At 66.2% G+C, this 222325-nt stretch carries 214 protein-coding genes, 2 tRNA genes and 5 pseudogenes (1 of these 221 cut by a window edge); 110 read left to right on the top strand and 111 right to left on the bottom strand.

Translation table 11 applies throughout. From position 1 onward, the window contains the following. Positions 1-110, bottom strand: the start of a protein-coding gene (locus AC0IXR_RS12640; protein ID WP_471760921.1) for a calcium-binding protein. The gene continues 2326 nt to the left of window position 1, outside the view; the window shows 110 of its 2436 coding nt (coding positions 1-110); it begins with the start codon at positions 108-110; its stop codon lies off the left edge, out of view. Positions 111-345: 235 nt separating this feature from the next. Here AC0IXR_RS12640 and AC0IXR_RS12635 point away from each other — a divergent pair. From AC0IXR_RS12635 to AC0IXR_RS12620, 4 genes and pseudogenes are all read left to right on the top strand, one after another. Then, positions 346-513 (top strand): annotated as a pseudogene (locus tag AC0IXR_RS12635) (IS3 family transposase); the annotation flags it as partial. Between the two features lie 639 nt (positions 514-1152). Then, on the top strand, positions 1153-1545 hold the full coding sequence (locus AC0IXR_RS12630) for a helix-turn-helix domain-containing protein (protein WP_471760920.1): 393 nt from the start codon (positions 1153-1155) through the stop codon (positions 1543-1545). A gap of 434 nt (positions 1546-1979) precedes the next feature. After that, on the top strand, positions 1980-3329 hold the full coding sequence (locus tag AC0IXR_RS12625; RefSeq protein ID WP_471760919.1) for a site-specific DNA-methyltransferase: 1350 nt from the start codon (positions 1980-1982) through the stop codon (positions 3327-3329). Continuing rightward, the gene (locus AC0IXR_RS12620) at positions 3329-3820 is read left to right on the top strand and encodes a DUF5681 domain-containing protein (RefSeq protein ID WP_471760918.1); all 492 of its coding nucleotides are present in this window, start codon (positions 3329-3331) and stop codon (positions 3818-3820) included. The genes AC0IXR_RS12625 and AC0IXR_RS12620 overlap by 1 nt, the downstream gene beginning before the upstream one ends. Positions 3821-4343: 523 nt before the next feature. On the opposite strand, the pseudogene AC0IXR_RS12615 reads toward AC0IXR_RS12620, so the two are convergent. From AC0IXR_RS12615 to AC0IXR_RS12600, 4 genes and pseudogenes are all read right to left on the bottom strand, one after another. Continuing rightward, a pseudogene (locus AC0IXR_RS12615) lies at positions 4344-5162 on the bottom strand (transposase); the annotation flags it as partial. Positions 5163-5204: 42 nt separating this feature from the next. Next, positions 5205-5537, bottom strand: a complete 333-nt coding sequence (locus tag AC0IXR_RS12610) for an IS3 family transposase (RefSeq protein WP_471760917.1) — start codon at positions 5535-5537, stop codon at positions 5205-5207. After that, entirely contained in the window at positions 5534-5761 is a 228-nt protein-coding gene (locus AC0IXR_RS12605; RefSeq protein ID WP_311275574.1) for a hypothetical protein, read from the bottom strand. The genes AC0IXR_RS12610 and AC0IXR_RS12605 overlap by 4 nt, the downstream gene beginning before the upstream one ends. Beyond that, entirely contained in the window at positions 5762-5887 is a 126-nt protein-coding gene (locus AC0IXR_RS12600; protein WP_280136549.1) for a hypothetical protein, read from the bottom strand. A gap of 822 nt (positions 5888-6709) precedes the next feature. Here AC0IXR_RS12600 and AC0IXR_RS12595 point away from each other — a divergent pair. Together AC0IXR_RS12595 and AC0IXR_RS12590 are read left to right on the top strand one after the other, a co-directional pair. Next, complete coding sequence (locus AC0IXR_RS12595) at positions 6710-7726, top strand: zinc-binding alcohol dehydrogenase family protein (protein WP_471760916.1); 1017 nt, start codon at positions 6710-6712, stop codon at positions 7724-7726. 151 nt (positions 7727-7877) lie between these two features. Continuing rightward, a pseudogene (locus AC0IXR_RS12590) lies at positions 7878-8316 on the top strand (cupin domain-containing protein). Between the two features lie 76 nt (positions 8317-8392). Here the strand turns inward: AC0IXR_RS12590 and AC0IXR_RS12585 are convergent. The 7 genes from AC0IXR_RS12585 to AC0IXR_RS12555 all read right to left on the bottom strand — a co-directional run bounded on the left by AC0IXR_RS12585 (position 8393) and on the right by AC0IXR_RS12555 (position 15123). Then, positions 8393-8689, bottom strand: a complete 297-nt coding sequence (locus AC0IXR_RS12585; RefSeq protein ID WP_311275572.1) for a putative quinol monooxygenase — start codon at positions 8687-8689, stop codon at positions 8393-8395. Between the two features lie 87 nt (positions 8690-8776). Then, complete coding sequence (locus tag AC0IXR_RS12580) at positions 8777-9655, bottom strand: LysR substrate-binding domain-containing protein (RefSeq protein ID WP_056426677.1); 879 nt, start codon at positions 9653-9655, stop codon at positions 8777-8779. A gap of 77 nt (positions 9656-9732) precedes the next feature. Beyond that, positions 9733-10443, bottom strand: coding sequence for a L,D-transpeptidase (locus AC0IXR_RS12575; RefSeq protein ID WP_471760915.1), 711 nt, complete (start codon positions 10441-10443; stop codon positions 9733-9735). Between the two features lie 261 nt (positions 10444-10704). Beyond that, complete coding sequence (locus tag AC0IXR_RS12570) at positions 10705-11451, bottom strand: hypothetical protein (RefSeq protein ID WP_471760914.1); 747 nt, start codon at positions 11449-11451, stop codon at positions 10705-10707. Positions 11452-11694: 243 nt separating this feature from the next. Beyond that, positions 11695-12198 carry an HAD domain-containing protein gene (locus tag AC0IXR_RS12565; RefSeq protein WP_471760913.1) on the bottom strand — a complete coding sequence of 168 codons (504 nt, stop codon included), beginning with the start codon at positions 12196-12198 and terminating at the stop codon, positions 11695-11697. Positions 12199-12306: 108 nt separating this feature from the next. Further along, positions 12307-13944 (bottom strand): inorganic phosphate transporter, encoded by a 1638-nt coding sequence (locus AC0IXR_RS12560; protein WP_471760912.1) that lies wholly within the window; start codon positions 13942-13944, stop codon positions 12307-12309. A gap of 276 nt (positions 13945-14220) precedes the next feature. Next, positions 14221-15123 (bottom strand): LysR family transcriptional regulator, encoded by a 903-nt coding sequence (locus tag AC0IXR_RS12555; RefSeq protein WP_056453266.1) that lies wholly within the window; start codon positions 15121-15123, stop codon positions 14221-14223. A gap of 124 nt (positions 15124-15247) precedes the next feature. Here AC0IXR_RS12555 and AC0IXR_RS12550 point away from each other — a divergent pair, with 124 nt between their 5' ends. Next, a complete protein-coding gene (locus AC0IXR_RS12550) occupies positions 15248-15649 on the top strand; it encodes a DoxX family protein (RefSeq protein ID WP_471760911.1) in 402 nt (133 codons plus the stop codon). 136 nt (positions 15650-15785) lie between these two features. After that, positions 15786-16829, top strand: coding sequence for an LLM class flavin-dependent oxidoreductase (locus tag AC0IXR_RS12545; RefSeq protein WP_471760910.1), 1044 nt, complete (start codon positions 15786-15788; stop codon positions 16827-16829). Positions 16830-16876: 47 nt separating this feature from the next. Here the strand turns inward: AC0IXR_RS12545 and AC0IXR_RS12540 are convergent, their stop codons facing one another. From AC0IXR_RS12540 to AC0IXR_RS12515, 6 genes are all read right to left on the bottom strand, one after another. Then, positions 16877-17647: an ABC transporter ATP-binding protein gene (locus AC0IXR_RS12540; protein WP_471760909.1), complete on the bottom strand. Its 771-nt coding sequence runs from the start codon at positions 17645-17647 to the stop codon at positions 16877-16879. Then, on the bottom strand, positions 17644-18996 hold the full coding sequence (locus AC0IXR_RS12535; RefSeq protein ID WP_471760908.1) for an ABC transporter substrate-binding protein: 1353 nt from the start codon (positions 18994-18996) through the stop codon (positions 17644-17646). Before AC0IXR_RS12535 ends, AC0IXR_RS12540 begins: the two co-directional genes overlap by 4 nt. 40 nt (positions 18997-19036) lie before the next feature. Then, a complete protein-coding gene (locus AC0IXR_RS12530; protein ID WP_471760907.1) occupies positions 19037-20074 on the bottom strand; it encodes a branched-chain amino acid ABC transporter permease in 1038 nt (345 codons plus the stop codon). Positions 20075-20079: 5 nt separating this feature from the next. Beyond that, positions 20080-20973, bottom strand: coding sequence for a branched-chain amino acid ABC transporter permease (locus tag AC0IXR_RS12525; protein WP_471760906.1), 894 nt, complete (start codon positions 20971-20973; stop codon positions 20080-20082). Then, complete coding sequence (locus tag AC0IXR_RS12520) at positions 20970-21845, bottom strand: ABC transporter ATP-binding protein (protein ID WP_471760905.1); 876 nt, start codon at positions 21843-21845, stop codon at positions 20970-20972. Before AC0IXR_RS12520 ends, AC0IXR_RS12525 begins: the two co-directional genes overlap by 4 nt. Before the next feature lie 416 nt (positions 21846-22261). Continuing rightward, positions 22262-23134, bottom strand: a complete 873-nt coding sequence (locus tag AC0IXR_RS12515) for an SDR family oxidoreductase (RefSeq protein ID WP_471760904.1) — start codon at positions 23132-23134, stop codon at positions 22262-22264. 104 nt (positions 23135-23238) lie between these two features. Here AC0IXR_RS12515 and AC0IXR_RS12510 point away from each other — a divergent pair, with 104 nt between their 5' ends. Next, the gene (locus AC0IXR_RS12510) at positions 23239-24132 is read left to right on the top strand and encodes a LysR family transcriptional regulator (RefSeq protein WP_471761289.1); all 894 of its coding nucleotides are present in this window, start codon (positions 23239-23241) and stop codon (positions 24130-24132) included. 65 nt (positions 24133-24197) lie between these two features. On the opposite strand, the gene AC0IXR_RS12505 is transcribed toward AC0IXR_RS12510, so the two are convergent. From AC0IXR_RS12505 to AC0IXR_RS12495, 3 genes are all read right to left on the bottom strand, one after another. After that, positions 24198-24374 (bottom strand): hypothetical protein, encoded by a 177-nt coding sequence (locus AC0IXR_RS12505; protein WP_311275559.1) that lies wholly within the window; start codon positions 24372-24374, stop codon positions 24198-24200. Positions 24375-24376: 2 nt separating this feature from the next. Then, complete coding sequence (locus tag AC0IXR_RS12500) at positions 24377-28279, bottom strand: chemotaxis protein CheB (protein ID WP_471760903.1); 3903 nt, start codon at positions 28277-28279, stop codon at positions 24377-24379. A gap of 436 nt (positions 28280-28715) precedes the next feature. Beyond that, the gene (locus tag AC0IXR_RS12495; RefSeq protein ID WP_471760902.1) at positions 28716-29864 is read right to left on the bottom strand and encodes a helix-turn-helix domain-containing protein; all 1149 of its coding nucleotides are present in this window, start codon (positions 29862-29864) and stop codon (positions 28716-28718) included. Between the two features lie 283 nt (positions 29865-30147). Here AC0IXR_RS12495 and AC0IXR_RS12490 point away from each other — a divergent pair, with 283 nt between their 5' ends. Next, complete coding sequence (locus AC0IXR_RS12490) at positions 30148-30861, top strand: Crp/Fnr family transcriptional regulator (RefSeq protein WP_471760901.1); 714 nt, start codon at positions 30148-30150, stop codon at positions 30859-30861. 1 nt (position 30862) lies between these two features. Then, positions 30863-31123, top strand: a complete 261-nt coding sequence (locus tag AC0IXR_RS12485) for a DUF6894 family protein (RefSeq protein ID WP_056426362.1) — start codon at positions 30863-30865, stop codon at positions 31121-31123. A 49-nt stretch (positions 31124-31172) separates the two neighbouring features. Here AC0IXR_RS12485 and AC0IXR_RS12480 read toward each other — a convergent pair whose 3' ends face one another. Together AC0IXR_RS12480 and AC0IXR_RS12475 are read right to left on the bottom strand one after the other, a co-directional pair. Beyond that, the gene (locus AC0IXR_RS12480) at positions 31173-32006 is read right to left on the bottom strand and encodes a helix-turn-helix domain-containing protein (RefSeq protein ID WP_471761288.1); all 834 of its coding nucleotides are present in this window, start codon (positions 32004-32006) and stop codon (positions 31173-31175) included. A gap of 279 nt (positions 32007-32285) precedes the next feature. After that, positions 32286-33182, bottom strand: a complete 897-nt coding sequence (locus AC0IXR_RS12475; protein ID WP_471760900.1) for a helix-turn-helix domain-containing protein — start codon at positions 33180-33182, stop codon at positions 32286-32288. 190 nt (positions 33183-33372) lie between these two features. Between AC0IXR_RS12475 and AC0IXR_RS12470 the strand changes: the two genes are divergently transcribed. The 4 genes from AC0IXR_RS12470 to AC0IXR_RS12455 all read left to right on the top strand — a co-directional run bounded on the left by AC0IXR_RS12470 (position 33373) and on the right by AC0IXR_RS12455 (position 36264). Then, positions 33373-34770: a sensor histidine kinase gene (locus AC0IXR_RS12470; protein ID WP_471760899.1), complete on the top strand. Its 1398-nt coding sequence runs from the start codon at positions 33373-33375 to the stop codon at positions 34768-34770. Between the two features lie 135 nt (positions 34771-34905). Next, the gene (locus tag AC0IXR_RS12465) at positions 34906-35529 is read left to right on the top strand and encodes a response regulator transcription factor (protein ID WP_056426375.1); all 624 of its coding nucleotides are present in this window, start codon (positions 34906-34908) and stop codon (positions 35527-35529) included. A 229-nt stretch (positions 35530-35758) separates the two neighbouring features. Then, positions 35759-36010 carry a hypothetical protein gene (locus AC0IXR_RS12460; RefSeq protein ID WP_056426378.1) on the top strand — a complete coding sequence of 84 codons (252 nt, stop codon included), beginning with the start codon at positions 35759-35761 and terminating at the stop codon, positions 36008-36010. 47 nt (positions 36011-36057) lie between these two features. Further along, positions 36058-36264, top strand: a complete 207-nt coding sequence (locus AC0IXR_RS12455) for a hypothetical protein (protein WP_424753503.1) — start codon at positions 36058-36060, stop codon at positions 36262-36264. Positions 36265-36483: 219 nt separating this feature from the next. Here the strand turns inward: AC0IXR_RS12455 and AC0IXR_RS12450 are convergent, their stop codons facing one another. Then, on the bottom strand, positions 36484-38142 hold the full coding sequence (locus tag AC0IXR_RS12450; RefSeq protein ID WP_471760898.1) for an FAD-dependent oxidoreductase: 1659 nt from the start codon (positions 38140-38142) through the stop codon (positions 36484-36486). Positions 38143-38692: 550 nt separating this feature from the next. On the opposite strand from AC0IXR_RS12450, the gene AC0IXR_RS12445 reads away from it, so the two are divergent. The 4 genes from AC0IXR_RS12445 (at position 38693) to AC0IXR_RS12430 (ending at position 42632) form a co-directional block, all read left to right on the top strand. Then, positions 38693-39493 (top strand): sensor histidine kinase, encoded by an 801-nt coding sequence (locus AC0IXR_RS12445; protein WP_471760897.1) that lies wholly within the window; start codon positions 38693-38695, stop codon positions 39491-39493. Continuing rightward, the gene (locus tag AC0IXR_RS12440; protein ID WP_471760896.1) at positions 39475-41430 is read left to right on the top strand and encodes a PAS domain-containing sensor histidine kinase; all 1956 of its coding nucleotides are present in this window, start codon (positions 39475-39477) and stop codon (positions 41428-41430) included. The genes AC0IXR_RS12445 and AC0IXR_RS12440 overlap by 19 nt, the downstream gene beginning before the upstream one ends. Next, positions 41427-42098: a response regulator transcription factor gene (locus AC0IXR_RS12435; RefSeq protein WP_207413733.1), complete on the top strand. Its 672-nt coding sequence runs from the start codon at positions 41427-41429 to the stop codon at positions 42096-42098. The genes AC0IXR_RS12440 and AC0IXR_RS12435 overlap by 4 nt, the downstream gene beginning before the upstream one ends. A gap of 141 nt (positions 42099-42239) precedes the next feature. Further along, positions 42240-42632, top strand: coding sequence for a response regulator transcription factor (locus AC0IXR_RS12430; protein WP_471760895.1), 393 nt, complete (start codon positions 42240-42242; stop codon positions 42630-42632). Positions 42633-42653: 21 nt separating this feature from the next. On the opposite strand, the gene AC0IXR_RS12425 is transcribed toward AC0IXR_RS12430, so the two are convergent. The 11 genes from AC0IXR_RS12425 to AC0IXR_RS12375 all read right to left on the bottom strand — a co-directional run bounded on the left by AC0IXR_RS12425 (position 42654) and on the right by AC0IXR_RS12375 (position 54497). Beyond that, positions 42654-43490 (bottom strand): alpha/beta fold hydrolase, encoded by an 837-nt coding sequence (locus AC0IXR_RS12425; RefSeq protein ID WP_056426397.1) that lies wholly within the window; start codon positions 43488-43490, stop codon positions 42654-42656. 124 nt (positions 43491-43614) lie between these two features. Further along, positions 43615-44034: a lysozyme inhibitor LprI family protein gene (locus AC0IXR_RS12420; protein WP_207413736.1), complete on the bottom strand. Its 420-nt coding sequence runs from the start codon at positions 44032-44034 to the stop codon at positions 43615-43617. 143 nt (positions 44035-44177) lie between these two features. Continuing rightward, on the bottom strand, positions 44178-44375 hold the full coding sequence (locus tag AC0IXR_RS12415; RefSeq protein WP_471760894.1) for a hypothetical protein: 198 nt from the start codon (positions 44373-44375) through the stop codon (positions 44178-44180). 85 nt (positions 44376-44460) lie between these two features. Then, complete coding sequence (locus tag AC0IXR_RS12410) at positions 44461-45219, bottom strand: hypothetical protein (RefSeq protein ID WP_471760893.1); 759 nt, start codon at positions 45217-45219, stop codon at positions 44461-44463. A gap of 117 nt (positions 45220-45336) precedes the next feature. Next, positions 45337-46668 (bottom strand): hypothetical protein, encoded by a 1332-nt coding sequence (locus AC0IXR_RS12405; protein ID WP_471760892.1) that lies wholly within the window; start codon positions 46666-46668, stop codon positions 45337-45339. 3 nt (positions 46669-46671) lie between these two features. Beyond that, positions 46672-48039 (bottom strand): peptidoglycan-binding protein, encoded by a 1368-nt coding sequence (locus tag AC0IXR_RS12400; protein ID WP_471760891.1) that lies wholly within the window; start codon positions 48037-48039, stop codon positions 46672-46674. Further along, positions 48036-49397, bottom strand: a complete 1362-nt coding sequence (locus AC0IXR_RS12395) for a hypothetical protein (protein WP_471760890.1) — start codon at positions 49395-49397, stop codon at positions 48036-48038. The genes AC0IXR_RS12400 and AC0IXR_RS12395 overlap by 4 nt, the downstream gene beginning before the upstream one ends. Then, positions 49394-50773, bottom strand: coding sequence for a hypothetical protein (locus tag AC0IXR_RS12390; RefSeq protein ID WP_471760889.1), 1380 nt, complete (start codon positions 50771-50773; stop codon positions 49394-49396). Before AC0IXR_RS12390 ends, AC0IXR_RS12395 begins: the two co-directional genes overlap by 4 nt. A gap of 19 nt (positions 50774-50792) precedes the next feature. After that, positions 50793-52748, bottom strand: a complete 1956-nt coding sequence (locus tag AC0IXR_RS12385; RefSeq protein WP_471760888.1) for an AAA family ATPase — start codon at positions 52746-52748, stop codon at positions 50793-50795. 66 nt (positions 52749-52814) lie between these two features. After that, positions 52815-53909, bottom strand: coding sequence for an AAA family ATPase (locus AC0IXR_RS12380; protein WP_311275539.1), 1095 nt, complete (start codon positions 53907-53909; stop codon positions 52815-52817). A 3-nt stretch (positions 53910-53912) separates the two neighbouring features. Next, positions 53913-54497 (bottom strand): hypothetical protein, encoded by a 585-nt coding sequence (locus AC0IXR_RS12375; protein WP_056426427.1) that lies wholly within the window; start codon positions 54495-54497, stop codon positions 53913-53915. Between the two features lie 247 nt (positions 54498-54744). Here AC0IXR_RS12375 and AC0IXR_RS12370 point away from each other — a divergent pair, with 247 nt between their 5' ends. Together AC0IXR_RS12370 and AC0IXR_RS12365 are read left to right on the top strand one after the other, a co-directional pair. Next, positions 54745-55413: a LuxR C-terminal-related transcriptional regulator gene (locus AC0IXR_RS12370; protein WP_210348520.1), complete on the top strand. Its 669-nt coding sequence runs from the start codon at positions 54745-54747 to the stop codon at positions 55411-55413. 182 nt (positions 55414-55595) lie between these two features. Next, entirely contained in the window at positions 55596-56387 is a 792-nt protein-coding gene (locus tag AC0IXR_RS12365) for a hypothetical protein (protein ID WP_419952000.1), read from the top strand. A gap of 29 nt (positions 56388-56416) precedes the next feature. Here AC0IXR_RS12365 and AC0IXR_RS12360 read toward each other — a convergent pair whose 3' ends face one another. Then, entirely contained in the window at positions 56417-57388 is a 972-nt protein-coding gene (locus AC0IXR_RS12360) for a ribokinase (protein ID WP_461233291.1), read from the bottom strand. Positions 57389-57527: 139 nt separating this feature from the next. On the opposite strand from AC0IXR_RS12360, the gene AC0IXR_RS12355 reads away from it, so the two are divergent. The 9 genes from AC0IXR_RS12355 (at position 57528) to urtA (ending at position 65882) form a co-directional block, all read left to right on the top strand. After that, the gene (locus AC0IXR_RS12355) at positions 57528-58223 is read left to right on the top strand and encodes a GntR family transcriptional regulator (protein ID WP_200919077.1); all 696 of its coding nucleotides are present in this window, start codon (positions 57528-57530) and stop codon (positions 58221-58223) included. Between the two features lie 371 nt (positions 58224-58594). Then, positions 58595-58816 carry a hypothetical protein gene (locus AC0IXR_RS12350; RefSeq protein WP_056426438.1) on the top strand — a complete coding sequence of 74 codons (222 nt, stop codon included), beginning with the start codon at positions 58595-58597 and terminating at the stop codon, positions 58814-58816. A gap of 177 nt (positions 58817-58993) precedes the next feature. Beyond that, entirely contained in the window at positions 58994-59458 is a 465-nt protein-coding gene (ureE, locus tag AC0IXR_RS12345; RefSeq protein WP_056426440.1) for an urease accessory protein UreE, read from the top strand. Further along, positions 59458-60156, top strand: coding sequence for an urease accessory protein UreF (locus AC0IXR_RS12340; protein ID WP_056426443.1), 699 nt, complete (start codon positions 59458-59460; stop codon positions 60154-60156). The genes ureE and AC0IXR_RS12340 overlap by 1 nt, the downstream gene beginning before the upstream one ends. Positions 60157-60331: 175 nt before the next feature. Continuing rightward, positions 60332-61027, top strand: coding sequence for an urease subunit beta (locus AC0IXR_RS12335; RefSeq protein ID WP_471760887.1), 696 nt, complete (start codon positions 60332-60334; stop codon positions 61025-61027). Positions 61028-61171: 144 nt separating this feature from the next. Beyond that, positions 61172-62884: an urease subunit alpha gene (ureC, locus tag AC0IXR_RS12330; protein WP_471760886.1), complete on the top strand. Its 1713-nt coding sequence runs from the start codon at positions 61172-61174 to the stop codon at positions 62882-62884. A gap of 14 nt (positions 62885-62898) precedes the next feature. Continuing rightward, positions 62899-63534 (top strand): urease accessory protein UreG, encoded by a 636-nt coding sequence (gene ureG, locus AC0IXR_RS12325; RefSeq protein ID WP_471761287.1) that lies wholly within the window; start codon positions 62899-62901, stop codon positions 63532-63534. Between the two features lie 5 nt (positions 63535-63539). Then, positions 63540-64400, top strand: coding sequence for an urease accessory protein UreD (locus tag AC0IXR_RS12320; RefSeq protein WP_471761286.1), 861 nt, complete (start codon positions 63540-63542; stop codon positions 64398-64400). A gap of 231 nt (positions 64401-64631) precedes the next feature. After that, a complete protein-coding gene (urtA, locus tag AC0IXR_RS12315) occupies positions 64632-65882 on the top strand; it encodes an urea ABC transporter substrate-binding protein (protein ID WP_471760885.1) in 1251 nt (416 codons plus the stop codon). A 103-nt stretch (positions 65883-65985) separates the two neighbouring features. On the opposite strand, the gene AC0IXR_RS12310 is transcribed toward urtA, so the two are convergent. The 3 genes from AC0IXR_RS12310 to AC0IXR_RS12300 all read right to left on the bottom strand — a co-directional run bounded on the left by AC0IXR_RS12310 (position 65986) and on the right by AC0IXR_RS12300 (position 72229). Then, positions 65986-68061, bottom strand: coding sequence for a methyl-accepting chemotaxis protein (locus AC0IXR_RS12310; RefSeq protein ID WP_471760884.1), 2076 nt, complete (start codon positions 68059-68061; stop codon positions 65986-65988). Between the two features lie 364 nt (positions 68062-68425). Next, positions 68426-70813: a DUF1989 domain-containing protein gene (locus tag AC0IXR_RS12305; RefSeq protein WP_471760883.1), complete on the bottom strand. Its 2388-nt coding sequence runs from the start codon at positions 70811-70813 to the stop codon at positions 68426-68428. A gap of 60 nt (positions 70814-70873) precedes the next feature. Continuing rightward, positions 70874-72229, bottom strand: a complete 1356-nt coding sequence (locus tag AC0IXR_RS12300; RefSeq protein ID WP_471760882.1) for an NAD(P)-binding domain-containing protein — start codon at positions 72227-72229, stop codon at positions 70874-70876. A 425-nt stretch (positions 72230-72654) separates the two neighbouring features. On the opposite strand from AC0IXR_RS12300, the gene AC0IXR_RS12295 reads away from it, so the two are divergent. Beyond that, positions 72655-73713: a helix-turn-helix transcriptional regulator gene (locus AC0IXR_RS12295; protein WP_471760881.1), complete on the top strand. Its 1059-nt coding sequence runs from the start codon at positions 72655-72657 to the stop codon at positions 73711-73713. A gap of 95 nt (positions 73714-73808) precedes the next feature. On the opposite strand, the gene AC0IXR_RS12290 is transcribed toward AC0IXR_RS12295, so the two are convergent. From AC0IXR_RS12290 to AC0IXR_RS12280, 3 genes are all read right to left on the bottom strand, one after another. After that, positions 73809-74942, bottom strand: coding sequence for an aminomethyl transferase family protein (locus tag AC0IXR_RS12290; protein WP_471760880.1), 1134 nt, complete (start codon positions 74940-74942; stop codon positions 73809-73811). Between the two features lie 200 nt (positions 74943-75142). Then, positions 75143-76894, bottom strand: a complete 1752-nt coding sequence (locus AC0IXR_RS12285; RefSeq protein ID WP_471760879.1) for an APC family permease — start codon at positions 76892-76894, stop codon at positions 75143-75145. A gap of 706 nt (positions 76895-77600) precedes the next feature. After that, positions 77601-77855: a hypothetical protein gene (locus tag AC0IXR_RS12280; protein WP_311275527.1), complete on the bottom strand. Its 255-nt coding sequence runs from the start codon at positions 77853-77855 to the stop codon at positions 77601-77603. 191 nt (positions 77856-78046) lie between these two features. Between AC0IXR_RS12280 and AC0IXR_RS12275 the strand changes: the two genes are divergently transcribed. The 3 genes from AC0IXR_RS12275 to AC0IXR_RS12265 all read left to right on the top strand — a co-directional run bounded on the left by AC0IXR_RS12275 (position 78047) and on the right by AC0IXR_RS12265 (position 80755). After that, entirely contained in the window at positions 78047-78616 is a 570-nt protein-coding gene (locus tag AC0IXR_RS12275; RefSeq protein WP_207412743.1) for a dimethylamine monooxygenase subunit DmmA family protein, read from the top strand. Further along, entirely contained in the window at positions 78613-79566 is a 954-nt protein-coding gene (locus AC0IXR_RS12270) for a PDR/VanB family oxidoreductase (RefSeq protein WP_471760878.1), read from the top strand. Before AC0IXR_RS12275 ends, AC0IXR_RS12270 begins: the two co-directional genes overlap by 4 nt. 127 nt (positions 79567-79693) lie before the next feature. Then, positions 79694-80755 carry a heme-dependent oxidative N-demethylase family protein gene (locus AC0IXR_RS12265; RefSeq protein ID WP_056426476.1) on the top strand — a complete coding sequence of 354 codons (1062 nt, stop codon included), beginning with the start codon at positions 79694-79696 and terminating at the stop codon, positions 80753-80755. Between the two features lie 141 nt (positions 80756-80896). On the opposite strand, the gene AC0IXR_RS12260 is transcribed toward AC0IXR_RS12265, so the two are convergent. Together AC0IXR_RS12260 and tgt are read right to left on the bottom strand one after the other, a co-directional pair. After that, positions 80897-80972: transfer RNA gene (locus AC0IXR_RS12260), tRNA-Lys, on the bottom strand. A gap of 362 nt (positions 80973-81334) precedes the next feature. Continuing rightward, positions 81335-82513 (bottom strand): tRNA guanosine(34) transglycosylase Tgt, encoded by a 1179-nt coding sequence (gene tgt / locus AC0IXR_RS12255; RefSeq protein WP_471760877.1) that lies wholly within the window; start codon positions 82511-82513, stop codon positions 81335-81337. A gap of 203 nt (positions 82514-82716) precedes the next feature. On the opposite strand from tgt, the gene AC0IXR_RS12250 reads away from it, so the two are divergent. Further along, positions 82717-83511 carry a bestrophin-like domain gene (locus AC0IXR_RS12250; RefSeq protein ID WP_419952800.1) on the top strand — a complete coding sequence of 265 codons (795 nt, stop codon included), beginning with the start codon at positions 82717-82719 and terminating at the stop codon, positions 83509-83511. A gap of 83 nt (positions 83512-83594) precedes the next feature. Here the strand turns inward: AC0IXR_RS12250 and queA are convergent, their stop codons facing one another. Further along, entirely contained in the window at positions 83595-84683 is a 1089-nt protein-coding gene (gene queA / locus AC0IXR_RS12245; protein ID WP_419952801.1) for a tRNA preQ1(34) S-adenosylmethionine ribosyltransferase-isomerase QueA, read from the bottom strand. 290 nt (positions 84684-84973) lie between these two features. Here queA and AC0IXR_RS12240 point away from each other — a divergent pair, with 290 nt between their 5' ends. The 5 genes from AC0IXR_RS12240 (at position 84974) to AC0IXR_RS12220 (ending at position 90224) form a co-directional block, all read left to right on the top strand. Then, entirely contained in the window at positions 84974-85240 is a 267-nt protein-coding gene (locus AC0IXR_RS12240) for a hypothetical protein (protein WP_311275524.1), read from the top strand. Between the two features lie 129 nt (positions 85241-85369). Beyond that, positions 85370-86257, top strand: coding sequence for a cation diffusion facilitator family transporter (locus tag AC0IXR_RS12235; protein WP_056426488.1), 888 nt, complete (start codon positions 85370-85372; stop codon positions 86255-86257). Between the two features lie 143 nt (positions 86258-86400). Further along, entirely contained in the window at positions 86401-88203 is a 1803-nt protein-coding gene (locus AC0IXR_RS12230) for a calcium-binding protein (RefSeq protein ID WP_471760876.1), read from the top strand. A gap of 370 nt (positions 88204-88573) precedes the next feature. Beyond that, positions 88574-89476 (top strand): alpha/beta hydrolase, encoded by a 903-nt coding sequence (locus AC0IXR_RS12225; RefSeq protein ID WP_471760875.1) that lies wholly within the window; start codon positions 88574-88576, stop codon positions 89474-89476. Positions 89477-89489: 13 nt separating this feature from the next. Continuing rightward, entirely contained in the window at positions 89490-90224 is a 735-nt protein-coding gene (locus AC0IXR_RS12220; RefSeq protein WP_471760874.1) for an AraC family transcriptional regulator, read from the top strand. 274 nt (positions 90225-90498) lie between these two features. On the opposite strand, the gene AC0IXR_RS12215 is transcribed toward AC0IXR_RS12220, so the two are convergent. Both AC0IXR_RS12215 and lipB read right to left on the bottom strand, forming a co-directional pair. After that, positions 90499-91659, bottom strand: a complete 1161-nt coding sequence (locus tag AC0IXR_RS12215) for a PepSY-associated TM helix domain-containing protein (RefSeq protein WP_056426497.1) — start codon at positions 91657-91659, stop codon at positions 90499-90501. A gap of 378 nt (positions 91660-92037) precedes the next feature. Beyond that, positions 92038-92691, bottom strand: a complete 654-nt coding sequence (gene lipB / locus AC0IXR_RS12210) for a lipoyl(octanoyl) transferase LipB (protein WP_207412762.1) — start codon at positions 92689-92691, stop codon at positions 92038-92040. Between the two features lie 137 nt (positions 92692-92828). On the opposite strand from lipB, the gene AC0IXR_RS12205 reads away from it, so the two are divergent. Together AC0IXR_RS12205 and AC0IXR_RS12200 are read left to right on the top strand one after the other, a co-directional pair. Continuing rightward, positions 92829-93134 carry a FliM/FliN family flagellar motor switch protein gene (locus AC0IXR_RS12205; RefSeq protein WP_056426499.1) on the top strand — a complete coding sequence of 102 codons (306 nt, stop codon included), beginning with the start codon at positions 92829-92831 and terminating at the stop codon, positions 93132-93134. A 115-nt stretch (positions 93135-93249) separates the two neighbouring features. Then, positions 93250-93334 (top strand) — tRNA-Leu (locus AC0IXR_RS12200). Between the two features lie 88 nt (positions 93335-93422). On the opposite strand, the gene AC0IXR_RS12195 is transcribed toward AC0IXR_RS12200, so the two are convergent. The 3 genes from AC0IXR_RS12195 to AC0IXR_RS12185 all read right to left on the bottom strand — a co-directional run bounded on the left by AC0IXR_RS12195 (position 93423) and on the right by AC0IXR_RS12185 (position 95242). Next, positions 93423-94520: a tyrosine-type recombinase/integrase gene (locus AC0IXR_RS12195; protein ID WP_471760873.1), complete on the bottom strand. Its 1098-nt coding sequence runs from the start codon at positions 94518-94520 to the stop codon at positions 93423-93425. Positions 94521-94688: 168 nt separating this feature from the next. Then, a complete protein-coding gene (locus AC0IXR_RS12190) occupies positions 94689-94970 on the bottom strand; it encodes a hypothetical protein (RefSeq protein ID WP_471760872.1) in 282 nt (93 codons plus the stop codon). A gap of 5 nt (positions 94971-94975) precedes the next feature. After that, a complete protein-coding gene (locus AC0IXR_RS12185; RefSeq protein ID WP_471760871.1) occupies positions 94976-95242 on the bottom strand; it encodes a hypothetical protein in 267 nt (88 codons plus the stop codon). 313 nt (positions 95243-95555) lie between these two features. Between AC0IXR_RS12185 and AC0IXR_RS12180 the strand changes: the two genes are divergently transcribed. After that, positions 95556-96326: a hypothetical protein gene (locus AC0IXR_RS12180; RefSeq protein ID WP_471760870.1), complete on the top strand. Its 771-nt coding sequence runs from the start codon at positions 95556-95558 to the stop codon at positions 96324-96326. A gap of 38 nt (positions 96327-96364) precedes the next feature. Here AC0IXR_RS12180 and AC0IXR_RS12175 read toward each other — a convergent pair whose 3' ends face one another. Together AC0IXR_RS12175 and AC0IXR_RS12170 are read right to left on the bottom strand one after the other, a co-directional pair. Beyond that, positions 96365-96742: a hypothetical protein gene (locus AC0IXR_RS12175; protein WP_471760869.1), complete on the bottom strand. Its 378-nt coding sequence runs from the start codon at positions 96740-96742 to the stop codon at positions 96365-96367. Continuing rightward, positions 96742-97482, bottom strand: coding sequence for a hypothetical protein (locus AC0IXR_RS12170; protein WP_471760868.1), 741 nt, complete (start codon positions 97480-97482; stop codon positions 96742-96744). The genes AC0IXR_RS12175 and AC0IXR_RS12170 overlap by 1 nt, the downstream gene beginning before the upstream one ends. 147 nt (positions 97483-97629) lie before the next feature. Between AC0IXR_RS12170 and AC0IXR_RS12165 the strand changes: the two genes are divergently transcribed. Both AC0IXR_RS12165 and AC0IXR_RS12160 read left to right on the top strand, forming a co-directional pair. Next, positions 97630-99072 (top strand): portal protein, encoded by a 1443-nt coding sequence (locus AC0IXR_RS12165; protein ID WP_471760867.1) that lies wholly within the window; start codon positions 97630-97632, stop codon positions 99070-99072. Between the two features lie 149 nt (positions 99073-99221). Next, a complete protein-coding gene (locus AC0IXR_RS12160) occupies positions 99222-100241 on the top strand; it encodes a hypothetical protein (RefSeq protein ID WP_471760866.1) in 1020 nt (339 codons plus the stop codon). A gap of 271 nt (positions 100242-100512) precedes the next feature. Here AC0IXR_RS12160 and AC0IXR_RS12155 read toward each other — a convergent pair whose 3' ends face one another. Continuing rightward, positions 100513-100905: a flagellar biosynthesis repressor FlbT gene (locus AC0IXR_RS12155; RefSeq protein WP_082490393.1), complete on the bottom strand. Its 393-nt coding sequence runs from the start codon at positions 100903-100905 to the stop codon at positions 100513-100515. A 221-nt stretch (positions 100906-101126) separates the two neighbouring features. Between AC0IXR_RS12155 and AC0IXR_RS12150 the strand changes: the two genes are divergently transcribed. The 11 genes from AC0IXR_RS12150 to AC0IXR_RS12100 all read left to right on the top strand — a co-directional run bounded on the left by AC0IXR_RS12150 (position 101127) and on the right by AC0IXR_RS12100 (position 111161). Beyond that, positions 101127-102800 carry a flagellin N-terminal helical domain-containing protein gene (locus AC0IXR_RS12150; RefSeq protein WP_471760865.1) on the top strand — a complete coding sequence of 558 codons (1674 nt, stop codon included), beginning with the start codon at positions 101127-101129 and terminating at the stop codon, positions 102798-102800. Between the two features lie 625 nt (positions 102801-103425). Further along, positions 103426-104526 carry a N4-gp56 family major capsid protein gene (locus AC0IXR_RS12145; protein ID WP_056426632.1) on the top strand — a complete coding sequence of 367 codons (1101 nt, stop codon included), beginning with the start codon at positions 103426-103428 and terminating at the stop codon, positions 104524-104526. Between the two features lie 82 nt (positions 104527-104608). Then, the gene (locus AC0IXR_RS12140) at positions 104609-105001 is read left to right on the top strand and encodes a hypothetical protein (protein ID WP_056426636.1); all 393 of its coding nucleotides are present in this window, start codon (positions 104609-104611) and stop codon (positions 104999-105001) included. 63 nt (positions 105002-105064) lie between these two features. After that, positions 105065-105706: a phage adaptor protein gene (locus AC0IXR_RS12135; protein ID WP_056426639.1), complete on the top strand. Its 642-nt coding sequence runs from the start codon at positions 105065-105067 to the stop codon at positions 105704-105706. Positions 105707-105721: 15 nt separating this feature from the next. Beyond that, a complete protein-coding gene (locus AC0IXR_RS12130) occupies positions 105722-106381 on the top strand; it encodes a phage adaptor protein (protein WP_056426642.1) in 660 nt (219 codons plus the stop codon). Positions 106382-106384: 3 nt separating this feature from the next. Beyond that, complete coding sequence (locus tag AC0IXR_RS12125; protein WP_056426646.1) at positions 106385-107878, top strand: hypothetical protein; 1494 nt, start codon at positions 106385-106387, stop codon at positions 107876-107878. After that, positions 107875-108177: a hypothetical protein gene (locus AC0IXR_RS12120; RefSeq protein ID WP_056426649.1), complete on the top strand. Its 303-nt coding sequence runs from the start codon at positions 107875-107877 to the stop codon at positions 108175-108177. Before AC0IXR_RS12125 ends, AC0IXR_RS12120 begins: the two co-directional genes overlap by 4 nt. Then, entirely contained in the window at positions 108177-108590 is a 414-nt protein-coding gene (locus AC0IXR_RS12115) for a hypothetical protein (RefSeq protein WP_471760864.1), read from the top strand. Before AC0IXR_RS12120 ends, AC0IXR_RS12115 begins: the two co-directional genes overlap by 1 nt. Continuing rightward, positions 108590-109243 (top strand): hypothetical protein, encoded by a 654-nt coding sequence (locus AC0IXR_RS12110; RefSeq protein ID WP_471760863.1) that lies wholly within the window; start codon positions 108590-108592, stop codon positions 109241-109243. The genes AC0IXR_RS12115 and AC0IXR_RS12110 overlap by 1 nt, the downstream gene beginning before the upstream one ends. Continuing rightward, entirely contained in the window at positions 109237-110322 is a 1086-nt protein-coding gene (locus AC0IXR_RS12105) for a hypothetical protein (protein ID WP_471760862.1), read from the top strand. Before AC0IXR_RS12110 ends, AC0IXR_RS12105 begins: the two co-directional genes overlap by 7 nt. Positions 110323-110330: 8 nt before the next feature. Next, on the top strand, positions 110331-111161 hold the full coding sequence (locus tag AC0IXR_RS12100; RefSeq protein ID WP_056429424.1) for a hypothetical protein: 831 nt from the start codon (positions 110331-110333) through the stop codon (positions 111159-111161). 587 nt (positions 111162-111748) lie between these two features. Here the strand turns inward: AC0IXR_RS12100 and AC0IXR_RS12095 are convergent. Beyond that, complete coding sequence (locus AC0IXR_RS12095) at positions 111749-111982, bottom strand: hypothetical protein (protein WP_471760861.1); 234 nt, start codon at positions 111980-111982, stop codon at positions 111749-111751. A gap of 151 nt (positions 111983-112133) precedes the next feature. Continuing rightward, positions 112134-112382 (bottom strand): hypothetical protein, encoded by a 249-nt coding sequence (locus tag AC0IXR_RS12090; protein WP_056429421.1) that lies wholly within the window; start codon positions 112380-112382, stop codon positions 112134-112136. Between AC0IXR_RS12090 and AC0IXR_RS12085 the strand changes: the two genes are divergently transcribed. The 5 genes from AC0IXR_RS12085 to AC0IXR_RS12065 all read left to right on the top strand — a co-directional run bounded on the left by AC0IXR_RS12085 (position 112381) and on the right by AC0IXR_RS12065 (position 116786). Continuing rightward, complete coding sequence (locus tag AC0IXR_RS12085) at positions 112381-113043, top strand: lysozyme (RefSeq protein WP_244483645.1); 663 nt, start codon at positions 112381-112383, stop codon at positions 113041-113043. The genes AC0IXR_RS12090 and AC0IXR_RS12085 overlap by 2 nt on opposite strands. Before the next feature lie 3 nt (positions 113044-113046). Further along, positions 113047-113463 (top strand): 3TM-type holin, encoded by a 417-nt coding sequence (locus AC0IXR_RS12080; RefSeq protein WP_471760860.1) that lies wholly within the window; start codon positions 113047-113049, stop codon positions 113461-113463. Positions 113464-113556: 93 nt separating this feature from the next. Next, complete coding sequence (locus AC0IXR_RS12075) at positions 113557-113916, top strand: hypothetical protein (RefSeq protein ID WP_056429417.1); 360 nt, start codon at positions 113557-113559, stop codon at positions 113914-113916. 486 nt (positions 113917-114402) lie between these two features. Then, positions 114403-114894, top strand: coding sequence for a toxin-activating lysine-acyltransferase (locus tag AC0IXR_RS12070; RefSeq protein ID WP_471761285.1), 492 nt, complete (start codon positions 114403-114405; stop codon positions 114892-114894). A gap of 314 nt (positions 114895-115208) precedes the next feature. Beyond that, the gene (locus AC0IXR_RS12065) at positions 115209-116786 is read left to right on the top strand and encodes a calcium-binding protein (RefSeq protein ID WP_156467820.1); all 1578 of its coding nucleotides are present in this window, start codon (positions 115209-115211) and stop codon (positions 116784-116786) included. Between the two features lie 72 nt (positions 116787-116858). On the opposite strand, the gene AC0IXR_RS12060 is transcribed toward AC0IXR_RS12065, so the two are convergent. Then, on the bottom strand, positions 116859-117113 hold the full coding sequence (locus AC0IXR_RS12060) for a hypothetical protein (RefSeq protein ID WP_056429413.1): 255 nt from the start codon (positions 117111-117113) through the stop codon (positions 116859-116861). An 11-nt stretch (positions 117114-117124) separates the two neighbouring features. Next, the gene (locus tag AC0IXR_RS12055; protein WP_056429411.1) at positions 117125-117373 is read right to left on the bottom strand and encodes a DUF6894 family protein; all 249 of its coding nucleotides are present in this window, start codon (positions 117371-117373) and stop codon (positions 117125-117127) included. Positions 117374-117470: 97 nt separating this feature from the next. On the opposite strand from AC0IXR_RS12055, the gene AC0IXR_RS12050 reads away from it, so the two are divergent. Both AC0IXR_RS12050 and AC0IXR_RS12045 read left to right on the top strand, forming a co-directional pair. Continuing rightward, positions 117471-117926 carry a LexA family protein gene (locus AC0IXR_RS12050; protein ID WP_056429408.1) on the top strand — a complete coding sequence of 152 codons (456 nt, stop codon included), beginning with the start codon at positions 117471-117473 and terminating at the stop codon, positions 117924-117926. Continuing rightward, positions 117923-119215 (top strand): Y-family DNA polymerase, encoded by a 1293-nt coding sequence (locus AC0IXR_RS12045; RefSeq protein WP_471760859.1) that lies wholly within the window; start codon positions 117923-117925, stop codon positions 119213-119215. The genes AC0IXR_RS12050 and AC0IXR_RS12045 overlap by 4 nt, the downstream gene beginning before the upstream one ends. Before the next feature lie 282 nt (positions 119216-119497). On the opposite strand, the gene AC0IXR_RS12040 is transcribed toward AC0IXR_RS12045, so the two are convergent. From AC0IXR_RS12040 to AC0IXR_RS12025, 4 genes are all read right to left on the bottom strand, one after another. Further along, a complete protein-coding gene (locus AC0IXR_RS12040; protein ID WP_471760858.1) occupies positions 119498-120610 on the bottom strand; it encodes a tetratricopeptide repeat protein in 1113 nt (370 codons plus the stop codon). Positions 120611-121246: 636 nt separating this feature from the next. Further along, complete coding sequence (locus AC0IXR_RS12035) at positions 121247-121864, bottom strand: PRC-barrel domain-containing protein (RefSeq protein ID WP_471760857.1); 618 nt, start codon at positions 121862-121864, stop codon at positions 121247-121249. Between the two features lie 117 nt (positions 121865-121981). Continuing rightward, positions 121982-122185 (bottom strand): hypothetical protein, encoded by a 204-nt coding sequence (locus tag AC0IXR_RS12030; protein WP_207412692.1) that lies wholly within the window; start codon positions 122183-122185, stop codon positions 121982-121984. A gap of 77 nt (positions 122186-122262) precedes the next feature. Next, entirely contained in the window at positions 122263-122889 is a 627-nt protein-coding gene (locus AC0IXR_RS12025; RefSeq protein WP_056454281.1) for an acyl-homoserine-lactone synthase, read from the bottom strand. Between the two features lie 323 nt (positions 122890-123212). Between AC0IXR_RS12025 and AC0IXR_RS12020 the strand changes: the two genes are divergently transcribed. The 6 genes from AC0IXR_RS12020 (at position 123213) to AC0IXR_RS11995 (ending at position 128913) form a co-directional block, all read left to right on the top strand. Next, positions 123213-124130, top strand: coding sequence for a branched-chain amino acid ABC transporter permease (locus tag AC0IXR_RS12020; RefSeq protein ID WP_056429449.1), 918 nt, complete (start codon positions 123213-123215; stop codon positions 124128-124130). Between the two features lies 1 nt (position 124131). Continuing rightward, positions 124132-125484: a high-affinity branched-chain amino acid ABC transporter permease LivM gene (gene livM, locus AC0IXR_RS12015; protein WP_405030622.1), complete on the top strand. Its 1353-nt coding sequence runs from the start codon at positions 124132-124134 to the stop codon at positions 125482-125484. Further along, positions 125481-126401, top strand: coding sequence for an ABC transporter ATP-binding protein (locus AC0IXR_RS12010; RefSeq protein ID WP_405030621.1), 921 nt, complete (start codon positions 125481-125483; stop codon positions 126399-126401). The genes livM and AC0IXR_RS12010 overlap by 4 nt, the downstream gene beginning before the upstream one ends. After that, a complete protein-coding gene (locus AC0IXR_RS12005; RefSeq protein WP_056429401.1) occupies positions 126398-127168 on the top strand; it encodes an ABC transporter ATP-binding protein in 771 nt (256 codons plus the stop codon). The genes AC0IXR_RS12010 and AC0IXR_RS12005 overlap by 4 nt, the downstream gene beginning before the upstream one ends. A 190-nt stretch (positions 127169-127358) precedes the next feature. Next, on the top strand, positions 127359-127715 hold the full coding sequence (locus tag AC0IXR_RS12000; protein ID WP_056429399.1) for a DUF6867 family protein: 357 nt from the start codon (positions 127359-127361) through the stop codon (positions 127713-127715). Between the two features lie 70 nt (positions 127716-127785). Further along, the gene (locus AC0IXR_RS11995; protein WP_419952809.1) at positions 127786-128913 is read left to right on the top strand and encodes a branched-chain amino acid ABC transporter substrate-binding protein; all 1128 of its coding nucleotides are present in this window, start codon (positions 127786-127788) and stop codon (positions 128911-128913) included. Positions 128914-128971: 58 nt separating this feature from the next. Here AC0IXR_RS11995 and thrS read toward each other — a convergent pair whose 3' ends face one another. Beyond that, positions 128972-130999 carry a threonine--tRNA ligase gene (gene thrS, locus AC0IXR_RS11990; protein ID WP_461226846.1) on the bottom strand — a complete coding sequence of 676 codons (2028 nt, stop codon included), beginning with the start codon at positions 130997-130999 and terminating at the stop codon, positions 128972-128974. A 356-nt stretch (positions 131000-131355) separates the two neighbouring features. Between thrS and AC0IXR_RS11985 the strand changes: the two genes are divergently transcribed. Beyond that, positions 131356-132717, top strand: coding sequence for a 2-hydroxycarboxylate transporter family protein (locus AC0IXR_RS11985; protein WP_471760856.1), 1362 nt, complete (start codon positions 131356-131358; stop codon positions 132715-132717). On the opposite strand, the gene AC0IXR_RS11980 is transcribed toward AC0IXR_RS11985, so the two are convergent. Together AC0IXR_RS11980 and AC0IXR_RS11975 are read right to left on the bottom strand one after the other, a co-directional pair. Continuing rightward, positions 132704-133174: an OsmC family protein gene (locus AC0IXR_RS11980; RefSeq protein WP_471760855.1), complete on the bottom strand. Its 471-nt coding sequence runs from the start codon at positions 133172-133174 to the stop codon at positions 132704-132706. The genes AC0IXR_RS11985 and AC0IXR_RS11980 overlap by 14 nt on opposite strands. Before the next feature lie 31 nt (positions 133175-133205). Next, a complete protein-coding gene (locus tag AC0IXR_RS11975; RefSeq protein WP_311275514.1) occupies positions 133206-133553 on the bottom strand; it encodes an antibiotic biosynthesis monooxygenase family protein in 348 nt (115 codons plus the stop codon). A 192-nt stretch (positions 133554-133745) separates the two neighbouring features. Between AC0IXR_RS11975 and AC0IXR_RS11970 the strand changes: the two genes are divergently transcribed. Beyond that, positions 133746-134423: an ArsR/SmtB family transcription factor gene (locus tag AC0IXR_RS11970; protein WP_471760854.1), complete on the top strand. Its 678-nt coding sequence runs from the start codon at positions 133746-133748 to the stop codon at positions 134421-134423. Here the strand turns inward: AC0IXR_RS11970 and yidD are convergent. Together yidD and AC0IXR_RS11960 are read right to left on the bottom strand one after the other, a co-directional pair. Then, a complete protein-coding gene (gene yidD / locus AC0IXR_RS11965) occupies positions 134397-134753 on the bottom strand; it encodes a membrane protein insertion efficiency factor YidD (RefSeq protein ID WP_056429386.1) in 357 nt (118 codons plus the stop codon). The genes AC0IXR_RS11970 and yidD overlap by 27 nt on opposite strands. A 4-nt stretch (positions 134754-134757) precedes the next feature. Next, positions 134758-135219, bottom strand: a complete 462-nt coding sequence (locus tag AC0IXR_RS11960) for an iron-sulfur cluster assembly scaffold protein (RefSeq protein WP_056429385.1) — start codon at positions 135217-135219, stop codon at positions 134758-134760. A gap of 230 nt (positions 135220-135449) precedes the next feature. On the opposite strand from AC0IXR_RS11960, the gene folE reads away from it, so the two are divergent. The 3 genes from folE to AC0IXR_RS11945 are packed head-to-tail and all read left to right on the top strand — an operon-like array spanning position 135450 to position 137796. Further along, complete coding sequence (folE, locus tag AC0IXR_RS11955) at positions 135450-136277, top strand: GTP cyclohydrolase I FolE (protein ID WP_056429383.1); 828 nt, start codon at positions 135450-135452, stop codon at positions 136275-136277. Between the two features lie 17 nt (positions 136278-136294). After that, positions 136295-136735: a phosphoribosyl-AMP cyclohydrolase gene (hisI, locus tag AC0IXR_RS11950; RefSeq protein WP_419952817.1), complete on the top strand. Its 441-nt coding sequence runs from the start codon at positions 136295-136297 to the stop codon at positions 136733-136735. After that, complete coding sequence (locus AC0IXR_RS11945) at positions 136732-137796, top strand: patatin-like phospholipase family protein (RefSeq protein ID WP_471760853.1); 1065 nt, start codon at positions 136732-136734, stop codon at positions 137794-137796. The genes hisI and AC0IXR_RS11945 overlap by 4 nt, the downstream gene beginning before the upstream one ends. A gap of 47 nt (positions 137797-137843) precedes the next feature. Here AC0IXR_RS11945 and AC0IXR_RS11940 read toward each other — a convergent pair whose 3' ends face one another. Both AC0IXR_RS11940 and AC0IXR_RS11935 read right to left on the bottom strand, forming a co-directional pair. Continuing rightward, positions 137844-138275, bottom strand: coding sequence for a CBS domain-containing protein (locus AC0IXR_RS11940; protein ID WP_311275510.1), 432 nt, complete (start codon positions 138273-138275; stop codon positions 137844-137846). 127 nt (positions 138276-138402) lie between these two features. Continuing rightward, complete coding sequence (locus AC0IXR_RS11935) at positions 138403-139227, bottom strand: rhomboid family intramembrane serine protease (protein ID WP_461224141.1); 825 nt, start codon at positions 139225-139227, stop codon at positions 138403-138405. 317 nt (positions 139228-139544) lie between these two features. Here AC0IXR_RS11935 and AC0IXR_RS11930 point away from each other — a divergent pair, with 317 nt between their 5' ends. The 4 genes from AC0IXR_RS11930 (at position 139545) to AC0IXR_RS11915 (ending at position 142816) form a co-directional block, all read left to right on the top strand. Beyond that, positions 139545-140162, top strand: coding sequence for a PAS domain-containing protein (locus AC0IXR_RS11930; protein WP_471760852.1), 618 nt, complete (start codon positions 139545-139547; stop codon positions 140160-140162). Positions 140163-140276: 114 nt separating this feature from the next. Further along, positions 140277-140924, top strand: a complete 648-nt coding sequence (locus AC0IXR_RS11925) for a PilZ domain-containing protein (protein WP_246748225.1) — start codon at positions 140277-140279, stop codon at positions 140922-140924. 389 nt (positions 140925-141313) lie between these two features. Continuing rightward, on the top strand, positions 141314-141940 hold the full coding sequence (locus AC0IXR_RS11920; RefSeq protein WP_311275507.1) for a transglutaminase-like cysteine peptidase: 627 nt from the start codon (positions 141314-141316) through the stop codon (positions 141938-141940). 153 nt (positions 141941-142093) lie between these two features. Beyond that, positions 142094-142816 carry a transglutaminase-like cysteine peptidase gene (locus tag AC0IXR_RS11915; protein WP_471760851.1) on the top strand — a complete coding sequence of 241 codons (723 nt, stop codon included), beginning with the start codon at positions 142094-142096 and terminating at the stop codon, positions 142814-142816. 97 nt (positions 142817-142913) lie between these two features. Here AC0IXR_RS11915 and AC0IXR_RS11910 read toward each other — a convergent pair whose 3' ends face one another. From AC0IXR_RS11910 to AC0IXR_RS11875, 8 genes are all read right to left on the bottom strand, one after another. Beyond that, positions 142914-143240 carry a DUF6949 family protein gene (locus tag AC0IXR_RS11910; protein ID WP_207413933.1) on the bottom strand — a complete coding sequence of 109 codons (327 nt, stop codon included), beginning with the start codon at positions 143238-143240 and terminating at the stop codon, positions 142914-142916. 185 nt (positions 143241-143425) lie between these two features. Next, positions 143426-143638, bottom strand: a complete 213-nt coding sequence (locus AC0IXR_RS11905; RefSeq protein WP_027173107.1) for a DUF3126 family protein — start codon at positions 143636-143638, stop codon at positions 143426-143428. 136 nt (positions 143639-143774) lie between these two features. Next, a complete protein-coding gene (gene cysE, locus AC0IXR_RS11900) occupies positions 143775-144635 on the bottom strand; it encodes a serine O-acetyltransferase (RefSeq protein ID WP_056429370.1) in 861 nt (286 codons plus the stop codon). A 239-nt stretch (positions 144636-144874) separates the two neighbouring features. Then, the gene (locus AC0IXR_RS11895) at positions 144875-145831 is read right to left on the bottom strand and encodes a helix-turn-helix transcriptional regulator (protein WP_082470531.1); all 957 of its coding nucleotides are present in this window, start codon (positions 145829-145831) and stop codon (positions 144875-144877) included. 418 nt (positions 145832-146249) lie between these two features. Continuing rightward, complete coding sequence (locus tag AC0IXR_RS11890) at positions 146250-147161, bottom strand: transglycosylase SLT domain-containing protein (RefSeq protein WP_311275504.1); 912 nt, start codon at positions 147159-147161, stop codon at positions 146250-146252. A 226-nt stretch (positions 147162-147387) separates the two neighbouring features. Beyond that, entirely contained in the window at positions 147388-148212 is an 825-nt protein-coding gene (locus tag AC0IXR_RS11885) for a Cof-type HAD-IIB family hydrolase (RefSeq protein ID WP_471761283.1), read from the bottom strand. Then, complete coding sequence (locus tag AC0IXR_RS11880; RefSeq protein WP_471761282.1) at positions 148212-148724, bottom strand: gluconokinase; 513 nt, start codon at positions 148722-148724, stop codon at positions 148212-148214. Before AC0IXR_RS11880 ends, AC0IXR_RS11885 begins: the two co-directional genes overlap by 1 nt. Before the next feature lie 41 nt (positions 148725-148765). Next, on the bottom strand, positions 148766-150067 hold the full coding sequence (locus AC0IXR_RS11875; RefSeq protein WP_471760850.1) for an alpha/beta hydrolase: 1302 nt from the start codon (positions 150065-150067) through the stop codon (positions 148766-148768). 290 nt (positions 150068-150357) lie between these two features. Here AC0IXR_RS11875 and AC0IXR_RS11870 point away from each other — a divergent pair, with 290 nt between their 5' ends. After that, positions 150358-151527 carry a polysaccharide biosynthesis/export family protein gene (locus AC0IXR_RS11870; RefSeq protein ID WP_056429361.1) on the top strand — a complete coding sequence of 390 codons (1170 nt, stop codon included), beginning with the start codon at positions 150358-150360 and terminating at the stop codon, positions 151525-151527. A 105-nt stretch (positions 151528-151632) separates the two neighbouring features. Here AC0IXR_RS11870 and AC0IXR_RS11865 read toward each other — a convergent pair whose 3' ends face one another. Continuing rightward, complete coding sequence (locus AC0IXR_RS11865) at positions 151633-151890, bottom strand: hypothetical protein (protein WP_461226823.1); 258 nt, start codon at positions 151888-151890, stop codon at positions 151633-151635. Between the two features lie 31 nt (positions 151891-151921). On the opposite strand from AC0IXR_RS11865, the gene AC0IXR_RS11860 reads away from it, so the two are divergent. The 8 genes from AC0IXR_RS11860 to AC0IXR_RS11825 all read left to right on the top strand — a co-directional run bounded on the left by AC0IXR_RS11860 (position 151922) and on the right by AC0IXR_RS11825 (position 159608). Then, a complete protein-coding gene (locus AC0IXR_RS11860; protein ID WP_471760849.1) occupies positions 151922-152989 on the top strand; it encodes a branched-chain amino acid ABC transporter substrate-binding protein in 1068 nt (355 codons plus the stop codon). Positions 152990-153110: 121 nt separating this feature from the next. Beyond that, positions 153111-154208 carry a TRAP transporter substrate-binding protein gene (locus tag AC0IXR_RS11855; protein ID WP_471760848.1) on the top strand — a complete coding sequence of 366 codons (1098 nt, stop codon included), beginning with the start codon at positions 153111-153113 and terminating at the stop codon, positions 154206-154208. Positions 154209-154647: 439 nt separating this feature from the next. Beyond that, positions 154648-156066, top strand: a complete 1419-nt coding sequence (locus AC0IXR_RS11850) for a deoxyribodipyrimidine photo-lyase (RefSeq protein WP_471760847.1) — start codon at positions 154648-154650, stop codon at positions 156064-156066. A 340-nt stretch (positions 156067-156406) separates the two neighbouring features. Continuing rightward, entirely contained in the window at positions 156407-157777 is a 1371-nt protein-coding gene (locus AC0IXR_RS11845; protein WP_471760846.1) for a chloride channel protein, read from the top strand. A gap of 48 nt (positions 157778-157825) precedes the next feature. Next, the gene (locus AC0IXR_RS11840) at positions 157826-158005 is read left to right on the top strand and encodes a DUF1328 domain-containing protein (protein ID WP_018044058.1); all 180 of its coding nucleotides are present in this window, start codon (positions 157826-157828) and stop codon (positions 158003-158005) included. Between the two features lie 46 nt (positions 158006-158051). Then, entirely contained in the window at positions 158052-158912 is an 861-nt protein-coding gene (locus AC0IXR_RS11835; RefSeq protein ID WP_471760845.1) for an SDR family oxidoreductase, read from the top strand. A 130-nt stretch (positions 158913-159042) separates the two neighbouring features. Next, positions 159043-159294: a type II toxin-antitoxin system ParD family antitoxin gene (locus AC0IXR_RS11830; protein WP_056163567.1), complete on the top strand. Its 252-nt coding sequence runs from the start codon at positions 159043-159045 to the stop codon at positions 159292-159294. Beyond that, complete coding sequence (locus AC0IXR_RS11825; RefSeq protein WP_471760844.1) at positions 159291-159608, top strand: type II toxin-antitoxin system RelE/ParE family toxin; 318 nt, start codon at positions 159291-159293, stop codon at positions 159606-159608. Before AC0IXR_RS11830 ends, AC0IXR_RS11825 begins: the two co-directional genes overlap by 4 nt. A gap of 16 nt (positions 159609-159624) precedes the next feature. Here the strand turns inward: AC0IXR_RS11825 and AC0IXR_RS11820 are convergent, their stop codons facing one another. From AC0IXR_RS11820 to AC0IXR_RS11795, 6 genes are all read right to left on the bottom strand, one after another. Next, a complete protein-coding gene (locus AC0IXR_RS11820) occupies positions 159625-161325 on the bottom strand; it encodes a lysine--tRNA ligase (protein WP_471760843.1) in 1701 nt (566 codons plus the stop codon). 217 nt (positions 161326-161542) lie between these two features. Continuing rightward, positions 161543-162070 (bottom strand): 2-oxo-4-hydroxy-4-carboxy-5-ureidoimidazoline decarboxylase, encoded by a 528-nt coding sequence (gene uraD / locus AC0IXR_RS11815; RefSeq protein WP_471760842.1) that lies wholly within the window; start codon positions 162068-162070, stop codon positions 161543-161545. A 179-nt stretch (positions 162071-162249) separates the two neighbouring features. Continuing rightward, positions 162250-163629, bottom strand: a complete 1380-nt coding sequence (locus AC0IXR_RS11810; protein ID WP_471760841.1) for an MFS transporter — start codon at positions 163627-163629, stop codon at positions 162250-162252. A 131-nt stretch (positions 163630-163760) separates the two neighbouring features. Then, entirely contained in the window at positions 163761-164114 is a 354-nt protein-coding gene (gene uraH, locus AC0IXR_RS11805) for a hydroxyisourate hydrolase (protein WP_471760840.1), read from the bottom strand. Positions 164115-164165: 51 nt separating this feature from the next. Then, positions 164166-164702 carry a hydroxyisourate hydrolase gene (gene uraH / locus AC0IXR_RS11800; RefSeq protein WP_471760839.1) on the bottom strand — a complete coding sequence of 179 codons (537 nt, stop codon included), beginning with the start codon at positions 164700-164702 and terminating at the stop codon, positions 164166-164168. Positions 164703-164748: 46 nt separating this feature from the next. After that, positions 164749-166116, bottom strand: coding sequence for an MFS transporter (locus AC0IXR_RS11795; RefSeq protein WP_471760838.1), 1368 nt, complete (start codon positions 166114-166116; stop codon positions 164749-164751). 248 nt (positions 166117-166364) lie between these two features. Between AC0IXR_RS11795 and AC0IXR_RS11790 the strand changes: the two genes are divergently transcribed. Beyond that, a complete protein-coding gene (locus AC0IXR_RS11790) occupies positions 166365-167435 on the top strand; it encodes an NAD(P)H-dependent flavin oxidoreductase (RefSeq protein WP_471760837.1) in 1071 nt (356 codons plus the stop codon). A gap of 31 nt (positions 167436-167466) precedes the next feature. Here AC0IXR_RS11790 and AC0IXR_RS11785 read toward each other — a convergent pair whose 3' ends face one another. Then, on the bottom strand, positions 167467-168288 hold the full coding sequence (locus tag AC0IXR_RS11785; RefSeq protein WP_471760836.1) for a transporter substrate-binding domain-containing protein: 822 nt from the start codon (positions 168286-168288) through the stop codon (positions 167467-167469). A gap of 135 nt (positions 168289-168423) precedes the next feature. Here AC0IXR_RS11785 and AC0IXR_RS11780 point away from each other — a divergent pair, with 135 nt between their 5' ends. The 3 genes from AC0IXR_RS11780 to AC0IXR_RS11770 all read left to right on the top strand — a co-directional run bounded on the left by AC0IXR_RS11780 (position 168424) and on the right by AC0IXR_RS11770 (position 170427). Then, positions 168424-169263, top strand: coding sequence for a hypothetical protein (locus AC0IXR_RS11780; RefSeq protein ID WP_471760835.1), 840 nt, complete (start codon positions 168424-168426; stop codon positions 169261-169263). A 233-nt stretch (positions 169264-169496) separates the two neighbouring features. Then, on the top strand, positions 169497-169931 hold the full coding sequence (locus AC0IXR_RS11775) for a Panacea domain-containing protein (protein WP_471760834.1): 435 nt from the start codon (positions 169497-169499) through the stop codon (positions 169929-169931). A gap of 58 nt (positions 169932-169989) precedes the next feature. Beyond that, positions 169990-170427, top strand: coding sequence for a hypothetical protein (locus AC0IXR_RS11770; protein WP_471760833.1), 438 nt, complete (start codon positions 169990-169992; stop codon positions 170425-170427). Here AC0IXR_RS11770 and AC0IXR_RS11765 read toward each other — a convergent pair. Then, positions 170406-170858 carry a hypothetical protein gene (locus tag AC0IXR_RS11765; RefSeq protein WP_471760832.1) on the bottom strand — a complete coding sequence of 151 codons (453 nt, stop codon included), beginning with the start codon at positions 170856-170858 and terminating at the stop codon, positions 170406-170408. The two genes, AC0IXR_RS11770 and AC0IXR_RS11765, sit on opposite strands and share 22 nt — an antisense overlap. A 1-nt stretch (position 170859) precedes the next feature. Then, positions 170860-171831: an IS1595 family transposase gene (locus AC0IXR_RS11760; RefSeq protein WP_471760831.1), complete on the bottom strand. Its 972-nt coding sequence runs from the start codon at positions 171829-171831 to the stop codon at positions 170860-170862. A 111-nt stretch (positions 171832-171942) separates the two neighbouring features. Between AC0IXR_RS11760 and AC0IXR_RS11755 the strand changes: the two genes are divergently transcribed. Then, positions 171943-172203, top strand: coding sequence for a helix-turn-helix domain-containing protein (locus AC0IXR_RS11755; protein WP_471760830.1), 261 nt, complete (start codon positions 171943-171945; stop codon positions 172201-172203). A 425-nt stretch (positions 172204-172628) separates the two neighbouring features. Here the strand turns inward: AC0IXR_RS11755 and AC0IXR_RS11750 are convergent, their stop codons facing one another. Next, a complete protein-coding gene (locus AC0IXR_RS11750; RefSeq protein ID WP_471760829.1) occupies positions 172629-173177 on the bottom strand; it encodes a hypothetical protein in 549 nt (182 codons plus the stop codon). Positions 173178-173744: 567 nt separating this feature from the next. Further along, a complete protein-coding gene (locus AC0IXR_RS11745) occupies positions 173745-173969 on the bottom strand; it encodes a hypothetical protein (protein WP_471760828.1) in 225 nt (74 codons plus the stop codon). A gap of 222 nt (positions 173970-174191) precedes the next feature. On the opposite strand from AC0IXR_RS11745, the pseudogene AC0IXR_RS11740 reads away from it, so the two are divergent. Further along, positions 174192-175262: pseudogene (locus tag AC0IXR_RS11740) on the top strand (glycosyltransferase family 2 protein); the annotation flags it as partial. A 22-nt stretch (positions 175263-175284) separates the two neighbouring features. Here the strand turns inward: AC0IXR_RS11740 and AC0IXR_RS11735 are convergent. The 12 genes from AC0IXR_RS11735 to AC0IXR_RS11680 all read right to left on the bottom strand — a co-directional run bounded on the left by AC0IXR_RS11735 (position 175285) and on the right by AC0IXR_RS11680 (position 191356). Then, positions 175285-175863, bottom strand: coding sequence for an SCO family protein (locus AC0IXR_RS11735; RefSeq protein WP_056429330.1), 579 nt, complete (start codon positions 175861-175863; stop codon positions 175285-175287). Between the two features lie 117 nt (positions 175864-175980). Then, on the bottom strand, positions 175981-177096 hold the full coding sequence (ampH, locus tag AC0IXR_RS11730) for a D-alanyl-D-alanine-carboxypeptidase/endopeptidase AmpH (protein ID WP_471760827.1): 1116 nt from the start codon (positions 177094-177096) through the stop codon (positions 175981-175983). A 280-nt stretch (positions 177097-177376) separates the two neighbouring features. Beyond that, the gene (cysG, locus tag AC0IXR_RS11725) at positions 177377-178870 is read right to left on the bottom strand and encodes a siroheme synthase CysG (RefSeq protein ID WP_471760826.1); all 1494 of its coding nucleotides are present in this window, start codon (positions 178868-178870) and stop codon (positions 177377-177379) included. A 15-nt stretch (positions 178871-178885) separates the two neighbouring features. Then, positions 178886-181564, bottom strand: a complete 2679-nt coding sequence (locus tag AC0IXR_RS11720) for a nitrate reductase (protein ID WP_471760825.1) — start codon at positions 181562-181564, stop codon at positions 178886-178888. Between the two features lie 208 nt (positions 181565-181772). After that, positions 181773-183371 (bottom strand): sulfite reductase subunit alpha, encoded by a 1599-nt coding sequence (locus AC0IXR_RS11715; protein ID WP_207413493.1) that lies wholly within the window; start codon positions 183369-183371, stop codon positions 181773-181775. After that, a complete protein-coding gene (locus AC0IXR_RS11710; RefSeq protein WP_471760824.1) occupies positions 183368-185155 on the bottom strand; it encodes a NirA family protein in 1788 nt (595 codons plus the stop codon). The genes AC0IXR_RS11715 and AC0IXR_RS11710 overlap by 4 nt, the downstream gene beginning before the upstream one ends. Before the next feature lie 11 nt (positions 185156-185166). Further along, positions 185167-186390 (bottom strand): NAD(P)/FAD-dependent oxidoreductase, encoded by a 1224-nt coding sequence (locus AC0IXR_RS11705; RefSeq protein ID WP_056427663.1) that lies wholly within the window; start codon positions 186388-186390, stop codon positions 185167-185169. Between the two features lie 16 nt (positions 186391-186406). Then, positions 186407-187201 carry an ABC transporter ATP-binding protein gene (locus AC0IXR_RS11700; RefSeq protein ID WP_311275483.1) on the bottom strand — a complete coding sequence of 265 codons (795 nt, stop codon included), beginning with the start codon at positions 187199-187201 and terminating at the stop codon, positions 186407-186409. A 76-nt stretch (positions 187202-187277) separates the two neighbouring features. Next, positions 187278-188144, bottom strand: a complete 867-nt coding sequence (gene ntrB, locus AC0IXR_RS11695; RefSeq protein WP_056427657.1) for a nitrate ABC transporter permease — start codon at positions 188142-188144, stop codon at positions 187278-187280. Next, positions 188144-189433: a CmpA/NrtA family ABC transporter substrate-binding protein gene (locus tag AC0IXR_RS11690; RefSeq protein WP_471760823.1), complete on the bottom strand. Its 1290-nt coding sequence runs from the start codon at positions 189431-189433 to the stop codon at positions 188144-188146. The genes ntrB and AC0IXR_RS11690 overlap by 1 nt, the downstream gene beginning before the upstream one ends. A 322-nt stretch (positions 189434-189755) precedes the next feature. Beyond that, positions 189756-190772, bottom strand: coding sequence for a CmpA/NrtA family ABC transporter substrate-binding protein (locus tag AC0IXR_RS11685; protein WP_471760822.1), 1017 nt, complete (start codon positions 190770-190772; stop codon positions 189756-189758). Further along, the gene (locus tag AC0IXR_RS11680; protein ID WP_018044090.1) at positions 190769-191356 is read right to left on the bottom strand and encodes an ANTAR domain-containing response regulator; all 588 of its coding nucleotides are present in this window, start codon (positions 191354-191356) and stop codon (positions 190769-190771) included. The genes AC0IXR_RS11685 and AC0IXR_RS11680 overlap by 4 nt, the downstream gene beginning before the upstream one ends. 298 nt (positions 191357-191654) lie before the next feature. On the opposite strand from AC0IXR_RS11680, the gene AC0IXR_RS11675 reads away from it, so the two are divergent. From AC0IXR_RS11675 to AC0IXR_RS11640, 8 genes are all read left to right on the top strand, one after another. Next, complete coding sequence (locus AC0IXR_RS11675) at positions 191655-192251, top strand: hypothetical protein (RefSeq protein ID WP_471760821.1); 597 nt, start codon at positions 191655-191657, stop codon at positions 192249-192251. Positions 192252-192411: 160 nt separating this feature from the next. Beyond that, entirely contained in the window at positions 192412-194370 is a 1959-nt protein-coding gene (locus AC0IXR_RS11670; protein ID WP_471760820.1) for a glycoside hydrolase family 15 protein, read from the top strand. Between the two features lie 36 nt (positions 194371-194406). Then, positions 194407-196482: a transketolase gene (tkt, locus tag AC0IXR_RS11665; RefSeq protein WP_056427642.1), complete on the top strand. Its 2076-nt coding sequence runs from the start codon at positions 194407-194409 to the stop codon at positions 196480-196482. Between the two features lie 229 nt (positions 196483-196711). Then, the gene (locus tag AC0IXR_RS11660; protein ID WP_471760819.1) at positions 196712-199564 is read left to right on the top strand and encodes a bifunctional transaldolase/phosoglucose isomerase; all 2853 of its coding nucleotides are present in this window, start codon (positions 196712-196714) and stop codon (positions 199562-199564) included. A gap of 142 nt (positions 199565-199706) precedes the next feature. Then, entirely contained in the window at positions 199707-200681 is a 975-nt protein-coding gene (gene gnd, locus AC0IXR_RS11655; protein ID WP_471760818.1) for a phosphogluconate dehydrogenase (NAD(+)-dependent, decarboxylating), read from the top strand. 69 nt (positions 200682-200750) lie between these two features. Then, complete coding sequence (gene pgl / locus AC0IXR_RS11650; RefSeq protein WP_471760817.1) at positions 200751-201482, top strand: 6-phosphogluconolactonase; 732 nt, start codon at positions 200751-200753, stop codon at positions 201480-201482. A 94-nt stretch (positions 201483-201576) separates the two neighbouring features. After that, the gene (locus tag AC0IXR_RS11645; RefSeq protein WP_056427629.1) at positions 201577-201801 is read left to right on the top strand and encodes an antitoxin MazE family protein; all 225 of its coding nucleotides are present in this window, start codon (positions 201577-201579) and stop codon (positions 201799-201801) included. Continuing rightward, on the top strand, positions 201798-202121 hold the full coding sequence (locus AC0IXR_RS11640; protein WP_311275475.1) for a type II toxin-antitoxin system PemK/MazF family toxin: 324 nt from the start codon (positions 201798-201800) through the stop codon (positions 202119-202121). Before AC0IXR_RS11645 ends, AC0IXR_RS11640 begins: the two co-directional genes overlap by 4 nt. A gap of 60 nt (positions 202122-202181) precedes the next feature. Here AC0IXR_RS11640 and speG read toward each other — a convergent pair whose 3' ends face one another. From speG to apaG, 3 genes are all read right to left on the bottom strand, one after another. Continuing rightward, entirely contained in the window at positions 202182-202766 is a 585-nt protein-coding gene (gene speG, locus AC0IXR_RS11635; RefSeq protein WP_207413469.1) for a spermidine N1-acetyltransferase, read from the bottom strand. Next, entirely contained in the window at positions 202763-203938 is a 1176-nt protein-coding gene (gene argE, locus AC0IXR_RS11630; protein ID WP_471760816.1) for an acetylornithine deacetylase, read from the bottom strand. The genes speG and argE overlap by 4 nt, the downstream gene beginning before the upstream one ends. Before the next feature lie 108 nt (positions 203939-204046). Then, positions 204047-204439 (bottom strand): Co2+/Mg2+ efflux protein ApaG, encoded by a 393-nt coding sequence (gene apaG, locus AC0IXR_RS11625; protein WP_018044100.1) that lies wholly within the window; start codon positions 204437-204439, stop codon positions 204047-204049. A 131-nt stretch (positions 204440-204570) separates the two neighbouring features. Here apaG and AC0IXR_RS11620 point away from each other — a divergent pair, with 131 nt between their 5' ends. Continuing rightward, a complete protein-coding gene (locus tag AC0IXR_RS11620; RefSeq protein WP_471760815.1) occupies positions 204571-204987 on the top strand; it encodes a hypothetical protein in 417 nt (138 codons plus the stop codon). Between the two features lie 101 nt (positions 204988-205088). Then, positions 205089-206234, top strand: coding sequence for a 2'-deoxycytidine 5'-triphosphate deaminase (locus tag AC0IXR_RS11615; protein ID WP_471760814.1), 1146 nt, complete (start codon positions 205089-205091; stop codon positions 206232-206234). Positions 206235-206332: 98 nt separating this feature from the next. Here the strand turns inward: AC0IXR_RS11615 and AC0IXR_RS11610 are convergent, their stop codons facing one another. The 4 genes from AC0IXR_RS11610 to AC0IXR_RS11595 form a co-directional block, all read right to left on the bottom strand. Then, entirely contained in the window at positions 206333-207442 is a 1110-nt protein-coding gene (locus tag AC0IXR_RS11610; RefSeq protein WP_471760813.1) for a hypothetical protein, read from the bottom strand. Between the two features lie 277 nt (positions 207443-207719). Next, positions 207720-208724 carry an Hsp33 family molecular chaperone gene (locus AC0IXR_RS11605; protein ID WP_207413463.1) on the bottom strand — a complete coding sequence of 335 codons (1005 nt, stop codon included), beginning with the start codon at positions 208722-208724 and terminating at the stop codon, positions 207720-207722. A gap of 393 nt (positions 208725-209117) precedes the next feature. Beyond that, positions 209118-210062 carry an ornithine carbamoyltransferase gene (argF, locus tag AC0IXR_RS11600; protein ID WP_056427610.1) on the bottom strand — a complete coding sequence of 315 codons (945 nt, stop codon included), beginning with the start codon at positions 210060-210062 and terminating at the stop codon, positions 209118-209120. Positions 210063-210120: 58 nt separating this feature from the next. After that, positions 210121-211314 carry an acetylornithine transaminase gene (locus AC0IXR_RS11595; protein WP_471760812.1) on the bottom strand — a complete coding sequence of 398 codons (1194 nt, stop codon included), beginning with the start codon at positions 211312-211314 and terminating at the stop codon, positions 210121-210123. A gap of 408 nt (positions 211315-211722) precedes the next feature. Here AC0IXR_RS11595 and AC0IXR_RS11590 point away from each other — a divergent pair, with 408 nt between their 5' ends. The 5 genes from AC0IXR_RS11590 (at position 211723) to AC0IXR_RS11570 (ending at position 215963) form a co-directional block, all read left to right on the top strand. Next, the gene (locus AC0IXR_RS11590) at positions 211723-212196 is read left to right on the top strand and encodes a RidA family protein (RefSeq protein ID WP_056427607.1); all 474 of its coding nucleotides are present in this window, start codon (positions 211723-211725) and stop codon (positions 212194-212196) included. Continuing rightward, positions 212193-212951 carry a glycerophosphodiester phosphodiesterase family protein gene (locus tag AC0IXR_RS11585; RefSeq protein ID WP_471760811.1) on the top strand — a complete coding sequence of 253 codons (759 nt, stop codon included), beginning with the start codon at positions 212193-212195 and terminating at the stop codon, positions 212949-212951. Before AC0IXR_RS11590 ends, AC0IXR_RS11585 begins: the two co-directional genes overlap by 4 nt. A gap of 110 nt (positions 212952-213061) precedes the next feature. Beyond that, positions 213062-214321, top strand: coding sequence for a GNAT family N-acetyltransferase (locus AC0IXR_RS11580; RefSeq protein WP_471760810.1), 1260 nt, complete (start codon positions 213062-213064; stop codon positions 214319-214321). Next, on the top strand, positions 214318-215478 hold the full coding sequence (locus tag AC0IXR_RS11575; protein WP_056427595.1) for a M20 aminoacylase family protein: 1161 nt from the start codon (positions 214318-214320) through the stop codon (positions 215476-215478). Before AC0IXR_RS11580 ends, AC0IXR_RS11575 begins: the two co-directional genes overlap by 4 nt. Beyond that, a complete protein-coding gene (locus AC0IXR_RS11570) occupies positions 215475-215963 on the top strand; it encodes a glutathione peroxidase (protein WP_471760809.1) in 489 nt (162 codons plus the stop codon). The genes AC0IXR_RS11575 and AC0IXR_RS11570 overlap by 4 nt, the downstream gene beginning before the upstream one ends. A gap of 3 nt (positions 215964-215966) precedes the next feature. On the opposite strand, the gene AC0IXR_RS11565 is transcribed toward AC0IXR_RS11570, so the two are convergent. Beyond that, the gene (locus AC0IXR_RS11565; protein ID WP_471760808.1) at positions 215967-216911 is read right to left on the bottom strand and encodes a cation diffusion facilitator family transporter; all 945 of its coding nucleotides are present in this window, start codon (positions 216909-216911) and stop codon (positions 215967-215969) included. Positions 216912-217024: 113 nt separating this feature from the next. Here AC0IXR_RS11565 and AC0IXR_RS11560 point away from each other — a divergent pair, with 113 nt between their 5' ends. Then, positions 217025-217471 (top strand): HIT family protein, encoded by a 447-nt coding sequence (locus tag AC0IXR_RS11560; RefSeq protein ID WP_471760807.1) that lies wholly within the window; start codon positions 217025-217027, stop codon positions 217469-217471. 4 nt (positions 217472-217475) lie between these two features. Here AC0IXR_RS11560 and AC0IXR_RS11555 read toward each other — a convergent pair whose 3' ends face one another. The 3 genes from AC0IXR_RS11555 to AC0IXR_RS11545 all read right to left on the bottom strand — a co-directional run bounded on the left by AC0IXR_RS11555 (position 217476) and on the right by AC0IXR_RS11545 (position 220315). After that, positions 217476-217871 carry a PilZ domain-containing protein gene (locus AC0IXR_RS11555; RefSeq protein WP_471760806.1) on the bottom strand — a complete coding sequence of 132 codons (396 nt, stop codon included), beginning with the start codon at positions 217869-217871 and terminating at the stop codon, positions 217476-217478. Positions 217872-217963: 92 nt separating this feature from the next. Further along, on the bottom strand, positions 217964-218191 hold the full coding sequence (locus tag AC0IXR_RS11550) for a hypothetical protein (RefSeq protein ID WP_207413444.1): 228 nt from the start codon (positions 218189-218191) through the stop codon (positions 217964-217966). 66 nt (positions 218192-218257) lie between these two features. Next, positions 218258-220315: an NAD(+) synthase gene (locus tag AC0IXR_RS11545; RefSeq protein WP_471760805.1), complete on the bottom strand. Its 2058-nt coding sequence runs from the start codon at positions 220313-220315 to the stop codon at positions 218258-218260. A gap of 286 nt (positions 220316-220601) precedes the next feature. Here AC0IXR_RS11545 and AC0IXR_RS11540 point away from each other — a divergent pair. Continuing rightward, a pseudogene (locus AC0IXR_RS11540) lies at positions 220602-222325 on the top strand (DNA translocase FtsK); the annotation flags it as partial.

Raw genomic sequence — 222325 nt, 5'->3', positions numbered from 1 at the left:
ACGCTGTCGATCAGACCGGTAAACGTGACGCTGTCGGCATCGCCCAGATTGGGAAGGAAGAAATTGCGGACGTCAAAACCGGCATTGGTGAGGATCGATACCGTAGCCATTATGTTCTCCAAGCGGCAGCGCCGGTTCATCACAGCGCGATCAACTGATGGCGCAGAAAAGTTCCCAATAGGTGAATTTTTCGCTTCGAAGTTGTGTTATTCTCCTTTTGGAAGAGTGTGCTTTTTCATCCTCGATCCGAAGTCAGCATCTGTGGGGCAGATTGACGGTCTTCATGAATGCGCGATGGCTGGTTCATCGCAGCCCCCGAGACGCTAAGTTGATTAGAGATCCGGACTGGCCAAGAAGCCGGCAGAAGCGGTCATCACAAACATCCGCCGGGCTACGCGCCTGCAGCTTTCGTCCGAGGAGTAGATCCGTATCGTGCTGGAAGGACAGGGTGGCGAAGACAGCATCGCCGAGCATTGCCGACGGGAAGAAAGCTCTGCCTTGAAGTATTGTGGCTGTGCCCTGACCGGTATTTTGAAACGAGCCAAGTGAAAGGCTATTGCATGGTAGCGGCCATAGGTAGCCAGAAATGCAGATCCTTGAAGGTGAGTGTCTCGGCCGGCCGGTGGTCAAAGGAGGTGTACGGTCGGATGCGATTGTGAACGAAGGTCGACGCCACGTGGCCCTGGGCGGCTTGACGCCCCGCGCCTTCGCCAACCAAAATGTCACAGCCTGAGAACTTGCATAGCCTGCAGACAGCCAACAAGGTCAGCTCCAAACCTACGCTGCACTAACATCGAACACAGGTCACCGAATGGGGGCAGGCGAGCCGCGCCCCAAAGCCTTTCGTCTGGACCGCCGACCCGGATCGCATCATCCAAGCCGCAAAGCACGGGTGCTGAGTGTTAGAACTAAACCACTAGTTACACTCAACCAGTGCACACGGTTCTGTCACACACGCTTCATCCGGCAGGGCACAGCTCTAGCCGAAAAAAATTGTAAGGCATTGCTCTTGCCAGCTTACTCCTATCAGCGCATTTGAAGACGCCGTTAACGCTGAAGCGTCCGTTGGAGCTTCTAATCCGGAAAGCCAGATTTGATGCCTCTGCTCCGTACTTGATGGCACCAGTCAAAGTTTAAGCTGCACGGGACACAATGTCGGACTTTAACAAAGATGGAGGTGCGGGTGCGATCGGCCTTCGTATCAAATCGCTGCGACGTTCTGCTGGGTTAAGCCAAGCGAGGCTTGGAAGCGCCTTGGGAGTCACCTTTCAGCAGGTGCAGAAATATGAGAGTGGCCAGTCTAAGATCGCTGCTGAAAAGCTTCAGCGAATAGCTGACGCTTTGGGGGTTGATGTTAGCTACTTTTACAAGGTTCAGTCTGAGAAAAATATTATTGATGAGGTTCCCGATTCCAAAATTAATCAGCTACCAATCGAAGGAGCGTACTTCAAAGATTCGTTCGATAAAATTAAGGACCCTCGCGCCCGTTATTTGTTATCCGAACTAGCGCGTGTATTTAGTGAACTAGAATCGGGGGATAAGTAGTAATTTATATTTGAATATATTGAATAACAATATTTTTGGGTTGAATTGGGTTGATTTTGATGTGCAGTCCTAATTAAATTTAGGCATGAAGATCATAATTCCACCAATGGGATGTATTTTCTTCCATAATCGTCTGTGAACAGAATTTTTACTTGACACCCGACGGGTAAACTGCGCATTTTCCTTAAGTCGAAGTTTCTGTGTCCGCAGCGGACCAGCTTGGACCCACCCGCAATCGTGATCCTTTCCGAACGGCGCGCCTGAGCAGCTCGATGCGCGATTGCACGTCCCCTCGCCCCGCGGCACCTGCCCCGGGGCGTTTCTGTCTCCGGGCCTGAGCGGCCCTTTTCTCAGACCACTGCGCCGACTTTTCCCCTGCTGCCTTCCGGCACGCGGGCCTGTCGTCGTGCGCGCTTTCCAAGGACATTCCCATCATGACGACGAACGCGCCTGCCTTCCCCGTGGCCGGGTTGACCATCCTTGACCAAGCTCCGACCTCCCTCAGCGCCAACCCACGCAATGCCCGCACCCATTCGAAGAAGCACATCGCCAAGATCGCCGACAGCATCAGGGCGTTCGGCTTCACCGTGCCGCTCGTCGTCGACGAAACCGGGCTCGTGCTCGCCGGGCACGGACGGTTGTTGGCGGCCAAGCAGCTCGGCCTTCACACGGTCCCGACCGTCCGGCTCGATCACCTGAGCGACACGCAGAAGCGCGCCTATGCGATCGCCGACAACAAGATCGCGACCCTGGCCGGCTGGGATCGGGCGACCCTTGCCCTCGAACTCGGCGAACTCGCCATCCACCTGCCCGGGATCGGGCTGGATCTCTCCGTCACCGGTTTCGAGATCGCCGAGCTCGATCTGCTGACGGGGGATCTCGAAGAGGAGCGCCTCGCCTCGCGCGAGGACGAGCTCGGTGAGCCGGAAGTACCGGTCTCGCAGCTCGGTGATCTCTGGCAGCTCGGCCTGCACCGGATCCTGTGTGGCAGTGCCTGCAGCCGGGATGACGTCGAGCGTCTGATGGGTGGACGAGAGGCCGACATGGTCTTCACCGATCCGCCCTACAACGTCCCCGTCAATGGCCACGTCATGGGCCGCGGCCGGGTCCAGCATCGCGAGTTCGTCATGGGCTCGGGCGAGATGACGGAGGAGGCCTTCACGGCTTTCCTGACCGAGAGCCTCGGCCATGCCGTCTCGGTCTCTCGTGATGGGGCCCTGCACTACGTCTGCATGGATTGGCGTCACCTACCGGAGCTGCATGCCGCGACCCGCCCGCTCTACGGCGAGCAGAAGAACCTCATCGTGTGGAGCAAGACCAATCCGGCGCAGGGGTCCTTGTACCGCTCGCAGCACGAGCTGATCGCGCTCTACAAGGTCGGCACGGCGAGCCACACTAACAACGTCGAGCTCGGCCGGCACGGCCGCAACCGTTCGAACGTGTGGACCTATTCCGGGGTCAACACCTTCAAGGGCGCGGGCAATCTGGCGCTGCATCCCACGGTCAAGCCGGTGGCCCTGGTCGTCGATGCGATCAAGGACGTGACACGCCGCGGAGCGATCGTCCTCGATCCGTTCTCCGGCAGCGGTACGACCTTGCTGGCTGCGGAGAAGACGGGACGCGAGGCGCGGGTGCTCGAACTCGACCCGGTCTATGTCGATGTCGCTATCCGGCGCTGGCAGACCTTCACGGGACGGGACGCCATTCTCGACGGTACGGACGAGACCTGGGACGAGGTCCGGTCGGCTCGTACGGCCCCTGCCCTGCTCGAGGAGGCTGCGTGATGGCGGACGCTGCGAACACCACTGTGACCAAACCGAAGCGACGCACCGCGTATGAGATCGGGTACGGCAAACCGCCAGCCGACCGTCGCTTCCGGAAGGGCCAGTCCGGCAACCCACGCGGCCGGCCCCGAGGCCACTCGGCACCGCTCGGCCGACGCGATCTTCTGGACGCGTTTACCCAGGCCGCGCGTGAGCCGATTGCCATCACCAAGGATGGCCGCACGATTCGGACGACCCAGATCGAGGCACTCGCCCAGCAACTCACCCGGAAGGCACTGCAGGGCGACATGAAAGCCGCCAAGCTCCTCTTCGATACCATCAAGGCTCTGGCGCCGGCGGATGAGCCCGATGGCATGTCCCATGAGGAACGGCTGAAGACCCTCGACGATCGACCGAAGTATGCTCCCAGCATCGAGGTCAGGTTCGTCGACGCTGGCGATATGCGCTCGAGGCTCGGAGAGACCTTAGCCCCCTCCCCTGATGCCTCATAATCCCATGCAGCCGGAGAGCCTCATGGCTCTCCGGCCCTTTTTGCATTGGCCCGGACGCGATCCCTGATCCCGCCGATCGACTTGGCTGTTTCGCCGACACGCGTCCCTGTTTGGCTGAGACCAATTCCCTGTTCCAGCGCACAGGGAATTGCCCCTTAAGTCATTGCCTTGGCTGCTGTATTGCCGGGCCAAAAAGAGCCTGGGAGCTGCACCGCGCCGTTTTCCCTGTTGTTTTCCCTGTTAGCAGGGAAACGGCGCCAGAGACCGGTTTGGACAGGGTGGGTGCCCCACCACCTTTTTCCCTTTATGATGCCTCGAAATTGACTCGACGCGAGGACCATTCGAGGGCTACCGGAACCGGAAACGTATTTTGACCCCGCTTGGGTGGGTCGCGGCAAGGGGCGGTCGGAAACGAAACCAACCCACTGTTTGAACCGCGCCGGCTTTCCCGGAGGTCGTGTTCCTTGGCGTGGTGTAGCTTGGTGAGGGCCACCACGATCACCGGCTTGGGTCGGGAGGATCGGGCTGCCAGGGTCGGCAGGCTGATGAGGGGATCATCGCCGATTGGGGCGATGCTTTCCAGGGTCATGTAGCGGGCACGTTGCACGGCCCATTCGTCGTTCTGCTCCAGCAGGATGGCGCTGACGAGGCGGGTGATGGCGGCCTCGTCGGGGAAGATACCGATCACTTCGGTCCGGTGTTTGATCTCGCCGTTCAGTCGTTGGAGGGGGTTCGTGGAGTGGAGCTTGTGACCCGGTGGGCGGCCGGGAAGCCCATGTCGGCCAGCACGTCGGGCTCCGCCGTGTCCATCAGGGCGGCGCGCTTGGGCGCTATGGGGCGAAGCTGATCGGCGAAGACGACGCGGCGGCCCGAGCGGCCGGCATGGGCGAGCACGTTCCTCATGACGCCGGAGGCGCCGCGAGCGCAGCGAAGCGAACTGGACGCGGCAGCGCTGCCAGGTGGGGTTCATCACCTTGGCCACCGAGGCCTTGATGCCCTCGTGGGCGTCCGAGATCACGAGCTTGACGCCGCGCCGGCCCCGGCGCGCCAGCTTCCGGAGGAACGCCGTCCAGAACGTCTCGGCCTCCGACGAGCCGACGTCCATGCCGAGAACCTCGCGCCGGCCGTCACTGTTGACGCCGACCGTCACGATGACGGCGGCCGAGACGATCCGGTCGTCCTCCAGCCGCTCGGCGCTCTTCTCGTCGTGGGCCGCGCCGGTGAGGCCGCCCACTTCCAACTCCATAAGTCGCTCGGCGGCAAAGCCGATCATTTCGCGCAGCAGATCGGTGTCGGCGCTCTCCTCCATCAGCCCATGCAGGGCCATGATCTCGTCGGTCATCGGGGAGCTCTCCGGTTCGGGGCTGGAAGTCGCAACTCGACCCTACCCGGCAACCGCCGATGACCACCCGTCAGCTACACCGCTGCCTGGGACACAGCCATGTCGGGCCATGTTCGGGAAGATCGGGCTCTCGTAATCGCTATCGGTGGTCGTGACATAGCGGCGCCGAACGCGTGGCTGCAGGTCATGGGCGCGCATGAGGCGGCGGACCTTTTTGTGATTCACCCGCCATCCCTGCTGTCGCAGAGCTGCCTGGACGCGGCGCCAGCCGTAGGCTTCGAACGCGTCGCCGACCGCAGCCATAGCCTCGACTCGGGCGGTGTCGTCGGTAGCACGCATCGGAGCGTTGTAGTAGGTGGAGTGCGCCAGACTCATCCGTCGGCATCCCTCCGCAACGGAGAGGCTGCCGGGCCGGTGATTACGGACGTAGGCTCGCTTCTCGGCAACGGTCCGTTGCGCAGAGCTCCCTTTAAAAACTCAAGCTCAAGCGCCTGCCGGCCGACGAGCCGTTCGAGCGCGGCGATGCGCGCCTCGTAGGCTTGGATCGTGTCGTCGGCGGCCGCGTCATCATCGAACGCGCCGGCCTCGTACTTCTGCACTCAGACGCGCACGAGGTTGCGCAAGAGATCGTGGCGCTTGGCCAAGCCGTGCAGCGTCTCGCCGGACAGGTACTCCTGCGCAACCTGACGCTCGAACGCGACGCTATGGGAACGGTGTCGTGCCATGGTCTTCATCCTTCGAAGATCCAACAATCCGGTCAATCAGCCTTGCCCAATCCGTCCACCCCCAGGGCCCCACTCCAAGTATCTCGGCGCAGTTCAGCATGTCGCGATAGGACGTCGTTGTCCGGTGCGTAACGTAGGAAGCGTTCGTCCAGCACCTACTCGGTGAAAAGGACGATGACGGAGCGTGTGCCCTGTCGTCCCGTCGAACCGTTCAGTCGTTTTCTTCATCGCATCGATCAGAATTACGCGCTTACCGAATTGTAGATCGGACGGCATTCTGAGGGGGCGCTGTCGATGAGGATTCGCGCCGCGAACCCCGCAACCGGACGCGACCGAACCGAGATGCCTGTCCCGGAAGACGCCAACCATGGCCGCCTCAGCGACGACTCCTGCCCCACGTGCCGCTGCCCGCCCTGCCCGTCGCGATGGGCCGGTTTCGGCCGGGCCCGCACGCGCTCGCCCGATGGGGGATGTCGTGCGGCCGCTCGCTGCAGCGATCCTGACACCGCTGGCCTATGCCGCCGAATGGCCTTTCACCGGTGACGGCAATGCCACCTTCTGGACCTGTCTCGCCTTCGTCGGTCCCGTCCCACGGCCTTCTGCTTCTGCGCCGTCAACGCCGCGAGCGCGCGATCTTCGGCGAGGACGATCTCGAACCTCATGGTCGCGGTGCCAGTCACCGGTCTCGCCCTCTCCATCACAGCCCTGCACGAGGCCCCGAGCCTCGACCTGATCGTCGGTCCTTTGCCATCGTGCTGGGCATCGCCGCGAGCACGTACCGATCCCGTCCCTGACTTCCCCCCGAAACGAGGAGCACTCTTAATGAAGGCCGTCGGTTTTTACACATCCCTGCCGATCGAGAACGAAGTGTCTCTGGTCGATCTCGACCTGCCAGCCCCGACGCCCGGTCCGCGCGATCTGCTCGTCCGCGTGCAGGCCGTCTCGGTGAACCCCGTCGACACAAAGGTCCGCGCCCGCGTCACCCCGGTCGAGGGCCAGCCGCACATCCTCGGCTACGACGCGGTCGGAATCGTCGAGGCGGTCGGCGAAGAGGCCCGACTGTTCCGAACCGGGGATGCCGTGTTCTACGCCGGAGCGCTGGGGCGGCCCGGGACGAATGCCGAGCTCCACTGCGTCGATGAACGCATCGTCGGCCACAAGCCCGCTTCGCTCTCGGCGGCCGAGGCCGCAGCGATGCCGCTGACCGCGATCACCGCCTGGGAAGCTTTGTTCGACCGGCTCGACGTCGGCAAGCCGGTGCCGGGTGCCGCCCGGTCGATCCTCATCATCGGCGGGGCGGGCGGCGTCGGATCCATCGCGACGCAGCTCGCCCGTCAGCTCACGAATCTGACCGTCATCACCACCGCCTCGCGGCCCGAGACCGTCGCCTGGAGCCGCGAGCTCGGTGCCCATCACATCATCGATCACACTCAATCGATCGCTGCCGAGATCGCGGCACTGGGATTGGGCGCACCGGGCTTCGTGTTCTCGACCACCAACACCGATCAGCACGTGGCCGAGATCGCCGAACTGATCGCGCCGCAGGGTCGCTTCGCGCTGATCGACGATCCGGAGAGCCTCAACGTGGTACCCTTCAAGCGCAAGAGCGTGTCGACCCACTGGGAGTTCATGTTCACGCGCTCGATGTTCGAGACCGCCGACATGGAAGCACAGGGGCGGCTCCTCGACGAGGTTGCGCGCCTCGTGGATGCGGGCACGCTGAAAACCACCTTCGCCGAGAGCTTCGGCCCGATCTCGGCCGGCAACCTTCGGCGTGCGCATGCGCTGATCGAGAGCGGGCGGGCCAAGGGCAAGATCGTCCTGGAGGGGTGGGCATGAGCGGGGCATCGGCCCCGGACAGGCGTAGCGTGTTGGCGGGCGCCGGTGCGGCGATGTTGTTCGCGTCTGGGCCAGCCCACGCGGACACGCTTAACCTCACGGTGACTTTCACCCTGCAGCTGGGAGCCCAACCTACTCCCAGCGATCATCGCTGAAGAGGGACCATGTCGGACATGTTCCAGACCAGCGCTTCGACCTCACGGCCATCGCGGCGGCTTCGCCCGAGACCGCCGAGACCGCTACTGGCCGACATCTATCTGACGCACGGCTAGGCGGCGAGCGCGCAGGTGTTCCGAGTCTATCTCCCCACGCCGCCGCATTACCACCCGACCTGCAACGAATACCTCATTGCGCTGTCGGGGTGCGGAACATTCTGAATGGGGGATGCGAGTACGGCGGCCGCGTTCGGCCCTGGCGAACTCCTGTCCTTCGAGCGCGGCACCGTTCACGCCCTGCCGACGATCACGCAGGGGCCGATGATCCTCCTCTCGATCGACACGCCGCGCCGCGCGCCCACCGATATCATCTTCGTCGATCCCGCCGACGGGGCGCCCGAGACCTTCATGGCCCGCAACGCCCCGGAGGCTTGAGCACCGCTCGCGGTCGGTGGAATGTCGAGGCCGAAAGGGGGCCCGAACGTCCGGCGAGCGCTGTGAAGTTCGACGATCAGGCGATCCTGTTCAGGATTTCGATCGCGAGCGGCTCGCTCAGGAGTTCGTCGAAGCGGGCGGCGAGCGTACGGAAATTCACGCCATCGGCATGGATGTCGAGGGCGGCCTGACTTTCCCAGACCTCGTACATCACAATCGTGCCGGGCCGCTCACGACTTTCGTGAGCCACATAGGCGAGACAGCCGGGCTCCGCGAGCACGGCGGGCACCAGCGCCGCCATGGCCTGAACTAGCGCTGCCTCCTGTCCTTCGCGGGCCACAAGGCGGGCGATCAGATGGACGTGCTCCGACATGATCTGCTTATCCCTGCTTCTGTACCGGCCCCGCCAGACCCCATTATGGTGCGCAACGCCCCAGACGTGCTGATCGTCCGCCGACGCTCAGGCCGCGATGGTGAGCCCGTCATGGCCGGCGAGGCTCTGGCTGAGGAAGGTGATCAGTGGCTCCACGAGGTCGGGTGCCCGGTCTTCGCCGAGTACGCTGACCTCGGTCATGGGCAGGGCCGGCCAGAGCTCGGGCGCCCGCAGGATCTGTATGCCCTCCTGCACGAAGGAGCGCCCGAGCAACGTCACCCCGAGCCCGCCCGCCACCGCTGCCTGGACGCCCATCAGGCTGCTCGCCGTGCACGCGGCGACCCAGTCGCGCCGCACGGAATCGAGGGCCGCGATCATCTGCTCGCGATAGCTGCAGGGGGCCGCCAGCATCACCAGGCGCGCGGGCTTCGTAAAATCGAGCTGATAATCGGCGGAGGCGAGCCAGACGAGGGGCTCGCGCCAGATCACGCGCCCCCGCCCGTTCGCACCACTGCGCTTGACGATGACCGCATCGACCCGGTCCGCGTCGTAGGCTTCGAGGAGGTTGCAGCTCAACCCCGTCATCAGCGCGATATGGACGTCGGGATAGAGGCGGCCGAACCGGGCGAGGAGCTTCGGCAACTGACCGGGGATGAAGTCCTCCGACACACCGAGCCGCAGGGTGCCGCTCGCCGGCGGCTCCCGCCATCCGCGCAGGAACCGGTCGTTGAACTCCAGCATCTGGCGGGCCGCCACGAGCAGGCGCTCGCCGTCCGGCGTCAGTCCAAGCATGCGGCTGGTCCGGTCGAAGACCCGCCGGCCCAGGATCTCCTCAAGGCGCAGAACTTTCTGGCTCACCGCCGATTGCGAGCGATGCACGACGTCGGCGGCGGCCGTGAAACTCCCCGTCTCGGCCACCGCCACGAAGGCCCGCAGCAGATCGAGTTCCAGATCCGGGTGTCGCATCGCTCCGCCGTCTCCCATGATCGCACGCGCTAGCTTCGAGACCTGCCTCGCGCAGACCGCCCGCCGGTGCGATGCCCTCAGCCACGCACCGAGGAAGATGCAGACTGGGCGACGGGGCCTTCAAATGTCTCGACATGCTCGTCCGCCAGTAGCACGACAACCCGCGTCTCGACCGGAACGCGGCCGTAGAGATCGATGATGTCCTGGTTGAACATCCGGATACAGCCGGAGGAGACATCGGTGCCGATGGATTGCGGTTCTGTGGTGCCGTGGATGCGGTAGAGCGTATCGCGCGGACCTTCGAACAGGTAGAGCGCGCGTGGTCCTAGCGGGTTGCCGGGACCCCCGGCCATGCCGTTGCGCCACGGCCCGTTGCGGTCCGGTTCCCGTGCGATCATGTCCGCCGTCGGGGTCCAGCGTGGCCACTCGGCCTTGCGTCCCACCCGCGCCGACCCGCTCCAGGCCAGACCGGCCCTGCCGACGCCGACACCATAACGCAGGGCTCGGCCGTTCTCGCGTACGAGATAGAGAAACTTGTTACCCGGATCGACGACCAGCGTACCCGGCGTTTCGGCGCGCGGATAGGCGACCTCCTGGCGAAAGTAGCGGGGATCGATGCTGCCGATCTCGGTCGCCGGAAGGGGGAAGCGTTCGTTGGGACGCGCACCATACATGGCGGTGAACGCCGCGCTCGGTGGCGGTACCACGGCCTCGCGCTGGGCCTCCATGGTCACGCAGCCGCCGCCGGCAAGGCTCACCCAGGCCAGAAGGACGAGGATCGGAAGCATAGGGCCGCCTCTGCGCCGGAGGGAGGCAGCCGATCCCGACTTAGTCATGAGACGTGCTACCTTTCCAGAGACGTTCGGCGCCGAAGGCATCGGATGGCCGTCAGACGCTCAGGAAAGATGCCTTTCGTCTAGGCCTGAGGGAAACGCATAGTTCTGATGGGTTTCAGATGACGATCGAATGGACGGCACGCGCCGTTAACTCGTCATCGCCCTCGATGCCGGCTTTCTGAACCTTTACCGCAAGATAGCGACGCCCGACGATCAGGCAGGCACGAGAGTTTTGCTCAACCTGGCCCGTGCTTCGTTGGCCAGACGGTGCAGGACATCCGCGTAGCGCGTGAGCAAGCGCGCAAGAGGCGAGCGCCACAGGCCGTGTCCGTCATCACAGAGCGGATCGTTCACCACGGGACTGCCATCGGCGCCCACCAGGACGTTGCCGATGTTCGGATCGAGGCCTTGCGGCGATACCGCACGCAAGGACGCGACATAGGCTTCGTATCCGGGCCACGCGGCCCTGAAGTCTTCGCGGATCCCGTCGAAGCTCGCGTGATCGATCCGCGGCTCGTGGGCCGGCCATTCCACCTTGAACCGGTCTCGGACGCCCTCGTCCATCGCGACGCCCGGATGGTCCGCGATGACGGCGTGGGCATAGGCCAGCCACCAGGCATCCCGAGTTGGATTTGTGAGCCGTGAGCCGACGGTCATCAGCGCGCCGCAGCGGCTGACCTGCAGGTCGTGGATACGCGGCGCGTGCGGGCCATCGGAGCCTGCGAACCCCTTGCGAAGCAGGGCCGCATAATCGCCGAACCCGTCGGCCTTGCGTGCGAAGCGCACAACGACGTCCGGATGGTCCGGATGCGCATGGACGGTACCATGGTACCCGAATCCGATCTCCGACCAGCCTGTGGCGATGAGCGCGGCATAGGCCTCCGCGGCCGACCGTTCGGCAATGCCCAGGACCGCGAGCGAAGGACTGGACGTCCTTCCATGAGTTCTGAACCCGAACATCGCAGCCACTCCTTCCTGCCGAACGACAATCCGACGCGACGCGCTCTCAGCAGCCGCACGGGGGCGGCGTCGAGGCGGGGCCGGACGGGCAGGTCCGGCAAAGGTCCAGGAGACCCTGTCGATGTCGGGGGCAGCGTGACGCGGGTGTCACTCCACTGTCATGGAATGACCGGTGCTTTCGAAAAGTTCAATCCCTATGGGGAAGTAAATCGGCGGTGCGTGGGAATGAGCCAATCTGACCCATCATTGCTCGAGGGGCCGCCATCCTGCCAGCAGGTCGCGGGCCAGGATCCCCTCCGCCTCGCTTAGTCCAAGCTCTGCAACGGGACGAACGTGCCGACCCGCATGGGCCGGGCCGACCTCTACGTCGTCGAGGACGAGATAGTGCGTGATGTGGTTCCGGCTCGCGTGTTCGGTGATCTCATCGCCGCGCCCGGCTTGCTCGGCGGGAAGCATCGCGCCCGTTTCGGCATTCCGGCTCGTCGGCAGGATGGCCGTCCGCCAGTCCGGGTGAAAGCAGTCCTCGGATAGGCCGGCTTCCACCAGTGTCGGGCGGCAATCGTCGACGCGCCATGTGGACGACACGACCACCCTCGCGTCGAACTCCCGTACGAGGGCGGCAACGAGGGCGACCTGGGTCGGGTTGAGCCTGTCCTTCCCGGCTTGCCGTTGAAAGTCCACCGTCGTGACGACGCCGTCCACGTCGAGGTAGATCGTCAGCGCTCCAGCCCCTGTTCGTTCGCTCAAGGGGCCAGTCCCGTTTCGTGAAGCAACCCTGCTTCGGCCGCGGACGCCTACCGCGGGACGCTGCGATCGTCCAGCATCGGGTCCCCGGCCGGCGACGTCGAGGTGCCGCTAGAACACGTGCCGTAGGATGAAGAAGAGGACGCCCGCCAGGGTGATGGCGGCTGGCAGGGTCAGGACCCAGGCCAGCGCCATGTTGCGGACGGTCGACATCTGCAGGCCCGAACCGTTGGCGGCCATGGTACCGGCGACGCCGCTCGACAGGATGTGCGTGGTCGAGACTGGCAGACCGTAGAGTTCGGCGAGACCGATGGTGCCGGCGGCGACCATCTCGGCGGAAGCGCCCTGCGCGTAGGTGAGATGGGTCTTGCCGATCCTCTCGCCCACGGTGACGACGATGCGCTTCCAGCCGACCATCGTGCCGAGGCCGAGGGCCAAGGCGACGCACACCTTGACCCAGGTCGGGATGTAGCGGGTCCCGTCGTTGAGGAGGCCGGTATAGGCCTTGAGGGTACCGGTCTCGGCCTCCGAGAATGTGGCGCCGTTCTTCGGCAGGAGCCGGATCGCGTCGGCGGCGAGATACATGTCGTTGCGCAGGTTCGAGGTCGCCGCCGCCGGCACCTGCTTGATGGCGCCGTAGGCCTTCACGTTATCGGCGATGTCGGTGGAGAGCGCGGCGAGGGCCCCGTACACGGCAGGCCGGTTCAGGTCCTTGGACTTGAGAGCTTCCGAGACCTGCTTGCGGGCCTCGGCGGGGTCGGGCTTCGGCGCGTTCCCGGCATGGCTCGCGAACACCGTGCCGGCGTTCTGGGAGGTCTGGATGAAGGCCGGGGTGGTGTCGTCCGACATCGTGCGGTTGAGGGCGTAGGCGGTGGGGGCCGCGCCGATGAGGATGAGCATGATCAGGCCCATGCCCTTCTGGCCGTCATTGCCGCCATGGAAGAACGACACGAGGGTGCAGGTCAGGATCAGCAGGCTGCGGATCCACAAGGGCGGCGGGGTTTCGCCCTTGGGGGCCTCGTAGAGATCCTTCCTGCGCAGGGTAAACTTCAGGGCCAGCAGCAGCAGGGCGGCGGCGATGAACCCGATGACGGGGCTGAACAGCAGCGCCTTGAACACGCCCAGGGCCTGCGCCCAGTCGACGCCCGAGGTTGCCTGCCCCTCTGGCGCCATCAACTGGTTGGCGAGGCCGACGCCGATGACCGATCCGATCAGGGCATGGGACGACGAGTTCGGCAGGCCGAAGGCCCAGGTGCCGAGGTTCCAGAGGATCGCGGCGATGAGCAGCGCGAAGATCATGGCGTAACCGGCCGATGACCCGACCTGCAGGATCAGTTCCACCGGCAGCAGGGTGACGATGGCATAGGCGACCGCGCCGGACGACAGCATCACACCGAGGAAGTTGAAGGCGCCTGACCAGACGACCGCGACGAGCGGCGGCATCGAGTGGGTGTAGATCACGGTGGCCACGGCGTTGGCGGTGTCGTGGAACCCGTTCACGAACTCGAAGGCCAGAGCGATGAGCAGCGCCAGACCGAGCAGCACGAAAGCGCCGATGGCGAGAGGCGACTGGCCGACGGCGTTCATGTCGGCCACGAGGCTGTAGAGCGCGTAGCCCAGTCCGGCGACGAGGACGAGCAGGAAGGCGATGACGCCGCCAGGGTGAATGCCGTGATCGAGCTTCGGCCCTGCGGCGGGCGCCATGGCGCCCTGCGGCAGGCCGGTCGGAGCAGCAACGGCGTCGGACATGATGGCCTCAGGACCCGGGGGATCAACGATCCTGCCAGTAGGTCGCGCTCATAACAGTCCTGTGACATGCATTCAAAAAGCACCGATGGCGCTGGATTAAAGTCATCGACACGAACGTACGACGCGAACTCGCTCCTTGAAGCGTGCCAAGTGCAGGCGCTGCTAAGCGTTGTCCGAATCCGTCCGGCCCTGTCGGATGGAACGACCACCTTTTTTCGATTCTGACCTCGACCACTCTGTCGGCGCGGTGGCGTTCGTCGCTCATCATGGTTGGCGTCACTGGCCCGTGTCGGCGCAACGCAATTGGGCAATGAGCCAGCGCCCGGCCGGTCCCGGAGGCCGCTCCATCGGGTATACGGCCCACATCGGCAGGAAGAGGCCACCCTTCGGCAACGCGGCGATGTCGAGGCGCACGAGGTGTCCGACGGCGAGGTCATCCGCCACGACCTCCAGGGGCATCCCGCCCCATCCGAGCCCCGAGCGCAGGAAAGCATGCTTGGCTCCGAGATCGGCCAGCCGCCAGGTCCTTGGCGAGAACACGCCGAACTCGCGCCCCTTCGTCAGCTCGCTGCGGTCGGTCAGGACGAGTTGGACATGCTCGGCCAAGTCAGCGGTCGGGATCGTCCCCGTCCTGCGCGCGAGGGGATGGGCGGGCGAGGCGACCATGACCAGTTCGATCTGGCGCAACGGCTCGCGCGCAAGCTCGGGCGGCAGCAGGGGCGTGGCACCCGCGACCGCGAAAGCGCAGCGCCCGTCGAGGACCGGCGCGATCACCGCCCCCAGGGTCTCGACCTGGATGCGCAGGGGCGTGGAGGGAAAGGTCGGCTGGAACGCGGCCACGGCTTGCGTGAGCACTTGGAACGGGAACAGGACGTCCAGCACGATGCTGACTTCCGCCTCCAGGCCGCCGGCAAGGTCCCGGGCCTGGGCCTTGAACGTCTCGGCGGCCGCTACCGTCGCGCGTGCATGGGCGAGCAGCACGCGGCCCGCCTCAGTCAGGACCGGATAACGGTTCGAGCGGTCGAAGAGCTTGATGCCGGATTGCGTCTCCAGGTTTGCCAGAGACTGGCTGACCAGCGATTGCGCCCGCCCGAGCTTGCGTGCGGCTGCGGAGAAGCTGCCGGTATCCACCGCGGCGACGAAAGTCCGGAGTTGATCGAGGGTGAGTTGGTCGAGCATCCATCTGTCCAGGTGATGGTATGCATCGAAAGATATAGGCTTCGATGGGGGATGGAAGGGGCCTACGGCTTAGCGCACAGCCGAGCCGGTCCAGAGTTCGGCGACATCGAACTGGATGTTCCTCATGTCACAGACCCTCACGGCCACCTCTGCTCCGTCGCGCAAGCTCAACATCGCGACATGGTCGTTGCAGATCCTGGTCGCTCTCGTGTTCCTGGCGGCGGGCGGCGCCAAACTCGCCGGGGTGCCGATGATGGTGCAGGTCTATGACCTCATCGGCGTCGGCCAATGGTTCCGCATCGTTACCGGCCTCGTGGAAGTCGCAGGCGCCGTCGCCCTCCTGATCCCCGGCTACGCGGCCTTTGCCGCCCTCTGGCTGGCCTGCACCATGGTCGGCGCCATCATCGCCCATCTGGTCGTTCTACCCACGCCGGTGGCCCCGGCTGCCGTGCTGCTTGCCCTCACCGGAACCCTGGCCTGGCTGCGCCGAGACCAGGTCCTCTCGGTCCTGGGGCGCCTTCGCTGAGTAAGGGGCCGTTGCCCGGGATGGCTGCGGCCGACGCGAACGGATGCGGCGCCATCGCAAAGGGGCCGCGCTCCCATTCTCGCCTCATCGATCTGCACGCTTCTTCAATCTGATCGCACCAGAGAGACCGTCCGCCATGGAACTCGGCATCGACAGCTTCGCCGTCACCCTTCCCGATCCGGAAACGGGCCGGTCCCTTCCGGCGGCCGAGCGCATGGCGCGTCTGCTCGCCGAAGTGGAGGTGGCCGACCGGGCCGGGCTCGACGTCTTCGGTATCGGTGAGCACCACCGCGCCGAATTCCTCGATGCGGCTCCGGCCGTCATCCTCGCGGCCGCGGCGGCACGCACGAGCCGGATCCGCCTGACAAGCGCCGTCACGGTGTTGAGCGCGGCCGACCCGGTCCGCGTCTTTCAGGAGTTCGCTACCCTCGACCTGATCGCCAAGGGCCGGGCGGAGATCGTGGTCGGGCGCGGCTCCTTCGGCGAGGCCTACCCGCTTTTCGGGTTCGCCGCCGAGGATTACGACGCCCTCTTCGCGGAGAAGCTCGACCTGCTTCTGACGCTGCGCGAGCGGACCCATGTCACCTGGCGCGGCCGGTTCCGCCCGCCGCTCACCGGCCAAGGCGTCTATCCGCGTCCGCACCAGGAGACGCTTCCGATCTGGATTGGTGTGGGTGGAACACCGGCCTCCTTCGCACGCGCCGGCACCCTCGGCCTGCCGCTGATGGTGGCCATCATCGGCGGTAGCTTCCAACGCTTTCGCCCCCTGGTCGACCTTTACCGCGAAGCCGGCCGCCAGGCGGGCCATGCACCGGAGAGCCTCAAGGTCGGGGTGCATGCCGTCGGTTTCGTCGCCGATACCGACGGGGCCGCGCAGGAGGCGTTCTATCCCGGCTGGGCTCAGCTGTTCGGGAAGATCGGGGCGGAACGGGGATGGCCGAACACGAACCAGCGTGAGCAATTCGAAGCCATGTGCGGCCCCTACGGCGCCTACCTGATCGGAGCGCCGGACACGGTTGCGGCGAAGGTGGCGACGGCCAGCGCCGCGCTCGGTGGCATATCCCGTCTGACCTTCCAGATGAGTTCGGCGATGCAGGAGCCGGATGCCATGCAGCGATCCATCTCATTGCTCGGCACCGAGGTGATACCGCGGGTGAAAGCGTTGTTGCCGGCCTCGTGACGGCGCCCTGCCCCAGGCGCAGGGTCCCGTTCTTGGAACGACACCGTTCAGGCCGGCACGTGGGTGGGCGCCGTCCCGAGGCCGAGATAGAACGTCTTGATGTCGTCGCGCCCACGAAGTTCGGCGGCGGTGCCAGTGAGGACGCTGCGTCCATTCTCCAGCACGACCGCCCGGTCCGCATGGCGCAGGGCGACGGTGACGTTCTGCTCGGCGACCAGGATCGTCAGTCCCTCGTCGCGGTTGAGGCGTGCGAGGGTGCGAAAGATCTCGGCCACCACCTGCGGAGCGAGGCCCATGGAGGGTTCGTCGAGGACGAGCAGGCGCGGACGGCCCATCAGGGCACGCCCGATCGCCACCATCTGTTGTTCGCCGCCGGAGATCAGCCCGGCCAGAATCAGGCGCTTCCGCAGCAGGCGCGGGAAGATCGCGTAGATCCGCGCGAGGTCGGACCGGATGGCGGATCGGTTCGAGCCGCGCCCGAGCCCACCGGTGACGAGGTTCTCCTCCACGCTGAGCCCTCGGAAGCAGTGGCGGCCTTCGAGCACCCCGACGAGGCCCGCCCGCACCAGGGCGTCGGTGGGTGTCCGGGACACGTCCTGTCCGTCATAGACGATGCGGCCCGCCGTCACCTGCCCGCGCTCGGCCGGCAAGAGGTTCGAGACCGCCTTGAGGACGGTGGTCTTGCCGGCGCCGTTGGAGCCCACGAGGGCGACGATCTCGCCCGCTGCGACGGTGAGGTCGACTCCCGAGAGGGCGCGGACGGTGCCGCCATAGCGGGCCTCCAGCGCCTCGACGCGTAGCAGCGGCGTGCCGGTCACGGAGTGGCCGCCGCGGCGTGGGTCGCATTCTCCTCGGCGGCACAGTTGCGCGGCGTGATGCCGTGCTCCTTGGCGTAGGTCGCCGACGAGGCCTCGATGATCGGGCGCAGGGTCGCCCAGTCGGGGGCGATCCAGTCGGAGACCACCTTCCATTTCGCCCCGTCCCATTGCTGGAAGGTGACGCGGCCATCGCCCTCGTGGTTGGCGCAGGTGACGTTGATGGAGTGGAACAGGCCCTTGGCGCCCAAAGCCGCGACGCGGGCTTCGTCGAGACGCAGGTGCTCGAAGCCCCAGCGGACCTCGTCTCCGGTGAGCGTCCGCTTGCCGAACTTCGCTTGCGCCGCCCGCACCGCCTCGACGTTGAGGATGCCGTTCACGATGCCGAGGTTGTGGTAGATGCTGCCGATGCGCTTCTTGTCGGCGAGATTGCCGGTATTGCCGTCGTAGACGGTCTTGATGATGTCCTTCAGCACCGGATATTCGGCGCCCGACGCCTGCGTGGTGATGGCGACGTAGCCCTTGGCGGCCTCTCCTGCCGGGATCACGTCCTCCTCCGAGTTGGACCAGACGTTGCCGACGATGCGGTTGGCGGGAAAGCCCGTCTTCTGGGCGGTCTTCAACGCCACCGGGTTCATCACGCCCCAGCCGCGCAGGACCACATAGTCCGGCTTGAGGCGGCGGATGGTCAGCCATTGCGATTGCTGCTCGTTGCCGGGATGCGGCACCTCGATCTGCTCGACCTTGAAGCCGTGCTTCTTGGCGAGGAGCTCATAGATCGGGATCGTCTCCTTGCCGTACGGCGAGCCATGATAGAGCACCGCGATGGTCTTGCCCTTGAGCCTGTCGAGTCCACCCTCGCGGCTCCCGAGATATTCGACGATGCCGGATGTCTCGCTGTAGGGGTTGAGGAGGAGCGGGAAGACGTAGGGGAAGACCCGGCCATCGGTGGAATCGGTGCGGCCGTGATTGATCGTGATCAGCGGCACCTTGTCCTTGGTGATCCGGTCGACCATCGCATAGGCGATTCCCACAGAGAGCGGGTTCCAGGCTGCGATGCCGGGACGGGATTTGAGCCGCTCATAGACCTCGACGCCGCGCTCGACCTCGTACTGGGTCTCGCCCTCGCTCCATGTCAGCTTGACCCCGTTCACGCCGCCGTCGCGGGTGTTGATCAGGTTCAGGTAATCGATGAAGCCACCGAAGAAGCCGGTTCCACCGGCCGCATAGGGCCCCACCCGGTAACTCTGCAGGGGGAAGTGCTGTTCGTCGGCGCCGGCCGAACCGGTGAGCGCGACGAGGGCGGTCCCGGCGACGAGCACGGAACGCAGGGCGGTTCTGAATGCGGGCATGGGAAGTCCCTTAGTTCGCTGGTCTCAGGAGTTTGAACGGTCAGGCCGAGGGGCGTAGGCGGCGCACGGCGCGGTCGAGGAGCGCACTGAGCCCGGCGGGTTCGCGGATCAGGAAGGCGACGATCAGGATTCCGAGGACGATGCGCTGACACATCTCCAGCGTGCCGGAATCGAACCCGTCGCCGAGTAAGGCTGCGCCGAACCGTGACAACAGCAACGGCAGGACGACGATGAGCCCCGCGCCCAGGAAGGCGCCGCGCAGGGTGCCGAGGCCGCCGATGATGACGATGAACAGGATCTGGAAGGAGCGGTCGAGGTTGAACCCTGCCGGCTCCACCGTGCGCAGGTAGGCGAAGGCCCAGAGCACACCCGCTACGCCGATGATGAAGGAGGACAGCCCGAAAGCGAGGAGCTTGGTGCGCGCCACCTTCACGCCGATGACGCGGGCGGCGGTCTCGTTGTCACGCACGGCGACGAAGTTGCGTCCGGTGGGCGAGGTGACCAGGCGCCAGGCCAGGACCGTCAGCAGCGTCACCACGGTGAGCGAGAACAGGTAGCGGCCACGGGCATCCTCCACGGACAGGCCGGCGACGACCAGCGGCGGCGCGCTGATGACTCCGGATGGGCTGTCGTTGGAGAGCCAGCTGAAGCGGTTCAGCACCCAGGCCACGAAGAACTGCGCCGCCAGCGTCGAGACGGCGAGGTAGAAGCCGCGCAGCCGCAGGGCCGGCAGGCCGGCCACCAGCCCCGCCAGGGCGGCGACGAGCCCGGCCAGCACGATGGTCGCCGGCAGCGGCAGGAAGGGCAATCGCAGCGACAGGTTGAAGGCGGCATAGGCCCCCACCGCCATGAAGGCAGAGGATCCGAGTGAGAGCTGGCCGCCATAGCCGGTGAGCAGGTTGAGTCCGAGGGCCGCCAGCGACAGGGCCAGGAACGGCGTCAGGATCGCCTCGTAGAGGTAGCTGCTGCCGACGAGCGGAACGATCCCATAGGCGATCGTCAGAAGAAGAACGACGCCGATGCCCTTGGCGGATAGGCGCGGCAGGAACTTGTCCAGCGGAGTGGAGGTGGCGGCCATGGCGCTCAGACCCGCTCGACGCTGCGCATGCCGAACAGCCCCGAGGGCTTCAGCAACAGGAAGCCCAAAGCCGCGACATAGGCGATCCAGCCCTCGATGCCGCTGCCGATGACCGGCCCGAGATAGATTTCCGACAGCTTTTCCACCGCACCGACGATGAGCCCGGCGACGATGACGCCGAGGATCGAATCGAAACCGCCGAGCACGAGGACCGGCAGGGCCTTCAGCACCACCAGGGAGAGCGAGAATTGCACGCCGAGGCGCGCTCCCCAGAGTAGTCCAGCCACCAGGGCGACGATGCCCGACGCGATCCAGACCGCGGCCCAGATCCGGGGCAGACGCAGGCCGGTGTTCAGAGCCGCCAGCGGATCGTCCGCCACCGCACGGAAGGCGAGGCCGGTGCGGGTGTAGCGAAAGAACAGGCTCAGCACGGCTACCAACAGCCCGGCGACGGCTGCGGCGAACAGGTCGAAGCGGCTGACGAGGATGCCGGCGAGGTCGATCGGCGTATCGTCGATGCCGAGATCGAGCCCGTGTACCTGCGTGCCCCAGGCGAGCTGGGCGACTCCCTCGATGACGTAGGCGACGCCGAGCGTCGCCATGAAGAGAGTGATCGGCGGCTGGTTGACCAGGGGCCGCAGGACGGCGCGTTCGATGGCGAGCCCGAGGAGGGCCATGACCGCCAGGGTCGCGGCAAAGGCGCCGATGAAGGGCACGCCCCGTTCCGTAAGGCTGACGAAGGTCAGTGCCGCGAACAGCAGCATCGCGCCTTGCGCGAAGTTGAGCACGCCGGAGGTCTTGTAGATCAGCACGAAGCCGATCGCGACCAGCGCATACATGACCCCGGACAGCAGACCGCCGACCAGCACCTCGACGAAGAAAGCGAGATCGGGATTCATGCGCCGGCCTCGAAGGCGAGGCCGAGATAGGCGGCGATGACGGCGGGATCGGCCTGGACCTCGGCCGGCGTCCCGGAGGCGATGCGCCGCCCGTGATCGAGGACGGTGACGCGATCCGACAGGCTCATCACCACGCCGACATCGTGCTCGATCAGTACGATGGTGGTGCCGGTGGAGTCCCGCGCGGCGCGAATATCACCGCTCATCCGCTGTTTCTCGGTGGCCGTCATGCCGGCCATGGGCTCGTCGAGCAGCAGGAGGCGCGGCTTGGCTACCAGGGCGCGGGCGAGCTCGACCCGCTTCTGCACACCATAGGGGAGCGTGCCGACGAGCCGGTCGCGTATGTCGGCGAGGTCGAGCGCGGCGATGACGGCATCGGCCCGCTCCCGGTGCTCGCGCGCTTCGCGACGCGCATGGGGAAGTCCGAGAACCTGCGCACCAAGCCCGGCGGACTGGCTGTCGACCAGCCCGATCGTCACCGTATCGAGGACGGTGAGACCCCGGAACAGCGCCAGGTTCTGGAAGGTGCGGGCCACACCGAGGCGGGCGAGGTGCCGCGTCGGCACGCGGGAAAAGCGGTCGTCGCCGATCCGGATCGCTCCGGAATTCGGCGCGTAAAGCCCGCTGATCGCGTTGATCAGGGAGGATTTACCGGCTCCGTTCGGGCCGATGACCGCATGGATCTCCCCCTCCCCGACCGACAGATCCACGGCATCGAGCGCCACGGTCCCACCGAACCCGAGCGACACGCCTTCGACTACAAGGAAGGGAGCATCCTCCTCGACGATCCTGGGGTGGAGCCGTTGGCGGGAAGCGGGAAGGCTCACGGATCGTGGCCGATCGACGAGATGCGGCCGGACAGCAACATTCATGATGAGAGAAGCGTTTCCGGGGGGCGAGGTGATGCATTCACGTCAATGAATCGAGATCATGACGCGATAAAGCCAGTCTCATGGGATAGATGATACCCTTGACGGAGCATCGATAGGCCCAGATTCATCTATAAATCTAAATCTGTCAAAAGGATAAGGAGCTATATTTATGGCGCTTTTACCGCATTCGTTCCATGCGAGCCGTGATCGGGAGATTGATTCTGCTCAGGTTATCCGTGCGCTGTCTTATTCTTGAAGCGCGCCTGTCGGCACCGCGCCGGTTGATCAGGGGGCGCGATCGATAGACGATCCGAGCACAAAGCGGATTCTTGACGTTGCGCGTGGCCATCCGGCCCCAGGAGTTCGGTATTCCCCACCGAACTCCTGGGGCCTGACGGCCGGTGTCCCAAATGGCGTCAGGCGGACGCCGCGATCCGGGCGGCAAAATCGCGATAGGACCGCAACGGACGGCCCAGACGTTTGGTGAGGCGATCGATGTCGCCGGTCTCCGGCCGCATCCCGATGTCGAGAAAGCGTTCGCACATCAGGCGCATGTCAAAGGCCATCCAGCTCGGCGCGTGCTGCTGCCGCAGGTTCTGCTCGAAGGCGCCGGTGTCGTCACCGCCATACGCGACCGGGCGGCCCAGGATTTTGGACCAGATGGCGGCGACGTCCGCACCGGTCAGCGTCTCGGGACCGACGAGATTGATCCGGTCGAAGGGGAGCGGTGTGCTGGACCGCTCGCGGCGGATGAGTTCGAGGGCGGCGATCTCGCCGATATCGGCCGCATCGATCATCGCGAGGCCCTTGGCCCCGATCGGCATCGGGTAGACGCCATAGCCGAGCACGACGTCCTTGATCAGGGCATCGTTGTTCATGAAGTAGGCCGGTCGCAGGATCGTGGCGTTGAAGCCCATTCCCTCGATCATCCGCTCGACGCCGAACTTGCCCGCGAAATGCGGCACGTTCACGTAGAGGTCGCTATGGATCACCGACAGGTAGACGATCCGCTCGATCCCGGCCTCGCGGGCGAGGTTGAGGGCGATCAGGGCCTGGGTGAATTCGTCCGGCACCACGGCGTTCAGCAGGAACAGGGTGGAGATTCCCGACAGGGCGTTCCGCAAGGTGTCGACGTCGAGGAGGTCGCCCTGGACCACGGCCACGCCCGCCGGAAGCTCCGCTTTTACGGGGTCGCGGACGAGTGCGCGGACATCGGCGCCACGCTGGACGAGGTGGTTGATGACGTGGCGGCCGACGGTGCCGGTCGCGCCGGTGACGAGGATGGTCATGGGGGTCACTCCGAGGTTGTTTCAAACGACACCCGGAGAATGAGGGGCCCATTCGTGGTTCGATAGACTGTCTGTTAGGACGGTCCGTCTCACAGGTGGAACGTATGGACCTCCTCGCCCTCGCCGATTTCAACCTCGTCGCCCGGCACGGGGGGTTCGGCCGGGCTGCCCGCGCCTCTGGACGCCCGAAGGCGACCCTGTCCCGCCGGGTCGGGGAGCTGGAGGCCAGCCTCGCCCTGCGCCTGTTCGAACGGGGCGCGCGCAGCCTGAAGCTGACGGAGGAAGGCCGCGCCCTTCACGAGCGGACGCGGGTGCTGCTCACCGAACTCGACGAAGCGGCGTCGGCCATCGCCACGGGCGGAGACAGGCCACGCGGACGCTTGCGCATCAGCGCGCCCGTGCTGTTCTCACAGACCGCGATGGGCCGGCTCGCGGTCGATTTCGGGTTGAAATATCCCGACATCCGGCTGGAGATCACCACGGAGGACCGGTCCGTCGATATGGTGGAGGAGGGCTACGACCTGGTGATCCGGGTCAACCCGGAGCCTGACGAGACTCTGGTCGGCCGTATCTTCTTGCGGGACCGGCTGGTGGTCGTGGCGAGCCCGGGCCTGGACCGGCCGGGAGAAGGGGCGACCGTGCCCGGTGTCATCCGCGGTCCGATCGGAGGACCGCTGACCTGGGACATGCGATCGTCCGGCGGTAAGTCGAGCGTCACCGTCGATCCGGTGCTCGGCCTGTCATCGCTCATGATGGTCCGCGATGCGGTCCGCGCCGGGCTCGGCGCCGGACGCCTGCCGATCTCGCTCGTCAGCCGCGATCTGGCGGCCGGCAGGATGGTTCTCTGGGGCGATCTCGACCGGCCGGAGATCGCCCTCTGGACGCTCTACCCGTCGCGGCGGCTGCTGAGCGCACGTGTCTCCGCCTTCCTCGTCCATCTGAAGGAGGCCTTCCCGATGGGGACCGCCGATGAGCTCGCGGCGCATATCGATGGATAGCAGCGAGGCCCCTGCCCCGGCGACGGAGCCCGACGGTCTTTCATCCGGCGCCCATGCCGAATGTTTCAGCGGATGAGCGCTTCGGCGATCTTCTCAGGCTCGACCGGCGCTTCGACCCTGACCACAACCGCGAAGCGTGCCGGTAAGCCGGCTCCGTCGCAATCACGGCGCAACGCATCGACCCGGGCATACTCGTCCTCGACCACGAGGATCACGCGGCTTGCCCAGGGGCTCGATTCCATCGTCACCCCAGATCTTGTGCCTGGGCATGATCGATGAGTGGCAAATCGATGGTGCAGTGCAGGTCCGTCGGGGAAAGGTCGTAGGTGGTGCGTGCCTGCATGACGTAGGGCAATGCCCGCTCGATCAATTCGCGGCCGTAGCCGCCGGCCTTCGCGATCGGACCCTCTTCCTCCAGCACATGTTCGAGCCCGGTCTCCCGCCACTCCAACACGAGGCGCTCGCCTTCCTCGCCCGCATAGGTCCGCCACGTCACCTCCAGGCGGCCCGCCTCGGTGGTGAGCGCCCCGTATTTGCGGGCATTCGTGGCGAGTTCGTGCAAGGCCAGCGCGAAGATTTCCACCGTGCGTTTGCGCAGGCGTACCTTCGGACCCGACAACAGGACGCGCTCGGGCATGTTGGCGGCGCCGAGGGCGTCGAGCTCCGCACGGAGCACCGCGTCCATGGTGATCGGCTCGTTATCCGCGCGGGATAGAACGCCTTGTACACGTGAGAGCGCGGACAGCCGGTTCGTGAAGGCCACCTCGAAATCCTCGAGCGTCTCGCTGGAGCGCAGCGTCTGTCCAGCGATGGACCGGACCACGCCGAGCAGGTTCCGGGTGCGGTGCTGCAATTCGGCGACCATGACCTTCTGGCGTTCCTGGTAGGTGCGCAGGTCGTCCACATCGGTGGAGGTGCCGAGCCACTCGACGATCCTCCCCCTTTCGTCATGGACCGGGGTCGCGCGCGTCTGGAACCAGGAATAACGGTCCTCCGCCGCATTGCGGATCCGATAATTGACCACGAGCGTGCCCAAACGCTCCGCCTCCTCCCAGCGCGCGAGGGTCTCATCACGGTCGTCAGGGTGGAGAGCGGCGATCCAGCCGTGACCGAGGCTGTCCGCCTCGGACTGCCCCGTATAGGCGCCCCATTGCGGGCTGGCCCAGGTCCATTGGCCGCCATCGACCGCCCGCCAGACCAGCTGTGGGACGCCCTCGATCAACGCGCGCTGGCGGGCCTCGCTCTCACGCAGGGCATCCTCGGCGCGTTTGCGCGTGGTGACATCCGTCGCCGAGCCGAACCATTCGATGATGTTGCCGTCGCCGTCGAAGACCGGGATGGCCCGCGAATGCGTCCATCCCACCGTGCCGTCGAGACGTCGGACCCTGTGCTCCAGGTCGAACGAACGCTTCGCGGCGTTGGCCGCCTCGATCTCGGCACGGACCTGCGCCTGATCTTCTTCCGGGATGTACCGGGTGACCCAGCTCTGGTCGGGATCGTCCGTATCGGACAGGAACCCTCCCCCGGAGAGTTCGTGCATCATGTCCCAGGCCGGACTCATCCGGTAGAGCACCTGCGAACTGGCCTGGACGAGCGCCCGCAACTGCTGTTCCGAGCGGCTCTGTGCCGCCTCGGCTTTGCGACGCGCGGTAATGTCGACGAAGGTCATGACGGTGCCGTCGATGCGATCCTCCACGGTGCGGTAGGGTCTGAGCCGCATCATGAACCATTGCCCGGCCCGGCTGCGGACCTCGTTCTCCACCGGCACGAGGTCCTGCAGCACCCGGTTGGTGTCCGCCTCGATCCCGTCATACTCCAAACGGTGCGTGAAATCGGTGATCGTACGCCCGATATCGGCTTTCGTGATGTTGAAGAGTTCCGCGATCGGTGGCGTGAACATCTTGATGCGCAGGTTGGCATCGAGGAACAAAGTGCCGATTTCCGTCGCGTAGGTGAGATTTTGCAAGTCGCTATGCGCCACCGAGATGCTGGCCAGCTTGCTCTTCATCTCGGCATTGACGGTGTGAAGCTCCTCGTTGATCGATTGCAGCTCCTCTTTCGAGGTCTCGAGCTCCTCTGCCGTCGAGCGATACTCCTCGTTGATCGATTGCAGCTCCTCGTTGGTGGCACGAAGATCCTGGATCGACGCTTCGTGCCCGCTGCGGCTGGCGATCAGGGCTTCCTGGGCAGCCCTCAACTCGGCATGAAGGCGGCGAACCTCGTCGGGCTGGGTGTCGGTTGCGGCCTCTGACGTGTCGTCGCCGCGCACGCGGCCGCCATCCAGGAAGAACACGAGCGCGCGCGTCCCCATATGCGCCTCGCTGGGAACGGGAACGACGTGCATGGCGATCCTGCGCCGCTCGCTGTCGAACGCGACCACGGTCGGATAGGTGAGCGTCGGTTCCTTCTGGTCGAGGGCGCGGGTCAGCGCCAGCCTGAGATCGAGCCGCAGCTCCGGCCGCACCACCGTGGGGAGCTGGTTGGAGACCGGCCCGGCCGAGTGGAGGAGGAAGCGCCCCGCATTCGCCGAGAGGTGCAGGATGTGCTGAACGTCATCCACGAGCACGCTCGCGGGCGCGCTCTGTTCCAGAGCGGACAGGTGCAGCGTGGCCGACCTGTCCCCATTCTCGTTGCGCGCGGGCGCAGCGTGATTCATCGGCATGAGCCGTTCGGGCACGGCGAATTGCGGCAGGATCGGCAGTGTGCGGGCCGCATTCGGCCGGGAGCAGTAGATGCGCGCTTCCCGGTCGAGGGGGGCGAACTGGTCCGTTGCCGCGTCCACGGTCTCGGCCGACCCCAAGAACAGGTAGCGTCCCGGCTTGAGGCCGTAATGGAAGATCGCGCAGAGCTGCTGCTGCAGGCTGCGCTCGAGGTAGATCAGGAGGTTGCGGCAGGTGATGAGATCGAGCCGCATGAAGGGCGGCTCCTTGATGACGCTGTGCGTGGCGAACATGACGCTGTCGCGCAGCTCTTTGCGCACACGGTAATGCGAGCCTTCGTCGACGAAGAACTGAGTGAGGCGCTCATTGGAGACGTCGGCCTCGATCGAGCGCGGGTAGCGCCCCTCCCGCGCGATCCCGAGCGCGGTATCATCGAGATCCGTGGCGAAGATCTGGATCTGCGGATGGAGCTTCCGCCGCGCAGCCTCCTCATGCAGCAGGATCGCGAGGCTGTACGCTTCCTCTCCGGTGGCACAACCCACCACCCAGGCCCGAAGATTCTCCCCCTTTTCGGGCCCGAGATCGTCGAAGAGCGGTCGGATCGTCTGGTGCCTCAAGGCCTCGAAAGCCTGCGGGTCGCGGAAGAATTGCGTCACCGAGATCAGTAGATCGGTGAAGAGTTCTTTCGCCTCCTCGGGAGTGGCCAGAAGGTGATTGGCATAGTCCGCGAGCGTATCCGTGCGGCAGACTTGCATGCGTCGGATCACGCGCCGCATCACGGTGGCCCGCTTGTAGCCTGAGAAATCGTGGCCCAGGCGGGCGCGAAGGAACGCCACGATGCGCCGAAGCTCGTTGGCGCTGGCGTCCATGTCGAGAGAGCGGACGGCCTCCTTGCTATGGGCCAACTCCACCACGCGCTCGGCCAGGCGGGCCAGCGGCGCGACGAAATCGGCCGTCCCCGTGGAGATGGCGTTCTGCGGCATGGAGGCGAAGCTGGCTTCCGCCGGCTCCTGCACCATGACGACGCCCCCGCCCTCCCTGATGGCTTGGATACCCACCGATCCATCGGCGCCGGCGCCCGACAGGATGATGGCGATGCCGTCGCCACGGGCGGCGGCGACGGAGCGGAAGAACATGTCGATGGGCGAGCGCCGGCCGCGCGGCTCGCTGAACTCCCGTGCCGTGACGCTGTCGCCATCGATGACGAGTTCGCGGTCGGGCGGGATCACATAGACGCAATTGGGCTTGAGGGTCGGCCTGTCCTGGATCTGGTTGACGGGCATCCGGGTGCAGCCCGACAGGATGTCGGCGAGCATGCTCGGATGGTCGGGTGCGAGGTGAAGAATGACGACGTAGGCGAGGCCGAGATCCGGCGGAAGTTGCCGGAACAGGCCCTGCAGCGCCGCGATGCCGCCCGCCGAGGCGCCGATGGCGCAAACGGGTACGAATTTCGGAGAGGGAAATGCGTGAGATTCGGGGTCGTACATGTGGCCCTATCCGTGGCGGCTGACCGATCTCTTAGCGAGAACTCGGGCAGATACCCAACGGTCGAGTCCGCTTCTGTTTTCCCCACACCGGTGAAAAACCGGCTCGCCGGCCCGTCCTGCACCGCGTCGGGTCGTCCACGGGCCCGAACCCTTGCGAAGAGGGAGCCTCGATGGAACCGAGTACCCGCTATCCGGCAGGAACCCATGAGCACATGGGCCGGATGATCTTCGATGATCAGGGCGAGCGGGGCCAAAGCAGGCCCGGCGGCGAAGGGGCGTGAGAGCACCATATCGCCCCCGGTCTACGGACCGGGGGCTTCGCGGCGAGAACCCTGCTCTCAGCGAGGAAGGCGTCCGCGTCTGCGGAGGGAGGGCGGCTCGACCGATGCCGGACCGTCGAGGCGGGTTGCGTCGGCGCTTCGCCGACGCCGAACTTTTATGCGGCGGTCCGCTCGCCGAGATGCAGATAGTCCGCATCGAACTCGGCGAGGCGCTTCAGGCGCGGCCAGTCGAGGATCCTCAGGGTCCGGCCCTTGAGCTCGATCAGCCCGCGCCGTCGAAGCTCCTGTAGCGAACGGTTGACGTGGACGGTGGTCATTCCCGTCGTATCCGCGAGCTGGTTCTGTGTGACGGGCAGGTCGCAGCTTTGGTTGGTTCCGACACCCGCGGCCTGAAAGCGGGTGATCAGTTCGCAGAACAGATGGGCGATCCGCTCCAGCGCCGTTCGCTGACCGACATTGACCAGCCACTCGTGCAGGGTCGCCTCATCCACGAGGCTCGCCATCCGCAAGGCCCGCGCGATGGCTGGATGATGCTCCATGAGATCCTTCACGACAGTCACCGGGATCCGCACCACCTCGCAGGCGGAGAGCGTGGCGAGGGTGTGATCCATGCGGTTCATGAGCGCCACATCGAGATCGCAGGTGTCGCCGGGCACGAGATAGGCGGTGATCTGGCGGGCGCCGCTGGAGCGCTGCTTGTAGCGGCAGGCGATTCCACTCATCACGAGATGGACGCCATCCGGTGGGTCGCCCGCCCGGACGAAATCGGTATGCGGCGCGATGGGGCGAGGATTGGCGCTGATCCGCTCCAGGATCTCCCGGTCGGCCTGGGAGAGCGTCACGAACCCCTCCAGCTTGCGGATAAAGGGGTTGCTCCGGCTCTCGACCGGCTGGAGCCTCCGAATGGGCGTGACGACTTCGGCACTCATCGGTGGCGGCGCTTTGACGAGGCCATCCAGCAGCGCGATGATATCGTTGGGCAGAGCCGGTTTGGTCAGCCAGGGCAGGTTCTGGAAGTCCGAGGCACGAGGCTCGTCCTGCTGGAAACCCGAATGGACGAGGATGGGAATTCTGCGTTGGCGCAATTCGCGGCCCAATACGGTGCAGAAGCCGTCCCTGAGCTTGACGTCCACCACCGCGAGGGCGGGACTGGCCAGGTCGATGGCGGCCAGTGCCTCGGGCGTCGTCGCGAACGGCCCCAGCACGCGGTAGCCCGCCCCCATCAGAGCGTCGCTGAGGTCCTCCGCTATGAGGAAATCCGGTTCGGCTAGGAGCACGGTCGGTTGTCGGGCTGCAAGGTCCATGTTCAGGCTCCAAAAATGAAGGCCACCTGTCATCTGACGGGCAAAATCGTATACCCAGGTTTAAACATGATCTGAATTGACAGTAAACAAAACAAAGCGTCCGGTGCGGTATCGAACTTACGTCGGATACGCTGGTCGGCTTCGGTTGATCTATGACAGTTTGCCAAATGTTATTGAGATCATCTGTTGTCCGTGCCATGACTTAGCGATCGCCTGCAACGATGTCCGAGCGTAGGCGGCTAAGAGACGCCGAGCTCTTGCTCCGACGAGGAGGCAAGGGCCCATGGCTCACATCCAGCAATCTGCCGTGCGCAATCGCCTGCTGAAGGTCATGACCGGTGAGGATTTCGCCCGGCTCCAGTCTCATCTGGAACCCGTTGACTTGCTGGTCGATCAGACGCTGATCGAAGCCAATATCCGCACCGAGTACCTGTACTTCCTGGAGAGCGGTCTCGGTTCGATTACGGCCGACGGTACCAACGGCCGGGTCGAGATCGGGATCATCGGCCGAGAGGGCGTGGTCGGTGCGTCGCATGTGCTGCTCGGCTCGGACCGTGTCCCCTACCGGCACTTCGTGCAGATGGCGGGTCACGCCTTGTCGATCCGCGCCGGGATCGTCAGCGCGGCGGTGGACGAGAGCCCGACCCTTCGCAAGCTGCTCCTCCGCTACGTTCTGACCGAGATGATCCAGGTGCGGCAGACGGCGATCGTCAACGCCACCTTTGAGATCGAGGTGCGCCTCGCACGCTGGCTGCTCATGTGCCACGATCGTGCAGAAGGCGATGAACTGCTGCTCAAGCACGAGTTCCTGTCGATGATGCTGGGCGTGCGGCGCTCAGGCGTCACCCTGGCCATGCAGCAACTCGAAGGGGCCGGTCGTATCCGGGCTCGGCGCGGGCGCATCACCGTGCTGGATCGGGAGCTGTTGGAGGAGATGGCCAATGGCAGCTACGGCACTCCCGAGGCCGAATATGCCCGCCTGATCGAAGGCGCCTGACATGCCCCGGTACTTCTTCAACCTTCGCTATGGTGCGGGCCTCGGCAAGCTGGCAGTCGATCCGGAGGGAGATGAACTGGCCGATCTGGACGCCGCGCGCCAGCATGCGTTGCAATGTGCCCGCGAGCTGGTCGCTGGATCTCGCTCGTTTGCCGTGCGGGATTGGTTCGCCTGCTCCTTCGAGGTCGAGGACGCGAATGCGCGCCGCGTGCTGACCGTGCCGTTCAGCGACATCGTTCCGGAGGACGATGACGAAGATTGAACGGCGCCGTCCCCAGGATGCCCTGAGGTAACCCCTTGGGCTCCGGCGGTCACGGCATCGTGGCGTGCCGCGCCTCCGGTTCCATCAGGCGACGCCAGCGTCCCGGAGTCGTGCCCTGGTTTTTTGCGAAGGCGCGCGTGAAGTGGCTCTGATCGGCGAAGCCGCAGGCCAGGGCGATGTCGGCGAGCGTCCGATCCTTCCTTCGCATCATGACCTTGGCGCGGGCGATGCGCTCCCCCGTCAACCAGCAATGGGGCGCGATGCCGGTGGATTGGCGAAAGGCGCGCGCGAAGTGGCTGACGGACAGGCCGCAGGATTCCGAGACCGCCCGGAGGTCGATGGCCTGGGCGAGATCGGCACGGATCCGGTCCTGAGCGCGACGAAGCTGCCAGGGAGCCAGGCCGCCGCGAACGGTCTCGGGCGCGGGTTTGAGCCGCGTATAGGTTCCCAGGAGATGGGCCGCCACCGCATGGGTCAACTGGCGGCGGATGGCCCCGGCCCAGCGATCGCCCCGATCCAGGGTTTCTCCGACACTGACGGCGAGATGATACAAGGCGGGGTCCGCCAGCACCATTCCGTAGACCGGTAGGAATTCCTCGACGGGATCGGCGTCGTGAATGTTCAGATCCTCGGCCACCTGCGTCAGGATCTGGCGATCGAGCCCGATCTGGAGGGTTCGCGCCGGAGCCCGCAACAGGCGGGGCTGACGCAGGTCATGAAGGATCGCCTCACCTGCGCGCAGCTGCATCTGTGGTTGACCATCCGCACGGTCCCGGAGCGCGACGTGGTTCCATGGCGTCGGTGGCTCGTCGAGCCGGATCTGGAGAACGAGCGCATCGACCCGGTCGATCCGGACCGCGCTTGCGACGCCGTCCCCGGACATCAGCACGATGGCCCCCTCGGACCAGTCGCCGAGCCGGATTCTCGATGGGCCAACCGGATCGCATGGAGTTTGCTCGAAACGAAAATGCTGCCTTGCGCGAGGGCGAGCGGATGCCGGGGCCGGCCGCGCGAGAGCTTGCTTTGCCGGTTCGTGGACAGGCGTCACGTGCATGTCTGTTTCCCCATTCACCATGGAGATCACTTAAATCGCTGAAGCCGCTCTCGTATTTCGCCGAATTGCCGTGGACTTCGCATATCCTGCTGTCCGGATTGCGAGGGGTTATGAATAATGCTGCCTATACTCGCCGGGTGTCCGACCGACAGCGCGCTTGAATGCCGTGTTGAACGAGCCCTGACTGGAAAACCCGGAGGACAGGGCGACGTCGATCAGGGATATTTTGCGCTCGATCAGTAATCGGCGTGCGCGCTTCAGTCTTTCTTCGCTGACGAAGGCATAAGGCGTTTTCCCGGTGACGCGCTTGAACATGCGGGTAAAGTGGAACGGGCTGAGGCAAGCCACGGCGGCGATCTCGGCCACGGACAGGTCCCGTTCGAGATTGTCGCGGATGAAGGCGACGGCGCGGTTGATCCGGTCCGGGGATGCGGCGTCCGTGGTGGGGCGCGCTCGCGTTTCCGGTCGGTCGTGACCGTAGGCCTGCGCGATCCGGGCCGTCAGGGCGAGGGCGGCAGCCTCGACCATCATGCGGCCCGCCGAGCTTTCCCGGATCAGTTCCTGATGGATCGAGAGGCCGATCTGGACGAGCAGCGGATCCTCGACGCCGGCGAGATAGCGCACGGCATCGGCACGGATGCGCGCGTCGCCATACAGGGCGGCGAGATGGTCGAAACGCTCCGCCGGCAGATAGATGTGGAGGATCTCGTCCAGGGGCGCCGAGATGTTGATGTCGTCCTCCCCGACCCCGATGGGACAGAGCCAGATCGTTCCGCTCGCCACCGGCGTCCGCTGCCGAAGCCCGGCGCCCTTGCGGCTGACATGAGCATCGGGGCTGCGCCGGACCGCGAGCGTGATCTCCATCTGGGTCGGGACGATGGCGGGCAGGTCGCCGGCCGGATGAGACCGCAACTCCGCGGCGACGCCGTTCCATTGCCGGCCCGCCGAGGAGGCGAAGAGACCCGCTTTCGGGAACTTGTGTGCGCCGTGACGGTGAAAATCCATGTCGGCAACGTGCAAGCCGCGCTCGAACTCGGCTATTATACAGGTGTATCGGATACCAGACGAGCAGTGCCCGACATCGCGGCGAAGCCAGGCGGACGAGCGAATGCGGCAGGTCTTCTCGCGGTGGCCGAGCCGGGCGTCCGCCTCGCCCGGAGCGGATCGACCGACCTCGGGAGACCCCCCCGCCTGGATGCGAGCCGGTCCGGCCCGTCGCCGGAAGCTGCACCCCACCGGGTTCGGCTTTGCCGCCGGAGTGACGCTCCCGCCCGTCATCCTGGCGGGGCTCGCCGGTTGGGCGGCCGGGGCGGCGTCCACGATGGCGTCCTTCGTCATCGGAGCGGGCGGGGCGCTGGCGCTTGCGGCCGCAATGTTGAGCATCGCGCGAATGCGGGCCGCGTCCGAACGCAGTGAGGCGCGCTTCGCTGCCATCTTCGAGCGGGCCGGGATTTCGATGTGGCGCGAGGATTGGACGGAGGCGGCCCGGGCGGTCATGGAACTGCGCCATGCGGGCGTGACCGATATCGAGTGCTATTACGCCAGCCGTCCGGACGAACTCCGCGCTTTGTGTGCCAAGGTGATCGTCACGGACGTGAACGCCTTCACCCTCGAGGAGACGGGGGCCACTGACAAGAGCGCCTATCTCGGCCCGCTCGATCGGCTGCTGCCCTCGACAGACCAGACCTTCGTCCAGTGGCTCGTCGCGTTCGGCCGCGGCGATCGGTTCTTCCGCTCGGAAGCGCATGTGGTCCGGGCCGATGGAAGCGAGGGGGATACGCTCTTCACCGCGATGCTGCCGCAGGATCTCGACGGGTTTGCCGAGATCATCGTCACCTCCCTCGATGTCACGGCGTTCAAGCAGGCGCAGGCGAACGTCGCCGTGGCCGATAGCGAGCTCGCACGATCATCGCGGATCACCACGGTGGGAGCTTTGAGCGCGTCGATCGCCCACGAGGTCAATTCCCCGCTCGCGGTGATCGTCGCCAATGCCGAAGCCGCCCTGCGCTGGTTGAAACGGCCCCAGCCGGATGTCGAGGCGGCGTCCGCAGCCCTCGACGACGTGGTCGGCGCCGCGATCCGCGCCCGAGACGTGATCTCCCGCACACGATCCTATCTCGGCAACGCGCCCCGCCTGTTCACCCCCGTCGATCCGCTACAGGCGGCGCGGGACGCCAATCTGCTGATCGAGCGCGAGATCCGTGTCCACGGCGCGACGGTCCACATTGCCGCCGACGGCGAGATCCCGCTCATCGCGGCCGATCCGATCCAGATCCAGCAGGTCTTCGTGAACCTGCTCCTCAATGCGGCGCAGGCGATGACGGACAGCGCCGGACGCCGGGATATCCTGGTCGCCATCCGCCGCGAGGCCGCCTTCGTCGCCGTTACCGTCAGCGATACGGGCCCCGGCATCGCGCAGGAGCGGCGCGCGCGGATCTTCGAGCCGTTTCATTCGACCAAAGCGAATGGCATGGGCATGGGCCTCGCGATCTGCCGCAACCTCATCGATGCCCATGGGGGCGACATCCGTGTCGATGCCGCGCCGGGTGGAGGCGCCGCGTTCCACATCACGCTCCCCATCTCCGATGCGTGATCCTTTCCCAGGCGGTGAGGTGGTCGCCCTGGGATTGCGGTGCGGCGCACGATAATTAGGGGTCGGTGCGAAGCTTGCAGTCGAGGCGCTACGCAATTCGTGTATGAGACGAGCGTATTCGCGCCCGCGAGACCAATGCCCGAAGCGACCATTCATATCGTCGACGATGACCCTGTGCTGCGTGAAGCGCTGGTCCGCCTCTGTATGTCCGATGGGCTGGCAGCGGTCGGTCACGCGGATCCGAGCGGATTGTCGGGCTCGCTCCTGCGCCAATCACCCGAATGCATCCTGCTCGACGTGCGGCTCGCCGAACAGAGCGGACTGGCCGTCCAGGAAATGTTGCGCGCGGACGGCAATACGGTGCCGATCATCTTCCTGACCGGCTATGGCACGATCCCCATGTCGGTCCGTGCCATGCGGGGCGGCGCCGTCGAGTTCCTGACCAAGCCCTTCATCGCGGACGTGCTGCTCGCCGCGATCCGCAAGGCGCTCGAAGCCGATGCCGCCGCCCTCGCCGATCGGCGCGCACAGGGCGAACTCGCAGCCAGGTTCTCCATGCTGACCCCACGGGAAAACGACGTGATGCGATGCGCCATCGGGGGGCTGATGAACAAGCAGATCGCCGCCGATCTCGGCATCACGGAGATCACCGCCAAGGTTCACAAGAGGCGGGTCATGGAGAAGATGCAGGCCCGGTCCCTCGCCGACCTCGTCCGCATGGCGGATCAACTCGGCATCGTGGCCACGCGCCAGCGTTGAGCGGCCGAAGGGTCGAGCCGTCATTACGGTGAACACCGTTCTGCCGGAGCAAGCGCAAGCCGAAACCTTCGTATGAGACGGTTTAACCAACGCATCGATCGGATGATCTGCCGTATAGTATTCAGGTTGCTTGGAAGGATTAAGATCTGGACATGAACTCAGGGCCGCGGCGAAGACATCGAGCGGCTCCGTTCTGACCCGAAACCAGTCTGACATCCGGAGACGTACCATGATCAAGCATCTTGCTTCCGTCGCCCTCCTGCAGCTTGGCCTGATGGCCCCTGCCCTTGCCATGCCGGATCGTCATCCGGCTCGCAGCACCGTCGAGCAGGTGGACCTGGACGGGACCGGTTCCCTGCAATCCCGTCATGAGCCGCAGGCGTCCCGGACCATCGACAGCTCGGCCAAGGGCGGCAACGCCGACGAGACGAACCACGCGGTGCCGAATTTCGGCACGACGTCCGGCGGTCCCGCCGACTGAGCTTTCATCGCCTCGCGGCAACGCGGTCATTTCCGGGGAGAGCGGCCATGAACCTTCTGATCAGACCCTGTCTCGCAGCCATCCTCGCGCTGGCATCGACCGTGCCCTTCGCGCAATCCCACACGCCTCCGGCGGGGCTCGACGCCGCCGGAGCGCGGGACCGGATCGACGCCTCGGAGAAGGCGGCGGTGCCGGTGACCGTCGAGGCCGATCGCCAGCAGGTCGGCCGTAAGACGGATCTGCAGGCCAAGTGAGATCCGAGGTTAGGTGAGATTCAGGGCGGAGGACCGAATGGCCAGCAAGTGGTCCATTCGGTCCTCCGCTCCGTTTTCCCTGACGGCGGCCATGCATCCGGCGTCCAGAGTGGGAAACGTTCTGTCCGAACGCGCTGAAGCCGGCCCAAATCCAGCCAAAGCCTGTCGGCCATAGCCCTCCCCCGCCGGTCTCGGGCTTGGCGTTTCGCCTCTGTGCCTTCAGGGCTCCGGGTGCAGGAAACCGTGGACCGCCTGGACCACCACCGATCCCTCGCCCACCCCGGATGCGACGCGCTTCACCGAGCCCGCGCGAACGTCGCCGACGGCGTAAAGACCCGGGACCGTTGTGGCATAGGGAGACGCGGCCGGCATCCCGTCGCTCCGCAGGCCGGTCGGAACGAATCCCTTTGGATCGAGACCGAGGCAGTCCGAGAGCCATCCGGTATTCGGCAAGGCACCGATCATGACGAAGACGTTGCCGATGGCCTTCGTTTCACTGATCCCGCTCGACCGGTCGGTCCATGTCACCGATGTCAGGGTGTCTTCACCGAGAAGCGCGGTGATCTCGGTCTGCGTATGCAGGGTAATGCGCGGCGACGACGCGATCCGCTGCACGAGATAATCGGACATCGTCGCGGCGAGACCGGTGGCCCGCACGAGAAGGTGGACATGCGCCACCGTGCGGGACAGGAACATTGCGGCCTGACCGGCCGAATTACCGCCACCCACGACGATCACCGCTTCGCCGGTGCAGAGTTGCGCTTCCATGGCTGTGGCGGCGTAATGGATGCCCTGTCCTTCGAAATGCGCGTAGCGCGGCAGATCCAGGCGGCGATAGCGGGCGCCGGTGGCGGCGATGACGGCGCGCGCCGGGACGGCGGTGCCATCTTCGAGGATCACCCGGAAGGGTGACCCGCCGCAATCGAGCCCCGTCGCCATGCGGGAGATCGCGAGACGCGCCCCGAATTTCTGGGCCTGGACCTGTGCGCGGCCGGCGAGCGCCTGACCGGAGATCCCGGTCGGAAAGCCGAGATAGTTCTCGATCTTCGAGGAGGTGCCGGCCTGACCGCCGGGTGCCAGCCCTTCGATGACGATGGTGTCGAGCCCTTCCGAGGCGGCATAGACCGCGGCGGCGAGGCCCGCCGGTCCGGCGCCGATCACCGCGACATCGTAGATGCGGCCGGGGTCGATCGCTTCCGTCAGCCCCAGCGCGTCCGCCAGTGCCGCGTTCGTAGGATTGCGCATCACCGCAGCGCCCGGAGCGATCACCACCGGCAGGTCCGCCTCGGTCAGGCCAAATCCGTCCAGGGCGTGGCGGGAGGCCGGGTCGCCCGCTGTGTCGAGGATGCGGTGCGGGTAGGCGTTCCGGACGAGGAAGCGCTCCAAGCGAAGGGTCTCACGCTGGTGACCGGGACCGATCAGCACGACGCCTCCCCGCCCATGGCGGATCAGGCCGACCCGGCGCAGGATGAAGGCCCGCATGATGATCTCGCCGATATCCGGCTCGGCGGTGACCAAGCGGCGAAAGGCGGCGCGATCGATCCGCACCACGCGCGTCTCCACCACGGTGCGCCCCGAGACCAGGATCTCCCGGTCGTTGAACAGGTCGAGTTCGCCCGTGAACTGTCCCTCGGTGTGCACCACGAAGACCCGGTCGACCCCGTCATGGTCGGTCTCGAACATCTCGATCCGGCCGGCGAGGACGAGGAAGAAATCCACCCGCCGCTGCCCTCTGGTGAAGATGAGGCTACCCTCCGGCAGTATCTCCTCCGTGCCGTAGCCGGCCACCCGGCACTCCATTTCATCGCTGAGGCGGGGAAAGGTCTGCGCCGTGCGCTCGTCGCCGTCGGTGTCCGCCGCGAGGGGGGTGTCGGTCATCTCGGATCACTCCGTGCCGTCGAATCCGGAGGGGCCATTCCTGCCCCGGATAATGTCTCGTCCTGTCGTCACTGCCGTAGCTGCAGGACGGCATGCCACCTGGCTTGTCCGATCGCGCGATGTTTTGGACGGGCCGGTGCCAATTCCCGGCGACCGCCCACTCGCCGACGATCGGGAATGGTGTCTGGCCGAACGACCGGAATCAGCACGAGGTCTCATTGATTCGCGTCCGGCGATCCAGGGTGAGCGCGGTTGGAGAGGTGTTCTCGAGGTGAACGCGGATCGTTCAAAACACGGACCATACGTGCAAGACGAGCGGGGCGACTTATGGCGACTTGGATGCCGGACGGATGCGCAGCCGTCCGGCGGCGCGCGGCATCAGGGACGGGCATGCGCCGGGCCACGCTCCATCATGGCCCGTATGAGCGCCGCGCGGTGACCCCTTAGTAAACGACAGTATAGTTCACAGGCATCCGGTCACGCTTCATGGTTCGCTCGAACGGCCGAGGCTTCATCCGCCGTCCAGGCCACCGGGAATGGGGAGATGACGATGCTTCAGGCCGTTCATGCGCAGAGCCCGGCGGGACGGGCGGAGGCCGGTATGAGCGCCGAGACGGCCTGTGCCGCCATGTCCCGTCTCCTTGCCGTGGCTGGGCACGACCTGAAGCAGCCGCTCCAGGTCGCCGTCATGGCCATCGAGCGCGCGCTGCAGCGCAGCTCCGACCCGGAGGTCGCCGCTCGCCTCGGCATAGCAACGGGCGCGCTTCACCGGCTGGGACACGAGCTCGACGACCTCGCTCGCTCATCGCAACTCCGCAACGGGCCGGTGATTCAACGCGGAGCCGTATGCCTGCGCCACGTGTTCGAGGAACTGCAGGCGGAGTGGGGCGGTCATGCTCGTGCCAGCGGGATCACGCTTCGCTTCCGGCCATCGACGAGGATGGTCGACACCGATCCGACGATGCTCATGGCGATCCTGCGCAACCTCATCGGCAATGCCATCAAGTATTCCCGCTGCGACGGGACCGTTCTGATCGGATGCCGCAGGCGTGGGCAGCATCTGGCGATCGCGGTGTACGACCAGGGCGAGGGGATCCCGTCGTCCCGGTGCGGAACGATCTTCGACGCCTTCGACCGTGGCGGGCGCGAGCATACCCAGCCGGGTCTCGGCCTAGGCCTGGCAATCGTGCGCCAGACGGCACTGGCCTTGGATCACAGGATCACGGTTCGGTCCGTGGAGGGTACGGGATCGCTATTCTCCGTGACGGTGCCGTTAGCCGGGCGACCGGACGACAGGGTGGGTCGGGGCGCCGTCGATGCCGCGGAGGGGCGATGGACGCGCCTGTCGTAGCGGCCCCCTCGCCTTTCCGCCCCGCCGCCCCGCCGGAGGGCCGGCGACCGGGCGGAATCCTCGGCATCGTCGCCCTCGGCCTCGCCCTGGTCATCTTCCTCGTCGACGCGTTCACGCCGCTCGAAGGCGCGGTGGCCGTGCTTTACGTGGTCGTCGTGCTCATCGCCGCGCGAGCATTCCAGCGGAACGGGGTGATCCTGACGGCGTCCGGGTGTCTCATCCTGACGACAGTCGCCTATTTCCTGTCGCACCGCCTGTTCGACAGCGACTCGGCGCTGCTGCGTGCCCTCGTCAGCCTCGCGGCCATCGCGATCAGCACGCTCCTGGTGCTTCGCAATCAATCCGCGGCCCGCATCCTCGCGGAGCAGGCCGAACTGCTCGAACTCACCCACGATCCGATCTTCGTGCGTACGCCCACCGACACGGTGACGTTCTGGAATCGCGCTGCGGAAGACCTCTATGGCTGGCGCCGGGACGAGGTTCGGGGGCGCAACGTGCACGTCCTCCTGCGTACGGCCTTTCCGGATGGGGAGGCGGCTATCCGGGACGCGCTGATGCGGAACGGGCGGTGGGAGGGTGAACTCGTCCAGACGGTGCGGTCGGGCGCCAGGGTCGTCGTCGAGAGCCGCTGGTCGCTCCAGCGCAATGCGGATGGTCAGCCGCTCGCTGTCCTGGAGACCAATACCGACATCACGGAGCGCAAGCGCGCCCACGCCGCCCTGGCGGAAAGCGAGCGGCGCTACCGTACCATCTTCGACACGGCCCGCGTGGCGATCCTGCAGCAGGATTGGCGCCAGGTGAAGGCGGTCATCGACGCGGTCCCGCGCGATTCGGGGATGTCCCTCGGCACCTATCTCGACGATCATCCGGAGGTCGTCCGCGACCTGCGCCGCAGCGTCACCATCGTGGATGCCAATGCCGAATTGCGGCGCTTGATCGCAGCCGATACGGGCGCCGCAGCGCCGCAATCCCTCGACGCCTTCCTGTTCGAAGACGAGCCGACCTTCGTCGAGTCGTTGCTGGCGCTGGCGCGGGGCGAGACCTTCTTCGAGGGGGAGACCGTGATCCGCTCGCTTTCGGGGGAGCGAGTGCCGATCCTCTTCGGCATCACCTTTCCGTCCCATGCGGATGGGTTCGAGTGCGTGCTGGTCTTCGCCCTCGACATCACCGAGCGCAAGCAGGCGCAGGAAGCGCTGTTGGCGCTTCAATCCGAGCTCGCCCATACGGCGCGCGTGACGACGCTGGGCGAACTCACCGCCTCCATCGCCCATGAGGTCAATCAGCCCCTCGCGGCCATCGTGACCAATGGCGAGGCGGCGTTGCGCTGGCTGAAGCGGAGCCCGCCGGATCTCGGCGAAGTCTCGGCCGCGGTGACGCGGGTCGTGGCGAGCGGCACCCGCGCCGGCGAGATCGTCTCGCGGATCCGCACTTTCCTCGCCAAGGCGCCGCCCCCGCGCGACTGGCTCGATCTGCGCGAGATGATCGGAGAAGCCGTACTTCTCGTCGAACGCGAGATGGTACGCCATGACGTGCGATTGGTGCGTGACGTGGCGGCCGACGTGACGCCGGTCCATGGCGACCGGGTTCAGCTGCAGCAGGTGCTCATCAACCTGATGGTGAATGCCATTCAGGCCATGGCGACGGTCATCGGGCGGCCCCGTCTCCTGATCATCCGCGTCGCCCCGGACGGGACCGAGCATGTCCGCGTCACCGTCGCCGATAGCGGCGGGGGAATCGCGGCGGAGGCCGTCGAACGGATCTTCCAGCCGTTCTTCACCACCAAGGCGGACGGGATGGGCATGGGACTGGCGATCTGCCGCTCGATCGTCGAAGCGCATGGCGGTCGCCTCTGGATCGGTGGCCATGACGATAGCGACGATGGTCCGGGCGCCGCCTTCCACTTCACCATACCGATGACGGCCGAGAGGGGATCATGATCCGAGGTAATGCGGCAGGGCCGGCACGCGCATCGATCGCGAGACAGACCGTGTTCGTCGTCGATGACGACCCGGATATCCGGGATGCCCTATCGGGTCTTCTCCGCTCCATCGATCTTACCTGCGCTGCCTTCGCGTCGGTGGCGGAGTTCCTCGCCGCGCCGCGTCCCCTGGGCGCCGGATGCCTCGTGGTCGATGTCCGCCTGCCGGGCGTGAGCGGCCTCGAGTTCCAGACTCAGCTCGGCGCCCTGGGGATCGACCTGCCGATGATCCTGATGACGGGGCACGGCGATATTCCGATGACGGTGAAAGCCATGAAGGCCGGAGCGGTCGATTTCCTCGCCAAGCCGTTCCGCGAGCAAGATCTTCTCGACGCGATCGGCACGGCGTTGGCGCGCGACGCGGTCCAGCGCAGCGCGCATGCGGCCCTCGACGATCTGAGGGCCGATTACGAGACCCTCACTGCGCGGGAGCGGGAGGTGATGGCGCAGGTCACCGCCGGCCTGATGAACAAGCAGGTCGCTGGCAATCTCGGCCTCAGCGAGATCACGGTGAAGATCCACCGGGGCCACGTCATGCGCAAGATGAAGGCGCGCTCCCTGGCCGATCTGGTTCGGAGTGCCGAGTCCCTCGGGATCTCCCATGCCGGCGGTGCGCCGACGCGGTGACCGATCTGCCGGCCTTTGCCGAAAGGTGGGGCCCGGCAAACCTCCGTATGATTCCAACCCACGGCGCGAGGGGCCATATCTCGGCCTGGGCCAACCCTCCCCGATCACGGGGACCGGGCGGTGAACCCTTAGGTCAGTGGAATGCCAGCTCCGCCTGTGATCGCGATCGTCGACGACGACGAGGACGTGCGCGTGGCGACCGGAAGCCTCGTCCGCTCCCTCGGCTACACCGCCCGCATCTATGCCTCGGCCCGCGACTTCCTGGCTACCTGTTCCTCGGACGCGCCCGACTGTGTCATTACTGACGTGCAGATGCCCGGCATGACCGGCGTTGAGATGCAGAAGGGTCTGCGCGCCCTGGGATCGCGGGTGCCGGTGATCTTCGTGACGGCGTTCCCGACCGAGGCCCTGCGCGAAACCCTTCTGGCGGCGGGCGCCAGTGACTTCCTGGACAAGCCCTGCGACGGCGCCACGATCATCCGCTCGCTGGAGCAGGCGCTGACGGGGCGGTCGACGAGGGACGCGACGGCGTGACCGCCGTCGCGAAAACCCGGATCAGCCTTTTACGAAGGCGAGGAGGTCGGGGTTGATGACGTCGTGGTGGGTGGTGAGCATCCCGTGCGGAAAGCCGGGATAGGTCTTGAGCGTGCCATTGGTCAGGAGTTCGACCGATTTCAGCGCAGAATCGGCGATGGGAACGATCTGGTCGTCGTCCCCATGCAGGACCAGCGTCGGCACGGTGATGGCTTTCAGATCGTCCGTCTGGTCGGTCTCTGAGAACGCCGCGATGCCGTCGTAATGGGCCTTCGTGCTGCCCATCATGCCCTGGCGCCACCAATTCTGGATCACGCCCTGTTGCACCGTCGCGCCGTCGCGGTTGAACCCGTAGAAGGGCCCGCTCGCCACATCGAGGAAGAACTGCGCGCGGTTCGCGGCGGTGGCCGCGCGGAACCCGTCGAACACCTCGATCGGCAGGCCTTCGGGATTGGCTTCCGTCTTGACCATCAGCGGCGGCACCGCGGAGACCAGCACGGCCTTGGCCACGCGTCCGGCCGGCTCTCCGTGCCTCGCCACATAGCGGGCGACCTCGCCGCCGCCGGTGGAATGACCGATATGCACGGCGTTCCGCAGGTCCAGCGCTTCCGTCACCGCGAAGGCGTCGGCGGCGTAGTGATCCATGTCATGGCCGCTATCGACCTGGGCCGAGCGGCCATGACCGCGTCGGTCATGCGCCACGACCCGGTAGCCGTGCTGCAGGAAGAACAGGATCTGCGCGTCCCAATCGTCCGAGGAGAGCGGCCAGCCATGGTGAAACATGATCGGCTGGGCGCTCTTGGAACCCCAATCCTTGTAGAAGATCTCGACGCCGTCCTTGGTCGTGACGAAGGGCATGGAAGGCTATCCTGTTCGGGAGGGAGATGGTCCGAGCTATGGAAGCAAGGCGCCGAGTCGGATTGACGATTCGCGTCACCGCTTGGACGAATGCGCCATTGCCGATGCCTTCGGTCGGACGGCCCTACTCGGCGAGCAGGCTTTCCAGGAAGAACACCCGCCGCGCCGTCTCATCGAGATTGCAGCTCGAGGCGGCGATCAGGTCCATGGTTCCACCTCCTCCGAAGATCATCGTCAGCTTGCAGGAGGCGGTCCTGTAGGCCAGCCAACCCCGCTGAGAATCGCGGAGCGCGGTCTTCTCCTCGTCCGTCGATTTGCGCATGAGCGTCTGGTAGGCGGCGTTCAGCTTCTTGTCCTGCAGCGACAGTTCAGCGGACGCACAATCCAGCATCTCGGCTGTGACGCCACCGGATTTGTCCATGCATTTATCGTAGTCCGGGGAATATGTCTGCGTATTCATGCCGGCGGCGTAGGACGGCTCGACGACGATGCTGCCGAGCAGGCTGACCATCACGGCGACGGGAAAGGCGAATGTGCGATTCATCGGAACCTTCAGTTCTCCAGACAAGAACAGCCATGATTTGACCGGTGTGAAGCCGGCTCTGAGGGGCCGTCGGAGCCGGACGGCATGGTGCCCGGTTCTAAGCAATCATCCCGCTCCGCAAGGCGCTGCCGGTCATCCCCCCGTCAGCGCATCAGCCACGACACCAGCCAGATGCCGCCTGCAAGGACGGCCCCGAAGATCAGTGTCTGGACGAGGATGTAGACCAGCAGGATTCGTCGCGGAAAATGCGCGCGCGTGGCGGCATTCAGCATCTGTCGCACGCGTGCGACATAGAGGATCGCGCCGAGGGCGAGGATCGCCCCGATGAGAAGCTGCGTCATCGCCTCACTGCACCGCTCGGCAGGTCATCGGCGGCGGTGCTGCGGCAGCGCTCGCGCGGACCACCGGATTCCGAGACGGGACACCTCACAGCTGAGGCATGGGAGCCGGACGGGGCCGGGGCGCGGGCGCCATTTCCCGCGGGGCGGGCGGAGACGCCGGGGCTTCGACGCGGGCGGGCGGCGGGGCTTCGACGCGGGCGGGAGGCGCGGCGGCGGTGGCGCCCGGCGCATTCGCCGCCTTCGCAGGGGGAGATTCCGGGGCCTGCCGGGTAGCGGGCGTCGCCTCTCGGACCGTGTCGCGCAGGAAGTCGCCGGTGCTGGCGGCCCGCGCCGCCGGTGCCGTCGCGGTGGTCCCGGCGGCCTGGCCCGCGCCGTTGCCGCGCGGGGCCGGCGCCTGCGAGACTGCGGGAGCCTGGCGGCGTTCGCCCTCCGGCACCTTGATCCGGAAGGTGTAGGGCACCGTCGTCCCGTCGCCGAAGGTCACGGCGACGGACAGGGTATCGAGACCGGAAAAATCGGGCCGGGCGGTGTAGAAGATCGACATCGAATCCTTCTTCACGTCCTCGCAGCCATCCACCTGCGGAATTGTGGCGCCTCGCTCGTCGATCTTGCTGCCGAGTACTCTCAGCTCCCGCCGGGTTTCGACGCGCCCGCCGCGCGGCGGTGAGACGAGGCTGATCAAGGCCGCCTTGGAACGGCACCCTTGCTGGGGAAAATAATGGGTGAAGCCCTGGAGGAAGATCCGCTGGCCCGGACGGGCGGTCTTGTTCTCCGTCTCCGCGAGCGCCGGCAGCACGAGGCCATGCCCGAGGAGGCCGGCGAGCGCCAAGGATCGGAGGGTCAAGGATCGGAAATCCGAGCATCGCAGCGGCGCGGTGGACCGGAGGGCCGCGTTCGGGAGGCGGTGTGTCATGGGCTTCTCCTCGGCTTCGGGATGGAACGGGCGAGTCGTGGCGGGCGCTCAGCCGGGGCTGGACCGCTCCAGGACCGGCTTGCCGCCATCCGTGCGGAAGCGGACGGTGTAGGTGCTGTTGGACGTCTGGGCGCTGCACGTGATCACCACGGGGCCGCCCATGGGGTTGGGCATCTCGCAGACGCCCTTGGCCTTCACGAGGAGGCTCTGGCCGCGCTCCTCGTACATCACTTCGTCGATGGGCTGACGCAGGGTGCCGCTCTCGACCCATCCCTTCGCCGATGCGAGGAAGCTGACCTCCCGGTCGTCGGAGGTTCCGAACACGAACTCGGCACGCGCCGACCCGGTGGTGGAGGAATTCCTGGCGGTGGGGGCGCAGGACGCGGTGATGTCCTCGCCATCGATCACCAGCGATTCGCAGCGGCCCTTGAAGGTCAACTTCAGGACCATCCCCGGCGGTGTCTCCCCCGTCTCCGCCCCCGTCCCCGCATTGTCCCGGGGCACGGGCGGCGAGGCCGGGCGCGCGGTCTCGGTCGGCGGGGCGCGGCCCGGATCGGTACCGGCGGCGGGCCGGTCCGACGGGCCGCGAGACTGTCCGGCCTGCCAGACACAGAGACGCGCGCCCGCACCCTCCCAGCACGGCCCCTTGGGCGCCAGGGTGCCGAGGGGAGCCGTCGCCTGCGGTGCGCCGGGGCGCTCGTTCCACGAGGCGGTGGCCTTCTGCGGCTCCCGTGGATCGCGGGTGAGCCGCGCGATGAAGTCCAGCCCTCCCCTGGCATAGGACCGGACCTCGAATCCGCCCGCCCCGTCCTGTCCGGCATCCGCCCGGAACTGGCAGGGGCCGTCGATCCGCGCCGCGCCCCCGACCTCGATGAGGCAATCGGCGGTGCGGGGCGCGCCGATCCCGGGTGCCGGCGCGACGCCGCCCCCGGCGAAACCGGGACGGCCCTCGCCGATCTTCCAGGCGCAGGTCCGGGTGCGTGGCCCCGTCCAGCAGGCCCCGCCGGAGGTGACGGCCTCGGAGGGGCCCTCGTCGGGCTTGCCGCCGGGCGTCTCGTTCCATGTCGCCGTGCCGCTTCCGGGGCTCGTCACCGCCACCACCACCCCGTAGCGGAGGTAGCCGTTCTCGTAACTGGCGAGACGGAACCCGCCCGTCCCGTAGCTGCGCGCGTCGGTCAGGAACTCGCAGACGCCGTTGATGGCGATCCTGCCATCGGCCTCGACGTAGCAATCGGCCTTGCGGACCTTGATCTGCGCCTCGGCGGCGCCGGGCAGGACGAGGCCGAGCCCGACGATCCCCGCCAGGAGGGCGAGGCAGCACCGGGCCAGCCGCGCCGGGTACGCCAGGGAATTCGAACCGCGATCCGCCGCCACGGGCATCTCCTAAGGGTTGCCGAGGAGGCGGCGCGCCGCCTGGATGGTCCGGTCGTTGCGCTGATCGACGATACGGCCGTGATAGAGATTTCGGTCGGCCAGTCGCTGCTGCAGCGCCGCCCAGAAGCCGGCGCCCCACCGGTCCTCGCTGAGATTCTGAATGATGTCCGTGGATTTCAATTCGAGGGCGCGGATCGCCATGTCCGCCGCCTTTCCGGACGCGCGAGGGAGATTGGCGCCGCCGATATCGTAGAGGAAGGCCGCCGCTGCGGCCGCGGGCGCGAAGGACCGCTCGGTTATGAGGCGTTCGAGATACCGGCTCGCCAGGGCGGCGTCGGGTGCGGTGATCCGCTGCTTGTTGGTGTTGGCCGGCGACAGGAGGAGCGCGTAGAGATACTGCGCCACCGACACACCGCTCTCCGCCAAGCCACGAAGCTTCCCCTCGGCGGCGGCGTCGGTGGTCGCGCTCTTGAAGAGCGCCATCATCTCGTCGGTGCTCGGCGCCGACGCTGCGGGGCGCGCCTGGGGCGGCGGCTGGCCCGGATCGGTGGGCCGAGCCTGCGGAGCGGCGGCGGTGCCGGACAGGGCACGGATGGCCGCCTGGGTCTGAGGCGTCGCCGCCCCGTCGGCCGGCCCGGAATAGAAGCCGCGCCGGGTGAGATTGCGCTGGATCGCGGCCACGAGATCGGGGGGCTGGCGGCCGAGATCGTCGGTAAAGGTGCCTATGGCCAGCGGCAGCCTGGCCGCCACCGTGTCCATGTAAATGTCGGCGGCCTTCTGAGGGTCTTTCGGCACGCCGCTCTCCGCGTCGGCGTAGCAGCCGGCGATCCAGAAGAGTGTCGACCAGGAGTTCAGATAGTTGTTCCGGATCGCGACCGGGTTCGCCTGAAAGGCGAGCCCGTAGCGACAGCCGCGCTTGAGATCGTACTGGCCGCGCCCGCGGTTGAGCAGGAGATCGGTCATGCCCCGCTGGGCGCCCGGATAACCGAGGTCGGCGGGCTTCTGATAATAGCTCAGGGCGGTGGCGGCATCGGGCTTGACGGGGTTCTTGACGTAGATCCCGGCCCATTCGGGATTGTGGAGGGCGCCCATGAAGGAGCGGGCGGAGATGTCGCCGGCATCCGCCGCGGCCTTCAGTTTCTCGAAGGCGGCCTTGTCGCCATCCTTGCCGGCCTTGTCGAGGAGGTCGAGATAGATCTTCTCGCTGTCCTTGCTGTCGGCGGGTTTGCCCCAATCCGCCGTGGGTTTCAGCAAGAGCAGCGCGAGGCCGGCCACGAGGGCGATGGCGGCCTGGGGCAGGACGAGCCAGGCGGAACGGTAGCGCGCATCCGCGTACCAGAGCGCCGCGTGCGCGCCGAGCCGGTCGGTCCCGCTCACGACTTCGCCTTCATGTAGGCGCGCAGGGCCGTGATGACGGCGGGGTTGCGCTTGTTCTCGACGGGGAGCGTGTAGAAGCCGCGGGCGGTCAATTCGGCCTGGAGGGCGCCCCAGAACGGGCCGCTCCAACTGCCTGCTTCCTCGAACAGCAGCCAGAAGGTGACTTGGTCGTCCTTGAGGTCGACGCCGCGCAGGGCGAGGGCGGCCGCCTTCTTCGGATCCTTGGCGACGTTGCCCCAGCCTTGATCGTAGATCGAGGCGGCCTCCCCCGCCGCCATGACGTTGCCGGCGGCGGCTGCTCGCTCGTAATACGCGACGGCGACCTGCGCATCCGGCGCGAAGACCTGCCCCTTGTTCCGCACCGGGTTGAACAGGCGCGCATAGGCGATCTGCGCGTCCGCGTCGCCGGAATCGGCCCAGCTCTTGAGCTGAGCCATCTTGCCCCGGTCTCCCGCCATGGCGGCGCCCGCCAGGGCCGTGACTTCCGGGTCCGGCCCGCTCGGCGCCACCTTGCGCGGCTCGGGCCGCGGGGCCGCGACGGTGTTCCGGATCCCGGCCTCCACCTGGAGGGCGGTGACGATGGCGGGATTGGCGCGCCCGTCCACGAGGCCGATATAGCGCCCGGACTTGGCGAGATGGCGCTGGATCCCCGCCACCAGGGCCGGGCTCTGCATGCCGAGATTGTTGACGAAGGCGTCGATGGTCGGCTGGTGCTTGCGCCACAGCACGGCGGTCACCAGCTCGCCCGCCCTGACGGGATCCTGCGGCAGGCCGCTCTCGGGCTCGACATAGCATTTGGCGAGCTTGACGGTGACGCGCTCCTCGCCGGAGATCGTGCGGTTGAGCGTCTCCGGGTCGTCCATCCAGGTCTGGGCGAGGCGGCAGCCCCGCTTGAGATCGCCGTTGGGGTTGGCGGGGTCGAGGAGCACGTCGGCCAGGCGCGTGATCGCCAGGAGGTCGCCCGCCGCGGCGCCGGGAGCATAGAGGGCGGCGGCCCGGGAGAAGTCGTTGGGCGACGGCTTCTTCGGGAAATAGGCGGCGGTCAGCGGGTCGTAGAGCGTGCCGAGCTTGGTCGCGGCGTCGATCTGGTTGCGCGTGGCCGCGGCGGTGAGTTCCTGGAACGCCTTGAGGTCGCCCTCCTTGCCGGCCCGGTCGCGCAAGGTCGTCAGCTCGGCCACCCGCGCCTTCGAGGCGGTGGCCGGCTGGCCCCATTCCCCCTGTGCGGCCAGGGACAGGCACAGCCCCGCCAGCCCCAGCGTCACCACCTGTGGCAGGCCGAACCAGGCCAAGCGGTAGCGGGCATCGCCGTACCATAGGGCCGCGTGCGCGCGCAGCCACTCGTCTCGCGCGTTGCTCATGGTCTCGATGGGCTCCGGGCCGTCCCGTTCGCCTGGGCGAAGCGTCGGATCGCGGCGATGACCGCGTCGTTGCGGCGGTTCTCGACCGGGTTGGTGTAGATGCCTCGCGCCGCCAGCGCCCGCTGGAGCGCTCCCCAGAAGGCGGGGCTCCAGGTCGCGCCGAAGACCGGGTCCGTCAGAAAGACCTGGTAGCCCGGATCGAGCTCGAGCTGGCGAAGGATGAGGGAGGCCGCCCGGTCCGGGTCCTTCTCCAGGGCGCCCGCGCCCTTGTCGTAGAGACCCGCCGCCTGGGCGGCGGCGTCGCGGGCGCCGGCCGCTGCGGCCCGCTCGAAATTGGCGGCGGACTGCCGGGCGTCCGGCGCGAAGACCTCGCCCTTGTTGAGGAACGGGCTGTAGAGGTAGCCGAGGGTCGCCAGCGCGGTGGCATCCCCCCGGTCGGCGATGGCCTGGACCCGCGCCAGGGCGGCGAGATCCCGGGTCGCCGCCTGGGCGAGGCTGCGGAACTCCTCCGCCGTCAGGCCGGTGCCGGTCTCGGCGCGGCGCTCCGGGGCGGGCTCCGGCAGGAACGGGCGCAGGCCCGCCTCCCGTTCCAACGCCGCGATCGTCTCGGGGTGGACGAGCCCGTCTACCGGACCGGTGTAGCGGCCGACGGTCCGCGCCGCCATCGCCTCCTGCAGCGCGCGGATCAGCGCGGGCTTGTGCAGCCCAAGGCCGCGCACATAGGCGCGGATCGACGGTTCGTATTTCAGCCGGAGTGTGTCGACGATGAGGTCGCCGGCCCGCCGCGGATCCTGGGGAATGCCGCTCTCGGCATCGACGAGGCAGCGGGCGAGCTTCTCGGCCAGGCGCTCCTCCCCACGGAGCATGTCCCGCGTCGTCGCCGGATGGTCGAGCCAGGCCTTGGCCAGGCGGCATCCCCGTGTCCGGTCGTCGCCTGGGTTGAAATCCTCGAGCAGCAGGTCGGCGAGGCGCGCCGTGGCCACGAGGTCTCCGGCCTCGCTGCCGGCGCGGTAGAGCTCGGTTGCGCGCCCACGATCGCTCGGCACGGTCTTGCGCGGGAATCGTCCGGCGATGAGGGGATCGTAGAGGGTCGCCAGCCGGGTCTGAGCGTCGATCTCCCCCGCCTTGGCTCCGGCCGCGAGCTGGTTCAGCGCGGCGGCGTCGCCCTCCCCGCCCGCGCGGTCGCGCAGGATTTCGAGTTCGGCGGCGCGCTGCCGGGACCCGGTGGCGGGCCGACCCCATTCGCCCTGCGCCACGAGGGCGAAGAGCAGGTTGGCGAGCAGGACGGTGCCGGCCTGCGGCAGGGCGAGCCAGGCCAGCCGGTACCAGGGATCCCCGTACCACAGGCTGCCATGGACGGCGGCGCGCGGGGTCATCGTGCCGGCTCCCATGCGGTCACGACGCCGTGGCGGAGGGCGCCGCGCCCCCGATGGCGCGCTCGACGTCGACGAGTTCGAACTGGCCGTGATCGCCGAGCGGATCGGCCGAGAGCCGCAGGGCCTGGGCCTCGCGCAGGCGTTCGAGGAGCGTGCGCATCTCGCGCGCGTTCGCCCAGTCGCGGCCTTGCGCGCGCCGCTCGATCCACGGGAGCAGCACGGTCTCGAACCGGGCCGGCAGCCGGAACGATTGCCGGGTCGCCATCAGGCGCAGGATCTCGAGGAGGTCGTAGGGATCGTAGGCCGGGAACTCGATCGTCTTGGTGAAGCGGCCGGCGAGCCCCGGATTGGTCTCGATGAACCGGCCCATGTCCTCGGTGTAGCCGGCCACGATGACGATGATCCGGTCGCGGTTGTCCTCCATGAACTTCAGCAGGGTGTCGATCGCCTCCTTGCCGAAATCGCTGCCGCCACCACCGCCGCCTGCGGCCAGCGTGTAGGCCTCGTCGATGAACAGGATGCCGTCCAGGGCCTCCTTGCAGCGCTCCAGGGTCCGCGCCGCGGTCTGCCCGACATAGCCCGCCACCAGGCCGGCGCGGTCGACCTCCACCACATGGCCCTTCCGCAGGACGCCCAAAGCCTTGAAGATGTCGCCCATGATGCGCGCAACCTCGGTCTTGCCGACGCCGGGTGGACCGGTGAACACCATGTGCTGGCTCACCGCGCCGACCTCGATGCCCTCCGCGCGCCGCTTGGCATCCACCAGGACCCGCGCCACCACGGTCTTCACCTGCTGCTTGACCGGGGCGAGCCCGATCATCGCCTCGAGGCGGCCGATGACCCTGCGCGCCTCCTCCATGTCGATCGCGCCGGCGCCCTGGCTGCCGAGGGCGGCGGCGATGTCCGAGGGTTCGAACCGGTTGATGTCGCCGCCGGGATGGGCGGAGAGCCGCATCGCCTGGGCCTGTCGGGCCTTCTCCAGCACCGTGCGCATCTCGCGGGCATTGGCCCAATCCTCGGCGCGGGAGCGGGCGCTCACATAGGGGATCAGCTCCTTCTGGAAGCCCTCCGGCAGGACGAAGCCCTGGTTGGCCGCCATGCGCTGCAGGATCTCGGCGAGTTCCGGCGGGCTGTAGGGCGGGAACTCGATCGTCTTGGTGAAGCGGCTGGCGAGACCCGGATTGGTGTCCATGAACCGGCGCATGTCGTTGGTGTAGCCGGCCACGATCACGATGATCCGGTCGCGGTTGTCCTCCATGAACTTCAGCAGGGTATCGATCGCCTCCTTGCCGAAATCGCCGCCGCCTGACCCGCCGGGTGCCAGCGCATAGGCCTCATCGATGAACAGGATGCCGTCGAGGGCCTCCTTGCAACGCTCCAGGGTCTTGATCGCGGTCTGGCCGGCATAGCCCGCCACCAGCCCGGCCCGGTCGACCTCGACGAGATGTCCCTTGCGCAGCACCTTCAGCGCCTTGAAGACGCTGCCGAGCACCCGCGCCACCTCGGTCTTGCCGACGCCGGGAGGGCCGGTGAAGACCATGTGCTGGCTCATGGCCGCCACGGGCAGGTTCTGGGCGCGGCGCTGCTGCTCCACCTGCATCCGGGCGATGACGCCCTTCACCTCCGCCTTCACCGGCGCGAGGCCGACCATGTCGTCCAGGGTCGCCAGCGCCGTGGCGAGGAGGTCCTTCTTCTCCACCGCCGCACCGTCATCCTCGAACTGGATCGGACGGATCTTCCGGTTCGCCCTCTCCTGATCCATCGCGCGCCGCATGCCGGCGATCCGGGCCGGAATGTAGGTGGCGGCGAGCAGGCTGCCGACGATTCCCCCGAGGATCAGGACGTTGCGCAGCAGGGCCGAGGGTGTCGCCGCCAGGGGGGCGAGCACGTCCGGCCGCAGGGCGACCACCAGGGCGGTCGCGCCGAGCACGATGGCCAGGAAGAGGGCGGCGGGATGCTTGTCGAGGCGTTCCATGGATGTGACGTGCCTTGATGCGGGTCGGGCGCGGTGCGTGTCGCGGTCCGGAAGGGGCGCTGGCCCTCAGGCGTCCTCGCCGATCGCGAAGAGCAGGTCGACGATCTCCAAGCGGCGCATGTCGCCGCCCTCCAGGGCGACGCGGGCGGCCTGCGCTTCGCGGGCCTTCTCCAGGAGGGTGCGCATCTCGCGGGCGTTCGACCAGTCGTCGGAGCGGGAACGCTGGGCGAGCCATGGGGTCAGCGCCGCCTCGAACCCCTCGGGCAGCGTGAATTGCTGGCGGGCGGCCATGCGCCGGAGGATCTCGCACAGCTCCTTCGGCTTGTAGGGCGGGAACTCGATGGTCTTGGTGAAGCGGCCGGCGAGCCCCGGATTGGTGTCGATGAACCGGCGCATGTCGTTGGTGTAGCCGGCCACGATCACGATGATCCGGTCGCGGTTGTCCTCCATGAACTTCAGCAGGGTGTCGATCGCCTCCTTGCCGAAATCGCCGCCGCCGGACCCGCCCGCGAGGGTGTAGGCCTCGTCGATGAAGAGCACCCCGTCGAGGGCCTCCTGGCACTTCTCCAGGGTCTTGGCGGCGGTCTGCCCGACATAGCCCGCCACCAGCCCGGCGCGGTCGACCTCCACGAGATGGCCTCGGCGCAGGACGTTCAGGGCGCGGAAGATTTCGCCGATCGCCCGCGCCACCTCGGTCTTGCCGACGCCGGGCGGGCCGGTAAAGATCATGTGCTGGCTGATCGCCGAGACCGGGAGGCCTTCCGCGCGGCGGCGCTGCTCCAGTTCGAGCCGGGCGATGAGGGCGTTGACCTCGCGCTTGACCGGCGCGAGGCCGACCATGCCCTCAAGCGTGGCGATGACCTCGTCGGGGGACCGCGACTCGACGATGCGGCGCGGGGCGAAGAGCAGGCGCGGCAGGCTCAAGCCCCCGGCCGGTTGCCCCAGGCCCGCCTCGGCCCGCCGCGCGGCCGTGGCCGTCACCACGAGGCCGAGGGCGGCGAAGAGGGCGGCGGCCGACCCGATGGCGGCTTGCCACCGCAACTCGCTTCCGGCGGCGTTCCACCATGCCACCGGCCCGTATTCCGTGCTCATCAGCAAAGGCGTCAGGATCGCGACGAGAAGTCCCGAGATGACGAACGGGATGATGGCGGATTTCGACATCGGTCAGCCTCCGCAGGGCTTGCTGGTGTTCCAGATGACGGGGATCCGCTGGACGCCGCCCGTCGTGTCGATCTTCAGGCCCGGCGTCAGCTCGAAGAAGACGTCCTTGGCCGCGCCCTCGACGACGATCTCTCCCCTGCCGACCTCGTAGGGGGCGGGGAACGGGACCGCGATGTTGATCGGCCCTTCGGCGACGTTGAAGGCCGGCGAGAGGTAGTTGCCCGCCCGGATACGCACTACGCCGCCGGCATTCGCCGTCATCTTCGACAGGCGCATGTTGCCGAGCGGCGCGGTGCAGGCCTTGGCCTGCGTGACGAGCTTCTCCTTCTCCTCCGGCACCAGGGTCTCGGCGGCCTTGTCGATCTCGCTCGTCTTGACGAGGTTCAGGGCCGGGCGTTCGGCCGTCCCCGCCATCTCTCCGCCACCCATGAGCAGGAAGGCCGCGATAGCGCCCGCCGCCACGATGCCACCCGCCAGGGCGATGATGCTCGGTGAAACGGCCGGCTTTGCCTGAACCGGTCCCGCAGGAGCCGCTTTGAGATCGGCGCTCCTGTCCTGAGCTTGCGTTTGATGCTCAGTATTAGACATCTTTCCAGCTCCATATTCTGGCTAAAATAATTGAAACTCCTAGTATAAGTCGACATTTTTATTAATAAATATTATTCCGTACATTAAATATTAAAATTATTCTAAAAAATCCTGGCAATTTCTCGTTTCTTAATCGGTCAAGCTTCTATGCACCTGTTAAAAATCGGTCTACTAGTACACATGACCTATGGCGTCCGCCTTGACCTTTCCTGTCTCTGTCCCGGCAGTAAGCCACCAGCTCGGTTCCATGCGGGATGAATCCGATGCCCTGGTCGGAAGTGGAGTGATCGGGACGTTGAAAGAGACGATCATCGTCGCCGATGACCATCCGCTGTTCCGCGCGGGGATGATCCACATCGCCGAACGGCTCTACCCGGAAGCCCTCGTTCGAGAAGCCGCCTCGATGGAGCAGGTTCTGGCACTGTCGCGCGCCGGGCCGCCACCGCAGACCTTTCTCCTCGATCCGGATTTTCCCGGGATCGATCCCCATCGCTCCATCGGTGCGCTGCGTGAGGAATTCCGGAAGGCCTCGATCATCGTCGTCTCGAGGATCGAGGACGAAGCCGTGATCCGCGCCGTCTTGGCCGAGGGCGCCGACGGGTTCATCGGGAAATCCCTGCCCGCGAAGGAGATCTCGCAGGCGATCGCGGCGCTGCGCGATGGCGAGAGCGTGATGAGGCGAAGCACCGCCTCGGGCCTCACCACCCCGCGCCTCACCCTTCCGCCGCTCACGCAGCGCCAGCGTGACGTCCTGCGCCTCGTCGCCATGGGGCACACCAACAAGGAGATCGCCCGGGAACTGGACATCTCCCCGTTCACGGTCCGGATCCACGTCTCGGCGCTTCTGCGGGCCCTCGACGTCACCTCCCGCTCCGCCGCTGCTGCGAAGGCGGCCAATGCCGGTGTGTTCGAATGATCCGGATTGCCGGGGCGGGTGCTCGGGCATTGCCGTCTGGGGCCGATCTCTCACTGTCCGGCATGCCGGATGCCGGCGAGGCTTCACCGTCCATGTGTTCCATCCCGTATCGGCCCCGTGGGGGCCATCCCCGGTCTGGCCCCCTGAAGAGATCCAGTGATCGTCATAGGTGTTCGAGGCGCGTGAGCGTGTGGGCGATGCTGGTCCTTGCCGGTTCGGTAGTCGGCGGGCTCTCGCCCGCCTCGGCCGATCCGGACGTCGTTCAGCCGCCGAAGGAGACCGTTCTGGCGGCGATCTGCGGGATTCCAGCGCGCGCCGAGACCGGAACCTGCCGGATGAAGGACGGCCGCCCGGCGGAGTTCTGGTACGGGACAACGATCTCCACCCCGACCGGAACTTGGTTCACAGGCTTTGCGACGATGGCGGCGCCAGGGGAAAATGCAGAGACGCCCAACCGGCGGACTATCGCCGCCGCAACCTTCGCCCTGGAGGAAATGCACTGGCGCCTCAAGGGCGTGCAGGCCGATATCGGGCAGATCGGGACCGGCAACCGCAACGGGGACGCTCCTCAAGTGGATGAGGCGCTCGGCGCCGTGACGAGGCCGGTGAACCGGATTCGTCTGGTGATGGGCCTGCGCCTGACATCCTATGGAGCGGCGGGCGCGCACAGCCTCAGCTTCCTCCTGCTGCATTTCAGCAAGGTGCCGCTTCGCTGGAGGGTGGTCGGCGAGGTCCCCGCCGGGTCCGACGACACCGCCGCCTGTGATTCCGATGACGGGCAACCCTGCGGGATGGGCAAGAGCCTGGGTCAGCTCGAGATCCTAGCGGAGGATTCGTTCAAGCCCCTCGCATGGCCTCCCATCCGGGTGACCCTCACCGGCACGGTCCGTGGCGAGGATGGAAAGGTGCGCCCTGCGACGGGCCGGGATGCCCGGACCTACGCGTTCGACGAAGTCAGCGGCACATATCGCTGAGGCGGGCCGCCATCCCCAACCCGGCCGGGTCATGGGGCCTCCATCGGGGGCGGGTAGGCGCAGAGGAATTCCGCCACCTCACCTGGATCCGGCAGTGCGTCGAGGACGCCGCTTCGTGTCACCGCGAGGGCGCCGCAGGCGGCTGCCATCCGTCCGCACTCACTCCAGGATCTGCCCGTCAGGAGGCCCGCCGCCAGGCCTGCGATGAAGGCGTCGCCGGCACCGATCGTGTCGATCGCAGTCACCGGGAAGGCCGGCTGGTCCAGGACGGTCGAGCCGCCGAGGACGATCCGCGCGCCGGCCGCGCCGAAGGTGATCACCAGTGCCTCCACGCCGCGTGCATGCAGCGCCTCCGCGAGCTTCCCGGCCACGGCGCGCAGGTCGTTGCCGCCGGCCCGCCCAGGGTACAGGAATCCGAGGAGAGCCTCCGCCTCGGTCTGGTTCACCACGAGGATCGTGGTGGATGCCAGAATCCCCGACAAGATCTCCGGCTGCGTCATCCGGAACGGCGACGGATTGAGCAGGGTCGGGACGCCGGCCACGCGCGCCGTCGCGAAGGCTTCGGCGATGGCGTCGTCGCCGATCTCGAACTGCGCGATCACCATCGCGGAGGAGGTGAGGCTCGCCGCCGCCGAGCGCACGGTCTCCCGCGACAGGAGCAGGTTGGCGCCGGGATGGACTGCGAGGCAATTCTCGCCATCGGCCCCGACGAAACCGACGCCGATGCCGGTGGAGCCTGGATGGTGCCGTATCATGGCGGCGGGCAGGCCCATCCGCCGAAGCGCGGGATCCGCCAGCGCCGCGAGATGGTCCGTACCCACCGGGATCAGCCCATCGACCTCCACACCGAGCCTGCGCAGGCCGGCGGCGACATTGAACCCCTTGCCTCCTGGCTCCCAGGCGACGGCGGAGGCCAGGAGGGATTCGCCGGGATGGGGAAGCCGGTCGACCCGGAACGTGCCGGCCGCGACGAAACTCCCGAGCACGAAGGCGCTTCCCATGTAGCGAGCCCGCCGCAAGATCCTGTAAGGAAGGGACAGTGACACGCTGCCCGCACGCTCTTCGCACGATGCCGCCGCATTGACCAAAACACCAAGCGTTTTCGCGAACCTCCGCATCCAGAACGACACGGCTCTTCCGATGTATCGGCAGCTGGAGCATCAGTTCCGGGCCATGATTACGGACGGTGTTCTTGGTCCCGGAGCCACGCTGCCAGCCGAACGGAAGCTTGCGCAGGATCTCGGCATCAGCAGGAAGACCGTCCAGCAATGCTACGACGCTCTGCGCCAGCAGCGGCTGGTGAGCGCGCATGGCCGCAACGGCTACATCGTGGAAGACGGCTTCCGGCGCATCAAGCCCGGGATGGAGCGTCTCAAGGGCTTCACCGAGGAGATGCACGAGTTGGGTCGCGTCCCCTCCTCCCGCATTCTCGAACGGACGATCGGCGAGGACCGCTCCATCGCCTCGATCTTCGGTCTCTCGTCCACCGCCCGGTTCCTCCGACTCGTGCGTGTGCGCATGGGGGACGGCATTCCCCTCTCCGTGGAGAAGGCCTGGTACGATCTCGGTCTCGCGCCCGGCCTCGCCGAGGTCGACCTGTCGGGGTCCATCTATGCCCGTCTCGCCGAGTGCGGCGTTCCCCTGGTCGATTGCGAGCAGACCATCGAGGCCGCCTCCCCCGAGGCGCAGGAATGCGCGATCTTCGGCTTTTCCGAGCCGCTTCCCTGCCTGCTGATCAAGCGCCGCTCCTACGGCACCGATTCCCGCTTGATCGAGTATGTCGAAGGGCTCTTCCGCGGCGATGCCTACGCCTACCGGCTGCGCCTGCGCACATAAGGACGAAGGCAACGGCCGGACCGACGGGCATCTCCCGTTTTGGTACCAGTCAAGGGTACCATTCTCTTTCCAAAATATGTGAATACTGTGGAATTGCTGCTTTTGGACCCATTTTGGTAGCGGCCATTACTTTTGCGTGATAGCCGTGGAGGCAATCGGAGCAGCCGATTCGAGGCCGATGTCCCCAAGGCATGGGCGTGATCGTCTTCATCGCTATGTGCAACTTGGAAATGCTGAGTGGCCGAACAGGTCATTTTCCGAGAGATACAGGTTTCGGAAGATTAGAAACAACGAGTGATTGTTTGGTTGCCGCCTTGTCGGAAGGGTTTCGATGAAATCCAGTTCTTGTCGCGATGGCTCGGAGTTTCGGTATGGCTAACCATTACTGCCTCGATCCCCTCGACCCTTCTGGGGAGGCGGAAGTGTTCGTTGTTTTCGAAGGCAAGTATCCGAATGTGCGTCTGCTCTCGGTCATCAGCCGGGATCACGATGACATCCTCGCGGATCTGGTGGAGGAGCAGCGGCGCGATCTGATCCGCGAAATCGGAGCCTTCTACCGCCCTCCCCTGACCGCGGGGGCAGCGGCGCCGTAGCGCCACGAGTTCGCCCCGGCATCAGGGCCCGTCCTGCGTCTTACCGCCTGAATGGGGAAAGATGGCTGCAAGCGATTGCAGTGGACGCGTTTCGATATACGTTCGCCCGAAAGCTGGCGGCCCGGAACGACTGAGCCTGATCTCGTCTCCCGGACCTTGCGGGGAAGCGGATACCGAATGCGCGTCATCGACCGTATCGTAGGCAGCAGGCTCGATCCAGAGATCGCGCACCGCCTGCATCATCTCGATCACCGCCATGCCGTCGACATCCTGGCGATCGACAGCGCCGACATGGCCCGGCGGCGGTTACGGGCGACGACGAGGGGCGGTGAGGAGATCGCCATCGCCCTGCCCCGCGAGGAAACCCTGTTCGACGGCGCCGTTCTGATCCTGGATGCGGACCGCGCCGTGGTGGTGCGGGTCGGGGCGGAACGCTGGCTTCGGCTCGCGCCCAGGGACAAGATCGCCGCCCTCGAACTTGGCTACCACGCCGGCAACCTGCATTGGCGCGTCCGGTTCGATGGTGACGATCTTCTCGTCGCGCTCGAAGGTCCTCCGGAAGATTATCTGGCGCGCCTCGGCGATCTCGTCTCTGGCGGACGCGTGACGCATGGACTCGACGCTCGGAACGAGGCCGCCTGATGCTGCAGCGGCTCATTGCCCTGCAGCAGGCGGATTCGGCCTTTCCAAGCGGCAGCTTCGCTTTCTCGAATGGGATCGAGGGGCTTGCGGCGCTACTCGACGGCCTCGGCGGGGCCGAACTGGGCCATGCGGTCGAGGCCGTTCTACGTCACCGCTGGGCCGGCAGCGACCGGGTCGCCTTGGTTCTGGCGCACCGGGCGGCGGGGGATCTCGCGCGGCTCGCCCAGATCGATGCCGCCATGGAGGCGGCCTGCCTGCCCGAGCCGATGCGCACGGGCAGCCGCCGCAACGGTGGTGCGCTGCTCGCCGCCCATACCCGCATCGGGACGGCGGGGGCCGACGGATTGCAACGCGCCGTGCGCGACGGCCGCCTTCTCGGGCATCTGGCGGTGATGCAGGGCGCGCTGTGGCGATCCCTCGGTCTGGACGAAACGGCGATCACCGAGATCGCCGGCTATCAATGTGCCACTGCCCTCGTCACCGCGTCCGTCAGGCTCGGGCTGGTCGGCGCCATCGAGGCTCAGCGCATCCTGACCGCCCTGATGCCGGTTCTGGCGGAGATTGCGGCCCAACCTATGCAGGGGGCGGCCCGGGACGACAGGGAAAGCCCGGACATCATGCTCGTTGCCTTCACACCGCTGATCGAGATCGCCACCATGCGCCATGCGCGGGCCGATCTGCGCTTGTTCGCGAATTGAGGTGCGGTTCCGGAAGGCGGCCCCCGATTGTCACCTTCGGGCCCGCAGCGCCCCGATCGATCTGTGGTTTGCCGGCCCGCGGTTTTTTGATCCGCGGTTTCTTGATTCACGTCTTGCCGCATGGCGGCTCGGAAGTCCCGCCTCCTTCTGCCGCGTCATGCGTTGAGGATTGCCCATGCTGCTGACACCGACCGAACTCGAACGGCTGACCATCTTCACGGCGGCGGAACTGGCACGGAAGCGTCGCGCGCGCGGCCTCAAGCTCAATTATCCGGAGGCCGTCGCCATCATCACCGACGAGATCCTCGAAGGCGCCCGCGACGGGCGCAGCGTCGCCGATCTGATCGGGTGGGGCTCGACCATCCTGACCACCGGGGACGTCATGCCCGGCATCGCCGCCATGCTGCCGATCCTGCAGGTCGAGGGCGTGTTCCCCGACGGGACCAAGCTCGTCACCGTGCACGAGCCGATCCGGCCCGCCGAAGGGGCGCCGGCCGATACGCTGGAGCCCGGCGCGATCCTGCCCGCCGAGGGGGAGATTGAGCTGTCCGCAGGGCGTCCCCGCACGACTATCGAGGTGGTCAATACCGGCGACCGTCCGGTGCAGATCGGGTCGCATTACCACTTCTTCGAGGTCAACCGCGCCCTCGACTTCGACCGTGAAGCGGCGCTCGGCCTGCGCCTCGATATCCCGGCCGGAACGGCGGTGCGGTTCGAACCGGGCCAGCGCAAGACCGTGATCCTGGTGGGGTTCGGCGGCGAACGCCGGCTCACCGGGCTGAACGACCTGACCCAGGGGACGATCGATACGCCGGCGGATCGCGCCGCCGCCCTGGCGCGGGCCAAAGCCGGCGGCTTCAAGGGTGCCTAGAAGTCCGGGCGCGTCAGACCGGACGACGATGAGGAGACCTCGTCGTCGTCTGCCCGCGCGACGGCGCGGCGGCGGGCGTCCGCCGAACGCACTGATCCCGGCCAGCGGTCAAGATCAGTGCCGCTTGGTATCAAGGAGACGATCATGGTGACGATCCCCCGCCGCGACTACGCCGCCCTCTACGGCCCCACCATGGGGGACGGCGTGCGCCTCGCCGACACCTCCCTCGTCGCCGTCGTGGAGAAGGATTACGCCGTCTACGGCGACGAATGCCTGCATGGCGGCGGCAAGACCCTGCGCGACGGGATCGGCATGGCGCCGGGCATCACCTCGGCCGAGGGTGCCCTCGATTTCCTGCTCTGCAACGTCCTCGTCATCGATCCCGTGCTCGGCATCGTGAAGGGCGATCTCGGCATCCGCCACGGCAAGATCGTCGGCATCGGCAAGGCCGGCAACCCGGCGATCATGGACGGGGTCGATCCCCGGCTCATCGTGTCCGCCGGCACCACGGTGCGCGATTGCGAGGGGCTGATCGCGACGCCGGGCGCCATCGACGTCCATGTCCATTTCGATTCCGCGGGCTTGCCTGACCACGCCATCGCGTCGGGCATCACCACGCTGCTCGGCGGCTCGCTCGGGCCGATCACCGTGGGCATCGATTCCGGTGGCCCGTTCAACACGGGCAAGATGCTCCAGGCGGCCGAGCATTGGCCGGTGAATTTCGGCTTCCTCGGCCGTGGCAACACCCACAAGCCGGCGGCCCTCAAGGAGCAGTTGGAGACCGGTGTGCTCGGCCTGAAGATCCACGAGGATTGGGGGGCGATGCCCTCGGCCATCGATGCCTGCCTGGGATTCGCCGACGAGCACGATTTCCAGGTCCAGCTTCACACCGACACGCTCAACGAATCCGGCTTCGTGGAGGACACGCTCGCCGCCATCGGCGGCCGGGTGATCCACATGTATCACACGGAAGGGGCCGGCGGCGGGCACGCGCCGGACATCATCCGCGTCGCCGGCCTGCCCCATTGCCTGCCCTCCTCGACGAACCCCACCAATCCCTACACGGTGAACACGTTCGACGAGCACCTCGACATGACGATGGTGTGCCACCACCTCAACCCCGCCTTGCCGGAGGACGTGGCCTTTGCCGAGAGCCGGATCCGCGCCCAGACCATCGCCGCCGAGGACGTGCTGCACGATATCGGCGCGATCTCGATGCTCGGCTCCGACAGCCAGGGCATGGGCCGCATCCACGAGGTGATCTGCCGGACCTGGCAGCTCGCCTCCAAGATGAAGGACCAGCGTGGCAGCCTGCCCGAGGACCGGGCCGGCTTCGGCGACAATGCCCGGATCAAGCGCTACATCGCCAAATACACGATCAATGCGGCGCGCACCTTCGGCATTGCCGATCACATCGGCTCTCTCGAAGAAGGCAAGATGGCCGACATCGTTCTGTGGCGGCCCGCCTTCTTCGGCATCAAGCCCGAACTCGTCATCAAGGGCGGCTTCATCGCCTGGGGCGCCATGGGCGATTCCGCCGCCTCGCTGATGACCTGCGAACCGATGCTGCTGCGCCCGCAATGGGGCGCGTTCGGCCTCGCCAAGCAGGGGCTCTCGGCCTGTTTCGTCCATCCGCTGGCGATCGAGCGCGGCCTGCGCGACGAGCTCGGCCTGCGCAAGGCCCTGCTGCCGGCCCACGGCACCCGGACGCTCAGCAAGGCCGACATGCTCTGGAACGACGCCTGCCCCGAAATCCGCGTCGATCCCCAGACCTTCGACGTCTTCGTCGACGGGGCCATCGCGACCTGTGAACCGGCCAAGGTCCTCCCCCTCGCCCAACGCTACATGCTGCGCTGATGCTCAATACCGCAATGACTCTCACTCCATCTCCCACCCGCGCCAGTGCCGCGCGGATCGGCATCGGCGGACCGGTCGGCTCGGGGAAGACGGCGTTGATCGAGCGTCTGATCCCGGTCCTGGTGGGGCGCGGCGTCGATCTAGCCGTCGTCACCAATGACCTCGTCACCAAGGAGGACGCGGAGCGCCTGCGCCGGTCCGGGCTGATCGACCCGGCCCGGGTCTCGGCCGTGGAGGCCGGCGCCTGCCCGCACACGGTGATCCGCGAGGATCCGACCCTCAACATCGCCGCCGGCGACGCCCTGGAGGCGGCCTTTCCCGGCCTCGACCTCCTGATCTTCGAATCCGGCGGCGACAACCTCGCCTCCACTTTCTCCCTCGATCTGGTGGATTGGTGGATCTTCGTCATCGACGTGGCGGGGGGCGACGATATCCCGAGGAAGCGTGGCCCCGGCGTGCTGCGTTGCGACCTTCTCGTGGTGAACAAAACCGATCTCGCCCCCCATGTGGGGATAGACCTCCCCGCCATGCTCAGCGAGGCCACTGCCGTGCGCGGCGGCAAGGCGATGATCGCCACCAATGCACGCTCGGGTGGCGGAATCGACGCCGTGGCGGATGCGATCTGCCGCGCCGTGCTCTTCGCGCCTTGAGTGACGTGGGAGAGGAGGTCCGGGGCGCCTCGCCGGAGGGAGCGGGCCGCTCACGCCATTCTCAGGCGCGCCTCGTCTTCGTGCGCGGCGGCGGCACCACGGTGCTGTCGCGACAGGTCGTGCCCTATCCGTTTCACATCACCCGGCCGTTCCGGTTGTATCCGGACCATCCCGACATCGCGACGCTGTATCTCCAATCCGCCTCCGGCGGCCTCTACCGGGCCGACCGCCTGGGCCTCGACATCACGGCGAAGGCCGGAAGCCGGGCCCATGTGACCACGCAATCGGCCACCGTCGTGCATGACACCGGCGCCTTCGCGGCACGCCAGGACACGCGTCTGGCCATCGCCAGCGACGCGAGCCTGGCGCTGCATCCCGATCCGATGATCCTGTTTCCCGGCTCGGCGCTGGATCTCGACACCCGCATCGTCGTCGGCCCGGATGCCCGCGCCATCGTGAGCGAAGGCTTCGCCAGTCACGATCCGACCGGCATGGGCCGGCCCTTCTCCCGGATCGCCCTGTCCCTCCGGGTCGAAACCGAGGATGGACGCATCCTCGTCAACGAGCGCTCCACCCTCGACGGCGCGACCCTGGCAAGCCCCGCCTCCCCCATGGGCGCCTACGCGGCCTATGGTTCGATGGTGATCCTCGGGAGCGTCGAGGGCCATCCCGACATCGCCGCGCTGCAGGGCGCCGCCGACGCGGTGGGGTGCCTGTGCGGGGCGAGCCCGCTGCCCAACGCCGCCGGATTGGCCGTGCGGGTCCTCGCGCCCAACGGGGGCGCCCTGTCGACGGGCATGGATGCGGTCTTCGCGGTCGCTTTCGCCGCGCTGTTCGGCTGCGCCCCTGCGCGCCGTCGCAAGTGAATACGGTACTGGACTGGACTGGATCGGCGGGCGCGGGCTCCGCTCAGCGGTCGTGAAGGAAAGACGCTCAGCCTGCCCAGCAATGATGCACCATGCAGCCAATTTACCCTTTAAGAAACGAAGTTTCTTACCGACAGTGTGCCTCGGTTGAGTTGGAGTGATCCTGCTCCAGGGAGCAACCGTGGGTGGACAAAGGCATGTCCTCCGCAATGAAAAGTGGGGAACGAACCGATGGCGTCGAAAGACGAAGGCACCGCTTATCTTCAGCTTCGTCGCCGGTTGTTACTCGGCCTGGCAGCAGCCCCCTTCATTGCCGCTACGAGAAGCTCGTCCGTCTTTGCGGCCGATACCGTGAACACCACGGGCCTCGCCGTCACCGACACCGAAGTGACCGTCGGCATCCTCCACTCCGTCACCGGCACGATGGCGATCTCCGAGACCGGTGCCACGCAGGCCGAAAAGCTCGCCTTTGAGCAGATCAACGCCTCCGGCGGCATCCTCGGCCGCAAGATCAAGGTGATCCAGGAGGACGGCGCTTCCGACTGGCCGACCTTCGCCGAAAAGGCCAAGAAGCTCCTCGTCAACGACCATTGCGCGGCGATCTTCGGCTGCTTCACCTCGGCTTCGCGCAAGGCGGCGCTGCCGGTGATCGAGCAGTATAACGGCCTGCTCTACTACCCGACTTTCTACGAGGGATTGGAGCAGTCCAAGAACGTCATCTATACTGGGCAAGAGGCGACGCAGCAGATCCTGGCCAGCCTCGACTGGGTCCACAAGGAGAAAGGCGGCGACAGCTTCTTCTTCATCGGCTCGGATTACATCTGGCCGCGCACCTCGAACAAGATCGCCCGCAAGCATATCGAGAGCGTGCTTAAAGGAAAGGTCGTCGGCGAGGAGTACTTCCCCTTCGGCCACACCCAGTTCAACTCGGTGATCAACAAGATCAAGCTCACCAAGCCGAAGGTGATTTTCGTCACCGTCGTCGGCGGCTCGAACGTGGCGTTCTACAAGCAACTCAAGGCCTCCGGCATCGACCTGTCGAAACAGACCCTGCTCACCCTGTCCGTCACGGAGGACGAGGTCGAGGGCATCGGCGGCGACAACATCGCGGGCGCCTATTCCTGCATGAAGTACTTCCAGTCCATCGATAACGAGAACAACAAGGCCTTCGTCGGCGCCTTTCACAAGATGTGGGGCGAGAAGACCGTCATCGGCGACGTGACCCAGGCCGCCTATCTCGGCCCGTTCCTGTGGAAGATGGCCTGCGAGAAGGCTGGCTCGTTCGATGTCGACAAAGTGGTCGCGGCGTCCCCGGGCCTGGAATTCAAGGACGCGCCGGAAGGCTATGTGCGCGTCGATCCGAACCACCACCTCTGGTCCAAGACCCGCGTCGGCAAGGCCAAGGCCGATGGCCAGTTCGAGATCGTCTATACGAGCCCCGAACTGATCAAGCCGGACCCATTCCCCAAAGGGTATCAGTAGACCCTATCGAAGGCGGTCCGAAGCCCGGATCGCCGTGTCGTGTCGATCGACAGGACTGCCGTCCACCCGTGAACGGGTGAGACGGCAGTCCTTCACAAGGGATTTATGCGGCCCGGACATTGGCCAGGAATTGCCGTACTTCGGAACCGAGATGTTCCGACTGGCGTGACAGTTCCGATGCCGAGATCAGCACCTGATCCGCCGCGGCGCCGGTATGCACGGCGGCATCGGCCACACCCGTAACGTTCGAGGTCACCTCACCGGTGCCGACAGCCGCCAGGGAGACGTTGCGGACGATCTCCTGCGTCGCCGCACCCTGCTGCTCCACGGCCACCGCGATCGTGGTCGCCACCGTGCTGATCTCCTTGATGCGGTTGGTGATGGTGCCTATCGCCGTCACGGCCTGGTCGGTGGAGCCCTGGATCACGGCGATCTGGCCCGCGATGTCCTGGGTGACGCGCGCGGTCTGATTGGCGAGTTCCTTGACCTCCGAGGCGACCACGGCGAATCCGCGGCCGGCATCGCCGGCGCGCGCCGCCTCGATGGTCGCGTTGAGGGCGAGCAGGTTGGTTTGCGCGGCGATGGCGTTGATCATCGTCACCATGTCGCCGATCTTCGCCACTGCCCCGCTCAGGGCCTCCACGAAACCGAAGGTCTGCAAGGCTTCGTCGACGGCCTCCTGCGCCAATTGGCTCGAACCGCTCACCTGCCGGGCGATCTCCTGAACGGAGCTCCCCAGTTCCTCGACCGCCGTCGCGACGGCGGTCACGTTCGCCGCCGCGTCACGGGCCGCGTTGGCGACCGTGTCGGACTGGCCGGCCGTGCGGGCGGCGGTGTCGGCCATCTCGCGCGCGGTGGCCTGCAATTCTGTGGCGGCCGAGGCGACGAGGCCGACGATGCCGCCCACGGCGTTCTCGAACCCATCGGCCAGGCCCCGCGTGCCGGCCCGGCGCTGCTCGTCCGCCATCAACCGGGCCGCTTCCTTGCGGTGCTCCTCCGCCTCCGCGCTCTGCCGCAGGGAATCGCGCAGCCCGACGACGGCCTTGCCCACGAGCCCCACTTCGTCCCGGCGGTCCGCCTGCGGCACGGGCGCATTGTAATCGCCCGCGGCCATGTCGCCGATGGTGGTGCCGAGCGCCCGGATCGGCACGCCGACGAGACGCCGGATGAGGGCGAAGAGAATGGCGGAGCTCGCCAGGACGCACAGGGCCGAGATGCCGATGAGGATCCATTGCGCCCTGTCGGCCGCAGCCGTCAGCGTCGCCACGGGAACGGCGGTGACGATCGCCCAGCGATCCTTCGTCGCCCCGGCCTGGATCGGCTCGGCCATGTAGCGCCAGGATCGGGAATCGGGCCCGGTCACGACCTCCTGCACGCGCTCCCCGGTCTCGATCGCCCGTCGCGCCGCCATGGCAGCCGCGGGATCCAGCTTGTCGAGGGATTTACCGACGGCCTTCGCATCCGGATACGCCACGGCTCCGCCCTGAGCGGAGACGAGGGTGACGTAGCCGGTGCCGAAGGGCCGGACCGAAGCCACGGCCTGGCTCATCGCAGTCAGATTGATGTCGATCCCTCCGACGCCGAAGAACTTGCCGTCCACCGTGATCGGTGCCCCGAAGGACATGATCATCGTGTCCTTTCCCGCCACGGGGTAGATGTACGGTTCGATGGCGGCGGGCCGGTTCAGTGATTTGGGCTGCTGATAATAGGCCCCTTCCACGGGGTCCTCGTAGCCGGTCAGCACTTCGCGCACGATGGCGCCGCTTCCACGGTTCCAGTACGGCAGGAAGCGCCCGGTGGCGTCGGAGGTGGAACCACCGGCGAACTCGGTGTCGCGCGCATCGAGGGCGTTTGCCTCCCACCCGGTCCACGTGCCGAGGATAGCGGGGTTCTCCTCCAGCAGCCGCTTGAGTGCCGCATCATAAGTTGCGCGATCCTCGACGCCGTTGCTCCGCATGGCACTGGCGACCAAGGCGATGTTCTTGGCGACCTGGGCGAGCTCGTCCAGGCGACCGCGCACGGCGCGCGCCTCGTTCGACAGGGTCTCCCGCTGCAGCGCCTCGGCCTGGATGGCGAACGAGTCGCCGATCTGCCCGGTCAGGAAGACCGTTCCGACGGCGAAGATCGCCGCCAGCGACGCGCTGCCGGCCATTGCGGCCTTGAAGGAGAGTGTGGCCATTGCAGGATCGGTTCCGCCTGGAGGATATGCTCCGCGGGAATATCCAATCGACAGGTTAACAAAAGTTCTAACAATAGCCTGCTTTATATCTCCGTATCCTCGGAAAGGACTCTGGAGTGCACGGAGTAGATTTTAGTGAGTAGTCTAGCGAAGACGGAGTGCGGAGTTCGCGCGCTCCTTTCGTGTCTCGGTGAGATTCGACGTCTTGCGATTGGTTCTATTGCCATTTTTTGCTGAAGTGGCGTTGGCGGGAAAGCCTCGCCGCAATCTCGCGCGCCTTTCCTGAGTGCCTCTCACGAAACTCCCGCTGCGCCGTCATGCTCGGAGCGAGAACCAACCGTGATCGGGAGTTTCGTGAGGCACGTTAAGCCGGGATTCCAGCCGTTGCGACGCTCTCCGGTGAGGGCCCGGCGAGGCTGGCCTGTCCCTGATCGCCGTGTGCGGGCGATTCCGCCCGGACGCGGGTCTTCTTGGGATCGAAATGGGGAAACGCCACGATGGTCGCGGAAAGCCGCTTCTGATGGCCGTCGAGCTTGCCGATCTCCACCGACCGGCCGAGGGCTGCCGCCGAGACGTCGAGGCGCGCCAAGGCGATAGTCTTGCCGAGGACCGGTGACTTCGTGGCGCTGGTGACGATCCCAATCTGCGTCCGGCCGTCATAGACGGGATCGCCATGCGCGACGGGCTCGTTGCCCGTGACGTCGAGGCCGACCATCCGCTTGTGCGGGTTGTCCCGCCGCCGTTCTATCGCCTCCGATCCGATAGAGGCGTCCGGCTTGTCCTTGGGCACCGTGAAGCCGATGCCCGCTTCGAACGGGTCGGTCTGGTCGCAGAAATCGTATCCGGCGAAGACGAGGCCGGCCTCGATCCGGAGCATATCGAGGGCGGCGAGCCCCATCGGTGTGAGGCCATGCGGCTCACCGGCTCGCATGATCGCGTCCCAGAGGTCGGTCGCCCGGCTCGGATGGCACCAGACCTCGTAGCCGAGCTCGCCGGTATAACCGGTCCGCGACACCAGGACCGGCACGCCGTCGATGCGCCCGACGGTGAAGCGAAACCATTTCAACTCGTCGATCGTGGGTTCCTGGGGCGGGCTGACCACGAGGCCGGACAGGATCGCCCGCGATCTCGGCCCCTGGACGGAGACGTTGTGGAGCTGGTCGGTGGAGCTCTTCACCCAGACCTTCAGCTTGTGGTCCTCGGCGAGCCTACGCAGCCAGATGCCGGAATATTCGTCCCCGCAGATCCAGCGGAAATTGTTCTGGCCGAGACGGAACAGCGTGCCGTCGTCGATCATCCCGCCATGCGGGTTGCACATGGCGGTATAGACGATCTGGTTGACGGCGAGCTTGCGCACGTTGCGGGTCACCGCCAACTGCATCAGGTCCTCGGCATCGGGCCCGATCACCTCGAACTTGCGCAGCACCGAGAGGTCCATGATCGTGGCCCGCTCGCGGCAGGCCCAGTATTCCTCCAGCGGGCCCGCCGCGTTGAAGCAGGTCGGCACCCAGAACCCGCGATAATCTTCCATCTTCCGTGTCAAGGCGGCGGTGCGTGGGTGAAACCCGGATTCGCGGGTGAGGCGCGGTTCGGCATCGGGGGTCATGCGGTGGCTCATACCCTTGGAGAAGGCGCTTTCAGAATCATAGACCCGGACGTGGATGTCGGTGGGGCACCAGCCATTGGCGGGATCGATGTCGTCGGCGCAGGACGAGGTGGCGCAGACGAGGTCGGTCAGCGCCCGCAACAGAACGTAATCGCCCGGGCGTGACCAGGGCTCGTCCATGGTGATCTTATCGTCCGGCCCGGCGACGGTGTTGTAGAAGAAATTGATCGCCGGCCAACCCTTCTTCGGCTGAACCCCATGCGGTCGCAGGACAGCATTGAAGTTGTCGGTGCAGTTCGAATGACCGGGATACCCCATATCCTCGTAATACTTGGCCGAGCAGGCGAGCATGAACGTATCGTGGCGCCCGACCGTGTCCTGCACGATCTCGACCAGGGGGACCATGCGCGCGTCGAAATACTTCGACAGCAGGCCGGGTTTCGGCGCCGTCGATCCCATCAGGGTATGCGTGGTGGTGGCGTCGAGGCCGTATTCGTCACCCGCTTCGAGGGCGACGGCATCGAAGGCGAGGAAATCCGCACATTGGCGCCCGTCCACGTCGATGATCTGGATGTACTGACCGGCCTTGACCGTGAAGGCCTCCGCCGTCGCGGCCCTCACGCGCAGGTCGAGAAGGGGCGGAGCGAGGGGCGGCGGCGCCCTCCCCTCGAGGGACGTGGCAGGCTCGATCTCCACCCGCAGATCGGTCGGCGGATCCTGCGCGTCCGGCGCCATCGGGCCGCCGGGGACGATGACCACGCAGACCGAGGCGGCCGCCGCCGTCACCTCGAAGGCCGAGCCCGGTTTGGACTCGCCGTGAAACAGAGCGTGCGCTTCGAGATCGGACGCTGCGAGGCCATGCCGCGCGAGGGCGGCGCTTTCCGCCTCTCCGCCCATCCCCTCGCCCCGCCGGCGCAAGAGATCCCCCACGTTCGAGGCGACGCGCCCGTCCGCGGCCGCCGTTCCGAACGCATCGGGGCGAGCATAGAGAAAGGCGGGCTGGCACCCTTCCGGATCGACGATGCGCAGACGATCCCCGGCCTCGACCTCGAAGAAGGCTGAGGCTCCACCCCTCGCCGAGAACGAGAGCGTGCGGGGCGCCGCAACTCCCCGCGCGGGCTCGGGCTGCATCCAGATCTGGTTCATTCGGCGATCCCTGGTGAACTGGCCGCGATGCGGCCGGGCCGACGCGAGAGTGTTACGCGATCATTCCGCGGCTTGGGGCAGGCCCATAAAGGCATCGAGCGAGTCGTCCATCGCCTTCATCCATGTGGTGTGATGGGCCGGTGAGAGCGTGCCGGTGATGGTCGAGCGGTAGGATCTGTCGCGATAGGTGAGGATGCCCTCCATCTTGTGGTGCTCCCATTCCTTGAACAGCTCGGCAACTTTGTCGACGTCGAGGGGAGGATAGTCGGTCGCCGCCAGGAGCTCGCGGACATACTCTGTCTGAAAGTCGATCGCCTCGAACGGGTTGGTGAGCGTGTCCTGATAGGCCAGCCACTTGGTGATGTCGGCGTTCCGCTCTTCCGCGCCCGGCAGGGTGAGCTTGCCCATCATGTAGTCGCGGGCATACCAGGCCTGGGCATCGAACATGTTGAAGGTGTAATACTGATCCTGCATCCCGATATAGATTAGCTTCGGGTTCGACTGCCAGAAGATACCCTTGTAGATCCCGGTCGGATACAGACAATTGTGTGACTTGAGGCGCAGCTCGTCCGGCAGGAACGGATAGGTGTGCTGATAGCCCGTGCACAGGATGATCGCATCCACTTCCTTGGTGCTGCCATCCTTGAAATGCGCTGCCTTCCCCGAGAGTTTCAGCAGAAGCGGTTTCTCCACGAAGCCTTCGGGCCAATCGAAGCCCATCGGCTTGGTGCGGTAGCTGAAGGTGATCGATTTCGCGCCGTACTTGATGCACTGGGTGCCAATATCTTCTGCGGAATAGCTTGCGCCGATCATCAGGAGATGCTTGCCGGCGAACTCGTCGGCGACGCGGAAGTCGTGGGCATGCATCACACGGCCTGGGAACTGCTCCAGTCCCTCGAAACTCGGGACGTTGGGCACGGAGAAGTGCCCGTTGGCCACGACCACGTAATCGAACTCTTCGACCTGATGCTCATCGGCGATCAGATCCTTCGCCGTCACGGTGAACCTGCCGGTTTCCTCCGAATAGCTGACCCAGCGGACGGGCGTGCAGAAGCGGATATACTTGCGAACATCGCTGCGCTCGACGCGGCCGGCGATGTAATCGTGCAGCACCGCCCGCGGTGGATAGGACGGAATCGGGCGGCCAAAATGCTCCTCGAAGGAGTAATCCGCGAATTCGAGGCATTCCTTCGGGCCGTTCGACCAGAGGTAGCGATACATGCTGCTGTGGACGGGTTCGCCGTTCCCGTCGAGGCCGGTGCGCCAGGAATAATTCCACTGGCCGCCCCAATCGGATTGCTTCTCGAAACAGACGAGTTCGGGGATCTCCTCGCCTCGGCGTCGCGCGGACTCGAAGGCCCGCAACTGAGCTAATCCGCTCGGACCCGCGCCGATGATCGCAACCCGTTTCCGCATGATGAGATCTCCGAGAAACATCGTGTGAGGCGAGACGGCCCCCGATTGAGCCATCCGCTCCGACAGCGAGGATCGCCCCGCGCGTCCATTCTTCTTGGGAAAATTTTATGCCGGGGTGAAATGACGATGCAATAGTGACTGTTGGCACTACTATGCGGGTCTGCCTCTGCATTGAGAAAACGAAGGGCGTCTGAGTTTGCGAGGATCATGCCAAATGGTCGTTTCGAGCAGATAATGTGCCATTACCTTGCATTCGCATTCTCTCTTTACGACCGTGGACGAAGGACCGGGGGGGTAAAGAAGGCCTTGGGTGGTGGGGCTACCGACGATACTGTGCGGGACGCGCGCATGAGCGAGGCCGGCCGTCTCGCGACGAGCGCGTGAGATGCAGTGGATGGCACCGTTTCCGAGATGACCGTTTTAGGATGAGTGACGAACCGATTCGGAACGGTGGCATCGGGTTGACCGACGCCGAATGGTACAGACGGTTCGGCGAGGTCGCGGCTTCGATCGGAACCGAGTCTTTTCACCGGAACTTACTGTCCCTGTTCGCTCTTTCCATCGAGAGCGATTCGGGATGGATCATCCGTTACTCGCGTGTGGCCCCGCCGGACGTGCTCTACACCACCGGGGTTCCAAGCGAGATCGTGGATTTCTACAACAGGAAATGCCTTCGGATCGATCCGTTCTCCCTCGATTGGAAGACGTTCGGCAAGCCGGGCATCCTGACATTGTCGGAGATCGGGCATACCAGCCCAGAATCGATCCTCTATGCGAAGATCTTCCGCCCCGCCGCCAATATTTCCGACGAATTGGGGATGTTCTTCTCGACGGTGGGGCATTGCTGCTTCGGCTTGTTCCTCGAACGCGAGCGGGGGGAGTTCTCGCAGGAGGATGTCCGTAGGGCGGAACTGATCTTTCCGGCCCTAGAGGGATGTCACCGGAGTCATCTCGGCCACCTTTTCAGCAATCTGCGCTATACGAACGGGAAGCAGGCGGAGGGATTGCTCAACCGCCCGACCCTGATCCGAGACCGCCACGACGTGGAGGTGTTTGCCAACGAGACCTGGAAGCAGGCGGTCCTGGCTGATGTCTCCATCGAACCGATGCTGGAGACGCTGGCTCGCGCGGACGCCATCCAGACCGTCCACGCGCGGGATCATGTGATCACGTCGGAGACCTTCGATCGCGACTTCGCCCTGGCGCCCGGCGGCCGGATCTTCATGCTGGGTCCGAAAGTCTCGGCGCAGGACGATCTGGCCAGTTATCAGGCTGCGGCGGACATCCTGACAGCCCTGACGCCGCGGGAGCGGGACATCCTGACCCTGACCATGAAAGGCCAGGCCACGGGCGACATCGCGCAGATTCTGAAGATCAGCAAGGGCACGATCAAGAACTGCAAGATCCGAATCTATCGCAAGGTGGATGTCACGTCGGAGCGGGATCTCATCAAGAAGTTCAGTCCGTTCTTTCCCTCGGCCTGACACGGGCCGCATAGCTCCGCGGCTTCCCAGTGAGGCCGACCCGCAGGCCGGTCTCACCGGGGCCCGGCGGCAGGCCGCCGGCTCGCGGTCTGGTATCAGGCGGTCCGTTCGTCGGCCGGATGGGTGCGCAGGCGCATCGGGTCGTAGAAGGGCGTCCGCACCACGTTGGCGATCAGCGGGCCGGTCTCGGTTTGGACCTCGACCTCGGTTCCGAGGGCGGAGAGCTCCGGTGGCAGGTGGGCGAGGCCGAGGGACTTCATCAGGTGGCGGCTGTAGGTGGTGCTGTTGACGGTGCCGACCTCGATTCCATCCTTGAAGATCTTGGCGCCGGGCGTCACCGCCTCATGGTGCAGGATCTCGAGGCCGACCTGGCTGAAACGCTCGGTGCCCCTCCTCGCCAGCAGGGCGGCCTTGCCGCGAAAATCCGCCTTGTCGAGGTCGACGGTCCAGGCCAGGCCCATTTCCCACGGCGTGGTGTCGGGCTTCGGCATGTCGAAGGGGAAGAACAGCAGGCCGCCCTCCACGCGCACGATGTCGAGGCAGTCCCAGGAGGCCGCCACGATGCCGAAGGGTTCGCCCGCCTGCATGATCGCGTCCCAGAGGGCGACGGCGTCCTTGGCGGCGCAGAACACCTCGTAGCCGCGCTCGGCCGAGTAGCCGCCCCGCGCCAGGGACACATCGCGGCCGAACAGCGTCGTGCGGACATGCTCGAAATACTTCAGAGTCGCCAGATCGAAGGGCGTTTGCGGCGCGAGGATCGCGAGGGCCAGCGGTCCCTGCAGTGACAGAATGTGGACGTCGTCGTCGCGGGCCGCTTCCACGGCGCGGCCTTCGGTGAATTCGGGAAGAACGTCTTCGAGGCTGCCGCCGCCATGCGAGACGCGGAAGGCCTGCGGCCCGTCGCGGTAGACCAGCACGTCGTCGATCAGGGAGCCGTTCTCGTCGACGATGTTGCTGATGGCCGACTTACCTTGCGCGATCTTGCCGACGTCGCTGGTGAGCATCGCGTTCAGCATCGCTTCCGCGTCCGGACCGGAGACGTTGACGATGCGAAGGCCGGAGACGTCGAACAGGCCCGCCCGCGAGCGGACGATGGTGGTCTCCTCGTAGCGGTCGGTGCGGTAGGATTGGGGGATGGGCATCCCGTTCCACTCGGCGTCGAGTGACGAGCCCAGGGCCAGGTGGCGTTCGTTGAGGGCCGACTGGCGGGGAAGGTCTTTGTAGCTCATGGCGGCTGTCCCTTAGAGCGCTCTCCGCCGAAGTGGATGCCGGTTCGGCGAAAAAGAGCGCGGCAAAACAAAGGCCTAGAGATGTGCCCAGACCCAACGTGGTCGGGCGCAGCTCTAGCGTTCCGTTTTTTGATTGGGCGGGCTCTGTCTCGTCCCGCGCGCGGGCTGCCGGAGCCGACGGTCCCGGCAGCCCGGTTCGATCAGAGCTGGAAGAACCAGTTCGAGAGGAGGAGCACCACGACGCCAGCGGCCAGCGTCAGGTAGGGCAGGATTCCCGCCCGGCGGCGGCTCACCGCACCGTCGGGGCCGACATGCAGGTCCTCGTACATCTCGGCCGGGAACTTGCCGCCGTCCTGGACATAGTGGCGGTAGCAGAAGACCGGGATGATCATGGCGGCGGTGATCAGGCCGGCCCAGAGGGCGACCGGGTTCCAGACCTTTGCGCCCGCGCCCATGAAGATCACGTTCACGAAGGCGAAGACGCCGCCGAGCACCAGGATGACAGTCGGTGCGCGGTAGGGGCGCGGGATGTGCGCCGAGTCGATCCGGTGGATCCAGGCCGAGTTGAGGTTGAGGAAGTTGAAGATGATGTAGCCGCAATTCGACACGGCCAGGATGAAGAAGAAGCTCGTCGCGTCGGCACAGGCGATCGCCAGGATCGCGAGGTTGAAGACGAGATCGGTCCACATCGCCCGCGTCGGCGCGCCGTGCTCGTTCACATGGCTGAGGTAGCGCGGCAGCCAACCGTCGGCCGAGCCCTGGTAGAGGGTGCGCGAGGACCCCGCCATCGCCGTCATGATGCAGAGCACGAGGGCCAGGATCATCAGCATGACGAGGAAGTTCTCGACGATGGGACCGCCGCCGACCATGTGCGCGAGTGCTGCCGCCACACCCGACCCGTCCACGATGGAGGCCTCCAGCATCCCCTCGACGCCGAGCATGCTTTGGAAGGTGAAGGGCACGATGGTGAACAGCAGGAGGCAGAGCAGGCCCGAATAGAAGATCGCCTTGAACGTATCCTTGGCGGGATCACGGAACTCGCTGGTGTAGCAGATCGCCGTCTCGAACCCGTAGGTCGACCAGGCCGCGATGAACATGCTGCCGAGGACCAGTGTCCAGCCCGTGATGTTCCAGGCGCCCGGCGCGGGAGCGGCCGGCGCCGCGAGGGGGACGAGCGGAGAGAAGTTCTCCCAGTTCACGCCGTGGATCAGCAGCGGGACCACGCCGACGATGAACATCGGGATGATGACGAGGAGGCCGATATACTTCTGGACGTTCGCCGTTCCAAGGATACCGCGGTGCTGCACGGCGAAGACCGCGAGCATGAGGGCGGCGCCGATGAAGAAGGCCAGGTTGAGGGAGAGCGAGACCGGGCCGAGGGTGGTGGTGAACAGGGTCCAGCTGCGGATGCCCGGCGCCACGGCCGCGATGGCCGCCGTCACCTTGTCGGCATCGGCCATCTGCAGGGCGGCACCGTTGGTGGCGAGCCATTGCACCACGGCCGGCGACGTGGCCGTCGGCTGCGGCGCCACCGCGTTGATGATGTAGGAGGCCGCGATGGAACAGCCCAGCGACAGGACCGGCGACCAGGCGAACCAGTTGCACCAGACCGAGAGGGGCGCCACCAGCTTGGTGTAGCGGACCCAGGCCGCGGCCCCGTAGACCGACGCGCCCCCCGACTTGTTCGGGAACAGGCCGGCGATCTCCGCATAGGTGAAGGACTGGATGAAGCCCATGATCATGGAGAGCGTCCAGATCAGGAAGGCAAGCTTGCCCGTATTGCCGGCAATGCCGCCCACCGAGAACAGGACGAGGGCGGGAACGCCGCTCGCGACCCAGAACGCGCCCGTCCAGTTGATGCTGCGATGGAGTTTGCCGCCTCCGGCGGCTTCGATGGCGGGGGAAGTGTAGCCCGCCAGAGGCTTTGCTGCGGATGTCAGTCCGGTGCTCATGGTTGAATGCTCCATTTGTCTTGGCGAGGGATCAGTTCGGATCGAGACGTGCCCTCCGCGAGACTGCGATCCCCGGGCCGTTCGTTTCGATGAGGTTTGGGAAGAACCGAGGAGCACCCGGAGCCTCGTCTTTTCCATGAGGCACGCTCCCGTGCGCACTCGCCACGCCAGTGAGAAGCGCTGAGAGACATGTCTTCGAGATATCTTATCGTTTGATCAGAAAAGACCAGCTTGCTCACCGCCGTCTATGATGGTGGGAAGCGTACCTTTAGTAGTTAGTTGTTCGCTATTTATTTAGGTTGGCGGGGTTGTCGATGGACTTGCTTTGGACATGTCACCGTCGAATTGGCGCGAGGGCCAAAGTTTTGGGTGAAATGCCGGTATCGTCGCTGCCCTGATGTTTGGTGGCTGCTACAAAGGTCCTGTCGGCACACGGGATGAAGATCTGTTTGGTGTTGTCCGGCTGATGGATGTCAGCCGGACGGTCGGGTCGTGCCGGGCAGGAGTGACCGGCAAATCACGTGAGCGAGACCGTCGACGATCGCCCGGGTTCTCTACGGGAACAATCATTTCCCCTCGGGCTAAGGGCTGTCAAGCGCTATTGCAGGTCACCGCCGAGTAAGGACGGAAATTGAACTGAAATGCACCGCAATTGGCCGTTTTTATCCACTCATGCTCAGTATATAAGCAATCTGCTCAGGCAGAATCATTCGCTGCCGATGATCGCAACGCGCTGACATCCTTCATGGCCCGCACACTGTGTTGCCCTGAGGGGAGCAATCGCCGAGGATGCCCGAATCAACCGTGGATTCATGGGCTTTGGCCCTGCTGGGCACTTTCCATTTATCAGGATCGCCCCTGCTTTTTCGAGAATTTGACGAAGGCAGTCGATGAAACGATCGTCCGGCACTTGCCTGATCGACATCGGGCCAACGTGCCGGACGAAATCGGCGATTGACATTTTTATTCTCTCAGCGAAAATTAAATTCTCTTAGAGAACGGTTGTCGCCCTATGGTTGGGTCACGGAGAGTCATGCTCCTTGGATCAAATCCTGCTCCGAGGGTTCGCATGGTCCGTGCCGACCGCTGCGACCGTGAATGGGAATGATGAGCCGGGCGATTGCCATATCGTCCGTTGTCGAGATGAGGCCGATGTCAGATCAGTTCATCAAGAGCCGGCCGGTCTATCAGTCGCTGGCGGTGGATTCCTCCGGATTACGACACCTGCTGGTTTCAGACTCTCCGGCCTTCAGCTTCGCGGCATCGCCCGGACAGGAAGCGGAGATCTGGTTCGTCGCGGCCCCTGACCAGGAGGGCCGTACGAGACCGCCCGAGGCCGGTGGTGGGCGATGCTTTCGTTCGCCGCGGCACCTCATCGATCGCCTCGACCATCGTCTCGCGCGGGAGCGCATGGGGCTGCGGCTCTATGCAAGCGGGACCGAGGATTTCCTTTGGGACGTCTTCAACACGGCGCAGCGCGCCGGAATGAACAAGCAGGAGATCTTCCAGTGTCATTCCGGCACCAAGGCGCGTCGCGTCGCCTGCGTCCATTGCCGGACCTTCAACCACGCAGTGACGACCACCATCGTCCGATGCGAGGGCTGCGGCGCGAACCTATTCGTCCGGGATCATTTCTCCCGGCGCCTCTCGGCTTTCATGGGGGTCAAGGTCGATGCCGAAGTCGCCGGCGACGTTCCTCCCGCAGAGCAGGCCTATTCATGATCGTCGAAGGCAAGCTGTCGGCGCGCGTCGCCGAGATCGAACTCCTGAACCCGACCCTGAAGCGCTTCCGTTTCGTTCCGGAAGGCGGCGGAACATTCCCCACCTCACCGCCAGGGGCGCATGTGCTCGTCACTCTGCGGGATACGGACCGTGTCTGGCAGAACGCCTATTCGCTGGTGACCCCGCCCGATCAGCGTGATCACTATGCTATCATCGTCCGCCGTGTTGCGGAATCGCGCGGCGGCTCGCATTTCCTGCATGACATGCTCAAGGCTGGTGATGCCGTGGAACTCGGCGTACCTGCGAGCCTGTTCCCCATCGCGTCCCGGGCCCGAAAGCATATCCTGATCTCCGGCGGCATCGGTGTGACGCCGTTCCTGTCCTACTTGCCGGTTCTCGCGCTTCGTGGCGCCAATTATGAACTGCATCAATTCTGCGCCGGCGACGAGGTCGAGACCTTTCGGGACCTGCTCGGAACCGATGCGGCGGGCGTTCACGTCCATGGCGTTGCCCGGGGTGCGCGGCCGGATCTCGCCGCCCTTCTCGCCGACCAGCCTCTGGGCACGCATGTCTATACCTGCGGGCCGGAGGGCCTCATGGATGCGGTCGAGGAGACTGCGCGCGGCCTCGGATGGACGCCGCACGCGATCCATCGCGAGAGTTTCGGCGGGGCCAAGGGCGGCGAGCCGTTCGTCGTCACCCTGGCGCGGTCCGGCCGGTCGATCGAGGTCGGGGCGTCGCAAACTCTTCTCGAGGCGCTGGAGGGGGCTGGCATCGAGGCCCCCTGCCTCTGCAGGGGGGGCGCCTGCGGCATCTGCCTCCTTCCCGTGGTGGAGGGCCTCCCCGACCATCGCGATCACGTCCTGTCCGATGCCGAGAAGTCGGAGGGACGCCTCATCGCGACCTGCGTCTCCCGGGCCAGATCCGAGACCCTCGTGCTCGATTTCTAAGATTAGTCGACGACGAGGAGAACCGATCGTCGTCTGTTGTTGCGACCGCGCGGCGGCGGGCGTCCGCCTAACGCGCTGAGACCGGCCATCGGTCGGGATCAGTGCCGCTTGGTAAAAGGTGGCTGAAATGGGTATTCACTTCAAGACGGACGAGACGTTCCGGGACGACTTCTCCTATCGGAACAGCGACGCTGCGGTCCTGCGCTTTCCGTTTCCGTTCGGCGAAGACACATACAGGTACTCGGTCAATATCGAGCCTCATGTGAAAGCAGGCCCGTCGCCTGCCTTCGAACACGCGTTCGATGTGGACGAACATTACGTCGCGGAATGCAGGGAGCGCGCGATCGTCCTCGATCACGATCCGAAACGGTGTCAGGTGCTGCCGCACATGATGCCCGCGCAATGGGACACGCTCGAACTTCTGATGGAGAGCCTGTCCACGGATTACCCCGAGCATTTCAGCCTGACGCGGGACGGGACCGCATGGCATTGGATCAACCGTCCCCTGAACCTCGACCAACGCTTCGTCTTCGGCGACGCGTCCACGCTGCCCTGCGAGCCGTTCGAATACATCACTCGTCAGGCGCAAGGCGATTTCACCCTTCAGGATCAGCGGGACAACAATCTCTACGTCGATGGCGGTATGGTCACGACGCAGGCGGATTGGTCGCTGGAATTCGATATCGGGATGAGCTTTCACGAATGGCACGGGCCGGTACCGCTGGCACATGAGATCGGCGTATTCGACCGGGCGCTGCAATATCTCCTGCGTCTGCAATACGGGCATCCCGTCCGCCGGTTGAACTGGACGATGACGATCAACCCCCGTCTCGATACCTCGCCCGAGAATTATCCCGATTGGGGCCCCGACCGCACCACCCTCACGGCGGAGAACATCGCGGGCAAGCTTCACCTGCGCGTCGAGTTACAGACCCTGTTCCGCCTGCCCCGCTCCAACGCGATCCTGTTCGGAATCCGCTGCTACCTGATCAGCCTGCAGGATATCGAGCGGGTGAAAAAGTGGCACAAGCGCCTCCATCGCGTACTGGCGACGCTCCCGCCCGAACTCGTGGAGTACAAGGGCCTGATCCGCTTCTACGACCTGCTGGTGTCCCGTCTGGCCGCTATGGACGACGGCACCCCCCTGTCCCTCGGCATCCAGCCCGACCAGACCCAGTTGCCGGCCTGAGCTGCCTGTAAGATTTTGAGGCGGTGGTATAGAGGCGGGCCGCCCGAACTATCGAGGGTCGGAGGCCTTGGAAATGGCAGTTGCAGATTTGCTGATGATGCCGCAAAGACCGGCAATCGCTGGTTTAATCAATAAAGTAAGTGGTGAGCGCGCTGGGACTCGAACCCAGGACCTACAGATTAAAAGTCCGTTGCTCTACCAGCTGAGCTACGCGCTCGCTTGCTCGGTGGGCCGGTCCCGATGGGGATCGGGCTGCCCGTTGGTGCAAGCGTGGCTCGCAATAGGGGGTTGGAGTGGAGGGGTCAACCGGTGCCGCGCTTGGCAATGTCATCGCGACGGTTTGGCTCGGGCTGCGCCGGAGGGGTGTTTGGCTTTTGCTGGGTAGGCCTGCCGTCTTGGATCGCCCTGAACGCGGGGATGCCCGTGTCATGATCCTCTCGGCAGTCTGGTAAACGGACAGCGCGGCCGGGGGGGCGTCCTGCCGCCCTCGATGGCGACCGTCCCGTCACTCCCGCGGAAATGTTATCGACTTCGTCCGGAGCCCTGCCGAGCCGCGTGCCGGCACCCTTGAAGGTGATATCAGCGTGAGACGGTTTCGTGGGCGCGCTCAGCCTCGGCGCGCGACCAGCCCTCGCGGGTCTCGTCGCAGAAATCGGCGAGACGACCCGCGGCGATCGCCGCACGCATCCTTGCCATCAAGTCCTGGTAATAGGACAGGTTGTTCCATGTCAGCAGCATCATGCCCAGGATCTCGTCGGTGCGGACGAGGTGGTGGAGATAGGCACGGGAATAGTCCCTCGCGGCGGGGCATGACGACGTTTCGTCCAGCGGTCGCGTATCCTCGCCGTGCCGGGCGTTGCGCAGGTTTATCCGGCCATGGCGTGTATAGGCCAGGCCATGGCGGCCGGCGCGGGTGGGCATCACGCAATCGAACATGTCGATGCCGCGCATCACCGAGCGCATCAGGTCGTCGGGCGTGCCGACTCCCATGAGGTAGCGCGGCTTGCCAACCGGGAGATGCGGCTCCACCGTCTCGATCATGGCCAGCATCACGGCCTGCGGCTCGCCCACAGCGAGGCCACCGATGGCGTAGCCCTTGAGATCGAGATCGGCCAGGGCCCTGGCGCTCTCCACCCGCAGGTCGGGCAGGTCGCCGCCCTGGACGATGCCGAACATAGCCTTGCCCGGCTGTTCGCCGAAGGCGATCCGGCAACGCTCGGCCCAGCGTAGGGAGAGGCGCATGGCGCTCTCGATGGCCGCCCGCTCTGCGGGAAGCCGAACGCATTCGTCGAGCTGCATCTGGATGTCGGAGCCGAGCAGCCCCTGGATCTCGATGGAGCGCTCCGGGCTCATATGGTGGCTCGACCCGTCCACATGCGAGCGGAAGGTCACGCCCTGCTCGTCGAGCTTTCTCAGGGCGGAGAGCGACATCACCTGGAAACCGCCCGAATCGGTGAGGATCGGGTGCGGCCAGTTCATGAAACGGTGGAGGCCGCCGAGCCGCTCCATCCGCTCCGGGCCGGGACGCAGCATCAGGTGATAGGTGTTGCCGAGCACCACGTCGGCGCCGAGATCCCGGACCTGGCCCGGATACATCGCCTTGACCGTCGCCGCGGTCCCCACGGGCATGAAGGCCGGGGTACGGATCGTCCCCCTCGGCATCGAGATTGCACCGGTGCGGGCCTGTCCGTCGGTGGCGTCGACGCGGAAGCCGAAGTGGTCGGATGTAGCGTTTCGGAGGGAGGCAGTGTCGGACATGGGCCAGGTCTTTAAAGCTCCGCGCCGCAAAACGGAAACATGCGAGCCTCCTACAGGCGGTCGGTCATCAGCACAGTCCGGAAGCTGACCGCGCCTCTGGTCGCCACTGCCGACCGGCGCTATCGCATCCTCCCATGATCCGGAGATTCCGAGCGGGATTTGCCCGTCCCGGCCGACTCACCAAACGACCGCGAGGGATAGCGATGCTCATGGGGATCTGGCTCGATCAGCCGCTAGCACTGATCATCGGCATACTCGCAAGCCTGTTCGCCGGCATCTCGATCGTCTTGATCGTCCTGACGAACGTGCCCGCCACGCGGGCGCATCTGTTGAACAATGTCGGCGGCATCGTCGCGTCGTTCTTCAGTTCGATCGGCATCCTGCTCGCCCTGCTCACCGGTTTCGTGGCAAACGATGCCTGGGAGCGGCAGGGCAAGGCATCGCGGATCGTCCAGACCGAGCGGGCGAACCTGATCGCCGCCTACGACCTCAGCGAGGCCACCGTCTCGGACATGTCGGACATCCAGAAGGCGCTCCTCGCCTATGCGAATGCGGTGATCGCCGACGAATTTCCGAAGATGGGAACGGGGACGGCGTATTCCAGCCAGGCGGGCGCGGCCCTCAGCGCGCTCATGAAGATGGTCGCCGACCCGGTGCATACCACGGCGTCCGGTGCCGTCGCTCACACCGCGCTGATGACCACGATCATGAATCTTCGCGAAGCTCGGGGCGAGCGGCTCGCCCTGAGCGCCAGCAAGAACGACGATTCGAAATGGCTGACGTTGCTGTTCCTCTGCACGCTGACGCTGATCTCCATCGGTATCGTCCATGTGGACAAGCCGCGCGCCCAGGTGATCACGCTCGCCATCTTCTCCACGGCGATGGTGGGAACGCTCTGTGTCATCGCGCTCCACGAGCGGCCCTTCGATGGTCCCTTCGCCATCGGGCCCGAAGCGTTCGAGCGGGCTAAAAGCATGATGACGACACACCAGGAATGACCGGCCTGCCGGGGCCGCACCGCCGTCCCGCTCCTCTCCGCGAGCGTGACACTGCGGGCACCCGCGGGAGGGAGATTATCGCGTCACTCGGATCGGGCTGGAAACAGCAGGCTCGAATCCCCGTACGAATAGAAGCGATAGCCGGCCGCGATGGCATGTGCGTAGGCCGCCCGCATGGTCTCCAACCCGGAAAAGGCCGAGACCAGCATGAAGAGGGTCGAACGCGGCAGGTGGAAATTGGTCATCAAGGCGTCCACCGCGCGGATGCGGGTGCCAGGCGTGATGAAGATCTCGGTCGGACCGGAGAAGGCATGAAGCCTACCATTCTCGTCCGCCGCGCTCTCGAGCAGGCGCAGCGCCGTGGTCCCCACCGCGACGATGCGGCCTCCCCCGTCTCGCGTCCGGTTGAGAGCATCCGCGGTTTCCTCATCGAGAAAGCCGATCTCGGCATGCATGCGATGGTGGTCGGTATCGTCGGCCTTGACCGGCAGGAATGTGCCCGCCCCCACATGCAGCGTCACGCAATGGCGCCGGATGCCGGCGGCGTCGATCCGTGCCAGGAGCGCGTCGGAGAAATGTAGGCCCGCGGTGGGGGCGGCAACGGCGCCGGCCTGCCGGGCATAGACCGTCTGGTAATCCACCGCGTCCTGCGCGTCGGTGCTGCGCTTGCCCGCGATGTAGGGCGGGAGCGGCAATTCGCCGGCCAGCACGATGGCCTCGTCGAGGGCGGGGCCGGAGAGATCGAAGCGCAGGACGATCTCGCCGCCCTCCCCCTTCTCCGTGATGGTGGCATCGAGAACGCCGAGGGAGCAGGCGGCGCCCTGCCCGCTCCGCCCGAAGCTCACCCTGTCACCGATGGCGAGACGCTTGCCCGGACGGGCAAAGGCGCGCCATCGGTCGGTTGCCTCGCGGAGGTGCAGCATGGCCTCCATCCGCAGCCCCGGCGATCCCGAGCGGTGACGGATGCCGTGAAGGCGGGCCGGGATCACGCGGGTGTCGTTGAAGACGAGGGCGTCGCCCGGCCGCAGCAGGTCGGCGAGATCGCGCACCGCGCGGTCCTCCAGGGCCTCGCCCGGCCGGACCACCAGCATTCGCCCGGCATCGCGGGGCTGGGGTGGCCTGAGGGCGATGCTGGATTCGGGCAGATCGAAATCGAAGAGGTCGACGCGCATCGGGCGCCAACAGCACGGTTCAGGTCTCGGGATCAATGGCCGGCGGATCGCCGTCTGGAAAAAGCGGGAAGCGGCCGTCGCGCATTGTGGATGCGGGACATAGACATGCAGATGACGGCCAAGTCGCCGGAAGGGCTTGACGGGCGAAACCCATATCATCACCACTTTTCATGTACCCGCCTTTCTCCACCGGGCCGCACGGTTACAGGTCTACGTTGAAAACAACCTTGACCGCGTCGGCGCGAGTCTGCGTTGTGGCCGGCCAAATTGGCTCAGATTCGGTTCGTGCGATGACTGACACCTTCAAGACCGCCCTCCCCAAGGCCAAGGTTCCTCGCCGGCGGATCACGCTGGACTCGCAGTTGATGTCCTACTGGGACCGGGAGGCCCAGCGTCTCGATGTCATGGCGGCCAATGCCCGGTGGGGTTGGATGGCCCGAAGCTACGCGCGCAAGGCCGAGCGCGCGCGTGCGCAGAGCGCCCGCTCTGCCCAGCGAGAGGCGGATCGCGGCGTGGGGGCCGCGCCGGCATCGCAAGAGATCGAACCCCAGACATAGCAGCGACTAAACCCTTCACCGGCGGGTTCAACCTTTGCCGTGGCCTTGTCGATGGGGATGATCGTATGGGCAGGGCGCGCCACGCCCTGCCCCGCCATCCGCCGGGCCTGTCACGGATTCTCACCGGAAATGGACCGCACACAGAAAGCCGCCCTCGCGAGCGCCGGAATCGGCCTTCTCGTGATGGCGATCAAATTCACCGCCTACTGGCTCACCGGCAGTCTCGCGCTCTATTCGGACGCGCTGGAGAGCATCATCAACGTGGCGGCGGCGGCCTTCGCCTTCATCGCCTTGCGCGTGGCCGCCGCGCCCGCCGACGAGGACCATCAGTTCGGGCACCACAAGGCCGAGTATTTCTCGGCGGTGATCGAGGGGGCCCTCATCATCGTGGCCGCCATCCTCATCCTGCGTGAATCCTATTACGGCCTCCTCGACCCGAAACCCCTCGATGCGCCGATGCTGGGCCTTGCCGTCAGCGCGGTGGGGACGGCGATCAATGCCGCCTGGTCCATGGCGCTCCTGAGTCGCGGCAAGGTCTGGCGCTCGCCCGCCCTGGTGGCCGATGCCCGCCATGTGATGGCGGATGTCTTCACATCCGGTGGCGTTCTGGTCGGCGTCGCCCTGGTGGCCCTCACCGGAACCCTGATCCTCGATCCGCTCATCGCCGGCCTCGTCGCCCTCAATATCCTGTGGTCGGGCTGGACCATGGTACGCGATTCCGTGAGCGGCCTTCTCGACAAGGCGGCTCCGGCCGAGATGGTGACCCAGATCCGTGCCCTGATTTCGGAGCATGGCGAGGGGGCGCTGGAGGCGCATGACGTGCGCACACGGCATGCCGGGCAGGCGACCTTCATCGATTTCCACCTCGTGGTGCCCGGCGAGATGACCGTGAAGGACTCGCACGACATCTGCGACCGGCTCGAGAGTGCCATCGAAGGCGCCATCGCGGGGGCCGTCGTCGTCATCCATGTGGAGCCGGCCGAGCATGCCAAGGGCCGCGGCGTGCCGGTGGTGTAGGGGCGCGCCTCCCCCGGAATGCGCGAGAATCCACCGCCACGCGCACCGTCGTTCGAGCGTCATCCGACCCCCCTAATGTCCGCCACGGCCGGTGATTTGACGTCCGCTCGTCCGCGGACGCGTCCGGCCGAGGATGAGACCGCATGACCGCCTATTCCGTCGCGAACGGCACGACGCAGACCGCTCGCTTCACCCTGGCGGGCGCCGACACGCTGCAGGTGGACGGAACCCTGTCTGTCTCCGCCAATGCTCAGTCCGTGCGCTTCCAGGTCGCCCCGGACGGCGCCGAGATCCACAATGACGGCCTGATCGAGAACACCGCCGGGGGCCGCGCGATCCGCTTCGAGAGCGAAATCGGCGCGACCCTGACCGCGACGATCGACAATGGCGGCGCCATCCGCGCCGGGGACGATGCCGTGCAGATCCAGGACGGCACCGTCGCCGCCGGCACGCTCACGATCACCACGGATAGCGGCTCGACCATCGTCTCCAGCACGGGCCAGGCCCTCGACCTCGCCTCGACCTCGGGCGGGTTCCTCGCCGAGATCGACAATGCCGGCTCGCTGCTGTCCCTGGTCTCGGACGGCGTGCGGATCGGCGCGACGCTGGATCTCGTCAATAGCGGCACCATCCGGGGTGGTTCCGCCACCGGCTACGTTCAGGGTGCCGACGGCATCCAGTTCGAGGACGGGGCGAGCGGGACGATCCGCAACGCGGCCGGCGGCGCCATCCTCGGCGATCGGCACGGCATCAATATGGGCGAGGGCAGCGTCGCCACGGTGACGAACGAGGCCGGAGCACGCATTCTCGGCGGGAACGGCTCCGGAATCGGCTCGGACGGCACCGCGACCGTGATCAATCACGGGATCATCACGGGCACCTTCGCGGATGCGGCCGGCTCCGACGTCAACGGCGCGACGCCCGGTTCCGAAGACGGCGGCGGCCCGGACGGCATCAATGACGGCGACGGCGACGGGATCGACGTCGATTTCCGTGCAACAATCGAGAATCACGGCACCATTCGCGGCCTCGGCGCCGGCGGCACGGGGTCCGACGGGCTGCCCAACACCGCCGAAGGCATCGCGGCGGGCGGCGGCGACATCGTCAATCTCGCCGGCGCGCGGATCTACGGCGCCGGCCTCGGAATCCTGATCGACGACTCGTCGCAGGGGGATGCGCCGTTCCTCACGAGCATCGACAATGCGGGGCTCATCCACGGCGGGTCGGACATTGCCATCAAGATCGTCAGTGCCCTCGACGACGTGGTGGTCAATGCCGGCCGCATCATCGGCTCGGGCGGCACCGCGATCCAGTTCGGCTCCGGCGACAACACGCTGGCCATCGAGACGGGCTCGGCCATCCGTGGCCTCAGCCTCGGTGGCGACGGCACCGACACACTCGATTACTCGGATTTCGGCGCATCGGCGCGCGCGCTGTTCGAAACCGGCCGGGCCACGGGCACGGGGGGCGTCTCCGGCTTCGAGATCGTCAAGGGCTCGGCCTTCGCCGATTCCATGCGGGGCGATGCCGAGGCGAACCAGTTCCTCGGCGGCGCGGGCGACGACCGGCTGTTCGGCGGCGCCGGGGACGACATCCTGACAGGCGGCGCGGGAACGGATGTCCTGCGCGGCGACGCCGGTGCCGACACCTTCGTGTTCGATACGCTTCCCGCCGGCAAGAAGGACCGGATCGTCGATTTCAGCCACGGCGAAGACAGGCTCGCCCTCGATGCCAGCGTCTTCACGGCGCTGACCCCCGGCTCCCTATCGGACGAGGCCTTCGCCCTCGGCGCCGCGACTACGGAAGACCACCGCATCCTCTACGACGCGGCCAAGGGCCATCTCTTCTTCGACGCGGACGGCTCCGGCACGGCCCACGATGCGGTGCTGCTCGCGACCCTTCTCGGCAAGCCCGACCTGACCGCCTCGGACCTGCTGGTGGTCTGATCCGGGCAATTTTCGGCGCGGGGGCCGAGATGCCCCCCGCCGGGACCTGGTATGGCCGCGGCCTCGCCGGCCCTTCCCGGCGACGGGATGTGTTGGTCCTCGCTGTCGTCAAAATCTGACGTTTGGCGCCTGATAAGACGTCCGCAACGGATGGCTTCCAGACTCTGGCCTTTCGGCCAGAAGCGGACGTTTCGCCTCCGACCTGACGGAGACGTTCAGGATACTGTTTGTCGAGCCTGATAGCGGACATCCGCCGCTACGAGGGGGCCAGCATGATGTTGGCCGATACAGCGTCCTTTCTGGCCGATCAGGCGACGCCGGCCATCCGACGAAGCGGCATAGATGATCCTTTCTCAAATGGGGATCTTAGATGCGTCGCGATGTCGAGTTTCGTTCCGAAGGCCGTAACTTGCGCGGCTGGCTCTACGAACCAGAAGGCGAGGCGCAGAGCCATCCCTGCATTGTCATGGCGCACGGCCTGTCAGGGGTGAAGGAGCAATACCTCGACCAATACGCGGAGGTTTTCGCTGCCGCTGGTCTCGGCGCGCTGGTGTACGATCACGCCAACTTCGGTTCCAGCGACGGGCTGCCCCGGCAGGAAGCCGATCCCGTCCTGCAGCGACGCGGATATCGCGATGCGATCAGCTTTGCCGAGACCCAGGCTTGGGTCGATCCCGCCCGCATCGGCCTATGGGGGACAAGTTACAGCGGAGGCCATGTGCTGGAGGTTGCTGCCCTCGATCGGCGCGTCCGCTGTGTCGTCAGTCAAGTGCCGACGATAAGCGGCTACTGCTCAGCACTTCGACGCACGCGTGCTGATCTCGTGCCGGCGTTGCTCTCCCGGCTCGACGCAGATCGTGCCACGCGTTTCAGGGGTGAGGAGCCTGCGACCTTCCCGGCCGTCTCGAACGATCCGCATGAAGGGTGTGCGATGGCCGGCAGCGACGCCTATGTCTTCTTCACCGAGACCCGAGATTTTGCGCCAACTTGGCGTAACACACTCACCCTCCGTAGCGCTGAACTGGCGCGCGAGAACGAACCCGCCATCCATATCGCCCGTATCAGCCCCACCCCACTCTTGATGATCGTAGCCGACCACGACCTGTTGACGGCCACGGAACTCTGCCTGGAAGCTTACCAGCGGGCGCTCCCGCCCAAGCATCTGATGTTGCTCGCCGGAGGCCATTTCGATCCCTATGTCAAGCTCTTCGAGCAAACCAGTGCTGCCGCTCGTGACTGGTTCCGTACTCATCTCGTCGATGGCCACGCGTGACGAGCCGTCAGCGATGTCCCTCCACGCCATTGCGCGCGACTATGTGGATTGCTCCGTCGTCGGCGAGCATTGCCATGTCGGCGGGCAGCTTATTCATGCCACCGCCGGCGTCATGCAGATCCGGGCGGCTCAGCGCCTGTGGCTCGTCCCGCCTCAGCGAGCCCTCTGGATCCCGCCGCGGCTGGCGCATGCACTCCGAGCACGGGGAGACGTGTCGCTCCGGACGCTCTACATCGAAACGGCTTGCGCCCAGCGGCTCTTGGGCGATGTGCCTCGCGGCTTCGTGGTCCCAACGCTGGTACGGGAGTTGATCCTGCGCATGCTCGATCCATGCGCCGCAAGCGATGGAGAACGTAATGGCCGCCTGACCGCCGTGCTGGTCGATGAACTCGCCGATCTCGACCCGGAAGGTGTCGCCCTCTCGATGCCCTCAGACCCCCGCCTAGCGCGCGTTTGTGCCGGCATACTGGCCCGGCCTGGAGAAGAGCACCGGATCGACGAGTTGGCGCGTCGCGCCGGCGCATCAGTTCGGACTCTGAGACGCCTCGCTCTTCATGAACTCGGCTGCCCCCTCTCGACGTGGCGTCAGCAAGCCCGGATTCTCTCGGCCGTGCCGATGCTGATTGCTGGAGAGTCCGTGACCGGGACTGCCCAAGCCCTGGGCTATGAAACCACCGGTGCTTTTGCAGCCATGTTTCGACGATTCGTAGGGATGTCGCCGCGCGAGTACTCTACGTCTTGCGGATGATATGCCCATTGTTTGAGTGCGGAAGTCGTCATCAAGTCTATTTTTTCTCCTATCTGACTGATTGCGGACTGGCCGAGATCCCTCAACCCAGTCGTAGTCATCGTCCGCCCAGGTGCCGCGAAGCGGACCTTCCCGATGCCTGCCAAGGGTCGTGAACAGACGGAATAAGCCGTCAGATGTGGACCGCCGGAGGAGATCGTTACTCGGAAGCCGGCCTGGATCGTCGGGTGCCGGGCAGATCGCTGCCTGAGGGGCATCATGGGCGGACGCCCGCTCAGGCGCGGATCGTCCCCGCGCCGGCGGGGGCTGCCGCCATCAGCCTGCGGCGGCGGGCGCCGCGGCGGAGGACGTAGAGGGTGAGGCCGGTCGCCGCGAAGAGCGGCATCGCCAGGGAGGCGGCGAAGAACAGGAAGGCGACGAACCCGCCGAAGAAGCGGCCGCGATGCACTTCGAGCATGTTCTCGGCCATCTGCCGGCCGAGGGGCTTGTCGGCAAAGCGGGTCTGCGAGAGGCGGGCGCCGGTGGCGGGGTCGAAGGTCGCCTCGTCGCGGGCTTTCGGCAGGTCCGAGGCGGTGGCGAGGAAACGGATGCGGATCGCCGCCTGTTCCGGCCCCGGCAGCGCGATGAGGGCCATGTGCGCGCCGGCGCCCTCCCCGGCGCTGAACGTCGCCCAGGCGGTATCGAGGGCCGAGCCGGTGGTCTGAGGCGGCGCGCCGGGTCCGCGTGCCGCCCGGGGCGCACGGGTCTCACCGGTGAGGAGCCAGGTCGCGGCGTTCCTGTAGCTGTCGAAGGACCACCACAGCCCGGTCAGGGCGATGGCGGCGTAGAAGGGCACGAGCCAGGTCCCCGCGATGGTGTGGAGCGACCACCAGCGCGGCCGTCCGGGCCGTTTGAGGGAGGGTTTCAGCCAGATCTTCCACGTATGGAGTTTGGGCCAGCGCAGGTAGAGCCCGGTGGCCAGGAAGACCAGGAGGGCGATGGCGCAGATGCCGGTGATGCTGCGGCCCCAGCCCTTGCCGTCGCCCGGAAGCAGCAGCCAGCGATGCAGCTTGCGGATGGTGGCGAACGTGTCTTCGAGGCGCATCTCCCCGAGGGTCCGGCCGTCGACGGGGTCGAGATAGAGGGTCGGCGGCCGCGCGCCCATGGCCGGGTCGTTGGCGAACCGGATGCGCGGGCTCCGCTCGGGATCGCCCCAGAGGGCCAGGGAGCTCACCACCCTCCCCGGCTGCTGCGCCTCGACCCGCGCCTTGAGGGCGGCGGGCGAGAGGCGGGGCGCATCGCTCGCGGTGACGAAGGCACGGTCGGCATTCGCCCATTCCGTCAGCGCCTCTTCATAGCTCAGCAGCGCGCCCGTCACGCCCACGAGGGCCAGGACGAGCCCCGCCGTGAGGCCGAGCAGCCAATGCAGGCGGAACAGAACGGTGCGGGTCGTCATATGCGCTCGCCTACGAGAATAACCCTGCGGTCCCGATTGCCCGGAACGGATCTCCCGCCGTAACGTCGAGATATGTGCCGACTATGCGCGCCCTCGGGGGAGTGCAGTGCTGCGTGAGACAGTCCATCTCTCTGTCGAACGTCGATAAGTGTCGAACTACGAATGCGAAGCCGGGTGTGTCAATTGTTCAATGGCGGATGGATGAATCTCATCGAATAGATTGGAATAACTATAAACCGCCATGGAGGAATAATGTTTACTTATTCAGATTTGTGCCTTCGAGATAGACATGGAATATTGATATATAATTCCAATTTATAGGTCTACTCTTTCGTGCCGAAGCGATGACGCGCCGCCATATCCGTCCGGCGCCAGCCTTCATTCGTCCTGGGTCTCCCCGAAAATTTCTTCGAACGCCGCGCGCAACGCCATGTCCAGTTCGGGCAGGGTGACGATCTGGCCGAGATCGACGAGGCTGGTCACCCCGTGTCCGGAGATGCCGCAGGGCACGATGCCGGAGAAATGCGACAGGTCGGGTTCCACGTTCAGGCTGATGCCGTGGAAACTCACCCAGCGGCGCACCCGGATGCCGATCGCCGCGATCTTGTCCTCCACCCCCTCCCCCTTGTCGGGGCGGCGCACCCAGACGCCGACGCGGTCCTCGCGCCGTTCGCCACGCACGTTGAAGGCGTCGAGCGTGGCGATGATCCAGGCCTCCAGGGCGGAGACGTAGGCGCGCAGGTCCGGCCTGCGCCGGTTGAGATCGAGCATCACATAGGCCACCCGCTGGCCGGGTCCGTGATAGGTGTACTGGCCGCCCCGCCCGGTGGCATGGACCGGGAACCGGTCCGGCTCGACGAGGTCCCCGGTCTTCGCCGAGGTTCCGGCGGTGTAGAGCGGCGGGTGTTCGAGCAGCCAGACCATCTCCGGCGCCTCCCCGCCGGCGATCCGCCCCGCATGCGCTTCCATTGCGGCCACCGCCTCTTCGTAGGGGACGGGAGTGTCGCTGATCCGCCACAGGACCGGCCGCATGCCGGAGCGCGGCCGAAAATCGACCGTCGAGACGGAGAGACGGTTTTTGCCGGCGGGTTCGTTTACCAAGGCTTCACCATATCTCAGGAACACTCCGGCATGGCAGGCCCGGTGCGGGCCGACGGAGTTCGTGGCGCGTGGCAGTTCTCGAAGACCTCAAGGTCGATCTCTCGGTGGTGCTCGGGCGCAGCCACATGCCGCTCCATATGCTGCTGCGCATGGGCCGCGGCGCCGTGATCGAACTCGAATCCACGGAAACCGATATGGTCGAGATTCTCGCCAACGACCACCCGATCGCGCGCGGCCAGATCGTCGTGACCGGAAACCGGATTTCGGTGGAGATCACCGAGCTCATCCGCAAGGCGGACGTGGTCCGCATTCCGGGCGTCACCATTGGCGATGGGGCGGTTCAGATCCTCGATGGACCGGTCGATCTCATCTGAGACGCATGACGGCGCTTGTCGTGGCAGATTCGATCTGTTATCCGCTGCGCCGCGCCACACGAAACGCCTCGCACCGCCCTCCGGCGGAGAGCGCGGCGGAACGGGTGGCACCGATGCGGCCATGGCGGAATTGGTAGACGCGCTAGCTTGAGGTGCTAGTCCTGCAAGGGGTGGAGGTTCGAGTCCTCTTGGCCGCACCAACTTAATTTTGTTGGTGTTTTCCCTGCGTTAGAGTGGTGTAGGCCTTCGGGCCGACCCATGTTTTGCAAAATCTTTTGCAAGCGATGTTCACTTAGCGTTTCTGCGGTGGGCGTTCAGCTTCACAATCGCGCTCTGCGCCAAGGCCCGCGTCCGGGCGAGATACAGCTCCAAAATCTTATTCACGGATGCCAGCGTGTGGCCGGTGATCGTCGCGATTTCCTGCGGCGTGCATCCGGCCTCCGACAGCATCGTGACGGCTGTTCCGCGCAGGTCGTGGAAGTGAAGGTCGTCGGTAATCCGCGTGAGCGTGAAGGCGGACTTCCACGCATTGTGAAAGGCGTTCTTCGTCCAGGGCGTGCCGTCGGGCTTCGTCAGTATGGTGATCGCACGACGCGGCGCGGCATCGAGGGCGACGCGCAGCGCCTCCGTGCACGGGATCCAGACCTTCCGGCCGCCCTTCCCCTGGCGCAGGCTGATCGCTTCTCCGTCATAGGCCGACCACGGCAGGCGGAGCAGGTCGCCTTGGCGCTGGCCGGTATGGAGCGCGAGCAGCAACGAAAGCTGCATCTCAGCGTTCGCCACCGCGTCGAAGGCAGCAACGTGATTCGGTAGCCAGATGAGCTCGGCCCGGCTGTTGCCGTAGGCCCGCTCGAACGTGGCGATCGGGTTATGGATCAGGTGCCCGCGATTGTAGCCCCACGAGAACACCCGGGCGAGGGCTGCAAGCTTGTTGTCGGCCGCGCGCGGCTGGGTCTCAGCGAGCTGGTCGTGCCATTTCAGGAAGAGTGCGCGGCTGCGGCGGTCGTCGACGTGCTTAAGCAGCGTCGCCCCCCATTTGGCCTCGACGGCATTGAGATTGAACCGTCCGATCGTCCGCGTCGATTCGGCGAGCTTCTTCCACTGCTGCGAGTCGCAGTACTGGCGGATCAGCCACGACACGGTGCCGGCGCTTCGCTCCTGCGCAACAGCCCTGCCCGCTTCCTCGAATGACGCCAGGAACTCGGCCGAGCCGGGCTCGCCAGTGATGCGCTTCCCGCTGGCTCGGTGGTAGTAATATTTCGACGTGGAGCCGTCGGCCGCCGTGTGGGTGACCGTGTTCACACCCTTGAGCTTAACCCGCATGGCTCGCCGCCCACTCCTCGAAGGATTGGTCGGCACTGTCGAGAAGGCCGGACCGGCGATCAAGGGCTCTGTCGATTGCTTTTCGATCCCAGCGGTTCGTCCCCTGGATCGGAGGCGGCACGATACCCTTCCGAACCCAGCTGTCGAATGCCGCGACGGTCTCGCAGCCGACGTACTCGGCCGCCTGGTCGCGTGTGAGCCCGCGCGGGGAGAGACCGATCGGAAGCGTGGTCAATCCGCCCTCCCCTCTGCGATGCTCGGCACCCTCTTCACCCGGTATCCGGTGATCTGCTCGGCCCAAGCAATGGCACCTTCAAGCGTCGACCCTGGCCCACGCCGGACACTCTCGCCTTCCGGCGTGATCGCGTTGGCGTACCAGGGACCGTTGTCGGAAAATGCCTCCACGGTGGCGACGGCACCGCCGCCGACGTAGAGAGCGTCACGCATCGTGTGCCCTTCGGCTTGCGGCCAGGGGTGCCAGCCGTCAGGCTTCGGGTCAGTGTCTGCGCTCATGCCCGTCATGCTGCGGCTCCGATGTCGAGCGCGTCGGCCGGGGCGAGCGGCACCCACTGGATCAGCACGCCCCGGAAGTCGGTGACGGCGGAATGTTGGGCGCGCCAGAACGCCACCATCTCGTCCCACGACCGGAAGCCATCACGGATCGCAAAGGCATCGAGGTCCCGAGCCGTGCGGGCCCAATTGTCGTTCGCGAAGACGAGGTGAGCTTGCACGTCGATCCGGCAGGGGGAGACTTGATGCAGGGTACCCGCGCGATGAGCCGGCACTGCCGCGTCCGCATCCCGGTGTAGAGCTGCAGCTCCTCGCCCGGCCGCGCGTGGCGCTTCCGGTCGGCGCGGATCGTCTGCGCCTTCGTGCCGGCCAGGATCGGCGGGCCGAACTGCTTCTTGAAGCTGTAGGCGACCATCAGGCGTCCTCTTTGCTGAGCACGTGCCATTGTGAATGGCGCGCCATTGCTTGGATGGCGCTGCACAATGCCGGGATACGCACAGCCGTTGGCGATGCTAGGTTGAGGAATGGCTGCACAAGAAGGGTGTCACAGTGTCGGTTCGACTGATTTCGCGAGAAGAAATTCGAAGATTGACCCCCTGGTTCGCCGGAGCCGCTCTGATCTTGATGGGCGTTTTGCTGGAGATCACGCTGGAAGGCGCATGCAGCGACTCTGAAAATTTCAGAACAATGGAAGGCATGAAAGCAGCCAGTTGCTTTGAGTTTTGGCTCAATCGCTATCAGGCTTTTTTTGGAGCTATACTGGCGCTCATTGCAGCTTGGATTGCAACAATACCTGCGCGCGGTCAGTTGCGCGAAATGTCCAAGCAATCCGCAGCTTCGGCTAGATTGTCTGCTTTGGACGTGGCCCGCGAGATAGAGATCGAGATCGGCATCCTTAAAAAATTGAACGTTTTCGATTATAGGATCGCACGTCAGCTTGGGCGATACAGAGATGTAAGATCTTGGCCGGCAATCTATGAGGATTGGCCCGAAAAATGGACGGTTATAATAGTTGAATCGTCCAGTCTTCTTCGTGAGCTTACTGAAATAGGAGAGAAATATCCTATTGATGACATAGTCGCCTTGGCAAGAATGTCCCATGCGGGCGCATATTACACCCTTTATATAGCCATGCGTGAATTGGCGGATGTGTTTAAAAGGGGCACGCTTGTTCCGGACTATGAAAATGGGGAAGACGACAGCACAGAAGAAGAAAAAATAACTGCTCCTTCTAACGTAGATAACGCACTTGCTGAATGGGCCTCCAGCCGAAAGGCTTTGGAAGCGTTGCTTAAAGAAAGTTTTGACAAGAAATGGACGCAAATTCGCAAACTTGAGAGGCAAGTTCTGGGTGATTGAAACGCCGCCGGCGAAGCTGTCGATGATCAGGGAGCGGGTCATGCGTAGATCTCCGCACGTGCTTCGCTCCGGGCGAGCGTCATCATCCGCCCGCGGACGGAGTTGGGCCGGCGCCCCATTGCGCGGCCGATCTCGGTGTCGGACAGCCCCTCGGCCTCCAGGGCGAGGAGCCGGGCGTCATCCTCCGGAGTAAAGGCGCGGACAGGCAGTCCCTTGCGCATCACGACCGTCTGCTGCTGGCGACCGTCGAGTGGTCTGGGCGGCTTCGGAGGCTCGGCGCAAAGCTTGAGGCACTGCCACCAGATGGCTGATTGCGAGCAGCCGATCACCCGCGCGATCATGGCGTGGCTGCATCCGCGCTCGCGCATCTCGATGATGCGATCGAGCTCGTCCTGTTTCAGGCGACGGACCGGCATCACGCGGCCTCGCTGCGGGTCACGGCGGCGTCGGCGCGGCGATCAAGCTCGCCCTGGATCGTGTCGAGTGCGCGGTCGTGGTTGATGTGAAGGGTCGATCGGAACTGCGCGAGCGCGTCGGGTCCTTCGTCAGCCGCTGCGAAGGCGTCCTCCTTCAGGAAACCCCAGCTCTGATCGGACATGCCGGAGCCCTCGGGCGCCCGTGTGCTTTCCCGATCATCGGTCAAGCGAGGCGATGACGGCGCGCGCTCGACCTGCTTCGATGCCGCCGGCGCCGCGCCACCCTTGGCCCATGCAGCGAGCCGCCGGCCGCAATCCTCGTCGATCGCCCTGCCCTGCGGGAAGAAGCTGCGGTGCTGCTCCTGGAGCTTGTGCGGCAGGTCGAAGCGCGGGAGGCCGGGGGAGTCCGGGGACAGCGTGAAGCTCGCCGTCATGTCGTACATGAAGCGCTTCTCGCAGATCGGCATCCACCCGAGCTGCTCGACCACCGTCTTGCCCCGGCTGTCCTTCGCGATCTTGATCTTCTCGTCCGCGCGCAGGCAGAAAATCAGCGTGGCCCTGCATTGCAGGATCGCGTTCATCATCCGCTTGTGGGCGAGCTTCGGGGCCTTCCAGTTGCCGGGGCTGTCGACGGGCTTCTCGGCCCAATCCTTCCACCAGTCCTGATGATCGCCCTTCTTGCGCGGGTGCTCGATGCCGGGCTTCGGGGTACCCTCGGCGAGGCGGTCGGCCCAATCCACGATCCCGCCCTCGCCGTCGTATTCGTGCGAGAAGCTGTCCAGGATCGCCGAGCCGCAGGCGCCTCCAACGGCCCTGATCGGGCCGAACGACCGCTACGCGCGCATCAGGCGCCGCGCCTCGCAACCTTCAGGATCGGCATGGGCGACATGACGGACATCGACGCCGATCGCGGCACCACGCCCGGCGATGAGACCGCCACGCGCGAGAGCCAGGCGCTCGATCGCGACGCTCTGGCAGCTAAGCTGAAGGGCTGGTTTCGCGTTGATCGGGATGCCTCCTCGCGGTGGCGTGAAGAGGCGCGCGAGGACTATGATTTCGTGGCCGGCCGCCAATGGTCCGCCGCGGACGAGGCTGTCCTGCGAGAGCAGGGCCGCCCGCCGATCACGTTCAATCGCATGCTGCCGATCATCAAGGCGGTTGCGGGCTCCGAGGTGAATGCCCGCCTCGACATCCAATACCTGCCCCGTGAGATCGGGGACGCGGCCAAGAACGAGGTCCTGACCGAGGCCGGGCGCTACCTCGCCGACGAGGCCGAGGCGGAGGACGAGGAATCGGACGCCTTCGTCGACGTCGCGATTACTGGCATGGGCTGGGTGGAGATGCGGCTCGACTACGAGCTCGATCCCGATGGCGCCTATGTCGAGGACCGGGTCGACCCTCTCGAAATGGTCTGGGACTCGACGGCGCGGAAGCGGAACCTCGCCGACGCCCGCCGGATCTTCCGCGCGAAGTCGATGGACCGGGCCGAGGCCGAGGGACTGTTCCCCGATGCCGACCCGGCCGACCTCGATGCGGCCTGGGCCGAGGACCGCGACGGCGACCAGCATGCAGGCCTGCAGCCCGGTGACAGCCGCATCGACCGTCCCGGCTCCGCGCAGGAAGGCACGTCGCGGGTGACCATCGTCGAATGCCAGTGGTGGGAGCGTCACCGCGTCGTCGCCGTGACCGACCCCGGCACCGGTGAGGCGACCGAGATGGAGCCGGGCAAGGCCTCCGTCCTGGTTCGCCGCGCGGCCGCCATGGGCATCACCCTGCAGACCCACAGCATCACCAAGCGCGTTTATCGCCGGGCCTTCATCGGCGGGACCGTGCTGGAAGAGGGCGAGGCCCCTGCCGGCGACCGCTTCTCCTACGCCTGCATGACGGGCGACCGCGACCACAACAAGGGGACCTGGTTCGGCATCGTCCGGATGATGAAGGACCCCCAGCGCTACGCCAATAAGTGGCTGTCCCAGACCATGGACATGCTGAACCGGCAGGCGAAGGGCGGCATCCTTATGGAAAAGGGCGCAGTCCCGGATCAGGCCGAGTTCGAGGCGAGCTACGCCAAGCCAGGCGCCGTGACCTGGGTCGAGGACGGCACGCTGATGAGCGGCCGGATGAAGGAGAAGCCCCTCCCGACGCTGCCCGCCGGCCATTCCCGGCCTCGTTCGTCGCCAAGATGCGCGAGCTGCTCGCGCAGGCTCCGACCGATCCACAGGCCGAGCAACAGCAGCAGGTCGCCATGCAGACCGCCGTGGCGAAGATCCAGGACCTCACCGCCGGGGCTAACCTCAAGCAGGCCAAGGCCGAGCGGGAATCGGCGCTGATCCAGCACGACCACATCGACGGCTTCGCGAAGGTGGCGGCCATGGCCGCTCCGCCCGCCCAGCCTGCCGGCCCTCTCGCGGCCTGATCCCGATCGCCCGGCCGGCGGCGTCATGCCGGCTTTCGTACCCTTCACGTCACGAGGACACCCATGAGCGACGATTTCAACGCCTCCGCAGACAGCGGCGACGCCTTCACGGCTGAAGAGCAGGCCGCCTTTGACGCCTATGCGTCCGGCGAGCCCGCTCCCGAGGCCGCTGGCGCTGCCGAGCCGCTCGCTGGTGGCGATGCCGCCCCCGATGTCGCCGCTGCCGCTGTGCCCCCGGCCGAGGCCGCTGCACCGGGCGATGTCGTCGATACCGATGCCGAGGACGGCGACGCGGACCAGAACAAGGGCAAGTTCGTCCGCCATGGTGCCTTCCACCAGGAGCGCGAGCGCCGCAAGGCCGTCGAGCGCGAACTGTTCGAACTGAGGGAGAAGCATGCGCGCGCCGATGAGCGGCTGCGCGTCTTCACCGAGACTGCAAAGCCTGCCGCCGCCGCGCAGGCCGCTCCCGAGCCCGAGACGCCCCCGGACCCGAACGAGGATATCTTCGGCTACGCCAAGTACCTGGAGAAGCAGATCCAGGACATCCGCACCGGCCAGACCCAGATGACCGAGGCGCAGAAGGCCGAGCGCGAGGCACAGGCGCAGGAAGCCCAGCGCGGCGAGGTCCTGACCAGCTACCGCGGCGACGTCCAGCGCGTAATGGCCGCCCAGCCCGAGTTCGCGCAGGCCTACGAGCACCTGTTCCAGGGCCGCATTGCCGAGCTGAAGGTCTACGGCATGTCCGAGGCCGATGCGGTGAAGGCGGTCCGTGACGATGAGTTCGGTCTCGTCCAGGCCGCCATTGCCGCCGGCCAGTCCCCGGCCGAGCGCATCCTGCAGCTCGCCAAGGTGCGCGGGTTCGCCCCGAAGCCGGCCGAGGCTGCCGCTGCCCCGGCCGAGAGCCCGGCGGAGAAGGCGGCGCGTATCTCCCGCGGTCAGGCTGCGAGCAAGTCCCTGTCGGCCGCTGGCGGAGCGCCTGCCGGCGAACTCACCCTCGAGATGCTCGCCGGAATGTCGGAGGCCGACTTCGACAAGGTCTCGGCGCAGAATCCGGCTCGCGTCCGCGCCCTGATGGGTGGCTGAGACTACGCCCTAATTCGAGGATGAGGACGTACCAACGTTGGAAGATTAGCTGGTCGCAAAACGGTTCACGCCTGGCGTTACCGATGCGACCACATTCCAAAAAGGGGTTGAATGCTACAGTCTAAGGCCTGACGGATGCGGTTCATCAGCTTCCGCTTCCGGCTCGTCACAGGCACTAAACGACCTTCTGGGAGCTAACCCTTTGAGGGCGTAACGGTTCGAGCTCGATCATCTCGTACAGGTAGCATGTAGCACCCAGGGCTAGTTGCCGTCAGCTGGCTTTAGCTGTTCCGAACTCAGCAGCCTCAATAGCCATCAATGCTTTGCCTTTCTTGAAAGCCATATGAGCCTTTTTTTCGCTTAGAAGGTTCTGGATTTCCAGGATTTGAGGCGAGACCGAAGGCATCCTCTGCAAAATTTGAACAGCCAGTTTCGAAAGCTCGTTAAGCTCATCGAATGGGTTTTCTTTAAGTACAATTTGTTGCAACATAAAAGCGAGCCGAGAGCATGGCAGGTATACTTCCCCTTCACTGACCATCTCGCTCTCGCGAAGAATGCGGCAGTGATTCTTGATAACTAAGCTTGTAGCTGATCCCGCATTGCAAATCTCGGCGCCGTTTACGAAAACAGTTTCGCCTGGCCTAATCGTAAGCTTTAATGCCATCACTCAACTCCTTTTGAGCTAATCAAATTAATGCATCAGACGCAGCGCTCGTGCCTCTCGAAAGGTACGTGCACCGGGTTAACGATGCATTAATCATACGGCAGAAAGCCGAGTTCGCCTCGGAAATGATCACATCACTTTAATGCCAGGTTAGGAAGTTGAGCGCCTTGGTGACGTGCCTTCGAAATTAGAGGGTTCTCAGATCCAAAGGATCAAAATCAATGTCTTCCGGCATCACCCTTACCGCTGCGACCCGTCAGAACCTGCTCTCGCTGCAGGGCACGGCCGATCTGCTTACCCAGACCCAGAACCGTTTGTCGACCGGCAAGAAGGTCAACTCGGCCCTTGACGACCCGACGAGCTTCTTTACCTCACAGTCGCTGACCGGGCGCTCGGGCGATCTCGGCTCGCTCCTCAACGGCATCTCGAACGGCGTCCAGACAATTCAGGCCGCTAACCAGGGCATCACCTCGATCCAGAAGCTGGTCGATTCGGCCAAGTCCACCGCCAACCAGGCGCTGGCCGATAAGAGCGCTGTTAGCAGTGGTACAACCGCCGCTGCTGCGGTCGTGACTGCCGGCACCGCATTTCAGGGTGTTACCGGTGCGGCTACCGATGGAACTCTCGACTTCTCTGGCGACCAAGATGCATCTTTTACTGTATCGCTAGATGGTGGGACCACTGATATCGCGATTAGCCTTACGAAAGCAGATTTTACGTCATCGGTGAGCAACCTGAAAAAGGTCAGCTCCGATGATGTGCTCAAGGCAATCAACAATCAGATTTCGAATGACGCTGATCTTGCCGGAAAGCTGACCGCTGGGAAGACAGCTGATGGTCGTATGACCTTTACAACTAAAGATACTGGATCGGCTGTAACGTTCCAAATTGATACCGTTGCCGCGACCGATACCGACATTGGGTTTGGGACTGGAGCCGGAACCATTGCGGCTACAGGTTCCGATGCACGCGACGGTTCGACCAAGGCGGTACTCACCGGTAACCTCACCACTTTGCCTACGCTGACAGCAGCACAGGATGGAAGCTTCAAGATTCAGTTGGGCGATGGACCTGCAAAGACAATCGATCTAACCGCTGGTTATGCAGATGATGATGCGGTGGTCGATGCAATCAACGCGCAGCTGACTGCTGACACCGGCTTCAATGGCAAGGTCACCGCAAGCGTCGTTGGCGGAGCGCTTACTTTCACATCGGCTGAAACTGGCGCGAAACAGAAGATTACTGTTACCGCTGCGCAATCGGATGCGACTGCTGCTAACAACATCGATATCGGCTTTGGGGTCGATTCTGATGCATCGCCGGCAAAGTCTGTATCTGCTTCTGGAACTGCAGGGACCGGTACTGGTACCAACGCCACGCGTCAGTCGCTCGCCAAGCAGTTCAACAGCCTTCTGGATCAGATCACCCAGCAGGCCAAGGACTCGAGCTACAACGGCATCAACCTGCTGTACCGCTCAGGCACCGACAAGGCCGAGAACTCGCTGAAGGTCACCTTCAACGAGACGGGTTCGTCCAACCTGAACATCGAGGGCGCCAAACTCGATGCGGATGGCCTTGGACTTAATGCCATTGCCGGCGACTTTCAGTCTGACGATGAAATCAACAAGGCACTGACGGCCATCACCTCCGCCACCAGCCAGCTTCGCGCGCAGTCCTCGACCTTCGGCTCCAACCTCTCAGTGGTGCAGAACCGTCAGGACTTCTCGAAGAATCTGATCAACATCCTCGACACCGGTGCAGCCAACCTGACGAACGCGGACCTCAACGAGGAAGCCGCCAACTCCCAGGCCCTGTCGACCCGCCAGTCGATCGGCATCTCGGCCCTCTCGCTCGCCAACACGGCGCAGCAGGGCATCCTGCAGCTTCTCCGCTAAGCGGATCAGCCGTCACGACAATGAGCGGCCGGGGGAAACCCCGGCCGTTTTTAATTGAGATTGCAGAAACCCGCCTCTTACGTGCCGCTTAAGGGCATTTGCCCGGCGGATGTATGCGACGACCGTCCTCGGATCGCGGTAGCCCGATTATCCATAATCCGGGTCATGTCAGTACCGGAGTCGGTCGTAGTCAGGAGGTCGCCGGCGCGCAGGGTATCTACGTTGAAGGCGGATGCACCAGAGCGGGCATTTACGCCCGTGCGGCTTCCAGCAGTCGGATAAAACATCTCGCTTGACCCGACGGGCAATCTCCGCGCATTAGCTATCCGTCGCGAGACGCGCGAGCCCATCCGGGCCCTGCCCTCTCGTTTTTCCACCAACTCCCCGATCCGACGTCCGTCCGAAGCCCGCATCTCGCGGGCTTTTTGCGTTCGCCGGCCCGGTTCGCCTGATCGCACGGCACGCGATCCGCTCGGCCTCGTCACGGTCTTCGCCTGATCCCCGGCAAGGATCCCGTCCGACCACCGTCCCCAGCGGCACCATGGGGCCCGGCTTCCGTCCGCGCGGCGACGCACAGCCCGCAACGTACCCCTATCCCCCGGACACAAGCCCAGAAGGCACCCCCATGTCTTACACCGCATTTGCCGTGAACGACCCCCTGGCCGTTAAGCTGTGGTCGAAGAAGCTCGCCACCGAAGCGAACAAGTCGATCGACATCGACCCGCTCATCGGCGAGGGCGACGGCTCCATCATCCAGGAGAAGACCGAGACCAAAAAGGGCAACGGCGACCAGGTCACCTTCGGCCTGCGCATGCAGCTCAAGGGCGACGGCTTCTCCTCCTCCGACGTTGCCGAGGGCAACGGTGAGCAGCTCGGCACCAACTCCGACAAGGTCACCATCGACGAGCTCGGCCACGTGGTCGGCTGCAAGTCCGAGCACACCATCGACGCCCAGCGCGTGCCCTTCAACCTGCGTGAGCAGGGCCGCGCCGGTCTCGCCGACTGGTTCCAGACCCGCAAGACGGTGTCGTTCTTCAACCACGTCTGCGGCTTCACCCCCGTGAACGGCCTGGCCAACGGCAAGAAGTTCAGCGCCAACAACGCTGTCACCGCCCCGTCCGTCGGTCGCATCTTCCGCCCGAACGGCCGCGCCAACGATGGCGCCCTCGTCGCGGGCGACATCATGACCCTCGACCTCATCGACAAGGCCGTCGAGCTCGCGAAGACCGGCGGCTCCACCGGCAAGGTCATGATCCGTCCCATCGTGGTCAACGGCCGCAAGGTCTACGTGATGTACCTGCACTCGACGCAGGTCACCTCGCTCCGGACCAACACCGCCGCGGGCCAGTGGCTCGACATCCAAAAGGCTGCGATGGCCGGCATGGAATCGTCCAAGTCCCCGATCTTCTCGGGTGCGCTCGGCGAGTACAACAACGTCGTGCTCCGCGAGGCGCAGGACGTCACCGCCGGCGTGTCGCCGGACGGCAAGACGGCTGTGCCGCTCACCCGCCGCGCCGTGCTGCTCGGCGCGCAGGCCGCGACCATCGCCTATGGCAAGGCCGGCGGCGAGACCCGCTACCGCTGGAACGAGGAGCTGCTCGACCACAAGCGCAACCTCGAAGTCTCGGCCTGGGCGATCTGGGGCATGAAGAAGACGACCTACAACGGCGACGACTTCGGCACGATCGTCATCCCGACCTACGCCAAGCCCGCCGACGCCGCCTAAGCGGCCTCTCCTGACTGAACCGGTGCGCGGGGCCTGACGGCTCCGCGCCTTCGTCTCATCCCCCATCCTGAGAGGGCCCGACATGGCCACCAACGTCACCCCCGTGCGCCCGGCCGCGCGCGAACTGCGTGAGCAGGTCGTTCACACCATCCGCCGCACCGTCACCTTCGCCGACGGCGCCTTCGCCTTCCCGGCCTCCCTGCCGGACGGCGCCCTGATCAGCCGCACCCTCGTGCTGATCGAGACTGCGTTCACCGCCGGCACCACGCTCACCGTCGGCACGACCGTCGGCGGGAACGACATCGTCGCCGCGGCCGATTCCGCTGCAACCGCCGCCGGCGCCAAGCGCCCCGATACCGGTACCGTCAAGGGCCGCCTCGTCGGTGACACCGTGCTGTACGGCACCGTCACCGGCGCCCCGGCCGCCGGCGTCGCCACCATCGTCATTGAGTACGTCCCGAACAACGACGCCTGATGCTCGTGGCGGCGGAGCCCAGCGCTCTGCCGCCGCACCTGTCCACGAATCCGAGGGTCGCCAATGCCGAACGCGCAAGGGAAACCGACGCTCGGCGACCTCATCGACGAGATCGAGGACGACATCGAGCGGTCGGACCTCGGCCGTCAGATCGAAATCGCGATCAGTCGGGCGATCCGGCACTACCAGCCGGAGCGGTTCTTCTTCAGCGAGCGGATCCTGACCTTCGAGACCCTGGCCGGGACTGACGTCTATTTCGGCGGCGATGCACCGGACATCCCGGACCTGCTCGCCATCGACAGCCTGGTGCGGATCGAGAACGGCCAGACCTATCCGCTGACCCGCATCTCGGAATCGACGATCGAACGTAGGGACGATCCGGCGAGCGCCTCGCAGCCCTGCGCCTATTCCTACTTCGACCGCAGCATCCGGCTCTGGCCGATGCCGTCAGACGCGTGGACGATCCGTCTCGCCGCCCACGTGCTCGTTCCAGCCCCTTCCCAGAGAGACGAGACATCGCCCTGGGTCGATGAAGCCTCCGACCTCATTGCTGCGCGCGCCAAGCAGCACCTCGGACTCAACACCCTTCGCGACCCTGCCTTCGCCAAAGCGCAGGGCCTCCTCGTCTCGGATGCGTTCCGCTCGCTGCGAGGCCGGTCAAACCGCATCGCATCGACCGGACAAATCCGGGCTTACCACCTCTGACCCGGAGACCATCTCATGGCCGCTCTCCCCGCCATCATAGATTACGACAGCCTCGTTCTGAACGTCTCGGACTATATCGCTCGAAACGACCTCGAGGATTACTACCCGACCTTCATCCAGCTGACCGAGAACCGCCTGAACTCGGCGCTCAAGGTGCCGGGCATGGAGACCGAAGCGACCCTGACGCTGGGCGTCGACGGTACCGTGGCGACCCCGGCGACCTACGTCGAATGGATCATGGTCAACTGGAAGGCGGCTCCTGCCGGTCGTGTCCAGCGCCTTCGGTATGTCGAGGCCAACAGCCCCGAGTTCACCCATCGCTTCCGCCCGAACGGCGCTCCGATGTATTACACCGTCGCCGGCGGCAAGATCCGGACGGCTCCCGGTCGCGCCGGGACCATCGACGCCGTGTTCTATCAGCGTGTTCCGTCCCTGACGCCGACGGCTCAGACCAACTGGCTGATCCAGAAGGCGCCGCAGCTCTACCTCTACGGGGTGATCGCCGAAGCATACTCGTTCCAGAAGGACGAGGCCCGCGCCGGTGAGTGGCTGAAGAACGCCGACGACCGTCTGAAGCTCTTCATCGAAGAGTCGAGCGGTGTGAAGGTCGGACGCCGCGCCGAGCGCGCTGCCGAAGTCGAGGCCGAGCTCATTGCCTCCAAGGGGCTGAACTAAGCCATGGCTGATGCCCCCATCCGCGTCGGGCTGGCACCGTTCGCCCCCGACGTCGCCTCGCTCGACGCTTCGGTGACGGCGGTGGCGACGAACACGGTGCCGCGCGCCGATGGATGGGGGCCGTTCGCCTCGCCCGTTCCGATCTCCCTCCCCCTGCCGGCCGATTGCCTCGGTGCCATCGAGGTGAAGTCGCCGGCCTTCGGGTTCCCGGTCTACTTCGCCGGGACCCGGACGAAGCTCTATCGCTACAACCTCGGCTCGTCGGGCTGGGATGACGTGTCGAAGCCGGGCGCGACCTACAGCATCCCGCCGGGCGATTACTGGTCGTTCGCGGTCTACGGCAGCCGCCTGCTCGCCACCACGCTCGGAACGGCCGTCCAGGTCATCGACGTCGACAGAGGCAAGCAGTTCCAGGATCTCGGAGGCAGCCCGCCCCGTGCCCGCCACGTCGGCGTCGTCGGCGAGTTCGTCGTGCTGGCAGGCTTGGCCGCCGACCCGAACTCGGTGGACTGGTCGGACCTCGGCAACATCGAGTTCTGGCAGCCCGGCGTCGGCGGCGGTCACACCTCGGACCTGCAGATCTTCCCCGACGGCGGCGCGGTGACGGGCTTTGCCGGCGGTGAGTTCGGCATCGTGTTCCAGGAACGGGCAATCCGCCGAATGGTGTTCGTTCCGAACTCGGCCGAGGTGTTCGGGTTCGAGGTCTACGAGGAGAACAGGGGTGCGGTGGCGCCCTGGTCCCTCGCCAAGGTCGGCCCGCGCGTGTTCTTCCTCGATCGCGACGGATTCCACCTGTTCCAGGGCGGTGGCTCGACGCCGATCGGTGCGGAGCGGGTGAACCGGTTCTTCCTCGATCGCGTCGACCCGAATGCGGTCGCCTCGGTCGTGGCCATTCGCGATCCTACCGGCCCGCGCGTCATGTTCGCCTATCGTAGCAGGACCGCGAGCGCGTCGGATCCGACGCTCCTCGATGAGGTCCTGCTCTACGACTGGCTGCTCGACCGCTGGTCGTTCATCGCCATGCCGGTGCGGTTCGGGCTTGTCGCCGCGACGCCAGGCGTCTCCATCGACAACATCCCGGGCTCCCTCGACGATCCGGGGCAGAAATCCCTCGACGACCCATCCTATGCCGGGGGCGCGCCCTCGCTTGGCGTCATCACCGGCGCGAACCGGCTGGCACTTCTCAACGGGCCGGCGCTCCAGGCGACGTTCGAGACGGCGGAGGCGATGATCTCCCGTCCGGATCGGACCTTCATCGACGGTGTGCGCCTTGATAGCGACGCCGACGACTGGCGCATCGCGGTCGGCGGGCGCGAGAATGCCGGTCAATCGACCCCGGTCCGCTACCGGCCCGAGACGGCTCCCACGGTGGAGCGCCTCGCCCCCTGCCGTTCGTCAGCCCGCTACCACCGGGCCCGCATCCGCATCCCCGCCGACACGCCGTGGAGCTACGCCTCCGCGATCGAGCCGCATGCACGGCGAGAGGGCTCGCGATGATCGTCCCGGGTAAGAACGAGACACGGCTCGACCGGATCATCCAGGCGATCAGTGAGATTGCCAGCGGCGGTTCGAACGCGATCGGCAAGAGCGCCGTGACCCTCGCCCCGGGCCTTGAAACGACAGTGGTCGACCCGCTTTGCACCGAGGGCACGCTCGTCGTGCCGGTACCGATGTCAGCATCCGCCGCGGCGTCCGGCATCTTCCTGAAATCCACGGCGCGCGGATCGTTCGTGCTCGGGCACGGTGTGTCTTTCGCCGATGACCGCGTCGTCCGCTACGAGCTCCGGCGCCCCTGATGCAGCTTCTTCCCGTCGATCATGCCGACCTCGCGAGCGCGTGGGCGGTGGCGGAGCCGTGGCTCGCCCGCGCCTGCGCCCGTCCGGGCTGCGACCTGTCGATCGAGGATCTGCACGGCCTCGTCGAGGTCGAGGCTGCGCTCCTGGTGCTGATCCTGGGCGATGACGGCACGCCGATCGGCGCGGGCGTCACTCAGGTGCGTGAGATCGCCGGCGGCGGGCGATCCTGCTGCGTCCTCGCCACCGGCGGGACCGACGTTCGTCGCTGGCGCGAGATCATGGCCCAGATCGAGGCCGGTGCCTCGCGCAATGGCTGCGAGCGTGTCGAATTCGTTGGCCGGGTCGGATGGGCTGCACTGCTCCCCGACTACCAGGTCGACGCCTATTACTCGAAACAGTTGCGGGTGGCCTGATGAGCGGCGGCGGAACGAAGACCACCACGACCACGCAGAACACGAAGTCCGATCCGTATGCCGCGGCGGTCCCGTCGCTGCAGAAGATCATCGATTCCGGTAATGCCGCGTTCGATTCCGGTGTCGGCTCGCAGGTCTATACGGGCGAGCGCGTCGCCGGCCTCGGTCAGACCACGCTGGCCGGCCTGGACAGCATGAAGGCCAATGCCAGCGGCGCCACGGGCGCGGCGCAGGCGGGCAACAGCTTCCTCGGCTCGCTGCTGGGCAATGGCGGCTCGACCGCCGGTACCCAGAGCGCAGCCGCGCAGCTCGGCGGGGTGAAGACCAACGTCGACACGGGCGGCGTCGCCTCTGCCGCGTCGAAGCTCTCCGACCCGAACAGCCTGGCGCAGACCACCGGTTCGGCGCTGGCCGGCGGGACCTACGGCACCGACACGTCGGCCATGAAGGCGCTCGCCGACAGCGTGGCGGGCGGGCCGTCTCAGGTGCTCGAACCGACCCGGACGCCCCGCGCGTCATCGGGCCCGGTCGCATGCGTGCCTGCCTTCGAGGAATGCCATGGTCGGTCTCATCGACTTCTCGACCGATGCCGCGTCGAACGACATGGCAGCCCCGCCCATCCTCTGGGTGGAGGGGCAACGCGGGCGTGCTGACCTACGGCACCGACCACAACAGCATCTATCTCACCAATGGCGTGCCCAACGCGCCGCTGCCAGACGCCAATATCGAGACCATCGTCGACTGCTACGAGCAGCACAGCGAGACCTACATGTCCGCCGTCGCCGAGTACGTGACGCGGCCGGGCAAGCTGCCGGCGACCAGTGTCACGCTCGAAGGCGCCTACGGCATCGGCGGTGTGGCCATCGACAAGCTCCAGGAGGGCATGTTCCCCTTCGAGAACGCGGTGAAGGCCGTTCAACGCGCCTCTCTGATCGCGCAGATCCTCGGGCTGACGCTGCGGGTGCGACTGCGGCTCGTGCACGGCGAAAGTAACGTCAACAGCGACCTGGCCTACTACAAGGGTCAGCTCGTCTTGATGCAGGACCGTTTCCAGGCGCGCGTCCGTGCCGTCACCGGCAATCCGTTGCAGGTCGTGCCGATGTTCATCTGCCAGATGAACTCCTGGACACGCTCGGGGACCATCCGAAGCGCCATCCCCCTGGCCCAGCATCAGGCCGCCTTGGAGAACCCCGGCAGGATCATCCTCGTCGGTTCCAAATACGCCTTCCCCTATGCCGACACGCAGCACCTGACGTCCGTTGGGTACAACAAGAACGGCGCTCAGCACGGCTACGTCTCGGACCTGTACGACAAGGGCGGCAACACCATGCCGCCGGATGCCGTCTCGGCGGTCGTGACCGGCACATCGCTCGCAATCACCTTCCGCGATCTCCCCGGCACCTTCCAGATCGACCGCACCAACATCGTGGACCCCGGCAACGACGGCGTGGTCTGGGGCGACGACAAGAACGGGTCGGTCGTGTCGCTGGTCCAGGGATCGGCGGTCCATGTCGCGGGAACCCGGACCGTCACCTATCAGCTCTCGGCCGTCCCGACCGGGACGAACCCGTTCCTCGAGATCGGGCTCCTCGGCGTCCTCGATGCCCCCGCCGGGGCCGCGACCGGACCGCGTACCTGCTTCCGCTACGACACCGGCGAGCTCGACCGGTTCGGCGAGCCGCTCGCGCGCTACGTCGTCGCCCACAAAATCCCTGTCACCATCAACTCGTAGGCCGCATCATGAGCGTCAAACCGACCCCTCTCCGCAAGCAGGACGCTGCGGGCGTCAGTGATATCGTGGGCGCGAAGACCGTGTCCTGGGACGAGGCCGACAAGTTCTTCGGCCGCCTCGCGAACGGCATCCATGAGTGCAACGTGGATTATATGGCGGCGGGCGCCAATGGCGGGCCGACGGGCCGTTGCAAGGTCTCGGGCTCGACGATGACCACGTCCGCGAAAGGCGTGACGCTGCTCAAGTCCGACCCGATCTTCAACGGGCACAGCTCGCTGGTCTTCGACGGCTCGATCGGCGAAAGCCTCCAGTTCGACAAGAAGGACGCGGTCGGGTCGTTCACCCAGATCCTGGTCCTCTCGCTCGATCCGGAGATGTACGCGCCGACCAATACCAGCTTCAAGTACATCTCGACGGTCTATGACGTCGGCACCGACGGATACAATTGGCGCCACTCCATCAGGAACGTGGGGGGCGTGACGCGTCAGCAGTTCGTTGTCGGCTCGGCGAGCGTCAACACCAACGATGTCCAAGCGGTCCCAGGCGCAGGCGTCGCGCATATTCATATCGTGTCGCACGACAACGTGGGTCACACCTCCCGGATCGCGATCAACGATCCGTCCGTGTTCAAGAACGCCACCCACACCGCGTTGACCGTCTCCGCGAACGATCTCTGGTCGGTGGGAGGCGGCCTGAACGACAACAACGGCGCCGTGTTCAAGGGCCGGCTCGCCAATCAGATCATCGTCGACGAGGCGATGCATCTCAGCCCGGAGAAGTGGGCTTCGCTCGTCACCTGGTCGGGGCTGCTCCGTCCTCGCTACGGCATCACCCTCTGATCGCGTAGCGCGCCCTCGCTCGTCCGTCCGCCGCCTCTGGGCGGTTTTTTAATGCCCGCCTCCTGGAGTTCTACATGACCTCGTCCACCGACGCGGGCGCTTTCGCACGCCTGGACCGCGATCGCTTCGCCTTCTCGAAGACTGTCCTAAGAAAGTCGGGCTTTAACGTCGACGGCAGGCGTCGTAACGAAAAAACGGGCCGAATGTCCTGCACGAACACCCGACCCGCTGTCGCCTCGTTTGCTCGTTGGGGTAGCGCACGAGACGACGCTTCTCAGTACCCACGTGATCTGAGGACGGTCAACGCCTGCGGCTAAGCCAGCTGGAGCAACAATGTTCAGAGTGCTGCCCAACACTCGCCTCGTGCAGCCTCAATCGTCGCGCACCAACCTTCGCGTATGACCAGCTCGTCTAGGTAGACCGCATATCGCCACCCCCCCTCCCGAGCAGGCCATATGGAGGCATTGACAGTGCCACCCGCGGGTAAGGGGATTTCGAAATATATCAGCCGAAAATCAGACGGTATTTCGTCCTCATCACGCATCCCTGCCGTTCTGCCCCGCCCCGCCTCCGTATCTGGCAAAGCCTTAAACTTTAACCGGTTTCTTCAACGGACGTGGCGCAATATTCGGCACCGATCCGGTGATGACGGGATCGTAGTCGATCGTCTTCTTCGCAGCCAAATGAGCCATAGCATTGCGATCAAATCCCGCCCACGGTGACGGTGCTGCTAAAGTATATAGCCCTGCAATTGATGCCATGACTTTGATGCCAAGCCAGAGATGGCGCGGCAGAGCGGACAAGGTTAATTCGGGAAGCATTATTCTAAAATCCCGAGGCAAAGCCGCCTCGAATTGGATCTTAGGCAAAAGTTTCAACAAACTACATCGAATTTGGCGAGTACAGTTAAGGCCACGGCAACCATAACTGGCCTTCGCCTCGGGCGTTGAGCGAGGCCGTCACCTCGCAGGATCAGGCCACCAGCCAACTGCCAAGGGACACAGCACCAAAGACCATGGCAGCGAGCCCAGCGGCTTCAACACCGACTAAAAAGCTCAGCACAGCGACTGTTCGTAAGCGGTCCACAAAGCCATCGACAAAATGCTCTTCCGGCCCTGGCAAGTGCCCATTGTCGAAGTGCTGCATCTTGATTTTGGCCTCGGTCAGGAAAGCCGACCGTACGCAGTTAATTTTGTATTCACCAATCAGGAGACTACGCATGGCCGCGTCTGCCATCATGACGCCGCTTGGCCTTGCCGCGCTTAAATCGCGCGAAGGCGAGCGGCTGACCGCGTACCGCGATTCCGTCGGCGTCTGGACGATTAGCGTCGGCATCACCTCGGCCTCGGGCCTCATCAAGGTGACGCCTGGGCTGACGATCACGAAGGCGCAGAGCGATGCGTTGTTCGCGAAAGGCGTCGCTCAGTATGCGGGCCCGGTCTCGGCGGCCGTGAAGGTGCCGCTCGCCGACCACCAGTTCGACGCCCTCGTGTCGCTCTGCTTCAACATCGGGGCGCCGTCTTTCGCGAAGTCGACCATCGTGCGCCGCCTCAACGCTGGCGACTATGCCGGGGCGGCCGAGGCGATCCTGATGTGGAACAAGCCGGCGGTGATCATCCCGCGCCGGCAGGCCGAGTACGATCAGTTCCGCACACCCTACTCGGTGAAGCTGCCGAGTCAGGTTCGCGGTGGCGCACCGATCAAAACCGGATCAAGTTCTAGTCCGGCTCCGGCGCCCGCTAAGCCCTTGGCGGATAAGGCCCCGGCCGCGCCCGTGGCCCAGCCGATCAAAACCCCATCAAAAGTAGGCCAGCCCGCCCCGCTCGGGTTCTGGGCCAGCCTCTTCGCGGCCCTCCGCACCAACATGGCGAAAGGAGCCTGACCCATGGGCGCCCTCATCACGATTATCCCGATGCTGCTTCAGTTCCTCGGCCCCGCCCTGCAAAAGGTCATCCCCGACGCCGGCAAGCGCGCCGAGGTCCAGGCCGAGTTCCAGAAGGCCGTGCTCGACAACCAAACCGCGCTGAACCAGGCCATGGCGAGCGTCATGACCGCCGACGCCGCTTCCGAGGGCTGGCTCTCCCGCAACGCCCGGCCGATGGTCGTGGTCTGGGGCCTCTTCATGGTGACCTACGTCGGCGTGATCTCGCCGATGCTGGGCCTACAGAAAGAGGTCATTGCGGCGCTCTCTGCCACGCCGGACAACCTCTGGAACCTGATCTCGATCGGCATCGGCGGGTTCATTCTCGCTCGCACCGTCGAGAAGGGAATCGCGGCGATTACCCCGAAGGCCGCCAAGTAGCAGGACCCTCGACCCCTCCCCTCAAGAGGGGGGAGGGTTGCTCCAGCGCAGCCGGAACACCGGCGCGCCACCGCGCCCGTGGGGGCTTGCATCATGGACACCTCGTTCCTCTCGGGCGGCCCCATCACGTGGGCTGCCCTCTTCGCGTTCGCGCTGTTCCTGGTGGCGGTGCTGAAGGCGGTCGATTGGATCGCTGGCAAGCTCAAGACGCGGGAGAAGGAGGCCGTCAGCCCCCTGGTGCTCGACCTCGCCTCGGTGAAGCTGAACGTCGAACGTCAGGGTGACGCCCTGAACGCCTTCAAGGTCGAAGTCGCACAGAAATACGTGACCGGCGACGTCATCACCCGCCTCGAGGGACGGATCGACGGCATGGTGTCCTCGGTGCGGGAAGAGATGCGCGCGACGCGTTCCGAGCTGCTCGATGCGGTGCTCCACGGACGGCCGCCGAGGTAGCTGTCCCCGCTATCCATAGTCCTGTATGACCGCCCCTGACCCGCCCGGCTCCCGCCGCGGCGGGTTTTTTCATGTCTCTGGGCCTTCGAGGGGCAGTCGCGATATCGACGACTTCATTGGTATATGCGCGCCCAGCTGTTCTCGACGATCCCATCCTCTTCGCCCCAGCAACCGAGAATGGCGAGCTCCGCAGCCAGCTAGCCGAAGCGCAGGGCCAGTGTGTCGAGTTGGCGGTAGATGTCGGCGAGCTACACCCCGAGGTCGAGTCTCTGCGACAGCAGTGAGGTGAGGTCAGGGCAGAGCGGGACGTCCAGTATCCTGAAGTCCGTCAGATGGGGGCAAGACAGATCGTTGTTGCACCCCCGTAAAGCCAGAGTCCGGTAACGCTTAATTAATCATATTAGAGCGAATTTAGGCGGCATTTCTCTGAGTCGTAATCTTCCGAACACTCGAAACCCTGCTGCATCATGAGGACGTCAGTTGACCGTGAAAGCGCTTCCGCCCGTATTGCGTCTGTTCCGGCCGGATAAGCCTGCCATCGCCCTTGGGCTCGCAGTTAGCCACCTTATGCTGAAGCCGGCCTTCGCTAATCTGCGGTTCGGTGATTGGTCACGCATTCTCGTGGGCCAGATCAATCGGGGCCATTACTGCTTTGCTGTCGATGAAGCGGGACAGATACAAGGCTTTGTGGGCTGGGCGCTGACAAATCGCGACAAAGCGGAGGCCTGGGTCGAGGGCCGGGGCGCGTTGTCCTATGATGATAGTTTGGCGGGAGATTGCCTCGTTTTCAACGCTTGGTCAGCGAATTCTACTCGCGTGCACCGGTTCCTCGTTGACGAAGCACGCAAACTGATTAGCGACAAGCAGACTCTGTACTTCAAGCGTCATTATCCGAACGGTACAACGCGCCCTGTTCGCTTGACTGTGAATGATTTTGTTGAGAAGCATATTAGTCGTTCTAAAACCGCGGATCTATAATTTGCTTTGTCGTTTATTTGGGAAGGTATTTCATAGCAAATAAGCAATAGAATGGATTTATCTCTGATTATATATATGTATTTGTCACGACAGCACGTTTGCAGCTCACTCTTCTGGCCCTCGACTAAAATCCAAATTGCGGTAAGCTGGCTTGGTAAATAGTGCTCGATTTTTACTTTAAACTGACGCGCGTAAACGATGGTTACAGAAAATTCAACTTTTAAGTTTATATATAACCTTAGAGCAGCAAGTATCAGGGGATTAGTGATATTATGGCGACTATAAAGTACACCCTCGGTGGCAGCTACGACGAGTTGAACAGTGATGACGCAATTTTAGTCAATGGACCAATTGATTTAATAGCTCAACAGATTGTCTCTATTGCCATTCAGGGCGAAAACTTTGTTCTTTCAAATGGTTCAGCTGACTCGCCGCTGGCTACGAACGCACCAATTGCCGAGCAGCAGCTGCTTAGCTCTTCACAAGATGGATTATATGTCGACTTTTCTGATATCTTAGGCCCGCTAGATCTTGATGGCGGGGAGCAGGGGGACGTACTTCTTGCTGGTTCCGGAGATGACAATCTAAAGGGCGGCGGCGGGAACGACTTACTTCAGGGCGCTTCCGGCGATGACTCGCTAAAAGGCGGCGGCGGTGATGACATTTTAGAAGGTGGGCTAGGATCCAATACTATCCAAGGGGGCGGGGATAACGATACCGTCAGCTATGAGCACTTCGATTCACCCTTTGAAATTGTGCCCGGCCGCTTGTTGGGCGTCATTGTCGATCTGAGAAGTGGTTCGGGCTCAGATAATCAAGGGATTTTCTTGAGCGATGCCTTGACCGATATTTCAAATATTCGAGGAAGCATCTATGAAGATGAATTGTATGGTGACGATAACGGAAACGTTATTGAAGGTGGCGCAGGTGCTGACACTATTGCTGGTGGTAACGGTATCGATACGATAAGCTACGCACATTCTACGCAAGGCGTGACAGTCAATTTGTTCCTCGGAATTGCCTCCGGTGGCGATGCTCAGGGGGACACTTTCAGTGGTATGGAAGGTCTTATCGGCAGTGAGAAGGCCGACACCCTCACAGGTGACAACAACGTTAACATCCTGACAGGCCTAGCCGGGAACGATATTCTGCGTAGCATGGGCGGTGCCGACACCCTCAATGGCGGCCTTGGCAACGACCAGCTGATCATCACCGATGGTGGATCGAGCGTTCATGGCGGTGGGGGCACCGACAAGCTACTGCTGCAAAGCTCGGACACCTTCACATTCACCGGCGACACTTTTGATAGCATCGAGTCGGTCTATGTCTCCAAAGGAGCGTCGCTTGACCTGTCGGCCATCACCTCGGGTGTGAGCATCTCATCGCAGAGCATGATTGGCGCGTCCTCGACGATCACGGGCACGCAGGGCGCTGACACCATCTTTTCAGGCAAGGGCACCGACACGGTCAATGGTGGCGCCGGTGATGACGTCATCAGAGGCGGAAGCGGATACGCGGTGCTGTTTGGAGATAATGGCATCGACACTATCCGAGCCGGCGCAAATGGCGCGACGATGGACGGCGGCGTAGGCGGCGATCGCCTCTATGGCGGCGCAGCGTCGGACGCGTTCGTGTTTGGAGCCGATATTGGGCAGGACAACGTCTACAATTTCCAGTCTGGAAGTGATCATCTCGACGTTTCCGCCCTCGTCGATAGCTTCCTCGATGTGAACACCCGTGTGCTGAATGGCGGGAAGGACACCCTGGTCACGTTCGATGGGGTGGATCCGGCGATCAAGTTCGTCCTGCGTGGGGTATCGAGCGTGCAGGAAAGCGACTTCGATTTCGGGACGCAGCCTACGGCGCTGGTTCATCACGACTGGGCCGTTTAGCTGAAGACCAGACGCCGAACCCGCCATCACTAAAGCCCGGCCGCCGTCATGGCGCGCCGGGCTTTTTCGCGTTTAGGCCGCCTCGAGGCTCTCGGCGAAATCGTCCGGGATCTCGCCGAATTGGCCGAGGATCGCCACGCTTTCCAATTCGCCGGTCTCGTCGTCGGCCATGACTTTGATCGCGGCGGTGCCCGGCATCCGACCTGCCATCGCCTCGGCCTTCTTCAACGCACCGAACTCTGTGGGTGCAAGCTCGCGGTCGCCGGGTACCAGGCGCTTCCGCTTGATGGTGAAAGTCTGCACCAGGAACGTCGTCTTGATTGCCATCTCGCGTCTCCTCACGCTGCCATCGGGACGTTGACCACGTCCGTAAATCCAAGGGTCATCACGTGCCGGCCCGCGGCGTCGTGAACGTCGACGACCCAATCCGACCAGTCGAGATTGCGCCCGGTTAGCTCCATGACCTGCCATGCGGCTCGCTCGGCGTGGTGCCAGAGCAGGCCGGTGTTCGGCAGCTTCACACCCGTCTCGTCGATGATCGCGGTGTGTCCGTCGGTGCAGTGAAATCGGTATGTCTGGCGCGCCATCCACAGCTCTCCACAGGCTTGAACAGGCCGCCTGCGGTTAAGATTGACCTGGAACCGTCGGCCTGTTTGTTCTCTTTTCGTTCTAACGGAGAGGGCCATGGGCGTCTATCGAATCGACGAGCTGACGCCGGGCGGTACCGACGTTGTCCACATCCCCATCATGGGTCCGACGCTGTGCGCCGGCTTCCCCTCGCCAGCTGACGACTTCCTCGAAGGCTCGCTCGAACTGCCGCGCTGGCTGGCACCAAACCCGCCGGCCACCTTCGCCTGGAACATCTCAGGCGATTCGATGCAGGCGGCCGGGATCTTTGATCGCGACCTTGCCGTGGTCGATCGGAGCCTGAAGCCGTCGCACGGCAGCGTCGTGGTCGCGGCAATCGACGGGCAAATGTCGATCAAGCGGTTCCTGGTCGATGGGAACGTCGCGCGGCTATCGTTTGAGAACCCGGACCTGCCGGCCTTCGCCGTTGAGGAGGCCGGCGAGGCCGAAATCTGGGGCGTGGTACGCTTCTCGATCCGCTGGCACATCGCCCGGGCCGGCCTAGTTCGATGAGCCGTGCCATCGCGCTGATCGACGGCAACAGCTTCTATTGCTCCTGCGAGCGGGTGTTCGACCCGAAGCTCGCTCGCGTCCCGGTGATCGTACTGTCCAACAACGATGGCTGCGCGGTGGCCCGCACCGCCGAGGCCAAGGCGCTCGGGATCAAGATGGGCGAGCCCTGGTTCAAGATCCGCGACCTTTGCAAGCGCGAGGGCGTGCGAGCGTTCTCATCCAACTACACACTCTATGGCGACATGAGTGCCCGGGCGAACGCGGTCTATCGCGACTTCTCGCCGACGGTGGAAATCTATTCCATTGACGAGAGCTTCCTCGACCTGTCCGACATGCGCGAGGATCGACGCCTCGAGCTCGCGCGTGACCTGCGTGCGACGGTGCGCGCCTGGACCGGCATTCCGACATGCGTGGGGATCGGGCCAACGAAGACGCTGGCGAAGCTCGCCAACCACATCGCCAAGACGATTCCGGATCTCGGCGGGGTGTGTGACCTCTCGGACGAGGACGAGCGGGCGGCTTGGCTCTGTCGCATCCACGTCGGCGAGGTCTGGGGGATCGGTCGTGCCTCGCTGGCGAAGCTGGAAGCCATGGGTGTCGATTCCATCGCCGATCTGCGCGACCTCGACCCGCGTCCGGTCCGCAAGGCGATGACGGTGGTTGGCGAGCGCATCATCCATGAGCTGCGCGGCGTGTGCTGCTTACCGCTCGAACTGATGCCGGCCCAGCGGAAGGGCTGCGCCGTTACCCGCTCGTTCTCCAGCCGGATCGAGGACCGGGCGACGATGGAGCAGGCGGTGGCGGCCCACGCGACCCGGCTCGGCGAGAAACTGCGCCGGGGTGGGCTCGGCACGACCCACGTCTCGGTTTTCTATCACACATCCGAGCACGACCGCGGCGACCCGATGCGCTCAGTCTCGACGACGATCACCCTGCCCGAAGCGACGAATGACACGCTGGCGCTGATCAAAGCGGCGCGCGAAGGCGTGGCCCGCACCTGGCGCGAAGCTCCGGGCGAACGGCCGTGGCGCTACAGCAAGGCTGGCGTCATCACCACCGACCTCAAGCTGCTGGAGGACTCCCAGCGCGCCCTGATTGGCCAGCTCGACCGTGAGCGCAGCGCTCCGCTGATGGCGGCGATGGACGAGTGCAATCGGCGCTTCGGCCGCGGTGCCGTCGTGCCGGCCCGGGCGGGCCTTGAAAAAAAGAGGACCTGGTCGACGAAGTTCGAGATGCGGAGTCCACGCTACACCACGCAGGTGTCAGAGCTGCCGACGGCCCACGCCTAATGCTACAGACAGCAAACTCAACTCGCTACCGACTATAACGAGAGGGAATATCGAGCATGGGACGCTAATGGAGATTCAAATCTTTGATAATAGGCCGCTCATGCCTGAGGAACGACGCATGAATTAGACCTAGACGGATCCCTAATTACTTTAAGATCTGGGGGGGAGAGCGAATAGCATACACGGACTACTGCCAGAGAAATGTAACAATCAGCCAAAAGGGTGTCAAAGTATATTGAACAAGTAGAACATTGTATCGTATTTTTATAATTTCTCGATGCGTCATATTGTTGTTGGACAGTGTCTCCCACGGAAGCGCTGCTCGTCGGGGAATCGTTGACTGTGCAGAGCTAAAAGTTCGGCAAGCCTAATGTCGTTAATGGCCGCCGCGCATCGAATCGCATTCTCTAGAGCGGGCCTGAGTTCCGGTTCACGCTGAGCTGCCGAAATTAGCAGCGCGCAGCCTTCTGCGCTGCGTCCCTCCTTCCAACATGCCATTCCCAAGCGATACAACGCTTGCCCTGACAATGCTGAGTGATCTACCAACTTTTCTAGCTCAGCTAACTCTGCAAACTGGCCAGCGGCATACATCGTATTTATTTGCCGCGACTGCTGTAGGACATTCACTCGAACGTGTTGGGACTTCAGTATGCCGGAGTTTCGGATAAAATCGGTAATTTCTGTGGCAAAGTCGCGATATTGAACGGCCTTAAAATGAGCCGAGTCATTTCCCCATCTTTCTTCAGGTATATCCCGTAATGGAAGAACTAATGCATCGTGAGGCTGAATAAGTGCACGTTCATAGCGTCGTGCGCGATCAGCTCTTTCGGAATCCTCGCCATATGCGCTGTACGGGAAATTGATGAAAACAATTGCAGCAACAGGCGCTACCGCACGAAAATGGGCGAGCAAACGCGACATGTTGCCGGCCCCCTCCTCCCCGCTTAACAGTTGACCAAGTGTCCAGCCGGGGTGGTCGTCTTGCCAGAGCACGAAACTACCAGCGCGTTCGTCCTCCAATTTTCGGCATAAACGCGCACCTAAATCGACATGATTATCTACGATGATGAGGTCAGGTTGGCTCTCAAGCGCCGAGGGAAAGGGAACGAATACGTCTAGGGCATGCCCGCCAATGCTCAATCGATCCTGATTTAGTATAATCTGTTCAACTGATTCCTCAAGGGTCGATGCCGTAGTCGGCTTTTTGTAAAATGTTTCTTTCAAAACATCTAAACTATATTCTGTCCAATTGTTTTCTATAAATCGACCAATATAAGCATCAGATCGCACGTGATAGACGCTGGATATAATTTCAGCGTGCAACTCTTTGATGATTTGATTGCCAACTATTCTTGATAAACATGATCCAAACGTAGCTATTCGCAGATATTGCATCAAAATTATACTCCTACTTGAAATCAATTTATCTTATTGGCTAGGCACCTGGGTCTTATGGGATGTATGCCAGTGCACGCATAAGCCGCCTCGGAGAAGTATCCTGATGTTAGTCTGGCTGAGCCAACGGGCCACCTGCCCATAAGGAGCCGGGTCAGTTAACAACATAACGATGGCTATGCCTATGGCTCGAGTCGAGTCGCTCGTGCTGAAGTCGCGGGCCATCCGATGGGGATATGCGCCTTGGCGGGCAGCATCGACGCGGCGAAAAGCGTTTGGCAAACCGGCTCTAAGTCATTGATATTTCGATCACGCCAAACAAGCGGTTTTGCAAAAATATCGTTTATTTTCAACGTTTACGTCTAGCTTGAGGTGCTAGTCCTGCAAGGGGTGGAGGTTCGAGTCCTCTTGGCCGCACCAACTCAATCGAGTTGTTGTACCCCGAAGCGTCTGATCCCGGAGACGGCCACGAGGCCGGACGGGATCGTCGAGCGATCATCAAGAAGAGTGTCGTCGGGTTCGGATCTCGGGTTCAGGCCGGAGGTCTGGAATGCTCATCCGGCCGCAAGCTCCGCAGCTCAGGTTCGATGCGGGCGGATCGCGGCCGATCCCGAACCACGCGCCCGGCACGCCTCCTCACTCCGCCTTCTGCGTCGGATAGGTGAAGACCGGCGCGGCTTGCAATTCCGCTTTCGTCTGGCGGATCTCCGCCTCGATCGGCTCGCCGACATGGACGCTCGCCCGGCCCTTCGTGGCTTCGGTCGTGGTGGCGGCGCCCGCAGGGCCGGTGGCCTGGTCGGTATCGCCGGTATTCTCCGCCTTCAGGACGGCATCGCCGGATTTCGCGCCCGGCATGGTCTCGGGGGTCACTTTGGCGGCCCGAGCCTCGGAGGGGGCGTCCTTCGGCTTAACGATGGACGGGTCCGGAAGCTCTCCGGCCTTGGCGTTGGTGTTCCACGCCATCTGGTCGAAGGCCACCGCGACCCGCTTGCCGCCCACACCGAGGAAGCCGCCGACATCGATCACCACCGCCTGGATGCGACCGTTCCCGTCCACCAGCACATCCTCGATGGTGCCGACCTTGACGTGATCCTGGCCCACCACGCGCAGGCCGATGACCTTGGACGCCTTGAAGCTCCCCAGCGGGGCCTGGGTGAGGAAGGCGGATTTTCCCGTCTGGCCGTCCTGTGCGAGCGCCGGAACCGCCGAGGCGGCGACGATGAGGAGCGCGAGGGTACGGACGAATGCCGGCATGTCGGTTGTTCCAGACGATCGGGAGCGATCTGCTGAACCCTCAACACATGCGGCCGGGTCCTGGTTCACCCCGGCCCGCGCCGTCCGGTCGGCGCGGAGGTCCCGTGGTCGACGGGGTCAGTGGCCGAGCACCGATTGCTGCCCGGTCTGGGTCTCGGCCTCGGTCGCCTTCGCCATGGCGACGCCGATCTCGAAGAGCAGGAGATCGACCAATTGGCGCATCACCAGCGTGCCCGACGTTTCGATGATCTCCCGTGCCGCGATGCAATGTCCTGCCAGCGTCTGGAGGTGATCCTCCCGGTTCATTGCCGAAGAGTACATGGGGAGCGCCCTTTTGTTCTGTTGTCGAAGACCCTCGTCTTCGAGGTGTCGTCTGCTGTCTGCCGAGTGGCCGCCGCTCAGGCGGCGAGATAGGCATAGGAAGAGGGTGCGAGCACGGAATCCGGGTTGCCGCTGACGCTACGCAGGCGCGCGAGGGTGCGCTCGTCGAATTCCGCCGTCGCCGCGATGATGTCCTCGCCGCTGATCGTGTGGGGCAGCCCGAGCGGGCGGGCGCGGAAGTGCAGTTGCACCACGTGCAGCAGATAGAGCGTCGGCATCTGCAGCACGAGGCGGTTCACGCCGTGGTGCATGCCCCATTCGACGATGCCCGTGAGCAGGGCGAGGGAGACCGGGTTGACCACCTTGCCGCGGGCCCTGTGCGAGCGCGCCACGGCCTGCCGCGTCCATTCCCAGGTCCGGGTGCCGCACGGACGTTCGCCCTCGCAGAGCTGTGGCATGATTTCGGACAGAAGGTGCGGCCGCGTCGTCGGCAGAAGCCGGCTATAGCCGATCACCCTGCCATCCTCGATCGCCAGGAAATGGATGGCATGGGGCGTATCGAACTGATCGATCTCGCGGCCATCCGGCCTGGCGAGGTCCGACCAGCCTTTCTCGGTCACGAAAATCTCGTGGCGCAGGCGCCAGGCCTGCTCCATCTCGTCGCGGTAATCGCCCTCGTTGGCGGGGGTGATGATGTGGATCATGCCAGCAACTCCGTCCTCGGCGCATGTCTGGCAGTGCCCGGAAAGGTTGCGTACTACGGGAAACCGTAGGGTCGACGATGGCTCGTCTGGGATGGCCGCGTTGGCGGAGAGAGTTCTTCTTGCCGCATCGAGAATCCGACCTCCGAGGGCGGCGTCATGACGCTGACTGACAATCCCTTCGGACGAGAACGATTCTTGGATTGACCCCGGGGCGTTCTTGCGGACACTCCCCACGCCCGCGCCGATCTCCACGAAGGATGGTGGCGGGCGGCCATCTGGCATGCCATTCGCGCATCTGGCATGCCATTCGCGAAAGCCCATCAATGGAATTCTTCGCCCAGCAATTCATCAACGGCCTGACCCTCGGGTCGATCTACGGCCTGATCGCCATCGGCTACACGATGGTCTTCGGCATCATCGGCATGGTGAATTTCGCGCATGGCGACGTCTTCATGGTCTCGGCCTTCATCGCGCTCATCGCGTTTCTCATCCTCACCACCTGGCTCGGCCTCTCGTCCGTGGCCCTGGTCTTCCTCATCGTCCTCGTCATCGCCATGGCGCTGACTTCCCTGTGGGGATGGGCGATCGAGCGGATGGCCTACCGGCCCTTGCGCGGCTCGTTTCGCCTCGCGCCGCTGATCTCGGCGATCGGAGTGTCGATCTTCCTGTCGAACTTCGTCCAGGTGGTGCAGGGCGCCCGCAACAAGCCGGTGCCGCCCCTCGTGCGCGACGTGGTCGTGCTCTACCAGAACGAGCAATACACCGTGACCCTGTCCTACAAGCAGGCGATCATCATGATCACCACGGCCGTGCTGCTCGCGGGGTTCTGGTACCTCGTGCAGAAGACGCCGTTCGGCCGGGCGCAGCGCGCCGTGGAGCAGGACCGGCGCATGGCGGCGCTGCTCGGCATCAATGTCGACCGCACCATCTCCCTGACCTTCGTGCTCGGCGCGGCCTTGGCCGCCGTCGCGGGCACGCTCTACCTGCTCTATTACGGCGTGGTCTCGTTCTCGGACGGGTTCGTACCCGGCGTGAAGGCCTTCACCGCCGCCGTGCTCGGCGGCATCGGTTCGCTTCCCGGCGCCGTCATCGGCGGGATCATCATCGGCCTGATCGAGACCTTCTGGTCGGCCTATTTCACCATCGAGTACAAGGATGTGGCCGCGTTCCTCATCCTCATCGTCGTGCTCATCTTCAAGCCTTCGGGCATCCTCGGCCGGCCCGAAGTGGAGAAGGTCTGACGTGGCAACCGGTTCGACCACCCCCATCGCCGCGACCGCCCGCGCCGAGGCGTCTCCCCTGCCCGGCCTGATCAAGGATGCGGGGCTGTTCGCCCTGGTGACGCTGGGCCTGTGCGTGCCCATCGTCAGCTACCGCACCGATCTCGGCCAAGGCATCGGCCTCGTCATCACCACCCGCTGGGGCACCGTGCTCGCCCTCTGCGCCGCCATCTTCGTGCTGCGCCTCGTGCAGCAACTCTACCTCACCGGGCGGGCGCGGCGGCGGGCCGCCCGTGCGCCGGTGGTGGAAGGGGCGAGCCGCCTCGCCGCGATCCTCGCGCCGATCACCCTCGTGATCGCCCTCACCCTGCCGCTCCTCGCCACCCTCCTCACAGGGTCCCTCGGCGAGGGCCGCTACTGGATCGATCTCGGCATCCTGATCCTGACCTATGTCATGCTCGGATGGGGGCTCAACATCGTGGTCGGCCTCGCGGGCCTCCTCGACCTCGGCTACGTCGCCTTCTACGCGGTGGGGGCCTATTCCTACGCCCTGCTATCCACCGTGTTCGGCCTGTCCTTCTGGATCTGCCTGCCCCTGGCCGGCCTGTTCGCCGCCGCCTTCGGTGTGCTGCTGGGCTTTCCCGTCCTCAGGCTACGGGGCGATTACCTCGCCATCGTGACCCTGGCCTTCGGCGAGATCATCCGCCTCGTCCTCATCAACTGGACAGACTTCTCGGGGGGCGCGGCCGGCATTTCCTCGATCCCGCGCGTCAGCTTCTTCGGCCTGCCCTTCACGGCGGGAGAGAACGGCTTCGCCGCCACGTTCGGGCTCAGCTTCAACGCCATGCACAGGCTGGTCTTCCTGTATTACCTGATCCTGGTCCTGGCGCTCGTCACCAACCTCGTGACCCTGCGCATGCGGCGCCTGCCCCTCGGGCGGGCCTGGGAGGCGCTGCGCGAGGACGAGATCGCCTGCCGCTCGCTCGGCATCGACACCACCATCACCAAGCTCACCGCCTTCGCCCTCGGGGCGATGTTCGCGGGCTTCGCCGGATCGTTCTTCGCCGTGCGGCAGGCCTTCGTCTCGCCGGAGAGCTTCAACTTCCTGGAGAGCGCCATCATCCTGGCCATCGTCGTGCTCGGCGGTATGGGCAGCCAGATCGGCGTCGCCATCGCCGCCATCGTCATGATCGGCGGCCCCGAACTTCTGCGCAATCTCGGCTTCCTCAAGGCCGTGTTCGGCGAGGGGTTCGACCCCAACGAGTACCGCCTGCTGCTGTTCGGCCTCGCCATGGTGGCGATGATGGTGTTCCGCCCGCGCGGTCTCATCTCCGAGCGAACACCCTCCGTCACCATCGCGGAGCGCGGCCGATGACCCTCGCCACAGGCATCAACCGGCTCGCGACGTTGCAGGACGAGCCCCCCGCCGCCATTCCCGGCGGCCCCGCCGATCCGGTGCTGATCGTCGACCACCTGACCATGCGGTTCGGCGGCCTCACCGCCGTCAACGACCTCTCGTTCAAGGTCGGGCGCGGCGACATCACGGCCCTGATCGGCCCCAACGGCGCGGGCAAGACCACGGTCTTCAACTGCATCACGGGCTTCTACAAGCCGAGCGAGGGCATGATCCGCCTGGTGCAGAAGGGCGGCGAGACCTACCTTCTCGAGCGCCTGCCCGGCCATGACGTGAACCGGCTCGCCCGCGTCGCCCGCACCTTCCAGAACATCCGCCTGTTCCCGCGCATGACCGTGCTGGAGAACCTGCTGGTGGCCATGCACAAGCCGCTGATGCGCGCCTCGGGCTTCTCGATCCTCGGCATCCTCGGCCTGCCGGCCTATCGCAGCGCCGAGAAGGCGGGAATCGAGAAGGCCGCCGCCTGGCTCGACCGGATCGGCCTCACGGCGCGGGCCGACGATGCCGCCGGCGACCTGCCCTACGGCGATCAGCGCCGGCTCGAGATCGCCAGGGCCATGTGCACCGATCCGGTGCTGCTCTGCCTCGACGAGCCCGCCGCCGGCCTCAACCCGCGCGAATCCTCGGAGCTCAACACCCTGCTGCGACTGATCCGGGACGAGTACGACACCTCCGTCCTCCTCATCGAACACGACATGTCGGTGGTGATGCAGATCTCCGACCGGATCGTCGTGCTCGATTACGGCATCAAGATCGCCGACGGCACGCCCGACGACATCCGCACGGATACCCGCGTCATCGCCGCCTATCTGGGCGTCGACGACGAGGAAGTGGCGGCGGTGGAGGCCGAGGTCGGCCTGACGGGAACGCAAGCATGAGTGTCGCCGGCATCAACGTCCTCGTGGAGGAGACCCGCGCGCTTCAGGCGCCGCTCCTCGATGTGCGTGGCGTCTCTGCCTATTACGGCAGCATCCAGGCCCTGAAAGGCGTCGATCTGCACGTCAAAGAGGGCGAGATCGTCGCCCTGATCGGCGCCAACGGGGCCGGCAAGTCGACCCTGATGATGACGATTTTCGGCCAGCCGCAGGCACGGACCGGCAGCATCACCTATGCGGGCCGCGACATCACCCGCATGGCGACCCACGAGATCGCGCGCCTCAACATCGCCCAGTCGCCGGAGGGGCGGCGCATCTTCTCCCGCATGAGCGTGCGCGAGAACCTGCAGATGGGCGCGGCCCTGCATGGCGGGCGCTACTTCGCCGAGGATTTGGAGCGCATGTGCGTCCTGTTCCCGCGCCTGAAGGAGCGGCTCGACCAGCGCGGCGGCACCATGTCCGGCGGCGAACAGCAGATGCTCGCCATCGCCCGCGCCCTGATGAGCCGCCCGCGCCTGCTCATGCTCGACGAGCCGTCGCTCGGCCTCGCCCCGCTCATCGTCAAGCAGATCTTCTCGGCCGTGCGCGACCTCAACGAGCGCGAGGGTCTCACCGTCTTCATCGTCGAGCAGAACGCCTATCACGCCCTCAAGCTGGCCCATCGCGGCTACGTCATGGTGACGGGCGCGGTGACGATGAGCGGCACGGGCCGCGAGCTCCTCGACAACCCGCAGGTGAAGGCCGCCTATCTCGAAGGGGGCCAGCATTGAGCGGGTCGGCGATGACGCCCTCACCCTCTCCCCCCTGCGGGAGAGGGTGCCTGCGGAGCAGGCGGGAGAGGGGGCGCCCTCTCCGGAGCCGGCGCTCTCCTCTCCCGACCCGCTTCGCGGGCCACCCTCCCCCGCTGAGGGGGGAGGGAAAGCGCGTCACGCTTCGGATGGCATTGCCAGGCAAGACATCATGACCGAGACCCTGTCCCTCGACACGCCCAATCTCGGCATCTTCCTCCTCGTCACGCTGGCGATGGGCGGGGGCGCGGCCTGGATGGCGGGCAGCAGCTTCGCCCGGGGATGGCGTCCGTTCTGGCAGTGCGTGCTGGCGGGGCTCGCCATCGCGGCGGTCTCGCGCTTCCTGCATTATGCCCTGTTCTCGGGCACGCTGCTCTCGCCGGCCGGCTACGCCCTCGACGCGGTGGTGATCCTCGCCATCGGCGCGCTCGGCTACCGGGTCACCCGCACCCGGCAGATGACCACCCAGTATCGCTGGCTCTACGAGCGCACCGGCCCCCTGACCTGGCGGGACCGGCAAGGGGCGTGAATCAGCACCATCTTCATGCAACCATGCGCCATGCGGAGACGGTTCGATCCGCCGCGCTGATCGAGGGGAAATGACCATGAAAACACTGATGGCGATGAGCGTGGCGCTGGGCGCGCTGATGCTGGCGGGCACCGCGCAGGCCGAGATCAAGATCGGCGTCATCGCGCCGATCACGGGGCCGAGCGCCGCGTTCGGCGCGCAGATCCGGAACGGCGCGGTTCAGGCGGTCGAGGACATCAACAAGGCCGGCGGCGTCAACGGCGAGAAACTCGTCGTCTCGGTCGGTGACGACGCCTCCGACCCGAAGCAGGGCGTGTCGGTCGCCAACAAGTTCGCCGGCGAGGGCGTGAAGATGGTGGTCGGCGACTTCAATTCCAGCGTCTCGATTCCTGTCTCCGAAGCGCTGATCGAGGCCGGCATCATCCAGATCACCCCCGCCTCCACGGCGATCAAGTTCACCGAACGCGGCAACTGGAACACGTTTCGCACCTGTGGCCGTGACGACCAGCAGGGCGCGGTCGCGGCGGCGTATCTCGCCGACAAGTTCAAGGGCAAGAAGATCGCCTTCATCCACGACAAGAGCACCTACGGTAAGGGACTGGCCGAAGAGACGTTGAAAGCACTGAAGGCCAAGGGAGGGTCCGCTGCGATCTCCGAGAGCCTCACGCCCGGCGAGAAGGATTTTTCCGCCCTCGTCTCGAAGCTCAAACAGGCCAATGTCGATGTGATCTACTTCGGCGGCTACTACACCGAGGCCGGGCTGCTGATCCGCCAGATGCGCGACCAGGGTCTCCAGGCTCCCCTCATGGGTGGGGATGCCCTCGCCGACCGTGAGTTCGCGCAGGTCGGCGGCCCCGGCTCCGAAGGCACCTTCATGACCTTCTCGCCCGACGCCCGCAAGAACCCCAAGGCCAAGGCCACCATCGATTCCTTCAAGGCGATCAAGTTCGAGCCGGAAGGCTACACGCTCTATTCCTACGCCGCCGTTCAGATCCTGAAACAGGCGATGGAGGCGACGAAATCGACGGATGGGCAGAAGCTCGCCGCACATCTGCACCAGGGCAAGCCGTTCGACACCGTGATCGGCGACATCTCCTACGACAAGAAGGGCGACATCACCCGGCCCGACTACGTCATGTACATGTGGAAGAAGGGCGCCGACGGCTCCATCAACTACGCCGGCAACGAGGTCCCGTAGGACGACGCTTACCCCTCTCCCCGCCGGGCGGGGAGAGGGAATGCTTACCGAGACCGGATCACGGCGTCGGGCTTTCCCCGTGCTGGCCGTCGAGCGCGACTTCGGCGCTCGGCACGCTTTCGTCCACGGCCTGCGCCCGGCGGATATCCGGTGAGGTCGCTTCCGCGAGGAGGTCGGCGAGAGCCGTGTCGAGGGCGGCGGTGCGGGTCTGCTGGCTGCCCAGCCGGCGGATCGAGACGGTGCGCTCCTCGCCTTCCTTGCGGCCGACCACGAGCATGACCGGCACCTTGGCCAGTGAATGCTCGCGGACCTTGTAGTTGATCTTCTCGTTGCGCAGGTCCGACTCGACCCGGAGCCCGGCGCGGTTCAGCGCCGCCACGACCTCGCGGGCGTAACCGTCCGCCTCCTGGGTGATCGTCGCCACCACCACCTGAACCGGCGCGAGCCAGAGTGGGAAATGGCCGGCGAAATGCTCGATCAGGATGCCGGTGAAACGCTCCAGCGAGCCGCAGATCGCCCGGTGCACCATGACCGGTGCCTTCTTCTGGCTGTCGCCATCGACGTAGAACGCCCCGAAGCGCTCCGGCAGGTTGAAATCCACCTGGGTCGTGCCGCATTGCCAGTCGCGGCCGATGGCGTCGCGGAGCACGTATTCGAATTTCGGCCCGTAGAAGGCGCCCTCGCCCGGGTTGATCTCGGTCTTGATCCGGCCGCCCGACTGCTCCTCGATCTGCGCCAGGACGCGGGTCATCACCTCCTCGGCATGGTCCCAGAGGGCGTCCGAACCGACCCGCTTCTCGGGCCGCGTCGAGAGCTTCACCACGATGTCGCCGAAGCCGAAATCGCTATAGGTCGACAGGATCAGGTCGTTGATCTTGAGGCATTCGTCGGCGAGCTGGTCCTCGGTACAGAAGACGTGGGCGTCGTCCTGGGTGAAGCCGCGCACGCGCATCAGCCCGTGCATGGCGCCCGACGCCTCGTAGCGGTGGACGATGCCGAACTCGGCCATGCGCAGGGGCAGGTCGCGGTAGGATTTCAGGCCGTGCTTGAAGATCATCACATGGCCGGGGCAGTTCATGGGTTTCAACGCGAACCAGCGCTTGTCCTCGGCCTCGTCGCCGGCGCTTTGCGCGGCGAACATGTTCTCGCGGTACCAGTCCCAGTGGCCCGAAGTCTCCCAGAGCGACTTGTCGAGGATCTGCGGCGCGTTCACCTCGGCGTAATCGCCCTTCAGGCGCCGGCGCATATAGGCGATGAGCTCCTGGAAGATGGTCCAGCCCTTGGCGTGCCAGAACACGACGCCCGGCCCCTCCTCCTGGAAGTGGAACAAGTCCATCTCGCGGCCGAGGCGGCGATGGTCGCGGCGCTCGGCCTCCTCCAGCCGGTGGAGATAGGCGTCGAGGTCTTCCTTCGTGGCCCAGGCGGTGCCGTAGATGCGGGTCAGCATCGGGTTGTTTGAATCGCCGCGCCAATAGGCGCCCGCCACCTTCATCAGCTTGAAGGCGGTGCCGACCTTGCCCGTCGAGGTCATGTGCGGGCCGCGGCACAGATCGAACCACTCGCCCTGGCGGTAGATGTTCAGGTCTTCGCCGGGCGGGATCGCGTCGACGAGCTCGACCTTGTATTTCTCGGCTTTCGACTCGAACAGCGCCCGCACGTCGTCGCGCTTCCACACCTCCTTGGTGAAGGGGGCGTCGCGCGCGATGAGCTCGCGCATCTTCGCCTCGATCTTGGGGAAGTCCTCTGGCGTGAACGGCTGGTCGCGGGCGAAGTCGTAGTAGAACCCGTTCTCGATCACCGGGCCGATGGTGACCTGGGTCTCCGGCCACAGGGATTGCACGGCCTCCGCCAGGACGTGGGCGCAATCGTGCCGGATCAGTTCGAGGCTGCGCGGGTCGGCGCGGTCGAGGAATTCGATGCGCACATCCGCATCGATCAGGTCGTCGAGATCGCGGACCCGCCCGTCGAGGGCCATCGCCACGGTGCGCTTGGCGAGGCTCTTGGCGATGCCCTCCACGACGGTACGGCCGGTCACCGCGGCGTCGTAGCTGCGGGTATTGCCGTCGGGGAATGTCAGAATGGGCATCGCGAACGAGTCTCCGGGGGCTCACTCCTGCGAACGAGGCAGGTAAGCGGTTTTGGGTTTGAGGTGGCGCGCGGCGTCAGCGCGTGCGGCGCGGTTTAGACCGTTTCGCAGGAGGAAGAAATCCGCGCAGGGCATCGGCCGGCCTTTTACGGGCTCTCGCGGACGTGAACGCACTTCCGAGACGATCCGGATCGGTTGATACGAGCTGCGATTGACAAGCTTCCGGCCCGATCCGCCCATGCACGCACCAGGGAGCCGCGGCGGGCCGGTGGCGGGTCACACTCGTGCCGGTACGCCGTAGAAGCTCCGATCAATCAGGCCGGCCCGACAGGCGACCGGCCGACGGGAGAGTATCGATGGCGAACCCAGCTTCAGCCGCTGCCGCCGAGCCCGTCCCGGCGGCGGAGATGCCCGCGCGCCGGTTCTGGCCGGAGGGCTGGTGGCGGCTCGTCGACATCAAGATCGGCATCATTCCCCTGCCGGTCTATCTCATCCTGGCGATCCTGCTGGCGGTCCTGACCTCGGAGGGCGAGATCAAGCCCGATGCGCCGACGATGATCGCGGTGCTGGCGCTCGGCGGTTTCACCTGCGCCGAGATCGGCAAGCGGCTGCCGGTCCTGAAGAATATCGGGGCGGGCGCGATCTTCGCGACCTTCATCCCCTCGGCCCTGGTCTATTACATGCTGATCCCGACGCCGCTGGTGAAGGCGATCACGGATTTCACCAAGTTCACCAACTTCCTCTACCTGTATATCGCCACGATCATCGTCGGCAGCATCCTGGGCATGGACCGCGAGGTGCTGATCAAGGGCTTCCTCAAGATTTTCGTGCCCCTGGCGGCCGGCTCCGTGGCGGCGGCCTGCGTGGGCACGCTGGTCGGCACCCTGCTCGGCCTCGGCGCCTATCACACCTTCTTCTTCATCGTCGTGCCGATCATGGCCGGCGGCGTCGGCGAGGGGGCGATCCCGCTCTCCATCGGCTACGCCGCCATCCTCGGCCAGGGCCAGGGCGATGTGTTCGCGCAGGTTCTGCCTCCCGTCATGCTCGGCAGCCTGACGGCGATCGTGCTGGCCGGCACCCTCAATGCCGTGGGCAAGCGGATGCCGCATCTCACCGGCGAGGGCCGGCTCCAGCCGGACCGGGACAACGACGTCACCGCCGCCAAGGTCGAGGACGCGCCCGTGGATGCGGCGACGGTGGGAGCGGCCGCGCTCACCGCCGTGACGCTTTACCTCCTCGGCGTGATGATGCACCACCTCACCGGGCTCCCCGCCCCCGTGGCGATGCTGTTCCTCGCCGTGCTCGCCAAGCTCGCCAGCGCCGTCTCGCCACGCCTCCAGGCCGGCGGCTTCGTCGCCTACAAGTTCGTCCAGATCAGCATGACCTATCCGCTGCTCTTCGCCATCGGCGTGTCGATGACCCCCTGGGACAAGCTGGTGGCGGCGTTCACGCTGGCGAACCTCGTCACCATCGTCTCGACCGTGGTGACGCTGATGGGCACCGGTTTCCTGGTGGGGCGCCGCCTCGGCATGTACCCGATCGAGACCGCCATCGTGAATGCCTGCCATAGCGGCCAGGGCGGCACCGGGGACGTGGCGATCCTCACCGCCGCCAACCGCATGGCGCTGATGCCTTTCGCCCAGATCGCCACCCGCATCGGCGGCGCGCTGACGGTGACGGGGACGCTGGTGGTGATGCGCTGGGTCAGCGGGGGCTGAGGGGAGCGGCCACGACGACCTCCGTCCTCACCGAATTCGCGATGAAGCATTCCTCATGCGCGGCCTCGTGGAGCGCCGCGAGTTGGTCGGCATCCGGCGTGGCGCCGGCCCAGTCGATCTCCGGGCGGAGCGTGACCCGCGTCACCGCGCGACGTCCGGGTCTCGTCTCCTCCAGCACGCCCTCGGCATGGTCCCGATAGGCGGTGACGCTAAAACCCGCGAGGCGCGCGAGATGGAGGAAGGTCAGCATGTGGCAGCTCGACAGCGCCGCGACCAGCATCTCTTCAGGGTCGACGGCCTCGCGAGCGGCCCATTTCCCGACCACGTGCTCCGATGCGGTGCCGGCGAGCGTCACGCCGCCATCGAACTTGATTGTGTGCCCCCGGCCGTAGCGCCCGGCGGCGAAATCCTCCCCGGGCTTCAGGGCCCAGGTGACATCCGCGATATGGGTCGACATGGTCGGTCTCTCCGGTTGTCGACGGCGCGCATCATGCGCCGTGGGCCGCATTGCTGTCGGCCGGTGCCTCGTCCCGGTCGATCATGCCGTAGTCGCGCAGGACATGGGCGATCCGCAGACGATAATCGCGAAACACTCCGCCACGTCCTTCCGCCTGGGTCGCCCGATGATGCGGGCGTTCACGCCAGGCGCGTACCGCCGCCTCGTCCCGGAAGAACGACAGCGACAGGACTTTGTCAGGCTCGGTGAGGCTGCGGAAACGTTCCACCGACAGGAATCCGTCGATTTCGGCAAGCTCTTCCTTGAGGGAGGCGGCGAGATCGAGATAGCGGTCGGCGCGATCCGGTGCCGGCCAGACCTCGAAGATGACCGCGATCATGCCGGCTCTCCGGTCACGCGGTGCGGGGTCACCCTGTTCCAGGCGCGCATAGATGGCTCGACGGCCTCCGTCCGCGACTTCTCGCTCCCCTCTCGAAGGACACATGCGATCATGAAAGCCTCGTCTCCTGCCTTGGCCGAGGCAGGATCATAGGCGATGGCCCGCCGACGATGCTTCGGTTAAGATCGAACGATGCAGGATGGCCCCCTCATCGCCGCCGTCGCCGCGCTTCTCGGCGACCCCGCCCGCGCCAACATGCTCACGGCGCTGATGGACGGGCGCGCCCTCACGGTGAGCGAACTTTCCGCGGTGGCCGGCATCGCCCTGCCGACGGCGAGCGGGCATCTCTCCAAGCTCGAAGCGGCGGCCCTTCTCACCGTCGAGCGGCAGGGACGGCATCGGTATTATCGCTTGTCCGGGTCGGACGTCGCCGTCGTCCTGGAGCACCTGATGGGCTTGGCCCAGCGCACCGGGGCGGTCCGCACCCGAACAGGCCCGCGCGACGCGGCCCTGCGCGAGGCCCGTATCTGCTACGACCATCTGGCCGGCGAGCGCGGCGTCCTGCTCCTGCAGGGCCTCATCGCGCGGGGGTGGATCGACGAGTCGGAGACGAATCTCACCGCCTCCGGCCGTGCCGGCCTGACGAATCGGGGACTCGACGTCGCGTCGCTGGAGCGGGAACGCAGGCCCGTCTGCCGCTATTGTCTCGACTGGAGCGAACGCCGGAATCATCTCGGCGGCGCGCTCGGCGCGGCACTGTTGCACCATGTCCTCGACCGGGCTTGGGCCTCCCGCGCGGACGGCCGCGTGATCGCCTTCACGACGGACGGCGCGCGCGCCCTGTCAGCCGCCTTCGGTCCTCCCGCCTGAAACGCCTCGATCCGTCTCCTCCACCGCCTCGCACGCAAACGGCGAAGGCGGGGCATTCACCCCGCGCCAGCGCCCATACGTCCAGGGGGCATACCAGGCCGAGCGCGGAGGCAGGACGTCCGGCACGAGGTCGATCCCGTGCGTGCCGAACGGGCCGCAGCGGCAGATGCGCGAGAACCCGATCCAGCCGCCCGGCCAGATTCCGTGCCGGCGGATCGCCTCGTCGGTGTAGTCCGAACAGGACGGCCAGTGCCGGCATTGCCGGCCGATCAGGCCCGACAGGGTGAGCTGGTAGCCCCGGATCGCCCAATGGGCCGCGCGGCGGACCATGGCTCTATTCGGCGGCCTGCGTGTCGGGGGAGGCCTGGGCCTTGGCGGCGACCTGATCGAGGGCATTCACCACGGCGTCGAAGGTGAGGAGGGTCGAGGCATGACGCGCCTTGAAATCCCGCACCGGCTCCAGCACGGCGAGGTCGGCCCACTCGCCCTGCGGCGCCGGCCCGTTCTCCTTGAGCATGCGACGCACCGTGTCGCGCACCTCCCGTAACTCGTCCGCCGTGGCGCCGACCACGTGGCGGGCCATCAAAGAGGACGAGGCCTGGCCCAGGGCGCAGGCCTTCACCTCATGGGCGAAATCCGTCACCGTGCCGTCCTTCACCGAGAGATCGACGGTGACGGTGGAGCCGCAGAGCTTGGAATGGGCGGTGGCGCTGGCATCCGGCGCGTCGAGCCGGCCGAGACGCGGGATGTCGGCGGCGAGTTCGAGAATGCGGCGGTTGTAGATATCGTCGAGCATATGGGAGGTCCCGTCGGGGCGCCGACAGACAGCCGGCTTCCGATCACGATGGTCTGATCCGCATTCCCCGCATTGCGCGGCGGCGCGATAACGACGATATAGGCGCCAGCGTACCGTTTCGCGAGGAGGCGGTTCGTCGACCAGGGTCGCGCCCACGGCCAAGGAGACCTTAACGTTCGGGCGCCGGCCTGCGGTAACGCGGCTGAAAACGCGACCGAGATGGTTCGACGATGTACGCAAAACCAGATAGTTCGACGATGAACGCACGTGTCGCCCGTGCGGGAGATGCCATGGATGCCGCGCTCAAATCCCTCTCCTATCGCCTGACCGACACGGATCATCAGGGAATGGACCCGATTGCCACGGCTGCGCCGGCCACCCTGAGCGGCATGCGCAACGACAATTCCCGCCCCGTAGAGGCCCCCGTCGAGGTCGCCCCCCTGCCCGCTTCGGCCAAGCGCGTGCCCGATGCCGTTGCCACCGGCCGTCCGAGCCGGGAGGAGGCCGAGGCCGCCGTGCGCACCCTGCTGCGCTGGGCCGGCGACGACCCGAATCGCGAAGGCCTCAAGGATACGCCCGCCCGTGTGGCGAAGGCCTATGGCCAACTCTTCGGCGGCTACGAGCAGGATGCCGACGCCCTGCTCGAGCGTGTGTTCGAGGAGGTGGAGGGCTATTCCGACATCGTGCTCGTGCGCGACATCCCGTTCTACTCCCATTGCGAGCACCACATGGTGCCGTTCATGGGTCTCGCCCATATCGCCTATTACCCGACCAAGGGCGTGGTCGGCCTGTCGAAGCTCGCTCGCGTGGTCGACACCTTCGCCCGCCGCCTGCAGACGCAGGAGACCATGACGGCCCAGATCGCCGACGTGATCGAGAGCATCCTCAAGCCGCGCGGCATCGCCGTGATGGTGGAGGCCGAGCATCTCTGCATGGCCATGCGCGGCGTGCAGAAGGCCGGCGTCTCCACCCTGACCACGCAGTTTCGCGGCGTGTTCAAGGACGATGCCAACGAGCAGGTCCGGTTCCTGACCCTCGTCCGCAACAACAAGAACTGACGCGGGCATTCCACGCGATGACGGTGAGCCAAGTTACCGCCGCGCCCGGTGGGTTCTCCCCGCCCGGTTCGCGCAAGGATGTGGAGGAAGGCGCAACGCTGACCCCGCGCTTCGACGCGAACGGTCTCGTCGCCTGCATCGCCGTCGATGCCCATGACGGCCGGGTCCTGATGCTCGCCCATATGAACGCCGAATCCCTGCGGCTCACCCTCGAGACCGGCGAGGCCTGGTACTGGTCTCGCTCGCGGAGCGAGCTCTGGCACAAGGGCGCCACCAGCGGGCAGGTCCAACGCGTCGTCGAGATGCGGGTCGATTGCGACCAGGACGCGCTCCTCATCTCGGTGGAGGTCGGGGGCGATGGCGGATGTTGCCATACCGGGCGACGCTCCTGTTTCTACCGCGCCGTCTCCCTCGATCCGGTATCCGGCGAGGCCCTGCTCGGACCCGCCGGGCCGTGACCTGGGATGGGCTGTCCTTTCGCGGGGTCGCCCTCTACCGCCAGGGCATGCTGTCCACCCTGTCGCAGAAGCCGGTCTTTCCACGGGGCAGTGTCGAGCCCGTGGCCGAACCGAAGCCGTCGGGACCGCGAATCGGTCTGGCTCTGGGCGGCGGTTCCGCGCGGGGCTGGGCGCATATCGGCGTCATCGAGGTGCTGGAAGAGGCCGGCATCCACCCCGACATGGTGGCGGGCTGCTCCATCGGTGCCGTCGTGGGGGGCTGCTACGCCGCCGGCAAGCTCGATCTGCTCAAGGATTTCGCCCTGTCGCTGACGAGGCGGCGGGTCATGGGGCTCCTAGACCTGCGTTTGGGTTCGGGCCTCATCGCCGGCGAGCGGTTGAAGCGCCGCCTCGAAGGCGATCTCGGCACGCGGCGGGTGGAGAACCTGCCGATCCGCTTCGCCAGCGTCGCGACGGATCTCGGCTCGGGCGACGAGGTCTGGCTGACCTGTGGCTCCCTGGTGGAGGCGATCCGGGCCTCTTACGCCCTCCCCGGCCTGTTTCCCCCGGTGCGCCTCGACGGGCGCCTCATGATGGACGGAACGCTGGTGAATCCGGTGCCGGTCAAGCTCGCGCGCGGGCTCGGGGCCGAACTGGTGATCTGCGTGAACCTCAACGGCGATCCGCGGGCCGAGCCCGGTCTGGTGATCGGGCCTGACGGCGACGGGGCCGCCTCGCCGGCCCTGCCCCTCACCACGTCGCGCCGGGGATGGAACCTGCTGAACCGCATGCGCGGTACCGGTCGGCGCGGGCCGGCGCCACGCCCTGCCCCGCCCCGCGAGCCCGGCCCTCCCGGCATGGGGCGCGTGATGTTCGACGCGTTCAACATCACCCAGGACCGGATCTCGCGGGCGAGGCTGGAGCGGGACCCGCCGGATCTCATGCTGTCCCCGCGCCTCGCGGAGATGGGCTTGTTCGAGTTCCACCGCGCCGAAGAGGCGATCCTCCTCGGGCGGGAAGCGGCCAAGGCCGCCCTGCCGCGCATCAGGGAACTCGTCACCCTGGCGGCCGAGCGGGTCTGACCCTGACGGAGCCCCTCCGCTCCGCGTGAGGGATCCCCGACGCGGTGTCAGGCCATGGTGATGTAGTCGCGCATGGCCTGATGCTCCGCCTCCACGGCGGCGATCCGGCGCTTGACCACGTCACCGATGGAGACGAGGCCGGCGAGCCGCCCGTCCTCGACCACCGGCACGTGGCGGAAGCGCCCGTCGGTCATCAGCTGCATGACCTCCTCGACGGTATTCGACCGGGTGCAGGTGGTCACCGACGCCGTCATGTGCTGCGAGATCGGCGCATCGAACGCCCCCGCTCCCTGGCGGGACAGGGCCCGGATGATGTCCCGCTCGGACAGGATGCCGAGGACGGCACCCTCGTCATTGCTCACCACGATGGCGCCGATCCGCTTCTCGGCGAGGAGATGGATGGCGTCGTCCAGGGTCCGGTTCGGCTCCACAGTGACGACTGAGCCGCCCTTCTCGGAAAGGATGCGTGCGACGGTCATGACCATGATCTCCCATAGGCTGTTACGCGGGCCGGGTTGATCCCGGCGCATCACGGAATTGTGTGATGTCATGTCTGATGTGACAACCCACGGGACCGGCCTTCCGATGCCAAAACATGCGGAAAAATTACGCTTTTGCGCCTCCTAAGCGGTCAAACATCGGAAAGAGGAAAAATCCTGCCAGGAACCCGCCCAGATGGGCGTCCCATGCCACGGTCGAGGATTCCGCGCCCAGCGGCAGCGAGATGATCCCAAAGACGAAGTTGGTGACGAGCCAGATGCCGAGGAACATTACCGCCGTGCGATTGCGCAGAAGCTCGGGGATGGTCTGGAGCGGCGGCTGGGCAGCGTGCTGCCAGGGCTGGCTGGCATGGAAGGACGGCGGCGGCTGGAACACGAAGCGCGCGGCGGCGGCCATCAGCGCCGAGACAGCGGCCGAGGCGCCGATCAGCGGGGCCGTGCTCAACGGGTCGATCGCCACGTGGAGCACGCCTCCCGCCACCGCGCCGATGAGGCCGAGGAGGCCATAGCGCCAGGGGCCGCATCGCCGCGCCACGGGGGAGCCGAAGGCGGCGAGCCAGACCACGTTGAAAATGACATGCGTCCACGAGCCGTGCAGCAACGCATAGGTGGCGAAGGTCCAGAGGCTCGCGGACGGGTTGGCCACCACGTATTGCGCGAAGGCCGCACGGGCCTGGACCACATCCGTGTCGCCTATTGCCGAGGAGGCGGCCGACAGGATCTCCGCGGCCCGGTCCGGGTCCACCGAGGCGAGCCAACGGCCAGGGATCAGGGCCAGGTTCAGCAGAAGCGTGATGTCCCATTCGTCCGGGAGGACGAATTCCCGCAGGGCATGGAGGCCGAGCAGGAGGGCGATCGAGGCCGTCACCGCGCCGGGCATGTTGAAGACGGGGACGCGGCTTTGGCGCGGCAGATCGGGCATGGCATCCATGGCGCCACCATGTCGGCGCGGATGCCGCCGCCGCAAGCCCCCGGTCCATGCAAATTCAGGCGAGCGATGCGCGATTCCGGCGCAGTCCTCTACGACCCGAACGGTCCGACGATGCAGGACATCGCCGCGATGGGTGCCGAGCGGCAGCGTTTCCCCCGCCGCGTTAACCCTAATCAGAGCTTAAGCGAGCGTGCCGCCTTGGACGGGCATAGAGTGTGCGGCAGGCTTGTTAACCGAACCGGCAGCTGTGTCCAGCGCCGGATGGATCGGGCCGATTTCGAACAGGTCCCAGCGGGACCGTGCCACGACGGGACGCCATGAAGCATCCGACCAGCCGTATGCTCTATCATTACTGGGACCGGCTTCGTGGTACGCGGGCCGCGCCCGAGAGGAGCGAGATCGAGCCCGGCGAGATCCGCAACCTCCTCTCCGAGAGCCTCATCCTCGAACTCGACATGGCGCGCTCGGCCGCGACGGTCCGGCTCGCGGGGACCCGCGTCTGCGCCCTGTTCGGGCGCGAATTGCGCGGCAGCGCCTTCGGCGACATCTGGGGTGCGGGACAGGCCGATCCCTGGCGCCTCGTGGAGACGGTGGCGGTCGATACGGTGGGGATCGTCGCGGGGCTGCGCGGGATGACCCAGAGGGACGAACAGATCGACCTCGAACTCCTGCTTCTCCCCCTGCGCCATCGTGGGCAGACCCAGGTCCGCATGTTCGGGGCGCTGAGCCCGAAAGTCGTTCCGCAATGGCTGGGGCTTCGGCCCGTGACGCGGCTCGAATCCATCTCCCTCCGCGTCCTCGACCCGACCTACGACGTCATCGATCTTGCCAGGAACGATGCCGCCTCCAGCCTCAGGAACCTGCCCGAACCGGCCAATGACAGCGTTCCGGTGCGGCGCGGACATCTCATGGTGCATCGCGGCGGACGGGCCTGATCGGTACTTTAATGGACCGATCGCGAGACTGATCTGTCTTCGGCAAAGATTTTCGTAACGAGCCGACCTGTAGGATTGTGCTGACGACGATCGAACCCGAGTGCGGATTTCGCGATGATCGAGGCTTTCGCGCCCGCTGAAACCAAGTTCGCGCCCGCTGAAACCAAGCCGGTCCGCCTGTTGCGGCCGTCGGATCTGCGTCGGCATCAGCGCGTCCAAGTCTCCCTCCTCGGCCGCTACATGCTTGCCGACCGTCGTGAATATCCTTGCCAGACGGTCGACATGTCTCCGGGCGGCGTGCGCCTGATTTGCGCGGTCCTGGGCGAACTCGACGAGCGCGTCGTGCTGTATCTCGAGCGTATCGGGCGGATCGAAGGGACGATCGCCCGGTTTCCCAGCGGGGGCATGGCTGTCCGCCTGAGCGCGACCCAGCGCAAGCGCGACAAGATCGCGTCGCAACTCACCTGGATCTCCAACCGTGAGGCGCTCGGCCTGCCCGAGGGCCGCAACCACGAACGTCTCACGCCACAGGAGACAGGCGTGCTCCTGAAGCTCGAGAACGGGCGCGAGGTCGCGGCCCGCATCATCGACGTCTCCCTGTCCGGCGTCGCCCTCTCGACCCAGGCCCAGCCGCCCGTTGGCATGAGCGTCATGGTCGGGCGGACACCGGGGCGCGTGGTGCGCTATTTCGAGGGCGGCATCGGTGTGGGCTTCATGCTGCCGATCTCGCCCGACCTGTTCCATGAAGGCCTGACGCTCTGAGAGCGTCGTCCCGCCTCTCCGGTTGAGAGCGCTCCGTCTGCGGGTTCTGCCGGCATGGCGCTCGCCCGAAGGTCGGCGTCGTCGCGACAGGACCTCCCCAATGCGTCCCGCGCCGGCTGGCCGTTTCGGCCTGTCTCCCCCCTCCGTCGTGACAGCCACGGCGTCCGGCGAGAGCGGGGCCGCAATCGTCGCCGGTCGATCCCGCCTCACCATGGTTACGACTTCCTGATCGTCATCGCGCGAATGCGAGTCTTCGATTCAGCGGGTGATTGGCTCTGACCCGCAGGAGCTCCGCCCCGGGGCCGAATCGATAAAATTGCGCGTATCCGCTTCAGCGCGGCTCAGGAAGCGTGGCGGCATCGTGGTCCTCGTTGGACGAGGTGGTCGCGATGGCACGGACGAAATCACTCTTGCTGGGGATGCTCGCGGCATTGGCGCTGTTCGGCGCCGGCGCGTCGCAGGCCCAGACCATGGCCGCCCTGCCCTCGCCCTCCCCCTCCGCCGATGTTCTCGGTGTCGCCCGCCCCATCGTCGGCTGGGTCTCGTTCTGCCAGCGTTACCCGGCCGAGTGCGCCATCGACGCGAACGAGCCGCCCCGTATCGCCCTCACCCCCGCCACCTGGAGCCTGATCGTCTCGGTCAATCGTCGGGTGAATACCGGTCTGCGTGCCGTCACCGACACGGAGCATTGGGGGGAAGCCGACCGCTGGGACCTCGCCGAGGACGGAATGGGAGATTGCGAGGATTTCCAGCTGGTCAAGCGCAAGCGTCTCGCCGATGCCGGCCTCTCCCGCCGCGCCATGCGGATGACCGTGGTCATCGACGAGAAGGGCGAAGGGCATGCCGTGCTGACGCTCCTCACCGACCGGGGCGAGTTCATCCTCGACAATAAGACCAGCGAGATCATGCCCTGGTATCGGACCGGTTACGTCTTCATCAAGCGCGAGAGCCAGGATTCCGTGGCCTGGGTTTCGCTAGGCGGTGTCACGTCTCCGGTGACCACTGCGAACCGCTGAACCGGATTCTCTCGGGTTGCACGAAAACATCACGTCTGTGCCATGGAACCCATGGCGATGTGGGAAGTTAATTCGAGTTTAACTTTTGGATTGAGCCCTGGCCCCGGCCGTGCCAGTTTCTTGCCTTCGGCAACGAATGGCAGGGCGACCGGAATGCGGCACGCGGTTCTGCGAGGCGTCGACGGCGGAAGCTTCTCGGCAAGTGGGCTCTCATACGGAGTTACTTGCGGGGTTACTTGCGGGCTTTCTTGGCGACGCATTGGACGTGCGGCCAAGCTGTCCCTGGTCGGCTCCATCCTGCTCCTCGGTGGGGCCGCGACGCAAGCGCGCCCGGTCGCCGCCCTGCCCGATGCGCCAGCCGTGAACGAGAGTGGCGGCGCCCGCCCGGTGGCGGCCTGGAACGGGTTCTGCGCCAAACACCCCGCCGAATGCATCGTCGACACGTCGCAGCCCGCGATCATCGCCCTCAATCCGGCGATCTGGCGCACGCTCACCAGCGTCAACCGTCGCGTCAACGCGCGCATCCATCCGATCACCGACATGGCCCATTGGGGCGTCGTCGACCGCTGGGACTTTCCCGATGACGGCTTCGGCGATTGCGAGGATTTCCAGCTTCTGAAGCGTCGGATGCTGGTGGAGCGGGGGCTCCCCCGTCGCGCCCTGCGGATGACCGTGGTCATCGACGATATCGGCGAAGGCCATGCGGTCCTGATGGTCCGCACCGACAAGGGCGATCTCATCCTCGACAACAAGACCACCGCGATCCTGTCCGCTCCGCGCACCGGCTACACCTATGTCAAGCGCGAAGGCCAGGACGGCATGGCCTGGGTCTCGCTCAACGGCGTCGCCTCGCCGGTGGCCACCGCCAACCGCTGAGAAGGGCGGTGCCGATCCGTCCGCGCCGGACGGGCCATGGCGCGAGGCGATGCGATGTCCCGCACCGTCATCCGGCCGCCGCTGCGGCTCGCCCTGTTCAGCCGGTGATGAAATGGGCGAGATCGAGCGCGACCCGGCCCGAGAGCAGGCTCCAGCCGCAGGCGACGATCGTGGCAATCATGACGAAGGGGATCGGGCGGCGCTCGATCCGCCGGCCTCGTACGGTGTTGCGCAGGATGATGAAGGGCGCGCCGAAGGCCAGGATCGGCAGGGCCGCCACCGCTCCGACGCCGCCGCGTTCCAGCAGGCTGAAGCTTGCGCGACGGTCCGAGACGAGTTCGAAGGCGCTGGCGAGGAGGCCCGACAGGGCGAGGCCGACGCACAGGGTCTTGATCGATTCGATGGCGGAGGGGCTGATATCCATGGCGCGCTCGACCGTTGATGACGGATTGAGCACGCACTCTGCCAGAGCGTTTACGAGTTGTTAAGGATGTCCCGGCGTCAGGATGAGCCGACGCACAGGGAGGACTACGTGCATTCGGGCATTGTGCTGGTCGCGGCTTGCGAACGTCCGCGACCGGCTTGCGCGATTCTATGGCTGCTTCGGCTTTAGTCTTCGAGATCGATGTCGAGGATCGCCATGGCGAAGTTGAACGAGCGATCGCCGTCCTCGTCATCGACGGAGACCACGCCGAGGAATTCCTCGCCGATATAGACCTCGGCGGAATCGTCCTTCTTGGGGCGGGCGACGAGACGGATATTCGTGTTGGCGAATGTCCGGCGCATATAGTCCTGGACCTTCGTGATGTCGGTCTTGTTCACGCGTTCGCCTCTTGATTCGTCGATGGTCGGTGGAGGCCGGGCTCGCTTCGAGCGACCGAGTCCCTCCGGATGGGCACCGCTTGCCACGCCGCTTCGCCACGGGCAAGTCGCTGCGGGCACGCGCGGGCCGGCCGGTTCAGATGCCCTCGGCCATGTGGATGAACTGGTCGATATTGACGAACTGGTCCATGGCGCGCGCCGGCTCGGCGCAGCCGGCGGTGCCGACCACGCGGGCGGGCACGCCCACCACGGTGGTGTGGGCCGGCACCGGGCGCAGGACCACGGAACCGGCCGCGACGCGGGCATATTCTCCGACTTCGATGTTGCCCAGGATCTTGGCGCCGGCACCGATCATGACGCCGCGGCGGATCTTGGGGTGGCGGTCGCTGCCTTGCTTGCCGGTGCCGCCCAGGGTCACGGCGTGCAGGATCGAGACGTCGTCCTCGATCACGGCGGTGGAGCCGACGACGACGCCGGTGGCATGGTCGAGGAAGATACCGCGTCCGATGCGGGCGGCGGGATGGATGTCGGTCTGGAAGACCTCGGACGAGCGGCTCTGCAGGTAGAGCGCCAGGTCTCGCCGGCCGCTGGTCCAGTACCAATGCGCCAGCCGGTGCGCCTGGATGGCGTGAAATCCCTTGAAGTACAGCACGGGTTCGATGGCGCGGCCCGCCGCAGGGTCACGGTCCAGCACGGCCCCGATATCGGCGCGGAAGCTGTCGCCGATGCGCGGGTCGGCGGCGATGGCCTCGTGAAATCCATGCGCCACGAGCTCGGCCGGAAGTGACGGATGGCCGAGGCGCGCGGCGACCCGGTGGGACACGGCGGCTTCGAGCGTCGCCTGGTTGAGGATCGTCGCCACGATGAAGGAGGCGAGTTGAGGTTCCTCGCGAACCACGGCTTCGGCCTCGCCGCGCAGGCGCGACCAGACCGGATCGACGGTGCCGGCGATGGCTTCGTTCCCGATCGCGGGATTCGAGAAGGGGCTGGCGGACATGGATTCCTCCGCGATGCGAGGTCTATGGCGGGCGGGGCCTATGCGGCCGGATCGCCATGTCAGGGGCCGGACGGCCGTGCCGGGAGCCGATACGAGAGAACACTCTCCCCGGGGTCAAGGGAGAACGGAGCACTCCGTTCCCCTTGGGTGCGTCCCATAGCGTGGGGAAAGGCCGCCCCCGTATCAAGGGGGCTTCCTGAGCTACCTTCCCGAACCACCTCTCGGTGATACTCAGCGTGTCAGGCGCTGCGCCGGAAATCGACCGATCCGAAACGCGCATCGATCACGGCGGCGAGCCGGTCGATCATCTCTTCCAGGGGAACGTCGGACGTATCCACCACCGCCGGAGCGCGGGCATAGAGCGGCTCGCGGCTGAGCAGCACGGCACGCAGTTCCTGCATGGCGGAGGCATGGTCGCCCGTGGTGGCGAGCTTGCCCTGGTCGCGCACGCGCTGCATGTGCTCCTCGGGCTTCGCCCTGAGCCAGACGGTGAAGAAGGCCTGGAGAAGCAGGTCGTAAGTCAGGGGCTCGGCGACGATGCCGCCGCTGGTGGCCAGGATCATCGGGCCGGGATGTTCGGTGAGCCGGCGCAAGGCAGCCTGTTCGAGGCGGCGATACCCTTCCTGGCCGTAGATCGCGAAGATCTCCTTCACCGAGAGCGCGTTCTCACGCTCGATCTCGGCGTTGAGCTCGATGAAGGTCCAGCCCAGGCGTTCCGCCACCCGGCGGCCGAGGGTCGATTTGCCCGCTCCGCGCAGGCCGACCAGGGCCACCCGCGGCATCGGGGTGTCACCGTTGGACATGGCGTGGCCGGACAGGATGCCCTTCGCCAGGGTGATCTGTTCCGCCGATGCCGAACCGAGAAGGTCGCGGATCACGTGCCAGTCGGGCGGGGTGTCCTGCACGGCGATCATGTCGTCGAGCCGCACGCCCATGGCATCCGCCACGCGACGCAGCAGGATGATCGACACGTTGCCCTGCCCGCTTTCGAGCTGTGCAATGTAGCGCTCCGACAGACCCGAGGTCTGGGAGAGGAGTTTCCGCGAAAGGCCGCGCACTGTCCGCGCATGCCTCACACGCCGACCGAGTTCGGCCAGAAAAATCGATTCTTGTTCAGCCGCGCCGGCCATGCCGTCGTCCGTCTTCCGTGTTCGCGTCCCGGACCTGACCGTCCCGGAGGCTGATGGCCTCACCATATCCCGCCACGCGATCTTGGCTCGGCACGAAATTCGTGCCGGCGAGATCGATTGCAGCAGGCTCCCAAGCGCCGGTCGCGATCCTTCATTCCATGGTCGTTTGACCAAGATCAGGCTCGTGACGAGGCTTCACAATCGTCAGTTTGGGGCCCGATGTACAAGACTTGCACTTCAAGCTCCGTGTTGGAAGCCTGATCTTGCAACCTCATGCGCTCTCGATGCCGCACTGCACCATGTGATGTCGAAAGAGAGCATACGCAAGCGAAACGTGCGTGTCCCCGCCGCAATCGGCATGACAGGAGAACATTCACGTATGTTTGTTTCTGAATGGTTTCAGCTTTGTCCCGATCAGGGACAGACGGGGCGCTTGCCGCCTTTCGGGTAAGGCGCTCGACGCGGTGACGGGGCTTTCGAGGGCCTACTGGCTGGGCGGAAGCGCCGAGGCTTCCATGATGGTGCCGGGTGTCGGTGCCTTCTTCGCGACGATCGGGCGGCCCACCGAGGCCAGAACGACCGCCGAAGGACGACGCGGCGGCAGCGGCACTTCCACTTTCTCCGTCACGGAGAACTCGGCGGCGCCCGCGACGGCGGCCGGCTGGGGCATTGCCGGATTCACCGACAGGGCGGCCAAGGCCGTGGCCTGAGGGGTGGCGGCCGGCGCATGGGCGGGGCCGATCTCCGCCACGGCCGGCGCGAGGCCGGACAAGGCGGCCGGCCGGCGCGGCGGCAGCGGGACTTCCACCAGCTCGGTCGGCACGGGCGGAGTGGTCAGACTCGGAGCATAGGCCAGGGCCGTTCCGGCGGCGGTGACGTTCGCATCGGGCTGCGCCTTGCGCTGCGCGCCGAAGCCACGGGTGAACACGTCGCTGAAGGCCGCGCTCGATTGCGGCGAGGCGGCCGTGGTGTCCTCGATGCCGGCGACCAGGGTGCCCTGGCGCTTGCCGGCGTAGTAATAGCCCCGGTTGTAATAAGTATAGGCTTGGTGGGTGTTGCCCTTGGCGGTGCGATAGGCGCCGGCGAGATAGGCAATGCCGTAACGAAGATTGATCTTCGGATCGTAGAGACCCGCCGCATCCCCGCGATATCCCATGCCGCGTGCGGTGGCATGTTTGATCTGCATCAGGCCGAGGGCGCTGCCGCCCTTCGCGTTGGGATTGTAGTTGCTTTCGCGCTTGACGACCTGGTGGACGAAGCTCGCCGGGACACCGTTTGCCTTTGCCTGCTCCTCGATCAGCGCATCGATGTTGTCGCGGGCCGGGGTGCCTTGGCCGAGAACCGGGCCCGGCAGGACGGCCGCAGCCACGGCGAGGAGCAGGAGGCGCTGATTCATTCGGAGACCCGGTGGCGTCGTTCTTGATCTGAGGCCAAGGGTCGAGGCCAAATGAGGCCGGAAGGCGGCTCCACTGTCATGATTGCGGGAAAGCGGAGCCGTTTCTCCGCGTGCTGTGGCGCACATGGCACAGGCCTGAACGCGGCCCCGGCCAGTGGTCCGGCGGATTCGCCAGCATTGCCAAGGAGCTGAGCCGTACGGGACGAGGATCGGCGGGGTTTGCGCGTCAGCGCGTCAAGAGAAATTCATCCACCGCTTTTGCGAACCCGTCCTCGTCATTTCCCGACGTCACCGCCGACGCGGCCCGTTTCACCGCCTCATCGGCATTGCCCATGGCCACCGAGAACCCGCTTCGCGCAAACATCGCCACGTCGTTGGCGGCATCGCCGAGGGTCGCGATTCGTGCATGAGGAATCCCGAGGCGGCGCGCGATCTCGTCGACGAATGTCCCCTTGCCCTGCCCGTACGGCGTCACGTCGAGATAATAGGCCTGGGAGCGATGGACGTCGGCGCCGTGTCCCAGAGCCTCGGCGACCCGGCCTTCGCATGCGGCCAGATGATCGGGATCGGCGCTGACGCCGACGATCTTGGATGCGCCCACGAGAAGGGGACCGAGATCCTCGACGCGGGTGGGTTCGGCCTGGAGGGTCCGGCGTTCGAGATCGGTGTAGGGTCCATGGGGGTCGCGCAGGTTCCACTGCCCCCGCGCGAACACCCAGATATCGAGGCCGAGCCCGTCGAGGAGCCGCACGGCTTGGCGGGCCGTCTCCTCCGGGAGGAGATGTTCGGCGAGGATCTGCCCATCCGGGGCGAGCAGGGTGCTGCCGTTGAAGGCGCCGATCGGATGACGCAGGCCGAGGTCGGCGATCAGCGAGGTGAGCCCCATCGGCGGCCGGGCGGAGGCGATGGTGAAACCGATGCCCGCCGCGTCGAGCCGCCGGACGGCGTCCCGGCTGCGCTGGGTCAGGCTCTTGTCGGAGGTGACGAGGGTTCCGTCCACGTCGGAGATCACGAAGGCGATCGCCCGGTCGCCGGAGGGAGGGCCCGACATCATGCTGTGTCCTGTTTGATGGGATCGTCGGGCTGCAAACCCGATCGGTCCAGGATCGTTGCCACGATGGCCTCCGCACCGCCGACGATCGGCACCGCCAGCGCGCCCTCCTCCGGGCGCGGCGGTTCGAGCGCGGCGAATTGGCTGTCGAGGAGGGCACCCGGCATGAAGTGGCCGGTGCGGCGGGCGATGCGGGCCGCGATCAGGTCGCGGTCGCCGTCGAGATAGACGATGCGAATGCCCGCCCGCCCCTGGACGAGCGCATCGCGATAGGCCCGCTTCAGGGCCGAGCAGGCGAGAACGCCCGGTTTACCGGTCTCCAGGCGTGTGCCGATCCAGGCCGACATCGCCGCCAGCCATGGGGCGCGGTCGGCATCGTCGAGGGCGTGGCCATCCCGCATCCTGGCCACGTGTTCCGCGCTGTGGAAGGCGTCACCATCGACGAAATCCCACCCGAGGCGCTCGGCCAATAGCCCGGCGATCGTGCTCTTGCCCGAGCCCGAGACGCCCATCACGATGAAAATTCGAGGCGGGCCCTGATCCGGTTCGATGCTCAAGACCCGGTCGCCGTGCCGGTGTCGATCCGGGGGCCTTTCACCCGGTCCCGCAGGCGCTGCGGGCCGAGCGCCATGGCGAAGAAGTCGTACTCGCCGCGACGATCGTTGGCGAAGAGAAACTGGAAATGCATCCGGAACGGCCGCCATCGCACTTTGAGGTAGGTTTCCGGATCGATGATCTCACGGAACTTGGCCGAGCGCACCAGCGGGTTGCGCGGGGGGCGGCCGCCGAGGTCGAGGGGCAGGCGCTCCAGCGGATCGAAATCGGGGAAGTTCATCCAGTCCTGGGGGGCGTAATAATCGACCCAGACGATCCGCTCCGAGACGACGAGGCTCGCGATGTCCGATTGCACCCTGCGCGCCTCCTTCTGCAGCGCGACGATGGGCAGGCCCGAGCCGAGGGTCAGCAAGGAAAAGGCCGTCGTTCCCGTGCCGATCGCCGGATCGGCGGCGAGCACGCGGGCGGAGACTTCCACCGCCGTGAGCGCGCCGGTCGAATGGCCGAGGATGAGCACTTCGTCGAGCTCCGTACCCTCCGCCCGGAATGCCGCGAGGCGGTTCACGACCAGGGCGGCGAAAGCGTCGACGCGGGTTTCGTAGTCGCGCCGCCGGCCCTGGCCGTGCTGCCAGTTGAAGACCCAGTCGTTGAGTAATTGCCAGAAGAACGCGCGTTCCAGCAGGGCATCGAGGGATTTGATCCAGACGAGGCCGGCCGCGAGGCCCAGCGGCACCGTCACCCAGGCCGGCCATTGCAGGCTGTGCCCGAATCCGTCTCCCAGATGAGCATGGATCTGATGTGCGATCAGGCCGCTCACGAGGGTGAGGAGGAGGATCAGGCCGAGCGGATAAAGGATGACGTTGCCGTATTTCCAGTTCAGCCGGTAGAACTTCACCGCCATGCCGGTGACGATGGCCTGGAGGCTGCCCGCGAACAGCAGGAGGACGCTGACGATGCGCCAGCGGGCGAAATCCTTGAGCACGATGTCGTCCCAGAGCAGGACGTCGTAGCTCGTCTCCGCTCCGCCGACCTCCGGTTCGGCGGCCACGGTCCAGCGCTGGGAAAGCCCGTCTGCTCCCATGACCGCGCGTCCGGGGCGGCGCTTGGGCTCACCGAACCTCTTGGCATGGAGCGTCAGCTCCCGCACGAACAACATGCGGTAGCGGGTACGCCCTTCCGGATCGTAGCCCGGCACATAGAAGACGTGCCGGCGCCGCACGGGGCTTCGTGCGCCGTCACCGTGGGTCCGCTCGGCGCGCGCGCCGGGAGGGCGGTCGGGGATCGTGTCAGACAAAGGCATCCTGCTCGGCTGTCCTCGCAGGTGCCCCCTGCTCGTAGGTCGGGAAATTCGCACGCCGATCCGCCCACCGTCGAGCGATTTCGGCAGTAAGACGAGACAGATGCGGCCAAGTAGCCCCGTACGTCGTCCGTTGCGAAGCGCCGACGGCAAGTCCAGGAGCTCGGCATGTGGGTATCGGGGACGATCCGTTGCACGCGTCCCGACGGGACGGCACTGTGTCCAACCCGCCACGGACAGTGACAAGGCTTTGGTTTAGGCAGCGGATGAGAGAAACCGACAGGCGAAACTGCATGCGCACTCTGCCTATCGTCCTTATCACCACGCTTTCGGTGTCGGGATGCGGCGCTTTCCTGCCCGCCGCCGGCCCGTCGACCACGGCCGTGGTGGACGGCGCGGATCAGGCGACGAGCGAAGGGACCTTCGCCCGCTACGAACTCATCGACATGAACTCCGCCGTGGTGGAGGCCCTGCGCGGACGCTCCCTCGATAGCTTGTTCGCATCCTTCGGCGATCGTCGCGCTCCGGCGGAATCCGTGATCGGCATCGGCGACGCCGTGGCCGTCTCGGTGTTCGAAGCCGGTTCGGGCGGCCTGTTCTCGGGCCCGCTCACGGTCAATTCGTTCTCCGCCGGCTCGAAGGCGGCGCAGCTGCCCGAGCAGGTCGTCTCGCGCGACGGCGCGATCTCGATCCCCTATGCCGGCCGGATCCAGGTGGCCGGACGGCGGACGCAGGACGTCCAGGCGTTGATCGAGACGGAGCTCGCCGGCAAGGCGATCCAGCCTCAGGTGATCGTCACCGTGACCCGGCCGGTCTCGCAATCGGTGACGGTCGGTGGTGAATCCATCGGCGGCGCCCGCGTCCCGCTCGGTACCCAGGGCGATCGCATCCTCGACGTCATCGCCACCGCAGGCGGGGTCAAGACGCCCGTCAACGAGACCTTCGTGCGCCTGTCGCGGGGCGGTACGACGGCGACGGTGCCGCTGACGACCGTGGTGTCGAACCCCAAGGAAAACATCTACCTGCGCCCCAACGACAACCTCACCCTGGTGCGCGATCCCCAGACCTTCCTGGCGGTCGGCGCGCTGGGTCAGGCCACGGAAATCCCGTTCCAGGCCGAGGGCATCACTTTGGCGCAGGCGCTGGCCAAGGCGCGCGGTCAGCGCGATGCCGATGCCGATCCGACCGGGACCTTCATCTTCCGCTTCGAGCCGGCGGCGGTGGTCCGTCGCCTGAAGCCCGGAAGCCCGCTTCTCGGGACACCTCTCGTTCCCGTGGTCTATCGCGTCGACATGCGTGACCCGAACAGCCTGTTCCTCACCCAGGCCTTCCGCATGCGCAACCGCGACATGGTCTACGTCTCGAACGCGCCGTTCACCGAGATCAAGAAGGTCCTCTCCGTCTTCTCGGCGGCGGCCCAGCCGGTCATGACCGGCGTACGCGTCGGCGGTTCCTTCGACTGAGGCCGGCCGGATCGTCATGGGTCGGATCGTCATGCGCCGGGGCGGTTCGGTTCCGCACCGACCACGCGGGGGCTTGCACGCACTTGCGTTATGGACCGCCTTGCCTCACGGCTCGACGATGCCATGGGTGCCGGGGGGCAACTCGTAGGGCCCGCTCGTCTTAGAGTGGACCGGACGGGTTTTGGGGCGGGGCGACATGAGGATGAGACGGGTGGCCTGCTTTTTCGGGCTGGCGAGCGTGGCCCGCCATCTGGCCTCGCGGCGCAAGGCCGCCGCAACGTTACGGAAGGCCGCCGCCACGTCACGGAAGGCCGCCGCCACGCGACCGAACACCGCCGCCACGCTGCTGAGATCCGCTGTCACCACGCGAACCGCCGCGTGCGGAAGTCTCGCCGTGTTCCTGGCCGTCGCTCCCGCCCATGCCGACGTGACCGTCGGCGTGGCGGTTCCGCAATCGGGTGCCTATGTCGCCGTCGGCGAGCAGGTTCTTCGTGGGGTTCGCGCCGCGGTGCGGGACGCCAACGCCAAGGGCGGCCTCGCCGGGCAGACGATCCAGCTCGACGTCCAAGACGATGCCTGCGATTCCAACAAGGCCGTGGGAGTCGCCAAGCATTATGCCGCGAGCGATGTGCGGCTCGTCGTGGGTCATGTCTGTTCCAACGCCTCGCTGGCGGCGTCCGAAGTCTATGCCGCCAACGGCATCGCCATGGTCACGGCGGCGTCCGTCGCCGCCAAGCTCACCGATCGCGGCCTCCAGAACGTGTTCCGGGTATGCGGGCGCGACGACGATCAGGCCAAGCTCTCGGCCACGGTGCTGGCGGAGCGTTTCCGCGACAAGAAGATCGCCATCCTCAACGACCAGAGCCCCGGCTCCCGGGCGCTCGCCGCCGCCACCAAGGACAACCTCAACCGGATCGGCATCAACGAGGCCCTGGCGACCGCTTTCGTCGCCAGCGACGCGGACGATGCGTCCCTCGCTGACCGCCTGAAGGAAGCGGGGATCTCCGTGGCCTATTACGGGGGCGACGCTCTCGAAATGGGCCGCCTCGTGCGGATCTCGGCGGAACGGGGCTTCCGGCCACAATGGTTCGGCACCTCCGCCATCGCCACGCAGGATTTCGCCACCGCGGCCGGGCCGGCCAGCAACGGCGTGCTGATGACCTTCTACCTCGATCCGCGCCGCAAGCCGGAGGCGGCTGCCGTGGTCCAGGCGCTCAAGGCGCAGGGCGGCGACGTGGAGGGCTCGACGATCTATGGCTACGCCGCCCTTCAGGCCCTGGTGGAGGCGGGGAACTTCGCCCGCAGCACGGATGCACGCCGCATCGTCTCCGCGCTCCATACGGAGCGGTTCGATCTCGTCCTCGGTTCGGTCGGTTTCGACGGCAAGGGCGACGTCACCGCCCAGGGCTACGTGCTCTATGTCTGGAAGGACGGGAGCTTCACCTACGCGCCCCCTCCCTGACGCAGTTCGGCCGGTGAGGCCGAAGGAAGGGCGCGCGAAGGAATATCGGATCGTTTTGCCTCCTGCCCCGTTCGTGAACGGACCGAGAGACGGGGGAAGCGAGTTTTTGAAGCGAGTTGTCATGGCCTCACACCCTGCGCGCCGCAGCCTGCTCGCCGCCGGATTGGGCGGTGCCGCCGCCCTGTCGATGGGGGGAGCCCGGGCCGAGACGATGCCCGAGACGCGCTGGCGGCTGGCCTCCCACTATCCGAAATCCCTCGATGTCCTGTTCGGCGCGCCGGAGACGCTCGCGCGCCTCGTGGCCGAGGCGACGGACGGTCGTTTCCAGATCCAGGTGCTTGCGCCGGGTGAGCCGGTCCCGAGCGAGGGCGTGATCGATGCGGTGTCCGCCGCGACGGTGGAGATGGGACACGCGCCGGCCACCCTCGGCAGCGGCAAGGACCCGACCTTCGCTCTCGCCTCCGCCCTGCCCTTCGGCCTCAATGCCCGCGGCCAGAATGCATGGTGGCTCCAGGGCGGCGCAGCCGACCTGTTCGCGGAGGTCTTCGCCAAGCATGGTCTCGTGAGCCTCCCCGGCGGGAATACCGGGGCGCAGATGGGTGGCTGGTTCCGCCGGGAGGTGAAGAGCGCGTCCGATCTCCAGGGCATGAAGATCCGCATCGCGGGTCTCGGTGGTCAGGTGCTGGCGAAGTTCGGCGCGGTGCCCCAGACGACGCCGGGGCCGGAGATCTATGCCGGCCTCGAATCGAAGGCCCTCGATGCGGCGGAGTGGATCGGCCCCTACGACGACGAGAAGCTCGGATTGCAGAAGGTGGCGCCCACCTACCATTACCCCGGCTTCTGGGAAGGGAGCGCGATGCTGCATTTCTGGATCGGCGCCGAGGCCTGGAAAGCCTTGCCGAAGGCCTATCGCGCCATTCTCCAGGCCGCCGCCGCCCAGGCCCATGCCGAAGTCCTGGCAAAATACGATGCGCGCAACCCCCGCGCTCTGCGCCGTCTGGTGGCCGCCGGCGCACAGCTCCGGCCCTTCCCCCAGGACGTCATGGAGACGGCCCTGAAGCATTCCAACGACGTCTATGCCGAGATTTCTGCCAAGAACGCCGATTTCAAGCGCATCTACGAGGCGATGAAGACCTTCCGGAACGAGGAATATCTCTGGTTCCAGGTGGCGGAATACACCTACGACAATTTCATGATCCGGGCCCGCGCTCGCGGATGAGCACCCCGTGCTGACGGGCGCTGCGCGGCTGCGGACAGAAAAAAGGCCGCTCCGAAGAGCGGCCCGAAGTCTAGGGAGGAAACGCCCAAGAAGGGCAGCGGGAGCGCGACGCCATCGCGTTCCCGCAATGCACAATCTGAGCGTCCTGGGCGGAAATGCAAGGCTGTTCGTGCAACGGAGCCATCTGTTTTCGTGTGGCGTCGCACTTCCTAATCCCGCTGTAACGAAAATGTCGCAGGCCAAGATCAGCCCCAGTCTTCCTGGTCATCCGTGTGATGCAAGCCGATGAGTGCATTCGGAAACCCGGCCTCTGCATTGGGTGGAACGCCACGAATTCTGACGTTTCCATCTCCCTGACCCGCTCCTCGCGAGATCATTCATCTTCACCTCCCGCTTGGCGGGAGAGCAAACTTCGACGGAAACGGGGCGGTGACACACGATGGCGATACAGGCGAAGCGAATACGGGACTTGAACGACGCCGAACCCGATGCGGACGGCTCCTACGTCCTCTACCTGCTGCAGCAGGCCAACCGCGCCCATTGCAACCCGGCCCTGGAACTCGCCATCGAGGAGGCCAACCGGCTCGGCCTTCCCGTCGTCGTCTGTTTCGGACTTCTCGACGGCGCCAACGGGTTTCCCGAAGCCAATGCGCGCCACTACGCCTTCCTGCTGCAGGGGCTCGCCGACGCGAAGGCAGGGCTGGAGGCGCGCGGCATCCATTTCGTGATGCGCAAGGCCTCGCCGGCCGAGATCGCCATCGACCTTTCAGCCAAGGCGGCCCTCCTCGTCCTCGACCGGGGCTATCTCGCCATCCAGAAGCGCTGGTACGGCGAGATCGCGAAAGCCGTGACGATCCGCGTCGTCCAGGTGGAGGGGGACGTAGTGGTGCCGGTGGAGGTCGCCTCCCCGAAGCATGAATTCGCGGCCCGCACCCTGCGTCCCAAGATCCTGAAGCTGCTCGACGAGTATGTGGAGGAGCTCAAACCCCGCACCGTGAAACACAAGGCCGGGCGCGAGCTGCCGAAGAGTGAGATCGACGTGTCGGACCCGGAGGCGGTGCTGGCGGGAATGAGCCTCGACCGCGAGGTCGCTCCGGTGACGCGCTTCACCGGCGGCGAGACGGAGGCGCGCCGGCGCCTGAAGGCCTATCTCGCCGGGCCGTTCGGCTCCTACGGCACCGACCGCAACCGGCCCGAAGCGGGGGCCGCCTCGCATATGAGCCCCTACCTGCATTTCGGGCAGATCTCGCCGGTGGAGATCGCCCTGGCGGTACGGGCCTCGAAGGCGGGTGCGTCGGAGGACAAGGCCTCCTATCTCGAGGAACTCGTGGTGCGGCGGGAGCTCGCCATGAACCATGTGAACTACACGGAGCGCTACGACAGTTTCGAGCATGCGGTGCCGGACTGGGCGCGCAAGGCCCTGGCCGAACACGCCGATGATGAGCGGCCCACGCTCTACACCGAGGCCGAACTCGCCGAGGGCAAGACCCACGATGAATACTGGAACGCCGCCCAGGCCGAGATGCGGGTGACCGGCTACATGCACAACCACCTACGCATGTACTGGGGCAAGAAGATCCTCGAATGGTCTCCGAGCGCGGAGGAAGGGTTCAACCGCACCCTGCGCCTCAACAACCGCTACTTTCTCGACGGGCGCGACGCCAATTCCTTCACCAACGTCGCCTGGGTCTACGGCCTGCACGACCGCCCCTGGGCGCGCCGTCCGATCTTCGGAACGGTGCGCTACCAGAGCGAGAACTCGCTCCGGAAATTCGACGCCAAGGCCTATCTCAAGACCGTCGGCGAACTCTGCCAAGCTGAGGAGAAGGCGGGAAAGACACCGCGCAAGACGAGCTGAGGGGCGGTACACGCCTTGCGTCGCGGGCTTCGCCTGGCGAGTGTCCTTACTTCGTGAGGGCCTTGGCTTCGTGAGGGTTCTTGCTTGGCGGGTGTTCTTGCTTGGCGAGAGTCCTCGGGCCTTCGGTTCGTGCCGGACAAGCGCCGTACACGCTCGTGATCCTTCCCGTCTTTCCGGGGCGCCAGAGGCGAGCCCGGAATCCAGAACCACCGGTGGAGCAGAATGAAGATCGACCTCTGGTCCTGGATTCCGGGCTCCGCTCCGCAGCCCCGGAAAGACGGGGTCGGTTCACGAACGTGTCGCCCATCCGACGATCGATCGCCCACGCAGGCCGGCGATCATGCTTGAGCCTGCTCCCGCCTCCCCTCCGCCGCGCAGGCGACTGGACCGCTGGCGTGGGGCGGCCTCCGATGCGGCGCCCCTGTGGCGGCAGCGCCTGCTGTTCCTGTTCGGAGGCCTCTGTGTCGGGCTCGCTGCCGTTGGGATGGCCAAGCTCGCCGATTGGGCGCACGAAGTATTCCGCTGGATCGTCTCGCCCTCCCCCCTCGTCGCCCTGGTGCTGACGCCGCTCGGCTTCGCCATCGCGATCCTGCTCGCCATTCGGGTGTTCCCGAACTCGCAAGGTTCGGGGATTCCCCAGGTGATCGCCGCGCGCCATACGGAGGACCCGGCGATCCGCAACGCCCTGGTCTCCCTCAAGACGGCGTTCGGCAAGATCCTGGTCATGACGCTGGGCCTCGTCTGCGGCGCCTCGACGGGCCGCGAGGGGCCGACGGTCCAGGTGGGGGCCGCGATCATGGCGGCATTCGGCCGGCTCGACGCGGAGCGCCTGCCTGGCGTCATCCTCGCCGGTGGTGCGGCAGGGGTCGCCGCCGCCTTCAACACCCCCATCGCCGGTATCGTCTTCGGCATCGAGGAACTGAGCCGGACCTACGAGGCCCGCACCAGCGGTCTCATCGTCGCCACCGTCATCGCGGCCGGGCTGACCGCGCTGGCGATCCAGGGCGACTATACGTATTTCGGCACCACCAAGGCCGCCCTGCCCTTCGGGCCGGGATGGCTCGCGGTGGCGATCCTGGGCGTGGCCGGGGGCATCGCGGGGGGCCTGTTCGGCCGCGTCACCCTCCTCTTCGCCAGGGGGCTGCCCGGTCGGATCGGCGGCGCCATCCGCCGCCACCCCATCGTGTTCGGTGCCCTCTGCGGGCTCGGCGTCGCCCTCTGCGGTCTCGCCTCCGGCGGTACGGTCTACGGCACCGGCTACGAGGAGGCCCGCGCCATGCTCCACGGCACCGATACCGGGCATCCGGCCTATGCCCCGCTGAAATTCCTCGCGACGGTGTTCTCCTCCATCAGCGGCATCCCCGGCGGCCTGTTCGCCCCCTCCCTCAGCGTCGGGGCGGGGATGGGCGTCTGGCTGCACGGCCTGTTCGCTGACGTGCCCATCGGCGCGCTCGTGCTCATCGGCATGGTCGCCTACCTCACCGGCACGCTCCAGGCGCCGATCACCGCCTTCGTCATCGTCACCGAGATGACCCAGGACCACGCGATGATGATCCCGCTCATGGTCACCGCCCTCATCGCCGACGCGGTCTCGAAGCTGATCTGCCGCGAAGGGCTCTATCACGCGCTGGCCGCCACCATCCTGGAGAAGGCGGAATCCGGTGCCGCGCCCGTCATCGCGACGCCGCACAAGCTTGAGCGGAACGCTTGACCCGACAGGAGGGTTATCGGTCGTTCCGCACGCTGGAGTTTTGCGCGTATGACCCTTCTCAAATGGGCCCTCATCTGTTTCGTCATCTCGCTCCTGGCGGGCGGCCTCGGCTTCACCGGCATCGCCTCGGGCGCGCGCTCCCTGTCGCGCATCCTGTTCGGTGTGTTCCTGGTGATCGCCATCGTGATCGTGGTGCTCGCTTTGGCTGTCGGTCAGGCGGTCTTCTAAGCGGTCATCCGATCGGTAACCGGGCCGGCGGGAGTTCGTGACGTCCATGGCGAACGCCGTACCCATTCCCGGAAAGATCTGTCTCGTGACCGGTGCCACCTCGGGCATCGGCTACGAGACGGCCCTGGGGCTGGCACGGGCGGGCGCCCGTGTCGGGATCGTCGGCCGTGATGCCGGCCGAACCGACGAGGCGGCGTCCCGCATCCGCGACGCGGTGCCGGGCACCGTCATCGACGTATTTCTCGCCGACCTGTCTTCGCAGGCGGAGATCCGGCGTCTCTCCGCCGAGGTGCGGGCGCTCTATCCACGCCTCGACGTGCTCGTGAACAATGCCGGCGCCATCTTCGATGCCCGGCACGTGACAGTGGATGGCCTGGAGCGGACCTGGGCGCTCGACCATCTGGCCTACATGCAACTGACCCTGGACCTCCTCGACCTGATGAAGGCGAGCGCGCCCGCTCGCATCGTGAACGTCGCCTCGAGGGCGCATACGCGCGGCCTGATCGATCTCGAGGATCTCGACGGGGCGCGCCGCTACGGCACGTGGAAGGCCTATTCCCAGGCCAAGCTCGGCAACGTGCTGTTCACCGCCGCCCTGTCCCGTCGCCTCGCCGGCACAGGTGTCACCGTGAATTCCCTCCATCCCGGCGTGATCGCCAGCGGTTTCGCCGGCGGCACCGGGGGATGGTTCGGCATCAGTTGGTCGCTGATCCGGCCCTTCCTCAGCAATCCGGCCGATGGGGCGGCGACCTCCCTGCATCTGGCGACCTCGCCGGAGGTGGACGGCGTGAGCGGCCTGTATTTTTCGAAGCGCCGCCCCGTGCCGACCTCGTCCCTCGGACAGGACGAGGCGCTTCAGGAACGGGTCTGGGCGCTGAGCCTGCGGCAGCTCGGACGGGCGGAATAGGGCGACGGCCGCCTGCCGTTGGTAACAGGTCGGTGGGATCGCCTGAACACTGCCCCTTCTCAATCCGCTCCGATATCAAAAAATGCGCCGTTTATGGTATTCTTCGCATCCATTCGGAGGCGAGGACGGCATGAACGTATCTGTTGGCGACCGGTGGGAGGGGTTTATCTCCCGCATCGTGCAGGATGGCCGCTATGGCTCGGCGAGTGAGGTGGTTCGCGAAGGCCTTCGCCTCGTCGAAGAGCGCGAGGCGAAACTCCAGGCCCTGCGTCGGACCTTGAGCGAGGCCGTCGAGGCGGGCGGCGACGCGAGCGAGGATGAGATCGATGCTGCGCTCGCAGCAAAGAGCGCGGAACTCAAGGCTCTGGGCTATGGGGAGTGAGCAAGGTTCGGTTCCTCGCCTTCGCGCGAACCAACCTCGTCGATATCCTCGCCCACGTCACTGAAATCAGTGGCAGCCTCACCACCGCACAGGGGTTCGTTGCGCGACTTCGCCGGCAATGCCATCGATTGGCGAGGCTCCCGGGACGGCTCGGCCGGTCACGTCCGGAATTGCAGAGCGACCTACGTAGCTTTCCTTGCGAAAGCTATGTGATCTTCTTCCGCTATGAGGCCGGGACTGTAGAGATCGTGGCGATGCTGCATGCCAGCCGGGATCCCGGTCCTCACCTCACCGATCATCCGTCCAGCGAATAATCGGTGAGGTCGAGGATCACGCTAGTGAGGCCGTCTCGCACGAGGCCGGCACGAACGCGCCGGACAGGGCCTTCTCGATCAGCACCTGCGTCTCCGCTACGCCGTAGAGCGCGATGAACGAGCCGAAGCGCGGTCCGCGCGCCTCGCCGAACAGCACGTTGTAGATGGTGGTGAACCAGGCCTGCGACACGCCGGGCCGTCCGTCCGGGCTCTTGGCCTTGCCGGACAGGTCGGGGAAGTGCCGCCGCCCGACCTCGTAGACCACGGCCTGAAGCCCCTCCGGATCGGTGGAGCCCTTGTGGGCCTCCAGCGTCCGCGACAGGTCGGCGAGGGCCGCCCTCTCGTCCTCCGTCGCCGCGCGGTAGGTCTTGGCCGGACGCACCAGATCGCGGAAATACGCGAGCGCATGGCCGACCAGCTTGTCGAGGACCGGATGGGTCTGCGGCCCGATCTCCGGGTCGTAGCGGCGGATGAAGCCCCACAGCACCGCCGGGTCCTCGGTATTGGCGACCGCCGCGAGGTTGAGCAACATGGCGAAGTTCAGCGAGCCGCCCTTGCCCACGGCTTCGGCCGCCGGCGGATGGCCGGCATGGAGGTGCCAGACCGGGTTGCCGAGCTGTTGCGCCGGCTCCTGGCCGGGGAACTTCTCGAGGAAGTTCAGGTAATCGTCGACCTGACGTGGGATCATCTCCACGAACAGGCGCTTGGCCTCGCGCGGCTTGTTGTACATGAACAGGGCAAGACTGTCGGCGGTGCCGTAGACGAGCCAATCGTCGATGGACAGGCCGTTGCCCTTCGACTTCGAGATCTTCTTGCCCTCCTTATCGAGGAAGAGCTCGTAGTTGAATCCCTCCGGCGGCTCGCCGCCGAGGGCACGGGCGATCTCGCCGGAGAGCTTCACCGAATCGATCAGATCCTTGCCGGCCATCTCGTAATCGACGCCGAGCGCCACCCAGCGCATGGCCCAATCGGGCTTCCATTGCAGCTTGGCGTGGCCGCCGGTGACCGGGGTCTCGTAGGCAGTGCCGGTCTTGGGGTCGCGCCAGACCAGGGTGCCGGCGGAGACCCGGACCTCGTCGATGGAGACCTGCATCACCTCCCCGGTCTCCGGGTGCAGCGGCAGGAACGGCGAATAGCTCGCCGAACGCTCGGCCCGGAGCGACGGCAGCATGATCGCCATCACGGCCTCGTAGCGGTCGAGCACCGTCAGCAGGGCCGTGTCGAACAGGCCGGCCTTGTAGCATTCGGTGGCCGAGCGGAACTCGTAGTCGAACCCGAACGCGTCGAGGAAGCGGCGCAGCTCGGCATTGTTGTGCGCGCCGAAGCTGTCATGCGTGCCGAATGGGTCGGGCACGCGGGTGAGCGGCTGGTTCAGCGCCGGGATCAGGATCTGCTTGTTCGGCACGTTGTCCGGCACCTTGCGCAGGCCGTCCATGTCGTCCGAGAAGGCGATGAGCCGCGTGGGCACGCTGTCGTTGGTGAGCACGCGGAAGGCGTGGCGCACCATGGAGGTGCGGGCCACCTCGCCGAACGTCCCGATATGCGGCAGGCCCGACGGCCCATATCCGGTCTCGAACAGCACTTCCGATTTCGGCTTGCGCTCCAGCCGCGCCACGAGCTTGCGCGCCTCCTCGAAGGGCCAGGCGGCCGCATGGGCGGCGGCCTCCACCAGGGCGGGGTCGAGGGCGAGCGGAGACGAGACGGGCGGGGCGGACATGGAATGGGCGTCAGTTCTGCGAGAAGACACGGGACGGCCGGAACCGGCCGGATGCGGCCGGGCACCCTAGGGAGCGGGCCGGGGAGGGTCAACGCGGAGGTGCGATGCGAGTCTCCGGCGAGGCCGGGGCCGAGGTCGCTCGAAGCCAGGCTTTGATGCTCGGTACGTCGAACAAGCGGGCATTCCCGACCCTTGCGGGGGCCGAGCGCGAACGCTCTCAGTCGCCCGCCCCCAAGATCAGCATGTCCAGGCGCATCCGCGTGATCGCGCCGATCTCGTCGAGGGCGGTGGCCTCCTCCTCGGCCTGTCCCCGTCCGAGGCGGGCCTCGAACACCGCGAGGATTTCGGCCCGGCTGCGGCCTCGTACGGCGATGATGAAGGGGAAGCCGAACCTCTCCCGGTAGGCGGCGTTCAGGCGGTCGAAGGCCGCTGCATCCTCGGGCGGCAGGTGGTCGAGGCCGGCGCTGCCCTGCTCGCTCGCCGAGTCGGCCGTCATGGCCCGCGCCCGTGCCTCGGGCCCGGCGAGTTCCGGATGCCCGTTGAGGAAGGCGAGGCGCTGCGCCTCGGGCGCATGGCGCACCGCGTCCATCATCGCGGCGTGCAGGTCGGCCACGCTGGCGAAGGGGCGGGCCGGCGCCACCGTCTCGGCGACCCAGGCCGCGTGTTCGAACACCCCGCCGAGCAGAGCGACGAAGGCGTCCCGGTCGAGACGGTGGATGGCGGCCAGATCCGACAAAGGCTTCAACTCCCGCGATAATCCGTACGACGACCCGGCGTGAACGGCATCGGCACGGGATCATGCTCCCTGGCTTCGACCATGGCGAACCGCGCCACCCTTTGTCCACGGCGATCTCCGCCTCGCTCACGGGGGCAGCCTCGTCGGGGCGCGGTCGACGCTCCCGCCCCGGGCACGGCCGTGGCGGTTCAGGCCGGCTCGGGCGCGGCGCCGGTGGTGCCTCGGCGCTCGCCGGCCGGGGTGGCGGGCGGGACGAAGGCGAGGATCAGCACGATCGTCGCGAGTTCGAAGACCGCGATCAGCCACAGGCCGGCGGAGGCCGAGCCGGTATGCTCGCGTAGATAGCCCATCACCGCCGGAGCGCCGAAGCCCGCCAGGTTGGCCACCGAGTTGATCAGCGCGAAGCCGGCCGCGGCGGCGGAGCCTGCCAGGAACCGCCCGGGAATCTGCCAGAAGACGGGGATCGCGCTCATCGTACCGGCGATCGCCACGGCGAGTGCGACCATGGCCAGAGCCGGGCTCGACGGGATCAGGAAGCCGACGAGGGCGATGGCCAGTGCCCCGATCATGGCGGGCACACCGCAATGCAGGCGCACCTCTGCGGTGTGATCGGAATGGCGCCCGTTGAGCACCATGCCGATGCCGCCGAACAGGAAGGCGGCGGCCATGATCCAGCCGATGGTGAGCGGGTCGGTGAAGCCTGCATCATGCACTACGCTCGGCCCGAAGAAGATCAGCGCCGAGTACCCCGTGACGAGGCAGAAATAGATCGCGATACACTGCCAGACCCGGACATCCTTCAGGGAGGCGAGGACGCCGTGCTCGCGGGGCCCCAAGGCCTCGGCGTCGCGGGCGAGGTCGGCTTCGATCAATGCCCGCTGCTCCGGTGTCAGCCAGTTGGCCTTGGCGGGGCGGTCGGTAAGAACGTTGCCGAGGAAGAAGATGGTGACGAGCCCTGCGAGGATCGAAGGGATACCCTCCAGCAAGAACACCCATTGCCAGCCGTCCCAGCCGTTCACGCCGTCCAGGCCGGTGAGGATCGCCCCGGCCAGCGGCCCGCCGATCACCCCGGCGATGGCCGCAGCCGACATGAAGAGGCCGAGCACCCTCGCCCGCCGCGCGCTCGGATACCAGTAGGTGAGGTACAGGACCACGCCTGGGAAGAAACCGGCTTCGAACACTCCGAGCAGGAAGCGGAGCACGTAGAAGAAGGCCGGCGTGGTGACGAACATCATCGCCACGCAGCAGGCGCCCCAGAGGAGCGTGATCCGCGCGATGGTCTTGCGGGCGCCGATATATTCCAGCAGCAGGTTGCTCGGCACCTCGCACAGGAAATACCCGATGAAGAAGATGCCCGCGCCGATTCCGTAGACCGTCTCGCTGAATTTGAGATCGGACAGCATCTGCAGCTTGGCGAAGCCGATATTGACCCGGTCGATCCAGGACAGGATCCAGAGCATCATCAGGAACGGCAGCAGGCGCCAGGTGATCCGGCGGTAGGCCGCGTCGAGTGACGGGTTCTGTCCGACCGATGACGTAGGATGAGTTGGATATGACCGGATCGCCATGGATCGCCCCGAAGATGGTCGCGTCATCGGCGGCAATGAAACTTTCACCGAAGTGCCGAGACGAGATGGACCCTCCCCTTATGCAATCCAAATCCTGATCGGGCCGTAAATCTCGACCCGTTCCGGCATGGTCAGCTTCCGCGATAAGTGGTGCAATTGCCGGGCGTGCACAGCATCGGCACGTGGTAGTGCTGCTTGGCGTCGAACACCGCGAACCGCACCACCGGGTTGTCCACGAAGATGTCCGCCTCGCTCACGCCGGGCCGGCTCTTCAGATAGCCGTCGATGAAGAATTCGAGCTGATATTGGCCGATCTTCGCCTCGGCCGCCGGCAGGATCGGTGTGTCGGTGCGCCCGTCGGCATTGGTGACGACGCTCTTCACGAGGCGCCAGTGCCCCTCCTCCAGCACCGAAAAGTCGATGCGCACGCCGGGCGCGGGGCGCCCGCGCTCCGAGTCGAGGATATGTGTCGTGATGCCGGCCATCGGGTCTCTCGGATCGTGTCGTTGGGAAGCGGTTGCGGACGGTCGGGGCGCTCAGCTGCCGCGATAATACGAGTAGCCCCAGGGCGTGAACAGGATCGGCAGGTGGTAGCGCTGGCTCGCATCGCGGATGTGGAAGCGGATCGGGACGAGGCTCAGGAAGTTCGGGCTCGGCAGCGCCACGCCGATCCGGGCGAAGTATTCCTCGACATGCATCAGCAATTCGTAGCGCCCGGTCTTCAGGGCGTCGTCGATGAGGAGCGGCTCGGGCGAGCGGCCGTTGGCTCCCGTCGTGATCGTCTTGATCGGCCGGTAGGTGTCGCCATCGCGCACGGAGAGGTCGCAGACCATGCCCGCGCCCGGTGTGCCGTGGAAATTGTCGATGGCGTGCATGGTGAGGCGCGGGCCGAGGCCGGATTGCATCGTCGGGCCGGTGGTTAGGGCGCCCGGCTGCACAGGAGCCGGGGCGGGCGCGCCCTGCGCCAGCACGGTGCCGGTGGCGGCGACCGTGCCGCCGAGACCGATTCCGGCAAGGCCGGCGCCGACCAGGCTGCGGCGCGTGAGGTCGGGTCGCTCAGGGGGGTGGTTCAACTGTGTCTCCTGCAGAGGGCCGGTTCCGGCGCGGCCGGGGGCGGGGTCAGGCCGGCTCATGGGCGGCACGGGCGGCGGCCCGGCGCTCCAGCGCCGGGGTTGAGGGTGGGACGAAGGCGAGGATCAGCACGATCGTCGCGAGTTCGAAGGCCGCGACCAGCCACAGGCCGGCGGAGGCCGAGCCGGTATGCTCGCGCAGGTAACCCATGAGGGCGGGGGCGCCGAAGCCTGCGAGGTTGGCCACCGAATTGATCAGGGCGATGCCGGCCGCGGCGGCCGAGCCTGCCAGGAACCGCCCGGGGATCTGCCAGAAGACGGGGATCGCGCTCATCGTACCGACGATCGCCACGGCGAGCGCCAGCATGGCCAGAACCGGGCTCCACGGGACCAGGAACCCGACGAGGGCGATGGCCAGCGCCCCGATCGTCGCCGGGATCCCGCAATGCAGGCGCGCCTCGCCGGTCCGGTCGGAGTGGCGCCCGTTGAGGATCATCCCGATGCCACCGCATAGATAGGCCGCCGACATGATCCAGCCGACGGTGAGCGGGTCGGTGAAGCCGGCATCGCGCACCACGCTCGGCCCGAAGAAGGTCAGGGCCGAGTTCGCCATGATGATGCAGAAGAAGATCGCGATGCACTGCCAGACCCGGACATCCTTCAGGGAGGCGAGGATGCGATGTTCGCGTGGACCCAAGGCCTCGGCATCGCGGGCGAGATCCGCCTCGATCAGCGCCCGCTGTTCCGGTGTCAACCAAGTGGCCTTGGCGGGGCGGTCGGTCAGGTAGAGGAGCGTCACGAATCCCGCGAGGATCGACGGGATGCCCTCCAGCAGGAACACCCATTGCCAGCCGGCCCAGCCGTTGACGCCGTTCATGCCGGTGAGGATCGCGCCGGCCAGCGGCCCGCCGATCACCCCGGCGATCGCCGAGGCCGACATGAAGAGGCCGAACACCTTCGCCCGCCGCTCACTCGGGTACCAGTAGGTGAGGTACAGGATCACGCCCGGATAGAAGCCGGCTTCGAACACTCCGAGCAGGAAGCGGAGCACGTAGAAGAAGGCCGGTGTGGTGACGAACATCATCGCCACGCAGCAGGCGCCCCAGAGGAGCGTGATCCGCGCGATGGTCTTGCGGGCGCCGATATATTCCAGCAGCAGGTTGCTCGGCACCTCGCACAGGAAATAGCCGATGAAGAAGATACCCGCGCCGATGCCGTAGACCGTCTCGCTGAATTTGAGATCGGACAGCATCTGCAGCTTGGCGAAGCCGATATTGACCCTGTCGATCCAGGACAGGATCCAGAGCATCATCAGGAACGGCAGCAGGCGCCAGGTAATCCGGCGGTAGGCCGCGTCGAGCGACGGACGAGGTCCTGCCGATGACGCATCGGAAACTGGATATGACCGGATCGCCATGGATCGCCTCAGGGTCCGTCACACCATCGACGCCGATGCAAACCACGCCGAAACATTAGCAATAGTTGGACCATGTTCCCGCGCGATCCGACATCCGACCGGGCCGTGAAACTCGCCTGCGAGCGAGGTTATCCACGCCGGGCGAGGCTTTTCATCGCGTTCCTCAGGGCTGCGGAGCCAACCGGAAACCTTCGCGCTTCGATGGCGTAGACAGACGGTGATCGACGCCTTGCCAAGGAGACCATGCCATGTGGCCCGACAGACGCTTCCTCGATCTCGTCGGTCTGGATCATCCCATCGTCCAGGCCCCGATGGTGGGGCCTCGGGGCCAGCTCACGGCTGCCGTCTCCACCACCGGCGCCCTCGGGTCGCTGGCCTGCGCCGCCCTGAACGCCGAACAGGTGCGCAGCGAGGTCGCGGCGATCCGCCTGAACACGGATCGTCCGTTCAATCTGAATTTCTTCTGCCACGCTCCGGCCGCCGCCGATCCGGCCCGCGAGGCCGCATGGCTCCAGCGCGTGACACCCTATTACCGCGAGCTTGGCCTCGACCCCGCCGCGCCCGTCGCCATGGCCAACCGTGCGCCTTTCGACGAGGCGATGTGCGCCGTCGTGGAGGATCTGCGCCCGGCGGTGGTCAGCTTCCATTTCGGGCTTCCCGAGGCCGCCCTCCTCCGCCGCGTCAGGGAAGCGGGCTGCCTCGTCGTCTCGTCCGCCACCACGGTGCGTGAGGCGCGCTGGCTCGATGAGCGTGGCGTGGACGCGATCATCGCCCAAGGGGCCGATGCCGGGGGCCATCGCGGCATGTTCCTCACCGATGCGGTGGAGTCCCAGGTCGGCACCTTCTCTCTGGTGCCGCAGGTGGTGGACGCGGTGCGCGTCCCGGTCATCGCGGCGGGCGGCATCGCTGATGCGCGCGGGATCGCCGCGGCGCTCATGCTCGGCGCGTCCGCCGTCCAGATCGGCACGGCCTACCTCCTCTGCCCGGAGGCCGGCATCTCCGCCGTTCATCTCGCCGCCCTGCGGGCCGCCCGCGACGAGGATACGGCGCTCACCAACGTCTTCACGGGGCGCCCCGCCCGAGGGCTCGTCAACCGTGCTTTGGCGGAGCTCGGCCCGGTGAGCGCCGACGCTCCCGCCTTTCCCTCCGCCGCCGTGGCGCTCCAGCCCCTGCGCCAGCGCGCGGAGGCGGGAGGCTCGGGCGATTTCTCGCCGCTCTGGTCCGGTCAGGCGGCGTCCCTGGCACGGGAAACGGGGGCTGCGGACCTAACTACGAGGCTGGCGGATGACGCGAGCAGGATGCTGAGGATTCGCGGATAGGCCCACCTTCCGATGGGGACGGGCTGGCGATTCAGAACGGACTGACGGGGAAGAACCGCAGGTACAGCTCTGCGTATTTCCCCTCGTCCCAGAGCCGTTGCAGGGCTTCGTCGAGGGCGCGGGAGAGGGCCGTATCCTCTCGGCGGGTGACGAGGCCGATGCCTTCGCCGAAATAGTGGTTTTCTAAATAGTCGCCGCCCACCAGCGCGCAGCAATTCGATGAATCGATGCCGCCGATCCACAAGGCGAGGTTGAGCCCGTCGGCGAAGACGTAGTCCACGTCGCCGCGCCGCAGCGCGCCTTCGGCGGTGGCGAGGTCGGTGAACTCGCGCGCCTCCGCCTGGGGGAAGAACGCCTTGAGATAAGCCGCATGCGCGCTTGCCGCGACGATTCCGACGGACTTGCCCGCGAGGGCCTTGGCCGATGGGGCGGGAAGGCCCTTGTCCGTGCGGGCGGCGAAGCGCGCCGGCCAGCGAAAATACGGACGGGTGGCGAGGAACCGGCTGCGCAGGGTCGGCGTCAGCGGGATGGCGGCGGCGACCACGTCGCCCTGCCGGTCGGCCAGCCCGTCGAGCAGCGTATCGAACCGGCGCGCCTGGATGGTGCAGCTGAGCGTCAAGCGTTCGCAGACCGCCCGGACGAGTTCCACCACGAAGCCGGTCGGCGCGCCGTCAGGGCCTGCGAAATGCAGGGGCGGGAACTCGTCGTCGGTGAGGAAGCGGATGGCGCGCGCCGTCTGCGGCGCCTCGATCCGTTCGAGCCGGCTGCGCGGATTCCAGAAATTCGGGATCGTCACGCCCGGCGAGGTGGCTTCCTGCGCCGACGCCAGCGAAACGGCGAGGAGCGCCGTCACCAGCAAAGCGGCGGCGGACCGCCTGCCTCGGGTTGACGGCCTGGTTGTATCTGTGTCGCACTGGTTGTGCGCGGGAATCGTCTGGCTCACGGCTCTCCCCCTATCACGTTCCCGGGCCTCGGGGAGCCGGTTCCGGTGTCGATCGTCGGTTTCAGGAACCTGCGCGGCAAAACGGTGGCACTGCCTCCGGAGATCGCGTTTCTCCTCAGCCACGCCGCGTCCCCGCTGATGCTGGCGAAGGCTGCGGCCCTGGCCCGGGCGAGCGGCACCGATGCCGCCACCACCCTGATCCAGGCCGGGTTGATGGAAGAGGAGCGCTTCTACCGCGCCCTCGCGCTCACCCTCGGGGCGCGGTTCCTCGGCGGAACCCTACCCCTCGGCGCAGGCGCGCGGTTTCCCGACAGCCTGATCGCGGGCGTCGCCCCCCTCGCACTGGGAATGGGGGCCGCGTTCGTCTATGCCCCTCGGGGGCGTGCGATCGCCGAATTGCTGCAGGGGCGCAGCCCGACGGGGCTGATGCCGGCGATCACCACGCCGACCGCCCTGCGCCACGCGATCTTCGCCCAACGCGCGGCGGGAATCGCCGCCCATGCCTCGGACGACCTTCTCAGGAGGAGGCCGGACTGGGCCTACAATGCCGCCCCCGTGGCGCCGCTCCTCGCTCTGGCCGGTCTCATCTTCGGGGCGCTCGTTCTCGCCATGGCCAGCCTGCCGGCGCTCCTCGTCACGGCGGCCTGGGTCCTGGTGCAGGTCGGGTTCCTCGCCCTCCTCACCTTTCGCGTGGCCGCCATCGGGCCGACCGGCGAGGTTGCGCCGGAAGACCCGCCCGGACCCGGGCTGCCGGATGGCGACCTGCCGGTCTACACGGTGTTCGTGGCGCTCTACCGGGAGGCGGCGGTGGTGCCGCGCTTGCTGGAGGCGCTGACGCGCTTCGATTACCCGGTCTTATGCAGCAACCTCACCCAAAAGCGTTGAGGTGAAGGCAAATGCCCAAAGGTCGCCTAACCCATTGTTCGAGTTAAGGTTCCTATTAAGTGTCAATAGATACTAGCGCGTCATATTGTCTCATATTTAGAACAAATAGAGAACAGGGGTCGTTTTTCTATTGTTGCCCCTATATCCCATAACGACTCACAGCCCGAAGTCCTGTGAGAAACTCGAAGGAAAAGCACTCTTTCGGCCAACTGGCGGGGAAGCGCGAGACACCTATGGCAACTGTTTTTGATGTCGCGGATCACATTCTGGCAACTCGTGGTCCGATGACGGCCATGAAATTGCAGAAGCTTGTCTACTACAGCCAAGTTTGGAATGTGGTGTGGCATGACGACGTGCTGTTCGCTGAGCCTATCGAAGCCTGGAAGAATGGCCCTGTCGTTCGGGATCTTTGGTCGGCAACAAAGGGACAGTTCAGGATCGAGCGCATTCCAGCGGAGTGCCCGAGGAGAGCCTTGTCTGAAGCAGAAATAGCAAATATTGACCGCGTCCTCGCCACATATGGTGAAAAGGACGCTCAATGGTTGAGTGACCTTACGCATATGGAAGATCCTTGGAAGGAAGCCTATGCGGAAGGGCAAAACACCGAGATTAGCCTTGAAACGATTTCTGAATACTATTCTACCCTAAACGCACATGCGGCGGCGTGAGGCACGGATAGCAAGGAAGGAAGCGCAGGCTCTCAAGGACGCTGAGAAATCAGTTCGCTTGAAAGAAAGCGTCGCGGCATTGCCAACCCCTAGATTTGGCGCCGATCCTTCTTCAGTATTCCAAATGAAGATGACATGGTCTGCAGAAGGCGCTGACTGTGAAGAATGCTGGTCGTCTGGAACGCCTCGTCAATGGTCGGATGACGAGTGGGAAAAAATAATCGCTCCAAAACTCATTGCATTTGAGGGGCTGCTGTGGCGCGAAATAGATACTTTTTCTAGCGACACAGGTCACAAAATGCATCACCCCATGGATACAGATGACATTCTTGAAGAAGCGCAGCTTAGGCTTATGGAAATAGAAAAGCACGCTGATACAATCTTTAGATTTCGATTGGGAAACAAGAAGAGATTATGGGGACACCGCATTGTCTCGAATTTCGAGATCATTTGGTATGACCCCTTGCACGAAATTTATCCAACTGACCCTGATTGAGTAGATAGTTTCCATACTCGAACGTTCTTCCGCCTGCCTGCATCACCTATCCGCCCCTGGACGACAGCCCGGCTCAGGCTCTGAATGATGCGGTAGGCTACCGCCTTCCGCAGCATCATGTCCTGATCGTCCCAGCCCTTTGCACGGATCACAGCAAGCGCGATCTCCCGCGTCGTGAGTGGCTTGCCGGCTTCTTCCAGCGCCTTTTTGCACAGCCCGAACATCTCCCCGTAGACGAACAGCCGGTTGAGATGGGCGTAGGCAGGGAAGCGCAGTTCGGTCGCCGGGGTTAGTTCATAGAGCGCTAGGACCGCCGTCACTGACGCAAGGTCGCGCTCTGCCACGGCCAGCTGCGCCCGTAGCGCCATGATATGGCTCTCAATCTCATTGCGCTTGGCAGTGAGGGTGTTGACGATCTGAGGAAGAGCCATCTCAGGCCACCTTCGCCATATGGCGCTGCCAGTAGCCCTTCCAGACCTTGGACGGAGCGTGCGTAAGGGCAGCGCCGGTGATGAGGGCGTACTGTTCGCCGTTGCTCACCCTGCGGTGGTTCTCGCGCCAAGCCATCTCACCAGCGTAGGAGGCGAGGTAAGCGCCGCTGATGTGGTGGTGGATACCCATCTCAGCGCGACGGAGGCGGGAGAAGAACGACTCAGCCTGATTGGTGCAAGCGTCGTCGAAGCTGTAGCCCTCCTGATGGTTGATGCGGTGGGTCGTGAACGTTTTGTGGAGACGATCCCAGCCCTTGGCCTCGTCAGCGTGGACAACGCTTCCAGCCTCAACGCGCTGTTCAATCGTCGGGACCGACTCGGCTTCCGAGCGGAAGGCGAAGGTGAGAGCCTTGCCGCCGCGCTCGCGGATCACGACGACGACGCGACGCTTGCCAGTCTGGTTCTCGGCAAGGCGACGGTCGATCCGGTCCGCCTTCATGTTCGCGGGGCGAACGTGGCCACCGAAATAGGCCCCGTCCACTTCAACCGTGCCCGACACCGTAGCGCCAGCGACCTCAGCCGAAACGGCCTCGCGGAGCTTGTGAGCCATTACAAACGCCGTCCGATATTGGACATTAAGATCGCGGGAAAGCTGGAGGGCGCTATGGCCCTTCGCGCCGTTGGCGAAGATCGCGATGGCGAGGAGGTGGTCACGGATCGGGAGCTTGCGGGAGGCGAAGATGGTGCCAGAGGTGACGCTGTACTGATGGCGGCAACCAGCGCACTTGAAGAGCTTGCGGGTGGCGATGAAGGAGTGCTTGAGGCAGCCGCAGCGGGGACAGAACGGAGCGCCTTCGGTGGCCTCCCAGCGGATCGCTTTGAACGTCTCCCAAGCCTGATCGTCCGAGAGGCGGGCGACCTTTGCGAGGCTGAGGGAACGGGCCGCTTTGGAGAGAAGGAAGTGCTGGGCCACGGCGTTCGCCTCAACGTTTTGCGTTGAGGTGAGTTCTATAGATGCATTTTAGGCAGGTCAACGCTTTTAATCGCCGTTGACGCTTAAAAACGTCGATGTTACCGTTTCTGTATGATGACGCCTCAGCAATGCCGTGCGGCCCGTGGATGGCTCGACTGGCCTCAGCAAGAGCTGGCCAAGCGGGCAAACGTGGGCCTCAGCACGATCCGTCAGTTTGAAAACGGCTTGCGCGATCCCATTGCCAACAACCTCTCTGCAATGAAGCGAGCCTTTGAGGAGGTGGGGGTTGCGTTCTTAGACGAGCCGGCCGGGATCACCGTTGCTGGCGATCCCGGCGCGACGAATCAGAACTGGAGCGGCGAAGCACCGTGATGTGACGTGCCGTGGACGATCTTTGAGACCGTGCCGCCGTTCACGCAGAAATAGTGAGACGCCTTCTGCTGGCTCCACCGCTTGACCAGCACCGCATGCAGGATGTGGCAGGCTGTGAGGTGGTCGCAGGGAAACTCTGGCCGCCTGACGGGCTCAGAGGAGGGGCGAGTTTTGCGTTTAGCCATGGGTGATCCTTTTCGCTGAGTGCGAGGTGATCTCCCGGCTTGAAGGGAAACGGCAGAGGTGCGATAATATGGCTGTGGGTGCCATCGCTCCTCTGCGCTTCCCTCCAACTCGGAAGGTAGTTCAGCCTGTGTTGGTCCTGGCCGGGCTGGCGGTCCCTTTGCGAGGGGGATTTGCTGGCCCGACTGCTTTCTCTCCCGGCTCGAACCTATGCCAGAGAGCTAGCGTGTAACTTCCTCATCTCACTCAGCATCCAGTGGGTTCGTTACGCGCTCCCCCACGTTGAAAATGTCGTTGGGGCGTCGGGAGGGATAATCCTGAAAGCCACCTTCTGGCGACTGGGCGAGGTCGTTGCGGAGCTTGCGCCCAGGATAATAGGCCCCGTGGTGGCGCTCGACTTCCTCGCCCCCCGTGAGCCTCTTCATAGTGTCGCGATATTGATTCGTTGTGATATCGAGGCCGCGACGTTGGCAGTAGGAAATCAGTTCTTCCTTGGTCATGCCCGCTTCCGGAGCGGCCAACAAAGCCTCCCTGAACGCTCCAATAACGCTCCCGTACGCAACGGAACCGCGACCACGCTGCCCTTCGACGGTTGTACGTGAAGCTGCGTGAGGAGGTGGTGCGCTTTGCATTAGGGTGGGAATGCGGTGATCAATATTACTGACCGCTGCGCGGGTCATCTTGTCGACGGTCTCAGCTGCGCCTTGGCGATAGCCTTCCGCATAGGCGCGCCTAACCGCAGCATTCACCTCAGCTAGTATCAGGCACAAGCCTGCGGGATCGTCGGACATGTCCCCTCCAGGGGGGGGGTGTGGTCATGGTGTCAATACCCCTAGCACGGGCGAGTAATGCCCGCAACATATCGATCACACCCCCCACACCACCCCCAATGCCCTCACCCCTCAGGTGGATAGGGTCTTAGATGTCGACGTTCACCTCAACGCTCTAGGTGAGATTGGACGGCAAGCGGCGGCATCTCAGGTGCCGCCGTTTCTGTTTGGGGCACGAATAATCTTGGCAACCCCAACTCAGGTGAGTGCGCCCGTCGAAAGATGGCCTCATAACGCTGTTCTCCCGAAGAGAAGAACTCACGCGTCGGTAATCAGATCGCTGGGGCCTTACCTCCAAGCCAATCTGGTGAGCTTTATGTTGAACGTCCATAATCCGGCAAGAAACCATGTCCCTGAGTCAACTCCGGATCTTATCCTCTACACGATGCAATTGAATTGCGACATTCGGGCAGAGCTAGACCAAAGTCGCGCGCTTCTAAGGGAGTCGAGGGAAATCCTTCGCGAAATCTCGTCGCTCAATCTGAACTACGAATACCCTCCGGTAGCGCTGCCAGACACGACTGCTTCCTAATTGGCGGGCGGGAAATGCTCGATGAACCGAAGTCCGTCCCACAGCTCGACGGCGTGTCCGTCCACCATCGCCTTGGCGTGCTTACAGGCTTGCTCATCATCCTCAGCTTCAAGGCGCAGAGCGTTCACAACTGTCCCGCTCTTGGCGATGATGATTGCCCGATAAGCGGGTGCGCGCGGCTCAGTGAGTGAGTCCGACCGTGATGATGAGCCATCCGACATGGTCGCGCTCCGCTTTTTGAAAGGGAGGGAGCGCAATACTCTCTCAGCTGCCGAAATCCACGATACTCAACGGCAGTTTGCGACACTCCCCCAATGAGGAGGGTTCGTAAACAATGGCGGCTTGTTTTGTACGATCTCAGACAGAATGCCAGGTCGGTTGATCCGCACCATACCGACGAACTCACCTCAACGCTTTTGGGTGAGGTTGCTGCATAAGACCGCGATTACCCGGTGGCGAAGCTCGACATCAAGCTCCTCACCGAGGCCGACGATGCCGCCACGGCGGGGGCGCTCGCCTGCCTTACCCTGCCGGCACATGTGGAGGTCGTCGTCGTGCCGCCGGGGCTGCCGAAGACCAAGCCGCGCGCCCTCAACGCCGCCCTGCCCCTGGCAAGGGGAAGCTGCCTCGTGGTCTACGACGCGGAAGACGTGCCCGATCCCGGCCAGTTACGGGCGGCGGCCGGGGCCTTCGCCCGCGCCTCCCCGCGCACCGCCTGCCTGCAGGGCCGCCTCGTCATCGACAATGCCCGCGATTCCTGGCTCACCCGGTGCTTCGCCCTCGAATACACGGCCCTGTTCGACGTGCTCGGCCCGGCGCTGGCGGCGTGGCGTCTGCCGACGCCGCTCGGCGGCACCTCCACCCATTTCCGGACCCACATCCTTCGCGCCGTCCATGGCTGGGATGCCTGGAACGTCACCGAGGATGCCGATCTCGGCCTGCGGCTGGCGCGGGCCGGCTACGATGTGGGTGATCTGCCGAGCAGCACGATCGAGGAGGCGCCGGCCCGCTACAAGGCCTGGCTCAACCAGCGCACCCGCTGGATGAAGGGCTTCCTCCAGACCAGCCTCACCCATGGCCGCACCCCCATGGCGACATTCCGCGAACTCGGGCCGCTGGCGAGCCTCTGCGCGCTGGCCCTCATCCCCGGTACGGTGGTGTCGGCCCTGTCCTACCCGTTCCTGATGCTGCCGGCCGTGGTCTCCCTGTGGCCGGGCCGGATCGAGGCGGGGAGCGACTTTTGGGCGAATCTGCCCACCGGCACCGCGATCACGGTCCTCGTCTCCGGCTTCGTGGCGATGTTGCTGCCCGCCTATATCGGCTGCCGGCGACGGGGCTGGCACGATCTCGTCCCCTTCGTGCCCCTGCTGCCGGCCTATTTCCTGCTCGTCAGCCTCGCCGCCTGGCGCGGGGTGATCGAGCTGATCCTGGCGCCAGACCGCTGGAACAAGACCGAACACGGCCTGTCCCGCACCTCGCGCAGCGGGGCGCTGACACCGCACCCACCGCGATGACCGGGCACGGCACCATGACGCGTTACAGCGCCTTGGCGAGTTCCGCCGCCGTCTGGTCGGCGGGTTTCGTCAGGTTGAGGGCGTTCACGAAGCGGTTCCGGCCATCCATGATGTAGACCAAAGCCGTGTGCTCCATCGTGTAGTCGTCCCCCTTGGTCGGCACCTTGCGGACATAGGCGCGGTAGGCCTTCACGGCCGCGTTGACCTCCTCCTGCGAGCCGGTGAGGCCGACGATGCGGGGATCGAAACTGGCGAGGTAGGTCTTCAGGGCCTCCGGCGTGTCGCGCTCGGGATCGACCGCGATGAACAGCGCCTTCGTGTCCTTGCCCTTGGGCCCGAGCGCCTGGAGCACATCACCGATCTGCTGCAGCGTGGTCGGGCAGACGTCGGGGCAATGGGTGAATCCGAAGAAGACCAGATGGGTCGCCCCGGCGAAATCCCGCTCGGTGACGCGCCGTCCGTCCTGGTCGGTGAGGGTGAAGGGGCCGCCGACGCTGCTGGTCGCCACCTGCCCCGCCTTCGGCACGAGCATCACGGTGGCCGCGACGCCGAGCGCCACGAGGCCGAGGGCGAAGAGGATGAGGGGAAGGGCGCGACGCATGGGGAGCCTTCAAGCCGGTTCCTGGGGAGACGCTGCGGCAAGAGCATGGGCCGGGGATGCGGGCAACCGTCAATGTGTCGCCGGGGGGGCTCCGTGAGACCGGCTTCCCCACGCGGGTCAGCGCGTCGCGAGGGCGGCGATCAGTTTGTGGGTCGTGCTGGTCAAGGCGGAGAACGCCGCGAAATCGATGCTGTTGATGACGACGAAAACCCCGACATCGCGTCCCGGTGCGAAGGCGACGTAGCTCATGAAGCCGGCGCCTCCGCCGCTCTTGGCCAGCATCGCCGGTTCGTTCCCCTTGGCCGCCAGGGCCACCCAGCCGAGGGCCAGACCCGCCATGGGCGACGCTTCGTCGAAGCCGATCGCCGCCGGCATCGATTGGCGCTGGCGGTAGACCGCGTGGCTCAGGGCGAGCGCGCCGCTCGTGGCGGTGACGTTGTGCCGGAGCCAGCGGGCCATGTCGTTGCCGGTGCTGTAGAGGCCGCCGCTTCCCCCCGTCGCCTGGGTGTCGACGCAGGTGGCCGGGCCGCCGAGGCCCGAACCGATCATCAGCCGGGCGCATTGCTCCGGTGTCGGCGAGAGAACCGTATCCGGCATTCCGAGGGGCGCGGTGACGTGGCCGCGCAGCACGTTCGCATAGGACGCGCCGCCTGCCGTCCCGACCGCATCGGCCAGGAGGTCGAACCCCACATTCGAGTAGGACGTGACGGTGCCGGGGGCCCAAGGCAGCGTGTAGTTGCCGAGCCAGGACCAGCGGTCGTCGCGGGTCGGCCAGGCGCGGGGATTCGTGCCTTCGGGGGCGTGTCCCATCTCGCGCGGTAGGGCGCCCGAATAGGTTGCGAGGTCGAGGAGGGTGATGGGGCGCCCTTCGAAGGCGGGAACCTTCGCCTGCGGCGCGAAGCTCTGCAGCGGATCGGCGAGGGAGAGCTTCCTCTCCGTGGCGAGGGAGGCCAGGACTTCCGTCGTGAAGACCTTGGTGATGGAATTGAGCCGCACCAGGCTCGTTCCGTCGGGCGTGATGCCGTTGCCCTTCTCGGTCTCGCCGTAGCCGCGGATGAAGGTCCCGTCCCCACGCACGACCACCAGGATCATACCGGGCGCGCCGGATTCGAGGAACAGGACGTCACCGGTCAAGTCCGTCGCCGCCGCGATCACCGGATCGTCGGCGCTAAATGCTCGTGTCGTCGTCGCGAGCGACAGGGCAAGGGCGAGGACAGCGAATCGCTTGTTCACGGCGTGGCTCCGATTCTGGTCGGAACTCTACACGCATCGCACGTGGTGCAAGCCTATCGGGCGTGGGGGGCCACCGCGTCGATTCACAGATGTTTGGTCGTGACACCGTTCCCAGGGGCGTTCGCGCATCCGGGAGCCTTTGTTTCAGCCCTCGCCGCCCTTGCCACGGTCGCTGGCCAGGGAGGTGCTCTCGCGCCGGAGCGGGCACCGACGGGGCAGACCTCAGCATCCTCCCGGTGAAATGGAAGCCGCGCCTTGTCCAATGAACGCCGCGCGACGGTCAGATCGCCAGCTTGTCCGGCTCTGGCGTTGCCGCGACCGCTTCAAGCCTGTGCAGCCGCAAAGCCTCGCCCACCATCAGCAGGGCCGGCCCATCGAAGCCCGATGCCTCCACCCGGTCCGCCAGATCGGCGGCTGTGCCGGACACGACGGCTTGGTTGGGCCGGGTGGCGTTGAAGACGAGGAGCGCGGGGGTGGCCGGGGCCAGACCCTCGGCGACGGCGCGTTCGAGAAGCTCGCGCAGGGTCTTTTTCGGCATGTAGACCACGGTGGTGACGCTCGGATCGGCGAGCGCCCCCCAGTTCAGGTCCGCCGGCAGGGCACCGCGCCGGTCGTGGCCGGTGACGAATTGCAGGCGTCGCGCCGAGTCGCGGTTGGTCAACGAGACGCCCAGCGATGCGGCCGCCCCCTGTGCCGCCGAGATGCCCGGCACCACGCTCACGGGGATTCCCGCCTGATGGCAGGCGTCGATCTCCTCGCCGGCTCGGCCGAAGACGAGGGGATCGCCGGATTTCAAGCGCACCACCTGCTTGCCGGATTTGGCGAGCTGCACCATCAGCGCGTTGATGTCGTCCTGGCGGCAGGAGGGGCCGTGCCCGGTCTTGCCGACCAGCATGGTGCGCGCCTCGCGGCGGGCATAATCGAGGATCTCGGGCGCCACGAGATCGTCGTAGAGGATCACGTCGGCGTTGCGGAGCGCCCGCAGGGCCTTCAGCGTCAGGAGCTCGGCATCGCCCGGCCCCGAGCCGACGAGGGTCACCGCCCCACCCTTCGGTGCGGCGTCCGTCTGGCCGAGAAGCTCGGCGAGGTCCGCCTCGGTGGGAGCCCGGTCCGGCTCGGCGAAGGCGCGATCCGTGAACCGCTCCCAGAAGGCGCGGCGGTCGGAGAAGGCGTGGAAGCGGCTCGTGACCTCCTCGCGCCAGTCGCGGGCGGCACCGATCCAGGCCTTGAACCCGCGCGGGAGCATGCCCTCGATCCGGGCGCGCACCGTCTGCCCGAAGACAGGAGCCGCGCCCTCCGTCGAGATGCCCACCACCATGGGCGAGCGGTTGACGATGGCACCGAACTTCACGTCGCAGAGATGCGGCCGGTCGACGGCGTTGACGATGGCGCCGGTCGCCCGCGCCGCGGCCACGAAGGCGATGCAATCGGCCTCGTCCTCCATGGCGCCGATGCAGAAGGCCGCGCCCTGGAGGTCGGAGGGTTGCCACTGGCGCTCGTGCAGGGTCACGCTGCCGGCGACGATCTCGCCCGGCACTGCGCGCAACTCGTCGCTGGGCTCCGGCGCGTAGACGTCGACATCGGCCCCGGCGGCGGCGAGCAGCTTCACCTTCCACGGCGCGCCGCCATTGGACCCGGCCAGCACCGCGCGTTTGCCCTGCAGCGGCACGAAGACCGGCAAGACCGCCAGCGGTTCGAGGCCGGCATGTCCGGCGCCCTCACGGGCGGCGATTCCGGCGGGTCGGGTTTCCCGGGGCTGGCGGGGCGTGCTCATGGCGTGAAAATGAGCTTATGCGGCGTCGCGCGCAAGCGCCTGCGGCAGCAGCTTGCGGATCTCTGGGATGCACGAGCCGCAATTCGTGCCGGCCTTGCAGGCGGCACCCACCGCCTCGACGCTGTGAGCGCCGGCCGCGATGGAGGCGGTGATGACATCGAGGCCGACCCCGTGGCAGGCGCAGACGGTTGGCCCGGCCGACGCCGTCTCGGCCCGGCCTGAGAGCAGGGCGCGTCGGGCGGAGGGTTCGAGATCGGGCGCGGCGAAATAGGCCTTCTCGGATTCCCAGCCCGGCTTCGCGTCGCCGGGTGTCAGGGCCAGACAGGCGACGAGACGCTCCCCGTCATAGGCGGCGAAACGGTAGCGGCCACGGGCGTGGTCGGCATATTCGGCGATCTCGAGGCCCTGGAACATCCCCCTCAGCATCAGCGCGACTTCGCGCGAACTCTCCTGGGTGGCGAAGTGCAGCCCGGATCCGCCCTGGATCGTGGCACGCGCCCACCACCAACCGGCGGGAAGCGACCGCTGCTCGCGGGTCAGCAGGAAGCCGCGGCTGCGATAGACGGCCGGCGCGATGGCGGACGGCGTCGCCTTCAACTCGGGCTGCCCAGAGACCGGATCGGGGATGCCGCGCGCGAGGGCGCCGACCCGCCCCTCCGACGCGGTGGCCCCGCTCCAGTGGAAGGCCGCGAAGAGGTCGCCCCGGCGCATACCCTCCCCCACCATCACCTCCAGTACCGCCGCGCCATGCGCGGTAGAGACCGTGGCGAGGCCGCCATGGGTCACGCCCATCGTGGCCGCGTCGTCGGGATGGATCTCCACGAAGGGCACGTCGCGATGAGCCGACAGGCGCTGGCTCTTCCCGGTGCGCGTCATCGTGTGCCAATGGTCGCGGACTCGTCCGGTATTGAGCACGAAGGGGAAGTCCGCGCTCACGGCCTGGGCCAGCGCCGGGGGCTGTACGGCGACGAAACGGGCGCGCTTGTCGAAGGTGAAGAACTGCCCGTCGGCGAAGAGCCGCTGCCGGCCCTGCTTTCCCCCACGCTTCGTCAGGGGCCACTGCACGGGCGCCGCTCCGGCATAGGCGATATCGGAGATGTCGCTCACCGCGCCGATGTCGAAGTCGCGGCTGCCGTTATTCTCGAAGGCCGAGAGCGAGGCATGTTCGCGGAAGATCGCGGCGGCGTTCGGATAGGCGAAGGCCTCGCCGTGGCCGAGGCGCTTGGCGACGTCGCTGATGATCGCCCAATCCGCCCGTGCCTCGCCGGGAGCCTTGAGGAAGCTGCGCTGGCGCGAGATGCGCCGCTCGGAATTGGTGACGGTGCCGTCCTTCTCGCCCCAGGCCTGGGCCGGCAGCAGCACGGTCTTCCGGCCCGTCGCCATGGCGGTGTCGCTGTCGGACACGGCCTCGGAGACGACGTAGAGATCGAGCCCCTTGATCGCTTCGCGGATCGCGTCGGCACGGGGCATCGACACGACGGGGTTGGTGCCCATCACCCAGAGGGCCTTGATCTTGCCGCGCTCCACCGCCTCGAACAGGGCGACGGCCTTCATGCCCTCGCCGGTGATGATGTTCGGCGCCGACCAGAACCGGCGGACCCGGTCCACTTCCTCGGGCGCGAAATGCATGTGGGCGGCGAGCATGTTGGCGAGCCCGCCGACCTCGCGGCCACCCATGGCGTTGGGCTGGCCGGTGAGGGAGAGCGGCCCCGCGCCGGGCTGGCCGATGCGGCCGGTGGCGAGGTGGCAATTGATGATGGCGTTGCCCTTGTCGGTCCCCTGAGCCGACTGGTTCACCCCTTGCGAAAAGCCGGTGACGACGCGCTTCGTACGCGCGAACAGGGTGAAGAATTGCCCGACATCCGCCTCCGACAGCCCAGTGGCGGCGGCCGTCGCGGCGATGTCCGGCGCGATCGAACGGGCGCGCTCCAGGGCCCCGTCGAGGCCGGTCGTGTGGTCGAGGACGAAACGGTAGTCGAAAGCACCTGCGCTCGCGAGATGGACCAGGAGGCCGGAGAACAGGGCGGTGTCGGTGCCCGGCTTCAGGCCGAGGAAGAGGTCTGCCTCCTCCCCCGTCTGTGTCCGGCGCGGGTCGATCACCACGAGCTTGGTGCCGCGCTTGGCGCGGGCATCGACCATGCGGCGGAACAGGATCGGGTGGCACCAGGCGGTGTTGGACCCCACCAGCACGATGAGATCGGCCTCGTCGAGATCCTCGTAGCAGCCCGGCACCGTGTCCGAACCGAAGGCGCGGCGGTGGGCCGCCACCGCGCTCGACATGCAGAGGCGCGAGTTGGTGTCCACATGGGGCGTGCCGAGGAAGCCCTTCGCGAGCTTGTTAGCGACGTAGTAATCCTCGGTGAGGAGCTGGCCGGACAGGTAAAAGGCGATCGAATCCGGGCCGTACTGCTCGGCGACCTTCCGTAGCCCGCCGGCCACGGTGCCGAGGGCCGATTCCCAGCTCGACCGTACCCCATCGACGACGGGATGCAGCAGGCGGTTGTCGAGGGACAGGGTCTCGCCGAGGGCGGAGCCCTTGGAGCAGAGGCGGCCGAAATTGGCCGGGTGCTCGGTATCGCCGGCAATCCCCGCGCCGCCCTGCCCGTCCGGCGTGGCGATCACGCCGCAGCCGACGCCGCAATACGGGCAGGTGGTCTTCACGGCGGCGGCGGGTGCCTGGACGTGCGCGTTCATGGCGAAATCCTCGGCGGGTTCCAGGGTTCGAAGGACAGCAAAAGTCGGGCCGGCTGTGCGCATCTCCCTCCCCCCTTGTGGGGGAGGGTGGCCCGCTAATGCGGGTCGGGTGAGGGGAGCACTGCCCCATTCGGAGAGGTCGCGCTGCCCCTTTCCCGCCTGCTCCGCAGGCACCCTCCCCCGCGGAGGGGTGAGGGTTCGGCGTGTGCTAATACACGTCGGCCTGATACCGCCCGGTCTTCTTCAGATGGGCGAGGTAGGCCACGGCCTCGTCGGGATTCTTGCCCCCGAACTGACCGGCGACGTCGATGATCGCTCGCTCCACATCCTTGGCCATGCGCTTGGCATCGCCGCAGACGTAGAAATGGGCGCCGCCTTCGAGCCATTTCCACAGGTCAGCGCCGTTCTCGCGCATGCGGTCCTGCACATAGGTCTTCTCGGTCCCGTCCCGCGACCAGGCGAGGGACAGGCGGGTGAGCACCTTGCCGTCCTTCAGCGCGTTTAGCTCGTCCTTGTAGAAGAAGTCGCTGGCCTGGCGCTGATGGCCGTAGAACAGCCAGTTGCGTCCCGGCGCCTGGGTCGCGGCGCGCTCGCGCAGGAAGGCGCGGAACGGTGCGATGCCGGTGCCCGGCCCGCACATGATGACGTCCTTCGACAGATCCTCCGGCAGGGCGAAGCCGTGCGCCTTCTGCAGGTAGACCTTGACCGTGGTCTTCTCGGCGATGCGTTCGCCGAGATGGGTCGAGGCGACACCCAGACGGAGCCGTGAGCGGTGGTTGTAGCGCACCGCGTCGACCGTGAGCGAGACCCGGCCCGGATCGGCCTTCGGCGATGAGGAGATCGAGTAGAGCCGCGGCTGCAGCTCGTCGAGGGCTTCCAGGAAGACCTCCGCGTCGGGCCGGGCGCCGGGAAACTTGTGAAGCGCGCCGAGCACGTCGAGATAGGCGGCGTCGCCGTCCGGGTCCTCGCCCGCCGAGAGCGCCCGCGCCTTCTTGCGCGCCTCCCCCGAAGTGAGGAGCGAGAGAAGCTGGTAGAGCCCGTCCGGCGCGGCGCCCAGGGAGTAATCCTTGATCAGCCGGTTCCGCAGGGTCTGGCCGCCGATCATGCGCTCGGGCCGGGTGCCGAGCTCGGCGATGATCGCATCCACCAGGGCCGGCGGGTTCGAGGGGAAGAGCCCGAGCGAATCGCCGACCACATACTCGATGGGCGTGCCCGTGAGATCGATCTCGACATGCCAGGTCTCCTTCTCGCCGCCCGGCTCGTTGAGGCGGGTGCGGGACAGGAACACGGCCTCCACCGGGTTCTCGCGGCAATAGCCGAGCGGTCCGAGGGGCGCCTCCGCCTTGGCATCGCCCTCCCCCGCTTCGGCCGCCTTCGCGCCACCGCCCGCGCCGAATTCCTCATCCAGCTTCTTGAGCATGCGGAGGGTGTCCTTGCCCCCCGGCTGGCACAGGTTGAGGCGCTCTTCCTTCTTCAGGAACAGGGCGTTGGCATAATCGGCGCAATTATAGCCGCATTGGCCGCAATCCTGCTGTGCCATGGCGGCCATGAGCTTCTGCGCCTCCGGCCGCTCCTTGGCGAGCTCCATCCGGTCGGGCAGCGGCATCGACGGATCGTGCCAGGGCGCGTCGTCGTTGTCGGCGAGCTTTGGCCCGCCACCCGTATCGCCGGGGGCGAGGGCCGTCGCGCCCTCCACTGCGGGGCCGAGCAGGGCGGCGAAATAGCCGGACAGCCAGGAACGCTGGTCCGGGTTGAACGGGGCGTTCTCGGGGATGAGAACGAGCGGGGGAATGACGTGCTCGCTCATGCTGCGGCCTTCAGGACGGGTTGATCTTCGGCGAGGCTGCGGAGGCTCTCCGGGCCGGTGCGCGCGGTGAAGGCCTGGAAGCTCTCGGCCTGGCTCTCGCGGCGGGCGAGGTAGCTGCGCAGCAGCGCCTCGATCCGGGACGGACAATCCTCCGCCTTCACCGCCTTCCAGATCTCGGTGCCGATCTTCGGGCTGTCGCCGAAACCGCCGCCGACGACGATGTCGTAGCCCTCGACGGTGTCGCCCTCCTCCGAGACGACGACCTTCGCGCCGATGAGGCCGATATCGCCGATGTAATGCTGGGCGCAGCTATGGTGGCAGCCGGTGACGTGGACGTTCACGGGCACGTCGAGTTCCGGCAGGTGGGCCTCCATGTAATCGGCGATGACGAGCGCGTGGCCCTTCGTGTCCGAGGCGGCGAACTTGCAGCCCTTGTTGCCGGTGCAGGCCACCAGGCCGGCGCGGATGCTGGACGCTTCCGTGGTGAGGCCAAGCGCTGCCACGCGGGCCTGGACCTCGGCCACCTTGGCGTCGGGCACGCCGGAGAACAGAAAGTTCTGCCATACCGTCATGCGGATGGCGCCATCGCCGCATTCCGACGAGATCTTTGCCAATTCCCGCATCTGGTCGGAGGTCATCTTGCCCACGGGCAGGATCACCCCGATCCAGTTCAGGCCCGGCTGGACCTGTTTGTGGACGCCCACATGGGAGAAGCGGTCCATGGGCCCGCGCGGGGCGAGATGGGCGGGGTCGACCCGGTCGAGCGTGTAGCCGAGTTCCTCCTCGACGGCGGCGAGGTACTTGTCGAAGCCCCAGGCATCGAGGACGTACTTCATCCGGCTCTTGTTGCGGTTGGTCCGGTCGCCGTTCTTGATGAAGACCCGCAAGATCGCGTCGGCGACCTTGTTGCAGGCCTCGGGCTTCAGCACCACGCCGGTATCGCGGGCGAGATCGCGGTGGCCGGAAATGCCACCGAGCACGAGGCGCATCCACACGCCGGGCTCCACGGCCGCGCCGTCGAGGACCCTCACCGCCTGGAAGCCGATATCGTTGGTCTCTTCCAGCACAGGCATCACGCCGCCGCCGTCGAAAGCGACGTTGAACTTGCGCGGCAGGCCGTAGAGCGAACGGTCGTTGATGATCCAGTTGTGCCAGGACTTGGCCAAGGGCCGGGTGTCGAGGAGTTCCTGGGCGTCGATCCCGGCCACCGGCGAGCCGGTGACGTTGCGGATGTTGTCCGCGCCCGAGCCGCGCGCGGTGAGGCCGAGGTCGATCAGCCCGTCGAGGAAGGGCTGGCCGTGCTCCGCCGTGATCTCGCGAACCTGGAGGTTCGCACGGGTGGTGACGTGGCTGTAGCCGCCGCCATGGGCATCGGCCAGATCCGCGATGCCGGCGAACTGCCAGTGCTGCAGGATGCCGTTGGGGATGCGCAGGCGGCACATGAAGTCGCCGCTGGCTGGGGCGAGCCAGAACAGGCCGTGATATCGCCAGCGGAAATTGTCCTCCGGCTTCGGGGCCTTGCCGGTGGCGGCCTCGGCGATCAGGCGGTTATGGCCGTCGAAAGGGTTCTCCGCCCGCTTCCACTTCTCCTGGTCGCAGAGCTTGCCGCCGGCCTTCACCGTGGCGTCCTGGGCCTTGATGTGGATCGCGTCCGGGCCGGTCGGCTCGGAGGGCGCGGCGACACCCTGCCCAAGGGCGAGGCCGCCGGTGATGCGCGCGGCGGCGATGCCCGAGGCGAAGCCTTCGAGGTAGCGCTTCTGCTCGGCGTTGAAATCGTCGGCCATGGAAGCCTCCATCATGCTGCCAGGGATTGGGAATCGGGGGCGTGGACGCGCCCGAACATCAGGTCGTCACGGTGATCGGCGATGGGTTCGCCGGTGCGGATCAGCGTCTTGCACCAGCCCTGTTCGGCAATGTCGCCGACGAAGACGGCGCCGAGGAGCTTGCCGTCGCCGATGATCAGCTTGCGGTAGAGGCCGAGGCCGGGATCCGACATCACCACCGTCTCGGCATGTTCGGGCGCCTCGATCTCGCCGGCCGAGAAGACCGGCAGGCCCGAGACCTTGAGGCTGGTGGCCAGCGAGGTGCCAAGATAGGCGGCTTCCTCGCCGACGAGGTGGCGGCTCAGCACTTCGGCCTGGTCGTAGGCGGGCTCGACGAGGCCGTAGACCATGCCGCGATGCTCGGCGCATTCGCCGAGAGCGAAGATGCGCGGATCGGAGCTCGTCATCCGGTCGTCGACCTTGATGCCGCGCCCGACTTCGAGCCCGGCGCCCTGGGCGAGGACGGCATTGGGGCGTACCCCCACCGACATCACCACGAGGTCGGCCGGCAGCACCGTGCCGTCCGACAGGACGAGGCGCTCGACCCGGCCGTCGCCCTCGACATGGGCGGTATCGGCCTTGAGGAGGACGCGGATTCCGCGGGATTCCATGGCGCGCTTCACCAGGCCGGCGGCGTGGTGGTCGAGCTGGCGCTCCATCAGCCGGTCCATGACGTGGAGCAGGGTCGTGTCGACCCCGAGCCGCGCGAGGCCGACGGCGGCCTCCAGCCCGAGCAGGCCGCCGCCGATGACGATGGCTTTTGCGCCGGTGACCGCGGCTTTCCGGATGGCCGCCACGTCCGCGAGATCGCGAAACGTGATGATGCCGGGCAGGTCCATGCCGGGCTTCGGTAGCCGGATCGGGAGCGAGCCCACCGCGAGGACGAGCTTGTCGAAGGGCAGGACATGGGTCTCGCCGACCATGACGAGGGCGTTCTCCCGGTCGACCTGCGTCACCGGCGCGCCGGTGATGAGGCGGATGCCGTGCGCCTCGTACCAGTCGAGGCCACGGAACGCGCAGGCCGCTTCGTCGACCTCGCCGCCCAGCAGCGACGAGAGCAGCACGCGGTTATAGGCCGCCTGCGGCTCGGCACCCACGACGGTGACGTCGTAGCGACCGGGCGCGCGCTCGGTCAGCCGCTCCAGAAAGCGCAACGACGCCATGCCGTTGCCGATCACCACCAGACGCTCCTTCATGACCTTCGTCCGATCCTCACGCCGCCATGGCGGGCTTGGCGTGGCGGGCATAGAGGAACTCGAGCACTGCGGCGCGGGCATGGGTGTAGGTGGCGTCCTCCACCAGATCGAGGCGGCGGCGAGGACGCTCGAGATCGACCTTCAGGATCTCGCCGACCGTGGCCGAGGGGCCGTTGGTCATCATCACGATCCGGTCCGAGAGCAGCACCGCTTCGTCGACATCGTGGGTGATCATGATGACGGCGTTCTTGAGCCGCGCATGGATGTCCATGAGCGAGTCCTGCAGATGGGCGCGGGTGAGCGCGTCCAGCGCCCCGAACGGCTCGTCGAGGAGGAGCACCTTCGGCTCCATGGCCAGCGCCCGGGCGATGCCGACGCGCTGCTTCATGCCGCCCGAGATCTCGTTGGGGCGACGGTCCGCGGCATGGGTCATGTTCACGAGGGCGAGGTTGTGGTCGATCCATTCGGACCGCTCGGCCCGGGTCTTCTTACCCTTCAGCACCTTCTCGACGGCCAAAGCCACGTTCTCGCGCACGGTGAGCCAGGGCAGCAGGGAATGGTTCTGGAACACCACGGCGCGGTCCGGGCCGGGGCTGTTCACCTCCTTCTCTTCCAGGAGGACGCCGCCGGTGGAGGCCTTGAGCAGTCCGGCGACGATGTTGAGCACGGTCGACTTGCCGCAGCCGGAATGGCCGATCAGCGAGACGAACTCGCCCTTGTCGATCTTCACGCTCACGTCGCGCAGCACTTCGTTGGTGCGCCCGGAGCGGGTGAAGCTGATGCCGACATTCTCGATGCTGAGATAGCTCATGGATCTCGTGTCCCTCTGCGACAGGCGGTCGGGGCGCGGCGCGACGGGGAAGCCCCGACGCGCCGCGCGGAGGCGTTCAGGCGGTGGCGCCGCGGGTGACGAGGGTGCCGATGAAGGCCACGAACCGGTCGAGGAAGAACCCGATCACCCCGACATAGACGAGGGCGACGATGATCTCGGAGATGTGCGACGAGTTCCAGGCGTCCCAGATGAAGAATCCGATGCCGACGCCGCCGATGAGCATCTCGGCCGCCACGATGGCGAGCCAGGACAGGCCGACGCCGATGCGAAGCCCCGTGAAGATGTAGGGAGCCGCCGAGGGCAGCATGATCTTCACGAAGAATTCGAGCGGGTTGAGGCGCAGCACCGCCGCCACGTTGCGGTAATCCTGCGGGATGTTGCGGATGCCCACCGCCGTGTTGATGATGATCGGCCAGATCGAGGTGATGAAGATCACGAAGATGGCCGAGGGCTGGCCGTCGCGGAACGCCGCGAGGGAGAGCGGCAGCCAGGCCAGCGGCGGGATCGTGCGCAGCACCTGGAAGATCGGGTCGAGGCCGCGCATGGCCCAGTCCGACTGGCCGATCAGGGTGCCGACCATGATGCCCACGACGGTGGCCAGGGCGAAGCCGAAGGCGACGCGCTGGATGCTGGCATAGATGTGCCAGAACAGGCCCTTGTCGGTGCCGCCATTGTCGTAGAACGGGTGGGCGATGATGTCCCACGCCTCGGTGACGACGCGCGAGGGCGGCGGCAGGCCGGCGGTGGGCCGCGAGCACAGCAGCTCCCAGATCACCAGGAAGGCGATCAGCACCACGATCGGCGGGATCAGGTTGACGGCGATCTGGCGGAACGTCGCCAGGGTCACGAAGGGCTTGCGCGGGGCCTTGGCCGCCGGCTTCGCGGCGGTCCCCGTCACGGCGATGGTGGAGGTGTTGGCCATCACGCGATCCTCTTGATGCCGAGGCTGGACAGGTAGGCGGCGGGATCGGCGGGATCGAAGACCTTGCCGTCGAAGAAGGTCTCCTTGCCGCGCGACGTGGAGCTCGGGATCGCGGTGACGCCCAGCGCCTTCGCGGCGTCGCGCCAGATATCCTCGCGGTTCACCTTGGCGATGAGCGCCTTGGTGTCCGTCTGCGCGTCGAACTTGCCCCAGCGGATGTCCTCGGTGAGGAACCAGAGGTCGTGGCTCTGGTAGGGGTAGGAGGCGTTGTCGGCGAAGAACTTCATGACGTAGGGGCTGTTCTCGACCACGCGGCCGTCGCCGTAATCGATGGTGCCCTTCATGCGGCTGGCGACGTCGCCGACGGGGATGTTGATCCACTGGCGCTTGGCGACGATGGCGGCGAACTCGTCCCGGTTCTCGGGCTTGTCGCACCACATCTGCGCTTCCAGCACGGCCATGGTCAGGGCCTTGGCGGCGATGGGGTTCCTCTCGACCCAGGAGGCGCGCATGGCGAACGCCTTCTCCGGATGGTCCTTCCACAATTCGCCGGTGGTCAGCGCGGTATAGCCGAGGCCCTGCTGCACGAGCTGCGCGTTCCACGGCTCGCCCACGCAGAAGCAATCCATCGTGCCGACCTTCATGTTCGCCACCATCTGGGGCGGCGGCACGACGATGGTCTCGATGTCCTTGTCGGGGTCGATCCCGCCGGCGGCGAGCCAGTAGCGGATCCAGAGGTCGTGGGTGCCGCCGGGGAAGGTCATAGCCGCCTTCACCGACTTGCCGGCGGCTTTCTTCTTGTCGATCGCGGCCTTGAACACCTTGGAATCGAGCGCGACCTTGGCGTCCAGATACTCCTTGGCCACCGAGACGCACTGGCCGTTGGTGTTGAGCCGGGCCAGGATCTGCATCGGCACGGGGACGTTGTTCTGCGTCACGCGGCCGGCGCTGATGAGGTAGGGCATCGGCGTCAGGATGTGCGCGCCGTCGATGCCGTTGCCCTCGGAGCCGAGCACGAGGTTGTCGCGGGTGGTGCCCCAGCTCGCCTGTTTCAGCACCTCCACGTCGGGCATGCCGTGCTTGGCGAAGAAGCCCTTTTCCTTGGCGACGAAGAGCGGGCCGGCATCGGTGAGCGCGATGAAGCCGAGCTTGGCGCCCTTCACCTCGGGGCCCGCCCCCTGCGCGAAGGCACCGCCGGGCAGCGCAGTGCGCGCCAGGGCTGCCAGCGACAAGGTCGCGGCGGCGCCCTTCAAGAGGCTGCGGCGGCTGTTCTGAAACCCGTCAGTCATGGAAAACTCGATCCCTCGAAGCTTAAGCAGTCGACCCGAAGACGAAAAAAAACCGCTGCCCAAACGCAACCGAAGGCAGCCGCGAAAGCGCGCCAACGGGTTACTTGGGTCAGCGGCTCTGCCGACATTCGTGCCCGTCGCCGTTGACGAGCGGGATAGGCACAGCAGGTTCCGTGCCAAACGCCGCTCAGCTTGTAACGGCTCTAAGGCCGAAGGCGGTTCGGAGGGCGCGAGGGGGGCATACGGCCCGGCTGGGATCGCGGGGCGTGCATTGCACAATCGTGAGGCTTGTCGTGCCGCCAAAAGCGGCGTCCGGCCCCAATCAGCCGCTCAGAGCGGCATCGAACAGGTCCGGGCGGTAGATCGCGCGGGCGGCGGAGCGAAGCTCGCCGGAGGCGACAAGCTGTCCGGCGCGCTCCGCCTCACCGATGAACCAATCCGCATGGGCGGGGTCGGGCCGGTGCGCCCGCTCGCCGAACAGGCTGAAATGCGGGTCCCGCCGCCGACGCCCGTCGGTATCGACCACCACGTCCCCCGTGAGCGCCCGTTCGAGAATCGGCGCCGGTACATTCAGATAGCCATCGCGCGAAAGGAGGGAGGCGAGTTCGGCGCTGTTGCCAGGATCGGCGCACCAGCGCCCGGCGCGGTCGAGGGCCCGCACCAGGGGGGCGCAGCGCGACGCCTCGGATTCCGGCAGGGCCAGAACCTTTTCCGGGCAATCGGGCAGGAGTTCACTGCCGAGGACCGCGATGCGGCCATACCCCTCCGCCACGGCGACGCTGTTCCAGGGGCTGCCGACGCAGAACCCGTCGATCAGTTCTCGCCGCAGCGCCTCGGCGATCTGTGGCGGCGGGATCACGACGAGGCGCGTCTGCGTGTCGAGGTCGAGGCCGCCGCGCTCGGCGAAGATCCGGAGCTGGTAGGTGTGGCTGGAGAACGGATGTACCGTTCCCAACGTCAGGGGCCGTCCCTCCCGCTCCCGCCGCAGGGCGATGCGCGCGAAAGCGGCGGCAACTGTGTCCACCTCGTCGTCCGCGGCCTCCATCGCCTCCCACAGGGGGCAGGACACCGTGATGGCGTTGCCGTTGAGGTTGAGTGCCATGGGTACGCAAAGCCGGGTCTGCGGCCCGCTCAGCCCGAGCGCGCTGGCGATGGCGAGGGGCGCAAGCATATGCGCGCCATCGAGATGGCCCACCGCCAGCTTGTCGCGCAGGGTCGCCCAGGAGGGCTCGCGCACGAGGTCGAAGGTGAGCCCCTCGGCCCGTGCGAAGCCGAGCTCCGCCGCAGCGATCAGGCTCGCGGCATCCACGAGGGGGACGTATCCGAGCGCGAGCCTCATCCGAACAGGTCCGCCGTTGTGACGATGGCGCGGGCGATGTCGGCGATCTTGCTCTTCTCGTTCATGGCCTTGCGCCGCATCAGCTTGTAGGCCTCCTCCTCGCTCAGGGAGCGGGCGGCCATGAGGATGCCCTTGGCGCGCTCCACGATCTTCCGGTCGGCGAGTTCGCCCCGCGCCTCCACCAATTCCCGCTGCAGCCGGGCGAAGGCCTGGAACCGCAGGATGGCGATGTCGAGGATCGACCGGATGCGCTGGGGGTGCAGCCCGTCCACCACATAGGCCGAGATGCCGGCATCCACCGCCGCCTGCATCATCGGCGCGTCCGAGCGGTCGACGAACATCGCCACCGGCCGCTCCACATGGCGGGACAGGCCCGACATCTGTTCGAGGATGTCTCGGCTGGGGCTCTCCAGGTGGATCACCACCACGTCGGGATTGAGGGCGGCCACCTGCGCCGGCAGGTCGGCGGTGTCGGGGATGATGACCACATCCGCGATTCCGGCGGCGCGCAGGCCCTCTTCGAGGATCGCGGCGCGGGCCCGGCTCGGATCGATCACGGCGACGGTGAAGGAAGGTTCTGTCATCGGAGCCCAATGGGGGGCGGGACGGCCGGTTCGTGCCGGCGGGAACGGGCAAGAGGCGTACCTAACACAGCGCGCGACCGCACGGATCTACCCGAAAATCGGCATCGCCGAAAAAGTCCGTGGCCAAATCGTCGGTTCAGGTACCTTTCGATACGTTCGGGAAAGGAAATGGCCCAGCTTCCGCCGCAAACGCGGGCGCTTATGGCGATGTCGAAGGTCGGGGTGAGGTGTTCGGATGGTGGAGTGCCGCATATCGCAGCCTGTCGAGAACGCCCTCGCCTCCGAGGCGGGGACCGGCATGGCACTTCCCCTCCTGCCGACGATCGTCGTCGCGGTGATCGTGTCCGCCGCCTCCTTCCTCTGCCAGACGCCCTCCGCGCCCATTCCCGAGACGCCCGCCAGCACGCGGATCGTCGAGATGGAGAGCCGGACGGCGCAGGCGAGGCCGATCGAGACCGCCGATCTGGGTACGGCCTTCGTCCCGGCCGCTTTCGCCTTCCGTGATCAGTTTCCGCTGCGCGATACGGTGACCACGACCGCCAGCATCGCGCCGCGTCGTGCGACATCCCGCACCGCCGCCGCGAAGCCGTCTCAACGCCGGTCCGATTCCGCGCGGTCCGAAATGGCGAAGACCGAAGCGACGAGACCGGACGCCAACCGGGTCCCGTCGGTCGTCGCCGCGAAGGCCGCCATCTCGCCCGAGCCGTTCCGGGTGGAGGCCGAGGCGGACGAGGAACTCATTCCCCATCTCGCCCTGCCCTTCGCGCCGGCCATCTCCGCGATCACCCGTGCCGGCAGCTTCGTCGGCACCCAGAGCGCGGCGGTGGGCGCCGAGGCCATGGCCCTCGGCAGTGTTGTGACCGGGCTCGTCGACCGCCTGCCGTTGCAGCCCTGATCGCACCGCGCTGCGGGGCACGCGCGGTTTCGGGCCGGTCCGGCCAGTCTTTCAGAGCTTTGCCGCTGGATTCTCCCCCTGTCGGGGACTAGGTGAGCCTTCGTCGACGAGACGGGCGCGACGACCGCATTGCCGCGGGGGCCCGGCGGCAAGGATGGGCATGGCGGGACGGATCGAGGATTACGCGCTGGTCGGCGATGGCCGCACCGCTGCGCTCATCGGGCGCGACGGCAGCATCGACTGGCTCTGCTGGCCCCGTTTCGATTCCGCCGCCTGTTTCGCCTCCCTCCTCGGCACCGAGGAACACGGGTTCTGGAAACTGTCCCCTGTGGATGGCGAGGCCACGGTCACGCGCCGCTACCGCGAAGGCAGCCTCGTCCTCGAGACGTGCTATGTGACCTCCGCGGGCGAGGCCAGGGTGATCGACTACATGCCGGCCAATGACGGGTCGCACATGGTGCGCATCGTCGAAGGCCTCTCCGGCTCGGTCGACATGCGCATGGTCCTGGCGGTGCGCTTCGATTATGGGCTCGCGGTGCCGTGGGTCTCCCATAACGAGCTCGGCGACCTGCGGGCGATTTCCGGCCCCCATAAGGTGGTCCTCCGCACCCGCGCGCCCCTCGACGGCGTCGGCCAGACCACGGTCTCGGACTTCACCGTGGCGAAGGGCGAGAGCCAGTCGTTCTGCCTCAGCTACGGCCTTTCGCACGAGGACGATCCGCCGCCGATCGAGCCGCGCAAGGTGCTGTTCCAGACCGACCGCTACTGGCGCGACTGGTCGAGCCGCTGCGCGTCCGGCACGCCCTGGGACGCGATCCTCAAGCGCTCGCTGCTCACGCTCAAGGCTCTGATCTACACGCCGACGGGCGGGATCGTGGCCGCGCCCACCACCTCCCTGCCCGAGGAGCTCGGCGGCGTACGCAACTGGGATTACCGGTTCTGCTGGCTGCGGGATTCGACCTTCACCCTCATCGCGCTGATGGATGGCGGCTTTCTCGACGAGGCGCGGGCCTGGCGCGACTGGCTGATCCGCGCCGTCGCCGGCAATCCGGAACAGGCCCACATCCTCTACGGCATCGCCGGGGAGCGTCTCCTGCCCGAAATCGAGCTCGACTGGCTTCCCGGCTACGAGGGGTCGAAGCCGGTGCGGATCGGCAATGCCGCGGTCAACCAGTTCCAGCTCGACGTCTACGGCGAGATCTTCGACGCGCTCTACCAGGCCCGCCAGCGTGGCCTGCTCGGCGATGCCGATGGCTGGCGCGTGGGCCTCGCCCTGCTGGAGCATCTGGAGAAGGTTTGGAGCGAGCCCGACGAAGGCATCTGGGAGGTGCGCGGCGGGCGCCGGCACTTCGTCCATTCGAAGGTCATGGCCTGGGTCGCCTTCGACCGGGCCATCCGCTCCTTCGAGATGGGCGACGGGCCGCCCGCCCCCGTGGATCGTTGGCGCGCGATCCGCGACCATATCCACGAGGAGGTCTGCGAGAAGGGGTTCGACAAGGAACTGAATAGCTTCGTCCAGTATTACGGGGCCAAGACCCTCGATGCGAGCCTGCTCCTCATCGCCCATATGGGCTTCCTGCCCCAGGACGACCCCCGCGTCGTCGGCACGGTGGAGGCCATCGGCAAACACCTGATGCGCGACGGGTTCGTGCTGCGCTACGACACCGAGGATGACAATACCGATGGTCTGCCCGGCGGCGAGGGGGCTTTCCTGCCCTGCAGCTTCTGGTACGCCGACAATCTGATCGGTCTCGACCGCTGCCACGAGGCGCGGGAGTTGATCGAACGCCTCATCGGCGTTTGCAACGATGTCGGGCTCGTGGCCGAGGAATACGACGTGGGAGCCAAGCGCCTTGTCGGCAATTTCCCCCAGGCGTTCAGTCACGTCACGTTGGTGAACACGATTTTGAACTATAGCCGTGCCAGCGGGCCGGCGCGGGAGCGCAGCGAGAAATCTGCCCTCGCCCGGGCCACATCGCCGAACCGGGCGAGTTCTCCCAGCCAGCCGAACTCTCCCAGCCAGCCGAACTCTCCCAGCCAGCCGAACTCTCCCAGCCAGGCGAGCTCTCCCAGCCAGGGTGGCGCAAATCTAGAAGGCGCCGCAGCCCAGCACAGCTGATCGCCGCAGCCCCGTAAAGAGTAGGAAGACGAGACCATGAGCGGAGCCGAGACCAAGCCGAAGGGTGAACTGAGCGAGATCGACAAGCTCTCCATCGACACCCTGCGTACCCTGGCGATCGACGCGGTGCAGAAGGCGAATTCCGGCCATGCCGGCGCGCCGATGGCCCTGGCGCCCGTCGCCTACACCCTGTGGAACCGCTACCTGCGCTACGACCCGGCGCATCCGCACTGGCCCAACCGCGACCGGTTCGTGCTCTCGGCGGGCCACGCCTCGATGCTGCTCTACGGGTTGCTGCACCTCGCCGGTGTCGCCCAGACCGATGGCGGCAACGAGCCGGCCATCACCATCGAGGACATCAAGAACTTCCGCCAGCTCGACAGCAAGACGCCGGGGCACCCGGAATACCATTTCACTACCGGCGTCGAGACCACGACCGGGCCGCTCGGCCAGGGTGTGGCGAATTCCGTCGGCATGGCGATGGGCGGCCGCTTCCTTGGCGAGACCCTGAACCGCCCCGACCTGCCGCTGTTCGACTTCAATGTCTACGCGATCTGCTCGGATGGCGACCTGATGGAGGGCGTGGCCGCCGAGGCCGCTTCCATCGCCGGGCATCTGCGCCTGTCGAACCTGTGCTGGATCTACGACAACAACACGATCACCATCGAGGGGCACACCGAACTCGCCTTCTCCGAAGAGGTGGCGACGCGCTTCCTCAGCTATGGCTGGCAGGTCCTGCGGGTGGCCGACGCCAACGACGTCCATGCCATTTCCGCCGCCCTGGAGACCTTCCTCCAATCCAGCGACCGGCCGACGCTCATCGTCGTCAACTCGATCATCGGCTTCGGCGCGCCCAAGAAGCAGAACACCTCGAAAGCCCATTCCGACGCCCTCGGCGAGGAGGAGGTGAAGGGCGCCAAGCGGGCCTATGGCTGGCCCGAGGATTCCCAGTTCCTGGTGCCGGACGGCGTCATCGAGAACTTCCGTAGCGGAATCGGCCAGCGCGGCGCCGAGCTGTTCGCCACTTGGGAGGGCTTCATGGCCGAGGCCAAGGCCTCCGATCCGGCCCTGGCCGAAGAGATCGACGCCCTCCTCACGGGCCGCCTGCCAGAGGGCTGGGACAAGGACATCCCGGTCTTCCCGGCCGACGCCAAGGGCATGGCCACCCGCGAATCCTCCGGCAAGGTGCTCAACGCCATCGCCAAGAACGTGCCCCACCTGCTCGGCGGCTCGGCGGATCTGGCCCCCTCCAACAAGACCAAGCTCGAATTCGAGGGGGCCGGTACGCTCTCGCCCTTCGAGCCGGGTGGACGCAACATCCATTTCGGCGTCCGCGAACACGCCATGGGGTCGATCGTCAACGGCCTCGGCCTCGTCGGCCTGCGGGCCTATGGAGCGACCTTCCTGGTCTTCGCCGATTATATGCGCCCGCCGATCCGCCTTGCCTCGCTGATGGAGCTGCCGGTCTTCCACGTCTTCACGCACGATTCGATCGGCGTCGGCGAGGACGGCCCCACCCACCAGCCGGTGGAGCAGCTCCTGACGCTCCGCGCCATCCCCGGCCTCGTGACCCTGCGTCCGGCGGATGCCAACGAGGTGGCGGAAGCCTACCGGGTCATCATGGGGTTGAAGGATCAGCCGGCGGTGCTGGCCTTGAGCCGCCAGCCGCTGCCGACCTTCGACCGGACCAAGTACGGCAGCGCCGCCGGTGTCGCGAAGGGCGGCTACGTGCTGGCCGATTGCGACGGTACGCCGGAGGTCATCCTCATCGGCACGGGCAGCGAGGTGCAGCTCTGCGTCTCGGCCTACGAGGCGCTGACGGCGGAGGGCATCAAGGCCCGCGTGGTCTCGATGCCGTCCTGGGACCTGTTCGAGCGTCAGGACGAAGCCTACCGCAACACGGTACTGACGCCGGAGGTGCTGGCCCGCGTCGCCGTCGAGCAGGGCTCGGTGATCGGCTGGGACCGCTATGCGGGCTCCGCCGGCGCGATCATCGGCATGCATACGTTCGGGTCCTCGGCCCCGATCAAGGATCTGCAGACCAAGTTCGGCTTCACGCCGGAGAAGGTGCTGCAGGCCGCCCGCGACCAGATCGCGCGGCACAAGAAGTAGGTCTCGCGGGTTCCCTGAAGGACGGAACGCACGTCCCCCTCCCCCTTGTGGGGAGAGGTCAGGGGTGGGGGTGGTTGGGTGACCCGCGGGCCGCGGAGGCCAGCGGAGCCATCCCCACCTCCGGCTCCTCCCCACAAGGGGGAGGAGAGGCGCGCATCCTGACAACGATTGCTGAACGACGCTGCCTTTCGCGCGCTACTCACGACGACCGACGACGAGGAGTTTTTGCATGAACCCGCTGAAGGCTCTCTTCCCTGAACAGGGCCAGGCCGTGTGGCTGGATTTCGTGGCCCGCGGTTTCATCGCCGATGGACGCCTCAAGAAGCTGGTGGACGAGGACGGCCTGCGGGGCGTGACCTCGAACCCCTCGATCTTCGAGAAGGCGATCGGCGATTCCGCGGAATATGACGGCGCGCTGAAGGAGGTCATGGATGCGGGCGATGCCCGCGTCATCGATCTCTACGAAGGCTGTGCCATCGCCGACATCCAGGCTGCGGCCGACGTGCTGCGCCCCGTCTACGAGCAGAGCGACGGCGCCGATGGCTATGTCAGCCTCGAAGTCTCACCTTATCTCGCCCTCGACACCGAGGAGACCCTCGACGAGGCCCGCCGTCTGCACAAGACCGTGGCCCGCGACAACCTGATGGTGAAGGTGCCCGCCACCCCGGCCGGCATCCCGGCGATCCGGGCCCTCACCGCCGACGGGATCAGCATCAACGTCACGCTGCTGTTCGGCCAGGATTCCTACGAAGAGGTGGCGCGCGCCTTCATCGCCGGCCTGGAGGAATTTGGCGCCAAGGGCGGCGACGTTTCCAGGGTCGCCAGCGTGGCGAGTTTCTTCATCAGCCGTATCGACGTCACCGTGGACAAGGCCCTCGACGCCAAGATCGCCGAAGCCAACGATCCCGACGAGAAGGCGGAACTGGAAGCCCTCAAGGGCAAGGTGGCCATCGCCAACGCCAAGCTCGCCTACCAGCGCTACAAGCGCATTTTCGCCGAGCCGAAATGGCAGGCGCTCGCGCAGAAGGGCGCCAAGGCGCAGCGCCTGCTCTGGGCCTCCACCGGCGTCAAGAACAAGGCCTATTCCGATGTGCTCTATGTCGAGGAGCTGATCGGGCCGGATACCGTCAACACCATGCCGCCGGCCACGATGGATGCGTTCCGCGACCACGGCACGGTCAAGCCCGCCATCGAGGTGAATGTCGGTGACGCCGAGGCCGTGATGGCCCGTCTGGCCAAGGCCGGCATCGATATCGGGGCGGTGGCCAAGCAGCTCGTGGAGGAAGGCGTCCAGCTCTTCATCGACGCCGCCGACAAGCTCCTGGGCGCGGTGGCGGGCAAGCGCGCCGATTTCCTCGGCGCCAAGCTCGACGGCCAGACCCTGATCCTCGGCGATGCCATCGGCGCCGAGGCGAAGAAGGCGGTGGAATCCTGGCGCGCCTCGGGCTCGATCCGCCGGCTCTGGGCGCATGACAAGACGGTCTGGTCGAATGCCGACGAGGACCAGTGGCTCGGCTGGCTTCGCATCGTCGAGGACGAACTCGCCCGAGTCTCCGAATACCAGGCCTTCGCCGAGGATGTCCGCCAGACCGGCTTCTCCGACGTCGTCGTCCTCGGCATGGGCGGGTCGAGCCTCGGCCCGGAAGTGCTGGCCGAGACCTATGGCAGCCGTGACGGTTTCCCGACGCTGCGCATCCTCGATTCCACCGATCCCGATCAGGTCCGCGCCGTGGAAAGCGCGGTCAACCTCGAGACGACGCTGTTCATCGTCGCCTCGAAATCCGGCTCCACCCTCGAGCCCAACGTGTTCCGCGATTACTTCCTCGGCCGGATGAAGGCTCTGGTCGGTGAGCGGGCCGGGGCGCATTTCGTGGCCGTCACCGATCCCGGCTCGGCCATGGAGGCGGCGGCCAAGGCCGACAATTTCCGCCGGATCTTCTATGGGGTGAAGCAGATCGGCGGGCGCTATTCGGTGCTCTCCGCCTTCGGACTGGTGCCTGCTGCGGCGTCCGGCATCGACGTGAAGGACTTCCTCGACACGGCGCGGACCATGGTCCGCTCCTGCGGCCCGGCCGTGCCGCCGGCCCAGAACCCCGGTGTCCTTCTGGGCACCGCCATGGCGGCGGCTGCCCTACACGATGGCCGCGACAAGGTGACGTTCATCGCCTCGCCGGGCATCGACACGTTCGGGGCCTGGGCCGAGCAGCTCATCGCCGAATCCACCGGCAAGGACGGCAAGGGCCTCATCCCCGTCGACGGCGAGCCGGTCGGCGTGCCGGCGGTTTATGGCCGCGACCGCTTCTTCGTCTATCTGCGTCTCGACAACCGGGCGGACGCGCAGCAGGACGAGGCCGTACGCAGCCTGGAGCGCGAGGGCCACCCCGTCGCCCACATCACCATGGTGAACGAGGAACAGCTGCCGCAGGAATTCTTCCGCTTCGAGATGGCGACCGCCGTCGCCGGCGCGCTGCTCGGCATCAACCCGTTCGACCAGCCGGACGTGGAAGCCAGCAAGATCGAGACGAAGAAGCTGTTCGACGCCGCCGAGAAAAGCGGTTCGCTGCCCTCCGAGACGCCGCTCTTCGAAGACGAGACCATCGCCCTCTACGCGGACCCGGCCAATGCCGGAGCGCTGCCGCAGACTGGAGAGGGGTTCGAGGCGGCACTGAAGGCCCATCTCGCGCGGATCAAGGACGGCGACTACGCCGCGCTGCTGGCTTACGTCGCCCGTAACGAGGCGCACCACGCCATCCTGCAGGAGGCGCGCATCGCTCTGCGCGACAAGCGCAAGATCGCGACCTGCCTCGAATTCGGGCCGCGCTTCCTCCACTCCACGGGACAGGCCTACAAGGGCGGGCCGGATACCGGCGTGTTCCTGCAGATCACCGCCGACCCGTCGGAGGATCTCGCGATCCCCGGCCGGGCGCTGGGCTTCGGCACCGTGGTGGCGGCCCAGGCGCGGGGCGATTTCGCGGTCCTGGCCGAGCGCGGCCGCCGGGCCCTGCGCGTCCACATCAAGGGCGGCGATGTGGACGCCGGGCTGAAGCGCATCGCGGCGGCGATCAAGGCGGCTTTGGCGTGATCTGAGGCCCTCTCCTCCCCCTTGTGGGGAGGAGCCGGAGGTGGGGGTGTTTAGGTGACCCTCTTTCTCCTGAGGCAAGCGGCACGACCCCCACCTCTGACCCCTCCCCACAAGGGGGAGGGGAAAGCAACGGAGATCCCCAATGCAACTCGGCATGATCGGCCTCGGCCGGATGGGCGGCAACATCGTCCGCCGCCTCCTGCGGGACGGGCACACGGCCGTGGTCTTCGATCAGAACCCGGAGGCCGTGGCGGCCCTGATCGCCGAGGGCGCCACCGGGGCGGCGAGCCTGGAGGAGTTCGTCTCCAAACTCGACGTGCCGCGCGCGGCCTGGGTGATGCTGCCGGCGGGCGCGATCACCGAGGCCACGGTGGCGCAGCTCGGCGACCTCATGCAGCCGGACGACGTCATCATCGACGGCGGCAATTCCTTCTACAAGGACGACATCCGGCGGGCGGCCACCCTGAAGCCGAAGGGCATCCACTACGTCGATGTCGGCACGTCGGGTGGCGTCTGGGGCCTGGAGCGCGGCTATTGCATGATGATCGGGGGGAGCAACGACGCCCTCGACAGGCTCGATCCGATCTTCAAGACCCTGGCACCGGGCGTCGGCACCATCCCGAAGACGCCGGGTCGCGAGGGCCGCGACGCCCGCGCCGAGGAAGGCTACATCCATGCCGGGCCGAGCGGCGCCGGGCATTTCGTCAAGATGGTCCATAACGGCATCGAGTACGGGCTGATGCAGGCCTATGCCGAGGGATTCGACATCCTGAAACACGCCAATTCGAAGGATCTGGCCGAGGACCAGCGCTTCGACCTCAATATCGGCGACATCGCCGAAGTGTGGCGGCGCGGCAGCGTGGTCTCGTCCTGGCTCCTCGACCTCACGGCGGGGGCGCTGGCGGGCAACGAGGCCCTGGACGGCTTCTCCGGCTTCGTCGCCGATTCCGGCGAGGGGCGCTGGACCCTGAACGCGGCCATCGAGGAATCGGTGCCGGCCAATGTGCTCTCCGCCGCCCTCTATGCCCGCTTCCGCTCCCGCGAGGACGCCTCCTACGCGGACAAGCTGCTGTCGGCCATGCGCAAGGGCTTCGGCGGCCACGTCGAACCGAAATAGCCTGTCGTGCAGGCGATATAGCCTGCCGGACGGGCGATAGAGGACCAGACCAGGAGGACGCGTCGCCGCATGATCCCGCTACCGAACAACGCGGAAATCTTTCCTGATGGCGAGAGCGTCGCCCGCGCGGCGGCGGACCGCCTCGTGACCCTCTGCGCCGAGAGCAAGCAGGAGCGCATCGCCATCTGCCTCTCCGGCGGGTCCACGCCGAAGCGGCTCTACACCCTGCTGGGCGGACCCGACTATGTCGGTGCCCTCCCCTGGGACCGGCTGCACTGGTTCTTCGGCGACGACCGGTTCGTGCCCTGGACCGATGAGGCCAGCAACATGCACATGGCCCGCGCGGCGTTCGGGGACGCCCCGATCCCAGAAGGCCATCTCCACGGTATTCCCACCGACGGGACGCTGGACTCGGCGGCCTCCGCCTATGCCGAGACCCTGAAGGGCTTCTACGGCGCCGACGAACTCGACCCCGCCCGCCCGCTCTTCGATCTCGTCCTTCTTGGGATCGGTGAGGACGGACACACCGCGTCGCTGTTCCCGGGCAAGCCCGCGCTCGCTGAGCGTCAGGCCTGGGTGGCGCCGGTCCCGGAGGCCGGGCTCGCACCGTTCGTGCCACGCATCACCCTCACCTTCCCGGTCCTCGCCTCCTCACGCCAGCTTCTCGTCCTGGTGACGGGGGCCGGCAAGCGCGATCCCCTCGCGCGCGTCGCCAAGGGAGAGGATCTGCCCGCGCGCCACATCTCGAGCATCGGCAACTTGACATGGCTGCTCGACCGCGCGGCCGCTGATTTTGGCTGAGACCGACGACCGGCGGTCCGTCACTGTCCTGGCCCCTTGGCATGATCGCATGCGGAGCCTACGTTACATGTAACGACTCGGGAAAGGACTCGTCATGTCGGCAACTGTCGGTCAGCGTGTCAGCAAGCGTCGTGATGCGCTCCGGGCGGCTGGCCTCCGGCCCATTCAAATCTGGGTGCCCGACACCCGAAGGGCGGGCTTCGCCGAAGAATGCGCGCGACAGGCTCGGGTCGTCGCGGCGACAGATGCGGCCGATCGGGAACTGGATGCCTTCATGGAGGCCGCGCTCGTCGATATGCTCCCTGAGCGCGAGGCATGAAGCGGGGCGATCTCGTCACCATCGCCATGCCCGGCGATTTCGGCAAACCTCGTCCAGCCCTCATCATCCAATCGGACGCGTTCGCTGAGACCGGCACGGTCACGGTCCTGCTGATATCCGGCACGCTGGCCGAGGCTCCCCTGATCCGCACGACCGTCGAGCCGACTGAGGCCAATGGCTTGAAGAAGCGCTCACAGGTCATGGTGGACAAGGCCATGTCGGTGAAGCGTGAGAAGATCGGCGCACGGATCGGCTATCTCGATGCCGAGACGATGCTGGCGGTGACGCGGGCGCTGGCTGTGTTTTTCGCCATTGCCTGAGCGCGGATCGCTGCCGAGGCGATCGCACGAGGCCGGTAAGTGACCTTCCAGGATCGACGGCTACGACTTCAGCACCGGCTCCGAAATATCGCCGCTGCCGCGTCGGGCGAGGTAGGCGGGCTGGAACAAGCACATCCGTACCGCGTCGCGATACTTGCCGTTGACGAAGAACTCGTCCTTCAGGATGCCTTCGGGCACGAAGCCGCAACGCTCGTAGATGCGGACGGCGCGGGCATTGTCCTTGTCCACGTGCAGGTAGAGCTTGTGGATGTTGAGGACGCTGAAGGCGTAATCCATGGCGATGCGGGTGGCGCGCGGGGCGTAGCCCTGGCCCTGGAAGGCCGGATGGATCGCGATCTGGAATTCGCAGCGCCGGTGCAGGTGGTTGATCTCCACCAACTCCACGAGGCCGGCCGGCGCGCCCTCCGAATTGGCGATGATGAAGCGCCGCTCGGTCTGGTTATGGATGTTGCGTTCGTAGAGCTGCGCCAGTTCGGCGAAGGACTCGTAGGCCTCCTCGAACCAGTAGCGCATGATGCTGTCGTTGTTGTTGAGCTGATGCACGAACATCAGGTCTTCGCGCTCCAGCGGGCGGAGCTTCACCGGGCCGTCGGCCGCGATGGTACGGGGAGCGAACTTGCTCATGGAGTTACGACGCATTCCGAGATGAGACGGCGCATGAACGCCTCGCCGGCCTCGAGGGCGGCAAGGGTGATGTACTCGTCCGGCTGGTGGGCCTGGTCGATGGAGCCGGGGCCGCAGACGACGGTGGGTATGCCCGCCTTCTGGAAGCGTCCCGCCTCGGTGGCGTAGGAGACGGAGATGGTGTGGTTGCGACCCGCCACCCGCAAGGCCAGCCGCTCGGCCTCCGAGCCCGGCTCGGGGGCGAGGCCCGGCACCGCCACCTCTTCGACGGTCTCGATCCGCCCGTAATCGCCGTAGCGGTTGAGCCGGTCCTTCAGCACCGTCTCGACCTTGGCCGCGAACAGGGCCGGGATCTCGGCCATGTCGAGATCGGGCAGGCCGCGGAACTCCCAGTGGAAGGTGCAGACCTTGGGCAGGATGTTGCGCGCCGTCCCACCGGAGATCGTGCCCACATGCACGGTGGTGGAGGGCGGGTCGAAGCGTCCCGATACGTCACCGCGCTCGATCATCGCGTCGGCGATGCGGTTCAATTCGGAGACGAGCTCGGCCGCCGCCATCACCGCATTGGCGCCGAGCATGGGCTTGGCGGAATGCGCCTCGTGGCCGTGGACGGTGGTGAAATAGGTGACGATGCTCTTATGGGCGTCGGCTACGTCGAGATCGGTAGGCTCGCCCACGATCACCGCCCCCGGCCGGGGGAGATCCTTGCCGAACCAGGCGATGGTGTCGGCGACGCCGAGACACGTGGTCTCCTCGTCGTAGGAAAGCAGGATGTGGATCGGCCGCTTGAGGTCGGCGGCGAGCATGTCCGGGACGGCTGCCAGCGCCAGGGCGCAGAAGCCCTTCATGTCCACGGAGCCGCGCCCGTAGGCCCGCCCATCGGCGACCCGCAGGGTGAAAGGATCGGTGGTCCAGGCCTGTCCCGTCACCGGCACCACGTCGGTATGGCCGGACAGGACGATGCCGCCATCCATCTTCGGGCCGATCGTGGCGAAGATCGCCGCCTTGTCGCCCGCTTCATTGGGGATGCGCACATGGCTCACGCCCCAGCCGTCGAGATAGGCGCAGACGCTGTCGATGAGCGCGAGGTTGGAGCGCGAACTCTCCGTGTCGAAGGCGACGAGGCGCGCCAGCAGGTCGAGCGTGCTCAACCGTTCTCCGCCACCCGACATCGGCCTAAGCAGGTTTCGCAAAAGTTGGCCCCCGGTTTTGTGGCAAAAACCTGCGTCAGGGCAAAAACCGAAGCAGGGTGAAGCGTTGGCCTGCCAACGTGAACCTGCTTAGTGGACGCTGCGGCGGACGTGCGGCGAATCGAGGGAGAAGGCGGGGATCTCGGCCTCGAAGCTCTCACCAGCGGTGGTGGACATGGTGTAGCTGCCGGCCATCAGGCCGTCGGGCGTGGTGAGCGGGCAACCGCTGGTATAGCTGAACGACTCGCCGGGGCCGAGAACGGGCTGCTTGCCGACGACGCCGGCGCCGCGCACCTCCTGGGTCTCGCCGCGCCCATCGACGATGCGCCAGTGGCGCGAACGCAGCTGGACCTGCTCGGAGCCGTTATTCACGATCTCGACGGTGTAGGCGAAGAAATACCGGCTTTCGTCGGGGGAGGATTCCTCCTCGACGAAGCGGGGCTGGACGGTCACGCTGATGCCGCGCGTCTGGGCCTTGTACATCGCCTTCAAAGCCTCCCGTACCGTCGCCCACCCGAAGCGACATAGCCTTTTCGCCGTGGTACGTCCCGGGCGAAATTGCGTCAATCGTGCTGAATGCGGGATAGCCCGCTCCAATCGGAAGGTCGTGTCCCGTGGTCGAGGAGACCCTCTCGCACCGGCCGGCGCCGTCTCCAGGCCGTGCGGTTCTCGCCAGCCTCGCGATCGCGGGTCTCGCCGGTGCCTTCGCCTTCACCATGCCGGAGCGGAACGGCTGGCCGGCCCTGGCCCTGGGCGGCGCGCTCCTGCTCGACGGTCTCGCCCTGCTGGCGGGCGCACTCCTGGCCCGACGCGGCCCCGCGCCCCGAATCGCCGGCTTGCCGTCCGTGGTTCTCGCCTTCGGCCCGGCGGCAGGCCTCGGGGCCGTGCTCTTCGCCGTCGTGCTCCTACTGTGGCCCGCAGGCTTTCCGCCGTTGGCCAGCGCGCTGGCGGGCCTGATCGCCATGGGGGCCATCGCCCGTCTGGTGGTCGCCTGGATCGTGTTGCGGATCGGCAGGGACGAGGAGGGTTAAGGGACCCTTAGAGGATACGCGAGAGACTGTGCGAAACCATGCGGCAGTCGCGATCCCCAGCCGGGGGCGGTGGCCCAGTTCGGAGCGGGCGACGCGAGACCATGCCGGATACCAAGCAGGACACGGCACGACCGGGCCCCTCTCCTTCTGCAAGCCCGCCTTCTATAAGCTCGCGTTCCGGCGGCATCCTGGCCGCGCAGGGCATCCAGGCTTTGCATGCGGCCGGTGCCATTCTCCCCGAAACCCCTTTCGCGGTGGATCAGGTCCAGCCGGCCAGCCTCGACCTGCGCCTGGGGTCTCGCGCTTTCCGGGTCCGCACGAGTTTCCTGCCCGGTAGCCGGCCGGTCTCGGCCTGTATCGAGGCCTTCGCCCTTCACGAGATCGACCTGACGCGGGGTGCGGTGCTGGAGACCGGCTGCGTCTACATCGCCGAATTGCAGGAGACGCTGGCGCTTCCGGCGGACGTGGCGGCCAGCGCCAATCCGAAAAGCTCCACCGGCCGCATCGACGTATTCACCCGCGTCATCACCGACCGGGGCCAGGCTTTCGATCAGGTCGAGGCGGGCTACCAGGGCCGGCTCTATGCCGAAATCTCGCCCCGCACCTTCCCGGTCCGCGTCCGCACCGGCTCACGCCTGTCGCAAATCCGCTTCCGTCGCGGTGAGCCGCGCCTGTCCGATGCCGAACTCGCTGCGCTGCATACGGCGACCCCTCTGGTCGCTTCGGCCAACCCGTCCTTCCAGGGCGGCATCGCCGTCTCGGTGGACCTCGCCGGGTTCGAAGGGCTCATCGGTTATCGCGCCAAGCGCCATACCGGCCTCGTCGATGTGGACGCGCCGGGCCGGCACGCCATCGCGGAGTTCTGGGAGCCGCTGGCCGCCGACGGCTCGGGCGCGCTGATCCTCGATCCCGGCCAATTCTACATCCTCGCCTCCAAGGAAGCGGTGCAGGTGCCGCCGGATTTCGCCGCCGAAATGGTGCCGTTCGATCCGCTGGTGGGTGAATTCCGGGTCCATTACGCCGGCTTCTTCGACCCCGGCTTCGGCTTTGCCGCCGCGGGCGGCGCCGGGGCGCGGGCCGTGCTGGAAGTGCGCTCGCGCGATGTGCCCTTCCTGCTGGAGGACGGCCAGATCGTCGGCCGCCTCGTCTACGAGCGCATGGCCGAGCGGCCCGCCACTCTCTACGGCACGGATGCCGGGTCGAACTATCAGGCCCAGGGGCTGAAACTGTCGAAGCACTTCGTCTGAGACGGCCACCGGCCGAAAGCCGGTCACGAGGAAAGGGGAGGCGTCACGATGTGACCCCTCCCCATCGCCGTCATACTATCGTCGGAGGCGCGTGCGGATCAGTTGCGTCCGCCCGGCATGCCCCCCTCGCTTCTGCCCCCCTCGCCTCTGCCGCGCTCCGCGCCACCGCTCCGGCCGTTCATGCCGGCCGGCTTCATGGCACCGTTGTCGCCGCGCTCGGCCGCGTTGCGGATGCCGCCCTCCTGGCCGCCCGCCTGGCCACCTTCGCGGCCGGCATTGCGCATGCCGCCGCGCTCGGTCTCGTTCCGCTGCATGCCGACCGTACGATCGGCCTCGCCGCCACGATTGCCGTCGCGACGCATGCCGCCTTCGCTACGCACCGTCGCGCGGCCGGACACCCGCTCCTCGCCGCCGCGGTAGCGCTCGGTGGTGCGGCCGCTCACCGAAACGCTGTCACGACCGCTCCGCGCGGTGGTGATGGTGAGACGCCGATATTCGGGTGAGCCGTAGACAACGCGCTGGCCGCGGATGACCACGTAGCGCCCGCCGGATCGACGCGAACCCGTCTGGTGAATCGTGACGAGGCGCCGATATTCCGGCGAGCCGTAGACGACGCGCTGACCCCGGATCGTCACGAAGCGCCGGCGGCCGTTCTGGACATAACGATCCCCGCCCCGGCGCTCGACGACCACGAGCCGGCGGTATTGCGGCGATCCGTAGACGACCCTCTGCCCGCGAATCGTCACGTACCGGCCGGAACGCTGGCCCCCGTCGAAGCGGCCGCTGACGCGGGTCGTGTTCCGCTCGATGCTGCGGCTCTCTCTCACCTCGTTCCGGTCGCGGCTCATGCGTCCCTCGGACTCGGTCCGCATCGACCGGCCCTCGTCGCGCATGCCCTGACGGTCTCCGCCGTCCCGCCCGCCCTGGCGGGTCATGTCCTGGTTCCGTGATTCGCGCCCGGCCGAATCGCGGCTGGAGGATTCCTGTCGCGCCGAGCTCGCGTCGCGGCTTTCCGTTGCGCGCTGCGCCCCGCCCCGTTCGGCATTCGCGGCCCCGCCGCGACCGCCCTGCCCGCTCTCGACGCTTTCGCGCGCGCCGGCGCCTGCCGATCCCGCGCCTGTACCGGTCGATCCCCCGACTGCCGCGCCTTGCGCGAAGACAGATGTCGAGAACAGTAATGCTGCAAGACCCAGTCCGAATTTCGTCATGGACGTTTCTCCCATAGCTTTCGAGCCATCGAAACGTCGAACGTGGCAAAACCGTTCACTCGGTTTAGCGAGTGATCGAGCGCCTTACGTGGTTTGCCCCCTCTGCAGCCGATGATTTCACGAGCGCATGATTGAGATCGGCCGGCGAATATTGATGATCCCCGGAATGCGCCCAAGCTTTGCTGTGGCGAAGGTTCGTGTTTGGCTGCCGGGCTGCGCACAGTCCCGGCTTGCCGTCCATGGATGAGCCGAGGAGCCACCCCCGTCGGCGGGTGCCTCAGGCGGGATCGTCGATCCCGGCCTCGACCTCGGCCGGGTCGATGTCGTAGCGCCGCGAGCAGAACTCGCAGGTGATGCCGATGCGGCCATCTTCCGCGACCATGTCGCGGCGTTCCTGCGGGGCGAAGGAGCGGATCATGCCGAGGACGCGCTCCGGTGAGCACCGGCAGCGCTCGTGGATGCCCTGCGCTTCGAACACCCGCACGCCGCGCTCGTGGAAGAGCCGGTAAAGCAACCGTTCGGAGGAGACCTCCGGATCGACCAGCTCGTGGTCCTCCACCGTGTTGACGAGGCTGCGCGCCTCCACCCAGGCATCGTCCTCCCGGACCTCGCCCTCGCCGAGATGGGCATGGCCCTCGGGTATGTCGCCCGGGGGGAGGTCGGCCAACCGCGCGCGGTCGATGGATTGGGGCAGGAACTGAACCAGCAGTCCGCCGGCGCGGTAGCTGTTGGTGCCGTTGGCGAATTGCTCGGCCACGGCGAGGCGAACCTGGGTCGGAATCTGCTCGGATTGCCGGAAATACTGGTGCGCCGCCTCTTCGAGACTCTGCCCTTCGAGCGCGACGACGCCCTGGTAACGGCTAAAATCGTTGCCCTGGTCGATGGTCATCGCGAGATGCCCCTGCCCGATCAGGTCCGCGCTCTTGAGCGGGGTGGTCCCCAGCGCCTTCACCCGCTCCGCGTCGAACCGCGCCGTCGCGCGCAGACGGTCGGGCGCCTCGAAATCGACCACGATCATTTCGACCGGGCCGTCGCTCTTGGTCTGGAACTGGAAACGGCCCTCGAATTTCAGGGACGAGCCCAGAAGCACGGTGAGCGCCGCTGCCTCACCCAGCAGCCGCGCCACCGGGTCGGGATAGCCATGGCGGCGCAGGATGGTGTCGACGCTGGGCCCGAGCCGCACGACGCGGCCGCGCACGTCGAGTGCCTCCACCGAGAACGGCAGGGCGACGTCGTCCGCGCCCTCGATGACGGTCGGGGAAATCTCGTGTCCGGAGGTCATGGCCTCTCCATGTCTTTTGTCCATCCGGTTCGCGGACCGAACGGAATGGCTCGATTCTCGATCTCATCCTGAGGCGCCGTAGCAAAGCGAAGGCCTCGAAGGAGGCCTCCAGTTCGGGCGACGAACACTGGAAACCTCCTTCGAGGCCGCTTCGCGGCACCTCAGGATGAGGTCGCGCTGGGGATGAGCAACGCTGTGCGGATCGCGACTGTCTGCATCGTGGAGTATGGCACGCAACCGCCGACCGTGCGTCCAAGACCGAATATAGGGATGAGCCCGCCGTTTCACACGGCCTTCAGCCCCGCGCGAACACCACATCCGTCACCGGCGCGATCGGGAATTCTCGACCGGGACCGTCGTCAGCCGATATGGGCAAGCCGCCCGCTCAGTGCCTCACGCCCCCAGGCACCACGCCAGGATGCCCTTCTGCGCATGCAGGCGGTTCTCGGCTTCGTCGAACACCACCGAGCGGGGACCGTCCATGATCTCGGCCGTCACTTCCTCGCCGCGATGGGCGGGGAGGCAATGCATGAAGATCGCGTCGTCCTTGGCTGCCGCCATCAGCTTGGCATTCACCTGATAGGGCGAGAGCAGGTTGTGGCGGTAATGCTCGTCGTCGTCGCCCATCGAGACCCAGCAATCGGTGACGACGGCATCGGCGCCGTCCACCGCCTCGAAGGCGTCGGTAGTGACGTTGATGCGCGCGCCCTCCTGCTTCGCCCAGGCGAGCAGGGCGGGAGGCGTCGAGAGTTCGAGGGGGGCGGCGATGTTGAGGGTGAAGTCGAACCGCGCCGCCGCGTGGACCCAGGAGGCCAGCACGTTGTTGGCGTCGCCCGACCAGGCGATGGTGCGCCCCTGGATCGGCCCGCGATGCTCCTCAAAGGTCAGCACGTCCGCCATGATCTGGCAGGGATGCGAGACCTTGGTGAGGGCGTTGATCACCGGGACCTCGGCATATTCGGCCAGTTCCAGCATCAGGTCGTGGTCGAGGATGCGGATCATGATCGCGTCGATGTAGCGCGACAGCACACGGGCGGTATCGCCCACGGTCTCGCCCCGGCCGAGCTGCATCTCGCTGCCCGTCAGCATCAGCGTCTCGCCGCCGAGTTCACGCATGGCGACGTCGAACGAGACCCGGGTGCGGGTCGAGGGCCGGTCGAACACCATCGCCAGCATCTTGCCCGTCAGCGGACGATCGGCCGCGACCTCTCCCTTGCGGCGGCGTGCCTTCATCGCAGCGGCGGAATCCAGCACGGAGCGCAGGGCCTCGCCGGAGAAATCCTTGAGGTCGAGGAAGTGGCGGGGCCCGGTTGCGGCCCCGTTGGTGTGGGAATTCATAGGTCCGTTCTTCGTATCGTGCGTCGGGACATCTCGTGCGGGATGGACGGCCTGTCGGTTACTCGGCGGCGCCGCGCATCTGGACTTGGAGACGACCCGCCGTGGCGTCGATTCGCTTCACCGCCTCGGCCACATCCGCCTCGGAGATGATGAGCGGCGGCAAGAGCCGGACCACATTGTCGCCGGCGGGGATCACCAGCAGGTGTTCGTCGCGCGCGGCCGCCGTGAAGGCGGTGTTGGGCACGTCGAGCTTGAGGCCGAGGATCAGCGCGGTTCCGCGAATCTCGGTGATAACCCCGGGATGGCGGTCCATGACCGAGGCGAGCTGCTGCTTCAGCAGCAGGCCCATGCGCTGGACATGGTCTAGGAAGCCCTCCGCCAGGACCACGTCGAGCACGGCGTTGCCCACGGCCATGGCGAGGGGGTTGCCGCCGAAGGTGGTGCCGTGGCTGCCCGCCGTCATGCCGCGCGCGGCCTCCGACGTGGCGAGGCAGACGCCGAGCGGGAAGCCGCCGCCGATGCCCTTGGCCGCGCTCATGATGTCGGGGGTCACCCCCGACCATTCATGGGCGAACAGCCGGCCGGTGCGGCCGACGCCGGTCTGAACCTCGTCCATGATCAGGAGCAGGCCGTGCTCGTCGCAGAGCGCCCGAAGGTCGCGCAGCATCTCCGGCGGCACCGTGCGGATGCCGCCCTCCCCCTGGATCGGCTCGATCATCAGGGCGGCGGTCTCGGGGCCGATGGCGGCGAGCAGGGCCTCACGGTCGCCGAAGGGCACCTGGTCGAACCCGTCCACCTTCGGGCCGAACCCGTCGATGTATTTCTGCTGGCCGCCGGCCGCGATGGTCGCCAGCGTCCGTCCGTGGAACGCGCCCTCGAAGGTGACGATGCGGAACCGCTCGGGTTGGCCGCCGGCCGCATGGTACTTGCGCGCCATCTTGATGGCGGCTTCGTTGGCCTCGGCACCGGAATTGGCGAAGAAGGCCACGTCGGCGAAGGTCGCGTCCACCAGCCGCCGGCCGAGGCGTTCGCCCCCGGGAATCTCGAACAGGTTCGAGGTGTGCCACAGCTTCTGCGCCTGGGTGGTCAGGGCCTCCACGAGATGCGGATGCGCATGGCCGAGGGCGTTGACCGCGATGCCGGCACCGAAATCGAGATATCGCTTGCCGTCATGCGCTACGAGCCAAGCACCCTCTCCACGCTCGAAAGCGATCGGAGCCCGGGCATAGGTCGGCAGAAGAGCGGATGTCACGATCCCGACTTCCCGTTCGTCAAAGCGGGCACGCGAGGAGCGCCACCGCACCAAATGAAAGTGCCGCCTCGAATCCGGGCGGCACGGCTGCGATTACTAGAGAATTGCCCCGTTATGTCAATGATGTGGGGTGTTCACAGGACCGACACGCCTTGTGGTTAGGCTGTAGCGACGGGCGCCGGTAACGGCGCGTGCGATCGGGTCCGGTCCATGTCCGGGGCGCTTGGCCCGGTGCTCGAGCTTGGCACTTGCGAGCTTGGCACTTGGCTGCCCCTTTGGTCGACCACTCGGCCGGACGCCAGCGGGTTGCGCGAGATGGCGCGATCATGCTCAGTCCCGCCGCATGCATTCGGGAACGCCCGTCGCCTTCACGGCGATATCCCGGCCAGCTTTGAGGAAAGACGACGGATGAGCACGGTCAAGGAACGCCTGGAAACCCTCGGTCTGGTCCTGCCCAAGGCGGCCTCCCCCGTTGCGAATTACGTGCCGTTCATCCGCACCGGCAACCTCGTCATCATTTCCGGCCAGATCTGCTTCGGCGCGGACGGAAAGCTCGCCGATGCCCACAAGGGCAAGCTCGGCGGCGAGGTCTCGCCCGAACAGGGCATCGCAGCGGCACGGCTTTGTGGGCTGAACGTGCTGGCGCAGCTGCAAGCCGCCATCGGCGATCTCGACCACGGCGTCGTTCAGTGCCTCAGGCTCGGCGGCTTCATCAACGCCGTTCCGACCTTCGCGGGCCTTGCCGGGATCATGAACGGAGCCTCCGACCTGATGGTGGAGATCCTCGGTGATCGTGGCCGGCACACCCGCGCGACAGTGGGCGTCGCCGAACTCCCCCTCGACGCCGCCGTCGAGGTCGAGGCGATGTTCGAGGTGAAATGACGGTGGGGTCGAACGCCCCTGCCTGGCTGACGGCCAGGCCGATCGCCCATCGGGGTTTGCACGACCGCGCGGCGGGCATCCCCGAGAACACCCTGGCGGCGGCGCGGGCCGCCATCGCCGGAGGCTACGCGATCGAGTGCGACGTGCAGATCAGCGCCGATGGCGAGGCCATGGTGTTCCACGACGAGGCGTTGGGGCGCCTCACCGGCGCCGTCGCCCTCGTGTCCGAGACACGGACGGACGCCCTCCAGTCCCTGGCGTTTGCCGGCTCCTCCGAGACGATCCCCACCCTGCCCGACACCCTCGCGGCCATCGCCGGCCGGGTGCCCCTCGTGGTCGAGGTCAAGTCGCGCTTTACCGGCGACCTTCGCCTGGTCGAGCGCGTGGCCGCCATCGTCGCGGAGTATGACGGGCCGGTGGCGGTGAAGTCCTTCGACCCGGCCCTGATCGAGGCCTTCGCCGGCCTCGCGCCTCGGATCCCGCGCGGGATCGTGGGCGAGACCAGCCAGGACGATCCGGCCTATGCGCTGATGACGGAGAGCCTGCGGCATTCGCTCGCCAACCTGCTTCATCTGGAGGCGAGCCGCCCCGACTTCCTGTCCTGGCGGGTGGATGACCTGCCCTGCGCCGCCACCTTCCTCAGTCGCCATCTCGGCCGGATGCCGGTGATGACCTGGACGGTGCGCAACCCCGACCAGCGCCAGCGTGCGCACGAGCATGCCGACCAGATGGTGTTCGAGGGGTTCAGGCCGTAATCGTCCGGGACGGCGACGGATCGTCGTCGGCCCGCTGAAACCGCGGGCCTGCGACGGCCGTGCTCGTCACTCGCGCTTGTCCCCTCGCCCGGCAGGGTTAGATTGCGGTGATGGAAAAGACCGGACCGGCATCAGAGGATGCGCTGGACCCTGCGCCGATGCTGCAGGTCCGCGCCATCACGGGCCTCGCCCAGATCCCCGCTGCGCAATGGGATGCCTGCGCCACGTCGCCCGAGACCCTGTCGGCGGGCGACGAGACCCACAATCCGTTCGTCTCCCATGCCTTCCTGTCGGCACTGGAAGATTCCGGCTGCGTCTCGCGCAAGACCGGCTGGCTGCCGCTCCATGTGGCGGTGGAGCGTGAGGGGGAACTCGTCGGGGTCGCACCGTGCTATCTGAAATCCCACAGCCAGGGCGAGTACGTGTTCGACCATGGCTGGGCCGACGCCTATGAGCGGGCCGGCGGCGCCTATTATCCCAAGCTCCAGGTCAGCGTACCGTTCACGCCCGTCACCGGCCCGCGCTTCCTGATCGCCCCGGGGCAGGATGTGGACGAGGCCGCCTCCGCCCTCATCGCCGGATTGCGTGCCCTCCGGGCGGAGACCAAGGCCTCCTCGATCCATGTCACCTTCATGCGCGAGCGCGAGTGGGAGCAGGCCGGGGAGGTCGGGATGCTCCAGCGGGTCGACCAGCAGTTTCACTGGTCCAACGAGGGCTATGCCGGGTTCGAGGATTTCCTCGGTGCCCTGGCCTCGCGCAAGCGCAAGGCGATCCGGCGCGAGCGCCGCGACGCCCTGAGCCAGGGCATCACCATCGAGCACGTCACCGGGGCCGACCTGACCCCGGCGCATTGGGAAGCGTTCTACGAGTTCTACTCGGATACCGGCGCGCGCAAATGGGGCCGGCCCTATCTCAACCGCACGTTCTTCGGCCTGCTCGGCGAGCGCATGCCGGAGCGCGTCCTGCTGGTGATGGCCAAGCGCGAGGGACGCTACATCGCCGGTGCGATCAACCTCATCGGCGACGTCGCGCTCTATGGCCGGAACTGGGGCTGCAACGAGGACCACCCGTTCCTGCATTTCGAGGTCTGCTACTATCAGGCCATCGATTTCGCGATCCGGCGCGGCCTCAAGCGCGTCGAGGCCGGTGCGCAGGGAGAGCACAAGCTTGCCCGTGGCTACGCCCCGGTGCTGATGCATTCGGCGCACGACATCGCCGATCCCGCCCTGCGCCGGGCCATCGCCGACTATCTCCGCCGCGAGCGCGAGCATGTCGTCGAGGCGGCCTCGGTGCTCGGCGAGATGACGCCCTTCCGCCGGGACGGCACGAATCCCGCTCCCGAGCCGTCCGATCACGAGGAGACCCGATGAGCCCGATCGACCGTATCCGATCCTTCGCCGACGACCTCACGGCGATCCGCCGGGACATCCACGCCCATCCCGAGATCGGCTTCGAGGAGGTGCGCACCTCGAACCTCGTGGCCGAGCAGCTGCAGAGCTACGGCATCGAGGTCCATCGCGGGCTCGGCGGTACCGGCGTGGTCGGCGTGCTGCAGGGGCGCTCGGCCAAGGGGCGCCGTATCGGGTTGCGGGCGGAGATGGATGCGCTGCCGATCGAGGAGGAGACCAACCTCCCTCACCGCTCGACCATTCCGGGTAAGATGCACGCCTGCGGTCATGACGGCCACACCACCATGCTGCTCGGCGCGGCTCGCTACCTCGCCGAGACGCGGGATTTCGACGGCACCGCCCTGTTCGTGTTCCAGCCGGCGGAGGAAGGGCTCGGCGGCGCCCGCGCCATGCTGGCCGACGGGTTGTTCGAGCGCTTCCCCTGCGACGAGATCTACGGGCTCCACAACACCCCCAGCGGCCCGCACGGCAAGCTCAAGATCAGGCCCGGCCCGATGATGGCGGCGGCGGACTTCTTCGATATCCGCATCACCGGGCGCGGCGCCCACGCGGCGGAACCGCATCGCGGTCTCGATTCCATCGTGGCGGCCTCTGCCCTGGTCCAGGCGCTGCAATCCATCGTCTCGCGCAATGCCGACCCTCTGAAGAGCGCCGTGCTTTCCGTGACCCAGATCCATGCGGGGGCGGCCTATAACGTCATTCCTGAGGGTGCCCATCTCGCCGGCACGGTGCGGACCTTCGATGCGGGCGTGCGCGCGCTCGTCTCGCGCCGCATCCGCGAGGTCGCGCAGGGCATCGCCCTGGCCCACGGAGTCGAGATCGGGGTGGAGATCCGCGACACGTTCTCGGTGCTGGAGAACAGCGCCGCCCATGCCGCTGCGGCGGCCGAGATCGCCCGCGAGATCTTCGGGGCCGCGAGCGTCGACGACGACGCGGTGCCGCGCATGGGCAGCGAGGATTTCGCCGACATGCTGATGGTGGTGCCGGGGGCCTATGCCTGGATCGGCGGGACGCCGGGGCCGGGCCTGCATAACGCGGCCTTCGATTTCGACGACAGCATCATCCCCCTGGGCAGCTCCTACCTCGCCCGCCTCGTCGAGAAGCGCACCGCCGCATGACCAGCCTGTTCGATTTCGCCCCCAAGGCCGCCGACGGCACGCCCTATCCCCTCGACCAGCATCGGGGGCAGGTCGTGCTCGTGGTCAACACCGCCTCGAAATGCGGCTTCACCCCGCAATACGAGGGGCTGGAAGCGCTCTGGCGTAAGCACCGCGAGGAAGGGCTCGTGGTGCTCGGTTTCCCCTGCAACCAGTTCGGCGCCCAGGAGCCGGGCGATGCCGGGGAGATCGCGCAGTTCTGCAGCCTGACCTATGATGTCAGTTTCCCCGTCCTGGCCAAGGTGGAGGTGAACGGCTCCGGCACCGACCCGGTCTTCGCCCATCTGAAGCAGGAGAAGCCCGGCCTTCTCGGCACCAAGGGCATCAAATGGAACTTCACCAAGTTCCTCGTCGGCCGCGACGGCAAGGTCATCGGCCGCTACCCGCCCACCGCCAAGCCCGCGGATCTCGAAGGCGACATCGCGAAGGCCCTGGCCGGGCACTGAGCCTTAGGCGGCGGAGTCCTTCGCCTGGATCTCGATGAAGACCCGTTTCACCGCCGGGTTGCGTGCCTTCAGCCGGGCATCGAGGCGGCCGACCATCGCCTCGACCTCGCCGGCCTTGAGGTCGTCCTCCATGTCGAGGCTGACATTCACCAGGATGTCGGAGGGGCCGAGATGCTGGGTCAGCACCGCGTTGACGTGGCGGACGCCCGGCTCCGTCCACACCGTTTCCTCGATCGCCGCCACGGTCTCGGGGGCGGCCGCCTCGCCGACGAGGAGGCCGTGCGTCTCGATCATCAGGAACAGCGCCATCCCGATCAGGATCGCGCCGATGCCGATGGACGACCAGCCGTCGAGGGCGGGCATCTGCAGCCATTCGGCGAGGATCACGCCTGCCAGCGCGACCGTCAGACCGAGAAGAGCGGCGACATCTTCGATCAGCACGGTGAACAGGGCGGGGTCCTTGCTCCGGCGGATCGCGGTGATCGCCTCGCGGTCGCCCTTCTCGGCCCAGAACGCCTTGAGGGCGACGGCGCAGGAATAGCCCTCCGCCAGCACCGCGAAGCCGAGGATCGAGAGGTTGACCCAGAAGCCCGGAATGGTGCGGCCGAAGATCACCGCGTCGGCGGAGGCCTCCGGGTAATGGATCTTGTGGATGCCCTCGTAGACCGCGAAGGCGCCGCCGCCGAGGAAGATGAACAGCGCGACGATGAAGGCGTAGAAATAGACCTCCCGCCCATAGCCGAAAGGAAAGCGCGCATCGGCCGGTTTCTTGGCCCGTGACAGGCCGACGAGGAGGAGGATCTGGTTGGCGGTGTCCACCAGCGAATGCACGCCCTCCGCCAGCATGGCCGAGGAACCGGTGAAGAAGGCGCCCATGAACTTCGCCGCCGCGATGGCGAGGTTGGCCCCTGCGGCGGTGTAGATCGCGCCGTTGCTCTCATGCGCCATGCCGGCGAAACTCTCATCGAAGGGACGATCCCCTCGCCGTGGACGCCGGGGGCCAGTCTGTGCAAGGTCCGGCCGGAAAACCGCAGACGCACATCCGCGATGGAGACCGGCCCATGCCCTCAAACGTCGAAGCTGCGCAGTATGATCCCGACAACGTCTTCGCGAAGATCCTGCGGGGCAAGATTCCCGCCCACAAGGTCTACGAGGACGAGCACACCCTCGCCTTCATGGATGTGATGCCCCAGGGGCCGGGCCATACCCTGGTCATCCCCAAGGCCCCGGCGCGCGGACTGCTCGATGCCGACCCGGATTCCCTTGCCGCCACCGTCAGAACTGTGCAGCGCGTCGCCCGCGCGGTGAAGACGGCCTTCGCGGCCGACGGCCTGACGGTCTTCCAGTACAACGAGCCCGCCGGCGGACAGACGGTGTTCCACCTCCACATCCACATCGTGCCGCGCTTCGACGGCGTGGCGCTGGGCCGGCATACGGGGGGGATGGCCGACAGCGATCTCCTCGGCATCCACGCGGCGCAGATCCGGGCGGCCCTCGACGCGGCGTGAACGATCAGGCGACGCTGGCAGTCGCCGGCGTCGCGGCGATCAGCCGGCGCAGGGCGGCGTTCTCGGCTTCGAGTTCGGCGATGCGACGGATCAGGGCCAGCATCGCGGCCGGATCGGCCTGGGACGGCGGAACCGGAGCGGCGGCTGTGGTCTCGTCCGCGAAGGCGACGCCGATGCCGTCGGCGCGGCGCCAGCGCAGATTCGCCTTATAGGTCCGCTCTTTCTGGGGGATGAAGAGGTCGAACATCTCCGGAAGGGTCGCGGTCTCCGTCAGCGCGAGGCGCGCACCGGTCGCGGACATGTCGCGGACGAGGCAATCCATGCTCGACGCGCCGTTGTTGAAGATGATGCGGCCCTTGAGGAACGTCCTCTGCCGCGCTTCCTTTCGATTGTCCGACATGACGGCCGGTCTCCGGCTCCGCTTGGTGCGACCGGCGGGACACTCGCATGGGGCCCCTTAAGGAATGATCGCCGCGGCGAGGGCGCACCCGTTCAGTTGAAGCGCCGGTCCATGGTCTCGAACAGGTAGAAGCCGTTGAAGCGCACCGCCGTGGTCGCGGCCCGTTCATCGAAATCGGCCGGTGCCTCGGCTTCGTCGCTCAGCCGTCCGCTGAACGCCCAGTTCCGTGCGCTCAGAAAGCTCGGAACGGCACGGCACTCCGGTACCGCGCAGCACAGGCCGCTGACGGACTTCAGGCAGAACACGTTGTAGCTTTGCATCGGTCGGTCTCCGACTGGCCACCCCGACTCAGCCGATAGTGCCATAATCGGACCGGACTATGTCGATCAGTTTTCGGGGACGTTGCGGGCGAGCTCGTCGAGCCAGATCCGGGCATTGCCGTCGGAGGGTGCGCGCCAGTCGCCGCGCGGAGAGAGCGAGCCCCCGGCCGCCACTTTCGGGCCGTTGGGCATGGCCGAGCGCTTGAACTGGCTGAAGCCGAAGAAGCGCTGCAAGAACACGCCGAGCCAGGCGCGGATCTCCGGCAGCGCATAGGCCTGACGCTTGCCCTCGGGAAAGTCCGGTGGCCATGCGCCACGCTCCGCATCCCCCCAGGCATGGAGGGAGAGGAAGGCGATCTTCGACGGTTTGAAGCCGTAGCGCAGGGTGTAGAACAGGTTGAAATCCTGCAGCGCGTAGGGGCCGATCTTGGCCTCCGTGCTCTGGGGCGAGCCGCCCTCCTCCGTGGGTACGAGTTCGGGCGAGATCTCGGTGGCGAGGATCGCCTGCAGGGTGACGTTGGCGCCCTCGCCGATCTGGCCGCTGGCGATGACCCAGCGGATCAGGTGCTGGATCAGCGTCTTGGGCACCCCGGAATTCACCCCGTAATGGCTCATCTGGTCGCCGACGCCGTAGGTGCACCAGCCGAGCGCCAGTTCCGACAGGTCGCCCGTGCCGATGACGATGCCGCCGTTCTGGTTTGCGAGCCGGAACAGGTAATCCGTCCGCAGCCCCGCCTGCACGTTCTCGAAGGTAACGTCGTAGACCGGCTCCCCCTGCCCGAACGGGTGGCCCATATCGGCGAGCATCTGCCGCGCCGCCGGCCGGATATCGATCTCCCCCGCCGTGGTGCCGAGGGCCGCCATCAGCGCGTGGGCATTGGCCTTGGTGGCGTCCGAGGTGGCGAAGCCCGGCAGGGTGTAGGCGAGGATGTCCGTCCGTGGGAGGCCGAGCCTGTCGAAGGCCTTGGCCACGACGATGAGGGCATGGGTCGAATCGAGGCCGCCCGAAATACCGATGACTGCTTTCTTCGTGCCGGTGGCGGCGAGACGCTGGGCGAGGCCCGCCACCTGGATGTTGTAGGCCTCGTAACAATCCTGGGCGAGGCGGCCGATATCGGCCGGCACGAAGGGGAAGCGCTCCACCCGGCGCATCAGACCGAGATCGCTGGAGGGCGGATCGAGCCGGAGGCGGATCGTGCGGTAGGACAGCCCGCGCCCGCGCGCATTGTCGTCGAAGCTTCCGGTCTGGAGCCGCTCCTGGGCCAGGAGATCGAGGTCGATATCGGCCAGCGTCGCCACCGGACCGGCGGCGAAGCGCTCGCCCTCGGCGAGGCGGATGCCGACCTCGTCGATGCTGGTCTGGCCGTCCCAGGACAGGTCGGTGGTGGATTCGCCGAGGCCCGCCGCCGCGTAGACATAGGCGCAGGAGCAGCGCATCGAGGCCGACCGGGTGAGCATGGCCCGTGATTCCGCGCGCCCCACGGTGATCGGGCTACCCGACAGGTTGGCGAGCACGGTGGCGCCGGCCAGGGCCGCCTCCGTGCCGGGGGAGGCGGGCACCCAGAGGTCCTCGCAGACCTCGATGCCGAGGGTGAAGCCGGGCAGGTCCTCGGCCGAAAAGAGCAGGTCCGGACCGAAGGGGACGACACCGCTGCCGAGGGTGATCGACTCGCCGAGAAGACCGGCGCCGGAGGCGAAATGGCGCTTCTCGTAGAATTCCCGGTAATTCGGCAGGTAGCTCTTGGGCACGACGCCGAGCACCCGGCCCCGGTGGATGGCGACCGCGCAATTGTAGATCCGGTGGCGCCAGCGCAGGGGCGCGCCGACGACGAGGATGGGGGTCAGCTCGGCCGAGGCGGCGGTGATGCGAATGAGTGCCGTCTCCACTGCGTCGAGGAGGGTCGCCTGCAGCAGCAGGTCCTCGATGGAATAGGCCGAGACGCAGAGTTCCGGGAACACGGCGAGGACCGCTCCCGCTCGATGGCATTCCTCGGCGAGCGACAGAATTCCATCGGCATTGCTCTCCGGGTCGGCCGGATGGCTCCGCCCGGCACAGGCCGCCACACGGGCGAAACCGTGACGATAGAGGGACTTGAAGGCGGTTCTTCGTGTCGTTTCGGCCAAGGGGCAGGGGGCCTCTAGCGAGTGTGACGCACTATCTGCATGGCGCGGGGACGGACCGGCAGGGTCGCCGAAGGAAACCCGTGTGATCCGAAGCGCTTCATTGGGTTCCCTAACCTAACCGGTTACGCGCCGGGGCTCCAGGGGGAGGCGGCGTCGCGTTCCCTCGGCAATCCGACACTTCGCGGGATACGGGCAAGCGTCTGTTAACGACGTTGGCCCTAGCTTGGGGAAGAACCGCTCCTGTCGAGGACGCGGACCGGTACCCTACGAGTCAATTCAGAGCATCATGCGCGCATCGGGACGGCCTCCCTATTCTCATCGTGATCCCTCTCGGCCCGGACGCGGTGGTGACCGCCCCGGCCTGACCTTGGGCGCCCTCGCGCACAGGCTGATCAGCCTGCGCGCAAGCCTGACCCGGCGCCTCGCCGGACCGCCCCAGCGCCCGAGCCTGGTCTCGCCGCGCCCGGCGCAATCCTGGCTCACGGCCCCCCGGGACATGGTGCACGACGCCCCTGCTCCCCAGGCCCAGCCTTGGTTGGAGCAGGGCAAATGGGCCGAGGCGCAGGCCTGGCCGGACCACGTCTTCGACGACCGCGCCACAACCGATCTCGCCCGCTCCTCGGGCATCGCGGCCATGGACTCGACCGGCGAGAGCCGGATCGACCACGGCGCATCGAGCCCGCGCGTGCTGATCCGTTCGCCGCGTCGTCCCGCCTCCATCACCCCGGAGGGCTACGACGCGCCGGCCCATTCCGCGCCCGAGCAGGATGCCCCGGCGGTACGCTACACCCGCACTCCGGATCCGGTGCTGCAGGAGCGTCGCCAGCGGGCGCTCGATGCCGAGCGCCTGGCGCAGGAGGAGCAGGTCCGCGCCGCGCGGCAGGCCGAGGACGAGGCACGGCAGGCCGCCGAACGCGCCGCCTTCGCCGCCGCGGAAGCGGAGCGTGCCGCCCGGGAGGCGGCCGAGGCCGCGCTTCTCGCCGCGATTCCCCCCGAGCCGCCGCCTCCCCTGTGGCGCCAGCCCTATACCCCGCCGCCCGGAGTGCGCTTCTTCCGCTCGCCCGATCGCCGCCCGCAGGCCGTCCTCGCCGCCATCGTCGAGGAGCCGCTGCCCATCTCCGCATCGGTGAGCGAGCCGATCCTCGCCGCCGCGCCGACTCCCCTGCCCGTCGACCGCGATTGGACCGAGGTTCCGGACTGGGCCGCCATGCGCGCCTGGTTCGACGGCGAGGATTCGACGGCCGTCGAGACGTGGTCGGCAATCCAGGCCGATTCCGCCGAGGCTGTGGCTCCGTCCCTGTTGGAGGCTTCTCCCGTGCCGGAGATGTCTCCGGTGCCGGATCTCGCCCCGGTGAGCACGCAGGAGGACGAGACCTCACCCTTCATGGTCTCGCCGCCCGTGGACATCTCGCTTCTGCGCCCGCTGCCGCCCAGCCCCGTCTACGTCCTCGACCGGCTGATGCGGTTCGACCGCGGCGGCGCGCCCCTGCCCGCCAACGGCCAGGATAACGGCCAGTCCGCGCCCGTCAGGGACGAGCCGAGCCACGAGGACCGCGTCGCCGAAGTCGCCGAGGCGGCCACCCTGGCTCTCGTCATCGAGCAGACTGGGCCGGCCCCCCAGCGTTCGGTTGCCGTCTCGGCCATGGCCGCCCGCGCGGCGATCCGCCCGGCCCGCATGCCCGCCGCCCCGGTGGCGCAGGCTCCCGTGATGCAAGCTCCCGTGATGCAGCCCCCCGTCGCGGAAGCTCCCGTGATGGACGCCTCCGTCGCGCAAGCCACTCCGATGCAGGCCCCCTCCCCTGCCAGGGCCGCTCCGGTCTTCACGCCGCTGCCGCCGCGCCCGGTCCTGCTGCGCAACCCTAAGGCCGCCGCCCCGGCTCCGGAGCCCGAGCCTCAGGTGGCGGAAGCGCCGGCCGTCCCCGAAGCCGCCGCACCGGTCGAGATGGAGGAAGCCCCGGCTCCCGTCCTCGCCCTGCCGGCCCCGCCGCCCGCCCCGTCCCCGTCCCGCGC

The sequence above is a fragment of the Methylobacterium sp. AC832 genome (assembly GCF_979256025.1).
Note: the sequence above shows the minus strand (reverse complement) of the source record. Positions and strands in the feature narration are given on the sequence as shown.

What these genes read in the sequence shown, in the direction of transcription:
- AC0IXR_RS12270 (WP_471760878.1), top strand. Translation starts at nt 78,613, where the DNA reads ATGATCGTCGAAGGCAAGCTGTCGGCGCGCGTCGCCGAGATCGAACTC.
- AC0IXR_RS11560 (WP_471760807.1), top strand. Translation starts at nt 217,025, where the DNA reads ATGCCCTCAAACGTCGAAGCTGCGCAGTATGATCCCGACAACGTCTTC.
- urtA (WP_471760885.1), top strand. Translation starts at nt 64,632, where the DNA reads ATGGCGTCGAAAGACGAAGGCACCGCTTATCTTCAGCTTCGTCGCCGG.
- AC0IXR_RS12295 (WP_471760881.1), top strand. Translation starts at nt 72,655, where the DNA reads ATGAGTGACGAACCGATTCGGAACGGTGGCATCGGGTTGACCGACGCC.
- ntrB (WP_056427657.1), bottom strand. Translation starts at nt 188,144, where the DNA reads ATGGCCAACACCTCCACCATCGCCGTGACGGGGACCGCCGCGAAGCCG.
- AC0IXR_RS11810 (WP_471760841.1), bottom strand. Translation starts at nt 163,629, where the DNA reads ATGGCGATCCGGTCATATCCAACTCATCCTACGTCATCGGTCGGACAG.
- AC0IXR_RS12055 (WP_056429411.1), bottom strand. Translation starts at nt 117,373, where the DNA reads ATGGCGCGCCAGACATACCGATTTCACTGCACCGACGGACACACCGCG.
- AC0IXR_RS11680 (WP_018044090.1), bottom strand. Translation starts at nt 191,356, where the DNA reads ATGACAGAACCTTCCTTCACCGTCGCCGTGATCGATCCGAGCCGGGCC.
- cysE (WP_056429370.1), bottom strand. Translation starts at nt 144,635, where the DNA reads ATGTCCGCCAGCCCCTTCTCGAATCCCGCGATCGGGAACGAAGCCATC.
- pgl (WP_471760817.1), top strand. Translation starts at nt 200,751, where the DNA reads ATGATCCCGCTACCGAACAACGCGGAAATCTTTCCTGATGGCGAGAGC.
- AC0IXR_RS11735 (WP_056429330.1), bottom strand. Translation starts at nt 175,863, where the DNA reads ATGCGTCGCGCCCTTCCCCTCATCCTCTTCGCCCTCGGCCTCGTGGCG.
- AC0IXR_RS11850 (WP_471760847.1), top strand. Translation starts at nt 154,648, where the DNA reads ATGGCGATACAGGCGAAGCGAATACGGGACTTGAACGACGCCGAACCC.
- AC0IXR_RS12150 (WP_471760865.1), top strand. Translation starts at nt 101,127, where the DNA reads ATGTCTTCCGGCATCACCCTTACCGCTGCGACCCGTCAGAACCTGCTC.
- AC0IXR_RS12560 (WP_471760912.1), bottom strand. Translation starts at nt 13,944, where the DNA reads ATGTCCGACGCCGTTGCTGCTCCGACCGGCCTGCCGCAGGGCGCCATG.
- AC0IXR_RS12450 (WP_471760898.1), bottom strand. Translation starts at nt 38,142, where the DNA reads ATGACCGACACCCCCCTCGCGGCGGACACCGACGGCGACGAGCGCACG.
- AC0IXR_RS12285 (WP_471760879.1), bottom strand. Translation starts at nt 76,894, where the DNA reads ATGAGCACCGGACTGACATCCGCAGCAAAGCCTCTGGCGGGCTACACT.
- AC0IXR_RS11920 (WP_311275507.1), top strand. Translation starts at nt 141,314, where the DNA reads ATGGCACGGACGAAATCACTCTTGCTGGGGATGCTCGCGGCATTGGCG.
- AC0IXR_RS11605 (WP_207413463.1), bottom strand. Translation starts at nt 208,724, where the DNA reads ATGACCTCCGGACACGAGATTTCCCCGACCGTCATCGAGGGCGCGGAC.
- AC0IXR_RS11855 (WP_471760848.1), top strand. Translation starts at nt 153,111, where the DNA reads ATGGCCTCACACCCTGCGCGCCGCAGCCTGCTCGCCGCCGGATTGGGC.
- AC0IXR_RS11720 (WP_471760825.1), bottom strand. Translation starts at nt 181,564, where the DNA reads ATGAACGCGCACGTCCAGGCACCCGCCGCCGCCGTGAAGACCACCTGC.
- AC0IXR_RS11715 (WP_207413493.1), bottom strand. Translation starts at nt 183,371, where the DNA reads ATGAGCGAGCACGTCATTCCCCCGCTCGTTCTCATCCCCGAGAACGCC.
- AC0IXR_RS12280 (WP_311275527.1), bottom strand. Translation starts at nt 77,855, where the DNA reads ATGTCAATCGCCGATTTCGTCCGGCACGTTGGCCCGATGTCGATCAGG.
- AC0IXR_RS12340 (WP_056426443.1), top strand. Translation starts at nt 59,458, where the DNA reads ATGCTGCAGCGGCTCATTGCCCTGCAGCAGGCGGATTCGGCCTTTCCA.
- AC0IXR_RS11640 (WP_311275475.1), top strand. Translation starts at nt 201,798, where the DNA reads ATGAAGCGGGGCGATCTCGTCACCATCGCCATGCCCGGCGATTTCGGC.
- AC0IXR_RS12085 (WP_244483645.1), top strand. Translation starts at nt 112,381, where the DNA reads ATGGCCGCGTCTGCCATCATGACGCCGCTTGGCCTTGCCGCGCTTAAA.
- AC0IXR_RS12595 (WP_471760916.1), top strand. Translation starts at nt 6,710, where the DNA reads ATGAAGGCCGTCGGTTTTTACACATCCCTGCCGATCGAGAACGAAGTG.
- AC0IXR_RS12440 (WP_471760896.1), top strand. Translation starts at nt 39,475, where the DNA reads ATGGACGCGCCTGTCGTAGCGGCCCCCTCGCCTTTCCGCCCCGCCGCC.
- ureC (WP_471760886.1), top strand. Translation starts at nt 61,172, where the DNA reads ATGGTGACGATCCCCCGCCGCGACTACGCCGCCCTCTACGGCCCCACC.
- AC0IXR_RS12120 (WP_056426649.1), top strand. Translation starts at nt 107,875, where the DNA reads ATGATCGTCCCGGGTAAGAACGAGACACGGCTCGACCGGATCATCCAG.
- AC0IXR_RS11960 (WP_056429385.1), bottom strand. Translation starts at nt 135,219, where the DNA reads ATGCTCGACGATATCTACAACCGCCGCATTCTCGAACTCGCCGCCGAC.
- AC0IXR_RS12550 (WP_471760911.1), top strand. Translation starts at nt 15,248, where the DNA reads ATGTCACAGACCCTCACGGCCACCTCTGCTCCGTCGCGCAAGCTCAAC.
- AC0IXR_RS12275 (WP_207412743.1), top strand. Translation starts at nt 78,047, where the DNA reads ATGTCAGATCAGTTCATCAAGAGCCGGCCGGTCTATCAGTCGCTGGCG.
- AC0IXR_RS11670 (WP_471760820.1), top strand. Translation starts at nt 192,412, where the DNA reads ATGGCGGGACGGATCGAGGATTACGCGCTGGTCGGCGATGGCCGCACC.
- AC0IXR_RS11645 (WP_056427629.1), top strand. Translation starts at nt 201,577, where the DNA reads ATGTCGGCAACTGTCGGTCAGCGTGTCAGCAAGCGTCGTGATGCGCTC.
- AC0IXR_RS12165 (WP_471760867.1), top strand. Translation starts at nt 97,630, where the DNA reads ATGACGGACATCGACGCCGATCGCGGCACCACGCCCGGCGATGAGACC.
- AC0IXR_RS12235 (WP_056426488.1), top strand. Translation starts at nt 85,370, where the DNA reads ATGGACCGCACACAGAAAGCCGCCCTCGCGAGCGCCGGAATCGGCCTT.
- AC0IXR_RS12010 (WP_405030621.1), top strand. Translation starts at nt 125,481, where the DNA reads ATGACCCTCGCCACAGGCATCAACCGGCTCGCGACGTTGCAGGACGAG.
- AC0IXR_RS11685 (WP_471760822.1), bottom strand. Translation starts at nt 190,772, where the DNA reads ATGAGGCTCGCGCTCGGATACGTCCCCCTCGTGGATGCCGCGAGCCTG.
- AC0IXR_RS11840 (WP_018044058.1), top strand. Translation starts at nt 157,826, where the DNA reads ATGACCCTTCTCAAATGGGCCCTCATCTGTTTCGTCATCTCGCTCCTG.
- AC0IXR_RS11915 (WP_471760851.1), top strand. Translation starts at nt 142,094, where the DNA reads ATGCGGCACGCGGTTCTGCGAGGCGTCGACGGCGGAAGCTTCTCGGCA.
- AC0IXR_RS12175 (WP_471760869.1), bottom strand. Translation starts at nt 96,742, where the DNA reads ATGCCGGTCCGTCGCCTGAAACAGGACGAGCTCGATCGCATCATCGAG.
- AC0IXR_RS12240 (WP_311275524.1), top strand. Translation starts at nt 84,974, where the DNA reads ATGACTGACACCTTCAAGACCGCCCTCCCCAAGGCCAAGGTTCCTCGC.
- AC0IXR_RS12505 (WP_311275559.1), bottom strand. Translation starts at nt 24,374, where the DNA reads ATGGAATCGAGCCCCTGGGCAAGCCGCGTGATCCTCGTGGTCGAGGAC.
- apaG (WP_018044100.1), bottom strand. Translation starts at nt 204,439, where the DNA reads ATGTACAAGGCCCAGACGCGCGGCATCAGCGTGACCGTCCAGCCCCGC.
- AC0IXR_RS11590 (WP_056427607.1), top strand. Translation starts at nt 211,723, where the DNA reads ATGAGCACGGTCAAGGAACGCCTGGAAACCCTCGGTCTGGTCCTGCCC.
- AC0IXR_RS11745 (WP_471760828.1), bottom strand. Translation starts at nt 173,969, where the DNA reads ATGTCGGATGGCTCATCATCACGGTCGGACTCACTCACTGAGCCGCGC.
- AC0IXR_RS12230 (WP_471760876.1), top strand. Translation starts at nt 86,401, where the DNA reads ATGACCGCCTATTCCGTCGCGAACGGCACGACGCAGACCGCTCGCTTC.
- AC0IXR_RS12585 (WP_311275572.1), bottom strand. Translation starts at nt 8,689, where the DNA reads ATGTCGGAGCACGTCCATCTGATCGCCCGCCTTGTGGCCCGCGAAGGA.
- AC0IXR_RS12445 (WP_471760897.1), top strand. Translation starts at nt 38,693, where the DNA reads ATGCTTCAGGCCGTTCATGCGCAGAGCCCGGCGGGACGGGCGGAGGCC.
- tkt (WP_056427642.1), top strand. Translation starts at nt 194,407, where the DNA reads ATGAGCGGAGCCGAGACCAAGCCGAAGGGTGAACTGAGCGAGATCGAC.
- AC0IXR_RS12300 (WP_471760882.1), bottom strand. Translation starts at nt 72,229, where the DNA reads ATGCGGAAACGGGTTGCGATCATCGGCGCGGGTCCGAGCGGATTAGCT.
- AC0IXR_RS12390 (WP_471760889.1), bottom strand. Translation starts at nt 50,773, where the DNA reads ATGACCCCGCGCGCCGCCGTCCATGGCAGCCTGTGGTACGGGGATCCC.
- AC0IXR_RS11555 (WP_471760806.1), bottom strand. Translation starts at nt 217,871, where the DNA reads ATGTCGGACAATCGAAAGGAAGCGCGGCAGAGGACGTTCCTCAAGGGC.
- AC0IXR_RS11910 (WP_207413933.1), bottom strand. Translation starts at nt 143,240, where the DNA reads ATGGATATCAGCCCCTCCGCCATCGAATCGATCAAGACCCTGTGCGTC.
- tgt (WP_471760877.1), bottom strand. Translation starts at nt 82,513, where the DNA reads ATGTCCGACACTGCCTCCCTCCGAAACGCTACATCCGACCACTTCGGC.
- AC0IXR_RS12475 (WP_471760900.1), bottom strand. Translation starts at nt 33,182, where the DNA reads ATGGATTTTCACCGTCACGGCGCACACAAGTTCCCGAAAGCGGGTCTC.
- AC0IXR_RS12495 (WP_471760902.1), bottom strand. Translation starts at nt 29,864, where the DNA reads ATGGACCTTGCAGCCCGACAACCGACCGTGCTCCTAGCCGAACCGGAT.
- AC0IXR_RS12075 (WP_056429417.1), top strand. Translation starts at nt 113,557, where the DNA reads ATGGACACCTCGTTCCTCTCGGGCGGCCCCATCACGTGGGCTGCCCTC.
- AC0IXR_RS12485 (WP_056426362.1), top strand. Translation starts at nt 30,863, where the DNA reads ATGCCCCGGTACTTCTTCAACCTTCGCTATGGTGCGGGCCTCGGCAAG.
- AC0IXR_RS12620 (WP_471760918.1), top strand. Translation starts at nt 3,329, where the DNA reads ATGGCGGACGCTGCGAACACCACTGTGACCAAACCGAAGCGACGCACC.
- AC0IXR_RS11980 (WP_471760855.1), bottom strand. Translation starts at nt 133,174, where the DNA reads ATGTCGACCCATATCGCGGATGTCACCTGGGCCCTGAAGCCCGGGGAG.
- AC0IXR_RS11995 (WP_419952809.1), top strand. Translation starts at nt 127,786, where the DNA reads ATGACCATGAAAACACTGATGGCGATGAGCGTGGCGCTGGGCGCGCTG.
- AC0IXR_RS12455 (WP_424753503.1), top strand. Translation starts at nt 36,058, where the DNA reads ATGAACCTTCTGATCAGACCCTGTCTCGCAGCCATCCTCGCGCTGGCA.
- AC0IXR_RS11970 (WP_471760854.1), top strand. Translation starts at nt 133,746, where the DNA reads ATGCAGGATGGCCCCCTCATCGCCGCCGTCGCCGCGCTTCTCGGCGAC.
- AC0IXR_RS12360 (WP_461233291.1), bottom strand. Translation starts at nt 57,388, where the DNA reads ATGGGAAGCGCCTTCGTGCTCGGGAGTTTCGTCGCGGCCGGCACGTTC.
- queA (WP_419952801.1), bottom strand. Translation starts at nt 84,683, where the DNA reads ATGCGCGTCGACCTCTTCGATTTCGATCTGCCCGAATCCAGCATCGCC.
- AC0IXR_RS12385 (WP_471760888.1), bottom strand. Translation starts at nt 52,748, where the DNA reads ATGGAACGCCTCGACAAGCATCCCGCCGCCCTCTTCCTGGCCATCGTG.
- AC0IXR_RS11880 (WP_471761282.1), bottom strand. Translation starts at nt 148,724, where the DNA reads ATGGGCGTCTCGGGCTCGGGCAAGAGCACGATCGCCGGGCTATTGGCC.
- AC0IXR_RS12435 (WP_207413733.1), top strand. Translation starts at nt 41,427, where the DNA reads ATGATCCGAGGTAATGCGGCAGGGCCGGCACGCGCATCGATCGCGAGA.
- AC0IXR_RS12215 (WP_056426497.1), bottom strand. Translation starts at nt 91,659, where the DNA reads ATGACGACCCGCACCGTTCTGTTCCGCCTGCATTGGCTGCTCGGCCTC.
- AC0IXR_RS11550 (WP_207413444.1), bottom strand. Translation starts at nt 218,191, where the DNA reads ATGCAAAGCTACAACGTGTTCTGCCTGAAGTCCGTCAGCGGCCTGTGC.
- AC0IXR_RS12350 (WP_056426438.1), top strand. Translation starts at nt 58,595, where the DNA reads ATGGCTAACCATTACTGCCTCGATCCCCTCGACCCTTCTGGGGAGGCG.
- AC0IXR_RS11575 (WP_056427595.1), top strand. Translation starts at nt 214,318, where the DNA reads ATGAGCCCGATCGACCGTATCCGATCCTTCGCCGACGACCTCACGGCG.
- AC0IXR_RS11565 (WP_471760808.1), bottom strand. Translation starts at nt 216,911, where the DNA reads ATGGCGCATGAGAGCAACGGCGCGATCTACACCGCCGCAGGGGCCAAC.
- AC0IXR_RS12035 (WP_471760857.1), bottom strand. Translation starts at nt 121,864, where the DNA reads ATGCCGGCATTCGTCCGTACCCTCGCGCTCCTCATCGTCGCCGCCTCG.
- AC0IXR_RS11570 (WP_471760809.1), top strand. Translation starts at nt 215,475, where the DNA reads ATGACCAGCCTGTTCGATTTCGCCCCCAAGGCCGCCGACGGCACGCCC.
- AC0IXR_RS12020 (WP_056429449.1), top strand. Translation starts at nt 123,213, where the DNA reads ATGGAATTCTTCGCCCAGCAATTCATCAACGGCCTGACCCTCGGGTCG.
- AC0IXR_RS11750 (WP_471760829.1), bottom strand. Translation starts at nt 173,177, where the DNA reads ATGTCCGACGATCCCGCAGGCTTGTGCCTGATACTAGCTGAGGTGAAT.
- AC0IXR_RS11690 (WP_471760823.1), bottom strand. Translation starts at nt 189,433, where the DNA reads ATGACTGACGGGTTTCAGAACAGCCGCCGCAGCCTCTTGAAGGGCGCC.
- AC0IXR_RS11675 (WP_471760821.1), top strand. Translation starts at nt 191,655, where the DNA reads ATGGCACTTCCCCTCCTGCCGACGATCGTCGTCGCGGTGATCGTGTCC.
- AC0IXR_RS12430 (WP_471760895.1), top strand. Translation starts at nt 42,240, where the DNA reads ATGCCAGCTCCGCCTGTGATCGCGATCGTCGACGACGACGAGGACGTG.
- AC0IXR_RS11660 (WP_471760819.1), top strand. Translation starts at nt 196,712, where the DNA reads ATGAACCCGCTGAAGGCTCTCTTCCCTGAACAGGGCCAGGCCGTGTGG.
- AC0IXR_RS12470 (WP_471760899.1), top strand. Translation starts at nt 33,373, where the DNA reads ATGCGAGCCGGTCCGGCCCGTCGCCGGAAGCTGCACCCCACCGGGTTC.
- AC0IXR_RS11835 (WP_471760845.1), top strand. Translation starts at nt 158,052, where the DNA reads ATGGCGAACGCCGTACCCATTCCCGGAAAGATCTGTCTCGTGACCGGT.
- AC0IXR_RS12530 (WP_471760907.1), bottom strand. Translation starts at nt 20,074, where the DNA reads ATGGCCGCCACCTCCACTCCGCTGGACAAGTTCCTGCCGCGCCTATCC.
- thrS (WP_461226846.1), bottom strand. Translation starts at nt 130,999, where the DNA reads ATGCCCATTCTGACATTCCCCGACGGCAATACCCGCAGCTACGACGCC.
- speG (WP_207413469.1), bottom strand. Translation starts at nt 202,766, where the DNA reads ATGAGCAAGTTCGCTCCCCGTACCATCGCGGCCGACGGCCCGGTGAAG.
- AC0IXR_RS12305 (WP_471760883.1), bottom strand. Translation starts at nt 70,813, where the DNA reads ATGAACCAGATCTGGATGCAGCCCGAGCCCGCGCGGGGAGTTGCGGCG.
- AC0IXR_RS12425 (WP_056426397.1), bottom strand. Translation starts at nt 43,490, where the DNA reads ATGCCCTTCGTCACGACCAAGGACGGCGTCGAGATCTTCTACAAGGAT.
- gnd (WP_471760818.1), top strand. Translation starts at nt 199,707, where the DNA reads ATGCAACTCGGCATGATCGGCCTCGGCCGGATGGGCGGCAACATCGTC.
- AC0IXR_RS11705 (WP_056427663.1), bottom strand. Translation starts at nt 186,390, where the DNA reads ATGAAGGAGCGTCTGGTGGTGATCGGCAACGGCATGGCGTCGTTGCGC.
- AC0IXR_RS11975 (WP_311275514.1), bottom strand. Translation starts at nt 133,553, where the DNA reads ATGATCGCGGTCATCTTCGAGGTCTGGCCGGCACCGGATCGCGCCGAC.
- AC0IXR_RS11615 (WP_471760814.1), top strand. Translation starts at nt 205,089, where the DNA reads ATGCCGGATACCAAGCAGGACACGGCACGACCGGGCCCCTCTCCTTCT.
- AC0IXR_RS12290 (WP_471760880.1), bottom strand. Translation starts at nt 74,942, where the DNA reads ATGAGCTACAAAGACCTTCCCCGCCAGTCGGCCCTCAACGAACGCCAC.
- AC0IXR_RS12375 (WP_056426427.1), bottom strand. Translation starts at nt 54,497, where the DNA reads ATGTCTAATACTGAGCATCAAACGCAAGCTCAGGACAGGAGCGCCGAT.
- AC0IXR_RS11895 (WP_082470531.1), bottom strand. Translation starts at nt 145,831, where the DNA reads ATGGTGAGGCCATCAGCCTCCGGGACGGTCAGGTCCGGGACGCGAACA.
- AC0IXR_RS11710 (WP_471760824.1), bottom strand. Translation starts at nt 185,155, where the DNA reads ATGGCCGACGATTTCAACGCCGAGCAGAAGCGCTACCTCGAAGGCTTC.
- AC0IXR_RS12095 (WP_471760861.1), bottom strand. Translation starts at nt 111,982, where the DNA reads ATGCTTCCCGAATTAACCTTGTCCGCTCTGCCGCGCCATCTCTGGCTT.
- AC0IXR_RS12110 (WP_471760863.1), top strand. Translation starts at nt 108,590, where the DNA reads ATGAGCGGCGGCGGAACGAAGACCACCACGACCACGCAGAACACGAAG.
- AC0IXR_RS12080 (WP_471760860.1), top strand. Translation starts at nt 113,047, where the DNA reads ATGGGCGCCCTCATCACGATTATCCCGATGCTGCTTCAGTTCCTCGGC.
- AC0IXR_RS12580 (WP_056426677.1), bottom strand. Translation starts at nt 9,655, where the DNA reads ATGCGACACCCGGATCTGGAACTCGATCTGCTGCGGGCCTTCGTGGCG.
- AC0IXR_RS11930 (WP_471760852.1), top strand. Translation starts at nt 139,545, where the DNA reads ATGAAGCATCCGACCAGCCGTATGCTCTATCATTACTGGGACCGGCTT.
- AC0IXR_RS12050 (WP_056429408.1), top strand. Translation starts at nt 117,471, where the DNA reads ATGGGCGTCTATCGAATCGACGAGCTGACGCCGGGCGGTACCGACGTT.
- AC0IXR_RS12250 (WP_419952800.1), top strand. Translation starts at nt 82,717, where the DNA reads ATGCTCATGGGGATCTGGCTCGATCAGCCGCTAGCACTGATCATCGGC.
- AC0IXR_RS11935 (WP_461224141.1), bottom strand. Translation starts at nt 139,227, where the DNA reads ATGGATGCCATGCCCGATCTGCCGCGCCAAAGCCGCGTCCCCGTCTTC.
- AC0IXR_RS12420 (WP_207413736.1), bottom strand. Translation starts at nt 44,034, where the DNA reads ATGAATCGCACATTCGCCTTTCCCGTCGCCGTGATGGTCAGCCTGCTC.
- AC0IXR_RS12480 (WP_471761288.1), bottom strand. Translation starts at nt 32,006, where the DNA reads ATGTCCGGGGACGGCGTCGCAAGCGCGGTCCGGATCGACCGGGTCGAT.
- argE (WP_471760816.1), bottom strand. Translation starts at nt 203,938, where the DNA reads ATGTCGGGTGGCGGAGAACGGTTGAGCACGCTCGACCTGCTGGCGCGC.
- AC0IXR_RS12355 (WP_200919077.1), top strand. Translation starts at nt 57,528, where the DNA reads ATGTATCGGCAGCTGGAGCATCAGTTCCGGGCCATGATTACGGACGGT.
- AC0IXR_RS11795 (WP_471760838.1), bottom strand. Translation starts at nt 166,116, where the DNA reads ATGGCGATCCGGTCATATCCAGTTTCCGATGCGTCATCGGCAGGACCT.
- AC0IXR_RS11765 (WP_471760832.1), bottom strand. Translation starts at nt 170,858, where the DNA reads ATGGCTCTTCCTCAGATCGTCAACACCCTCACTGCCAAGCGCAATGAG.
- AC0IXR_RS12460 (WP_056426378.1), top strand. Translation starts at nt 35,759, where the DNA reads ATGATCAAGCATCTTGCTTCCGTCGCCCTCCTGCAGCTTGGCCTGATG.
- AC0IXR_RS12510 (WP_471761289.1), top strand. Translation starts at nt 23,239, where the DNA reads ATGGACCTCCTCGCCCTCGCCGATTTCAACCTCGTCGCCCGGCACGGG.
- AC0IXR_RS11610 (WP_471760813.1), bottom strand. Translation starts at nt 207,442, where the DNA reads ATGACGAAATTCGGACTGGGTCTTGCAGCATTACTGTTCTCGACATCT.
- AC0IXR_RS11830 (WP_056163567.1), top strand. Translation starts at nt 159,043, where the DNA reads ATGAACGTATCTGTTGGCGACCGGTGGGAGGGGTTTATCTCCCGCATC.
- AC0IXR_RS11890 (WP_311275504.1), bottom strand. Translation starts at nt 147,161, where the DNA reads ATGAATCAGCGCCTCCTGCTCCTCGCCGTGGCTGCGGCCGTCCTGCCG.
- AC0IXR_RS12415 (WP_471760894.1), bottom strand. Translation starts at nt 44,375, where the DNA reads ATGACGCAGCTTCTCATCGGGGCGATCCTCGCCCTCGGCGCGATCCTC.
- AC0IXR_RS11700 (WP_311275483.1), bottom strand. Translation starts at nt 187,201, where the DNA reads ATGAGCTATCTCAGCATCGAGAATGTCGGCATCAGCTTCACCCGCTCC.
- AC0IXR_RS11875 (WP_471760850.1), bottom strand. Translation starts at nt 150,067, where the DNA reads ATGCCTTTGTCTGACACGATCCCCGACCGCCCTCCCGGCGCGCGCGCC.
- AC0IXR_RS12225 (WP_471760875.1), top strand. Translation starts at nt 88,574, where the DNA reads ATGCGTCGCGATGTCGAGTTTCGTTCCGAAGGCCGTAACTTGCGCGGC.
- AC0IXR_RS12145 (WP_056426632.1), top strand. Translation starts at nt 103,426, where the DNA reads ATGTCTTACACCGCATTTGCCGTGAACGACCCCCTGGCCGTTAAGCTG.
- AC0IXR_RS12600 (WP_280136549.1), bottom strand. Translation starts at nt 5,887, where the DNA reads ATGGCACGACACCGTTCCCATAGCGTCGCGTTCGAGCGTCAGGTTGCG.
- folE (WP_056429383.1), top strand. Translation starts at nt 135,450, where the DNA reads ATGTACGCAAAACCAGATAGTTCGACGATGAACGCACGTGTCGCCCGT.
- AC0IXR_RS12265 (WP_056426476.1), top strand. Translation starts at nt 79,694, where the DNA reads ATGGGTATTCACTTCAAGACGGACGAGACGTTCCGGGACGACTTCTCC.
- AC0IXR_RS12630 (WP_471760920.1), top strand. Translation starts at nt 1,153, where the DNA reads ATGTCGGACTTTAACAAAGATGGAGGTGCGGGTGCGATCGGCCTTCGT.
- AC0IXR_RS12090 (WP_056429421.1), bottom strand. Translation starts at nt 112,382, where the DNA reads ATGCGTAGTCTCCTGATTGGTGAATACAAAATTAACTGCGTACGGTCG.
- yidD (WP_056429386.1), bottom strand. Translation starts at nt 134,753, where the DNA reads ATGGTCCGCCGCGCGGCCCATTGGGCGATCCGGGGCTACCAGCTCACC.
- AC0IXR_RS12490 (WP_471760901.1), top strand. Translation starts at nt 30,148, where the DNA reads ATGGCTCACATCCAGCAATCTGCCGTGCGCAATCGCCTGCTGAAGGTC.
- AC0IXR_RS12555 (WP_056453266.1), bottom strand. Translation starts at nt 15,123, where the DNA reads ATGCTCGACCAACTCACCCTCGATCAACTCCGGACTTTCGTCGCCGCG.
- AC0IXR_RS12500 (WP_471760903.1), bottom strand. Translation starts at nt 28,279, where the DNA reads ATGTACGACCCCGAATCTCACGCATTTCCCTCTCCGAAATTCGTACCC.
- AC0IXR_RS11985 (WP_471760856.1), top strand. Translation starts at nt 131,356, where the DNA reads ATGGCGAACCCAGCTTCAGCCGCTGCCGCCGAGCCCGTCCCGGCGGCG.
- AC0IXR_RS12005 (WP_056429401.1), top strand. Translation starts at nt 126,398, where the DNA reads ATGAGTGTCGCCGGCATCAACGTCCTCGTGGAGGAGACCCGCGCGCTT.
- AC0IXR_RS12575 (WP_471760915.1), bottom strand. Translation starts at nt 10,443, where the DNA reads ATGCTTCCGATCCTCGTCCTTCTGGCCTGGGTGAGCCTTGCCGGCGGC.
- AC0IXR_RS11870 (WP_056429361.1), top strand. Translation starts at nt 150,358, where the DNA reads ATGCGCACTCTGCCTATCGTCCTTATCACCACGCTTTCGGTGTCGGGA.
- AC0IXR_RS12115 (WP_471760864.1), top strand. Translation starts at nt 108,177, where the DNA reads ATGCAGCTTCTTCCCGTCGATCATGCCGACCTCGCGAGCGCGTGGGCG.
- AC0IXR_RS11585 (WP_471760811.1), top strand. Translation starts at nt 212,193, where the DNA reads ATGACGGTGGGGTCGAACGCCCCTGCCTGGCTGACGGCCAGGCCGATC.
- AC0IXR_RS12130 (WP_056426642.1), top strand. Translation starts at nt 105,722, where the DNA reads ATGGCCGCTCTCCCCGCCATCATAGATTACGACAGCCTCGTTCTGAAC.
- AC0IXR_RS12060 (WP_056429413.1), bottom strand. Translation starts at nt 117,113, where the DNA reads ATGGCAATCAAGACGACGTTCCTGGTGCAGACTTTCACCATCAAGCGG.
- AC0IXR_RS12220 (WP_471760874.1), top strand. Translation starts at nt 89,490, where the DNA reads ATGTCCCTCCACGCCATTGCGCGCGACTATGTGGATTGCTCCGTCGTC.
- AC0IXR_RS12100 (WP_056429424.1), top strand. Translation starts at nt 110,331, where the DNA reads ATGAGCGTCAAACCGACCCCTCTCCGCAAGCAGGACGCTGCGGGCGTC.
- AC0IXR_RS12140 (WP_056426636.1), top strand. Translation starts at nt 104,609, where the DNA reads ATGGCCACCAACGTCACCCCCGTGCGCCCGGCCGCGCGCGAACTGCGT.
- AC0IXR_RS12025 (WP_056454281.1), bottom strand. Translation starts at nt 122,889, where the DNA reads ATGATCCACATCATCACCCCCGCCAACGAGGGCGATTACCGCGACGAG.
- AC0IXR_RS12395 (WP_471760890.1), bottom strand. Translation starts at nt 49,397, where the DNA reads ATGAGCAACGCGCGAGACGAGTGGCTGCGCGCGCACGCGGCCCTATGG.
- AC0IXR_RS12310 (WP_471760884.1), bottom strand. Translation starts at nt 68,061, where the DNA reads ATGGCCACACTCTCCTTCAAGGCCGCAATGGCCGGCAGCGCGTCGCTG.
- AC0IXR_RS12405 (WP_471760892.1), bottom strand. Translation starts at nt 46,668, where the DNA reads ATGCCCGTGGCGGCGGATCGCGGTTCGAATTCCCTGGCGTACCCGGCG.
- AC0IXR_RS12380 (WP_311275539.1), bottom strand. Translation starts at nt 53,909, where the DNA reads ATGTCGAAATCCGCCATCATCCCGTTCGTCATCTCGGGACTTCTCGTC.
- AC0IXR_RS12030 (WP_207412692.1), bottom strand. Translation starts at nt 122,185, where the DNA reads ATGTACTCTTCGGCAATGAACCGGGAGGATCACCTCCAGACGCTGGCA.
- AC0IXR_RS11925 (WP_246748225.1), top strand. Translation starts at nt 140,277, where the DNA reads ATGATCGAGGCTTTCGCGCCCGCTGAAACCAAGTTCGCGCCCGCTGAA.
- cysG (WP_471760826.1), bottom strand. Translation starts at nt 178,870, where the DNA reads ATGAGCACGCCCCGCCAGCCCCGGGAAACCCGACCCGCCGGAATCGCC.
- AC0IXR_RS11790 (WP_471760837.1), top strand. Translation starts at nt 166,365, where the DNA reads ATGTGGCCCGACAGACGCTTCCTCGATCTCGTCGGTCTGGATCATCCC.
- AC0IXR_RS12515 (WP_471760904.1), bottom strand. Translation starts at nt 23,134, where the DNA reads ATGACCATCCTCGTCACCGGCGCGACCGGCACCGTCGGCCGCCACGTC.
- AC0IXR_RS12000 (WP_056429399.1), top strand. Translation starts at nt 127,359, where the DNA reads ATGACCGAGACCCTGTCCCTCGACACGCCCAATCTCGGCATCTTCCTC.
- AC0IXR_RS12535 (WP_471760908.1), bottom strand. Translation starts at nt 18,996, where the DNA reads ATGCCCGCATTCAGAACCGCCCTGCGTTCCGTGCTCGTCGCCGGGACC.
- AC0IXR_RS12520 (WP_471760905.1), bottom strand. Translation starts at nt 21,845, where the DNA reads ATGAATGTTGCTGTCCGGCCGCATCTCGTCGATCGGCCACGATCCGTG.
- AC0IXR_RS11755 (WP_471760830.1), top strand. Translation starts at nt 171,943, where the DNA reads ATGATGACGCCTCAGCAATGCCGTGCGGCCCGTGGATGGCTCGACTGG.
- hisI (WP_419952817.1), top strand. Translation starts at nt 136,295, where the DNA reads ATGACGGTGAGCCAAGTTACCGCCGCGCCCGGTGGGTTCTCCCCGCCC.
- AC0IXR_RS12155 (WP_082490393.1), bottom strand. Translation starts at nt 100,905, where the DNA reads ATGGCATTAAAGCTTACGATTAGGCCAGGCGAAACTGTTTTCGTAAAC.
- AC0IXR_RS12160 (WP_471760866.1), top strand. Translation starts at nt 99,222, where the DNA reads ATGAGCGACGATTTCAACGCCTCCGCAGACAGCGGCGACGCCTTCACG.
- AC0IXR_RS12335 (WP_471760887.1), top strand. Translation starts at nt 60,332, where the DNA reads ATGCTGCTGACACCGACCGAACTCGAACGGCTGACCATCTTCACGGCG.
- AC0IXR_RS12125 (WP_056426646.1), top strand. Translation starts at nt 106,385, where the DNA reads ATGGCTGATGCCCCCATCCGCGTCGGGCTGGCACCGTTCGCCCCCGAC.
- AC0IXR_RS11940 (WP_311275510.1), bottom strand. Translation starts at nt 138,275, where the DNA reads ATGACCGTCGCACGCATCCTTTCCGAGAAGGGCGGCTCAGTCGTCACT.
- ureG (WP_471761287.1), top strand. Translation starts at nt 62,899, where the DNA reads ATGACTCTCACTCCATCTCCCACCCGCGCCAGTGCCGCGCGGATCGGC.
- AC0IXR_RS12135 (WP_056426639.1), top strand. Translation starts at nt 105,065, where the DNA reads ATGCCGAACGCGCAAGGGAAACCGACGCTCGGCGACCTCATCGACGAG.
- AC0IXR_RS12370 (WP_210348520.1), top strand. Translation starts at nt 54,745, where the DNA reads ATGCGGGATGAATCCGATGCCCTGGTCGGAAGTGGAGTGATCGGGACG.
- uraH (WP_471760840.1), bottom strand. Translation starts at nt 164,114, where the DNA reads ATGGCCGGCATCACGACACATATCCTCGACTCGGAGCGCGGGCGCCCC.
- AC0IXR_RS12525 (WP_471760906.1), bottom strand. Translation starts at nt 20,973, where the DNA reads ATGAATCCCGATCTCGCTTTCTTCGTCGAGGTGCTGGTCGGCGGTCTG.
- argF (WP_056427610.1), bottom strand. Translation starts at nt 210,062, where the DNA reads ATGAATTCCCACACCAACGGGGCCGCAACCGGGCCCCGCCACTTCCTC.
- AC0IXR_RS12545 (WP_471760910.1), top strand. Translation starts at nt 15,786, where the DNA reads ATGGAACTCGGCATCGACAGCTTCGCCGTCACCCTTCCCGATCCGGAA.
- AC0IXR_RS12045 (WP_471760859.1), top strand. Translation starts at nt 117,923, where the DNA reads ATGAGCCGTGCCATCGCGCTGATCGACGGCAACAGCTTCTATTGCTCC.
- lipB (WP_207412762.1), bottom strand. Translation starts at nt 92,691, where the DNA reads ATGCGGCCGGTCCTGTGGCGGATCAGCGACACTCCCGTCCCCTACGAA.
- AC0IXR_RS11775 (WP_471760834.1), top strand. Translation starts at nt 169,497, where the DNA reads ATGGCAACTGTTTTTGATGTCGCGGATCACATTCTGGCAACTCGTGGT.
- AC0IXR_RS12610 (WP_471760917.1), bottom strand. Translation starts at nt 5,537, where the DNA reads ATGAGTCTGGCGCACTCCACCTACTACAACGCTCCGATGCGTGCTACC.
- AC0IXR_RS11845 (WP_471760846.1), top strand. Translation starts at nt 156,407, where the DNA reads ATGCTTGAGCCTGCTCCCGCCTCCCCTCCGCCGCGCAGGCGACTGGAC.
- ureE (WP_056426440.1), top strand. Translation starts at nt 58,994, where the DNA reads ATGCGCGTCATCGACCGTATCGTAGGCAGCAGGCTCGATCCAGAGATC.
- AC0IXR_RS12190 (WP_471760872.1), bottom strand. Translation starts at nt 94,970, where the DNA reads ATGAGCGCAGACACTGACCCGAAGCCTGACGGCTGGCACCCCTGGCCG.
- AC0IXR_RS11885 (WP_471761283.1), bottom strand. Translation starts at nt 148,212, where the DNA reads ATGTCGGGCCCTCCCTCCGGCGACCGGGCGATCGCCTTCGTGATCTCC.
- AC0IXR_RS12040 (WP_471760858.1), bottom strand. Translation starts at nt 120,610, where the DNA reads ATGCAATATCTGCGAATAGCTACGTTTGGATCATGTTTATCAAGAATA.
- AC0IXR_RS12625 (WP_471760919.1), top strand. Translation starts at nt 1,980, where the DNA reads ATGACGACGAACGCGCCTGCCTTCCCCGTGGCCGGGTTGACCATCCTT.
- AC0IXR_RS12465 (WP_056426375.1), top strand. Translation starts at nt 34,906, where the DNA reads ATGCCCGAAGCGACCATTCATATCGTCGACGATGACCCTGTGCTGCGT.
- AC0IXR_RS11820 (WP_471760843.1), bottom strand. Translation starts at nt 161,325, where the DNA reads ATGTCCGCCCCGCCCGTCTCGTCTCCGCTCGCCCTCGACCCCGCCCTG.
- AC0IXR_RS12570 (WP_471760914.1), bottom strand. Translation starts at nt 11,451, where the DNA reads ATGTTCGGGTTCAGAACTCATGGAAGGACGTCCAGTCCTTCGCTCGCG.
- AC0IXR_RS11580 (WP_471760810.1), top strand. Translation starts at nt 213,062, where the DNA reads ATGGAAAAGACCGGACCGGCATCAGAGGATGCGCTGGACCCTGCGCCG.